At 65.0% G+C, this 230,686-nt stretch carries 191 protein-coding genes, 3 tRNA genes, 1 pseudogene, 1 riboswitch and 1 other annotated feature (1 of these 197 cut by a window edge); of the genes and pseudogenes, 101 read left to right on the forward strand and 94 right to left on the reverse strand.

What is annotated here, in order from left to right; genetic code table 11:
• Positions 1 to 1,026: 1,026 nt before the first annotated feature.
• On the reverse strand, positions 1,027 to 3,180 hold the full coding sequence (locus tag K7G81_RS00005) for a S9 family peptidase (RefSeq protein WP_223028710.1): 2,154 nt from the start codon (positions 3,178 to 3,180) through the stop codon (positions 1,027 to 1,029).
• Positions 3,177 to 4,364 (reverse strand): PepSY-associated TM helix domain-containing protein, encoded by a 1,188-nt coding sequence (locus K7G81_RS00010; protein ID WP_223028711.1) that lies wholly within the window; start codon positions 4,362 to 4,364, stop codon positions 3,177 to 3,179. Before K7G81_RS00010 ends, K7G81_RS00005 begins: the two co-directional genes overlap by 4 nt.
• 326 nt (positions 4,365 to 4,690) lie before the next feature.
• Between K7G81_RS00010 and K7G81_RS00015 the strand changes: the two genes are divergently transcribed.
• The gene (locus K7G81_RS00015; protein WP_223028712.1) at positions 4,691 to 6,880 is read left to right on the forward strand and encodes a TonB-dependent siderophore receptor; all 2,190 of its coding nucleotides are present in this window, start codon (positions 4,691 to 4,693) and stop codon (positions 6,878 to 6,880) included.
• A 6-nt stretch (positions 6,881 to 6,886) separates the two neighbouring features.
• Here K7G81_RS00015 and K7G81_RS00020 read toward each other — a convergent pair whose 3' ends face one another.
• Positions 6,887 to 7,486 carry an FMN-binding negative transcriptional regulator gene (locus K7G81_RS00020; RefSeq protein ID WP_223028713.1) on the reverse strand — a complete coding sequence of 200 codons (600 nt, stop codon included), beginning with the start codon at positions 7,484 to 7,486 and terminating at the stop codon, positions 6,887 to 6,889.
• Positions 7,486 to 8,436: an alpha/beta hydrolase fold domain-containing protein gene (locus K7G81_RS00025; RefSeq protein WP_223028714.1), complete on the reverse strand. Its 951-nt coding sequence runs from the start codon at positions 8,434 to 8,436 to the stop codon at positions 7,486 to 7,488. The genes K7G81_RS00020 and K7G81_RS00025 overlap by 1 nt, the downstream gene beginning before the upstream one ends.
• A 221-nt stretch (positions 8,437 to 8,657) precedes the next feature.
• Between K7G81_RS00025 and K7G81_RS00030 the strand changes: the two genes are divergently transcribed.
• Positions 8,658 to 9,440: an AraC family transcriptional regulator gene (locus K7G81_RS00030; protein ID WP_223028715.1), complete on the forward strand. Its 783-nt coding sequence runs from the start codon at positions 8,658 to 8,660 to the stop codon at positions 9,438 to 9,440.
• On the opposite strand, the gene K7G81_RS00035 is transcribed toward K7G81_RS00030, so the two are convergent.
• Positions 9,361 to 10,950: an amino acid permease gene (locus tag K7G81_RS00035; RefSeq protein ID WP_223028716.1), complete on the reverse strand. Its 1,590-nt coding sequence runs from the start codon at positions 10,948 to 10,950 to the stop codon at positions 9,361 to 9,363. The two genes, K7G81_RS00030 and K7G81_RS00035, sit on opposite strands and share 80 nt — an antisense overlap.
• A 393-nt stretch (positions 10,951 to 11,343) precedes the next feature.
• Here K7G81_RS00035 and K7G81_RS00040 point away from each other — a divergent pair, with 393 nt between their 5' ends.
• The 5 genes from K7G81_RS00040 (at position 11,344) to K7G81_RS00060 (ending at position 18,116) form a co-directional block, all read left to right on the forward strand.
• Positions 11,344 to 12,222 (forward strand): alpha/beta fold hydrolase, encoded by an 879-nt coding sequence (locus tag K7G81_RS00040; RefSeq protein WP_223028717.1) that lies wholly within the window; start codon positions 11,344 to 11,346, stop codon positions 12,220 to 12,222.
• A gap of 48 nt (positions 12,223 to 12,270) precedes the next feature.
• The gene (locus K7G81_RS00045) at positions 12,271 to 13,017 is read left to right on the forward strand and encodes an SDR family NAD(P)-dependent oxidoreductase (RefSeq protein WP_223028718.1); all 747 of its coding nucleotides are present in this window, start codon (positions 12,271 to 12,273) and stop codon (positions 13,015 to 13,017) included.
• Between the two features lie 665 nt (positions 13,018 to 13,682).
• A complete protein-coding gene (locus K7G81_RS00050; RefSeq protein WP_223028719.1) occupies positions 13,683 to 15,998 on the forward strand; it encodes a TonB-dependent receptor in 2,316 nt (771 codons plus the stop codon).
• 71 nt (positions 15,999 to 16,069) lie between these two features.
• On the forward strand, positions 16,070 to 16,807 hold the full coding sequence (locus K7G81_RS00055; protein WP_255586445.1) for a TetR/AcrR family transcriptional regulator: 738 nt from the start codon (positions 16,070 to 16,072) through the stop codon (positions 16,805 to 16,807).
• A gap of 1 nt (position 16,808) precedes the next feature.
• Entirely contained in the window at positions 16,809 to 18,116 is a 1,308-nt protein-coding gene (locus K7G81_RS00060) for a glycoside hydrolase family 1 protein (RefSeq protein ID WP_223028720.1), read from the forward strand.
• 12 nt (positions 18,117 to 18,128) lie between these two features.
• Here K7G81_RS00060 and K7G81_RS00065 read toward each other — a convergent pair whose 3' ends face one another.
• A complete protein-coding gene (locus K7G81_RS00065) occupies positions 18,129 to 19,418 on the reverse strand; it encodes a PA domain-containing protein (protein WP_223028721.1) in 1,290 nt (429 codons plus the stop codon).
• A 185-nt stretch (positions 19,419 to 19,603) separates the two neighbouring features.
• Here K7G81_RS00065 and K7G81_RS00070 point away from each other — a divergent pair, with 185 nt between their 5' ends.
• Positions 19,604 to 20,779 (forward strand): DUF3089 domain-containing protein, encoded by a 1,176-nt coding sequence (locus K7G81_RS00070; protein WP_255586446.1) that lies wholly within the window; start codon positions 19,604 to 19,606, stop codon positions 20,777 to 20,779.
• 25 nt (positions 20,780 to 20,804) lie between these two features.
• On the opposite strand, the gene K7G81_RS00075 is transcribed toward K7G81_RS00070, so the two are convergent.
• Both K7G81_RS00075 and K7G81_RS00080 read right to left on the reverse strand, forming a co-directional pair.
• Entirely contained in the window at positions 20,805 to 21,506 is a 702-nt protein-coding gene (locus K7G81_RS00075; RefSeq protein ID WP_369411995.1) for a TetR/AcrR family transcriptional regulator, read from the reverse strand.
• Between the two features lie 107 nt (positions 21,507 to 21,613).
• Positions 21,614 to 22,507: an SDR family NAD(P)-dependent oxidoreductase gene (locus tag K7G81_RS00080; RefSeq protein WP_223028722.1), complete on the reverse strand. Its 894-nt coding sequence runs from the start codon at positions 22,505 to 22,507 to the stop codon at positions 21,614 to 21,616.
• A 285-nt stretch (positions 22,508 to 22,792) separates the two neighbouring features.
• On the opposite strand from K7G81_RS00080, the gene K7G81_RS00085 reads away from it, so the two are divergent.
• Positions 22,793 to 24,124 carry a spinster family MFS transporter gene (locus K7G81_RS00085; RefSeq protein WP_223028723.1) on the forward strand — a complete coding sequence of 444 codons (1,332 nt, stop codon included), beginning with the start codon at positions 22,793 to 22,795 and terminating at the stop codon, positions 24,122 to 24,124.
• On the forward strand, positions 24,121 to 25,758 hold the full coding sequence (locus K7G81_RS00090) for a carboxylesterase/lipase family protein (RefSeq protein WP_223028724.1): 1,638 nt from the start codon (positions 24,121 to 24,123) through the stop codon (positions 25,756 to 25,758). The genes K7G81_RS00085 and K7G81_RS00090 overlap by 4 nt, the downstream gene beginning before the upstream one ends.
• 4 nt (positions 25,759 to 25,762) lie before the next feature.
• On the opposite strand, the gene K7G81_RS00095 is transcribed toward K7G81_RS00090, so the two are convergent.
• The 3 genes from K7G81_RS00095 to K7G81_RS00105 form a co-directional block, all read right to left on the reverse strand.
• Positions 25,763 to 26,440, reverse strand: a complete 678-nt coding sequence (locus tag K7G81_RS00095; RefSeq protein WP_223028725.1) for a TetR/AcrR family transcriptional regulator — start codon at positions 26,438 to 26,440, stop codon at positions 25,763 to 25,765.
• 56 nt (positions 26,441 to 26,496) lie between these two features.
• Complete coding sequence (locus tag K7G81_RS00100; RefSeq protein WP_223028726.1) at positions 26,497 to 28,092, reverse strand: AMP-binding protein; 1,596 nt, start codon at positions 28,090 to 28,092, stop codon at positions 26,497 to 26,499.
• 81 nt (positions 28,093 to 28,173) lie between these two features.
• On the reverse strand, positions 28,174 to 30,396 hold the full coding sequence (locus tag K7G81_RS00105) for a TonB-dependent receptor (RefSeq protein WP_223028727.1): 2,223 nt from the start codon (positions 30,394 to 30,396) through the stop codon (positions 28,174 to 28,176).
• A 101-nt stretch (positions 30,397 to 30,497) separates the two neighbouring features.
• Between K7G81_RS00105 and K7G81_RS17965 the strand changes: the two genes are divergently transcribed.
• On the forward strand, positions 30,498 to 30,860 hold the full coding sequence (locus K7G81_RS17965; protein WP_223029438.1) for an SDR family NAD(P)-dependent oxidoreductase: 363 nt from the start codon (positions 30,498 to 30,500) through the stop codon (positions 30,858 to 30,860).
• On the opposite strand, the gene K7G81_RS00115 is transcribed toward K7G81_RS17965, so the two are convergent.
• A complete protein-coding gene (locus K7G81_RS00115; RefSeq protein WP_223028728.1) occupies positions 30,834 to 31,055 on the reverse strand; it encodes a hypothetical protein in 222 nt (73 codons plus the stop codon). The genes K7G81_RS17965 and K7G81_RS00115 overlap by 27 nt on opposite strands.
• 620 nt (positions 31,056 to 31,675) lie before the next feature.
• Between K7G81_RS00115 and K7G81_RS00120 the strand changes: the two genes are divergently transcribed.
• From K7G81_RS00120 to K7G81_RS00130, 3 genes are all read left to right on the forward strand, one after another.
• A complete protein-coding gene (locus K7G81_RS00120; RefSeq protein ID WP_223028729.1) occupies positions 31,676 to 33,067 on the forward strand; it encodes an NAD-dependent succinate-semialdehyde dehydrogenase in 1,392 nt (463 codons plus the stop codon).
• A gap of 30 nt (positions 33,068 to 33,097) precedes the next feature.
• Positions 33,098 to 34,165 carry an alcohol dehydrogenase AdhP gene (gene adhP, locus K7G81_RS00125; RefSeq protein ID WP_223028730.1) on the forward strand — a complete coding sequence of 356 codons (1,068 nt, stop codon included), beginning with the start codon at positions 33,098 to 33,100 and terminating at the stop codon, positions 34,163 to 34,165.
• A 62-nt stretch (positions 34,166 to 34,227) separates the two neighbouring features.
• Positions 34,228 to 35,226, forward strand: a complete 999-nt coding sequence (locus tag K7G81_RS00130) for a zinc-dependent alcohol dehydrogenase family protein (RefSeq protein WP_255586447.1) — start codon at positions 34,228 to 34,230, stop codon at positions 35,224 to 35,226.
• 232 nt (positions 35,227 to 35,458) lie between these two features.
• On the opposite strand, the gene K7G81_RS00135 is transcribed toward K7G81_RS00130, so the two are convergent.
• The 3 genes from K7G81_RS00135 to K7G81_RS00145 form a co-directional block, all read right to left on the reverse strand.
• The gene (locus K7G81_RS00135; RefSeq protein WP_255586448.1) at positions 35,459 to 36,286 is read right to left on the reverse strand and encodes a sterol desaturase family protein; all 828 of its coding nucleotides are present in this window, start codon (positions 36,284 to 36,286) and stop codon (positions 35,459 to 35,461) included.
• On the reverse strand, positions 36,283 to 36,720 hold the full coding sequence (locus tag K7G81_RS00140) for an EF-hand domain-containing protein (protein ID WP_223028731.1): 438 nt from the start codon (positions 36,718 to 36,720) through the stop codon (positions 36,283 to 36,285). The genes K7G81_RS00135 and K7G81_RS00140 overlap by 4 nt, the downstream gene beginning before the upstream one ends.
• A gap of 78 nt (positions 36,721 to 36,798) precedes the next feature.
• Positions 36,799 to 37,284, reverse strand: coding sequence for a hypothetical protein (locus tag K7G81_RS00145; protein ID WP_223028732.1), 486 nt, complete (start codon positions 37,282 to 37,284; stop codon positions 36,799 to 36,801).
• 165 nt (positions 37,285 to 37,449) lie between these two features.
• Between K7G81_RS00145 and K7G81_RS00150 the strand changes: the two genes are divergently transcribed.
• The 5 genes from K7G81_RS00150 (at position 37,450) to K7G81_RS00170 (ending at position 47,517) form a co-directional block, all read left to right on the forward strand.
• Positions 37,450 to 38,166, forward strand: coding sequence for a response regulator (locus tag K7G81_RS00150; RefSeq protein ID WP_223028733.1), 717 nt, complete (start codon positions 37,450 to 37,452; stop codon positions 38,164 to 38,166).
• Positions 38,163 to 39,515: an ATP-binding protein gene (locus K7G81_RS00155; protein ID WP_223028734.1), complete on the forward strand. Its 1,353-nt coding sequence runs from the start codon at positions 38,163 to 38,165 to the stop codon at positions 39,513 to 39,515. The genes K7G81_RS00150 and K7G81_RS00155 overlap by 4 nt, the downstream gene beginning before the upstream one ends.
• A 466-nt stretch (positions 39,516 to 39,981) precedes the next feature.
• On the forward strand, positions 39,982 to 41,379 hold the full coding sequence (locus tag K7G81_RS00160) for a putative 2OG-Fe(II) oxygenase (RefSeq protein WP_223028735.1): 1,398 nt from the start codon (positions 39,982 to 39,984) through the stop codon (positions 41,377 to 41,379).
• A 102-nt stretch (positions 41,380 to 41,481) separates the two neighbouring features.
• Complete coding sequence (locus K7G81_RS00165) at positions 41,482 to 44,274, forward strand: M14 family metallopeptidase (protein WP_223028736.1); 2,793 nt, start codon at positions 41,482 to 41,484, stop codon at positions 44,272 to 44,274.
• A gap of 234 nt (positions 44,275 to 44,508) precedes the next feature.
• A complete protein-coding gene (locus K7G81_RS00170; RefSeq protein WP_223028737.1) occupies positions 44,509 to 47,517 on the forward strand; it encodes a TonB-dependent receptor domain-containing protein in 3,009 nt (1,002 codons plus the stop codon).
• A gap of 120 nt (positions 47,518 to 47,637) precedes the next feature.
• Here K7G81_RS00170 and K7G81_RS00175 read toward each other — a convergent pair whose 3' ends face one another.
• Positions 47,638 to 48,612, reverse strand: a complete 975-nt coding sequence (locus tag K7G81_RS00175; RefSeq protein ID WP_223028738.1) for a FecR family protein — start codon at positions 48,610 to 48,612, stop codon at positions 47,638 to 47,640.
• On the reverse strand, positions 48,609 to 49,130 hold the full coding sequence (locus tag K7G81_RS00180; protein ID WP_223028739.1) for an RNA polymerase sigma factor: 522 nt from the start codon (positions 49,128 to 49,130) through the stop codon (positions 48,609 to 48,611). The genes K7G81_RS00175 and K7G81_RS00180 overlap by 4 nt, the downstream gene beginning before the upstream one ends.
• 161 nt (positions 49,131 to 49,291) lie before the next feature.
• Between K7G81_RS00180 and K7G81_RS00185 the strand changes: the two genes are divergently transcribed.
• The gene (locus K7G81_RS00185; protein ID WP_223028740.1) at positions 49,292 to 51,892 is read left to right on the forward strand and encodes a TonB-dependent receptor; all 2,601 of its coding nucleotides are present in this window, start codon (positions 49,292 to 49,294) and stop codon (positions 51,890 to 51,892) included.
• A gap of 59 nt (positions 51,893 to 51,951) precedes the next feature.
• Here the strand turns inward: K7G81_RS00185 and K7G81_RS00190 are convergent, their stop codons facing one another.
• Positions 51,952 to 53,295 (reverse strand): amidohydrolase, encoded by a 1,344-nt coding sequence (locus K7G81_RS00190; RefSeq protein ID WP_223028741.1) that lies wholly within the window; start codon positions 53,293 to 53,295, stop codon positions 51,952 to 51,954.
• 293 nt (positions 53,296 to 53,588) lie between these two features.
• On the opposite strand from K7G81_RS00190, the gene K7G81_RS00195 reads away from it, so the two are divergent.
• Positions 53,589 to 56,354 carry a M14 family metallopeptidase gene (locus K7G81_RS00195; protein WP_255586449.1) on the forward strand — a complete coding sequence of 922 codons (2,766 nt, stop codon included), beginning with the start codon at positions 53,589 to 53,591 and terminating at the stop codon, positions 56,352 to 56,354.
• A 746-nt stretch (positions 56,355 to 57,100) separates the two neighbouring features.
• On the opposite strand, the gene K7G81_RS00200 is transcribed toward K7G81_RS00195, so the two are convergent.
• The 9 genes from K7G81_RS00200 to atpD are packed head-to-tail and all read right to left on the reverse strand — an operon-like array spanning position 57,101 to position 63,501.
• Entirely contained in the window at positions 57,101 to 57,970 is an 870-nt protein-coding gene (locus K7G81_RS00200) for a F0F1 ATP synthase subunit gamma (RefSeq protein WP_223028743.1), read from the reverse strand.
• The gene (locus K7G81_RS00205; RefSeq protein ID WP_223028744.1) at positions 57,967 to 59,481 is read right to left on the reverse strand and encodes a F0F1 ATP synthase subunit alpha; all 1,515 of its coding nucleotides are present in this window, start codon (positions 59,479 to 59,481) and stop codon (positions 57,967 to 57,969) included. Before K7G81_RS00205 ends, K7G81_RS00200 begins: the two co-directional genes overlap by 4 nt.
• A complete protein-coding gene (locus K7G81_RS00210) occupies positions 59,465 to 60,211 on the reverse strand; it encodes a F0F1 ATP synthase subunit B family protein (protein WP_223028745.1) in 747 nt (248 codons plus the stop codon). Before K7G81_RS00210 ends, K7G81_RS00205 begins: the two co-directional genes overlap by 17 nt.
• Position 60,212: 1 nt before the next feature.
• Positions 60,213 to 60,455, reverse strand: a complete 243-nt coding sequence (locus K7G81_RS00215) for a F0F1 ATP synthase subunit C (protein ID WP_223028746.1) — start codon at positions 60,453 to 60,455, stop codon at positions 60,213 to 60,215.
• Positions 60,452 to 61,144 (reverse strand): F0F1 ATP synthase subunit A, encoded by a 693-nt coding sequence (locus K7G81_RS00220; RefSeq protein ID WP_223028747.1) that lies wholly within the window; start codon positions 61,142 to 61,144, stop codon positions 60,452 to 60,454. The genes K7G81_RS00215 and K7G81_RS00220 overlap by 4 nt, the downstream gene beginning before the upstream one ends.
• On the reverse strand, positions 61,141 to 61,407 hold the full coding sequence (locus tag K7G81_RS00225) for an N-ATPase subunit AtpR (protein WP_223028748.1): 267 nt from the start codon (positions 61,405 to 61,407) through the stop codon (positions 61,141 to 61,143). Before K7G81_RS00225 ends, K7G81_RS00220 begins: the two co-directional genes overlap by 4 nt.
• Positions 61,404 to 61,685, reverse strand: a complete 282-nt coding sequence (locus K7G81_RS00230; protein ID WP_223028749.1) for an AtpZ/AtpI family protein — start codon at positions 61,683 to 61,685, stop codon at positions 61,404 to 61,406. The genes K7G81_RS00225 and K7G81_RS00230 overlap by 4 nt, the downstream gene beginning before the upstream one ends.
• The gene (locus K7G81_RS00235) at positions 61,682 to 62,092 is read right to left on the reverse strand and encodes a F0F1 ATP synthase subunit epsilon (protein WP_223028750.1); all 411 of its coding nucleotides are present in this window, start codon (positions 62,090 to 62,092) and stop codon (positions 61,682 to 61,684) included. Before K7G81_RS00235 ends, K7G81_RS00230 begins: the two co-directional genes overlap by 4 nt.
• The gene (gene atpD / locus K7G81_RS00240) at positions 62,089 to 63,501 is read right to left on the reverse strand and encodes a F0F1 ATP synthase subunit beta (RefSeq protein WP_223028751.1); all 1,413 of its coding nucleotides are present in this window, start codon (positions 63,499 to 63,501) and stop codon (positions 62,089 to 62,091) included. The genes K7G81_RS00235 and atpD overlap by 4 nt, the downstream gene beginning before the upstream one ends.
• Before the next feature lie 289 nt (positions 63,502 to 63,790).
• On the opposite strand from atpD, the gene K7G81_RS00245 reads away from it, so the two are divergent.
• The 8 genes from K7G81_RS00245 (at position 63,791) to K7G81_RS00280 (ending at position 71,990) form a co-directional block, all read left to right on the forward strand.
• Positions 63,791 to 64,477 carry an NAD(P)H-dependent oxidoreductase gene (locus K7G81_RS00245; RefSeq protein ID WP_223028752.1) on the forward strand — a complete coding sequence of 229 codons (687 nt, stop codon included), beginning with the start codon at positions 63,791 to 63,793 and terminating at the stop codon, positions 64,475 to 64,477.
• A gap of 14 nt (positions 64,478 to 64,491) precedes the next feature.
• The gene (locus K7G81_RS00250) at positions 64,492 to 65,496 is read left to right on the forward strand and encodes an HlyD family secretion protein (protein ID WP_223028753.1); all 1,005 of its coding nucleotides are present in this window, start codon (positions 64,492 to 64,494) and stop codon (positions 65,494 to 65,496) included.
• Position 65,497: 1 nt separating this feature from the next.
• Positions 65,498 to 67,222, forward strand: coding sequence for an ATP-binding cassette domain-containing protein (locus K7G81_RS00255; protein WP_223028754.1), 1,725 nt, complete (start codon positions 65,498 to 65,500; stop codon positions 67,220 to 67,222).
• Positions 67,219 to 68,349: an ABC transporter permease gene (locus tag K7G81_RS00260; RefSeq protein WP_223028755.1), complete on the forward strand. Its 1,131-nt coding sequence runs from the start codon at positions 67,219 to 67,221 to the stop codon at positions 68,347 to 68,349. The genes K7G81_RS00255 and K7G81_RS00260 overlap by 4 nt, the downstream gene beginning before the upstream one ends.
• Positions 68,346 to 69,452: an ABC transporter permease gene (locus tag K7G81_RS00265; RefSeq protein ID WP_223028756.1), complete on the forward strand. Its 1,107-nt coding sequence runs from the start codon at positions 68,346 to 68,348 to the stop codon at positions 69,450 to 69,452. The genes K7G81_RS00260 and K7G81_RS00265 overlap by 4 nt, the downstream gene beginning before the upstream one ends.
• A gap of 103 nt (positions 69,453 to 69,555) precedes the next feature.
• A complete protein-coding gene (locus K7G81_RS17940) occupies positions 69,556 to 70,362 on the forward strand; it encodes a universal stress protein (RefSeq protein ID WP_223028757.1) in 807 nt (268 codons plus the stop codon).
• A 14-nt stretch (positions 70,363 to 70,376) separates the two neighbouring features.
• Positions 70,377 to 71,696, forward strand: a complete 1,320-nt coding sequence (locus tag K7G81_RS00275) for a glycoside hydrolase family 130 protein (RefSeq protein ID WP_255586451.1) — start codon at positions 70,377 to 70,379, stop codon at positions 71,694 to 71,696.
• Between the two features lie 66 nt (positions 71,697 to 71,762).
• Positions 71,763 to 71,990: a hypothetical protein gene (locus K7G81_RS00280; protein ID WP_223028758.1), complete on the forward strand. Its 228-nt coding sequence runs from the start codon at positions 71,763 to 71,765 to the stop codon at positions 71,988 to 71,990.
• Between the two features lie 11 nt (positions 71,991 to 72,001).
• On the opposite strand, the gene fabI is transcribed toward K7G81_RS00280, so the two are convergent.
• The 4 genes from fabI to K7G81_RS00300 are packed head-to-tail and all read right to left on the reverse strand — an operon-like array spanning position 72,002 to position 77,211.
• On the reverse strand, positions 72,002 to 72,775 hold the full coding sequence (fabI, locus tag K7G81_RS00285) for an enoyl-ACP reductase FabI (protein WP_223028759.1): 774 nt from the start codon (positions 72,773 to 72,775) through the stop codon (positions 72,002 to 72,004).
• Positions 72,772 to 73,968 carry an acetate/propionate family kinase gene (locus K7G81_RS00290; RefSeq protein WP_223028760.1) on the reverse strand — a complete coding sequence of 399 codons (1,197 nt, stop codon included), beginning with the start codon at positions 73,966 to 73,968 and terminating at the stop codon, positions 72,772 to 72,774. Before K7G81_RS00290 ends, fabI begins: the two co-directional genes overlap by 4 nt.
• Positions 73,965 to 75,368, reverse strand: coding sequence for a bifunctional enoyl-CoA hydratase/phosphate acetyltransferase (locus K7G81_RS00295; protein WP_255586452.1), 1,404 nt, complete (start codon positions 75,366 to 75,368; stop codon positions 73,965 to 73,967). The genes K7G81_RS00290 and K7G81_RS00295 overlap by 4 nt, the downstream gene beginning before the upstream one ends.
• 1 nt (position 75,369) lies before the next feature.
• Positions 75,370 to 77,211, reverse strand: a complete 1,842-nt coding sequence (locus K7G81_RS00300; protein ID WP_223028762.1) for a PHA/PHB synthase family protein — start codon at positions 77,209 to 77,211, stop codon at positions 75,370 to 75,372.
• Positions 77,212 to 77,475: 264 nt separating this feature from the next.
• Here K7G81_RS00300 and K7G81_RS00305 point away from each other — a divergent pair, with 264 nt between their 5' ends.
• On the forward strand, positions 77,476 to 79,878 hold the full coding sequence (locus tag K7G81_RS00305; RefSeq protein WP_369411996.1) for a phosphoketolase family protein: 2,403 nt from the start codon (positions 77,476 to 77,478) through the stop codon (positions 79,876 to 79,878).
• A 97-nt stretch (positions 79,879 to 79,975) separates the two neighbouring features.
• Here K7G81_RS00305 and K7G81_RS00310 read toward each other — a convergent pair.
• Positions 79,976 to 81,249, reverse strand: a pseudogene (locus K7G81_RS00310) (IS3 family transposase).
• Positions 80,870 to 80,965: a sequence feature (AL1L pseudoknot), on the reverse strand. (Overlaps the previous pseudogene by 96 nt.)
• 605 nt (positions 81,250 to 81,854) lie before the next feature.
• On the opposite strand from K7G81_RS00310, the gene K7G81_RS00315 reads away from it, so the two are divergent.
• The 23 genes from K7G81_RS00315 to K7G81_RS00425 all read left to right on the forward strand — a co-directional run bounded on the left by K7G81_RS00315 (position 81,855) and on the right by K7G81_RS00425 (position 111,151).
• On the forward strand, positions 81,855 to 83,540 hold the full coding sequence (locus tag K7G81_RS00315; protein ID WP_223028763.1) for an SLC13 family permease: 1,686 nt from the start codon (positions 81,855 to 81,857) through the stop codon (positions 83,538 to 83,540).
• Positions 83,541 to 83,594: 54 nt separating this feature from the next.
• Complete coding sequence (locus K7G81_RS00320) at positions 83,595 to 84,047, forward strand: RrF2 family transcriptional regulator (RefSeq protein WP_223028764.1); 453 nt, start codon at positions 83,595 to 83,597, stop codon at positions 84,045 to 84,047.
• 71 nt (positions 84,048 to 84,118) lie between these two features.
• Positions 84,119 to 85,198 (forward strand): sulfate ABC transporter substrate-binding protein, encoded by a 1,080-nt coding sequence (locus K7G81_RS00325; protein WP_305038448.1) that lies wholly within the window; start codon positions 84,119 to 84,121, stop codon positions 85,196 to 85,198.
• Between the two features lie 5 nt (positions 85,199 to 85,203).
• Positions 85,204 to 86,085, forward strand: a complete 882-nt coding sequence (gene cysT, locus K7G81_RS00330; RefSeq protein WP_439649516.1) for a sulfate ABC transporter permease subunit CysT — start codon at positions 85,204 to 85,206, stop codon at positions 86,083 to 86,085.
• Positions 86,085 to 86,918 (forward strand): sulfate ABC transporter permease subunit CysW, encoded by an 834-nt coding sequence (cysW, locus tag K7G81_RS00335; RefSeq protein WP_223028766.1) that lies wholly within the window; start codon positions 86,085 to 86,087, stop codon positions 86,916 to 86,918. The genes cysT and cysW overlap by 1 nt, the downstream gene beginning before the upstream one ends.
• Positions 86,915 to 87,973, forward strand: coding sequence for a sulfate/molybdate ABC transporter ATP-binding protein (locus tag K7G81_RS00340; RefSeq protein WP_223028767.1), 1,059 nt, complete (start codon positions 86,915 to 86,917; stop codon positions 87,971 to 87,973). Before cysW ends, K7G81_RS00340 begins: the two co-directional genes overlap by 4 nt.
• On the forward strand, positions 87,970 to 88,146 hold the full coding sequence (locus tag K7G81_RS00345) for a YezD family protein (RefSeq protein WP_223028768.1): 177 nt from the start codon (positions 87,970 to 87,972) through the stop codon (positions 88,144 to 88,146). Before K7G81_RS00340 ends, K7G81_RS00345 begins: the two co-directional genes overlap by 4 nt.
• A gap of 62 nt (positions 88,147 to 88,208) precedes the next feature.
• The gene (locus K7G81_RS00350; protein ID WP_223028769.1) at positions 88,209 to 89,600 is read left to right on the forward strand and encodes an alginate export family protein; all 1,392 of its coding nucleotides are present in this window, start codon (positions 88,209 to 88,211) and stop codon (positions 89,598 to 89,600) included.
• Positions 89,600 to 90,040 (forward strand): hypothetical protein, encoded by a 441-nt coding sequence (locus tag K7G81_RS00355; protein WP_223028770.1) that lies wholly within the window; start codon positions 89,600 to 89,602, stop codon positions 90,038 to 90,040. Before K7G81_RS00350 ends, K7G81_RS00355 begins: the two co-directional genes overlap by 1 nt.
• 1,091 nt (positions 90,041 to 91,131) lie before the next feature.
• Positions 91,132 to 91,338, forward strand: a complete 207-nt coding sequence (locus K7G81_RS00360; protein WP_223029510.1) for a hypothetical protein — start codon at positions 91,132 to 91,134, stop codon at positions 91,336 to 91,338.
• Positions 91,339 to 91,437: 99 nt separating this feature from the next.
• Entirely contained in the window at positions 91,438 to 95,601 is a 4,164-nt protein-coding gene (locus K7G81_RS00365; RefSeq protein WP_223028771.1) for an RHS repeat-associated core domain-containing protein, read from the forward strand.
• Between the two features lie 2,091 nt (positions 95,602 to 97,692).
• Positions 97,693 to 98,274, forward strand: a complete 582-nt coding sequence (locus K7G81_RS00370; RefSeq protein WP_223028772.1) for a transposase — start codon at positions 97,693 to 97,695, stop codon at positions 98,272 to 98,274.
• 113 nt (positions 98,275 to 98,387) lie between these two features.
• A complete protein-coding gene (locus K7G81_RS00375) occupies positions 98,388 to 98,711 on the forward strand; it encodes a TrbC/VirB2 family protein (protein ID WP_369411997.1) in 324 nt (107 codons plus the stop codon).
• A gap of 3 nt (positions 98,712 to 98,714) precedes the next feature.
• Positions 98,715 to 98,999: a VirB3 family type IV secretion system protein gene (locus K7G81_RS00380; protein WP_223028773.1), complete on the forward strand. Its 285-nt coding sequence runs from the start codon at positions 98,715 to 98,717 to the stop codon at positions 98,997 to 98,999.
• Entirely contained in the window at positions 98,978 to 101,350 is a 2,373-nt protein-coding gene (locus tag K7G81_RS00385) for a VirB4 family type IV secretion/conjugal transfer ATPase (protein WP_223028774.1), read from the forward strand. Before K7G81_RS00380 ends, K7G81_RS00385 begins: the two co-directional genes overlap by 22 nt.
• Positions 101,347 to 102,555 (forward strand): TrbL/VirB6 family protein, encoded by a 1,209-nt coding sequence (locus K7G81_RS00390; protein WP_223028775.1) that lies wholly within the window; start codon positions 101,347 to 101,349, stop codon positions 102,553 to 102,555. Before K7G81_RS00385 ends, K7G81_RS00390 begins: the two co-directional genes overlap by 4 nt.
• Positions 102,552 to 103,286, forward strand: coding sequence for a VirB8 family type IV secretion system protein (locus tag K7G81_RS00395; RefSeq protein ID WP_223028776.1), 735 nt, complete (start codon positions 102,552 to 102,554; stop codon positions 103,284 to 103,286). The genes K7G81_RS00390 and K7G81_RS00395 overlap by 4 nt, the downstream gene beginning before the upstream one ends.
• Before the next feature lie 14 nt (positions 103,287 to 103,300).
• Positions 103,301 to 103,990, forward strand: coding sequence for a TrbG/VirB9 family P-type conjugative transfer protein (locus K7G81_RS00400; protein WP_223028777.1), 690 nt, complete (start codon positions 103,301 to 103,303; stop codon positions 103,988 to 103,990).
• Entirely contained in the window at positions 103,990 to 105,081 is a 1,092-nt protein-coding gene (locus K7G81_RS17680; RefSeq protein ID WP_255586453.1) for a TrbI/VirB10 family protein, read from the forward strand. Before K7G81_RS00400 ends, K7G81_RS17680 begins: the two co-directional genes overlap by 1 nt.
• A complete protein-coding gene (gene virB11 / locus K7G81_RS00410) occupies positions 105,078 to 106,067 on the forward strand; it encodes a P-type DNA transfer ATPase VirB11 (RefSeq protein WP_223028778.1) in 990 nt (329 codons plus the stop codon). The genes K7G81_RS17680 and virB11 overlap by 4 nt, the downstream gene beginning before the upstream one ends.
• Positions 106,064 to 106,429, forward strand: coding sequence for a TrbC/VirB2 family protein (locus K7G81_RS00415; RefSeq protein WP_223028779.1), 366 nt, complete (start codon positions 106,064 to 106,066; stop codon positions 106,427 to 106,429). The genes virB11 and K7G81_RS00415 overlap by 4 nt, the downstream gene beginning before the upstream one ends.
• Before the next feature lie 130 nt (positions 106,430 to 106,559).
• Positions 106,560 to 106,772: a hypothetical protein gene (locus tag K7G81_RS00420; protein WP_255586454.1), complete on the forward strand. Its 213-nt coding sequence runs from the start codon at positions 106,560 to 106,562 to the stop codon at positions 106,770 to 106,772.
• Positions 106,773 to 106,828: 56 nt separating this feature from the next.
• A complete protein-coding gene (locus K7G81_RS00425) occupies positions 106,829 to 111,151 on the forward strand; it encodes an RHS repeat domain-containing protein (RefSeq protein ID WP_223028780.1) in 4,323 nt (1,440 codons plus the stop codon).
• Positions 111,152 to 111,887: 736 nt separating this feature from the next.
• Here the strand turns inward: K7G81_RS00425 and K7G81_RS00430 are convergent.
• Positions 111,888 to 113,250, reverse strand: a protein-coding gene (locus K7G81_RS00430; protein WP_223028781.1) for an IS3 family transposase whose coding sequence is annotated in 2 segments (ribosomal slippage) — positions 111,888 to 112,901 and positions 112,903 to 113,250 — 1,362 coding nt in all. Because the reading frame shifts where the segments join, the coding sequence is not laid out codon by codon here.
• Positions 113,251 to 113,282: 32 nt separating this feature from the next.
• On the opposite strand from K7G81_RS00430, the gene K7G81_RS00435 reads away from it, so the two are divergent.
• Positions 113,283 to 114,341, forward strand: a complete 1,059-nt coding sequence (locus tag K7G81_RS00435; protein WP_223029447.1) for an IS110 family RNA-guided transposase — start codon at positions 113,283 to 113,285, stop codon at positions 114,339 to 114,341.
• Positions 114,342 to 114,838: 497 nt separating this feature from the next.
• Here K7G81_RS00435 and K7G81_RS00440 read toward each other — a convergent pair whose 3' ends face one another.
• Both K7G81_RS00440 and traA read right to left on the reverse strand, forming a co-directional pair.
• Positions 114,839 to 115,537 carry a DUF6118 family protein gene (locus K7G81_RS00440; RefSeq protein WP_223028782.1) on the reverse strand — a complete coding sequence of 233 codons (699 nt, stop codon included), beginning with the start codon at positions 115,535 to 115,537 and terminating at the stop codon, positions 114,839 to 114,841.
• 23 nt (positions 115,538 to 115,560) lie between these two features.
• Positions 115,561 to 118,605, reverse strand: a complete 3,045-nt coding sequence (gene traA / locus K7G81_RS00445) for a Ti-type conjugative transfer relaxase TraA (protein ID WP_223028783.1) — start codon at positions 118,603 to 118,605, stop codon at positions 115,561 to 115,563.
• Between the two features lie 160 nt (positions 118,606 to 118,765).
• Here traA and K7G81_RS00450 point away from each other — a divergent pair, with 160 nt between their 5' ends.
• The 4 genes from K7G81_RS00450 to K7G81_RS00465 all read left to right on the forward strand — a co-directional run bounded on the left by K7G81_RS00450 (position 118,766) and on the right by K7G81_RS00465 (position 120,435).
• On the forward strand, positions 118,766 to 119,104 hold the full coding sequence (locus K7G81_RS00450) for a conjugal transfer protein TraD (protein ID WP_439649517.1): 339 nt from the start codon (positions 118,766 to 118,768) through the stop codon (positions 119,102 to 119,104).
• A gap of 16 nt (positions 119,105 to 119,120) precedes the next feature.
• On the forward strand, positions 119,121 to 119,372 hold the full coding sequence (locus K7G81_RS00455; protein ID WP_223028784.1) for a conjugal transfer protein TraD: 252 nt from the start codon (positions 119,121 to 119,123) through the stop codon (positions 119,370 to 119,372).
• Positions 119,362 to 119,532 carry a hypothetical protein gene (locus K7G81_RS00460; RefSeq protein WP_223028785.1) on the forward strand — a complete coding sequence of 57 codons (171 nt, stop codon included), beginning with the start codon at positions 119,362 to 119,364 and terminating at the stop codon, positions 119,530 to 119,532. Before K7G81_RS00455 ends, K7G81_RS00460 begins: the two co-directional genes overlap by 11 nt.
• 399 nt (positions 119,533 to 119,931) lie before the next feature.
• Complete coding sequence (locus K7G81_RS00465; protein ID WP_255586455.1) at positions 119,932 to 120,435, forward strand: Ros/MucR family transcriptional regulator; 504 nt, start codon at positions 119,932 to 119,934, stop codon at positions 120,433 to 120,435.
• On the opposite strand, the gene K7G81_RS00470 is transcribed toward K7G81_RS00465, so the two are convergent.
• From K7G81_RS00470 to K7G81_RS00480, 3 genes are all read right to left on the reverse strand, one after another.
• On the reverse strand, positions 120,436 to 120,882 hold the full coding sequence (locus K7G81_RS00470) for a sigma factor-like helix-turn-helix DNA-binding protein (RefSeq protein WP_223028787.1): 447 nt from the start codon (positions 120,880 to 120,882) through the stop codon (positions 120,436 to 120,438).
• Positions 120,866 to 121,450, reverse strand: coding sequence for a hypothetical protein (locus tag K7G81_RS00475; protein WP_223028788.1), 585 nt, complete (start codon positions 121,448 to 121,450; stop codon positions 120,866 to 120,868). The genes K7G81_RS00470 and K7G81_RS00475 overlap by 17 nt, the downstream gene beginning before the upstream one ends.
• Positions 121,451 to 121,666: 216 nt before the next feature.
• Positions 121,667 to 122,587: a HEPN domain-containing protein gene (locus K7G81_RS00480; protein ID WP_223028789.1), complete on the reverse strand. Its 921-nt coding sequence runs from the start codon at positions 122,585 to 122,587 to the stop codon at positions 121,667 to 121,669.
• An 850-nt stretch (positions 122,588 to 123,437) separates the two neighbouring features.
• Here K7G81_RS00480 and K7G81_RS00485 point away from each other — a divergent pair.
• The 5 genes from K7G81_RS00485 to K7G81_RS00505 all read left to right on the forward strand — a co-directional run bounded on the left by K7G81_RS00485 (position 123,438) and on the right by K7G81_RS00505 (position 129,168).
• Positions 123,438 to 124,046: a hypothetical protein gene (locus tag K7G81_RS00485; RefSeq protein WP_223028790.1), complete on the forward strand. Its 609-nt coding sequence runs from the start codon at positions 123,438 to 123,440 to the stop codon at positions 124,044 to 124,046.
• 135 nt (positions 124,047 to 124,181) lie between these two features.
• The gene (locus K7G81_RS00490) at positions 124,182 to 124,802 is read left to right on the forward strand and encodes a hypothetical protein (protein ID WP_223028791.1); all 621 of its coding nucleotides are present in this window, start codon (positions 124,182 to 124,184) and stop codon (positions 124,800 to 124,802) included.
• A 195-nt stretch (positions 124,803 to 124,997) separates the two neighbouring features.
• Complete coding sequence (locus K7G81_RS00495; RefSeq protein ID WP_223028792.1) at positions 124,998 to 125,717, forward strand: fimbria/pilus periplasmic chaperone; 720 nt, start codon at positions 124,998 to 125,000, stop codon at positions 125,715 to 125,717.
• A gap of 2 nt (positions 125,718 to 125,719) precedes the next feature.
• Entirely contained in the window at positions 125,720 to 128,197 is a 2,478-nt protein-coding gene (locus K7G81_RS00500; RefSeq protein ID WP_223028793.1) for a fimbria/pilus outer membrane usher protein, read from the forward strand.
• On the forward strand, positions 128,194 to 129,168 hold the full coding sequence (locus K7G81_RS00505; protein WP_223028794.1) for a hypothetical protein: 975 nt from the start codon (positions 128,194 to 128,196) through the stop codon (positions 129,166 to 129,168). The genes K7G81_RS00500 and K7G81_RS00505 overlap by 4 nt, the downstream gene beginning before the upstream one ends.
• An 8-nt stretch (positions 129,169 to 129,176) precedes the next feature.
• On the opposite strand, the gene K7G81_RS00510 is transcribed toward K7G81_RS00505, so the two are convergent.
• Positions 129,177 to 129,602 carry a hypothetical protein gene (locus K7G81_RS00510; RefSeq protein ID WP_223028795.1) on the reverse strand — a complete coding sequence of 142 codons (426 nt, stop codon included), beginning with the start codon at positions 129,600 to 129,602 and terminating at the stop codon, positions 129,177 to 129,179.
• Between the two features lie 229 nt (positions 129,603 to 129,831).
• Between K7G81_RS00510 and K7G81_RS00515 the strand changes: the two genes are divergently transcribed.
• On the forward strand, positions 129,832 to 130,152 hold the full coding sequence (locus K7G81_RS00515; RefSeq protein WP_255586539.1) for a helix-turn-helix domain-containing protein: 321 nt from the start codon (positions 129,832 to 129,834) through the stop codon (positions 130,150 to 130,152).
• Positions 130,153 to 130,317: 165 nt separating this feature from the next.
• Here K7G81_RS00515 and K7G81_RS00520 read toward each other — a convergent pair whose 3' ends face one another.
• The 5 genes from K7G81_RS00520 to K7G81_RS00540 form a co-directional block, all read right to left on the reverse strand.
• Positions 130,318 to 132,447: an Atxe2 family lasso peptide isopeptidase gene (locus tag K7G81_RS00520; RefSeq protein ID WP_223028797.1), complete on the reverse strand. Its 2,130-nt coding sequence runs from the start codon at positions 132,445 to 132,447 to the stop codon at positions 130,318 to 130,320.
• Positions 132,448 to 132,459: 12 nt separating this feature from the next.
• Complete coding sequence (locus K7G81_RS00525) at positions 132,460 to 135,072, reverse strand: TonB-dependent receptor (RefSeq protein ID WP_223028798.1); 2,613 nt, start codon at positions 135,070 to 135,072, stop codon at positions 132,460 to 132,462.
• Between the two features lie 89 nt (positions 135,073 to 135,161).
• On the reverse strand, positions 135,162 to 136,100 hold the full coding sequence (locus tag K7G81_RS00530) for a FecR family protein (RefSeq protein ID WP_223028799.1): 939 nt from the start codon (positions 136,098 to 136,100) through the stop codon (positions 135,162 to 135,164).
• Entirely contained in the window at positions 136,097 to 136,708 is a 612-nt protein-coding gene (locus tag K7G81_RS00535) for an RNA polymerase sigma factor (RefSeq protein ID WP_223028800.1), read from the reverse strand. The genes K7G81_RS00530 and K7G81_RS00535 overlap by 4 nt, the downstream gene beginning before the upstream one ends.
• Before the next feature lie 663 nt (positions 136,709 to 137,371).
• The gene (locus tag K7G81_RS00540) at positions 137,372 to 138,280 is read right to left on the reverse strand and encodes a LysR substrate-binding domain-containing protein (protein WP_223028801.1); all 909 of its coding nucleotides are present in this window, start codon (positions 138,278 to 138,280) and stop codon (positions 137,372 to 137,374) included.
• Between the two features lie 88 nt (positions 138,281 to 138,368).
• Between K7G81_RS00540 and K7G81_RS00545 the strand changes: the two genes are divergently transcribed.
• Positions 138,369 to 139,403 (forward strand): aldo/keto reductase, encoded by a 1,035-nt coding sequence (locus K7G81_RS00545; RefSeq protein ID WP_223028802.1) that lies wholly within the window; start codon positions 138,369 to 138,371, stop codon positions 139,401 to 139,403.
• Positions 139,404 to 139,417: 14 nt separating this feature from the next.
• Positions 139,418 to 140,593 carry an MFS transporter gene (locus tag K7G81_RS00550; protein WP_223028803.1) on the forward strand — a complete coding sequence of 392 codons (1,176 nt, stop codon included), beginning with the start codon at positions 139,418 to 139,420 and terminating at the stop codon, positions 140,591 to 140,593.
• Positions 140,594 to 140,758: 165 nt separating this feature from the next.
• Here the strand turns inward: K7G81_RS00550 and K7G81_RS00555 are convergent, their stop codons facing one another.
• Both K7G81_RS00555 and K7G81_RS00560 read right to left on the reverse strand, forming a co-directional pair.
• Positions 140,759 to 141,091: a helix-turn-helix domain-containing protein gene (locus K7G81_RS00555; RefSeq protein WP_223028804.1), complete on the reverse strand. Its 333-nt coding sequence runs from the start codon at positions 141,089 to 141,091 to the stop codon at positions 140,759 to 140,761.
• Positions 141,069 to 141,458: a type II toxin-antitoxin system RelE/ParE family toxin gene (locus tag K7G81_RS00560; protein ID WP_369412025.1), complete on the reverse strand. Its 390-nt coding sequence runs from the start codon at positions 141,456 to 141,458 to the stop codon at positions 141,069 to 141,071. Before K7G81_RS00560 ends, K7G81_RS00555 begins: the two co-directional genes overlap by 23 nt.
• A 354-nt stretch (positions 141,459 to 141,812) precedes the next feature.
• Between K7G81_RS00560 and K7G81_RS00565 the strand changes: the two genes are divergently transcribed.
• Positions 141,813 to 142,016: a helix-turn-helix transcriptional regulator gene (locus tag K7G81_RS00565; protein WP_223028805.1), complete on the forward strand. Its 204-nt coding sequence runs from the start codon at positions 141,813 to 141,815 to the stop codon at positions 142,014 to 142,016.
• A gap of 12 nt (positions 142,017 to 142,028) precedes the next feature.
• Here K7G81_RS00565 and K7G81_RS00570 read toward each other — a convergent pair whose 3' ends face one another.
• From K7G81_RS00570 to K7G81_RS00585, 4 genes are all read right to left on the reverse strand, one after another.
• A complete protein-coding gene (locus K7G81_RS00570) occupies positions 142,029 to 143,261 on the reverse strand; it encodes a tyrosine-type recombinase/integrase (protein ID WP_223028806.1) in 1,233 nt (410 codons plus the stop codon).
• Positions 143,262 to 143,425: 164 nt separating this feature from the next.
• Positions 143,426 to 143,501 (reverse strand) — tRNA-Glu (locus K7G81_RS00575).
• 110 nt (positions 143,502 to 143,611) lie between these two features.
• The gene (locus K7G81_RS00580; protein WP_223028807.1) at positions 143,612 to 144,985 is read right to left on the reverse strand and encodes a class II 3-deoxy-7-phosphoheptulonate synthase; all 1,374 of its coding nucleotides are present in this window, start codon (positions 144,983 to 144,985) and stop codon (positions 143,612 to 143,614) included.
• A gap of 132 nt (positions 144,986 to 145,117) precedes the next feature.
• The gene (locus K7G81_RS00585) at positions 145,118 to 146,272 is read right to left on the reverse strand and encodes a GNAT family N-acetyltransferase (protein WP_223028808.1); all 1,155 of its coding nucleotides are present in this window, start codon (positions 146,270 to 146,272) and stop codon (positions 145,118 to 145,120) included.
• A 145-nt stretch (positions 146,273 to 146,417) separates the two neighbouring features.
• On the opposite strand from K7G81_RS00585, the gene K7G81_RS00590 reads away from it, so the two are divergent.
• Positions 146,418 to 147,515, forward strand: a complete 1,098-nt coding sequence (locus tag K7G81_RS00590) for a fatty acid desaturase family protein (RefSeq protein WP_223028809.1) — start codon at positions 146,418 to 146,420, stop codon at positions 147,513 to 147,515.
• 187 nt (positions 147,516 to 147,702) lie between these two features.
• On the opposite strand, the gene lptG is transcribed toward K7G81_RS00590, so the two are convergent.
• The 8 genes from lptG to obgE all read right to left on the reverse strand — a co-directional run bounded on the left by lptG (position 147,703) and on the right by obgE (position 156,755).
• On the reverse strand, positions 147,703 to 148,803 hold the full coding sequence (gene lptG, locus K7G81_RS00595) for an LPS export ABC transporter permease LptG (RefSeq protein ID WP_223028810.1): 1,101 nt from the start codon (positions 148,801 to 148,803) through the stop codon (positions 147,703 to 147,705).
• The gene (locus K7G81_RS00600) at positions 148,800 to 149,993 is read right to left on the reverse strand and encodes an LptF/LptG family permease (protein ID WP_223028811.1); all 1,194 of its coding nucleotides are present in this window, start codon (positions 149,991 to 149,993) and stop codon (positions 148,800 to 148,802) included. The genes lptG and K7G81_RS00600 overlap by 4 nt, the downstream gene beginning before the upstream one ends.
• 83 nt (positions 149,994 to 150,076) lie before the next feature.
• Positions 150,077 to 151,963, reverse strand: a complete 1,887-nt coding sequence (locus K7G81_RS00605; protein WP_255586457.1) for an ATP-binding protein — start codon at positions 151,961 to 151,963, stop codon at positions 150,077 to 150,079.
• 108 nt (positions 151,964 to 152,071) lie between these two features.
• Positions 152,072 to 153,334: a serine palmitoyltransferase gene (gene spt, locus K7G81_RS00610; protein WP_223028813.1), complete on the reverse strand. Its 1,263-nt coding sequence runs from the start codon at positions 153,332 to 153,334 to the stop codon at positions 152,072 to 152,074.
• Between the two features lie 4 nt (positions 153,335 to 153,338).
• Positions 153,339 to 153,581, reverse strand: coding sequence for an acyl carrier protein (locus K7G81_RS00615; protein ID WP_223028814.1), 243 nt, complete (start codon positions 153,579 to 153,581; stop codon positions 153,339 to 153,341).
• A gap of 67 nt (positions 153,582 to 153,648) precedes the next feature.
• Entirely contained in the window at positions 153,649 to 154,554 is a 906-nt protein-coding gene (locus K7G81_RS00620) for an NAD-dependent epimerase/dehydratase family protein (RefSeq protein ID WP_223028815.1), read from the reverse strand.
• Positions 154,551 to 155,681 carry a glutamate 5-kinase gene (proB, locus tag K7G81_RS00625; RefSeq protein ID WP_223028816.1) on the reverse strand — a complete coding sequence of 377 codons (1,131 nt, stop codon included), beginning with the start codon at positions 155,679 to 155,681 and terminating at the stop codon, positions 154,551 to 154,553. Before proB ends, K7G81_RS00620 begins: the two co-directional genes overlap by 4 nt.
• Positions 155,682 to 155,708: 27 nt before the next feature.
• Positions 155,709 to 156,755, reverse strand: coding sequence for a GTPase ObgE (gene obgE, locus K7G81_RS00630; protein ID WP_223028817.1), 1,047 nt, complete (start codon positions 156,753 to 156,755; stop codon positions 155,709 to 155,711).
• A 100-nt stretch (positions 156,756 to 156,855) separates the two neighbouring features.
• Positions 156,856 to 156,934, forward strand: a riboswitch (ZMP/ZTP riboswitch).
• On the opposite strand from obgE, the gene K7G81_RS00635 reads away from it, so the two are divergent.
• Positions 156,908 to 157,435 carry a protein tyrosine phosphatase family protein gene (locus K7G81_RS00635; protein ID WP_369411998.1) on the forward strand — a complete coding sequence of 176 codons (528 nt, stop codon included), beginning with the start codon at positions 156,908 to 156,910 and terminating at the stop codon, positions 157,433 to 157,435. It overlaps the preceding riboswitch by 27 nt.
• Before the next feature lie 604 nt (positions 157,436 to 158,039).
• Here K7G81_RS00635 and K7G81_RS00640 read toward each other — a convergent pair.
• The 4 genes from K7G81_RS00640 to rplU form a co-directional block, all read right to left on the reverse strand.
• A complete protein-coding gene (locus K7G81_RS00640; RefSeq protein ID WP_223028818.1) occupies positions 158,040 to 158,633 on the reverse strand; it encodes a TetR family transcriptional regulator in 594 nt (197 codons plus the stop codon).
• A gap of 92 nt (positions 158,634 to 158,725) precedes the next feature.
• Positions 158,726 to 159,283, reverse strand: coding sequence for a GNAT family N-acetyltransferase (locus K7G81_RS00645; protein ID WP_255586458.1), 558 nt, complete (start codon positions 159,281 to 159,283; stop codon positions 158,726 to 158,728).
• 176 nt (positions 159,284 to 159,459) lie between these two features.
• A complete protein-coding gene (gene rpmA, locus K7G81_RS00650; RefSeq protein WP_223028819.1) occupies positions 159,460 to 159,729 on the reverse strand; it encodes a 50S ribosomal protein L27 in 270 nt (89 codons plus the stop codon).
• Positions 159,730 to 159,746: 17 nt separating this feature from the next.
• On the reverse strand, positions 159,747 to 160,124 hold the full coding sequence (rplU, locus tag K7G81_RS00655) for a 50S ribosomal protein L21 (RefSeq protein WP_223028820.1): 378 nt from the start codon (positions 160,122 to 160,124) through the stop codon (positions 159,747 to 159,749).
• A 215-nt stretch (positions 160,125 to 160,339) separates the two neighbouring features.
• Between rplU and K7G81_RS00660 the strand changes: the two genes are divergently transcribed.
• The 4 genes from K7G81_RS00660 (at position 160,340) to K7G81_RS00675 (ending at position 163,850) form a co-directional block, all read left to right on the forward strand.
• Entirely contained in the window at positions 160,340 to 160,855 is a 516-nt protein-coding gene (locus K7G81_RS00660) for a nuclear transport factor 2 family protein (RefSeq protein WP_223028821.1), read from the forward strand.
• A 154-nt stretch (positions 160,856 to 161,009) separates the two neighbouring features.
• Positions 161,010 to 162,941 (forward strand): acetyl/propionyl/methylcrotonyl-CoA carboxylase subunit alpha, encoded by a 1,932-nt coding sequence (locus K7G81_RS00665; protein WP_223028822.1) that lies wholly within the window; start codon positions 161,010 to 161,012, stop codon positions 162,939 to 162,941.
• A gap of 145 nt (positions 162,942 to 163,086) precedes the next feature.
• Positions 163,087 to 163,539, forward strand: coding sequence for a MaoC family dehydratase (locus tag K7G81_RS00670; protein WP_223028823.1), 453 nt, complete (start codon positions 163,087 to 163,089; stop codon positions 163,537 to 163,539).
• Positions 163,536 to 163,850: a DUF1905 domain-containing protein gene (locus K7G81_RS00675; protein WP_223028824.1), complete on the forward strand. Its 315-nt coding sequence runs from the start codon at positions 163,536 to 163,538 to the stop codon at positions 163,848 to 163,850. The genes K7G81_RS00670 and K7G81_RS00675 overlap by 4 nt, the downstream gene beginning before the upstream one ends.
• Here K7G81_RS00675 and K7G81_RS00680 read toward each other — a convergent pair.
• The 9 genes from K7G81_RS00680 to K7G81_RS00720 all read right to left on the reverse strand — a co-directional run bounded on the left by K7G81_RS00680 (position 163,847) and on the right by K7G81_RS00720 (position 171,165).
• Positions 163,847 to 164,200: a HesB/IscA family protein gene (locus K7G81_RS00680; protein ID WP_223028825.1), complete on the reverse strand. Its 354-nt coding sequence runs from the start codon at positions 164,198 to 164,200 to the stop codon at positions 163,847 to 163,849. The genes K7G81_RS00675 and K7G81_RS00680 overlap by 4 nt on opposite strands.
• Positions 164,200 to 164,667 carry an SUF system Fe-S cluster assembly protein gene (locus K7G81_RS00685; RefSeq protein WP_223028826.1) on the reverse strand — a complete coding sequence of 156 codons (468 nt, stop codon included), beginning with the start codon at positions 164,665 to 164,667 and terminating at the stop codon, positions 164,200 to 164,202. Before K7G81_RS00685 ends, K7G81_RS00680 begins: the two co-directional genes overlap by 1 nt.
• Entirely contained in the window at positions 164,664 to 165,857 is a 1,194-nt protein-coding gene (locus K7G81_RS00690; protein WP_255586459.1) for a cysteine desulfurase, read from the reverse strand. The genes K7G81_RS00685 and K7G81_RS00690 overlap by 4 nt, the downstream gene beginning before the upstream one ends.
• Positions 165,858 to 166,000: 143 nt before the next feature.
• A complete protein-coding gene (locus K7G81_RS00695) occupies positions 166,001 to 167,080 on the reverse strand; it encodes a SufB/SufD family protein (protein ID WP_223028827.1) in 1,080 nt (359 codons plus the stop codon).
• A 202-nt stretch (positions 167,081 to 167,282) separates the two neighbouring features.
• Positions 167,283 to 168,026, reverse strand: coding sequence for a Fe-S cluster assembly ATPase SufC (gene sufC, locus K7G81_RS00700; protein ID WP_223028828.1), 744 nt, complete (start codon positions 168,024 to 168,026; stop codon positions 167,283 to 167,285).
• Positions 168,013 to 168,351 carry a hypothetical protein gene (locus K7G81_RS00705; RefSeq protein WP_223028829.1) on the reverse strand — a complete coding sequence of 113 codons (339 nt, stop codon included), beginning with the start codon at positions 168,349 to 168,351 and terminating at the stop codon, positions 168,013 to 168,015. Before K7G81_RS00705 ends, sufC begins: the two co-directional genes overlap by 14 nt.
• Complete coding sequence (gene sufB / locus K7G81_RS00710; protein ID WP_223028830.1) at positions 168,348 to 169,811, reverse strand: Fe-S cluster assembly protein SufB; 1,464 nt, start codon at positions 169,809 to 169,811, stop codon at positions 168,348 to 168,350. The genes K7G81_RS00705 and sufB overlap by 4 nt, the downstream gene beginning before the upstream one ends.
• On the reverse strand, positions 169,798 to 170,244 hold the full coding sequence (locus tag K7G81_RS00715) for an SUF system Fe-S cluster assembly regulator (RefSeq protein ID WP_223028831.1): 447 nt from the start codon (positions 170,242 to 170,244) through the stop codon (positions 169,798 to 169,800). Before K7G81_RS00715 ends, sufB begins: the two co-directional genes overlap by 14 nt.
• Positions 170,245 to 170,310: 66 nt before the next feature.
• Positions 170,311 to 171,165 carry a helix-turn-helix domain-containing protein gene (locus tag K7G81_RS00720; RefSeq protein ID WP_369411999.1) on the reverse strand — a complete coding sequence of 285 codons (855 nt, stop codon included), beginning with the start codon at positions 171,163 to 171,165 and terminating at the stop codon, positions 170,311 to 170,313.
• Positions 171,166 to 171,418: 253 nt separating this feature from the next.
• Here K7G81_RS00720 and K7G81_RS00725 point away from each other — a divergent pair, with 253 nt between their 5' ends.
• The 8 genes from K7G81_RS00725 to K7G81_RS00760 all read left to right on the forward strand — a co-directional run bounded on the left by K7G81_RS00725 (position 171,419) and on the right by K7G81_RS00760 (position 178,163).
• A complete protein-coding gene (locus K7G81_RS00725; RefSeq protein WP_223028833.1) occupies positions 171,419 to 172,453 on the forward strand; it encodes a quinone-dependent dihydroorotate dehydrogenase in 1,035 nt (344 codons plus the stop codon).
• Positions 172,454 to 172,537: 84 nt separating this feature from the next.
• Complete coding sequence (locus tag K7G81_RS00730; RefSeq protein WP_223028834.1) at positions 172,538 to 174,328, forward strand: AMP-dependent synthetase/ligase; 1,791 nt, start codon at positions 172,538 to 172,540, stop codon at positions 174,326 to 174,328.
• Positions 174,329 to 174,458: 130 nt separating this feature from the next.
• Complete coding sequence (locus K7G81_RS00735; protein ID WP_255586460.1) at positions 174,459 to 175,274, forward strand: aspartyl/asparaginyl beta-hydroxylase domain-containing protein; 816 nt, start codon at positions 174,459 to 174,461, stop codon at positions 175,272 to 175,274.
• A gap of 42 nt (positions 175,275 to 175,316) precedes the next feature.
• On the forward strand, positions 175,317 to 175,892 hold the full coding sequence (locus tag K7G81_RS00740; RefSeq protein WP_223028835.1) for a NifU family protein: 576 nt from the start codon (positions 175,317 to 175,319) through the stop codon (positions 175,890 to 175,892).
• Positions 175,893 to 175,924: 32 nt separating this feature from the next.
• On the forward strand, positions 175,925 to 176,524 hold the full coding sequence (locus K7G81_RS00745; protein WP_223028836.1) for a malonic semialdehyde reductase: 600 nt from the start codon (positions 175,925 to 175,927) through the stop codon (positions 176,522 to 176,524).
• 16 nt (positions 176,525 to 176,540) lie between these two features.
• Positions 176,541 to 177,170 carry a tRNA (adenosine(37)-N6)-threonylcarbamoyltransferase complex dimerization subunit type 1 TsaB gene (gene tsaB, locus K7G81_RS00750; RefSeq protein ID WP_369412000.1) on the forward strand — a complete coding sequence of 210 codons (630 nt, stop codon included), beginning with the start codon at positions 176,541 to 176,543 and terminating at the stop codon, positions 177,168 to 177,170.
• Positions 177,167 to 177,643: a ribosomal protein S18-alanine N-acetyltransferase gene (gene rimI / locus K7G81_RS00755; RefSeq protein WP_223028838.1), complete on the forward strand. Its 477-nt coding sequence runs from the start codon at positions 177,167 to 177,169 to the stop codon at positions 177,641 to 177,643. Before tsaB ends, rimI begins: the two co-directional genes overlap by 4 nt.
• A 106-nt stretch (positions 177,644 to 177,749) precedes the next feature.
• Entirely contained in the window at positions 177,750 to 178,163 is a 414-nt protein-coding gene (locus tag K7G81_RS00760; protein ID WP_223028839.1) for a Ros/MucR family transcriptional regulator, read from the forward strand.
• A gap of 153 nt (positions 178,164 to 178,316) precedes the next feature.
• Here K7G81_RS00760 and K7G81_RS00765 read toward each other — a convergent pair whose 3' ends face one another.
• The 3 genes from K7G81_RS00765 to rlmB all read right to left on the reverse strand — a co-directional run bounded on the left by K7G81_RS00765 (position 178,317) and on the right by rlmB (position 183,849).
• On the reverse strand, positions 178,317 to 179,642 hold the full coding sequence (locus K7G81_RS00765) for a sugar porter family MFS transporter (RefSeq protein WP_223028840.1): 1,326 nt from the start codon (positions 179,640 to 179,642) through the stop codon (positions 178,317 to 178,319).
• A 139-nt stretch (positions 179,643 to 179,781) separates the two neighbouring features.
• Entirely contained in the window at positions 179,782 to 182,835 is a 3,054-nt protein-coding gene (locus K7G81_RS00770) for a TonB-dependent receptor (RefSeq protein WP_223028841.1), read from the reverse strand.
• A 270-nt stretch (positions 182,836 to 183,105) separates the two neighbouring features.
• Positions 183,106 to 183,849 carry a 23S rRNA (guanosine(2251)-2'-O)-methyltransferase RlmB gene (gene rlmB / locus K7G81_RS00775; protein ID WP_223028842.1) on the reverse strand — a complete coding sequence of 248 codons (744 nt, stop codon included), beginning with the start codon at positions 183,847 to 183,849 and terminating at the stop codon, positions 183,106 to 183,108.
• Between the two features lie 198 nt (positions 183,850 to 184,047).
• Here rlmB and K7G81_RS00780 point away from each other — a divergent pair.
• A tRNA-Tyr gene (locus K7G81_RS00780) sits at positions 184,048 to 184,133 on the forward strand.
• Positions 184,134 to 184,153: 20 nt separating this feature from the next.
• On the opposite strand, the gene K7G81_RS00785 is transcribed toward K7G81_RS00780, so the two are convergent.
• On the reverse strand, positions 184,154 to 185,476 hold the full coding sequence (locus K7G81_RS00785; protein ID WP_223028843.1) for a L,D-transpeptidase scaffold domain-containing protein: 1,323 nt from the start codon (positions 185,474 to 185,476) through the stop codon (positions 184,154 to 184,156).
• Between the two features lie 17 nt (positions 185,477 to 185,493).
• Positions 185,494 to 185,748: a hypothetical protein gene (locus K7G81_RS00790; RefSeq protein ID WP_223028844.1), complete on the reverse strand. Its 255-nt coding sequence runs from the start codon at positions 185,746 to 185,748 to the stop codon at positions 185,494 to 185,496.
• Between the two features lie 183 nt (positions 185,749 to 185,931).
• Between K7G81_RS00790 and K7G81_RS00795 the strand changes: the two genes are divergently transcribed.
• Both K7G81_RS00795 and K7G81_RS00800 read left to right on the forward strand, forming a co-directional pair.
• Positions 185,932 to 187,773 (forward strand): cation:proton antiporter, encoded by a 1,842-nt coding sequence (locus tag K7G81_RS00795; protein ID WP_223028845.1) that lies wholly within the window; start codon positions 185,932 to 185,934, stop codon positions 187,771 to 187,773.
• Positions 187,774 to 187,786: 13 nt separating this feature from the next.
• Positions 187,787 to 188,461, forward strand: a complete 675-nt coding sequence (locus K7G81_RS00800) for an OmpA family protein (RefSeq protein ID WP_255586461.1) — start codon at positions 187,787 to 187,789, stop codon at positions 188,459 to 188,461.
• Here the strand turns inward: K7G81_RS00800 and K7G81_RS00805 are convergent.
• From K7G81_RS00805 to K7G81_RS00820, 4 genes are all read right to left on the reverse strand, one after another.
• A complete protein-coding gene (locus tag K7G81_RS00805) occupies positions 188,449 to 188,616 on the reverse strand; it encodes a hypothetical protein (protein ID WP_223028846.1) in 168 nt (55 codons plus the stop codon). The genes K7G81_RS00800 and K7G81_RS00805 overlap by 13 nt on opposite strands.
• Positions 188,617 to 188,715: 99 nt before the next feature.
• Positions 188,716 to 192,120 carry an error-prone DNA polymerase gene (locus tag K7G81_RS00810; protein ID WP_223028847.1) on the reverse strand — a complete coding sequence of 1,135 codons (3,405 nt, stop codon included), beginning with the start codon at positions 192,118 to 192,120 and terminating at the stop codon, positions 188,716 to 188,718.
• Entirely contained in the window at positions 192,117 to 193,616 is a 1,500-nt protein-coding gene (locus K7G81_RS00815) for a Y-family DNA polymerase (RefSeq protein WP_223029455.1), read from the reverse strand. The genes K7G81_RS00810 and K7G81_RS00815 overlap by 4 nt, the downstream gene beginning before the upstream one ends.
• Positions 193,546 to 194,319, reverse strand: a complete 774-nt coding sequence (locus K7G81_RS00820; RefSeq protein WP_223028848.1) for an ImuA family protein — start codon at positions 194,317 to 194,319, stop codon at positions 193,546 to 193,548. Before K7G81_RS00820 ends, K7G81_RS00815 begins: the two co-directional genes overlap by 71 nt.
• 172 nt (positions 194,320 to 194,491) lie before the next feature.
• On the opposite strand from K7G81_RS00820, the gene K7G81_RS00825 reads away from it, so the two are divergent.
• From K7G81_RS00825 to K7G81_RS00840, 4 genes are all read left to right on the forward strand, one after another.
• A complete protein-coding gene (locus K7G81_RS00825; RefSeq protein WP_223028849.1) occupies positions 194,492 to 195,982 on the forward strand; it encodes an OpgD/OpgG family glucan biosynthesis protein in 1,491 nt (496 codons plus the stop codon).
• Positions 195,983 to 195,990: 8 nt separating this feature from the next.
• Complete coding sequence (gene mdoH / locus K7G81_RS00830; protein ID WP_223028850.1) at positions 195,991 to 197,754, forward strand: glucans biosynthesis glucosyltransferase MdoH; 1,764 nt, start codon at positions 195,991 to 195,993, stop codon at positions 197,752 to 197,754.
• A 61-nt stretch (positions 197,755 to 197,815) separates the two neighbouring features.
• Entirely contained in the window at positions 197,816 to 198,349 is a 534-nt protein-coding gene (locus K7G81_RS00835) for a hypothetical protein (RefSeq protein WP_223028851.1), read from the forward strand.
• Positions 198,349 to 198,834 (forward strand): DUF421 domain-containing protein, encoded by a 486-nt coding sequence (locus tag K7G81_RS00840; RefSeq protein WP_223028852.1) that lies wholly within the window; start codon positions 198,349 to 198,351, stop codon positions 198,832 to 198,834. The genes K7G81_RS00835 and K7G81_RS00840 overlap by 1 nt, the downstream gene beginning before the upstream one ends.
• Before the next feature lie 68 nt (positions 198,835 to 198,902).
• On the opposite strand, the gene K7G81_RS00845 is transcribed toward K7G81_RS00840, so the two are convergent.
• Positions 198,903 to 199,166, reverse strand: a complete 264-nt coding sequence (locus tag K7G81_RS00845) for a hypothetical protein (RefSeq protein ID WP_223028853.1) — start codon at positions 199,164 to 199,166, stop codon at positions 198,903 to 198,905.
• A 244-nt stretch (positions 199,167 to 199,410) separates the two neighbouring features.
• On the opposite strand from K7G81_RS00845, the gene ettA reads away from it, so the two are divergent.
• Complete coding sequence (ettA, locus tag K7G81_RS00850) at positions 199,411 to 201,090, forward strand: energy-dependent translational throttle protein EttA (RefSeq protein ID WP_223028854.1); 1,680 nt, start codon at positions 199,411 to 199,413, stop codon at positions 201,088 to 201,090.
• Between the two features lie 42 nt (positions 201,091 to 201,132).
• Here ettA and K7G81_RS00855 read toward each other — a convergent pair whose 3' ends face one another.
• Complete coding sequence (locus K7G81_RS00855) at positions 201,133 to 202,794, reverse strand: M20/M25/M40 family metallo-hydrolase (RefSeq protein WP_223028855.1); 1,662 nt, start codon at positions 202,792 to 202,794, stop codon at positions 201,133 to 201,135.
• A 71-nt stretch (positions 202,795 to 202,865) separates the two neighbouring features.
• Entirely contained in the window at positions 202,866 to 204,917 is a 2,052-nt protein-coding gene (locus K7G81_RS00860; protein ID WP_223028856.1) for an NAD(+) synthase, read from the reverse strand.
• 89 nt (positions 204,918 to 205,006) lie between these two features.
• On the opposite strand from K7G81_RS00860, the gene K7G81_RS00865 reads away from it, so the two are divergent.
• Positions 205,007 to 205,363 carry a winged helix-turn-helix domain-containing protein gene (locus K7G81_RS00865; RefSeq protein WP_223029456.1) on the forward strand — a complete coding sequence of 119 codons (357 nt, stop codon included), beginning with the start codon at positions 205,007 to 205,009 and terminating at the stop codon, positions 205,361 to 205,363.
• 27 nt (positions 205,364 to 205,390) lie between these two features.
• Here K7G81_RS00865 and K7G81_RS00870 read toward each other — a convergent pair whose 3' ends face one another.
• The 5 genes from K7G81_RS00870 to K7G81_RS00890 form a co-directional block, all read right to left on the reverse strand.
• Entirely contained in the window at positions 205,391 to 206,158 is a 768-nt protein-coding gene (locus K7G81_RS00870) for an ABC transporter permease (protein ID WP_223028857.1), read from the reverse strand.
• Positions 206,155 to 207,093 carry an ABC transporter ATP-binding protein gene (locus K7G81_RS00875; RefSeq protein WP_223028858.1) on the reverse strand — a complete coding sequence of 313 codons (939 nt, stop codon included), beginning with the start codon at positions 207,091 to 207,093 and terminating at the stop codon, positions 206,155 to 206,157. Before K7G81_RS00875 ends, K7G81_RS00870 begins: the two co-directional genes overlap by 4 nt.
• Before the next feature lie 93 nt (positions 207,094 to 207,186).
• A complete protein-coding gene (locus K7G81_RS00880) occupies positions 207,187 to 207,936 on the reverse strand; it encodes a DsbA family protein (RefSeq protein ID WP_223028859.1) in 750 nt (249 codons plus the stop codon).
• Complete coding sequence (locus K7G81_RS00885; protein WP_223029457.1) at positions 207,933 to 209,249, reverse strand: M48 family metalloprotease; 1,317 nt, start codon at positions 209,247 to 209,249, stop codon at positions 207,933 to 207,935. Before K7G81_RS00885 ends, K7G81_RS00880 begins: the two co-directional genes overlap by 4 nt.
• Before the next feature lie 128 nt (positions 209,250 to 209,377).
• Positions 209,378 to 212,035: an Rne/Rng family ribonuclease gene (locus K7G81_RS00890; RefSeq protein ID WP_255586462.1), complete on the reverse strand. Its 2,658-nt coding sequence runs from the start codon at positions 212,033 to 212,035 to the stop codon at positions 209,378 to 209,380.
• Between the two features lie 447 nt (positions 212,036 to 212,482).
• Between K7G81_RS00890 and K7G81_RS00895 the strand changes: the two genes are divergently transcribed.
• From K7G81_RS00895 to K7G81_RS00910, 4 genes are all read left to right on the forward strand, one after another.
• Positions 212,483 to 213,730, forward strand: a complete 1,248-nt coding sequence (locus tag K7G81_RS00895) for an N-acetylmuramoyl-L-alanine amidase (protein ID WP_255586463.1) — start codon at positions 212,483 to 212,485, stop codon at positions 213,728 to 213,730.
• A 207-nt stretch (positions 213,731 to 213,937) separates the two neighbouring features.
• The gene (locus tag K7G81_RS00900; RefSeq protein ID WP_223028860.1) at positions 213,938 to 216,454 is read left to right on the forward strand and encodes a penicillin-binding protein 1A; all 2,517 of its coding nucleotides are present in this window, start codon (positions 213,938 to 213,940) and stop codon (positions 216,452 to 216,454) included.
• 51 nt (positions 216,455 to 216,505) lie between these two features.
• The gene (gene prfB / locus K7G81_RS00905; protein WP_223028861.1) at positions 216,506 to 217,633 is read left to right on the forward strand and encodes a peptide chain release factor 2; all 1,128 of its coding nucleotides are present in this window, start codon (positions 216,506 to 216,508) and stop codon (positions 217,631 to 217,633) included.
• Positions 217,633 to 218,367: a class I SAM-dependent methyltransferase gene (locus K7G81_RS00910; RefSeq protein WP_223028862.1), complete on the forward strand. Its 735-nt coding sequence runs from the start codon at positions 217,633 to 217,635 to the stop codon at positions 218,365 to 218,367. The genes prfB and K7G81_RS00910 overlap by 1 nt, the downstream gene beginning before the upstream one ends.
• Here the strand turns inward: K7G81_RS00910 and K7G81_RS00915 are convergent.
• Positions 218,362 to 218,766 (reverse strand): JAB domain-containing protein, encoded by a 405-nt coding sequence (locus K7G81_RS00915; RefSeq protein ID WP_223028863.1) that lies wholly within the window; start codon positions 218,764 to 218,766, stop codon positions 218,362 to 218,364. The two genes, K7G81_RS00910 and K7G81_RS00915, sit on opposite strands and share 6 nt — an antisense overlap.
• 109 nt (positions 218,767 to 218,875) lie before the next feature.
• Between K7G81_RS00915 and K7G81_RS00920 the strand changes: the two genes are divergently transcribed.
• Entirely contained in the window at positions 218,876 to 219,670 is a 795-nt protein-coding gene (locus tag K7G81_RS00920; protein WP_223028864.1) for a thymidylate synthase, read from the forward strand.
• A gap of 36 nt (positions 219,671 to 219,706) precedes the next feature.
• The gene (locus tag K7G81_RS00925) at positions 219,707 to 220,033 is read left to right on the forward strand and encodes a DUF190 domain-containing protein (RefSeq protein ID WP_223028865.1); all 327 of its coding nucleotides are present in this window, start codon (positions 219,707 to 219,709) and stop codon (positions 220,031 to 220,033) included.
• A 153-nt stretch (positions 220,034 to 220,186) separates the two neighbouring features.
• On the opposite strand, the gene K7G81_RS00930 is transcribed toward K7G81_RS00925, so the two are convergent.
• Entirely contained in the window at positions 220,187 to 221,128 is a 942-nt protein-coding gene (locus K7G81_RS00930; RefSeq protein WP_223028866.1) for a cation diffusion facilitator family transporter, read from the reverse strand.
• Between the two features lie 311 nt (positions 221,129 to 221,439).
• Between K7G81_RS00930 and hrpB the strand changes: the two genes are divergently transcribed.
• Together hrpB and K7G81_RS00940 are read left to right on the forward strand one after the other, a co-directional pair.
• Positions 221,440 to 223,896, forward strand: coding sequence for an ATP-dependent helicase HrpB (hrpB, locus tag K7G81_RS00935; protein WP_223028867.1), 2,457 nt, complete (start codon positions 221,440 to 221,442; stop codon positions 223,894 to 223,896).
• Positions 223,897 to 223,907: 11 nt separating this feature from the next.
• Positions 223,908 to 224,189 carry an ETC complex I subunit gene (locus tag K7G81_RS00940; RefSeq protein WP_223028868.1) on the forward strand — a complete coding sequence of 94 codons (282 nt, stop codon included), beginning with the start codon at positions 223,908 to 223,910 and terminating at the stop codon, positions 224,187 to 224,189.
• A 3-nt stretch (positions 224,190 to 224,192) separates the two neighbouring features.
• Here K7G81_RS00940 and dprA read toward each other — a convergent pair whose 3' ends face one another.
• The 4 genes from dprA to K7G81_RS00960 all read right to left on the reverse strand — a co-directional run bounded on the left by dprA (position 224,193) and on the right by K7G81_RS00960 (position 227,647).
• Positions 224,193 to 225,275 (reverse strand): DNA-processing protein DprA, encoded by a 1,083-nt coding sequence (dprA, locus tag K7G81_RS00945; protein ID WP_223028869.1) that lies wholly within the window; start codon positions 225,273 to 225,275, stop codon positions 224,193 to 224,195.
• Positions 225,268 to 225,876, reverse strand: coding sequence for a glycerol-3-phosphate 1-O-acyltransferase PlsY (plsY, locus tag K7G81_RS00950; RefSeq protein ID WP_223028870.1), 609 nt, complete (start codon positions 225,874 to 225,876; stop codon positions 225,268 to 225,270). The genes dprA and plsY overlap by 8 nt, the downstream gene beginning before the upstream one ends.
• An 83-nt stretch (positions 225,877 to 225,959) precedes the next feature.
• A complete protein-coding gene (locus tag K7G81_RS00955) occupies positions 225,960 to 226,622 on the reverse strand; it encodes an RlmE family RNA methyltransferase (RefSeq protein WP_223028871.1) in 663 nt (220 codons plus the stop codon).
• Positions 226,619 to 227,647 carry a Ppx/GppA phosphatase family protein gene (locus K7G81_RS00960; protein ID WP_223028872.1) on the reverse strand — a complete coding sequence of 343 codons (1,029 nt, stop codon included), beginning with the start codon at positions 227,645 to 227,647 and terminating at the stop codon, positions 226,619 to 226,621. Before K7G81_RS00960 ends, K7G81_RS00955 begins: the two co-directional genes overlap by 4 nt.
• A gap of 171 nt (positions 227,648 to 227,818) precedes the next feature.
• Here K7G81_RS00960 and K7G81_RS00965 point away from each other — a divergent pair.
• The 3 genes from K7G81_RS00965 to K7G81_RS00975 all read left to right on the forward strand — a co-directional run.
• Positions 227,819 to 227,892 (forward strand) — tRNA-Gln (locus tag K7G81_RS00965).
• Between the two features lie 74 nt (positions 227,893 to 227,966).
• Positions 227,967 to 230,156 (forward strand): excinuclease ABC subunit UvrB, encoded by a 2,190-nt coding sequence (uvrB, locus tag K7G81_RS00970; RefSeq protein ID WP_223028873.1) that lies wholly within the window; start codon positions 227,967 to 227,969, stop codon positions 230,154 to 230,156.
• A gap of 94 nt (positions 230,157 to 230,250) precedes the next feature.
• Positions 230,251 to 230,686 carry the 5' portion of a hypothetical protein gene (locus K7G81_RS00975; RefSeq protein ID WP_223028874.1) on the forward strand. It continues 110 nt past the right edge of the window, so the window shows 436 of its 546 coding nt (coding positions 1-436); the start codon lies at positions 230,251 to 230,253; its stop codon lies off the right edge, out of view.

Genomic DNA, 230,686 nt, shown 5'->3' on the forward strand with positions numbered 1-230,686 from the left:
AAAACGTTCTTGGCGATATCCAGACCGATTATGATAACCTGCGACACGGACGCCTCCCTCAGTGGTGTTTCAACACCTCCACTCTGGCACATCGATGCCGTCGGGGGGCGTCCACCCCATCAGCTTTAATGAAAGGCGGCGCTCACAATAATGTCTCGCCAATCGGTTGGCGCCAACTTCCGGGAAGATCGCCTCTCGTGACCCGCTGTCGCTGCTTTGTCTCCGGTCCATACAATACCGGGGACGTCCGCTATTGACACCTGCGTAGAAAAATCAGTGCGACCACAAACGGCCAGCCTTGCACATTAAGCGGCTCGATCCCGCGTAGTGTAGAAGGTCCTATCTTGCAGGTGGCCGTCGTTTGACGAGCAGACCACGAACGGCTAGAAAGTCCCAGTGCTGGTCAGTCGGAGTTCCGCGACAACCGCATCAACGAAGGGCGGGTTCAACCAGTAGCTGCGGTCGCCTTTGTCGGCGACTGCTGACCTCGGCGTTTTTGCGGCTTCGCTCATTCTAACGGCTATAATCGGACAGGCCGGAACCGGCCCAAGAGGCGCCATTATCCGCCGTATGAACGAAGGACTGGTTTTAGGTGGCAGCTCAAGAGCCGCGAACGGCAGCAAAGTTGGCGTCTAGGGACATTGAACCGTTGCCTGCCGGAAGAGGCGGCTCCCGACCAGAGTCGGTCGTTCAGATCAGCCAGCGCGACCGTCAGCTCCCGACAGAAGCGGCCAACGGGATGCCCTGAAGCGGACCGTCAGCAAAGCACGCCAAAATTCGGCCGTTGAGGGGCACTACCGCCAGTTCCGATAGTTGCCATCCGTTCATGTGACTGGCATCGTGTATTAAGGGCCAACCGGGGGACTTTGCGGCCGGTCGCGAACGGTTTTTCGAACGGCGGCTATCGCAACAACTAATGCGCGACCGTACTCCGGAAGCGAACTGTTAAACGGGCAAGCTGGCTGATCGCGGTGTGAAAGCCCTTAGGACGCTTGGCGGCTAGTTAATGCTCTCCGATGAAATATGTTAATTCTCTAAAGCTCGGCCGAGCGTCGCGATCGCGAAGGCATACATCCGAGCCCATTGCGCGATTTCGTCATAGCGCCCCGCAGCACCGAGGTGGCCGCCCGCCATTTCGGTGTGCAGCAGCATCGGCTGGCCGCTGGTCGACCGGGCACGGAGCTTGGCGATCCATTTCGCCGGTTCCCAGAACCCGACGCGATCGTCGCTGATCGCGGTGGTTGCTAGCGTCGGCGGGTAGGCTCGTGCGCCCACATTGTCGTAGGGCGAATAACTGGCGATGTAATCGTAGGCTGCCGGATCGTGGAGCGGATCGCCCCAGACCGGGCGGGTCAGCGGGACCAGCGGGTGGGTCGCGTCGCTCATCGTGTTGAGCATGTCGACGAACGGCGCCTGGCCGATCACCGCCCCCCACAGATCAGGCCGCATGTTCTCGGCAGCGCCGACCAAGAGCCCTCCAGCCGAGTAACCGTGAAGCGCGATGCGCTTGGGCGCGGTGTGGCGGCTGCGGATCAGTTCCTCGGCGCAGGCGATGAAATCGGTGAAGCTGGTCTTCTTCTCCAGCCGCCGCGCCTGTTCGAACCACGACCAGCCCTTTTCCGAGCCGCCGCGAACATGCGCGACCGCCCAGATCCAGCCGCGATCAACCAGCGATAGTCGCGGGATCGAGAAATCGGTGACAAAGCTGTAACCATAGGCGCCGTAGCCGGTCAGCATCAGCGGCGCAGTGCAGTCAAGCGGGGTGCGGCGGGCGTGGAAGACGGTAATCGGGACTTGAGCGCCGTCGGGCGCGGCCGCGTGCAGGCGTTTGACGACGTAAGCGGTGGGATCGAAGCTCGATGGAACGTCTTGTTCGGCGAGAATGCGGCGTGTGCCGGCGGCAAGGTCGCAGGCGAGCCATTGTTCGGGCGTGGCGGGCGATTGGTAAGTCAGGCGCAGCGTGTCGCCGGCATAATCGGAGGGCTGCACCTCGATCGCATAGGCGGCTTCGTCGAAGGTGACGGGTTCGTGCGGTACACCGTCTTCGCCGGCGGCCATCACATGGAGGTTGCCTTCGACGCGCTCGATCCATGTGAAGCGGCGCGCGAAGGGGTGCGTCTCGGTGATGAAGCGGCCGGGGCGGTGCGCGATCCACGGGCGCCAGTGCGCCGGCTGCGGCGCCGTGACGGGCGCGCGCATCAGCTTGAAGTCCTCGGCACCGTCGGCATTGGTGCGGATGACGAAATCGTCCTGCCAATGCTCGAGATCGTAGATCGTGCCGGCACGACGCGGGGCGACCAGCAGCGGCGCGACGGTCGGGCCGGTGCCGGCGATGAGCCGCACCTCGCTGGTCACGTCGTTCCAGCAGCGGATGAAAATGTAGCGGCGCGATGCGCTGAGCAGCACTTCCATCAGGAAGGCGGGATCCGTCTCTTCATAAACCAGGCTGTCCTGGCCGCCGCGCGCAGGGCGGCGATAGAGGCGCGCGGGACGGCTGTTGGCGTCGCGCCACACCCAGAACAGCCAGGCCGAGTCGGGCGAGAACACGAAATCGCCGAACGCGCTGGTTGGCGGATCGGGCATCAACGCGCCGCTGGCGATGTCCTTCACCTGGATCGTGAATTTCTCCGAGCCAGTGGCGTCCTCGGCCCAGGCGAACAGGCGCTGATCGGGGCTGTGCGCGGCGTTTTTGATCGCGAGATAGGGCTGACCCGCAGCGCGCGCCTCGGCATCGAGCAGCAACGTCTCCGCGCCGCCATCCCGCGGGCGGCGGAGATAGCGCGGATGCTGCGCGCCGGGGGCATAGCGGGTGAGGTAGGCCCAATCGCCGTCCTCCTCGGGGGGCGGCTCGGAACTGGGCGCGGTGCGCGCCTTCATCTCGGCGATCAGTTGCGCCTGAAGCGGCTCGGTCGGGGCGAGCACCGCGTCGCAATACTGATTCTCTTCGGCGAGATAGGCTCGGATCGATGGATCGAGGGTCGATGCGTCGCGCCACACCTCCTTCCAATTGGCTGGCTTGAGCCAGGCGTAATCGTCGACGCGGACGCGGCCGAGTTGCTCGATCCGCTCCGGATGGCGCGGCGTGATCGGTGGTTTGGGATGGTGCGCGAGCGCAAAGCCACGCGCCCCGCTCGCCAGCGCGCCGAGCGCGGTGCCGGCGAGAAACTGGCGGCGGTTCACGCCGTCGCCCGCGCAAGCGCCTTGGCGCGTTCGCTGGCGCGGCGCGACTGGCGCTTCTTCCACCAGGTATAGAGGCCGGTCACGCACATCTCCGCGGTCGACAGGCCGAGCAGGAAGATGATCGCGATGCCGAAAGGGCCGATCACCTCACCGCTGTGCAACGGATAGAGCGCGCGGCTGACCTTGCGACCGGCGCTGTCGCGATAGGGATCGTCGGCATAGACGAAGCGGCCGGTGGCGCCATCGACATAATAAGTGATCGGGCCAAGGTCGCGATAATGTTCGACCCCTGATGCGGTGAACATCACGCCGTAGAGGTTGCGATCGGGGAGATGGCTTTCCTTAGCCGGACGCCAGGCAAGTCCGGCGGCGCGCGCGTGCGTCGCCGCCTGATCGAGCGCGGCGGCGAAGCCGATCGGCGCGGCCTTGCTGGGAATTGCCGGAGCGTCGAACGGCGACGGCTTGGCCGGCGACACCGATTGCACGACCGGCGTGAACGCCTCGTCGAAGAAGTTCATGCACACCGAGGTGAAGGCGAGCACCATCGCGCCAATCAGCAGCCACAGGCCGCTGGCGCGGTGGAGATCGAGCATCAGTCGCCGCAGTCGCGCCGACAGGTCGATCTTCCACATCGGCTTCCAGCGCCGCCAGAACGGGCCGACGGGGGGCAGCGTGAGGTAGAAGCCGACGCCATTGCCGATCAGCCAGCCGAGCGCGGCGACGCCCATCAGCCAGCGCCCCCAGGTGCCGGCGAGCAGCGTGTAGTGAAACTGGAATACGCCCTCGACGAAGTGGCGGCGATCCCAGCCCGGCCCCGATTGGCGTGTGCCGACGACATGGCCGTCATGGGGATCGAGAAACGCCTGATCGTAGCCGAGCGGGTGCGCGGCGTCGCGCGGCGCCACGGCGATCTCGATCGTACCGCCGGCGGGAACGTTGAGCGGGAAGGACAGCGCGGCCAATTCGGGATGCGCGGCCTCGAGCCGTGTAACCGCTGCGACCGTGCCGATCGGCGCGCCGGCGCCGCTGCTCCTGAACAGATCGGGGTTGAGCGCCGCGTCGATCCTTTTGTCGAAGCACAGGAAGCAGCCGGTCACCGCGGCGATGAACAGGAAGACGAGCGTCGCCAGCCCGAGATAGCGGTGGACGCTCATCCAGAATTGGCGCGTTCGCGGTTTGCTCATTGCTTCTCCTTCGCGGCAACGACGGCGGAAGGCTAGACCGGCGTTCCGCGGTCCGTTCGCCGCGGCGGGCCGATCGCCGTCTCGAACGGGCCAGAAGCCGGCTCGACATGCGTCGCGATGACCGCGCAATGCCATTCTCGAATCATTTTTGTAAACGCTTCTTAATAGCGTTAAATCGCTTTCGTTATTGCGGCGCAACAACGGCCCGGGCGCGATGGAATGCGGCCCTATCCCGAAGAGGCGCCAATGCGATTCATTTAACATTCGATGCCGACGAATGCGCCTTTGTACGGCGGTTCGCGGATTGAAGCGAAGAGGGGGACCTTATGTCTTGTTTCCGTCGTGCCGCTCGCCCGTTGCTGTTCGCCGGCACCGCGCTCGCGATGCTGTCGCCGGCCTATGCCCAGGATAATAACGGCACCGATACCGTCGCCGCGACCGGTGTCCAGACGACGCGGACCGACAATGGCGACATCGTCGTCATCGCCCGCAATTACGTGCCGCAGGGCGCGCAGACCGCGACCAAGACCGACATCCCCTTGATCGAGACGCCGCAATCGATCTCGGTGGTGACGCGCGACCAGATCGACCTGCTCAACTTCACCGACACGCAGCAGGCGGTGCGCTACACCGCCAGCGTGTTCGGCGAGAGCTACGGCCCCGATCCGCGCTACGATTTCGTCACCGTGCGCGGGTTCACGCCGCGCCAATATATCGACGGGCTCGCGGTGCCTGCGACGACGACGATCGCCGCGACCGGCGTCGATCTCTACGCCTTCGAATCGCTCGATATCCTCAAAGGGCCTTCGTCGGCGCTTTACGGCCTCGCGCCGCCGGGAGGCATTCTCAACGAGACCAGCCGCCGCCCGTCGAGCGAGTTCGGCGGCGAGATCGAAGCCAAATATGGCAGCCACAATTTTGCCGAGGGGGCGATGACGCTGACCGGCCCGGCGACGCCCTGGCTCGACGTGCGCTTCACCGGCCTCTACCGCGACGCCGACGGCGAGGTCGATCACACGCATACCCAGCGTCTGCTCGCGTCGCCCTCTGCAACGCTGAAGCTCGGCGACAGCACCAAGCTGACCGGGCTGCTTTATTACCAGTATGACAAGGTCGAGGGCGGTGCGGGCGGCTTCCTGCCGATCTGGGGCACGCTGCTCGACAATCCCAATGGGCGGATCAGTCGCAAGACCAATCTCGACGATCCCAAGGATTTGTTCGAGCGTCACCAATATGGCGTGGGCTACGATCTCGAGCATCGCTTCTCGGATACGCTGACCTTTCATTCGAACACCAAATGGAGCGATTATCACGAGGCGACGCCGATCGGGCTCTACAGCGGCGGCGGCTTCGTCAACACCACCGATCCGACGCTGCCGAGTTACTATCGCGACCTGCAGCAGTATAATTTCAGCTACAAGGAAAGCGTCCGCAGCTTCGCCACCGACAACCGGCTGGACGCGACGATTGATGCCGGCGCAATTCGCAATAAGCTGCTGCTCGGCGTGGATTACCGCAACATCAAGAACGTCGCGGCGTACAATTTCGTGTTCGCCGGGGTGATCGACGCATTCGATCCTGTTTATGATCCGACCTACGAGAAGGACGTCGGCTATCCGTTTGCCTATAACAACCAGTCGGTGAAGCAGACCGGGGTTTACGGGCAGGATCAGATCAAGATCGGCCAGCTCTTCGTGATGCTCGGCGGCCGGTACGATTGGGTCGACGAGAATGCGCGCCTCTCCGGTATCAAGCAGAAACAGCACAAATTCACTTACCGGGTGGGCGCGAATTACGTCACCGCGTCGGGACTGGCGCCGTATATCAGCTATTCGACCTCGTTCGAGCCGGTGATCGGCACCGATTCGGTAACCAAGCAGCCGTTCAAACCGAGTTCGGTCCGGCAATGGGAGGGGGGCGTCAAATATGATGCGCGGGGCCTACCCAAGGACGTCAAGCTGTTCGCGACGCTCGCGGGGTTCGATATCAAGGAGAGCAATTTTGTCTCGCCGCAGATCGGCGTCACGCCGGTGTTCGTCACACAGGGCGGTGAGGTGGAGGTCTATGGCGCCGAGGCCGAGATCGTCGCGCGCATCCATGAACAACTGACGATCAACGCGTCGTACAGCTACAATCACAGCAAGGTGCTGTCGGCCCCCGGCGAACCCGCCGATGTCGGCTACCCGTTGCCGACGACGCCCAAGCACAAGGCATCGCTATTCGTCGACTATACGCTTCAAAGCGGCGCGCTGGCGGGGATCGGCGGCGGTGTGGGCGTGCGCTACACGAGCAAGAGCACCGGCGCGCTGCCGGGCGCGTTCGCGACGCCGGTGATTTACGCCGATGCCGCGACGCTGTTCGACGCGACGCTGCACTATGACGTGCCCGGCTGGCGCTTCGCGATCAACGGGTCGAACGTTGCCGACAAGCGTTACGTCGCCCGCTGTGCCAGCAATTACGGGTGCGTCTACGGCGCGGGACGACAGATCATCGGAACGATCACGAAGAAGTTCTAGAGCCGCCTAACGCTCGCGACGATCCATGCGCCGCATCCAGCCGGCGAGTGGATCGTCGCCGAGGTGGGCGAGGATCGTGTCGAACACGGTGTTGGTCTCGTCCTGGCCGAGCTTGAAGCGCGCGTCGATATGCGTGATCCGCGCGCGGAAGGCGACGATGTGGCGGATCAGCGCATCGTAGCGCGCGCCAAGTTGATCGGCGGTCCAGGGTTCGGGCCGATCACGCTCCATCGCCGCGATCAGCCGCGCGACGGCCTCGTCGTTGAGCGCGGTATCGAGCGCGATCTCGGCCTCGATCCGCGCGACGGCGTAGTTCCAGGTCGGCCCCCAATCGGCGCGGCCCGCCATGGCGGGCGAGATGTAGCGATGCGGCCCCTGGAACAGGAACAGCGCGTGCGGGTCGGCGCGGACTGCCTCGATTTGCGGGTTGGAGCGGCCGAAATGGCCGATCAGGCCGACCGGCGCGCCGTCGGCGTCGCGTTCGAGGAGGATGGGCAGCGGCGTCGCGCGGAAGCGCTCACCGCGCGTCACCACCCAAGCGAGCGGATGGCCGGCGATCAGCGCCGCGAGATCGTCGTTGGTCCAGTCGTCGAACGGTCCGCTCATCACTCGGAGGATGGCAGGTTCAGCGTCGTGCGCAACCAGGCCGCGGCCTCGGCCAGCGCGCGATCGGCGAGCGGGGCGATCCGCACCGCCTCGAGGAAGCTGTGCGTGGCGCCGCTATAGACCTGTGCCTCGACCGCGACGCCCGCGGCCTGCAGGCGTTCCGCCATCTCGCGATTCTCGTCGGCGAGGATGTCGCATTCGGCGATGCACAGGAAGGTCGGCGGCATGCCCGTCAGGTCGGCGAGCAGCGGGCGTGCGAGAGGATCTTGTTCGTCGGCCGGTGCGCGCAAGTAATTGTCCCAGAAATCGGCCATTTCGGGGACAGTGAGCATATAGGCGTCGCCGTCATAGCGATCGTGCGACGCGCGCGCGGTCATGTCGAACGCGCCGTAATTGACCAGCAGCGCGTCGCATACCGACGCGCCGCGGTCGCGCAGTGCGAGATTGGCGGCAAGCGCCAGGTTCGCGCCGGCGGAGTCGCCGCCGATCGCGAGTGTATTCGCGTCGAGGCCGAGCGAGGGCCCTTCGTCGCGTAGCCAATCGATCACGTCGACGATCTCGCCGATCGCGTGCGGGAAGCGTACCTCGGGCGACAGGCTGTAATCGATGCCGACCACCGCCATGCCGGTGCGCGCGGCATATTCGCGCATCAGGCGATCGTGCGTGTCGAGGCTGAACAGCATCCAGCCGCCGCCGTGGACGTAGATCAGGACGGGCAGCGCCGCCGCCGGCGTGGGTCGATAGATTCGTACGCGGACGCCACATGCGCCGACGCGGCGTTCCTCGATCCCCGCCATCCTGGGGCCGCCGACCACCCACGGCTCGCGGACGCGTTCGGCGATCGCGCGTCGGGCGGCGAGGTCGCCTGAGACACCGTGCGCAAAGCGTGCGCTGTCGGCCGCGGTTTCGCGCAGGAACGTGCGGATGTCGGGATCGACGTCGTCTGTCATCGTGGCCGCGGTCCTCACCTTTCAACGCGCAATCCGGCGCAATCCGCGCCCTATAGCGATCCGGGAATGGACAACCAGCGCCTGGCACGCCCGCGTCGCCGGGCCAGTTATCGTTGCCGGCGGGCAAACTGGCCTTGATGGGTGTGACAGTTCCTTGACAACAATTTGACTTGGCATAGCCTGCATCAGCGTATCGCCGCACTTTCATCGGACACGGGCCAATGAAGACTTTCGACGAAGCGACTTGTGACAGCCGCACGGTGGTCGGGCTGGAGGATGAATATGCCGCCGGGTTCGTCGATCCCGCGCACCGCCACCAGCACGCACAATTGCTCTACGCCTCATCGGGGGTGATGTCGGTGATCGTCGAGGCGGAGAGTTTCGTGATCCCGCCGCAGCGCGCCTTGTGGATCCCGGCGGGCGCCCTCCACGAAGTGTCGTGCCGCGGGCCGGTGTCGATCCGCACGCTCTATTTCGGCGATGCGCTCGGCAATCTCGGCGGCGACGTCTGCCGCGTGATCGAGATTTCGGATTTCCTCAAGGCGCTGATCCTCGAGGTCGTCCATTTCGGCAGCGACTATGACGAGGACGGCCGCGAGGGCCGCATCGTCCGCGTGCTGATCGACGAGGTCCGCGCCATGCCCGATGCACCGTACAGCGCGCGGATGCCGACCGATTATCGGCTGCTGCGCGTGTGCCGGCAAATCCTCGACGATCCGTCCGATCAGCGCGATCTCGATGAATATGCCGCAATCGCTGGCATGAGCCGCCGCACCTTCACGCGGCTGTTCCGCCAGGAAACTGGCATGGGGCTCGCGGTGTGGCGGCAGCAGGTGCGGCTGATGGAAGCGGTGTCGCTGCTGGCGATGGGCCAGCCCGTGACTACGGTGGCGTTCGACGTCGGCTATGAGAGCCCGAGCGCGTTCACGGCGATGTTTCATCGCTCGTTCGGGGCGCCGCCCAGTCAGTATCGCCCGCGCTCGCCCGAACCGCGGATGCACTGAGCGCCAGCCCAAGGCGCGAGCGGCGATAGCCGTAGCTCGCATAGAGCACCGCGCCGAACGCGATGTAGCAAACCAGGATGACCAGCGGGATTGGCTGGCCGGTCGCCGCCTTGTCGGCAATATCGATCAGCACCGGCGCGACGGTGAGCAGACAGAATACCAGCGCTAGCACTGGCACTGCGCCGAGCCACACCCGGCCGACCCTGACGCCGCCGAAGGGTACGCGGAATGGCCGCTCGAGCTCCGGGTGCGTCGAACGCAGCCAGATCACCGACAGCGCGACCATCGAGAACGCCAGGGCAGTGCCGAGGCTGACGAGATCGCCCAAAATGCTGATCGGCAACATCGCCGCCGCCAGCGCCGAGACTGCCGCGACGAACAACGTTCCCTTCCACGGCGTCTGAAAACGCGGATGCATCGCGGAGAAGAAGCGGGGCAGCAGCCCGTCGGTCGCCATCGCGAAGCAGATTCGCGACTGGCCGTAGGTGTTGACCAGCAGCACCGACGACAGCCCCGTCAGCGCGCCGACTTTGATCAGGATGCCCATCGCCGGCCATCTCACCGCATCGACGGCGATCGCGACTGGATCGGGCACGTTCAGCGCAGTGTAGGGGACGAGGCCCGTCATCACCCGCGCGACGAGGATGTAGAGAATCGTGCAGATCACCAGCGCCGAGAGGATGCCGATCGGCAGGTCGCGGCGCGGGTTGCGCGCCTCGAGCGCGGCGGTCGAGACGGTCTCGAAGCCGAGATAGGCGAAGAACAACACCGATGCGGCGCGGAAGATGCCGGGCACGCCGTAAGCGAAGCCGCCCTGATTAGTCGGGATGAACGGTTGCCAATTACTCGGATTGACATGCTGCCAGCCGATGATGACGAAGCCGATCAGCACCGCGAGCTTGATGAAAACGAGCACCGCGTTGACCGTCGCCGAATGCGTGATGCCGCGCACGAGCACGCCGGCGAACAGGAGCAATCCCGCCACGGCGATGAGATTGACCCCGCCGCCGACCGAAAAGGCGGTGCCGTGCGCGGTTACCGTCGTCTGCACGAACGGCGTGACGATGCCCGCCGGCAGCACGATCCGGAAATCGCCGAGCAGGCTGGTCAGGAACCCCGCGAACCCCGCCGCCAGGGCCGAGCCGGCGAGCCCGTATTCGAGCATCAGCAGCCACGCGAGCCCCCAAGCGAATACTTCGCCGAGCGCAGTATAGGCGTAGGTGTAGGACGACCCAGACACGGGCAGCGTCGAGGAAAGTTCGGCGTAGCACAAGGCGGTGAACCCACACGCGATCCCGGCGATGACGAACGATAGGATCACTGCCGGCCCGGCATAATTTGCCGCCGCGGTGCCGCTCATCACGTAGACGCCAGCGCCGACGATGCAGCCGATCCCGAGCATGGTGAGCTGCACTGGCCCGAGCGACCGCCGCAGCCCATGCTCAGCCTGGTCGCGCCGCACGTCGTCGAGCGATTTCCGCGCCATCAGGCGTGCACGCTGCGACCCCATGCCCACTCTCCTTAGCTACACGCCTCCATGTCTAGAGATTGCTCATAAGTTAGCATGCAGCGAAGGGGTCACAACTAGGCGCAGATGGGCCATTTCGGCGTCCGTCCAACGACCGCTTTTGTGGCGTGACCGGCCGTGCCTCCGGCGCCCCTGAATGTCGGCTTTCTTAATTTGCGCGATTGAAACCGGGCCGGCAGGAAGCGGCGGCTAAGCGAAACTTCGCGAACGGCGCCTTTGTCGGCGTCTTGCGCAGTTACTCTGGAGCTCAACTATGGTATCCTACGGCTTGCGCCGACGAGTCGCGTCTGATGAGCTCGGCCAGCACTAGCTGACAAAAAAAGAAACTGGCTTCGTACTGCTTGTGGTCCTTGGGTCTTAGCAAGGAGTTCCGCTATGCCGACCATCACCACCGAAGATGGCACTCAAATCTTTTACAAGGACTGGGGGCCTCGCGACGCGCAGGCTATCGTATTCCATCATGGATGGCCGCTCAGTTCAGATGACTGGGACAATCAGCTGCTATTCTTCCGCGATAAGGGGTACCGCGTGATCGCGCACGATCGCCGTGGTCATGGTCGTTCCAGTCAGACCGATGTCGGGAATGACATGAACACTTATGCGGCCGACGTCATCGCACTCGCCCGCGCCCTCGATCTCAGGAACGCCATCCACGTTGGCCACTCGACCGGCGGTGGCGAGGTCACCCGTTATGTTGCACGAACCGATCCCGGCCGCGTTTCGAAGGCAATACTCATCTCGGCGATCCCACCTGTTATGGTGAAGAGCGAGAAGAACCCCGACGGCACCCCGATCGACGTGTTCGACGGCTTCCGCGCCGCCCTGGCGGCCGACCGGTCGCAATTCTACCTCGACGTGGCGTCTGGTCCATTCTACAACTTCGACCGACCGGGCGTGAAGCCGATCGAAGCCTTGATCCGCAATTGGTGGCGACAGGGAATGATGGGCGGCGCCAACGCCGGCTATGACTGCATCAAGGTTTTTTCCGAGACTGATCTCACCGAGGACTTGAAGCAGATCGACGTGCCCGTGCTGCTCATTCATAGCGAAGACGATCAGGTGGTACCCTATGTCGCCAGCGCGCCGCTGGCCGTCAAGCTGCTCCGGAACGGCACCCTCAAGACATATCAGGGGCTGCCGCATGGCTGCATGACGACCCATCCGGATCTCATCAACGCCGACATTCTCGCCTTCATCCAGGGTAAACCCGTGACGTCGTCCCAGGCGGAAAGGTCCGAACCCGTCCTGACATGAGCGCGGCCGGGCGATTCCGCGCGGATTCCGCTCATTCATGAGGTCGGTATGTCGAGACTTACCGGAAAGATTGCAGTCATCACTGGCGCAAGCAGTGGGATCGGCCTGGCGGCAGCGAGGCGGTTTGTCGGCGAAGGCGCACACGTGTACATCACCGGACGCCGGGAAGGTGAGCTCGCTGAAGCGGCGCGAGAACTCGGATCCGACGTGACGGCGGTGCAGGGCGACATCGCGGTGTCCGAAGATCTCGATCGGCTGTTCGATGCCGTGCGGACGGGCCATGGTCGGCTCGACGTGCTGTTTGCGAACGCCGGACTAGGGCAGCCAGAACCGCTGGGGCAGATCACCGAGGACGCATTCGATCTGACCTTCGGCGTCAACGTCAGGGGTACTGTGTTCACGGTCCAGAAGTCGCTGCCGCTGATGGGGTCGGGAGGTTCCATTATCCTGACCGGATCAACTGTCGGGTCGATGGGAACACCTGCGCTCAGCGTTTACAGCGCTTCCAAGGCAGCGATCCGCAATCTTGCGCGAAGCTGGGCTCTTGACCTGAGGGGGACAGGCATCCGGGTGAATGTTCTGTCGCCCGGAGCGACGGATACCCCGGGCCTCCAGGGCGTCGCCGCGGCGAGCGGCGGCGACGCGGTATACCAAGCATTGATCGCGCAAACACCAGCCGGACGGATTGCAAGTGCCGATGACGTGGCTGCCGTCGCACTCTTTCTTGCCTCTGATGACAGTGTCGCCTTGACCGGCAGCGAAGTATTCGCCGACGGAGGTCTGGCGCAAGTCTGATAGCTGCTGAACTGCCGAGCCATCGCGGCTAGTTGACTATCGGGCCTGTTGCCGGCGCCGGCACGTGCCTGAATGTAGGGCGGCTTTCGGGGAACGCGTATGATCGCTCGAACGGCGGCAATGTTCGCGAAATTCGACGTCCCTGAGGGCATCGACTCATCGTTGGCGGGCGATGTTTTGGGTAGGCGTACGGGCAGTCTGGTAGCGAATTGACTGGTTAGCAGTGCGACCGCGCGCGCTCAGCCGATAATTTCGTTCAGCCGTAGCCAGATTTGCTGGTCAATCTCGGTCTGCTGCCGCGGCACCAGTCCCTATGACGTGTAATTGCGGCAGTTCTACATCCAAATAGTTTCGACCTGCGCCATGAGCGACTGATCGGTGACGGGCGATGCAAGCCGGAAATCTTTGATGCCGCTTCGGAGGGACAGCATGCCACGCTGTCCACACTCGGCGTCGCGGGGGCGCTTAGCTATCCTCGTCCGTCTACGGGCGACGGGACTGGAATCGCCACTGTTGACGCGGGCGATGCCGCAGGTCCCAGCGTCCGGACGCAAGAGTCAATATTGACTGATGAATAAGTCAATATTGACTCTTGCGTAATGCCGTGCACTCTTGCTGCGCTCGCCAAACGCACCAGCAAGGTGCGGCGGCGACGAGGAGGGGTGATGAAGCTTTCAGCTTGCATGTCGTCGGCGTTCGCTTTGGCAGCAATGGCATCGCCGGCGGTCGCTCAGACCAACGCAGCGACGGCCAACGCCGATGCGTCGAACAAGAGCCAGACGAATCGGAACGCCGACACGACCGGCAGTCCCAACGACATCATCGTTACGGCGACGTTGCAGAGCCAGCGGCTGCAGGACGTGCCGCTCAGCGTTACCGCCTTCTCCCAGGCCGAACTGACCCAGAAAGGGATCGTCGGCTATGAGGGGATCGCGCGCGAGACGCCCGGCGTCGTCCTCGATCACCGCAGCGATAACAACCTGAGCATTACTACCCGCGGCATTTCGACCAACGGTTACCAGGCGGGGCTGCAGAGCACGACCACCGTCTATCTCGACGATCTGCCGCTCACCACGATCGGCAATTCGGTGACGCTCGATCCCAATCTGTTCGATGTCGAGCGGGTCGAATTCCTGCGCGGTCCGCAGGGCACGTTGTTCGGTTCCGGCTCGCTGTCGGGCGCGCTGCGTATCCTGACGCACAGCCCGGATCTCAATGGCTTCGACGAATCGGCGCTCGCCGATATCGGCGTGACACCCGATGGCGGCGGCGTCCGACAGCGCTACGACGGCATGCTCAACGTCCCGATCGTCGAGCACTCGCTCGGCCTGCGGGTGGTCGGCTTCTACCGGCACGAGGATGGCTACATCGACAATGTCGGCCTGGGCATCAAGAATTCCAACACGCTGAAGGACTGGGGCGGCCGCGCCATCCTGCTGTGGAAGCCGACCGACCGGCTGAGCGTGCGGATGATGGCGATGTACGAGAACAACCATCCCGACGATGCGTCGCTGGTCACGCCGTCGCTGGGCAAGCGCAAGCGCTACACGACGATTCCCGATCTCTACACGTCGAAGACGCAGCTCTATAACGCGACGATCGATTACCAGTTCGATGGCGCACGCCTCACCAGCTCATCGAGCTACGGCTATCAGGACGGTCTGTTCGACGTCGATCTGAGTGGCACCTTCGCCACCGGCGTACCGATCCAGAACGCGATTCCCTTCTATCTGTTCGACCACGGCATCTGGAAGACGTTCGTCCAGGAAACGCGGCTGGTGTCCGACCCCGGCGGCAAGGTCGACTGGACCGTCGGCGGCTATTATCTGCACCGCAACGAATTTCTCGACGGTCGCGAGACATCGAACGCGGCGTTCCTCAATGCGCGCGGCATCACCGGGCTGCCCGCCGACGCGACCTTCTACAAATTCAGCAGCGATCTGCGCGAATACGAGCTCGCCGGCTTTGGCGAGCTGACCTATCACCTGACCGACAAGCTGTCGGCGACGGGCGGGCTGCGCTACGGCAAATATGGCGGCACGCTGGACACCTTCCCTGGCTATAACTCGCAATATTTCGTCTATGCGCTGTACGGGATTTCAGGGCCGCTGGCGCTGACGCCCAACCCTGCGACGACGACGCATTATCCATCCGCCAGCAAGCTCTCGTGGAAGGCGAGCCTGTCGTACAAGCCGACGCGCGACCTGATGACTTACATCACCGTGTCGACCGGCTACCGGACACCGGTATACAATTCGCGGGCGGGCAGTGTCAGTACCGTCGATCCGACCGACCTCGTCATCCCCGCCGGCGCGAGCTCGGACAATCTCACCAATTACGAAGTCGGCCTGAAGGGCAGCTTCCTCGACGGCAAGCTGACCGCGAACCTGGCGGCCTATTACATCGACTGGCGCAACATCCAGGTCCAGGCCAATCGCCAGTCGGACTCGGTCCAGTTCGCCACCAATATCGGCCGCGCGACCAGCAAGGGGCTGGAGGCGGAGATCACGCTGAAGCCTGCGCACGGGCTGGTGTTCGGCCTCAACGGGTCGCTCAACGACGCCAAGGTGGTCAGCCTGACGCCGGAGCAAGCGGCGATCTCCGGCGCGGTGGTCGGCGCGCGGCTGGCCTCGCCGCACCTGCAGGGATCCTTCTACGGCAGCTACAATTACGACCTGATGAGTGGCGCCAAGGGCTTCACCAGCTTCCAGGTCGAGCATGTCGGCGCGTTCCCCAACGGCTTCCCCAACACACCGGGCAAACCGACGGTGCCCAACCCCCTGATCGGTGATTCCGACACATATACGATGGTGAACCTGCAGACCGGCGTCAGGATCCAGCGGCTGAGCGTGACGTTCTACATGGAGAATGTCGGCAACACCTATGCGGTGACCTACATCCATCCCGAGGCTTTCACCTACAGCCGCTATGCGATCGTGCGGCCGCGGACCTTCGGCGTGCGGGTCGGCTTCAATCTGTGACTTTGGCCGAACGCCCGTTAACGGACGACGGCGGCGTTGACGCTTTCGGCCCCCGGCGGCACCCTGATACGATGAGCAAGCAAGATCAGCCCAAGGTCAAGGCGCCCCGCGCCCGAAATCACAAGGCGCGCGTCCGCGAAGCCTCGATCGAGCGCATCCTCGATGCCGCCGAACAATTGTTCGCTGAGTTCGGCTACCACGGCGTCACCCTGAAGGATGTCGCCAAGCGGGTCGGCGTCAGCTCGACGCTGCTCCATTATCACTTCAGCGGCAAGGAGAGAATCTTCGAGGCGGTCTGGGCGCGCAAGGCACCGTTGTCCTCGCGCAATCGCCTCGAGGCCATGCGGCGTTATGCCGAGCAGGCGGGCGATAACGTGACCGTCGAAGGCGCGCTGCATGCCTGGATCGATGCCGATCTCAACGCTCAGATCGAGGATCCCGACACATGGGCGTCGTTCGGCAAGATCGCCGCCCAGGCGAACAGCGCCGCCGGCTGGGGCGCCGAGAAGATGACCAATTACTTCAATCCCGTCGTGCTGGCGCTGATCGATCTGCTCAAGAAGGCGATGCCCGATTGCGACGAGGAGACTATCTTCTGGGGCTATCATTTCGTGTCGGGCGCGATGACCCATAATATGGCGCGCACCGGCCGCCTCGATGACCTGTCGCACGGCCTGTGCTCATCCGATGATTTCGTGTCGATCAAGCGGCACATGGCGACCTTCATGGCCGCCGGCATCAAGGCGATCTGCCAGAGTTCCGGTGTGGATTCGGCGGGCCAGCGCGACAACAATCCGGGAGCGATTTGAGATGAGCGCGACGCGACGCACCGTTCTCGCCGGGCTGGCCGCCGCGTCCGCGATCGGCGCCGCGCCGGCTCGGGCTGCCATACGCCGCCGCCCGATGCCCGAGGGATTCTTATGGGGCGCGGCGATCTCCGCACACCAGAGCGAGGGGAACAACGTCAATTCCGATAGCTGGCTGCTCGAGAACCTGCCCGAGACGGTCTATGCCGATCCATCGGGTGACGCGTGCGACAGCTATCATCGCTACCAGCAGGATTTCTCGATCGCCAAGTCGATCGGGCTGAACTGCTATCGCTTCGGCGTCGAATGGGCGCGGATCGAGCCCGAGCCGGGCCAGTTCTCGCAGGCCGAGCTTGACCATTATGCCCGGGTGCTCGCCTCGTGTCGCGCGCATGGGTTGTTGCCGATCCTCACCTACAGCCATTTCACCGTGCCGCGCTGGTTCGCAATGCGCGGCGGCTGGGAAGTGCCCGATAGCCCGGACCTGTTCGCCCGCTTCTGCGATCGGACGACGCGCGCGCTTGGCGACCAGATCGGCATGGCATCGCCGTTCAACGAGGCGAACATCCCGCTGCTGATCAAGGTGCTGCGGCCGATCATCACGGCCGAAGCCCGCGCCAAGCGCGACGTGATGATCGCCGCCGCCGCAAAGGCGACCGATTCGCCGAAATTCTCGTCGATCCTGTTCGCCGATCCGGACCGGATCGACGCCAATCTGCTGGAGGCGCACCGCCGGGCCTATCAGGCGATCAAGGCGGGGCCGGGCGACTTTCCCGTCGGCATCACGCTCAGCACGCAGGCGATCGAGGCGGTGGGCGACGACAGCGTCGCGCCCGAGATCGAACAGATGCTCTACGGCGGCTGGTGGGACGCGGTGAACGCCAGCGATTTCGTCGGCGTGCAGCCCTATTTCCGGCTACGCTACGATGCCAAGGGGCTGGTCGCCAATCCGCCGGGCACGCCGATGACCGCGGCCGGATACGAATATTATCCGCAAGCGCTGGGTGAGGTGATCCGTTTCGCGGCGCGCAAGACCGACAAGCCGATCTATGTCACCGAGAGCGGCATCGCGGCGGACGATGACACGCGGCGCATCGCCTGGCTGGATGCCTGTGTCGCCGAGGTCGAGCGTTGCCTCGACGAGGGTATCAAGGTGCACAGCTACATCTACTGGTCGCTGCTCGACAATTTCGAATGGACCAAGGGCTATCGCCAGCATTTCGGGCTGGTGTCGGTCGATCTCAAGACTTTTGCGCGCACGCCCAAGCCCAGTGCGCACCATTTTGCCCAGATGATCAAGGACCGTGCCTAGCTGGCGATCGGTTCAGTCCGCGGTCGCCTCGGTCAACAATTGGCGGAACGCCACGATGGTCGTGGCCACCGCTTCGGGCGGCACGCAGCGGGCATCGTCGTCGCTGACATGGTGGAAGCGGTGCACCCCGAAAATGCCGGCCACCGACCGATAGCCGGCGGCGAGGATCGGCGTCAGTTCGCCGGCCGACAGCACCTTGCTCGAATAGGGCGATTCAAGCCCCGCAAGACCGGCGAACAAGCGGCGCGCGGCGGGCAGCAGGGCGGGGCTCACTACCAGATATCGCTGGGAATCGGTGCCGCGTATCGGCTTGAGGCCGAACAGCCCCTCATGCCAGTCGCGCGCGGCGAGGTTGGCGCCGAGATGCAGCCAGAAGCGGGTCTCATCGGGCCGGGGTGCGATGGTCTGCAGCGACTGTTCGGCGCCGAGATTTTCATATTCGTGACCGCTGTTGCACAGGAAGGCGAGATTGTAGCCCGGCAGTGCGGCCGGCGCCCAGCGGGCAAGGTCCAGCCACGCCGCGATCCCGCCGCCGCGCTCTCCCGCGCAGCTGAACCAGCCCGACCGCGGGGTGGAGACGACCACCCACCGCTTGCTGCCGCGATCGAGCCGACCGATCAGGTTGAAGGCGGTGCGCTGGCCTTGCTCGCCCGACAGCCGGACGGTCGCCGGTCGGTGCTGCATCGCTGCGGCCAGGAACGGCGCTGCGTCGGCGGGCGCGATCACGCCGACGGGCCCCGGAAACATCGGTGCGCGGCCATCGGCGTTGAGCGCGATGACCTTGCCGGTCGGACCGTTGGTAATGACGACGGCCGCCTTTGCGCCAGCGGCGAAGGCGGCGTCGACCGGCACGCGCACCGGCTTCGCCAGCGCCGACGACCAGCGACCATAGGGCAGATCGACCAGCGCAATCGCTCCAGCCAGCGGTGCATCGGCCCGGCCACCGGCATCGACCCGCACCAACGGACCCGACACGCCGTCCTCGGTGGTCGGCACGACGATCGGTTGCGGCCACAGGGTAGCGCGTGCGTCGCCGGCTGTAATCTCACATTGCCCTGGATCGAAACAGGGCACCGACAGATCGTGCGTCTCGACGACAAAGCCGGTGCGGCCGATTTCGTCCGCCAGCCAATGCCCGCAGGCGGTGTCGCCGGCGCCGCCGGATTGCTTGCTGCCGAAGCCGATATACCGCGCGAGATCGTCTTCGACACTTGCGACCTCCTGTGCCTTGGCTGCTGCCGTCAGGCTTAGCGGCATTGCCGCCGCTCCGGCGAGGAAACTGCGCCGCGTCGGCCCTGCCATAGCCCTCTCATCTCCCTCCTCATCGGCGCCTCCCAGCGGGCGCATTTGAATATTGACTATCGTAGCAGCGAATATTGACGGCGCCACCTGCAACGTGACAGTCTCCCATCCCGGCTTCGTGGTCGAGTCCCGCTGGAAAAGCGGGCAGGCCCGCCGATGGCCAGTGCGCGAGAGAGGACTTGGGGATGATCACGAAATTGATGGTGTTGGCCGCGGGCGCATTCCTGTTTCATGTCTCGCCGGCGTCGGCGCAGTCGAGTGCGCCAGCGCAGATTGACTATGCCAAGCCATCATCCTGGGTGTGCCGGCCCGGACGGCCAAAAGATGCCTGCGGCCGATCGGATCAGGATGCCACGGTGATCGACGGCGACGGCTCGACGCATATCGAACGGTTTCACGCCGATCCGAACGCGCCGATCGACTGCTTCTATGTCTACCCAACCGTCTCGCTGGACCCCGGCGGCAATGCATCGGCCAAGATTGAGCCGCAGCAAGTCGCGGTGGTCGATCAGCAATTTGCGCGCTTCGCGTCGGTGTGTCGGCCCTATGCGCCGGTTTATCGACAACTCACGCTGACAGCGCTGCGGGCGCGCCTGAAAGGCCATCCGATCAATGCCGACCGGGCGCTCGCCTATAACGATGTGAAGGACGCATGGGATTATTACCTCGCGCACGACAATCATGGCCGTGGGGTCGTATTGATCGGACACTCGCAAGGGTCGCTGGTGCTCGCCGAACTGGTCAAGAAGGAGATCGACGGCAAACCGATCCAGCACCGAATCCTGTCGGTGATCCTCGCCGGCTACCGACTGGAGGTGCCGGTCGGCAAGGATGTCGGCGGGGATTTCAAATCGATCCCCTTATGTCGTTCGGCCAGCCAGATCGGCTGCACCATCACCTTCGCCTCGTTTCGCGCGGACAGCCCGCCGCCGCCCGACGAGCAGATCTTCGCGATCTCGTCCGGGCCGGGCCTGCAGGCCGCCTGCGTAAATCCGGCGGCACTGGCCGGTGGTTCGGGGCCGCTGCACGCCTATCTCGCCTCGGGCACGCAGCGGCAGGTCGCCGACGGCGTCCAGCCTGGCGCATGGACCGACCCGCCCACCAAGATCACCACGCCGTTCGTCGAGGTGCCGGGCCTGATCAGCGCCGAATGCCGCAGTGAGGACGGGCATGATTTCCTGGCCATCAGCCTGCACCCAACTCCCGGCGCGCGGACCAACACGATCGTCGGCGACGTCGTGGTCGACGGTCACATTCTGAAGGACTGGGGGCTGCACCTGATCGACATGAACCTGACGATGGGCAATTTGATCGATATCGTCAGGCGGGAAGGGGAGGCGTACCGCCAGCGGAGGCAATAATCCGTTCGCGCTTTCCTGGAGGTGCTTAGCCGGCGGCCGAGCGTTCCGCTTTCCGGTGGGCGACAAGCTCGTGGAAACCGGCTGCCATGAACAGCGCCATGCGCTCCTTGACCGCCGCGAAATCGCTCGACCGGCACAGGCCGTGGGACAGCTTGTCGATGCGGCCGGTCCGCGCGAGCGTCAGCATCAGCGCGCCGGTGACGAAATGATATCCCCAGAACACGTCTTCCTCGGGGCAGTCGGGCAAGGCCTTCTTGAGCAACTCGATCAACCGCAGCACGACCGGATCGAAATATTCGTCCATCAGGTCAGCGCCCCATTCGGGCGTGTTCGCCACCTGCGCACCCAGTGCGGCATAATTGCGCCAGCCTTCGCCGCCTTCGATGTAGAGGTCGAGATCGGTATCGAGGAAGGCGCGCAGCGCCCCCTCGACGGTCGGCTTGCCACCGCTTGCCGTATCGTAATCGTCGAGCGCCTTCATCCGCCGCTCGTTGGTCACCGACGCGCGGCGCGAGAACACCGCGTTGAACAGGTTCTCCTTGTCCTTGAAATAGTAATTGAGCAGCGTGTGGTGGACGCCGACGCGTTTGGCGACATCCTTCAGCGTGACGCCGTACAGGCCGTGCTTGGAGAACAGATATTCCGCCGCGTCGAGGATCTGCTCCATCGTCTCGGCGCGCTGCTCGGCCTTGGCGGAGCGCCGGCGCGGTTTCACGTCCTTGGCCACCAATTCCCTTTCGTCTCCGTCGCCTGCGCCGAGCATAGACGCTGCATCAAGCATCGCTCGGCCGTCGACGCAAGCCGCGCGACGGTCGAGCGATCCCTGTGCCACGGCTAGCCGGCGCGCGCCACCGCCGGTGCGGTGCTGCCCGCGCTGGCCAATTCGCGCTCGGCCTGGGTGAAACCATAGGTCGGCACGATCTCGCCGGTGCGGTCGCCGATCGCGTCCCAGTCGGCGATCACGCGCTCGGCGGCATCGTCGCCGGCGCCGATGAAGCAGCCGTCGGTGAGCGTCACGTTGGCGCGCGCGAAATGGCCCGCGCCGGCGCACAGGATCGCCCGGGTCGGTGCGTCCTCGCCGACCAGCGCCACAAGGCCGGGGCTGACCAGCATCGGGTCGAGCTGCTCGAGCCCGGCCTCGGACAGCACGCCTTCGGTCATCTGCGTCGCCGCGGTGGGGGCGAGCGCGTTGACGCGGATGTTGTATTTCTCGCCCTCGATCGCGAGCGTCTGCATCAAACCGATCAGCCCCATCTTGGCGGCGGCGTAATTGGCCTGGCCGAAATTGCCGTACAGGCCCGACGACGAGGTGGTCATGACGATGCGCCCGTAGCGCTGCTCGCGCATCGGCTCCCACACCGCCTTCGAGCAGATCGCCGCGCCGATCAGATGGACTTCGAGCACCAGCCGAAAATCGGCGAGCTCCATCTTGGCGAAGCTCTTGTCGCGCAGGATGCCGGCATTGTTGATCAGGATGTGCACGCCGCCCCATTCGCCGATCGCCCGGTCGACCATCGCCGCGACCGCAGTCTCGTCGGTCACCGATGCCGCCACCGCGATCGCGCTGCCGCCGGCTGCCGCGATCTCGTCGACGACGCGCTGCGCCGCATCGATATCGAGATCGTTGACGACGACGCGGGCGCCGTAGCGCGCCAGCGTCAGTGCATGGGCGCGGCCCAGGCCGCCGCCCGCCCCGGTGACGATTGCAACACGCGAACTCAGCATCATTGGTCGCTCTCCTTGATCGTTCAAAGCTGCGCCACGCCCTAACGCAACATAAGTTGGCTCACAAGCGAGTGAATGATGGAAATGAGAGTCCGCGGCAGCGGAGGGGTTTATTCACACGCGTGATAGTGAGCCTTGACACCGTCTATTCCCGCACGGCATGGTCACACCGCATAGAGCCGGCAAAACGATCGGTCAGCGGGAGAGGTGGATATGGCCGGTCAGGCTGCAGTACGGGTGGGCTCGGGCATGGCTCTGGAATCCAGCCAAGACGGCGCGCGCTGAGCGATGGCCGCGACCGACCCCGTGGCCGCAATCGGCGCCGTCGTTGCCGATCCATCACCCGCTGCCGCGAAGCCGACCGCCCGCTCGTGGGGCGTGCTGATCGTGTTGTGCGGCGTCTACGTGCTCAATTTCATCGACCGCTCGCTGCTCGGCACGCTGGCCAAGCCGATCCAGGACACGCTGCACATCACCGACGGCCAGTTGGGGCGGATCGGCGGGCTGTATTTCGCCTTGTTCTATTGCTTCATCGCCATCCCGATCGGCTGGTTCGCCGACCGGACGAGCCGGGTCAACGTGCTGTCGCTGGCCTGCGCGATCTGGAGCGCGGCGACATCGTTCTGCGGGCTGGCGACCAGCTACACGCAGCTCGTCGCGGCGCGGATGATGGTCGGGTTCGGCGAGGCGGGCGGGGTGCCGCCATCCTACGCGATCATCACCGACAGCTTCCCGCCGGGGCGGCGCGGCACGGCGCTGGGCATCTACAATCTCGGGCCGCCGATCGGCGTCGCGCTGGGTGTCGCGTTCGGCGCGTCGATCGCGGCGGCGTTCAACTGGCGCGACGCGTTCGTCGCGATCGGGGTGAGCGGCGTGGTGGTGGCGATCGGCATCAAGCTGTTCGTGCGCGAACCCAAGCAGGGCGGCCTCGACGCGCAGCCGGTGACGCCCGGCAAGGCGGGGTTCTGGGAAACCTGCACGATGTTCTTCACTCACCCCGCGCTGATGCTGGCCGCGCTGGGCAGCGGCGCGACGCAGTTCATCACCTATGGTGCGGGCAATTTCACCGCGTTGTTCCTGATGCGCGAAAAGGGCATGACGCTCGACCAGATCGCCATCTGGTACGCGCTGGTGGTGGCGATCGCGATGAGCGGCGGGATGGTCGTCTCGGGCTGGGTGGTCGACAAGTACGTTCACCGCACCAAGGCCGCTTATGCGATCGTGCCGGCAGCTTCGCTGGCGCTCGCCATTCCCTTCTATCTCGGTTTCGTGTGGAGCCCGTCCTGGCCGCTGGCGATCCTGCTGCTGGCGGGGCCGATGTTCCTCAATTACTTTTACCTGACCTCGTCGATCGCGCTGGTGCAGGAGGAGGTGCGGCCCGATCAGCGGGTGATGTCGGGGGCGCTGCTGCTGCTGGTGATGAACTTCATCGGCCTCGGCCTCGGCCCGACCTATGTCGGCGCGGCGAGCGACTATCTGCACGCGGCGCATCCGCATCACTCGCTGCAGATCGCGCTCTACACACTGACGCCCTTCTATCTGATCGCCATCGTGCTTTTCCTGTGGCTCGCGCGCTTACTGCGCCGTGAGGACCACGCCAACCGGGGGACCGCCGCATGATAAAGTTTCACCTGCTCGGCCTCGCCGCCGCCTGCTGCCTCGCCGTCGGGACCGCACAGGCCGCCACCGGGCCCGTGGTCGATGCGCCCGCGGGCAAGCTGCAGGGCAAGACCGATGGCGACCTCAACGTGTTCAAGGGCATTCCCTTCGCCAAGCCGCCGGTCGGCCCGCTGCGCTGGAAGCCGCCCGAGCCGCTGGCGCGCTGGGATGGGGTGAAGCAGGCGACGGCGTTCGGCCCGGCCTGTATTCAGCCCTCGCCGGCGGGCAAGAGCGTCTATTGGGACAATCCGCCGCCACAGAGCGAGGATTGCCTGACGCTCAACATCTGGGCGCCGGCGCACGCCAAGAACGCGCCGGTGTTCTTCTGGATCTATGGCGGCGCGCTGTGGAACGGCGCCAGCAGCGACCCGATGTACGATGGCGAGAAGCTTGCCGAGCGCGGGGTGATCGTGGTGTCGATCAACTATCGTCTGGGGGTGCTCGGTTGGCTGGCGACGCCGCAGCTGAGCGCCGAATCGCCCGACGGGATTTCCGGCAATTACGGGCTGCTCGACCAGATCCAGGCGCTCGAATGGGTGAAGCAGAATATCGGCGCGTTCGGCGGCGATGCCGGCAACGTCACCATCGCCGGTGAATCGGCAGGCGCGCTGAGCGTGATGTACCTGATGAGCTCGCCGATGACGCACGGGCTGTTCGCCAAGGCGATCAGCGAGAGCGGCTATATGGTCACCGTGCCCGACCTCAAAACACCGGCGCACGGCATGCCCTCGTCCGAGCGGATGGGGCAGGCGGTGATGGCCGCGGTGAAGGCGCCCGACATGGCGGCGATGCGGGCGATGGACCCGAAGACGCTGACTGCGGCCGCGGCCGCCGCGCATTATTTCCCGTTCGGCGCGGTCGATGGCGAGGTGCTGCCCGAGCAGCCGGTCACCGCGTTCGACAAGGGCGACCAGGCGCATGTGCCGGTGCTCGCCGGCTTCAATCAGGGCGAGATCCGCTCGCTGATGGTGCTGGCGCCGCCACCGCCCGCCAGCGCGGCGGATTACGAAAAGACGATTCGCGCCAAGTATGGCGATCTCGCCGATGAATTCCTCAAGCTCTATCCGGCGAGCGACATGAAGGAGAGCATCATCGAGACGACGCGGGATGCGCTCTACAGCTGGTCGGCGGAGCGGATGGTGCGCAAGCAGACCGCGCTCGGCATCCCGTCCTACCTGTACATGTGGGATCACGGTTATCCGGCGATGGACGATGCCGGGCTGCACGCCTTCCACGCCAGCGAGCTCCCCTTTGTGTTCGGCACCACCGGCGCGACGCCGCCCTTATGGCCGAAGATCCCGCCCTTCCCGAAGGAGCGGGCGCTTTCCAGCGCGATGATGGATTACTGGACCAGCTTCGCCCGCAGCGGTACGCCGACCGCGGAGAATGCGCCCGACTGGCCGGCCTTCGACGGTGACGGCGCCTACATGCACTTCACCGACGCGCCGCATCCGGCGACCGACCTGTTGCCGGGAATGTATACGCTCAACGAGGCGGTGATGTGCCGGCGGCTGGCGGCGGGCACGCAGCCGTGGAACTGGAATGTCGGTCTCGCCGCGCCGCCGCTGCCGGCCAAGACCGAGGGCTGCGACTGACGCGTCAGCCGGCATCCTCCTTCAGCGACAGGATGCCGGCGGCCATGAAGCGCGCCATGCGTTTCTTCACGGCGAGGAAGTCGTCCGAGTGGCAGACGCCGCCGGACAGGCGGTCGATGCGGCCGGTGCGCGCCAGCGTGTTCATCAGCGCGCCGGTGACGAAGTGATAGCCCCAGAAGATATCCTCCTCCTCGTAATCGGGCAACGCGCGCTTCAGGATGCTCACCAGCTTGAGCACCACCGGATCGAAATACTGGTCCATCAGCGCCGCGCCCTCCGGGGTGTTGCTGAGCCGCGCGCAGAAGGCGGCGTAGTTCATCCACGGCTCGCCGCCCTCGCGATACAGATCGAGGTCGGTATCGAGAAAGGCGTGCAGCGCGCCCTCGACGGTAGGGCGATCGCCGACCTCTTTCTCATAGGCGTCGAGCGCGGCCATGCGGCGGCCGCTGGTGCCGCCGGCCCGGCGTTCGAACACCGCCTCGAACAAGTCTCGCTTGTCCTTGAAATAATAATGCATCAGCGTGGTGTGGATGCCGACGCGCTGCGCGACGTCGCGCAATGTGACGCCATAGAAGCCGTTCTTCGAAAACAGATATTCGGCGGCGTCGAGAATCTGCTCCAGGCTCTCGGCGCGCTGCTCCGCCTTGCTGCGGCGGCGGCGTTTGGTCGGTGCTGTCGCCATCGCCTATCCCTGTTGATGGCGGGATCGGCCGTATCAAAACCGTGCAGGACGCGCGTTCAACGACCGACCCGCCGGCCGGTGATCTTTCCGTCCGCGTAATCGGCACGCAGCCGGTTCTTGTCAATCTTGCCCGACGCTGCCAGCGGCATCGCCGGTACCTCGACGACCTCGTCGGGCAGCCACCAGTCGGCGACGTGGCCGCGCAGCGCGTCGATCAGCTTGCCCGCCTCGACGCGCTCGCCGCGACACGGCTCGACCACCAGCACCGGGCGCTCGCCCCATTTGGGGTCGCTGCGGCCGATCACCGCGACCAGGTCGATCGTCGGATCGGCACCGACGATCGCCTCGATCTCGGCCGGATTGATCCACTCGCCACCGGACTTGATCAGATCCTTGGCGCGGCCGCAGATGGTGAGATTGCCGGCGGTATCGATCATCGCCAGGTCGCCGGTGTCGAAATAGCCCTCTTCGTCGAGCGCGTCCGCCTCGGCGCCGTAATAGCGATCGACCACGCTCGGCCCCTTGACGCGGAGATGTCCGAGCGTCCCGCGTTGCTCGGCCAGGGTGACGCCGTCGGCGTCGGTCAGCTTGAGGTCGAGGCCCATCGGCGGGCGGCCCGAGGCGCTAGTCGCTGCCGACGCGCCGGGTGGGGCGATGGTCCCGACCGGCGACAATTCGGTCATACCCCAGCTGGTCTGCACGCCGGCGCCGAGCCGCTTTTCGAGCCGCCGGATGAGCGCGTCCGGGCAGTTCGAGCCACCGATCAGTACCCGCTTCAGCGCCGGCAGGTCGCCACCGGCGGCGTCGAGATGGTCGACCACGCCGAGCCACACCGTCTGCACGCCGATCGCCAGGGTGACGCCTTCGTCGCGCATCAGCCGCGCCAGGCTCTCGCCATCGGTATGCCGCCCCGGCAGCACCAGTCGAGCGCCGACCGCGGGCGCCGCGAACGGCATGCCCCAGCCATTGGCATGGAACATCGGCACTGCGAGCAGCACGACGTCGTCTCCGGTCAGGCCGGTGGCGTCTGCCTGCAGCGCGCGCAGGGTGTGGAGATAGTTCGAGCGGTGGGTGTAGAGCACGCCCTTGGGCGCGCCGGTGGTGCCCGAGGTGTAGCACAGCCCGGCCGGTGCATTCTCATCGAAATCGCCCCAGGGAGCCGCAGCGCCATATTCCTCGAGCAACGCCTCGTACAGCCAGACCTTCGCGGTGGCGGCGATCGGCTCGGCGGGGTCGCCGTCCATCACCAGGATATGCTCGATCGTCGGGCAGAGCGGCGCCAGATCGGCCGCGATCGGCGCCAGATTCGCGGACACCGCCAGCACCCGGTTCTCCGCCTCGTTCACCATCGCCGCGAGATGGGCGACCGTCAGGCGCGGATTTAGCGTGTGGCAGACATAGCCCGCGCCCATCACCGCATAATACAGCTCTAGATGATGCACCGTGTTCCAGGCGAGCGTGCCGATCCGATCGCCCGGCGCCAGCCCCAACGATGCGAGCGCACCGGACATGAGATTGCTGCGCGCGCGCAACGCGGCATAGCTCCTGCGGCCGACGACGCGCCCGGCATCGCCTGCTATGATCTCGTGCGTGCCGTGCCATTTGGCGGCATGGTCGAGGAATTTGTCGACAGTCAGGCCGTAAGGTTGCATCGGTCTTTCGGGAACTGGAAGGGACAAAGCAAGGGCCGGCGATGGACGCGCGTGCCACGCGTCGGCGCCGGCCCCGGGGAATCAGAACACTTTGAGCAGCTTGATGCCGTACTGGCGCGGCGGCCCGGCGAAATAGAGTCCGCTGTTGAGCGCGCCGGCATAATGCTGGTTGGTCAGGTTGGTGGCATAGGCAGTGAGCGACAGGCCGCCATGCGCCCAGGCGAGTTGCGCGTTGAGCACATTGCGTTCGCCGAGCCGGTCGCCCAGCGCCGGATTCTCGAACAAGGTTGCCCATTGTGCGGCGACATGGCCGAAATTGACGCGCGGCGTGATCGTGTCCTTGTCGCCGAGCTTCAACTCGTATTGCGCGCCGATATTGAAGGTCATGTTAGGCGCGTAGGTCTGTTCTTGACCCTTCAGGCTGACGCAATGGGTGCTGGGCGGGCCGGTGGTCGGATCGCACGGCAGAACAGGATCGCTCGGCAAGCCGCTCGCTGGCGTTCGGGAATCAACCGCGTAGAACTGGCCCAACTCGCTGTGCAGGACGTTGATGCCGGCATTGATTGCGAAGCCGCCGAAATGAAGGTTGGCCTCTGCTTCGGCGCCGTAGATCCGGGTCGTATTGGGAACATTCAGTTCGAACCCGAAAGTGGGAATCGTCGGATAGCCCACGATGACCTGGAAGTCCTTATAGTCGTTGTAGAAGCCGTCGAATGACAGGTTGAGATGGCCGGATGCGAAATCGCCTTTCCAGCCCGCCTCGTAGGAGGTCACCCGCTCAGGCTTGAACGGCGCGGGATTGCCGAGGCCCACCGGCACGTTCAGCCCGCCGGGCCGGAAGCCCGTGGCGACGAATCCGTAGAGATATTGTGTCGCGCTGGCCTTCCAGCCGAGCGACACCTTGTAGGAGAAATTGTCCGACGTCACGCGCTGGTCGTCGCGGATGTAGGCGCCATATTGCATCACGTCGACATGGTTGGTCGACCGGCTGGCGGTGTAGCGGCCGCCCGCCTCGATCTTGAGCCGCGGCGTTATCTCGAAGCCGACCTGGCCGAACACCGCCAGCGAACGTTCGGGATTCCGCCCCTGCAGCGAATAGATATAGGCAGGGATGCCGGGCGCCGCCGCGCCGGCCAGATCGATGACGAACTGATAGGGCTTGCGGAACGTGTAGGTGTTCCACAGCCCGAACGCGCCGGCGAGCCAGGTGATGCGCTGGTCGTCTGGCGAGATCAGATTGAATTCCTGGCTGAACTGGAATTCGTGGACCTTGTCGAAAAAGGTTTCGATGCCGGTCGCGGTGCCATCGAGGTCCGCGGTGTAATTGGTGTCGCCGCTGGCGATGCCGCTGACCGAGCGGAACTTGATTCCGTTGGCGAAGGTGTAGTCCATCTTGAGTGACGAGCGGACCAGCTTGTCTCGCGCATCCTGTGGCGAGTTGGCTGTCAGGTGAAACAGATCCTTCTGGGTGTAGGGAGCGGCGGGATAGCCGCCGAGATCGAGATAGGCGGCGTCGGTCTTCCACAGCACCGAGAAATTGTCGCTTGGCTTCCACAGCAGGCTGAAACGACCCGCCATCTCGCCCAGATCGCCATTGTGGCCGCGATAGGGCGCCCCGCCCGGTCCGGTCATGTGGTAGAAACCGTCGCGTTTCTCGCTGTAGATCGCGACGCGCGCCGCCAACGTGTCACTGATCGGCAGGTTGGCCGCGCCCTGCAAGCCGACATCGCTGTAATTGCCGTACTGCCCCTGAATATAACCGTGGACGCCGCCGTCAATGATCGGATCGTTGGTGTTGACGAACACCGCGCCGCCTGTGGCGTTCTGGCCGACGATCGTGCCTTGTGGACCGCGCAGCACCTGGATGTTGGCGACGTCGTAATAGGGCTCCTCCTGGATATAGCCGGGGAAGGTCGGCACGCCGTCGCGATAGGTGATCACACCGGTCGTCGTCTGGGTGTTGTGCTCGGCTTTGCCGATGCCGCGGATATTGAAATCGTTGCCCTGGCCAAAATTGTTGACCACCACACTAGGCATTGCGAACTGCAGCGCGTCGACATTCACAACGCCCTTGTTCGCGAGATCGGCGCCGCTGAGCACCGACGCGGAGATCGGCGTGGTCGCCAAATTCTCAGTCCGGCGTTCGGCGGTCACGACGATGTCGGATGCCTGATTGATCGAGTCGTCTGACGTCGACGACGTTCGCGTGTCCGATGCCGATTGCGGCGAGGTCTGCGCGGCTGCCGTGCCGCACCACGTAAGCGCCAGGGCCGACACCGACAAACACCAAGCGATAGTTTTCATGATCCCCTCCCAAGGAACAGCATCTCAGCGATCTTTGGCGCTGACGATCACACGCTGGCGCAATTTTGCGGTCAATTCAACACTAATTATACAATGAGTGAATATATGGAACGGCAGCGGCGCTTGCCGGCCGTCGCGCAGAATCCCTGATCGAGGTCGCCCGCACGATCGAGCGCGATGGCCGAAAGGCTGTCGGGCTGCCCACCGACGTCGCGGACGAACAAACGGTCGATAAGCGGATCGCGAATTTACAAAGCGAACCCGGCCCGCGGGATGCTGCGTTCAACAACGCCGGCATCCTTGGCACCGCCAGCAGAACACGCAGATTGCCGCGGCGGATCGTGTCGCCCTCCACAACGTATGGAGCGGCGCACGAAAATGCCGCGGCATCGGCAAGCACGGCCATCATCGTTTGGCCGCGGCTGCGCAGACGGTCTTCACGACTGTCTTGGCATCGACTTTGACACGGAGAAGTCGAATACGCGGGCCGACATTGCGCCGGCCGGCCCGCCGCCCTGCAGGGCATAGATGAACCCATATTGTCCGGGATTGAACGGTTGCTGCGGTGTCACCTTGAACACCCCCGGACGGACCATCTCATAGTCAAAGGCGATCCGGTCCTTATCCATCACACCGGTTTTGGCGCCCCCGAGGTTCATGCTGCCGACGCGAGCTTCGCGCCGCCCCTTCTTCTCCAGGCGTGAGCCGACTCGCAGCCTCCACTGAAAACGAACGCGTGATTCATCGCTTCCTCGTTCTGCCCTGGGCGAGGTGAAGAGTGAAAGCCTGTCGCTCTTGACCCGAGCGACAGTACGCGATGTCCCGGAAGGACGGTCTTGCGTCGGCGGTTTCGCCAAGCAGTTGTTGCTGGGTCAGTACTATCCCGCATATCCGGCAAACCAGCCGATTTCCTAATCGCCAGGCACCAGCTTCGGACGCTTCGAAGCCAAAGCCCGGTGAAGAATCGATGACCGTCACCATGCGTCATGCCTCCAGCATAGTGCGTGCCCGGCTACGGCCTCGCCGTCGTCCGGGGGCAGCAGAAACCATACCAATTCGTCAGGCCGTTCCGGGCCGCCGACATCGACGTCAGGTTTGCGATTCACCGGCCGCCGGGCTGATGCCGGGCACAAGAACGTGCTGCTGGCCGAGGCGTGCGTGCCTTGCGTCGTCTGCGACATGGTCCAGGCGCTGAACGAAGTCGGCGGCTGATCCCCCTTTATCCGGCGAGCCCGCCATTCGACGACGGACGCGCCTTTCACCAAGAAAGGAACTTCCCATGACGTTCGCCACCACCAATCCTTATACCGGCGAAGTCCTCAAGACCTTCCCGACTGCGACCGACGAAGAGGTGATGGCGGCGATCGGCCGCGCCGACGCGGCGTTCCGGGGGTGGTGCGAAACCGATTTCGCGACGCGCGCCACGGTGATGCAGGCTGCCGCCGACATCCTGCGTCGCGACATCGACACCTATGCCCCGATCCTGACCCTCGAGATGGGCAAACTGCTGAGCGAGGCGAAAGCCGAGGTCGAGTTGTCGGCCGCCATCTTCGAATATTATGCCAAGAATGCTGAAATGTTGCTCCAGCCCGAGCCGCTACCAGTGTCCGACCCGGCCGAAGGCGAGGCGATGCTGGTCGCCGATCCGCTGGGCGTGCTGCTGTGCATCGAGCCGTGGAACTTCCCTTATTACCAGATCGCGCGGATCATCGCGCCGCAACTGTCGGCCGGCAATACGATGCTGCTCAAGCACGCCGCCAACGTGCCGCAGAGCGCGCTCGCCTTCGAAGCGCTGATGATCGAAGCCGGCCTGCCGGAGGGCGCCTTCATCAACCTGTTCGCCAGCCACGAGCAGGTGCCGCTGATCCTCAATGATCCGCGCGTCCATGGCGTGGCATTGACCGGCTCGGAAGCCGCGGGTTCCGAGGTGGCCGCAATTGCCGGCAAGGCGCTCAAGAAGTCGACGATGGAGCTCGGCGGTGCCGATGCCTTCGTCGTGTTGAAGGACGCAGATCTGGAAAAGACGGTGAAATGGGCGGTGTTCGGCCGCCACTGGAACGGCGGGCAGGTCTGCGTCTCGTCCAAGCGGATGATCGTCGCCGACGAAATCTACGACGATTTCCTGACACGCTACACCAAGGGCGTCGCCGAGCTCCGTATGGGCGACCCGATGGACCCGGAGACGACGCTGGCACCACTCTCTTCGCAAAAGGCCGCCGACGATCTCAAGGCGATGATCCGCAAGGCGGTCGATCACGGCGCCAAGGCGCAGGAAGTCGGCCCCGAGGCGCCCAATCAGGGCGCGTTCGTGCGGCCGACTATCCTGACCGAGGTCGAGGAGGACAATCCGGCGCGCTATTGGGAATTCTTCGGCCCCGTCTCGATGATCTTCCGTGCCAAGGACGAGGTCGACGCGATCCGCATCGCCAACGATTCGCCGTTCGGGCTCGGCGGATCGGTGTTCACCACGGACACCAGGCACGGCGCCGAGGTGGCGAAGCAGATCTCGACCGGCATGGTGTTCGTCAACCATCCGACGATGGTGAAGGCCGATCTGCCCTTCGGCGGCGTGCGGCGTTCGGGCTACGGGCGCGAGCTGCTCGGCCTCGGCATCAAGGAATTCGTCAATCACAAGCTGATCGACGTCGTCGATATCGACGCGCCGTTCTGAGAATTTTTCGGACAGCAAAGGAGTTCGATCATGCAGAAGACCATGAAGGCCGCGGTCGTCCGCGAATTCGGCCAGCCACTGGTGATGGAGGAAGTGGCGGTGCCCGAGGTCGGGCCGGGCCGGATCCTCGTCAAGATCGCCGCGACCGGGGTGTGCCACACCGATCTCCACGCCGCCGAGGGCGACTGGCCGGTCAAGCCCAAGCCGCCCTTCATCCCCGGCCATGAGGGCGTCGGCCATGTCGTCGCGGTGGGGCAGGGCGTCACCCATGTGAGGGAGGGCGACCGCGTTGGCGTGCCGTGGCTCTACACTGCCTGCGGGCACTGCGTGCATTGCCTGGGCGGCTGGGAGACGCTGTGCGAGGAGCAGCAGAACACCGGCTATTCGGTCAACGGCAGCTTCGCCGAATATGTGCTCGCCGATCCCAATTATGTCGGCCATCTGCCCGACAACGTCTCCTTCGTCGAGATCGCGCCGGTGCTGTGCGCGGGGGTGACGGTCTATAAGGGCCTCAAGACGACCGAGACCAAGCCTGGCGACTGGGTGGCGATCTCCGGTATCGGCGGGCTCGGCCATATGGCGGTGCAATATGCCAAGGCGATGGGGCTCAACGTCGTCGCGGTCGACATCGACGACGACAAGCTGGCGCTCGCAACTCGGCTCGGGGCGGAATTGACGGTCAATGCGCGCGACACCGATCCCGCCGCCTTCGTGAAAAAGGCGGTCGGTGGCGCGCAGGGCGTGCTCGTTACCGCCGTCTCGCCCAAGGCGTTCCAACAGGCGATCGGCATGGCCCGGCGCGGCGGCACCATCTCGCTCAACGGCCTGCCGCCGGGCGATTTCCCGCTGTCGATCTTCGACACCGTGCTGAACGGCACCACCGTGCGGGGCTCGATCGTCGGCACCCGGCTCGATCTGCAGGAAGCGCTCGATTTCGCCGCCGCCGGCAAGGTGCGCGCGACGGTAAGCACCGATGTGCTCGACAACATCAACCAGGTGTTCGACAAGATGCACAAAGGCGAGATCGAGGGACGGATCGTCCTCGATTTCGAAAAGACGCCGGCGATGGCGGAACAGGAGACGGCCATCGCCGCTTGACCGTGGCGGGCGGCGCGGCGGCGATCCGCCGCGCGCCGCCTTTTGTCCAGTCTGGAGGATTCATGACCGGGACCAGCATCGTCATGCAGCTTGATCGCGTCGGCGCGGCGCTGCGCCGGGTCGAGCGGCCGATGCCGCAGCCCGGCCCCGGCGAACTGCGCGTCCGCGTGCTCGCCTGCGGCGTGTGCCGTACCGACCTTCATGTGATCGACGGCGAGGTGCCGGCCAACCTGCCGATCGTGCCGGGCCATGAGATCGTCGGCCGCGTCGAGGCGCTGGGCGACAGCGTGGCGGGCGTGGCGATCGGCGACCGGGTCGGCATCCCCTGGCTCGGCGCGACCTGCGGCATCTGCCCTTATTGCCGATCTGGGCACGAGAATCTCTGCGATCACCCCGTCTTCACTGGCGCGACGCGCGATGGCGGCTATGCCACCCATGCCGTGGCCGATGCGCGCTTCTGCCTGCCGATCCCCGGCGGCTTCGGCGATGTCGAGGCGGCGCCGCTGCTCTGTGCCGGGCTGATCGGCTACCGCTCGCTGGTGATGGCCGGCGACGGCCAGCGGATCGGGCTCTATGGCTTCGGCGCCTCGGCGCACATCATCGCCCAGATCGCGCGCTGGCAGGGACGCGACCTATATGCCTTCACTCGACCCGGTGACGCGGCGGGGCAGGATTTCGCGCGTTCGCTCGGCTGCACCTGGGCCGGCGGATCGGATGAGCGGCCCCCGGTCGAGCTCGACGCGGCGATCATCTTCGCCGCGGTGGGTGCGCTGGTGCCGGCGGCCCTCAAGGCGGTTCATAAGGGTGGGCGCGTGGTCTGCGCGGGCATCCACATGAGCGACATTCCGTCCTTTCCCTATGACGACTTGTGGGGCGAACGCTCGCTGCTGTCTGTCGCCAATCTGACGCGCGCAGACGGCCATGAATTCCTGGCGATCGCCGATCAGGCGGGGATCAGGACCATCACCACTGCCTTCCCGCTCGATCAAGCGAACGAGGCCATCGCGAAACTCAGACGCGGCGAACTGGAAGGCGCGGCGGTCTTGGTGCCGCTGATGTGAGCGGCGTTCCGGCGCACTTCAGGGAAATCGCGATCGCGGTTTCCAAAATATTCGAGGTTCATAAGGATCTCGCCATGTGAGGGGAGCGTGACATGTCTTCCCATCACTCGGCGACAACCGCCAACAAAACGATCATCCAATGTAACTTGGTCAGGCATCAAAAGCGGACGATGGTTCATCGGGCGCTTCTTGTGCAAAAGGAGGCATCGGTAATTCAGCAACACTTTCATTTTCATCCGCCAAACGCGGAGGGCGGCAATATCAGCGCTTCGATTTTGCCGCGAAGGCCTTTGGCGTGCCGTACATCGCGAAGCAGCCCGCCCCACTCCCGCAACGCGATCCGCACCGGATTGGCGGTCGGCGCGCGGTGCGCGAGGCCGTAGCGCAGCGGCTCATCGGCGCGCTCGACTGCCAGCGTGCCGAACAGTCGGTCAAACACGATAAGGACGCCACCGTAATTGCGATCGAGATAGGGATCGTTCGAGGCGTGATGCAGCCGATGATGCGCCGGCGTATTCAGTACCCACTCCAACGGGCCGAGCCGGCCGACTGCTTCGGTGTGGAGGAAGAACTGATAGTGCAGGTCGAATGCGAGCAGCGCCGCCACCACCACCGGCGGGAAGCCGAGCAGGATGACCGGCAGGTAGAATGCCCAGCCCAGCGACAGGAAGTTGGTCCAGCCCAGCCGGAGCGAGGCAAGCAGAGTCATCTGCTCGGCGGAATGGTGAACCGAATGCGTCGCCCACATCAGCCGCACGCGGTGGCTGGCGCGGTGGAACCAGTAATAGGCGAACTCGACCAGCACGAAGCCGATCGCCCAGGTCCGCCAGTCGCGGACCGGCCAGTGAACGGGGGCGAGCGCGGCGGCGGCGGTGAACACGCCGCCCAGGATCGCGCCGTTGATCACCGCGGCGGGAATGTTGCCCGCGACCAGCCCAAGCGTGGTCAGCGCCGCTCGCCCGTCATAGCCGCGCCGGGCGTGCAATCGCCAGGCGCGTTCCGCCAGCACCATCACAGCCACGGTAACGAGCCAGGCGGGCGAACGCGACAGCTCCATCATCGCCGGATCTCCTTGAGCTGCTGCAGCCGGTCGCGGGCGGCCGCGAGCTCGTTGGCGTCGACAACGCCATCGTGATTGGTGTCGGCCCGATCGAATAGCGGCATCGGCGCCTGGCTGAGTTCGCCGCGCGTCACGCGGCCGTCATGGTTGGTGTCGGCTTCGGCGAGCATCTGGTCGAGCAGTTGCCCGGCCTGCGGGCGGAACTTGAGCAACCGGCCGAAATCGTCGCGGCTGATGGCGCCGTCATGGTTGCGGTCCATTCGGTCGAAACGGGCGACGCGCGCCGCGCGGAACTCGGCTCGCGATACCACGCCGTCATGATTGGTATCGGCGTCGTCGAACGCCGCCATCGGATCGCGCTGGCCGAACCGGGCCTGGGCGGCGCTGGCGGGAAGGAGCAGGGCACCGGCGATGGTGAGATACAGGGTTTTCATCGATCATCCTCGCTTTGTTTTTAGAGCGGCCGTGCCCCGGGAGGGGGGGGGAGCGTGAGGCGCGGCCGCGGGCACCGGTCAGTGGGTCCGCGACACGGTGCCGCTGACGGTGGTCGACGTGCCGTCGGGGCCGGTCAGCGTCGTCGAATAATCGGCGCTGCCATCGCCATTGGCGGTGGCGGTCGTCGAGCGGCCGAAGGTCGTGCCGTTGTTGGTGGTCGTCGTCTTGCCGCCACTGTAGCTGCCATTGCCCCAACTGGCGTTGCGATCGGTTGTGTAACCGCGGCCGTTATTCGCCTGGACGGTGTGCGTGCCGGAGGCGCTGCCGGGCGCGTAGCTGCGATTGCGCGAGCTGGTGTAGCCGTAGCTGCCGTTGGTCTGGACGCTGCGGTTGATGCTTGCAGAGCCCGGTTGACGGGCCACGAAGCGGGAACGGGTGACGCCGCCGCCATAGGCGCCCTGGACATGGCTGATATGGCCGTGGGCGCGGACCTGCGCCTCAGCCGGCATCGTCATGATCGTCATGCCGGCAACGGCGGCGGTGGCGAAAAGGGTCTTGTACATCGGGTCACTCCTCATGTGATTGACGGGACTATTGCCCCCGCACATGCCGGTATGATCGCCGACGGTAAGCGGCGTGCGTCGGCCCGGTGACGAAGTGTGACAAAGTGTAACGCGCGGCAGCTCGGGGCTTGCGCGCGACGGCGAAGCGGGCAGGAATGCCGTGCCATGGAAGGCAGCACGATCGCGGTCGTCGAGGACGATCATGAAATCCGGGGGATGGTGGTCGAGCTGCTGCACCGCGAAGGCTTCGACGCGCAGGCCTGCGAGACCGCCGCGGCATTCGACCAGCTCCACGCCCGCCAGCGGATCGACCTCGCGATCCTCGACGTCATGCTTCCTGGCGAGGACGGCCTGTCGCTGTGCCGCCGGCTGCACGCGCAGGGCGAGGTGCCGGTGCTGATGGTAACGGCCAAGGGCGACGACATCGACCGCATCGTCGGGCTGGAGATCGGTGCCGACGATTACCTGCCCAAACCGTTCAACCCGCGCGAGCTGGTCGCCCGCGTCCGCGCGATCCTGCGCCGGACGCGCGAACGCCAGCGGGTCGTCTCGGCACTGCCGACGGAGCGCTACCGGTTCGGCGGCTGGACGATCGACGCGGGTGCGCGCGCGGTGACCTGTCCCGCCGATCGACCGCTCGAGCTGACCGGCGGCGAGTTCGATCTGCTGTTGTGCTTCGTCACCCACCCGCAGCGCGTGCTCAACCGCGACCAGCTGCTCGACTGGACGCGTGGGCGCAGCGCAATGGCGTTCGATCGCGCGGTCGACGTCCAGCTCAGCCGACTGCGCCGCAAGCTCGCCGAACGCGACGGCGGCGACGCCTTGATCAAGACGATTCGCGGCGGCGGCTATCAATTCACCCTGGCGGTCGACCGGGCATGACGGTGGGCACCAATTTGTCGGTGCGGATCGTCGCGATCCTGCTGGCGGGATTCGTCGCTCTGCAATTGCTGATCGTCGCGGCGACGACGCTGCCATCGCGCGGCGACGAGCAACGGCCCTACAACCTGCCGCGGCCGCGCGAAGCGGCGGCGATGGTTGGGGCGATCGAGCAGGCGCCGGCGCAGTCGCGTGCGGCTTTGGTCAGCTCGTTCAACAACGGCCTGTATTCGGTGCAACTCGGCGGCGGCGTCGAGCCCTCGCTTCATCCCACCACCGACGATCTCGTCGCGCTGGCCCGATATTATGCAGCGGCTATGCCGGGCCATGCCGTGGCAGTGGACGCCAGGCGACCGCTGCTTGGCCGGCTGATCGGGTCGCGGCCGCGGCCGGCGCGGTTCTTCGCTCCGGTCTCCGTTTCGATCAGCCTCGACGGCGGCAGCGCGCTGGTGCTGACCAGTCAGCCTTCGCCGACCATCCGCCGCTATCTGCGCGATCGCTCGGCGCTGGGTGCGATCAGCGGCCTGCTGTTGCTTGCCATCCTGCTGCTCGCGGTGCGCCAGACGACGCGCCCGATCGTCCGCCTCGCAAAAGGCGTGCGTCGGTTCGGCGCGGATCTCGGCGCGCCCGATCTGCCGATGACGGGGCCGCGCGAAGTGCGCGAACTCGCCTACGCATTCAACGAGATGAAGGATCGCATTCGGCGGCTGGTCGCCGACCGCACACGGATGCTTGCCGCGATCGCGCACGACATGCGAACCTACCTCACTCGCCTGCGCCTGCGCGCCGATTATATCGAGGATCCGAGCCATCGCGAGCGCGCCGAGCGCGATCTCGACGAAATGTCGGCACTGCTCGACGACACATTGGCTTTGGCAGCGGAAGACAGCCCCGATCGCGCGAACAGGCCGGTTATCGATCTTGGCGAGACGGTTCGCGCGGCAATCGCCGCGCGCGAGACGCCCCCGGGCCGTCTCTCACTTACCACCTCACCCGGAACCATGGTTCGCGCGAGTCCCATCGCAATCCGTCGCATCGTCGACAATCTCGTCGACAACAGCCTGCGATATGCGACGGCGGTCACGATCGTGGTCACGACGTTCGGCGATGAAGTGCATTTGGTCGTTACCGACGACGGTCCAGGAGTCCCGTCGGACCTTGTCGATCGAATTGGCGAACCCTTTGTCAGGGCGGAACCTTCCCGCAACCGCGATCACGGCGGCGCCGGCCTCGGCCTGGCTATCGTAAAGTCTCTCGCGATTCGCGACGGTGCAAGAGCCAGCTTCGGGAACAGCGATGCCGGTGGCTTCAAGGTCAGTATCGTATATCTGGCGTCGAGTGCTGTTCCGTAGCCGTGGCAATTCAGTCGGGGGTACTCGCAACCGCCGCCGTATATGTTCATTTCGGGCTTCGCGTCAGCCTCGCCTTCCGACCGTAATCGCCGACATTACTGTCGTTCGAACAAGCTAAACGGCTCCCTGATAGCGGTCATCCGTTCACTTCACCGTCTGCGATCTCGCTTGACCGGGTCTGGGACGCTGCTGACTGTCGCCGCCGCCACCGGAACGTTTGGTTATGCCGAAACCGGCCATCCGTGTCGCCGCGCAAGGGGTGAGAAGGTCGCGGTGGATGTCGCAGCGGCCAAAGGGCCGATGATTTGGATCCAACGCCGGTTGCCAGCGAAGTTTGACAGGCTGGGTGCGACAATAAAGAATGCAGCGATGTTGAACGCCGCCGGCATGGAGATCGCCTTTCCACCGACTATTTTTTGATGAAGAGCGACGCAGAAACCCTCTGAGACTGGCCCCGCGAGCCGCAATGACCGATTCCTTCGCCAATGCCGCCCAGTTTATTCCGCAAGCCAGGAGCCTGAAGGCGGCCGGCCGGCTCGACGAGGCCATCGTGGTCTATGAACGGATCGTGCAGCTGCGGCCAGAGAGCCACATCGCCTGGCACAATTATGCGTCGTTGCTCGGTGACCTGTCGCGCTTCGCCGAAGGCGTGCAAGCCGCGGAACAGGCGATCGCCCGGGGGTCGCGCGCGCCCGAGACGTGGCTGGTCCTCGCCCGCGCCTTGCAAGGTTCCGAACGGTTCGATGAAGCCGACAAGGCGTTTGGCGAGGCGATCCGGTTACGCCCCGGCTATGCGACCGCGCACCATGATCTCGCACAGCTTCGCTGGATGCGCACTGCCGATCCCGCCGTTGCCCTCGACGCGATGGACACGGCGGACGATCCGTCGGGTGATCTCACGACGATCAAGGCGACGATCCTGCTCGCCGCCGACGACGCCGATGCCGCCGCGGCACTCCTTTCGGTGGCACTGACGCACGCTCCTGCCAATCCCGCGCTCCATCTGCGCGCGGCGCAAGTGGCCGCGCATCGCGGCGATGCCGCCGGTCAGCTCGATCATGCGACGCAGGCGCTTCGCCTCGCTCCAGGCGCGGCGCAGGCGGCCAAGGCGGTGGCTGAGGCGCTGCTCCATGCCGGGCGGCCGGCGGACGCAGAAGCGCTCGCCGAGCGACTGCGCGTGGCGGCACCGCAGGATCAAGGCGTGCTGGCGCTCCTCGCCACCGCCTGGAGGTTGCGCGGCGATCCGCGCTATCGAACGCTGTGCGAGGATCCTGCGCTCGTTTCGACGACGCGAATCGCGACGCCGGCGGGCTGGCGCGATCTTGACACATTCCTCGCCGATCTCGCGGCGGCGCTGCGCGAACGCCACCCCTGGCGCGCGCATCCGCTGGAAAATTCGGTGCGGCGCGGCAGCCAGACGCAGGAGGATCTGTCGCGCGCGCAATCACCGGTGATTCGCGCGCTGTTTACCGCGCTCGATGCCCCGATCCGCGCGCATATCGCGGCGCTGGGAGTGGGTCGCGATCCGCTGCGTGCGCGGATCGGGCACGACTATCGCATCGCTGGGGCCTGGTCGGTGAAGCTCGACCCCGGCGGCTTTCACACCGATCATGTCCACCCGCAGGGCTGGCTGTCCTCGGCCTTCTACGTATCGCTTCCCGACGCGGTCGCGCAGGAACCGGAAGGCTGGCTGGCGTTTGGCCGGCCCGGCATTCCCACCAGCCCGCCGCTCGCGCCGTTCCGCCATATCCAGCCGGTACCGGGGACGCTTGCATTGTTCCCCTCTTATCTCTGGCACGGAACCGAGCCGTTCTCCGCCGGCGCGCCCCGCTTGACGGTCGCCTTCGACATCCTTCCCGCATAAAAATCGCCTTTCTTCCTGCGCCGGGGTGAGGCGTCGGAGAAGCCGTGCGTCTTGGGGTCGAGAAGGCGTTCTGGCGACGCTCGGGGAAAATGGGGGTCTGCAATGAAAACACACCATTGGCTCATGGGCGCGGCTGTGCTGGCGCTGATCGGCTCGGCGCCGCTCGCCGCTAAGGATATTTCCCCCAAGGTGGGCAATATCACCTCGCCCAAGGAAGCCTTCGCGCAGGAGCCGGGCAGCGACTATTTCCTCGCCGATTACGAAGCCTATGCCGCCTATCTGAAGACGCTCGCCAGCCAATCCGATCGCATCAAGCTCGTCGACATCGGCAAATCGGCCCAAGGCCGCACGATGTGGGTGGCGATCGTCTCCTCGCCGGAGAATCTCGCCAAGCTCGATCACTACCGCGATATCGCGCAGAAACTGGCCAAGGCGGAAGGCGTCGACGAGCAACAGGCGCGCAGCCTGTCGCAGGAAGGCAAGGCCATCGTCTGGATCGACGCTGGCCTGCACGCCTCCGAAACCGTAACCACGCAAGATCAGATCCACGTCATCTACCGGATGCTCACCAAGAACGATCCGGAAACGATGCGCATTCTCAATGACGACATCATCCTGTTTGGCCAGGACAATCCCGACGGGTTGGACATGATCGCGCATTGGTACATGCGCAATCCCGATCCGAAGAAGCGCGAATTCGATACGCTGCCGATGCTATATCAGAAATATATCGGCCACGATAACAATCGCGATTTCTACATGTCGCAAATGCCCGAGACGACGAACCTCAATGCGATGTTCTTCCGCAAATGGTTCCCGCAGATCATCTACAATCATCATCAGACCGGGCCGGCGGGCATGGTGGTTTTCGTCCCGCCGTTCCGTGATCCGTTCAACTATAATTACGATCCCTTGATCATGACCGAGCTCAATGAGATCGGTGGTGCGATGCACAGCCGGCTGATCGGCCATGACATGCCGGGATCGGGGATGCGCGATGCAGCGCGCTATTCCACCTGGAACAACGGGATGGAGCGCTCCGTCTCCTATTTCCACAACTCGATCGGCATTCTGACCGAGATCATCGGCGGGCCTACGCCTACCAAAATCCCGCTGATCCTAGACAATCAGCTCAAGCGCGGCGACGAGCCAGACCCGATCGCGCCGCAGGAATGGCATCTTAGCGACACGCTGGAATATGAATATCAGCTCGATCGCGCGGTGATGGACTTCGCCGCGCGCAACCGCGAGCGATTGTTGTTCAATATCTGGAAGATGGGCAATGACGGTATCCAGCGGGGCAACCGCGACAGCTGGACGACGATGCCCGACGATATCGCCGCGGCCGAGGCGGCGGACAAGAAGAACCCGCTGCCGCAGGATGCCCAGCCGTTCTGGAACTCCGGCCACCGGGTCGATCCCAAGATTTACGACACCGTCCTGCACGCGCCCGAGCGGCGCGATCCGCGTGGCTATATCCTGTCGGTCGATCAGCGCGACCTGCCGACGACGATCGCTTTCCTGAACGCGCTCATCAAGAACGGCGTGGACGTGATGCAGGCGACCAAGGCCTTCACCGTGGACGGCAAGACGTATCCCGCCGGCTCCTTCGTGGTGAAGACGGGGCAGGCCTATCGCCCCCATGTGCTCGACATGTTCGAGCCGCAGAACCACCCGCGCAACCTCGAATATCCGGGCGGCCCGCCCAAACCGCCCTATGACATCACCGGCTATACACTGGCTTATCAGATGGGCGTCGGATTCGACCGGATTCTCGACGGATTCGATGGCCCGTTCCAGCCGGTATCCGGCCTGCTGACGGTGCCGGGCGGCGATGTCATCGGTTCGGGAAGCGCCGGCTGGCTGATCGGGCATGAGACCAACAACAGCTTCATCCTGACCAACCGGCTGCTCAAGGCGGGCGTGCCCGTCTCCTGGATCAAGACGCCGACGAGCGCCGACGGCCATGATTTCGGGCCCGGCGCGATCTGGGTACCCAACACCGCGGCGTCCCGCTCGATCGTCACGGCATCGGTCAAGGACCTGGGCATCGACGCCTATGCCGAAGCGCAGGCGCCCGGCGGCGACACGCTGCCGCTCAAGCCCGTCCGGATCGGCTTGGTCGATCATTACGGCGGAGTGATACCGGCGGGCTGGACCCGCTGGCTGCTCGAACAGTTCGAATTTCCCTATACGGTCGTCTATCCGCAGCAACTCGATGCGGGCAATCTGAAGAGCAAGTTCGATGTCTTGATCTTCCCGGACGGCACGGTGCCGGTTCCCAAGGACGGCCCCTTCCGCGGCGGCCGCTTCGGCAAGCAGCCGAACGCGCAGGATATTCCCGCCCAATACCGATCATGGCTCGGCGACGTCACCGCCGACAAGACGGTGCCGCAGATTGCCCGTTTCACCAAAGCTGGCGGCACGGTGATAACCGTCGGCAGCGCCGATGAACTGGCCATGATGCTTGGTGCGCCGATCACGCCGGCGCTCGCTACCCAGGGGCCGGACGGCAAGCTGCACGCCTTGCCGTCCAAGGACTTTTACATCCCCGGCTCGCTGCTCGAGGGTCAGGTCGATCCCACCCAGCCGCTCGCTTACGGCATGCCCAAGACGGTCGACCTGTTCTTCGACAGCAACCAGTCGTTCAACATCACCCCCGGCGCCAAGGCGGCGCGGGTTTCCTGGTACGACACCGCCACGCCATTGCGCAGCGGCTGGGCGCTCGGCCAGGAAAAGCTGAACGGCACCAGCGCCGTCGTCGACGTCGATATGGGCCAGGGCAAGCTGTTCGTGATGGGCCCCGCCGTCACCAAGCGCGCCGAACCCTACGCGACGTTCAAACTGCTGTTCAATGGCATCCTCTATGGCCCCGCCGTCTCGGCCAAACACTGAGAATAATAATTTCACTGATTTGAAATTACAGGAACCATAGAAACGATATTTATCGTAATTTTCGAGATTTATATCCATTTTCAATCAATAAAATTGGGCGATGAAGTGTGGCATTTAGTCAACACTTCATCGCTTTTTCTTTTTTTTGAAATAATGCTTGAGGCGATTACAGTCCGCCGCGTCTCCCTTGAACGAGCCATGTGAACAAACCGGCCTGCAATTGGGGGTATCATCATGACGACATATTCGCTCACGCGTTCCTTCCTCACCGGCACTTGCGCGACGATCGCCTTGTTGGCGGGCCATGCCCGGGCGCAGACCAGCATGCCGGCGGCAGAGAATCCGCCGCCCGAGGCGCAGGAGAGTGCTGCCCCGCAACCGGCGCAGGAAATCATCGTCACCGGCTCGCGCATCGCCCGGCGCGATTACGTTGCGGACAGCCCGATCATCTCGATCTCGCAGGACACCGTGCAGAACTCGGGCCGTCCGACGATCGAGGACGCACTCAACCAGATGCCGCAATTCAGTGGCGCCTTCGGGTCGGCCAACGGCGGCAGCACCAGCACCGGCCTCAACGGCGGCCAGGCCTATGCCAGCCTGCGCGGCCTCGGGCCGAAACGCACGCTGATCCTGCTCGACGGGCGCCGGCTCCAGCCGTCGAACCCCGATGGCTCGATCGATCTCAATATCATTCCGGAGGCGTTGATCGCCAATGTCGAGACGATTACCGGCGGCGCGTCGACCGCTTACGGCTCGGACGCGACGGCCGGCGTGGTCAACTTCAAGCTGCGCAACGATTTCCACGGCATCGAGATCAACGCCCAGACCGGGGTGAGCGATTATGGGGACGGCGACACCTACCGCATCACCACCACGCTGGGCGATTCCTTCGCGGATGAGCGCGGCCATGCGGTGCTTTCGTTCGATTACACCAAGCGCAACCGCGCGCTCCAGTCGCGCCGCGATTATTTCGTGTTCCGCAAGACCAAGCCCGGGCTCAGCACGATCCCGCAGGGGTCGACGGTATTCGGCGCCAATCGCCCCACCGTCGATGCGGTAAACAACGTCTTCGAGAACCAATATGGCGCCGCGCCATTCACCGGCGATGCGTCGGGCGCCTATATCGGACAGATCGGCTTCAATACCGATCAATCGCTTTTCAGCACGATCGGCGTTCCGATTGAAAACCTGCGCGATCCGGAAACCGATTCCGCCTATATCGTGAACAGCGGGACGAACAGCCAGCAGCTCAACTTCGGCTATAACGGCAGTTCGGTCCAATCCGACCTGAACCGCTACAACGTGTTCGGCAAGGTGGATTACAAGGTTACCGACGACATCAAGGCCTTCGCCCAGGTCACCTATACCAATTACGATTCGCTCGGCATCGCCAACCCGACGCTGGCGTCAAACGTCTATGGCCTGAGCGTTCCCGTCACCAACCCCTATATTTCGAGCGACTTCGCCTCGATTCTGGCCTCGCGACCCGATCCCGATGCCGATTTCACTTTCTACAAGGCGTTCAACATCCTCGGGCCGCGCTATCAGTCCTATCGCTACAATGTCTATCAATTGACGCTCGGCCTGTCGGGCACGTTCGGAATCAAGGATTGGTCCTGGGATGTCTATGGCAGCACCAGCAAGGCCAAGTTCGAGAACGAGCAACGCGGCGGCGCCAGCGCGTCGGCGCTCAGGAACCTGCTGTACAGTCCCACCGGCGGCACCGAATTGTGCGATGGCGGCTTCAATCCGTTCGGCAACGTCACGCCGTCCGAAGACTGTATCAACTACATCAGGCGTAGCACGCTCAACCGCAACGAGTTGAAGCAGCGCACCGTCGAAGCGAATATGCAGGGGGGCCTGTTCGAGCTTCCCGGCGGCCAGGTCCGGTTCGCGCTGGGCGCCGATTATCGCTATAATTTCTATAGCTTCAGGCCCGACGAACAATTGTCGCAACCGGACGGAACCAGCGATATCCTGGGGTACAGTGTGCTGCGTCCGGCAAACGGATCGGTCAGCACCAAGGAAATCTACGGCGAGTTGCTGGTCCCGGTTCTCAAGGACGTTCCCGGCATCGAAGAGCTCAATCTCGATCTCGGTTATCGCTATTCCGATTACAATTCGGTCGGCGGGGTGCACACCTACAAGGCCGATCTCGACTGGCAGATATTCCAGCCGCTGCGGCTGCGCGGTGGCTACAACCGCGCCATCCGCGCACCGAGCGTCGGCGAATTGTACGCCCCGGTCTCGACCGGCAGCGTCAGCATCGGCACGCCCTCCGCGACCAGCACCAACGGCGATCCGTGCGACGTTCGCACCTCGTTCCGCCAGGGTTCCGACGCGGCGCAGGTGCGCGCCTTGTGCCTGGCGCAAGGCGTACCGGCCGATATCATCGACAGCTATCAGCTCGGCACCGCGCAGGTGTTCGCCCTCACCGGCGGCAATCCCGATCTGAAGGAGGAAACCGCGGACACCTATTCGGTCGGCGGCGTGCTGCAATCGCCTTTCTCGGCGCCGGCATTCAGCAACATGTCACTGTCGATCGATTATTACATCATCAAGATCAAGGATGCGATCGGGCCATTGTCGATCGCCCAGGCCTTCCAGTTCTGCTTCAATTCGGGGGGCAATAACCCGAACTTCGATCCTTCCAATTATTATTGCTCGTTGATCACCCGCAACTCGGCAAGCGGCGTCCCGGTCAATCCGCTCCAGCCGCTGTTGAACCTCGGCCGGTTCGAGGTGAAGGGGATCGATTTCCAGTTCGACTGGAAGGTCCCGGTCGGCACCGGATCGATCGCTCTCAACGCGGCCGCCAGCTATCTGCAATCGTTCAAGATTCAGGCATTGCCCGGCGCGCCGACCTACGATTATGCGGGCAGCATCGGCGCCAGCGTCGAAAGCGCGAGCGGGATCGCCCACCCCCGGTGGAAATCGATCACCTCGCTGACCTATTCGAACGGACCGATCAGCCTCGGCCTGCGCTGGCGCTTTATCGACAGCATGATCAACGCGGCCCGCGTCGTCAGCCCGAGCAGCACCACGCGCGGCGTCAATTCCTACAACGTGTTCGATCTCAATGTGCGGGCGAACGTGACGGACGACGCCGAATTCCGCTTCGGGGTGACCAATCTGTTCAATCACCACCCACCCCAATATGGCGACACCGAAGGCACGTTCGACGCGGAGACATACGACGTGCTCGGTCGCTACTTCTTCGTGGGTTTGACGAAGCGGTTCTGACGCCGTTTCGCTTGCCGCTGCTCCTCTCCGCGATGGCCGAAAACATCCCGACGGCCATCGCGGATTTTCTGTGTCCCAGCTGCAAGCGGTTGGGAGAAGCCCTAACCTCGTCGGTTGGGTTCAATAGGGGGAGAGCACGATCTTTTGCGCGTCGTTCTGCGTCACGCGGGCCACGCGATACCCTTCCAGTGCATCGGCCAGCGCATCGGCGCCATCGGTCTGGAGCACGCCGCTGAACTTCGTGTCGCCCAATGCAGGGTCGGACAGCACGATGCGCCGACGCGAGTAACGGTTCATCTCTGCCACCACCTGCGCCAGCGGCATTTCGTCGAAGGTCAGCTCGCCATGCAGCCAGCTCGCATCGGCAGCGGCCTTGCCCGGCAAGACATGCACCCCCGTCGTGTCCATCACCAGCATGTTGCCGGCATGCAGCACGGTCGTCCGATGGTCGGCGGGCGTGGCGACCCTCACGGTCCCTTCCACCAACGCGACGGACAACCGCGCGGGCGCGGTTTCCACAGAAAAGGCCGTGCCCAGTGCGGTCACGCTGTTGTTCCCCGCCGAGACGATGAACGGATGCGCCGGGTCCTTCGCCACCTTGAAGAAGGCTCGCCCGTCGAGCAGCGCCACCCGGCGCGTATCGCCCGGCGGCGACACCCGCACCCGCGATCCCGCGTCGAGCGTCATGCGGGATCCGTCGGCAAGGGTCACCACCTGCGATTTGCTGAATGTGGTGGCGAACACCTGGTCCTGCGGGCGATCGTGTCGCCACGACGGAACCTCGATAACGGCGGCAACCCCCACCACCAGCGCGATCGATGCCGCAATCGCCATCGCACGCCCGCGCCGCCACCGGGTGGCGCCACCCGAAAGCCCTTCGGCAACCATCGCGCGCACCGCGGGATCGTCGCCCGTTCGATCGACCGCGCCAACCGTATCGAGAATCCGCTGCCAAGCGCGCCGATGCTCGGCCTGCGCCGCCAGCCAATGCTCGAATTCCTCCTGATCTGTCGGCGAGACCGCATCCGCGTTCAGCCGCGCATACCAGCGGGCCGCCTCGTCTTCGGCGTGCGCCGTCGCTGCCTCGCGCGTCATCCCGCGATACGGGTGGAAAGATGACGAATCGCCTTCATCATATGCTTTTCCACCGCGCTCACTGAAATGCCAAGCTGACGGGCGATGTCGGAATAACTCATTTCTTCAAACCGGTGCAGGACAAAGGTGTGACGGGTACGATCGGGCAGGTCATTGAGCGCGGCGATCACGATTGCAAGTTCTTCCTTCGCCTCAAGGACGCGCGCGGGCGATCTCTCCTCAACCGGATGATGGTATTCCTCCAGCGAATGATGCGACGATCGCTGGCGCACGACGTCGCGCCGCCCGCGATCGGCAAGTACGCTGTGCGCCACCTGGAACAGATAGCCTTCGACGTTTTCGATTGCGCCAGCGCTGCGCCGCGTCTGCATGCGCAGCGCGACTTCCTGAACGAGATCATCGACATCGTTGGGATGCGCGCGCTTGGACAGAAAGCCGCGGACCGCTTTCAGGTGACGATTGAACGCTTCCGCAGGGATCGCGCCGCTTGATGCATTCACGTTCGCTGAAATCAACATGCCGCCCCCGTTGATCAGTCTATCGCACCCTCTCCGCTCCGTTTTGAGTCGCAGCGAAACATGTTGTCACAAAGCCGTCAAGTATGGATACTCGTCACAGCAGGCGCCGACAGAGCCACCCAGGGAGAGGCCGGACGACTGTTCAGGGGATGGAACCCGTTTTGGCGACCACAGGGGCGATACTGACACGAGTGTCGGGGCGGTTGGCCTGCGCATCCCATGGCGCTCATCTAGCGACGGCGGCGATCGCGGGCCTGCTGCTGTTGGCGCCCGAGGCGCTACCGGCTGCCATGCTGGTGCCGCGATCCTATCCGATCAACATTCCGGCCGGGCCGCTCGCTGCCGCGCTGCGCGACTATGCCCGCAAGACGCATCGCCAGATCCTGTTCGAGCCGGCGCTGGTGCGCGGTCGCCGGGCGGCGGCGGTGCGCAACGTCGCCGATCCCGATGTTGCGCTGGACCTGCTTCTGAAGAACAGCGGCCTTCGCGCACGCCAACTCGGCACGGATATCGTGATTATCGAACCCGTGGCGCGGCAGCAAGCCACCGCCCCGGCTCCTTCGCACGCCGCACCGCTGCCGCCGCCCATCCCGCCGCCGCCGGAGGACATCATCGTCACCGCGCTCAAGCGCCAGACGATCCTCGCTGATACGCCGCTCAGCATGACCGTGCTCAGCGGCGATGACCTGTCGGGCGCACAGATCTTCGACGAGCGCAGCGCCGCGCACAAATTGCCCGGCCTGATCGTCACCGAGGGCTCCACGCTGGAACAGCGCCTGACGGTGCGCGGCGTATCGGGAAGCGGCGAGTCCACCGTCGGTGTCTATTATGGCGATACGCCGGTAAGCGGTCCGTCGGGCACCACCGCCAACCCTGCCGCGATCACCCCCGACATCGATCTGGTCGATATCGACCGCATCGAATTGCTGCGCGGGCCGCAGGGCACGCTTTATGGCGCCAGTTCGATGGGCGGCACGCTTCGGGTATTGTTCAACCAGCCCGATGCCAGCCGATGGTCTGCGCGGCTGACGGCCGGGATCGACACTGTCGACCATGGTGATACCGGCGCGCATGCCTCGGCGGTGCTCAATGCGCCACTGGTTCGCGGTCGTCTCGCCGCGCGCTTCGTGGTCAGCCGCCGCAAAAGCGGTGGCTATATCGATAATCCGCTGCTCGGCAGCGAAAATCGCGGCGGGGTATCGCGCAAGAGCTGGCGAGCGACGCTCGCCTGGACGCCGAATGCGGCGATTACCGTGAGCGGCACCGTGCTGCATCAGGATTCCCGATCGGATGATGCAACCTTCTGGCTCCCCGATGTCGGCCGATATCTCAACGATCAGCCGGTGCGCACGCCCAACAGCAGCGTTCTCAATCTCTACAGCGGCTCGACCCAATGGAATCTCGGCACCGTCACGCTGACCGCCAATGCTTCCCATTACGATTGGCATGTCGTCAAGGAGAGCGATTTTTCCGCCGTTCTGGCGCAACAGCGCACCAGCGAGACGAGTTGCGCCAATCATTTCGGCGTCCTCTCCGGCGCGACGTGCACGCCCGATCAGATGCGGCTCTTTTCCGATCTGATCGACGCGCGGTTGCCCGCCGTGCTCTATCAACCGATGCCCGTCGCCAGCACCAGCGGCGAGATACGGCTGGCATCCAACGGCGATGGCCCCATTCTGTGGACGCTGGGGGCCTTTGCCGAGCAACGGCGCGATTCGGTCGACAGTTATGTGCTGCGGGCTGATCCCGTGTCGGGGAACGTGCTGCGCCCCTTCGATATCACCGGGCTGCGCGGCATTGAGACCACGCTCGACCAGCAGGCGGTCTTCGCCGAGGTAACGGCGCGACTGACGCGGCGTCTCTCGGTGACCGGCGGCGGCCGCTATTTCCATTACAAGCGGGTCGGCGGCGGCTCGGTCACCATCGCCAACCCGATCACCGGCACCGGGGCTCTGGAAGATACCGACTATCGCCAATCGGAAAGCGGCCGGAACCTGAAATTTGGGCTCAGCTATCAGCTCTCGCGCAGCAATCTCATCTATGCGACCGCGGCCGAGGGCTTTCGCCCGGGCGGCCTGAACGTCACGCCGGGGCTCAGCGAGGCGCAGCAACGCTACGACGCCGATCATCTGTGGAGTTACGAGGTCGGCACCCGGCTCGCTCCCAAGGGTACCCCGTTGCAGCTCGAAGGCGCACTATATCATATCGACTGGTCGAACATGATCTATGCGGTGACGAGCCTCAACGGCGCATTCGGCTACAACACCAATGTCGGCAGCGTGAATATCGACGGCGCCGAGGCAAAGCTCCAGCTTTCGCTGTCTCCGCTCAGGATCAGCTCGTGGATCAGCTACGTCGATGCCCAGCTCGCCGAGGATCAGCGCAGCACCACCGCGGGCGGGCTCGGGCGAAAGGGCGATCGATTGCCCAACGTGCCGCGCGTCACCTATTCGTTTAGCGCCGATACCGACGCGAGGATCGGCAGGAACGCGATCGTCAACGTCGGCGCCGATCTGGTCGGTGCGACCGACAACGCCTCCAAATTCGATCCGGATATCCGCTTCTACGACGTGACGAAGGCGCACATGACGGTGAACCTGCACGCCACGCTTTCGGCGCACGATTGGCGCGTCACCTTCCATCTCGACAACGTCTTCGATGTCGTGGCGCCGCTCAACATTGTCTCGAGCACCTTCGGCGTGCACCGTCTCTACAGTAGCGCGCCGCGCACCACCGGCCTGGAAATCTCCCGCGCTTTTTAAAAACGCTCTCCAAGGCGGTGGCCGGGGACCGGCGCACCGCCCCGAAAACGGGCACGAGCTTATTTGCCGGCAACCTCCAGCACCGCCAGCGTCAGCACGCGGACGCCGGTGCGGATCGCCGGCTCCGGCACCGGCGCGAAATAGGGTGAGTGGTTTACCGGCAGCGGCTTGCCCTTCGCCTTGTAGTCGGCGATCATCTTGGGATCATAGCCGCCGATGCTGAAATAGACCGACTTCTTCAGGCCCGCCGCAACGAATTCCGAATAATCCTCGCTGGCGTTGCCGCCCGGCTTGTAAGCCGGCTCCAGCGTCACATTGTCGTCGCCCAACGCGGTTTTCATGACGCCGCTCATCGTGTCGGACAAGGCGATGTCGTTGATCACCGGCGACGCGCCGAACATGTGTTTTACCTCGGGTTCGGGCGCGCCCGCCATCATCGCGGCGGCCTTCGCCGTGGTCGCGACGCCGTCGTTGATCAGCTTGCGCACATCCGGTGAGAAAGAGCGCAGAGTAAGCTGCAGATCGGCGTGGTCGGGGATGATGTTCGCCACCGTGCCCGCATTGAACGAACCCACCGTGATGACGCCGAACTGCTTCGGATCCTTCTGCCGGCTGATCACGGTCTGCACATCGGTCACGAAATGCGCGGCTTCGGCGATCGGGTCGATGCTCTTGTCGGGCATCGATCCGTGCGCGCCGACACCGTGGAAGGTGATATAGATCGTGTCGGAGGCAGAGCTCATCACGCCTTCCTTGATGCCGACGGTGCCGATCGGCGCCGGCCCGACATGCGCAGCAAAACCGTAATCGGGCATCGGAAAGCGTTTGAACAGGCCATCGGCGAGCATCGCCTTGGCGCCGCTGATGATCTCCTCGGCAGGCTGACCGATTAACATCAACGTGCCGTGCCACTGGTCCTTCATCGCCAGCAAGGCCTCGGCAGCGCCCAGCCACCAGGCCATGTGCGAATCGTGTCCGCAGGCATGGTCGACATAGGTCAGCTTGCCGTCGACGGTCTGCTGTGCCGTGCTGGCGTAGGGCAGCCCCGTCTTCTCCTTCAACGGCAATGCGTCGAGCTCGGTGCGCACCAGCACGGTCGGCCCCTCGCCATTCTTGTAGATCGCGACGATGCCCGTCTTGCCGACATGCTCGGTCACCTGGAAACCGAGCTTGCGCATTTCGCCGGCCAGCAGTGCTGCAGTGCGGTTTTCCTGAAAGGCCAGTTCGGGATGCTGGTGGATGTCCTTGTAGACCTCGAACAGGTGCGGATAATCCTTGTCGAGCGACGCATCGATCCTCGCCTTCGCGGCGGCAACGTCCAGCGTCGGTGCCGGCACGGTCGTCTGGGCATGGGCTGGCAGGGCTGCCAGCGCGGCGGCGAAAAACGGAAGCGTGCGTTTCATTCATATCCTCGACAAATGTTGCGCCGAACGAGGCGAAGTCGAACGCCGGCTCCACCATGCGTGATCCCCGGCGACGATCAAGACGCGGTCGAGCATTTCCCCCTCAGCGCCGGATCGCATTTTCCGCTCGAGCCCGCGCCATCGCCCTGAAATTGCGGTCGTGAGATGAGGTAACGTCGCCCTTTTGCGTTTTGAAAAGGAGGTGATGGCGGACGTGAGAGCCGCTTGCCGTAAAACAGAGGGGTGATCGTCAGATGCGCTATACGTTGTTAGCTTCCGTCGCAGCCGCCGCCTTGGCCAGTCTTGCCACTCCCGCAGCGGCGCAGGCGCCGCATATCACCACGCCGGAGGAACAGCTGGGGCACCATATCGGCGAGGATTATTATCTCGCCAGCTATGCACAACTCGTCGATTACTGGAAGAAGCTCGCGGCCGAATCCGATCGCCTGAAAATGGTCGATATCGGCGCAACCGCCGAGGGCCGGCGGCAATATATGATGATCGCCTCTTCACCCGAGAACATGCGTCATCTCGACGAGTATCGCGATATCGCCCGTCGCCTGGCCCAGGCCAAGGGGCTGACCGACAACGAAGCGCAGGCGCTGGCGGAAAAGGGCAAGGCCGTCGTGTGGATCGACGGCGGCCTGCACGCCAACGAGGTGGTTCCCGCGCAAGCACTGATGCAGGCCGTCTACAAGGCGGCGGCGGACAACGATCCGGAATGGCTGCGCATCCTGAATGACGACATCATTCTGTTCGTGCAGGACAATCCCGATGGCCAGGATCTCAACGTCGATTGGTATATGCGCGTCGCCGATCCGAAGAAGCGCGAAGTCGGCATGCGCCCGGAAGGCTATTCGGCCAATTCGCAGACGCCGCGGCTGTGGCAGAAATACATAGGCCACGACAACAATCGCGATTTCTACATGGGCAACCAGCCGGAAACCACGAACATTCTCAATGTCGCTTTCCGCGAATGGTTTCCACAGATCATCTACAACCACCATCAGCCGGGGCCGACCGGCGCGGTGGTATTCATGCCGCCGTTCCGCGATCCATTTAATTACAATTATGATCCTCTGGTCATGACGGAAATGGCCGAGGTCGGCATGACCATGCACAGTCGGCTGGTCTCGGAACACAAGCCCGGCTCCACCATGCGCAGCGGGGCTACTTATTCGACCTGGTTCAACGGCAGTCTGCGGACGGTTTCCTATTTCCACAATTCGATCGGCCTGCTCACCGAAATCATCGGCAACCCGACGCCGATCGAGTTGCCGCTGAAGCCGGACAACCAGCTTCCCCACAACGATCTGCCCGATCCTGTCAAGCCGCAGACCTGGCACCTGAGCCAGTCGATCGCCTATTCACTGTCGATGGATCGCGCCGTGCTCGATTACGCCTCGCGCAACCGGCAGCGGTTGCTGTTCAACATCTATCGGATGGGCGCCGACGAGATCAAACAGGGCTCGGAGGATTCCTGGACGATCACGCCCAAGCGGATCACCGCGCTCGAGGATGCCGCAAAGGCCGAAGGTGGCTATCAGAAAGTCGGCGGCGCGTCCTGGTTCCGCAAGGGCGAGACGGTCGACCCCACGCTTTACGACAAGGTGCTGCACGATCCCGCGCACCGCGATCCGCGCGGCTATATCATTCCGGCAGACCAGCCCGACCTGCCGACCGCGGTGAAATTCCTCGACGCGCTGATCAAGAACGGGGTCGAGGTGGAACGTGCCGACAAGCCTTTCACCGTCGCCGGCAAGCAATATGGCGCGGGTTCCTTCGTGGTGATGGCCGATCAGGCTTACCGGCCGCACATCCTCGACATGTTCGAGCCGCAGAACCATCCCCAGGATTTTGCGTATCCAGGCGGCCCGCCAATCCCTCCCTACGATTCGACCGGCTACACCCTTGCCCTCCAGATGGGCGTGAAATTCGAACGCATCCTCGATGGATTCGATGGCCCCTTCACCCCCGTCGACGGGCTGATCGCACCACCCCCGGGCCAAATGACGGGTACCGGCGGCGCGGGATGGCTGCTCAGCCACGAAACCAACAACGCCTTCATCGTCACCAATCGGCTGATGAAGGCCGGCCTGCCCGTTTCCTGGCTAAAGACACCGATGACCGAAGACGGACGGCAATTCCAGGCCGGCGCGATCTGGGTGCCGGCATCCGCCAAGGCCAGGGCGATCATCACCGATGCCGTTCGGTCGCTGGGTGTCGACGCCCACGCCGTCGCCGCCAAACCCTCGGTCGGCACGATACCGCTCAAGCCCGTTCGAATCGGGCTGGTCGACGTCTATGGCGGCTCGATGCCCTCGGGCTGGACTCGCTGGTTGTTCGATCAGTTCGAATTTCCCTATAAACGGATCTATCCGCAGCGCCTCGACAAGGGGGATTTGAACAAGGATTTCGACGTCCTCGTCTTTCCGGGCAGCGTCTATCGCGAGAACAAGGCCGGGCCGTTCATCGTGCCCCAGCCCAAACCGGAAGACATTCCCGCCGAATATCGCTCGTGGCTCGGCAACGTCACCGTGCAAAAGACGCTCCCGCGCATCGAGCAGTTCATCAAGAGCGGCGGCTCGGTCATCACCGTAGGCGATTCGAACAAGCTCGCCCTCCAGATGGGCCTGCCGATCGCCGATGCGTTGACCGCGCCGGGGCCGGATGGAAAGCCTGCCCCTTTGCCGACCACCAAATTTTATATTCCGGGGTCACTATTGGCGGCAAGGACGGATTCGTCGGAACCGCTGGCCTATGGCATGCCCGATAGCGTCGACATGTTCTACGACAACAACCCGACGTTCAGGCTCGCCGGTGATGCAGCGAACATTAAACCCGTCTCCTGGTTCTCCGGCAAAGACGTGCTCCGTTCCGGCTGGGCCTGGGGTCAGGAGCATCTCGACGGCACCGACGCCGTGCTCGATATTTCGCTGGGGCAAGGCAAGCTGTTCATGATGGGCCCGGAAGTGAACCAGCGCGGCCAGAGCTGGGCCACGTTCAAGCTGCTATTCAACGGCTTGTATTATGGCCCGGCGGTAAGCGGGTCGCGATAGACGAACCAGGCACCGATCGCCGGAGAAAAATGGAACCTCGGGCGATCGCGTGATGCAAGCTTCCTTCACGGCCGCCAAAGAACCACGCTTGTCTGGATAGCTGCTGTCCGGCTCGCCGTATCGCCCGAGTGGATGCACCTCGGCGGGGGCGGCTACCGTCGCGACCACCTCCGGCTGCTCGCGCAACGGGGCGAGGTCCAGGACAAGGAGGTCCGCCTCATGGGGGCCAAGAGCAATCTGCTCCGAACCCTGGTCGCGATCTCAGCTCTGGCGTAAAATCGGATACCCCTAGGCGTGCCCAATTTTGTTCCGAAGTGGCCGGCCGAGAGAGATTTGAACTGCCATTCCATTTTGGGGGGGCGAGGACTGACCGTGTCCGCTCTCAGGATCAGTCCAGACTCGCATGAGTGGCCGAATAGGGGCGCGAAGCTGGATGCCGGTTTGCCGTCTGGTACGTCCGACATCTCGGTCGTTTTCTACGTAAATTGACGGCGCTTGACCGTCTTTGTCGTCGAGCATCTCCGGTCGAAGTTTCTTGAGACTTGCATCTCGCCCCTTCGGTGCGACCGCGCTCTATGCCACTGCGCGGCACCGAGCCGCTGAGGCGTCTCGGCCCTCTCGGGTTGCGATCGCTGATGCGAGGCGGGACATGCGGCCCGCATGATGTCGCCGGCGGCTAGCGCCGGCGGCGTATGCTTGCGGCGTCGATCTGGCGGTGTGGGCGTCACTCCCCTCTGGTCCCACCGCTAGCGCGTGCCAGCACGTCGCTGGGTCGATAGGCGGGCGCGCACGCCGGCGGTGAGTTCGACGACTTCCGCAGTGATGGTTTCCTGGCGAACCAGCCGTTCTTCGGCCCGCAGGGTAACGAGCCGGCCGTCGATGTTGGATTTCGCGGCGGCCATTGCCGCCATGCGGGCCTCGTTCTCCGCGGCGAACGCCTCGACCGCGGCTTCGCAGAGCTGCGCGAAGAGGTATTCCTCGACAAGCGCCTCGATCAATTGTCCGGGCGGGAGATTGGTCAGCGGCGATTGCGCCGACCCGGACGTGGCGATCAGGCTCGCGTCGAACGGCAGCAACGTCCGCCGGATGACGGTCGCCGCGCGGCCGGGCTGCCAGCGCGGGAAGATGAGCGCGACGACGCTGGCGCCGCTGCGGGCGAGATGCGCATAGAGTGCGTCGATGGTCGCCATCGCGGTCGCCGGAAGCGAGGCGGGGTGGCTGGGCAGCGCCGCGCTCCAGGCGGGCTGCATCCCTCTTTCCGCGAGCTTTGCCGTCGCGCGGCTGCCGATCAGGAACACGTCGCTCGTCGCGAACGCGCCTTCCGCTGCCGAAACGACCCTCTCCGTGAAGGCGCCTGCAAAGCCTTCCTCGGCGCCGAACACGATGATGACAGGGCGTTCATCGCGGTTCGTCGGGGCGGGCGGAGCGGCGCCGGCAGATCGCCGGGTATCGGCGATCGCCTGTGCGGCAGTCAGCGCATAGTCGCGGATCGCCGGGATCAGTGCCCGTGCATGCTGAGCCCGTGCGCCGGCCATGCCGCGCATTGCATTGACCACGGCGCCGAGTTGTTGCGCAGCGACGATGCGCTCGCGGACCTCGGCGAGGCGGTCGCTCATGCGGCCTGCGTCCGATGCTCGATCAGCGCTGCCACCGCCGCCTTCAAAGCCGCTCGGTCCGCCTCGGTGACCTCGCCGCTCGCGGCTATGCGCTGAACGACGGAGGCGGCATTCGCGTCGAGCCAGGCCGGCAGCGCCGCGCGGACGGCAGCAATCGCGTCGGCGTCGATAGCGTCGAACAGGCCTGCGCTCAGCGCGAGGGCGAGCGCGACTTGATCAACGACGCGCAACGGGCGGTATTGCGGCTGGATCAACAGCGCGCGCAGCCGCCGGCCGCGCTCGATGCGCGCTTTCACGCCGGGCTCGGGCTGCTCACCGAAGCGCGTGAATATCTCCAGCTCGAGGAATTGCGCATAATCGAGCCGCAGGGTGCCGGTCGTCTCGCGCAGCGCGGGCACCTGCGTCTTGCCGCCGACCCGGCTGACGCTGGTCCCGACATCGACCGCCGGTTTCTGCCCGTCGGCGAACAGCCTGGCGTCGAGCACGATCTGGCCGTCGGTGATCGAGATCAGGTTGGTCGGGATATAGGCGCTGACATTGCCGGCATCGGTTTCCGCCACCGGCAGCGCGGTGAGCGAGCCGCCGCCACGGGCGGGCGCCAGTCTGGCGGCACGCTCGAGCAGGCGCGAGTGGAGATAGAAGACGTCGCCTGGATAGGCCTCGCGCCCCGGCGACTGGCCGGTGAGCAGCGCGATCTCGCGATGCGTCGCGGCGTGCTTGGTCAGGTCGTCGAGAACCACGAGCGCGTGGCCGCCGGTGTCGCGAAAATATTCGGCGATGGTGACCGCCGCGAAGGGGGCGACCCATTGCAGGCCGGCGGGCGAGGCCGGGCTGGCGACGACGAAAATTGCCCGTTCCGGTGCGCCGTGGCGGCGGACCTGTTCGATCACCCGCGCGACGCTCGAGGTTTTCTGGCCGATCGCGACATAGACGCAGACGATGTCGCTGGTGCGTTGATTGATGATCGTGTCGATTGCCAGCGCGGTCTTGCCGGTAGCGCGATCGCCGAGAATCAGTTCGCGCTGACCGCGGCCCAATGCGAACATCGCATCGACGACCAGCAGGCCGGTCTGCACCGGCTGCGTGACGAGGTCGCGCTCGATGATCGCCGGCGCTGGCCGCTCGATCGGATCGAACCGCTCGGCGGTGATGGCGGGGCCGTCGTCGAGCGGCCGTCCGAGTGGATCGACCACCCGCCCGAGCAGTCCCGGCCCGACCGGCACACGGACGACTTCGCCGGTGCCGCTGACGCGATCGCCCGCCTCCACGCCCTCGGCATCGTCCAGCAGCACGCAGCCAATGCGATCGCGGTCGAGCGCATGGACGAAGCCAGATTGGCCGCGGGCGAACCGCAGCAATTCGCCGAGCCGCGCGCCGGCAAGCCCCGAGATCATCGCCACCCCGTCGCCGATCGTCTCGACCCGGCCGGTCTCGTGCAGCGCGGCGCCGATCGTGGCGTCGGCCACGTGGCGCTCGGCGCGGGCGAGCCAGGCGTCAGCGGCGCTCGGCATGATCGCCTTCCTTCAGGGCGGCGAGGAGCCGGTCGAGATCGGCGCGCCAGCTGTTGTGGACCAGCGCATGCGGGCCCCAGAGCTCGAAGCCGGCGATCAGCGCGGGATCAACGGCAAAGTGCGGTTTCGGCATCCCCGGCAGATTGGCCTCGAGTCCCTTCGTGTAGCGCGCGCGGGCCTGGGCATCGAGCACGGCGGGGGTGACGACGGTGAGCGGTTCGCGGGAGAGCGTCTTGCGCTCGTCTTCCGGCAGCGCGCGGATGAGGTCGATCAGCGCTGCGAACAACGCGTCGGTGGTCACCGCCGGCGGCAACCGCTCGAGCAGCTTGGCGGTCATGCGGCCGGCCAGATCGCCGGCTTTCGCCTGCAGGGTGGCTTCCAGCCGCGCCTGATCGGCTGCCGCGGTCTTGCGCGCGTCTGCGATCAGCGCGTCGCCATCGGCCTTGGCCTTGGCGAGCATGGTGGCGCGCTCGGCGTCTAGTTCGCTATGCAGCGCCGTGCGGCGCTTGTCGGCCTCCGCTGCGAAGGCGTGATCCTGCGCCTCGAGCTTCGCTTGCGTCTCGGTGGCGGCTTGCTTGGCCGCAGCGGCATCGGCGAGCAGCTTCGTCGCCGCGGCCTGGCGGTCGGCGATCGCGCGCATCACCGGGCGGTAAAGAAAGCGCGTCAGCAGCCAGATCAGGATCAGGACGTTGATCGCCTGCAGCGCCAGCGTCCACCAGTCGATACGCATGTCAGGAATAGGGGTTGGCGAACAGCAGCAGCAAGGCGACGACCAGGCAGTAGATCGCCATCGTCTCGATCATCGCCAGGCCGACGAACAGGGTCCGCGAGACGGTATTGGCGGCCTCCGGTTGGCGGGCGATCGCGTCCATTGCGGCGGAGACCGCGCGGCCTTCGCCCAGCGCGGGGCCGATCGATCCGATGGCGACGGCGGCGGCCGCGCCGATGATGCTGACGAGGTGGATCCAGTTCATGTCGATGCTTCCCTTGGTGACGAATTGGCTTCGCTGACGGCGCTGCCGATGAATACCATCGCTAGCGCGGCGAAGATGTAGGCCTGGACGGCGCCGGTCAGCATTTCGAGCGCCATCAGCGGGATCGGGACGAGCAGCCCGGCGAGGCTCAGCACCACGCCGATCATGAATGCCCCGCTCATTACGTTGCCGAACAGGCGGACCATCAGCGAGAAACTGCGCGTGAACAATTCCACGACGTTGATCGGCGCCATGAAGATCGTCGGCTGCGTGAAGCTCTTCAGATAGCCGCGCGCGCCGCGCGCTCTGATGCCGAACCAGATCATCGCGACGAACACGATCAGCGCCAGCGCGGCGTCGGTCTCGATCGTGGCGGTGGGCGGCTCGACGCCGGGGATCAGCGACGACCAGTTCGCCACCAGCAGGAAGAGAAACAAGGTGCCGATCAGCGGCAGATAACGATCGGGGTCGCCCCTCATTGTCTCGCGGACCTGTCCGGCGATGGTATCGACGACCAGTTCCATCAGCGCCTGCGGCTTGCCGGGTTCTCGCGTCAGCCGTCGCGTCACCGCCCAGCAGCCCAGCACCAGCGCGGCCATGATCGCCCAGGTCGTCACCACCGGCTGGGTGACCGGCACCGGGCCGAGGGTGAACAGTACATGCTGTTCGAGTGGCGACGCGATCTTCACCGCCCTTCCCCGGCGCGCCGCATCATCGCCTGGCGTGCGGCGAGAAATCCGGCGAAGGCGGCCAGCAGCGCCGGCCAGCCGTTGAGCGCCGCGAGCGCCAATACCCCGCCGGTCAACGTCACGCGCCCGAGCAACAGAGCGATCGACGCCAAGGGCGGTCCTCCGCGCACCAGCACATCGACGCTGCGCCCGAGCGCCGCGAAGTGGCCGGCGCCGGCACCGCCGCCCAGCAGCGCGAACAGCAGGAGCCGGACCAGCGTCATTGCCGCTTGATCCATGCCCAGCCCGACCAGCAGCCGAGTGCGACGCCGAGAATGAGCAACGGCGCGGTCCAGAAGATGACGGTGCCGAAACGGTGATCGAGCCAGCGGCCGATGGCGAGGCCGATCAGCGCGGGGATGACGATCTGCCAGCCGAGCACGCCGATCCGCCCCAGCCCCGACGCCAGCGAGGGAACGCCGTCCGCCTCGCGCTGTCGGCGCGCGCGCAGCCGCACCGCGTCGAGCAGGCGGTCGAGGGCGGGGCGGGAGGGTTTGGTCATGCGCCGACCTCCGGCAGCCGGCCGTCGAGCGCCGCGACCATGCGGCGGATCGCCTGCATGCGCAGCTTCGCCGCCGCCGCGCGCTCGCTGCGCTCGGTCTCGACATGGCGGCGGTAGCCGGCCAGCACGACGGCTTCGAGTTGGTCGAGATCGTCGCCGGCATGGGCCTCGCGCGTCGCGATCGCCACGCTGTCGCCGCCGCTCACGCGCAGGATGCCGTTGCGCACGGCGCAATAGCCCGGCGTTCCCACAGCATCGCGCCAGGACACCACTGAGATATCGAGCGCGGTCAGAAAATCGGCATGGCCGGGCAGGATGCCGAAACTGCCGCTCGCATCCTCGGCGCGCACCGACGCCACATCGCGATCGACGACGATCTGCAAGGGATCGGTGATGCGCAGCTTCATGGCTTTGCCGCTGCCCTGGCGCGCGCTTCGGCGATGTCGCCCACCATGTACAAGGCGCTTTCCGGCCAGTCGTCCGCCTCGCCGTCGAGGATCGCGCGGACGCCGGCCAGGGTGTCGGCCAGCGACACCGACCGGCCGGCCTGCCCGGTGAAGGCCTGAGTGACGACGAAGGGCTGGGTCAGGAAGCGCTGCAGCCGCCGCGCCCGCCCGACGATCAGCCGGTCCTGCTGCCCCAGTTCCTCGATGCCGAGCAGCGAGATGATGTCCTGCAGCTCGCGATAATGGGCAAGCGTCTCGCGCGCCTTCTGCGCCAGCGCATAATGGTCGTCGCCGACCACCAGCGGATCGAGCAGGATCGACGAGGAGCCGAGCGGATCGACCGCGGGATACATGCCCTCTGCGGCCATGCCGCGCGACAGCAGCACGATCGAATCGAGATGCGCCGAGATCGCGGTGACGGCGGGATCGGTGAAATCGTCGGCGGGCACATAGACCGCCTCGATCGCCGTCACCGATGCGCCATGCACCGAGGCGATCCGTTCCTGCAACGCGGCGACCTCGCTCGCCAATGTCGGCTGGTAGCCGACCCGCGACGGCAATCGCCCGAGCAGGCCCGACACCTCGCTCCCCGCCTGCACGAAGCGGAAAACGTTATCCATCAACAGCAGCACGTTCTTCTTCTGCTCGTCGCGGAAATGCTCGGCGACAGTGAGCGCGGTCAGCCCCACTCGCCAGCGTGCGCCGGGCGGCTCGTTCATCTGCCCGAACACCAGCACCGTCTTGTCGATCACGCCCGAGTGACGCATCTCTGTGAGCAGTTCATGCCCCTCGCGCGAGCGCTCACCGATCCCGGCGAACACCGACACGCCCTCGTAGCGCGCGGCCATCGCGTTGATCAGCTCCATCACCAGCACCGTCTTGCCGACGCCGGCGCCGCCGAACATCGCTGCCTTGCCGCCCTGCGCGAGCGGGGCAAGCAAATCGATCACCTTGATCCCGGTCTCGAAGATGTGCGTGGCGGCGCTCTGCTGGTCGAGCGGCGGCGGCGCGCGGTGGACCGGGCGCCGCGGCACATCTGCCGGCAGGGCGTCGCCGCCGTCGCCGATCGCCCCGGTCGGCGTCAGCAGCCGGCCGAGCACAGCATCGCCCACCGGCACCGCGATCGGCGCGCCGGTTGCCGTCACCGCGATCCCGCGCGCCAGCCCTTCGGTAGCCTGCAACGCGACGGCGCGGACGCTGCGCTCGTCAACATGGCTCTGCACCTCGGCGACCAGCGCGCCGTGCGGTGCGGCGATGAGAAGCGCGTCGTTGACCGGCGGCAGGACGCCGTCGGCAAAGTCGATATCGACAACCGGCCCGCGTATCGCGGCGACCCGGCCGGTCGGTAATTGTGCAGCCGTCGCGGTCATCTCGGCGCCGGCTCGATCGCGCCGCTATAGCGCGTCTGCTGCAATTCGTCGTCTCGTCTCATGGCGATCTCGGTGAACATTCGGTTCGTCTATGGCGGCGTCCCGGGTGGGACTCGATTAGGGGAATCCCTGAGGCGTGGGCGACGATCCCGCCGCCAGCGCTTGCACTTTTTCGGCAAACACGTGGCCGCGGCGCCGACTGGGAGATCGCGACTACGTAGCAATACTCATGTCGGTGACTGGCCGGACGGGCGATCAGGGGGCCATTCCAAATCGCTGGAGCAAGCCTGTGATCGAAGCACCATCCCGGCCGGCCGAGGCATCGGGCCAGACCACCCCGCCGCACCATCTGGTCGTTCTCGCCAATCCCGAGCCGGCAAGTTTCGATCACGGGCTCGCCGATGCCTATGCGACGACGGTCGAAACCTGCGGTCAACGCGCGACGCTCCGCGACCTCAATGCGATCGGGTTCGATCCGGTTCTAAAGGCCGGCGAACGCCCGGGCGATCGGGCCGTCGATATCGCAGCCGACGTCCGCGCGGAAATCGATCTGCTCGCCGTCAGCGCGATTCTGGTGCTGGTCTATCCGATCTGGTTCGGCGGGCCGCCGGCGATCCTCAAGGGCTATGTCGATCGCGTGCTGGGCGCCGATTACAGCTTCCGGCAGTTTCGCGAGGGCGCAGGCCAGGGCCATCTGCGCGGCAAGCGATTGCTGTCGATCACCACGTCGGGCACGTCGATCCCCTGGCTGCACGAGCGCGGCCAGATGCTGTCGCTGCGCGAAGGGTTCGACGTCTATCTCGAGCGGGGCTTCGGGATGCGCGACAGCCAGCATCTCTCCATCGACAATGTCGTCCCGCGTCTCAGCCCCCGCTACGCCGCCGAGCAGGTCGAGCGCGTGCACGAGGCCGCGCGCCAGGCGTGCGCGACGCTGCTCGACGAGAGCCGGGCCGGGCGCATGGCCGCCCGCGACTGACGGGGGCGGGGGGCGTGCGACGGCCGGCAATCATCGCGGTTATCGCTGTGGCGGCGATCGCGTTGGCGGGCGGCCTCACATTGCGCGGCGTGCTGGCCAGACGACCGGCCACGGCGCTGGTCGTTCACGGCAATGTCGATATTCGCGAGGTCGATCTCGGCTTCCGCGTCGGCGGGCGGATCGCCGATATGCCGGTTGACGAGGGCATGCGGATCGCGCCGGGCACGATGCTGGCGCGGCTCGATCCCGGCCCGCTGAACGATGCCGCCGCCGCCGCCCGCGCGCAAGAGGCAGCGGCAGCGGCCGCGCTCGACAAGCTGCGCAACGGCAATCGCCCGCAGGATATCGCCCAGGCCGAGGCGCGGCTGACGTCGGCGCAGGCCGCCGCCGTGCAGGCGACGGCCGAATATCACCGCCGCGCTGAACTGGTGCAATCCGGCGCGGTCAGTCAGGCCTTGTACGATACCGCCCAGGCGCAGGCGCGCAGCGCCGATGCCGAGGTCGCGGCGGCGCGCGCGGCGCTGTCGCTGATGCGCGTCGGCGCGCGGCGCGAGGACATCAGCGCGGCGGACGCGCAGTTTCGCCAGGCGACGGCGCTCAGCGACAAGGCGGCGACCGATCTTGCCGACGCCACGCTGCGCGCGCCCGTTGCCGGGGTGATTCTCACCCGCGCCAAGGAACCGGGCGCGATCGTCCAGCCCGGCGAGACGGTGCTGACCGAGACGATTGACCGCCCGATCCGCATCCGCGCCTATGTCGGCGAGCCCGATCTCGGCCGAATCGCGCCGGGCACGAAGGTGACGGTGACGGCCGACGGCATCGCCAGAACCTATCACGGCACGATCGGCTTCATCGCCTCGACCGCCGAATTCACGCCCAAGACGGTCGAGACCGACACGCTGCGCACCGACCTCGTCTATCGGTTCCGCGTCATCATCACCGATCCCGACGACGCGCTGCGCCAGGGCGCCCCCGTCACCGTGACCGTCGCCGACGCTCGGCCGGCGGCGACGCGCTGACATGGCCGCCCCCGTTGCCAGCTCCGAGGGGGTCGTCAAGCGGTTCGGCCGCGATGCGCCACCGGCGCTGGACGGCGCATCGATCGCCATCGAACCGGGCAGGATGACCGGGCTGATCGGCCCCGACGGCGCCGGCAAGACGACGCTGATCCGCATCCTTGCCGGCCTGGTCGATGCCGATGCCGGCGAGGTTCGCGTGTTCGGCCAGCCGGCGGGCGCGGTCGATCGGGCGATGATCGGCTACATGCCGCAACGCTTCGGCCTCTATGAGGACCTGACGGTGATCGAGAACCTGCGGCTGTTCGCCGAGCTGCGCGGGCTGCCCGAGGCGGAATGGCCGGCGAGTTCGGCCAGATTGCTCGATTTCACCGATCTCGGCGGCTTCACCGATCGGCTCGCCGGGCGATTGTCGGGCGGGATGAAGCAGAAGCTGGGGCTAGCCTGCGCGATGGTCCGGGCGCCGAGGCTGTTGCTGCTCGACGAGCCGGGTGTCGGCGTCGACCCCGTCTCGCGGCGCGAATTGTGGGCGATGGTGAAGGCGCTCGCGGGGGAGGGGATCGGCGTGCTGTGGTCGACTGCCTATCTCGACGAGGCCGAGAAGTGCGACACCGTGACGCTGATCAACCACGGCAAATGCCTCTATGCCGGGCCGCCCGGCGATCTGACCGGCCGCGCCGCCGGACGCGTGTTCCGCGCCGCCGTGCCCGAAGCCGGGCGCCGCGCCGCGCTGCACCGCGCGCTCGATTCGGCGATGGTCGAGGACGGGACGATCCAGGGCGACGCCGTCCGCCTGATGCTGAAGCCCGATGCCGGCCAGCCCGACCCGGCGGCGATCGGCCTGCCCGATACCGCGACGCTGCAATCGGTGCGGCCGCGGTTCGAGGATGGCTTCATTGACCTGCTCGGCGGCGGGCCGGCGGGGACGTCGCCATTGGCGGAAGGCTATGCCGCGGTCCCCGGTGGCGACGCACCGGCGATCGAGGCGCGCGCGCTCACCAGGCGCTTCGGTGATTTTACCGCCGCCGCCGCGATCACCTTCACCGTGCGGCGCGGCGAGATTTTCGGGCTGCTCGGCCCCAATGGCGCCGGCAAGTCGACCACCTTCAAGATGCTCTGCGGCTTGCTGACGCCCAGCGAAGGCTCGGGCGCGGTCGCCGGTCACGATCTGCGGCGCGCGCGCGCCGATGCGCGACAGTCGCTCGGCTATATGGCGCAGAAGTTCGCGCTCTACGGCGATCTGTCGGTGCGGCAGAACCTCGCCTTCTTCGCTGGCGCCTATGGCCTTGCCGGCGCGGCGGCGCGCGACGCGATCGACCGGGCTATCGAAGTGCTCGGGTTGCAGCGTTATCTCGGCATCGACGCCGGCACCGTTCCGCTCGGCTACAAGCGGCGGCTCGCGCTGGCCTGCGCGGTCCTCCACCAGCCGCCGGTGCTGTTCCTCGACGAGCCGACCTCGGGCGTCGACCCGATCGTCCGTCGCGAATTCTGGACGCATATCAACGGCCTGGTCGAGAAGGGCGTGACCGTCCTCGTCACCACGCATTTCATGGACGAGGCGGAATATTGCGATCGGGTGACGCTGATCGACCGCGCGCGCCAGATCGCCACCGGCACGCCCGACGAGCTCAAGGCGCACTCGGGCCGCGCCGACGCGACGATGGAGGATGCCTTCGTTGCGCTGATCGAGGCGCGCGAGCACGCCCGGCATGAGACGCTGGCGGCATGAGCCGCGCGCTCGATCGCCGTCGGCTCGTCGCGATGCTGGTCAAGGAGACGCGGCAGATCGTGCGCGATCCGTCGACCTTCCTGATCGCCTTCGTCATGCCGCTACTGCTGCTGTTCCTGCTCGGCTATGCGGTCAATCTCGATACGCCGCGCACGCGCATCGGCATTTCGCCGCAGGACGACAGCGCCGCCGCGCAATCGCTCGCCAGCGCCTATCGCGCCTCGCGCTGGTTCTCCGTCGCCGAGGTCGGCGACGTCGCGACGCTGGGCAACGACATGGCCCGGCAGCGCATCCGCGGCATCGTCGTCATTCCGGTCGATTTCGGCCGCAACGCGGCGCGCGGCGGCGGCACGATCCAGGTCATCACCGACGGATCGAGCCCCAATATGGCGGCGTTCGTCGCCGCTTATGCACGGGGCGTCTATGCGATCTGGGCGGGGCAGCGCGCTGCCGACCGCGACCCTGGCGGCCGCGCGGTGCCCGCGATCGCCACAGTCGACCGTTTCTGGTTCAACCCCGCGCTCACCAGCCGCTATTTCCTGGTGCCCGGATCGATCGCGGTGGTGATGACGATCATCGGCACGTTGCTCACGGCGCTGGTGGTCGCGCGCGAATGGGAACGCGGCACGCTGGAGGCGATCATGGCGACGCCGCTCGGCATGGGCGAGTTCATCGCCACCAAGGTGATTCCCTATTTCCTGCTCGGCCTCGGCTCGATGGCGCTGTGCACGCTGCTGGCGGTGACGGTGTTCCAGGTGCCGCTGCGCGGGTCGCCGCTGGCGCTGCTGGCGATTGCCGCGAGCTTCCTGTTCCCGGCGCTGGGCCAGGGGCTGCTGATCTCGGCGGCGACCAGGAACCAGTTCGTGGCGAGCCAGGTGGCGCTGCTTTCCGCCTTCCTGCCGACGATGCTGCTGTCGGGCTTTCTGTTCGAGATCGCGTCGATGCCCGCCTGGGTGCGGCCGGTCACGTATCTGGTGCCCGCGCGCTACCTGATCCCGCAGCTCCAGACGGTGTTCGTCGCCGGCGACGACTGGAGCCTGTTCCTGCCGGACATGGCGGTGCTGATCGGCTTCGGACTGCTGTTCTTCGCGCTCGCGCTGCGCGCGACGCGGCGGCGGATCGCATGATCGGGCCTCGCCTCCGCGCGATCATCGTCAAGGAGATGTGGGCCGTGCTGCGCGATCCGCGCAGCCGGATCATCCTGTTCGTCCCGCCCTTGCTCCAGTTCCTGTTGTTCGGCATGGCGACGACGCTGGAGGTGAAGCATTTCACCATCGGCGTGCTCGATCTCGACAGCGGCTTCTACAGCCACGAGATGATCGAACGGGTCGCCGCCAGTCCCGACGTGCGGGCGGTGATGCGCCTCGGGTCGGATGCGGCGTTGCGGCGCGCGATCGACCATCAGCGGATCATCGGCGCGCTGCGCTTTCCGTCGAGCTTCTCCGCGGATATCGCGCGGGGCGGTACCGGCGCGATCGGCGCCGTCTATGACGGGCGGCGCTCGAACGCGGCGCAGATCGTCGCCAGCTATGTCGGCACGATCGCCGCCGGCGTCGCGGCCGACATCCGCCCGGCGAACGGCGCGCCATCGGGCGGCGTGATCGTTGCCAACCGGTTTAATCCGAACCTCGATTATCGCTGGTTCACCATGCCTGGCCTGATCGCCATCATCGGCGCGATATCGGCGATGTCGGTGGTCGCGCAATCGGTCGCGCGGGAGCGGGAGCTGGGCACGTTCGACCAGCTCATGGTCTCGCCGCTGCGCGTCCACGAGATCCTGATCGGCAAGATGGTGCCGCCGATCGTCGTCGGCACGATCATCGCGACGATCTACGTGATCCTGATCCCCAACGTGTTCGGGGTGCCGCTGACCGGCTCGCTGATCGGCTTCTATCTCGCGCTAATGCTGTATCTGCTGGCGCTGACCGGGCTGGGGATGCTGGTCTCGGCGCTGTCGGCGACGCAGCAGCAGGCGTTTCTCGGCATGTTTCTGGTCACGGTGCCGATGATCATCCTGTCGGGCTATGCAACGCCGGTCGACAACATGCCGGTCTGGCTGCGCGCGGTCGCGCTCGTCAATCCGGCCACCCACTTCCTGGTCGTCGCGGAAGGGGTGTTCCTGAAGGGGATGCCGCTATCGGTCGTCCTGCTCGACGCGGTGCCGCTGGCGGCGATCGCCGCCGTCACCCTGGCCGCGGCGGCGCTGCTGTTCCGATCGCGAATGGAATAGCCGATGCGTCCTTCGGCGCGACCTCGGTAGATTTGCGGATGTCGCCGCCGATCGGCCGCGCGCCATATGGTGCCGCCGGCACGGCAACGCCGCGGAGGATGAGATGATCGCAGACATTTTCGCCATTCTCGATCTGGGGTCGACCGACGCGACGTTCGTGTCGCAGGCCAAGCGATTTGCCGATGCGCGGGAGGCGCGGTTGCGGATCGGGGTCGCGGCGCCGGTCCATGCGCTGGAAACGTCGCTGGCGCTGGCGGGGGGCTATGCGCTGCCGACCGACCTGGAACGCTGTGCCGGGGAAAAGGAGGCGGAGATCGTCGCCGGCCTTACCGGGGAGGGCATTCCGGTCTCGGTCGGCACGTTCGAAGGCGAACCGGCCGTGCTCGACAGGGCGCTGGTCGCGCAGGCCCGGGTCGCCGACCTGACGCTGGTGGGGCCGCCGGCAGCCTATGCCGATCGGGCCTTCCGGCGCCGCCTGCTCGAAAATCTCGCGCTCCATTCGGGCCGGCCGGTGTTGGCGCTGCCCGAATCGGGCATTCCCGATCATCCGGCGACCGTCGTGCTCGCCTGGAACGGCTCGCGCGAGGCCGCCCGTGCGCTTAACGACGTGCTGGCGCTGGTCGACCGGCGGACCTATTTCGACGTCGTTGAGGTGTGCGACGATGCCGACCGGCACGATCTCGACGCGGTGTGCGCGCACCTGCAAGCGCGCGGCCATGGCGCGGCCGGCCATCATCTGGCCGGCAAGGGCGAGCCGACCGACCACCTGCTGGCATTCGCGCATCGGCAGCGCGCCGACCTTCTCGCCGTCGGCGCTTATGGCCGCACCCGCCTGAGCGAAATGCTGCTCGGCGGCGTGACGCGCGACCTGATCGCGGGTGCGACGATGCCGGTCCTCTTCTCACATTGACGCGACGTGCCGCGATGGCGTCCGGGGGCGACGATCCGGCACCTGCCGAAATGGTCAGGCATCTGCCGCTCACGGTGCCGCCCGATCCGTCGCGCGTGGTGCTGCGGCCGTTCACGCCGGCGGACAATCCGTTCGCCGATACGCCCGCGCATCGGTCGCGCGTGGCGGAGGTCGTCGATCGCGTGCTTGCGCTGCCCGAGCCGGCGCTCGAGGCGCGCCTCGAACGTGTCGTCGCGTCGCTCGCGGACCGGCATGACGATGTCGCGCTGGTGCTCGATCGCCGCTGCCACGACGTGATCGCCCCCAATGGCGGCCCGCCTTTGTCGGCGGCGCAGGCGCGGCTGGTCGGCGCCTATTTCACCGAGGAATATTCGCTCGAGGCGGCCGCCCTGTTCAATCCCAGCATCGTGCCGCATCCCGATCAGTCGGCCGTCCCCGCCGGCGCGACGCGGATCGTGCTGTCGCAGCGCGGCGTCGGCGAGGGGCACGTTTCCTCGATCACCTTCCGCACCGGACTCGTGGCGCCCGATGGAAACGTCACGCTCGATCCCGTCAGCCCGCGGACCATCTCGCCGCGGATCGAAGCGCTGCCCGGCGCCGCGCCCGACGATCCCGGCACGCGACTATTCTATGGCGACGCGGCGGACCTGTCGGCGGTGGTCATCTTCCCGGTCACGCTGCGGCAGCGCCACGGCGTCGAGGATCTCCGCCTCACCCTGTTCACCGAGGATGACGGCACGCAGAGCTATATCGGCACCTACACCGCGTTCAGCGGCGAGGCGATCCGCCAGGAGCTGCTGCGCACCCGCCACTTCGCGTCGATCGAGCTTTCGGTGCTGCAAGGACCGCTCGCCGCGACCAAGGGGATGGCGTTGTTCCCGCGCCGGATCGGCGGCTATTACGCGATGCTTGGCCGGCAGGACCATGAGAATATCTGGCTGCTGCGATCGAACGATCTCTATCGCTGGGATCATGGCGCCGTGATCGTGAGGCCGCGATGGCCGTGGGAATTCGTCCAGATCGGCAATTGCGGCGCACCGATCGAGCTTGACGAGGGATGGCTGGCGGTCACGCACGGCGTCGGACCGGTGCGCAATTATTGCCTCGGCGCCTGCCTGCTCGACAAGCGCGATCCATCCCGGCTGCTCGCGCGCACCAGCGAGCCGCTGATCGCGCCGGAAACGAGCTCGCGCGGCGGCTATGTCCCCAACGTCGTCTATAGCTGCGGCGCGCTCGCGGCCGGGCGCCGACTGGTGCTGCCCTACGGCGTCGCCGACAGCTTCACCGCGTTCGCCGTGATCGATATCGATCGGCTGCTCGCCGCGATGGATTAGGGATATTACGACTGGGATCGCGGTCGCCCGCTGGTCATTCCCGCGATCAGGACCGGAGGAAACGCCATGGCCGATCATCGTCAAGCCCCGTCGCTCGACCGCGAGTGGGAGCGCCTTGCCGCGAAGGCGGAGGAAGCGTGGCTGCTGCCGCTGACGGCGGGCACCGCCTGGTGGAACGCCGGCATCGACCTGTGGTTCGGCGGCCTCGCTTATCGCCCGGAACACGGCGATCATGACCAGCTCGCCGTGCCCGAGCTGCTCGAAACCGACGGCGAGTACGCGCTGTTCGCCTGACTCCCTCGCGCTCAGCCGACGATATGCTGGCCGCCGTCGACCGGGATGATGGTGCCGGTAATCCGTCGCGCCGCGTCGCTGACGAGAAACGCCGCGAGGGCGCCGACATCGACGATATCGACCAGCTGATGCTCGGGCACCTCTTTCGCCGCCTGTTCGAGCATTTCGTCGAACCGGTCGAGCCCGCTCGCCGCGCGGGTGCGGATCGGGCCGGGCGAGACGGCGTGGACGCGGATCCGCTTCGGCCCCAGCTCGGCGGCCATGTAGCGCGTCGTGCTCTCCAGCGCGGCCTTGACCGGCCCCATCAGATTGTAATGTTCGACCACCCGCTCCGAGCCGTAGAAGGTGACGGTGAGCAGGCAGCCGCCATCGGCCATCAGCGGCTCGGCCAGCTTCGCCATGCGGATGAACGAATGGCACGACACGTCCATCGCCAGCGCGAAGCCTTCCGCCGAGCAATCGACCACCCGGCCATGGAGATCGTCCTTCGGCGCATAGGCGATCGAATGGAGCAGGAAATCGAGCGTGCCCCAGCGGGTGCGCACCTCCTCGAACACCGCTTCCAGCGAGCCGGGCGTGCGCACGTCGCACGGCGCCATCCAGTCGGCATGAATGCGATCGGCGACCGGCTGGACGAACGGCCTGGCCTTGTCGTTGAGATAGGTGACGGCCAGCGTCGCGCCGGCACCGGCGAAGGCCTCGGCACAGCCGGCGGCGATGCTCTGGTCGTTGGCGATGCCGATGATGAGGCCGCGTTTGCCGGCAAGATCGATGATTGCGGTCATGAAGCTTCCTTCGCTGTCGCCGCGAGCAGGTCACGGACATGGATGGCGATCATCCGCTCCTCGTTGGTCGGCACCACGCGGACGCGCACGCGGCTGTCGGCGGTACTGATGACGGCGGCGCCCACGTCGTTGGCGGCGTCGTCCAGCGCGACGCCTAGCCAGGCGAGACGCCGGCAGATCGCGGCGCGCACCGGCGCGGCGTTCTCGCCGATGCCGGCGGTGAAGACGATCCCGTCGAGCCCGCCGAGCGAACTCGCCAGCGCGCCCGCCTCGCGCGCGACGCGATAGACGAACAGCTCGACCGCCGCTTTGGCCAGCGGCGCGTCGCTGTCGAGCAGGTTGCGCATGTCGCTCGACGCGCCCGACACGCCGAGCAGGCCGGAGCGATTGTAGAGCAGGTCGGTCAGCGCGTCGGCGTCCATCCCCTTGCTCTGCTGCAAATAGAGCAGCACGCCGGGATCGATCGCGCCGCAGCGCGTGCCCATCACCAGCCCGTCGAGCGCGGTGAAGCCCATCGTCGTGTCGAGGCTGCGGCCGTCCGCCATCGCGCACAGGCTGGCGCCGTTGCCGAGATGCGCGGCAATCACCCGGCCGCGCGCCATCGTCGGGTCGATCTCGGCGAGGCGGCGCGCGATATAGGCATAGGAAATGCCGTGGAAGCCGTAGCGGCGCACCCCCTCTTCCTCCAGCGCATGGGGGATGCCGAAGCGGGTGGCGACCGCCGGCTGGGTGCGGTGGAAGCCGGTGTCGAAGCACAGGATCTGCGGGAGATGCTTGCGCACCCCGGCCGCCGCGCGCACGGCGGCGAGGTTGTGCGGCTGGTGCAGCGGCGCGAGCGGGCACAGCGCTTCGAGCTCGGCGATCACCGCCCGCGTGGCGATCACCGGATCGGCGAAGCTGGCGCCGCCATGGACGATGCGGTGGCCGACGCCGATCAGCCGGTTGGGCGCGAGATGGCCCTCGATCCAGCCGAAGATCGCATCGAAAAAGGCCTCGTGCGCCATGTCGGCGCCGTCTTCCCAGCGGCGTTCGGTGAGCACTTGGCCGTCCGCATCGTGGACGATCAGATGCGGCGCGGTGCCGATCCCCTCCAGCTTGCCGCGTGCGAGCGGGATGATGTCGGCACCGGCTGTGAACAGGCCGAACTTGATGCTCGACGATCCGGCATTGATGGCGAGTAGCGCGTCGCTCATGCCGCCGCCTGCGATGCCGCCACGCCGGGGCCGCGCGCCAGCAGCACGGCGAGTGCGCACGAGGCGATGCGCGTGCGCTCGCTGTCGGCGCGGCTGGTGAGGATGATCGGCACCCGCGCGCCCAGCACGATCCCCGCCGCATCGGCGCCGGCGAGGAAGGTGAGCTGCTTGGTCAGCATGTTGCCCGCCTCCAGATCGGGCACCACCAGGATGTCGGCCTGGCCGGCGACCGGCGAATCGATGCCTTTCTCGCGCGCCGCTTCGGGACTGACCGCATTGTCGAAGGCGAGCGGGCCGTCGATCACCCCGCCGCTGATCTGGCCGCGGTCGTTCATCTTGCACAGCGCCGCCGCCTCCAGCGTCGAGCGGATCGCCGGGTTGACCGTCTCGACCGCCGACAGGATCGCCACCTTGGGATTGGCCGTGCCCAGCGCATGGGCGAGATCGATCGCGTTGCGCACGATGTCGGCCTTGTCGTCCAGCGTCGGGGCGATGTTGATCGCCGCGTCGGTGATGATCAGCGGACGGGCATAGCCCGGCACGTCCATCACATAGGCATGGCTGACCCGGCGTTCGGTGCGCAGCCCGGCCTCGGCGGCGAGCACGGCGTGCATCAGTTCGTCGGTGTGCAGCGCGCCCTTCATCAGCGTCGCGGCGGTGCCGTCATGCACCAGCGCGACAGCACGCGCAACGGCGGCACGCCTGTGCGGCGTGTCCTCCAGCGGGAAGGCGGCAATGTCGATGCCGGCGGTCCTGGCGGCCGCCGCGATCTTCGCGCGCGGCCCGACCAGGATCGGCGCGATCAGCCCGGCATCGACCGCCTCGGCGACCGCGGCGATCACCGCCGGGTCGCAGGGGTGGACCACCGCCGTGGCGATCGGGGCGCCGCCGGCGGCCCGCGTGACGAGATGGCGATAGCGCAGGTGCTCGGCGATCCGCACGTCGGGCAGCGCGGCGCGCGGGCGGCGGACCTTCTCGGTCGGCGCCTTGACGGTGGCGACGCCGGTGATGACCGTTTCGCCCTTCTGGTTCGTGCAGGCGCAATCTAGAAGGACGATTTGGTGTTCTGTCCGCTTCTCGCTCACCGTCACCGTGGCGGTGATCGTGTCGCCCGGCGAGACCGGCCGGGTGAAGCGCAGGCTCTGGTCGAGATAGATGGTGCCGGGGCCGGGCAGCTTCGTCCCCAACGCCGCCGAGATCAGGCCGCTGCCCAACATGCCGTGGGCGATGACATGGTGGAACATGTCGGTCGCGGCATAGGCCGGGTCCATGTGCGCGGGGTTCACGTCGCCAGAGATATAGGCGTAGAGATGGATGTCCTCCTCGGTCATCGTCCGGCTGACGCTGGCCTCGTCGCCGACCGCCAGCTCGTCGAACGTGCGGTTCTCGATCATCTCCATGTCAGCGCTCCAGCACATAGGTGCCCGGCGCGTCGGCGAGCGGGCGCAGGCCGCGCGCGCCCATCGCCGGCGGCGCCTGGTCCTGCGCGCCCGATCGCGCCGCCAGCCAGTCGGTCCAGGCCGGCCACCACGATCCGTCGCTTATCGGAGTCTGCTGCACCCAGGAATCGGGATCGACATAGGGCGCGCCGGCGGCGCGCGTGCCGATGTGGAAATGGCGATGGGGATGGCCGGGTTCGCTGACGATGCCGGCATTGTGCCCGCCCGAGGTCAGCACGAAAGTGATCTCGCCGGGGTTGAGCAGGTGCAGCTTGTAGACCGAATGCCACGGCGCGACATGGTCGGTCTCGGTCCCGACCATGAAGATCGGCACATGGATGTCCGACAGCGCGACCGGCCGGCCCCCGACCAGATAGCGGCCCTCGGCAAGGTCGTCGTTGAGGAACAGGCGGCGGAGATATTCCGAATGCATCCGCGCCGGCATCCGCGTCACGTCCTCGTTCCACACCATCAGGTCGTTGGGCTGGTCTTCCTCGCCCAGCCAGTAGCTGCGGATCAGCCGCGACCAGATCAGGTCGCGCGAGCGCAGCAGCTGGAAGGCGCCGCCCATCTGCCGCCCGTCGAGATAGCCCTGGCGCGCCATCATGTCCTCCAGGAAGGCGAGCTGCGCTTCGGACATGAACAATTGCAGCTCGCCGGCTTCGGTGAAGTCGGTCTGCGCCGCGAACAGCGTCATGCTGGCGAGGCGGTCGTCGCCGTCGCGCGCCATCGCCGCCGCGGTGATCGACAGCAATGTGCCGCCCAGGCAATAGCCGACCGCATGGACCCTGGCCGGGCCGCAGATGCGGTTCACCGCATCGAGTGCGGCGAGGCACCCCTGGGTGCGATAGGCGTCGAACGGCAGGTCGCGCATTTCCTTGCCGGGATTGCGCCACGAGATGCTGAAGACGGTGTAGCCCTGTTCGGTGAGATAGCGGATCAGCGAGTTGTGCGGCGACAGGTCGAGGATGTAATATTTCATGATCCACGCCGGCGTGATCAGCACCGGTTCGGGCCGCACCTTGCCGGTCGCGGGCGTGTACTGGATCAGCTCGATCAGGTCGTTGCGGAACACCACCTCGCCCGGCGTCGCGGCGAGGTCGCGGCCAAGCACCATCGGCCTGGCGCTGGGGTGCGGTGCGCCGGTTTCGGCAAAGGCGGTGATGTCGGCGAGATAATTGGCGAAACCCTCGATCAGGCTGCGGCCGCGCGTCTGTACCGCCATGTCGATGATCTCGGGGTTGAGCCATGGCACGTTGGACGGCGAGAAAGCGTCGAGCATCTGCCGGGCGGCGAAGCGGACGATGCGTTCGTTGGGCGCGCTGACCCCGCGCACGCCGGCGATCATGCGGTCGGTCCAGTCCTCCGCGAGCAGGAAGCTCTGCGCCATGGCGTGGTACGGGAAGCGGCTCCACGCCTCGGCGGTGAAGCGATGGTCGTGCGGCCCCGGCGCGATCTCGGTGGCGCCGCACCAGGCCGAGCCGGCGGCGCTGGCCGTCGCCAGCCCGTCGATCGCCGCCGCCGCCCGCCGGAACGGCGCATTGGCGAGGTGCACGCCCCATTCCAGCGAGGCGATGCCGAGCGCGAGCGGGGAGAGGCCGCCGGTCAGTCGGCCCTCGGCGCCGTGCAGCCACTGGTCGAGCCGGGTGAACAGCGCGCCGTCGGCTTCGTCCTCGACCGGCGGCGTGAAGGCCGGGGGCAGGGGATGGGGCGTCGCCGGAGCCTCGGCGGTCGGGGCGGGGACGATGCCGGCCGGGGCCGGCTTCGTGCTGGTTGCGGCGGGTTCGGTCAGAGTAGCGGTCATGTCTTCCTCGCGACGCTCATGCCGGCAGGCCGCACCGGCTGTGCCGGGCCTTAGGCGCCGTTGCTGCGGCGCAGCATCCGTAATATCCCTCAGCGTCGGCCGATGCCGGGCGCCACAGGCGGGGAACAACGGGCGCCCGGACCTGTTCCGCGATCAGGTGGTTAAGGACTATCCCGGATGGGACCGTCGCCGCTCGAACGGTAGCCGGGAAAGCGCCGGCGGCGCGGTCGCCGGCATTTCCCAAGGCCAGTAGGAGTCGGCCCCGTGCAAGACCTCGCGCACCCCGTCATCGCCAGCGATACGTCCACCGAGGCGGAAATCGCCCTGATCGACCGCTATTGGCGCGCCGCCAATTATCTGTCGGTCGGGCAGATCTACCTGATGGACAATCCGTTGCTGAAGCGGCCGCTCGCGCCGGCGGACGTCAAGCCGCGGCTGCTAGGCCATTGGGGGACGACGCCGGGGCTCAACTTCATCTACGCGCATCTCAATCGCATCATTCGCAAGCGCGACGCCGACCTGCTCTATATCTGCGGCCCCGGCCATGGCGGGCCCGGCATGGTGGCGAACACCTGGCTGGAGGGCACCTATTCGGAAATCTATCCCGAGGTCGGCGAGGACGAGGCCGGCATGGCGCGGCTGTTCCGGCAATTCTCCTTTCCCGGCGGCGTGCCCAGCCATGCCGCGCCGGAAACGCCGGGATCGATCCATGAGGGCGGCGAGCTCGGCTATGCGATGGTCCATGCGGTGGGCGCGGTGCTCGACAATCCGAACCTGGTCGCCGCCTGCGTGATCGGCGACGGCGAGGCGGAGACCGGGCCGCTCGCCGCGTCATGGCACGGCAACAAGTTCGTCAACCCGGTGCATGACGGCGCGGTGCTGCCGATCCTGCATTTGAACGGCTACAAGATCGCCAACCCGACCATCCTCGGCCGCATGTCGGACGAGGACCTGCGGCATCTGTTCCAGGGCCTCGGCTATCGGCCGATCTTCGTCGAAGGGCACGAGCCCGTGCCGATGCACGAGGCGATGATCGCCGCGCTGGACGAGGCGTTCGACGCGATCGCCACGATCCAGCGCGACGCACGCGAGTCGGGGGGCTGCCCCGCCATGCCGCGCTGGCCGATGATCGTGCTGAGGAGCCCCAAGGGCTGGACCGGGCCGAAGGAAGTCGACGGGCTGAAGGTCGAGGGTTTCTGGCGCGCGCATCAGGTGCCGATCCCCAACGCCCGCACCGACGAGGCGCACCGCCAGCAGCTCGAAGGCTGGATGCGCGGCTATGACCCCGCCGACCTGTTCGACGAGAAAGGCGCGCTGAAGCCCGAGCTGCGGGCGATGGCGCCGGCGGGCGACAAGCGCATGGGAGCGACGCCTTTTGCCAATGGCGGTCGCTTGCGAAAGCCGCTGCGCCGGCCCGACTGGCGCGACCATGCGCTGGCGGTGCCCGAGCCGGGCGGCGTGCGCGGCGAGGCGACCCGCACCTTCGGCCGCTATCTCGCCGATGTGCTGCGCCTCAACGCCGAGGCGCGCAACTTCCGCATCATGGGGCCGGATGAGACCAATTCGAACCGCCTCAACGCCGTGTTCGACGTCACCGACCGCGCGTGGATGGAGCGCACATTGCCCTATGACGACCATCTCGCGCAGGACGGGCGGGTGATGGAGGTGCTGTCGGAGCATCTCTGCCAGGGCTGGCTGGAGGGCTATCTGCTGACCGGCCGCCACGGGCTGTTCAACTGCTACGAGGCGTTCACCCACATCGTCGATTCGATGGTCAACCAGCATGCCAAATGGCTGAAGGTGACGCGCCAGCTCGGCTGGCGGCGACCGATCTCGTCGTTCAACTATCTGCTCAGCAGCCATGTCTGGCGGCAGGACCATAATGGCTTCAGCCATCAGGACCCCGGCTTCATCGACCATGTCGCCAACAAGAAGGCCGATGTCGTGCGCATCTATCTGCCGCCCGACGCCAATTGCCTGTTGCGCGTGATGGACCATTGCCTGGAGACCTATGACCGCATCAACGTGGTCGTCGCCGGCAAGCAGCTGAGCCCGCAATGGCTCGATGCCGACGCGGCCGAGGCGCATTGCGCGGCCGGCATCGGCATCTGGGAATGGGCCGGCAGCGACGAGGACGGCACGCCGCCCGATTTGGTGATGGCCTGTGCCGGCGACGTGCCGACGATGGAGACGCTCGCGGCGGTCGACCTGCTGCGCCAGCATTGCCCGGACCTGCGCATCCGGGTGGTCAACGTGGTCGACCTGATGACGCTGCAGCCGGAGAGCGATCATCCACACGGCCTCAGCGACGCCGCGTTCGATGCGTTGTTCACCACCGACCGGCCGGTGGTGTTCGCCTTCCACGGCTATCCGCACATGATCCACCGGCTGACCTATGCGCGTGCCAATCACGCCAACATGCACGTGCGCGGCTATACCGAGGAAGGGACGACGACGACGCCGTTCGACATGGTGGTGCGCAACCAGCTCGACCGCTTCCACCTCGCGATCGAGGCGATCGACCGCGTGCCGAACCTCGGCGAGCGCGCCGGCCATGCGCGGCAGCATTTCTGCGACGCGCTCGCCCGGCACCACAGCTATATCGTCGAGCATGGCGAGGACATGCCCGAGGTCGAGGAATGGCACTGGCAGGGCGTTACTGGGTGACCATTGGAACCAGACGTTGGATATCATGGCTATGGTCGAAGGCTCATGCCCCTATAGCTGAACCGCGCCGGGTTTGCCGGAGGCCGTTGGATGTGAGTCACGCTGCCATATCGACGTTGTCCGCGGCAGCATAATATTGTTCTTCGGCTTCGGCGGGCGGGATGTTGCCGATGGGCTTGAGCAAGCGGCGATGGTTGAACCAATCGACCCACTCGAGCGTCGCGTATTCGACGGCTTCGAAGCTGCGCCACGGGCCACGCCGGTGGATCACCTCAGCCTTGTAGAGTCCGTTGATCGTCTCGGCCAAAGCATTGTCATAGCTGTCGCCGACACTGCCGACCGACGGCTCGATCCCGGCTTCGGCAAGCCGCTCACTGTATTTGATCGAGACGTATTGGCTGCCGCAATCGGAGTGATGGATGAGACCGCCGCTGCGCGTCGGTCGGCGATCGTGAAGGGCCTGCTCGAGGGCGTCGAGAACGAAGCCAGCATGGGCGGTTCGGCTCGCTCGCCACCCGACGATCCGCCTGGCGAACGTATCGATGACGAAGGCGACGTAGACGAACCCGGCCCAGGTCGCGACATAGGTGAAGTCCGAGACCCAGAGCATGTTCGGCGCCGGCGCGCGGAACTGCCGGTTGACGCGGTCGAGCGGACAAGGTGCTGATCGATCGCCGATCGTGGTACGCATCGGCTTGCCGCGGATCACGCCCGCCAGTCCCATCGTACGCATCAGCCGCGCGACCGTGCAGCGGGCGACATCGAACCCCTCCCGCTGCAACTGCCGCCAGACCTTGCGGACACCATAGACCCGGAAGTTGGCCTCGAACACGCGCCGCACCTCGATCCTGAGCGCAGCATCGCGACGCGCCCGCGCCGACAGGCGCAGTGGATCCCGTCGCTGCGCGACATGGGCGTGGTAGGTTGATGGGGCGATCGGCAGCACCTTGCAGATCGGCTCGACCCCATGAACAGCACGCTGCCTCAGGAAAACGGTTCCCTAAACCGTTTTCTGTTCCTCGTCAGCGTCGATGAACGCGATCATCGCTTGAACGGGCGGTCGAGCTCCGCCCGAGCAAAATATGCCGACGCCTTGCGCAGAATCTCGTTCGCCTGGCGCAACTCGCGGTTCTCGCGTTCCAGGGCCTTCAACTGCGCCGCGACATCGCTCGGCACGCCGGCGCGGGCGCCACTATCGATCTCCGCCTTCTTCACCCACTCGTGCAGCGTCTGCGCTGCACAGCCGATCTTCGCTGCGATCGACACTACCGCCGCCCAGCGCGACGGGTGGTCCTTCTCGTGTTCCAGCACCATCCGCACCGCCCGGGCGCGGACCTCAGGTGAAAACTTGTTCGTCGTCTTGCTTGTCATAGCCCCTTACTCTCAGGAGTTGGGGCCTCCGACAAACCCGGCGCGGTTCACCCGACTTTCGGACACGCCGATTAATGTCGAGTTTGTGACGTGGCTGGAGGCGCGGAAGATTATCTCTTCATGGAGCAGAGTATCGGGCTTCTTCGAGAATGGCCTACGCATCAACAACTTCAGGAAGTAAGGCTGGACCGGACACAATACCTGTGACCCGCTCGAATTTTACCGGACTCGTCAGCTGGTTCGTTGCGGTGGAAGCCGGCCAGCGGGCATGGCATGCCTGGTGAGAAATTTACGGAAGTTTTTGGGATTGTGATGAAGGAAGGTGAATGGCGGCAATTACGCGAAGCCGCCGTTCTGCTACGCGCCCCATTCTCGGCCGTTCGCTTGCAGACGTCTGTCCGCCAAAAGCTGACGCGCTCTAGATACCAAATGAAGTCCAGCTGGCTGCGTTGTGCACAATGCGCTGATAGGCAGGGTTTCCCGGCGCGCATTGCGAGCGCGATTGGCCAGGGCATCGCGAGTTCGTATGCTCATCCAATGGCAGAGCAAGCGGCTTCCCGTCGGTGACACTCGATCAGGTCGCGATCCTGGCGCTGCTGGCGTGCATGTTCGCGGCCTATGCCGTCGAGCGCTTTCGCATTGAGCTGGTTGCTCTCAGTGGGCTTGCGATCGCTTATCTCGCCGGCCTGGTTCCGCTGACCGGCGTTTTCGCCGGTTTTTCGAATCCGGCGGTGATCACCGTCGTCGAGATCCTTCTCGTGGTGTCGGTGCTGGCGCGGACTCGTGCTGTGGAAAGTTTCGCCGTGCTCATCGTGGGCCTCGCCGGCGGTGAGCGCGCGGTGCTGGCAGTGCTGTGCCTGGTCGGGGCGGCCGTATCGGTGTTTATGAACAACATTGGCGCGCTGGCGCTGATGTTTCCGGTAACGCTGTCGGTCTGCAATCGATTGAGAACACCTTCGGCGCGGATGCTGATGCCGCTGTCCTTCGCGACGCTGCTCGGTGGCATGTGCTCGCTGACGGGAACGCCCGCCAACCTTGTTGTCAACGAATGGCGGATCGCGCAGACGGGTGGCGGTTTCGGCTATTTCGACCTTGGCTCGGTTGGCGGCCCGGTGGCCGTCGCGGGCATCGCCTGGCTGGTCCTGGTGGCCCCCCGGATGTTGCGCCGCCACGGGATGGAGACGGCGTCGCCGGAAAGCGCACCGGGTCACATGCTCGTCGAACTGCATGTGGCACCGAAATCGCCGCTGATTGGCCTCTCGCTGGCGGGGGCGACCGAGCGTTACGCGGTCGAGGTGCACCGCGTGATGCGTGATGGCGTACATGTGTTTGCGCGGCGCGACGATATCAAGATCTCGGGCGGCGACATCCTGCTTGCTGAGGCAGATCTTGAGAATTTGGAAGCTTTGCAAGCCTCAGGTGCAGCAACTTTCGGCGGGCGTGCGGCGGAGCGGATCGAAGCCGTCGTCACGCCGGAAAGCTACCTGATCGGTTCTCGCATCGAGGATGCCAGTGCGCTCGAGGAGTATCGCGTAACGGTGATCGGTCTGGCCAGCCGGCGACGGCGGATCGAAGGCATGTTCGGTGACTTGCAGATCGGCCTGGGTGACGTGCTGCTGCTCGCCGGCGATCGGCAGGCGATGCGTGACGCCGCGAGCGACGCGGGGTTGCTGGCGCTGTTGCCGCGCAAGACGCTCGGCGCGCGTCCCGATGCATTCCGTAGCGCAGCAATATTCGCGATCGGCGTGATCCTGACCGCAATTGGTCTCGCGCCGCCGGAAATCGCCTTCGGCGGCGTCGTTCTCGCGATGGCGTTGACGGGATCGCTGCGGCTCCGCGAGGCGTTGCAGGACGTCAATTGGACGATCGTCATCCTGCTCGGCTGCATGATTCCGCTCGGCGCGGCCGTGCAGGACACCGGCGCCGCGCGGGTCATCGCCAATGCGATCGTCGGTCACCTCGATACGACGCAGCCGTGGGTCGTCACGGCGACGATCCTCGTGCTGGCGACAGTGATCACGCCGTTCGTGGACAATGTATCGGTCGCGGCCGTGCTCAGTCCCGTCGCCGCAGGCGTGGCGAGCCGTGCCGGGATGCCGGTCGAACCGCTGCTCGTCGCCGTCGCGATCGGCGCGTCGCTCGATTTCCTGACGCCGTTTGGCCACCACAACAACACGGTGGTGATGGGCGCGGCAGGCTATCGCTTTACTGACTTTCCCCGGATGGGTCTCCCGCTCGTCGGATTGTCGCTGGTCGTGGCGATGATAGCCCTATGGCTGTTCTGGATCTAGCAATTTGCCCTCGACGCGCCGAAGGAGTAACCTAGCGCCCAGCTAGGAAATCAGATGATCTCAAACAAAGCGAAATATGCCTTCCGCGCGCTGCTTGCGATTGCGGCTTCATCGGACCGCCAGGCGATGGCGAGCGCCGACATTGCCCAGCGCTACGCGATCCCCCACAAGTTCCTCGAACAGATCCTCGTCGACCTGAAGAAGGCGGGCATCCTCGATAGCCGGCGTGGCAAGAACGGTGGCTATGTCATGTTGCGCCCCGCCGACACGATCAGCTTCGGTGAGGTATTGCGCCTGTTCGAGGGACCGCTGGCGCCGCTCCCGTGCCTGTCGAGGCAATCCTATCGGCGCTGCGAGGACTGTATCGACGAGTCGCGCTGCGACATCCGCCGCGAGTTCGGCCGCGCCTACGATGCCTATCGCCGTGTGCTTGATTCGCGCACGCTGGCCGACGCGCTCGACAGCGGCCACGGTCAAAATGACGATTTTCTGCGGCGGAGCGCCTGAAACAAACGTCTCTTGCAATTCCCTATTCACTAGATAGGGTATACAGGCTTTTAAACAGGCCGGAGATGATCATGGCACGGATAATCAATAAGGCTGCGGGGACAGAGGTTCCCCGACGCCGCGTGGTGGCGGGGCTGCTGGCGACGGCGGCCGGCGTGGCGATGCTGGCGGGCTGCACGTCGAAGTCGGATGCAGGCAATCAGGCAGGCGCCGCCACCATCCAATTGCTCAACGTGTCCTATGATCCGACGCGCGAACTCTATAAGGATATCAACACCGCCTTCGCGAAGCAGTGGCAGGCCCAGCACGGGCAGAGTGTCACCATCGACATGAGCCATGGCGGCTCGGGCAAGCAGTCGCGAGCGGTGATTGACGGACTGGGCGCCGATGTCGTCACCCTGGCGCTGGCCTATGACATCGACGCGATCGCGCAGAAGACCAAGCTGCTCGATCCCAACTGGCAATCGCGCCTGCCGGACAACAGTGCGCCTTACACCTCGACGATCGTGTTCCTGGTCCGCAAGGGCAACCCCAAGGGCATTCACGACTGGGGCGATCTGGTGAAGCCGGGGGTGCAGGTGATCACGCCCAACCCCAAAACCTCGGGCGGGGCGCGGTGGAATTTCCTCGCCGCCTGGGCTTATGGCAAGAAGGTTGGTGGCTCCGACGCAGCGGCGCAGAAATACGTCTCGCGGCTGTTCGCGCAGGTGCCGGTGCTCGATTCCGGTGCGCGTGGCGCGACAACCACATTTACCGAACGCGGCATCGGCGACGTGCTGCTCGCCTGGGAGAACGAGGCGTTCCTGGCGCAGAACGAGCTCGGCAAGGGCAAGTTCGACATCGTCGTGCCGTCGATCTCGATCCTCGCCGAGCCGCCCGTCGCCGTGATCGATGGGAACGCGGCCAAGCACGGCACGAACGCCGTAGCGACCGCCTACCTCAAGTTCCTTTACACGCCGCAAGCGCAAGAGCTGATTGCCAGGCATTATTACCGGCCGCGCGATCCGCAGGTTGCGGCGAAATACGGCAATCTGTTTCCCCGGCTCGATCTCGTCACGATCAAGGATTTCGGCGGATGGCAGGCAGCGCAGGCCAGGTATTTCGCCGACGGTGGCGTGTTCGACCAGATCGAAGCCGGCATCCATCACTAGCTCCCGTGGACCTGCCGGACATCTCGGTCGATACGGGTGGCGGGCGGCGACCGCGCCGCTCGTCATTCGTGCAGCCCAGCGTCATCCCCGGGTTCGGGCTGACGTTCGGGTTCACGCTGGCGTGGCTGTGCCTGATCGTGTTGCTGCCGCTGTCGGCGCTGTTCCTGCGCGCGACGGGCATGAGTTGGCACGATTTCCTTGAAGTCGGGTTCTCGACGCGGGCGCTGCGCGCCTATCAATTGAGCTTCGGCGCGTCGCTCGCCGCCGGCGCGGTCAACACCGTGTCTGGGCTGATCATCGCCTGGGTCTTGGTGCGCTACAGCTTCCCAGGCAAGCGGCTGATCGGCGCGTTGGTCGATCTGCCCTTCGCGCTGCCGACTGCGGTTGCCGGCATCGCGCTGACCGCGCTTTACGCGCAGAACGGCTGGATCGGCGGGCTGATCGCGCCGCTTGGGGTGAAGATCGCCTTTACCCGGGCGGGCGTGGTCATCGCGCTGATCTTCATTGGCCTGCCGTTCGTCGTGCGTTCGGTCGAACCGGTGCTGGCGGACGTCGGCGCCGACGTCGAGGAAGCCGCCGCGACGCTCGGCGCGACGCCATTGCAAACGTTCCGCCGGGTGATTCTGCCTGCGATCGGCCCGGCTCTGCTGACCGGCTTCGCGCTCGCCTTCGCGCGCGGCGTGGGGGAATATGGCTCGGTGATCTTCATCGCCGGCAATATGCCGTACCGATCGGAGATCGCGCCGCTCCTGATCGTTACCCAACTGGAACAATTCGATTATGCCGGCGCCACCGCGATCGCCTCGGTGATGCTGGTCGCCGCGTTCGTCGTGCTGCTGTTCGTCAACCTGCTGCAGCGCTGGACGCGCAAGCGGGGTGTGGCGTGATGGCTGGCACTCTCGCCCCCTCGCGCACCGGTCGCGTCGTGCTGATGGTGCTGGCTTTCGCCTTCCTCGCGCTGTTCATCGTCGCGCCGCTGGTCGCGGTGTTCGTCGAGGCGCTGTCGAAAGGAATCGCCACCTATGGCGCCGCGCTGGTCGAGCCTGACGCGCTGTCGGCGATCAAGCTGACGCTGCTTGTCGCCGCAATCAGCGTGCCTCTCAACGTCCTGTTCGGCCTGGCTGCCAGCTGGGCGATCACCAAGTTCGACTTCCCGGCCAAGAACCTGCTGATCACGCTGATCGACTTGCCGTTCTCGGTCTCACCGGTGGTCGCGGGCCTGATCTACGTGCTGCTGTTCGGCGCCCAGGGCTGGCTCGGGCCATGGCTGGAAGCCCATAACGTCCAGATCATCTTCGCCGTGCCTGGTATCGTGCTGGCGACGACCTTCATCACCTTCCCGTTCGTCGCGCGCGAGCTGATCCCGCTGATGGAGGAACAGGGCCGCGACGACGAGGAAGCGGCGATCTCGCTTGGTGCGAGCGGTTGGCAGGCGTTCCGCAAGGTGACGCTGCCCAACGTGCGCTGGGCACTGCTCTACGGCGTCTTGCTGTGCAACGCCCGCGCGATGGGCGAGTTTGGTGCGGTGTCGGTGGTCTCTGGGCATATCCGCGGCAAGACCAACACGATGCCGCTCCACGTCGAGATTCTCTACAACGAGTACAATTTCGCCGCTGCCTTCGCGGTCGCCTCGCTGCTGGCGCTGCTCGCGCTGGCGACGCTCGCCCTCAAGTCGATCCTCGAATGGCGCTACGGCGTCCACGGAAAGGGCCATCCATGAGTCTGAAACTTGCCAATATCGCCAAGCGTTTCGGTGCTTTCACCGCGCTCCACGATATCAACCTGCGCGCCCGCCCGGGCGAGTTTCTCGCGCTGCTCGGTCCCTCGGGGTCGGGCAAGACGACGTTGCTGCGGATCATCGCGGGGCTGGAATTTCCGGAGCGCGGCACCGTCTATTACGAAGGCGAGGACATCACGCAGCTGAGCGTCGCCGAGCGCCGCATTGGATTCGTGTTCCAGCAATATGCGCTGTTCAAGCACATGACCGTCGCCGAGAATGTCGGCTTCGGGCTGTCGGTGCGGCCGCGTCGCGAGCGGCCGCCTCGGCGCGAGATCAAAGCTCGCGCGCAGGAGTTGCTCGACCTCGTCCAGCTCGGCGACCTCGGCAGGCGTTTGCCAGCGCAGCTTTCCGGCGGTCAACGCCAGCGCGTCGCGCTCGCCCGCGCGCTGGCGGTCGATCCCAAGCTGCTGCTGCTCGACGAGCCGTTCGGCGCGCTTGATGCGAAGGTGCGCAAGGAATTGCGCCACTGGCTGCGCGAGTTCCACGATCGCGTCGGCCTGACCTCGATTTTCGTGACGCACGATCAGGAGGAAGCGCTCGAAGTCGCCGACCGCGTGGTGGTGATGAGCAACGGCGCAATCGAACAGATCGGCACCCCGGCCGAAGTCTACGACAACCCGGTCAACGCTTTCGTGTTCGATTTCGTCGGCGAATCGAACTGCGTGCCGGTTGTTGCCGCCGACGGTCGCGCCACGTTTCGCGGCACCCCGGTGGCAGTGGACACCGCAGGCCTGCGCGGCGCCGGCGACCTATATTTCCGGCCGCACGCGGCGCGGATCGGGAGTGAGGGGGAAGCGGGCCTGCCCGCCACCGTCGCATTGGTGCGCCCGCGGGAAGGCCGTGCCCGGGTTGAAGCGGAGATTGCCGGCCTTGCCGACGTGATCGAACTCGACGTTGCGCCGGACACCGCTCCTGCGGTCGGCGCAACCGTTACGATCGTGCCGACGCGCGCGCGGCTGTTTCCCGCCCGCGAACCAGATGAAGCCGCGGCATGAGCGTTGCCCCGACGCGCATCGACCCCGCACGCGCCGAGCCGGATCACGAGCCGGCGATCGTCGCGCTGCGTGAGGCGCTGAACGGCCTGCGCTTCGGCACCATCGCGCTGACCGTCCACGACGGACGGATCGTGCAACTTGAGATTACCGAGAAGCGCCGCTTCGGCGCCTGACGACAACATGAAGCTGACCGGACCACCGGAAGCATCGCCATCCTTTCTTTGGGACAATGACGATGATTACACGCTTCCTGACCGCCGCTACCCTCGCCGCCGTGCCGATCGCGGCGCACGCCCAGGACGCCAGGCCGGCCAAATCGGCCGCACCGTGGACGCTACAACAGGCGATCGGCGATCCCGACGATTTCACGCTCTCGGGCAGCATTCGCGCGCGCTACGAGACGCTCGACAACGAATTCCGTCCCGGCGGCGGCAAGACCGACGACCTGCTGTCGTTCCGCACGACGCTGTTCGCCGAATATCATCCCGGCATTTTCCGCATCGGCGGCGAGCTGATGGACTCGCGCGCCTATCTCGATGACGCGAAGAGCGCCGTCAGCAACAACGACGTCAACGCGTTCGAGCTGATCCAGGGCTATATAGGTGCCAATCTCGGCGATGCGCTGGGGAAGGGATCGAAGACGGTCCTGACCCTCGGCCGCCAGACCATCGACCTCGGCTCGCGCCGCCTGGTCGGCCGCAACAACTTCCGCAACGCGACCAACGCGTTCGACGGCTTCCGCGCCGAGTTCACCGGCGCCGACAAGACCTATCTCACCGTGTTCTACACGCTGCCGCTCAATCGCCTGCCCAGCGACAAGCAGGGCGTGCTCGATAACAAGGTGCAATGGGACCGCGAGAGCTTCGACGTCGCCTTCTGGGGCGGGTTCCTTACCAAGCCGGCGCTGGTCGGCCGCGCCAATCTCGATCTCTATTTCTTCGGCCTGAACGAGCGCGACGCGCCGGGATACCCGACCAAGAATCGTGAGATCTACACGCCGGGCCTGCGGCTCTATTCGGACCCAAAGCCGGGCAAGACCGATTTCGAATTCGAGGGCGCCTATCAACTCGGCAGCACACGCACCAGCACCGCGCCGACCGCGCCTGACAAGCAGGTCTCGGCCTATTTCATCCATGCCGAGGTCGGCCATCAATTCGCCGGCGCCTGGGTGCCGCGGGTCTCTCTCGAATTTGATCGCGCCAGTGGCGATCACGGCGGCAAGGACTATACGAGGTTCGACAGCCTCTACGGCCCGCGCCGCCCCGATTACGGCCCGACCGGCATCTACGGCCCGCTCGGCCGAAACAACATTTCGTCGCCTGGCATCCGCCTCGAAGTGACGCCGAACAAGCGCTGGGATGGCTCGATCATGTACCGCGCCGCTTGGCTCGAAAGTGCGACCGACAGCTTCGCCAACACTGGCGTTAAGGACGCGACCGGCGGATCGGGCACATTCGCCGGCCAGCAGATCGAAGGCCGTGTGCGCTACTGGATCGTGCCCAAGCTGCTGCGCCTCGACACCGGCGCAGCGCTTCTGATCAACGGCCGCTTCCTCAAGGACGCGCCCAACGCCAACGGCTACGGCAACCCGATCTACGGTTATGCCGACATCACGGCGACGTTCTGATGCCAGGCTCTCTCGATCCAGTGCCGCTGTTGGAACGCGAGCGGCCTTCGCGGCTCATTCGCCTCATGCTGGCACTGTCGACGATGCCGCTCCCCGCCGATCCGACAGAGAGCCCGCCGCTAAATGCATTCATTACTCGGCTGACAGTGGCGGGCTGGACTATTCGGCAGGCTTATTATCGCAATTGGACCATCTGGCGGAATACCAGCGGGCATGCACGCGGCTTGATCGTTCTGCCGATGGAGCGGCCGAAATCGAATGCGCTCCATGCGATCTTCATCGCGGTCGAACTGCTCAGGGGAGTCACCGGAAAATGGCCCATCGACATGACGCTTGTGGACCAGTTGGTGCCTAATCGCCTCGCTGCGCCGCCCGGCAAATCATGCGAGGAATACCGCGCCGCCGAGCTCGAACTCATCGGCTGGAAGCTATGGCGCTAATCGTCCAGCGGCGGTTCCCGTTGTCATCCTTCCTATGGCAGCTATCCTCTATCTCACGCTGAAAGCAGCCGGCCGGCAACCGGCCCAGCTTCAGTCGTAACGCGGAAGCTGCGCGGCTACGCGCTCAACGTCGGCTTTTGGCAATAGCTGGCGTTCGATCTGCGGGGGGAATGAAGGGCTCGTACCGCGTCCGGTCGTCCTACTTCGCCAAATGATTCACGCGAATCATAGAGCCTTTTGAGAGGAGTGCGCCGAGCACCCTTCATTGATGGCGTCCGCCATAGTCCGCCAAAAGATATTTGACGGATATTTGACCGTTTTCGCCAATAGACCTCTAAGTCATTGAATTATGGCGCACCCGACAGGATTCGAACCTGTGGCCTCTGCCTTCGGAGTTCCTGATCAGCCCGCTGAATGAGCGACTATCAAATCAGAGACGATCCACGGCAAATATCGCGAACAGTACAGGAACATCCGTCAAAATCCGGTGACGGTTTTGCAGTGAATTTGCAGTGAGCGCTCGAGCCGGCTTGAAGAACGTACCGTAAGCCGCTGAGAAATATGGTGACCCCTACGGGAATTCAAAAAATCAACCAATTTATTGATATTGCTATATTATACTAAAACACGAACTCGTTGATACCATCGATGATGCCAACGAGGCGATGAGATAATCTGAACTTCGTTGGAACTCGCTCCTGATCGTGGCAAGGGTGAGCCGGCCGCTTAAGATTGGATGGGATTTACGTCTCCGCCAGAGGGAACTTGGCGCCCTGTAAACAGATCGCCCGTGTCAGCCGCGGCCATTCTCCGTGGCGCACAAGAAATAGCTGAGCTTGAGTGTGCGGATCTGACGCTCGAACCTCTTATCGCCCATATCGGGTGCACTGCCCGCGGGGCCCCTCGCTGGCCATCCAACGCGGGGGCATATGATTTTGTAGCGATGCTTCAGTTATCAGGTGACGGCAATCCAGCCGGATTGATCCGGTCCGGATATTACTTTCCTTTTAATCTTGTGCTGTTGGAAATCGTGTGATCGTATCGGGTTACGACGATCGAGTCGGGGCACGATAGGAACAGGGGTCGATGCCATGATGAAGGTTCGTATGTTGCTGGGGCTTGCCCTGGCGGCGATGCCGGTTGCTGCGCAGGCGACCGAGACGGTGACCTACACCTATGACGCCAAGGGGCGGCTGATGAAGGTGGTGCATACCGGCACCGCCAACAACAATCTCACGACGACTTATTCTCACGACAAGGCCGATAATCGGACCAATGTCACGACAACTGGCGCGTAGGGCTGATCGGGCAGGGGCTTGCGAGCCCCAACTAAAATAACGGGGGACGCAATGACGAACCGATCGAACGCGCGCGGCTGCGCCGCGCGGCGCTTGCGCGTGCTGTTGACCACGACGGCCTTGGGCGGAGCAATCGTTTCCGCACCCGCATTCGGGCAGGCGGTGCTCCACCGCAATCTGGACGCAAACGGAGTCGATCTTACCCGCGACGACTACGTGATGAATTTCAAGGAAGGATCGATTGGTTCGGGTGACGCCGAGTTGTCGCTGATCCGTCAGGACGCGAGCTCGAAGTTTTCGCAATGGGACAATTACTCGTTCAATCTCAGCCCCAACGGCAGCGCCACGACTGTCACGGTAGGCCAGAGAGGCCGCTTCGTGGACGTGTTCACGTCTTCGGGTTCGGGCTTCGTTTCGAGCAAGAATGACGGCGCCACGCTCACGGGCGGCGGCAGTTCCTATGTCTATACGGCTTCAGACGGCACAAAGATCGCCTACACGGCCCCTGCCTATTCAGGCTACAACAGTTTCTGCGGCCACACCGCGCCCAACCAATTCAGCTGCGAACTCGTGGCCACATCGATTACGGAGCCGAATGGGGCGACGACGACGCTCTCCTACGCGTACTACGGCTATCCCGGCCCGCCCTACGGGTCGCAGTCGACGACGACCTATTCGTGGCGGCTGTCAAACGTGGCCAACAGCTTCGGATACAAAATCTCGTTCGGCTATCCGTTCATTGGCGGTGGGCCGGGTGGAGGCGGAAACCAGACGCCCCCGCCAGATGAATGGTTTCAGCGGGTGCGTGCCTCATTCTATAACACCAACGTCAGCACCACGCCGCAGGCAACGGTGAATTACAGCTATCCGTCGACCGGAACGGTCGACGTAACCGATACCGACGACAATGTCTGGGAGATCACGTCGACCAGCATCAAGGCGCCGGGCGAGTCGAGCCCGGGCGTCGTGATCGGCGGATCGGCGAGCTACGTGACGTCGGTGACGAGCGGTGGGGTCACGACCCACTATGCTTACTCGACAAGCGGCTCGACTGCGACGATGGTGGTAACCGATCCGGCCGGGAACCATACGACGATCGTATCGGATCTGACCATCAGCCGACCGACCAAGGTGACTGACGCCGCTTCGCACAGCACCATATATGGCTATGACAGCTACGGCCGCTTGACCTCAATCACCTACCCTGAGGGCAACGTCAAGAAGTTCACTTATGGCGAGCGCGGCAACATCACCGAAACCCGTGAGATATCGAAGACCCCGGGCACGCCGGCCGATATCGTGACCACGGCCGGTTTCCCGACAAGCTGCACGAACGTCGCGTGCAACGAGCCGACCTGGACCAAGGACGCCAACCTAAACCAGACCGACTATACTTATGACACGACGACGGGTCAGCTATTGACCGTGACGCTGCCGGCAGCGGCGACGGGCGTCCCGCGCAGGAAGACGTCCTACAGCTATACCAGCGTTGGCGGCGTCAGCCTGCTGAGTGGCATGACGACATGCGCGACGGCGACCACTTGCGCCGGCACGGCGAACGAGGTGAAGACCTCGATCGGCTATGACGCCAGCGGTAACGCGACGAGCCAGACAGTCGCGGCCGGCGATGGCTCCGTATCGGCGACCACTACCGCAACTTATACCCCGATGGGTGACGTCGCGACCGTCGATGGGCCGCTGTCGGGAACGGCGGATACGACCTATTATCGCTATGATGCGGCGCGCCGCGCGGTCGGCGTAATTTCGGCAGACCCGGATGGATCGGGCAGCCTCAAGCAGCGAGCGCAGAAGCTGACCTACAATGGCCTGGGCCAGGTGACCAAGGCGGAGGTCGGGACGGTCACGGGAACCGACGACACGGCGTGGAATGCGTTCGTGTCGAAGCAGCAGCTGACGACCAGCTATGACAGCCATCATCGCAAGATCCGTGATGCGGTGACGGCGGGCGGCACGACCTACGGTGTCACCGACTACAGCTATGACAGTTACGGGCGACCCGATTGCACGGCGGTCAGGATGAACCCGTCGGCGTGGGGGACGGTGACCGCGGCGTGCACGGCGCAGACGGCGGGAAGCGCCGGCCCCGACCGGATCACCCGCAACACGGTCTATGACGCCTTGAACCGGGTGACTTCGGTGACGAGCGCTTATGGCGTTTCGGGCACAGCCTCGACCGAGAGCACGACCTATTCCATAAACGGCAAGGTCGCGTCCGTGACTGACGGCGAGGGCAACAAGACGACGTACATCTACGACGGGTTCGACCGGCTGTCGAAGACCGAATATCCCAGCCCGACGAGCGCGGGAACGAGTTCGACCACGGATTATGAGCAGCTCGGCTATGACGCCAACGGCAACGTCACCGAGCGTGATCTCCGGGGCTATGCCTCGGACAGCACGCAAAAGATCATATACGGCTACGATCACCTGAACCGCTTGGTATCGAAGAACCTGCCGGGCAGCGAGCCGGACGTAACCTACGCCTACGATCTGCTCGACCGGCCAAAATCGGCCACACAATCGGGGAACGCCTTGTCGTTCACCTATGACGCGCTCTCGCGGCTGCGGACTGAGACGGGGCCGCAAGGCACGCTGACCTCGACCTGGGATGCGGGCGGGCGTAGAACCGAACTGCAATGGCCGGACGGGTTCTACGTGATCTACGATTACGACGTGCTGGGTGAGATGACCAAGGTGCGCGAGAATGGCGCGACCTCGGGCGCGGGCGTGCTGGCGACCTACACCTATGACGATCTCGGCAACCGGACGTACGTGACCAACGGCAACGGCACGGCGAGCGCGTGGACGCCGGATGCGATGTCGCGGCTGGCGACGCTGGTCCACAACCTCGGCGGCTCGGCCGACGACCTGACGAAGACGTTCACCTACAATCCGGCGAGCCAGATCGCGAGCGCGGCGAGCTCGAACGACGCTTATGCCTGGAACGGTGCGGTCAACGTCAACCGCAACTACACGACCAACGGGCTCAACCAGTACACGGCCGCAGGCAGCACGAGCCTCGGCTATGACGCGCGCGGCAATCTCACCACCAGCGGCTCGGACAGCTACACCTACAGTTCCGAGAATCTGATGAAGACAGGCCCGGGCAGTACCAGCCTGACCTACGATCCGCTGCTGCGGCTTTATCAAGTGACCAAGGGCTCGACGACGACGCGGTTCGCCTATGACGGGCTCGAGATGGTCGGCGAATACAATGCGTCCAACGCGCTTCAGAAACGCTACGTCTACGGCCCCGGGACCGACGATCCGATCGTGCAATATACCGGCACCGGCACGACCAGCCGGACCTGGCTGCACGCCGACGAGCGCGGCAGCGTGATCGCGCTGACCGACAGTTCGGGCAACACGACAGCGATCAACAGCTATGACGAATATGGCATCCCCGGATCGGGCAACAGCGGGCGGTTCCAATATACCGGTCAGGCATGGCTGCCCGAGGTTGGGCTCTATTATTACAAGGCCCGGATGTATTCCCCCAGCCTCGGCCGGTTCATGCAGACCGATCCCATCGGATATGCTGATGGACTGAATTGGTATAATTATGTTGGTGGTGATCCGGTCAACTTCGTTGATCCGACGGGAATGCTTACTTGTGGGTATTCTGCCGGTGGAACCGTCTACGATAGCTCCGGCAAGGTAGCTGGCTCCGGGCGCGTTATTCAGTGTCATCTCGACCCGTGGGACAACATCTCGAATTCTCCCGAAGGAGGCAATTCCTCGCCAGGTGGAGGTGCTGGCGGACCAAATGAAGTCCTCGTGAAAGCGACGAGGCTGCCGCAGAATGCGAACATTACTCCGTGCGAGTCCGCTTGGCTAGCCAACAAGTTTCGAAACGCGGGCGCTACCGACACAAGCTTCCTCTCCAAAATTACATTTCACAATGGCACTCCGGCTCTCGGCACAGGAAACCTATTTACCGACTTAGCATACGGGGAGGATACTACGGGAGCAGTCACCAACTTAGACGATGTTTATGTCAAGCCCGATCAATTTTCTCATTATACTTCAGCTGGTAATAGAGATCACTATGAAGAGATATTCCATAGTTTTCAGTTTAATTCTCTAGGTAAACTGGGATTTTATTCGATATATGGTGCGAGCTCGATCGGCCAAGTGCTGTCAGGCGGCGATGACTATTACGGCAACTCCCTTGAAGCCCAAGCTAAATCAGTAGCCAGAAGCTTGGAAGCACAATACAATAAGGAGAGGCCTTGTGGCTAATCCGCGCGGCTGACACGATCATAGTTAACACAATAAAGAGTGGGTGTCTTATGAATCGCTCTAGAATAATTATTCTATTCTCCTGCATATATGCCATTCTTGGTTTCATTGTGTTTGTCGGGTCAGTGATGGGCGACTGCCCTAGTACGACTCCTGCTGAAAAGTGCGTTGCCGGTAAGCGCCACTATGTCAGGCGAAATTTAGCAATTTGGGCGGTCGGTTATCCCGCCATCTTGTTGATATTGGTGTATGGGAATCGTCGGAACGAATAGGTGATAATAGCCGCAAAAGGATCTGACCTGCAAAGGCACCGCAACCTTCTCTGCTGTTGGGCCCTTGCCCCAAGCTCCCGGTGACTCAGCCTTCGCTCCCGGAACTAAGCCTGCAAACGGGACAGTTGCTATCGCAGGAGCAAGTACGTTTGGGTTCGGGCGAAGAGCGTTGCGGGAAGGTGCTGCAGGGGCAATCAAGATATATCCACAGGGCCTCGACAGTCTTCTAAAAGAGACTGGTGGACCATCACCACCCTTTACCGTCGGCGACTACGGCGACGTGAACATTAGGAACGCGCCGGGCTCGAGGTTCGATATCTATCGATTCTCAACTCTCAAAGGTGCGTTGACGTTCGGCAAGCGCACGGTTCCCGTGATCATCACAGTGCCTGCGGGCGGACACTGTCCTCCCGGCACTACGGCTCAATAGGATCGGCAGATGTCCCTAATCGATTCCCCACCGGCACAAGTCGAAGTTGTGGCTCGCCTTTCAGCTACGACGTCACGTTGTGAAATCCGTAAATACGCGAGCGACGACGAGGCCGGCGAGCTGCTCGAAGCTAAATGTGGTGCTATGGCGAAGCCGCTTGGCAGGGCAGTCAAGGGCGTGTCAGTGGACCGGATTAATACCTGTCGGGTGCTGCTGACCGTGAACGCCGTTCATTCTCCGCGCCTTTTAAGCCTAAGCAATTGTCATGGGCGCTTGGTGGAGTCAGATGTTGGTAGCGCTTGGGTCAAGCAACTCCAGAGGCGAGCGGGCATCCAGTCACGGAGCATCGAATTTATCTCATATGCTAAGGTCGAGAAGCGGGTCGGCTGTTATAACGTGACCGTCACGTACGATGCTAAATCCGGTGCACAGAACACACCTTACAAGGAAACTTCAGGGCAATTCTGTATCCGAAGGCAGTAGGATCGCCGCAAAAGGAGCAGAATCAATGCTCGGCTTATGGCTCATGGGCATCTTGGGCGAATTATGCTGACGGTGTCGCAGCTAGGGCGGATAAGGTCGCCGCAGTTGCCGGTGTCGCGGCTCTAGCGACTTCTGAAACTGGTGTTGGCGGCGTTGTTCTGGGAGGCGTGGCACTTTTCGCTAAAGGCGCAGGTCTGATTGCGACAGGTGTTTCGGCGTATTCGAAGTGGCAGGGTGGCGATCGAGGGGCTGCGCTACGCACTGTAGGTGTTGCGGGGGCTTCTCTCGCTATCGGAAGACTTTTACCTGCCGCTGCCTCAGCTCAAGCCAAGGTTGGTGGCAGCGATGTAAGTCGTGTCGCTGATGCTGCGGGCGAAGCACAAGGCTATGCCGCCGGAAAATTTGCTGAAGCGCAACTCTGAAAATAAAGGGCGACATGATTGCTTCATTATCTATGTTTACATTATTATGCATCATTATAGATCTATCGATGGATCGATTTTATATGATGTTTATTAACATTAGCCTGCACCATGTAAATAGAAATGCTCGATTTATACCTCTATACGGATATCGAGGTATGTTCTTCTTATTGTTTATATCGTCACCTATCTGGGGTAAGGGCTTATCAGATAAGATTGTCACCGCAACTAATATAGTAATATTTATTGTGTTCGGAATTATTAGCTGTTTTGAGACAATAAAGAGGCGGAGGCCTCTTCCCAATAAATAGGTCGCTTATTTTATCTCGAAATCAGATCTCGGCTGTGATTACGGTGACAGTTTACTAAATACACCAAATTCGCTATCTCTGGCCGCCTGGCCCGTCTGCTCGCCTCGTCCTGCCCGGCTATCCCTATCACGTGACGCAGCGGGGCAACCGCAGGCAGCGGACCTTTTTCGAGGATGGCGATTACGCTCTACCTTGACCTGATTGCGGAGGCGGCCGGCAAGGCGGGTGCGGAGATCTGGTGTTATTGCCTGATGCCCAATCCCGTTCACCTGATCGTCGTGCCATCGGATGAGGACGGGTTGCGGCGAACCTTTGCCGATGCGCATCGCCGCTATACCGGCTTCATCAACGCACGCCACCGCTGGACCGGGCATCTCTGGCAAGGGCGCTACGGGGCGGTGGTGATGGATGAGCGCCATCTCGCGCATGCGATCCGCTATGTGTCGCGCAACCCGGTTCGCGTGCGATTGACCTCACGCGCGGAGGAATGGCGCTGGTCGAGCGTGCGGGCGCATCCGGCGGGGGAGGACGATGGTCTGGTCCGCGTCGCGCCGGCGCTCGAACGCGATGGCGACTTTGCCCGCTTTCTCGGCTCGCCTGAAGACGGCGCCGATGCCTGGCAGGCGCTGTGGCGATCGGAAGCCACCGGTCGTCCGCTCGGAAGCGCCGAATGGATCGCTGCGCTGGAAGCGCGAACGGGCCGGGTGCTCGCGCCGCAGAAGCGTGGCCCCAAGCCGCGCTTGCCTGGCGCCTAGCAAGAATAAGACGCGCATTTTCCACCAATCAGGAGCCAACGTGCTTGGCATGGGCGGGTCGCAAGGCGTAGCAAGGTGAGGCGAATCGGGGAAAAATCGCGAAAGGGGCGCAAGTGATATCGCAGAGAGGAACGCGGCATTGTCATGCCGCTGCGGTGGTGCTGCTCTGGTCAACCGCCGCAAGGGCGCAGGACGAGCTGGCTGACCCGGCCGGGTCCGGCCCGCTGATCGCGGCGGTGCATTGGCTGCAGGGAACGCTGCTCGGCACGATCGCCACCGTCGTCGCGGTGATCGCGGTTGCCGCGGTAGGGTTCATGATGCTGACCGGCCGGATCAATTGGCGCTATGGCGCGACCGTCATTCTCGGCTGCTTCATCCTGTTCGGCGCGGCGAGCATCGTCGCCGGTATCCAGTCGACCGCCCAGCTCGGCGGCTGAGCGATGGCCGGCGTGGACCGCGATCCGCTGTTCGTTGCCCTGACGCGCCCGCAGATGTTCGCGGGCGTCACCTACAGCTATTTCGTCGCGAACGCGGTGATCGCGACCGAATTGTTCCTGATCTTCCGCACGGTCTGGGTGCTGCTGGCGGCGGTCGTCGTCCACCTTGCCGGCATGGTGCTCTGTTTGCGCGAGCCGCGCTTCTTCGACCTGTGGCTGACGCGGGTCGGACGATGCCCGCGCGTCAAGAACTATTCGATCTGGCGATGCAACTCCTACCGGCCCTGAGCAACGATCGGAAGACGGTCGCGCGGGAACAATCGGCGGGCCGCCATCTACCCTATGCCCGGCATGTCGACGCGCATACGATCGAGACGCGCGACGGGCTGCTCATGCAGATTGTGCATCTGCGCGGCCTGTTGTTCGAAACGGCGGATACCGAGGAGATCAACTATCGCAAGCAGCTTCGCGACGCGATGCTGCAAGCGATCGGTACGTCGCGCTTCGCGATCTGCCATCACGTCGTCCGGCGCCGGATCGACGCCGGCCTGGCGGGCGACTTTCCCGATGCCTTTTCGGCACGGCTCGACGCGGCGTGGCAAGCCCGGCTGGCGAGCCGCAAGCTCTACGTCAACGATCTCTACCTGACCCTGGTGCGGCGGCCGTTGCAGGGGCGGATCGGCGCGATCGACCGCTTGCAGGCACTGCTCGGACGGGGCGGGGAGGATCGCGCCGCGAGCGTCGCCCACGAGCTGCGCCAGCTCGACGCCGCTCGTGATGCGCTGATCGCGGCGCTGGGGAGCTACGGGCCGCGCTTGCTGACGGTCTATGACAGCCCGCAGGGTCCATGCTCGGAGCCACTCGAGTTCCTGTCGCATCTGCTCAACGGCGAAATGCGCCCGGTACTGCTGCCGATGCAGGATCTCGGTGCCTATCTGCCGTATCGGCGGATCAGCTTCGGCCAGCAGACCGTCGAGCTGGCGCCGGCCGGCAATACGCCGCGCGCCTTCTTCGGGCTTGTGTCGATCAAGGATTATCCCGGACAGACCAGCCCCGGTATGTTCGACGAGCTGCTGCGGCTGCCGTTCGAGCTGGTGATGTCGCAGTCGTTCGGGTTCGTCGATCGCCAGGCGGCACTCGGCCGCATGAACCTGGCGCTCAGGCGGATGCGCTCGGCCGAGGACGAGGCGCTCAGCCTGCGCGCCGATCTCGCTCAGGCGAAAGACGATGTCGCCGCGGGGCGTGCCGCTTATGGCGAACATCACATGACGATCGGCGTTCGCGGAACGACGCCGGAAGAGGTCGATGCCGGCATTGCCGAAGTGCAGGCGACGCTCGCCGATCTCGGGATCATCGCGGTGCGCGAGGAAATCGCGCTCGAGCCGACATTCTGGGCACAGTTCCCCGGCAACTTCAAATATGTCGCGCGGCGCGGGCTGGTCTCGTCGGGCAATTTCGCAGGCCTCGCCAGCGGGCACAATTTCCCGATCGGGAATGCGCAAGGCAACCATTGGGGCGATGCGATCACCCTGCTCGAGACGACTGCTGCGGGACCATATTTCTTCAACTTTCACCAGGGCGATCTTGGTAATTTCACGGTGATCGGCCCGTCGGGCTCGGGCAAGACGGTGGTGCTCAACTTCCTGCTGGCGCAGGCGCGCAAGCTCGATCCCCGCATTGTGTTCTTCGACAAGGATCGTGGGGCTGAACTGTTCCTGCGCGCGATCGGCGGCCGCTACGATGTGCTGCGGCCCGGCGAGCCCTCCGGGCTCAATCCGCTGCAATTGCCCGACACGCCAGCCAATCGTCAGTTCCTGATCGACTGGGTCGCCCAGCTCGGTGGCGCCGGCGAGGTCGAGGAGATCGCGGCGATCAAGGATGCGATCGACGCCAATTTCCAGCAGCCGGTCGGGCACCGGCGCCTGAGGCATCTGGTCGAGCTGTTCCGCGGCGGTCGGCGGCCGCGCGCGGACGACCTGTGGTCGCGGCTCAAGCCGTGGTGGGGGGAAGGGGAGCGTGCCTGGCTGTTCGACAATGCCAGTGATCGCACCGACCTCGCTGCCCGCGCGGTCGGGTTCGACATGACGCAGATCCTCGATGATCCGGCGGTGCGCACGCCGGCGATGATGTATCTGTTCCACCGCGTCGAGGAGCGGCTCGATGGCTCACCCGCGATCATCATCGTCGATGAAGGCTGGAAAGCACTCGACGACGAGGTGTTCGTGCGCCGGATCAAGGATTGGGAAAAGACCATCCGCAAGAGGAACGGCATCGTCGGGTTCGCGACGCAAAGCGCGCAGGATGCGCTCGAAAGCCGCATCGCCAGCGCGATCATCGAGCAGGCGGCGACCCAGATCTTCATGGTCAATCCCAAGGCGCGCGAAGCCGATTATATCGACGGCTTCGGCCTCACTGCCCATGAGTTCGATCTCGTTCGCACTTTGCCCGACAGCGCGCATTGCTTCCTCGTCAAACATGGTGCGGAAAGCGTGGTCGCGCGGCTCAACCTCGCCGGTGAGCGCGATCTCCTGACCATCCTGTCGGGGCGCGAACGCACGGTACGCCTGCTCGATGCGCTGCGCGCCGAGCGGGGCGACGATCCCGAGCATTGGCTCGAACCATTGCTGGAGCAGGCATGATCGCGCCGTGTTCGAGCGTCCCGGGCGCGGTGTCGTTCGCACCCGGCGTGATCGGGTTCCTCGATTGCCAGGCGCAGATGCTCGGTGCGCAAGGCTATCAGGCGCTCGCCGCGCCGGGATCGACGGTGTCGGCGCTGCTCACGATCCTGCTGACGCTGTTCGTGGCGTTCATCGGCTATCGCATGTTGTTCGGCCAGGTGCCGACGATCCGCGAGGGCGTGCTCGCCTGCGTCAAGATCGGCATCGTGCTGGTCCTTGCGACCAGCTGGCCGGCCTATCAGCGCGTGATCTATGACGTGGTGCTGCACGAGCCGGCCGAACTGGCGGCGGAGGTGGGCGGTGCTGCGGGACTGCCCGGTAGTGCTGGCGGGCTCGTTGCCCGGCTCGATAATGCCGATCGGTCGTTCGAGGCGCTGGCGGTCTACGGGGTCGGCCAGCCGCCGGCGGCAGCGGGGCAGGCGGGTTACCCGCCGGTCGTGCCGCCGTTGTTCATCGGGTTCGACACGTTCGCGCTCGGAGCGGCGCGCGTCGCATTTCTGGCGGGCGCGATCGGCGCCTTTGCCGTGCTGCGGATCGCGGGCGGATACCTGCTTGCCGTGGGGCCGCTGTTCATTGCCTTCCTGTTGTTCGACGGCACGCGGGGATTGTTCGAGGGGTGGTTGCGCGCAGTGATCGGGGTTGCGTTGGGTGCACTGGCGACATCGATCGTGCTCGGCATCGAGCTGGCGCTGTTCGAGCCTTGGCTGGCCGATCTGCTGGCGCGGCGGTCGGCTGATCTCGCGATCACCGGCGCGCCCGCGCAATTGCTGGCGATCGCGGTGATCTTTGCGGCCGTGCTCGGCATCATGCTGGCCTTGATGGCGCGGATCGCGTTCAGTTGGAAACTGCCCGTCGCCTGGCCCGCCTCTGCTGTATGGTCATCGGGTTCTTCGCTGGCCGGGACAACGGTCGCGGCCTCGCCGGTTCGCTCGCCGATCACCGATCGCTCGCGCGCACTGATCGTCGCCGACGCGGTGTCGGCGATCCAGCGTCGTGAGACACAGGGCGCGACTGCGGCGCCGGCCGCGCCCGGCCGCATTACCGCGCAGGCAAGCCGCGACCGCGACGCGACCGCGCCTTCTCTCGTACCGCTCGGCCGCAGCTTTCCGAACCGGACGGCCCGGCGCGTCTCCGCGAGCGCCGGCAGGCGGGATCAGCTATCATGAGCAAGAAACCGAATGAAGCACTCGACGCTTATTATGCCGAGGCCGGCAGCTGGGCGGAGGACCGCCGGGACGAGCTGAGGTCGTCGCGCCGGATCGCGTGGATCGTCGCCGCGGTCGCTGCCGGTATCGCGCTGTTCGAAGCGATCGCCCTGCTGTTGCTCGTGCCGCTCAAGACGGTTGTGCCTTATACGCTGCTGGTCGATCGCCAGACCGGGTATGTGCAGGCGCTGAAACCCGTCGATGCGCAGCTGGTATCGAGCACGAAGGCGCTCACCCAGTCATTCCTGGTCCAATATGTCATCGCCCGCGAGGGCTATGATTACGATTCATTGCAGGCGGATTATCGCAAGGTCGGCTTGTGGTCGGCCGGCGACGCGCGGCGGGCTTATGTCGCGCATATGCAGGCGTCGAACCCCGATAGCCCGCTGAGGCGCTATCCCCGCGCGACGATCGTCGATGTCTCGGTCAAGAGCGTCACGCCGCTCGGCAAGAATGTCGCGATGGTGCGGTTCTCGACCCAGCGACACGACCAGGGCGCGCGCGAGTATCCGGCTGAAAACTGGGTGTCGGTGATCCGTTACACCTGGTCGGGCGCGCCGATGTCGGTGGCTGACCGCTACGTCAATCCCCTTGGGTTCCAGGTCGTGCGCTACAACCGCAGCGCTGAAACCCTGGCGCCCGCGCCGCAGGCGAGCCCGACGTCATCGGCCACACCCGAGCCGTCGCAATGAAGCCGGCGCTTGTCATGACGGCTATCGCCGCATTGGTTGCAGCACCGCCGCTTGCCGCCCAGGTGCGCCCGCAGCCCGGCCCGGGCGACCCGCATATCCAGTCGGTCGATTATGACCCCAATCAGGTCGTCGAGCTCGAAACCGCGCCGGGCTATCAGCTCACCGTCGGGCTCGCCGCCGACGAGCAGATCGAGAGCGTCGCGGTCGGGGATAGCGCGGCCTGGCAGGTCAGTGCCAGCCACAGCGGCGACCACCTGTTCGTCAAGGCATTGCAGGGCAACACCGCCACCAACATGACGGTGGTGACGACGACCCGGCTCTATGCGTTCGACCTGGTCGCCTTGTCCTCGCCGTCGCCCGCCATGGCCTATAGCGTGCAGTTCCATTATCCGTCGCCGGCAACGGCGTCGCCGGACAAAACGGCGGCCGAAAAGCCGAAGGAGGAAGGGCGCTATGTCCTCCACGGCGATCACGCCTTGCGGCCGATCGCGATGATCGACGATGGCGTCCATACCTATATTCAATGGCCGGTCGATGCGCCGCTGCCGGCGACTTACTTCCGCGACGACCGTGGCGCCGAAACGCTCGCCAATGGCGAGATGCGCGATGGCTTCTACGTCATCGACAGCGTGCATCAGGAACTGATCTTCCGCATCGACAAGCATGATGCGCGCGCCGAGCGCGTCCCGTCGGAGGGTGACTGATGGCCAGCGGCTTGCCCGAAGCCGATCCGCGGCGGGAACCCGAAGCGATCGCCGAACGCGACGTGCGGCCCATGGTCGAGCGCCCGCGCGCCGGTCTTTCCGGGCTGGCGATCGGGGCGATCGCGATCGTCGCGGCGATCATCCTGTTCGTGATGCTCGACGCACGGCGACGTGCGTTGATGGCGCCGGCAACGGTGGCACGATCGGGCGCGGTGGCAGAACCCGCGCCGCCGCCGCTCTACATCCCGCCGGCGCCGCCTCCACCGCCGGCAGCGACCCCCACGCCCGAACCGGCCGTGGCGCCCCCGCCGCCCCCGCCCGAGCCGCAACCGTCGCCGCAGGTCGTCTATCTGCCGCCGCCCGTATCGCAGCCGCAGCCGGCGCCGCCACGCAATACCGGCGGTCAGGCGCTGGTGGTCGACAATGGCCGCGCTTCGGCGCCACCGCCGGCCAGCGGGGGTAGCAATAGCGGAGCGACGAGCGCCGATGCTGTTCCCGGTGCTGCTTCGACCGAGCGCGTTCATGCAGCGATGCTCGCCAACCGCACGACGACGGTGCCGCAAGGTACGCTGATCCCTGCCGTCCTCGAAACCGGGCTCAACTCCGATCATCCCGGATTTGCTCGTGCGCTGGTCCAGCGCGACGTGCGCGGGTTCGACGGCAAGCAGGTGTTGATCCCGCGCGGCAGCCGCCTGATCGGGCAATATGCCGGGGCGGTTGCCCAGGGCCAGAAGCGCGCGTTCATCCTGTGGTCGCGGTTGATCCGCCCCGATGGCGTGACCATCGCGATCGGTTCGCCCGCGGCCGATCCGGTGGGGACGGGCGGGGTGAAGGCGGACGTCAACAGCCACTTCTTCGCGCGCTTCTCGGGCGCCATCCTGCAGTCGGTGCTCGACGTCGGCGTCAATCTCGCCTCGCGGTCGAGCCATTCGCCGGTGGTGGTGGCGTTGCCCGGCTCCTTGCAGGGCACCACCGGCACGCTGGTCCAGCCGACCCAGATCGCGCCGACGCTCAAGGTCAAGCCTGGCGCCAGTATCAGCATCTTCGTTGCACGCGATCTCGATTTTAGCGGCGCGGATGCGAACCAATGAGCGTGGCGGCACTCGGCGACTGGGTTTATCTGCGCAGCTATCTGGCGCCGTTCGAGCAATGGCTTGCCCGCGACGACGTAACCGACATCTACGTCAACCGCCCCGGCGAATTGTGGATCGAGACGATCGGCGGCACGATCGAACGCCAGGAGGTGCCGTCCCTCGATACGGCGACCTTGATGCGGCTTGCGCGGCAGATTGCGGCGCTGTCGCATCAGGCCATCAATCGCGAGCATCCGCTGCTCTCAGCCACGCTTCCCGACGGCGCGCGGGTGCAGGTGATCGCGCCGCCGGCAACACGAGGGCAGCTGGCGCTGGCAATCCGCAAGCATGTCGCGGCCGACCTGTCGCTCGAGGACTATGTGGCAAACGATGCTTTCGCGGGCACGCAGACAGGCGATGCCGTGCATCGCTCCGAAATCGACACCGAGCTTTCCGAGCGGCTGGCGGCGGGCGACATCGCCGGCGTGCTGGGTGCCGCGGTGCGGGCGCGGCGCAACATCCTGGTGTCGGGGGGCACGTCGACGGGCAAGACGACGTTCCTCAACGCGTTGATCCGTGAGATTCCCAGGGGCGAACGTCTGATTATGATCGAGGACACGCCCGAACTCGTCATCCGCCATGACAATGCGGTGGGCCTGCTTGCGGCGCGGAGCGCCTTGGGCGAGGCCGAGGTGACCGCTGACGATCTCGTCTCGGCGTCGCTCCGGATGCGGCCCGACCGGATCATCCTCGGCGAATTGCGCGGATCGGAGGCCTACGCGTTCCTGCGCGCGGTCAACACGGGCCATCCCGGATCGATGACGACGATCCATGCCGACAGCACCCAGGGCGCGGTCGAGCAGCTCGTATTGCTGGCGTTGCAGGGCGGCACGCGGCTCAGCCGAGACGACGTCGCGCATTATGTCCGCTCGACGATTGCGGTGTTTGTCCAGCTTGGTCGGGTGGGGGGACGGCGCAAGGTGGTCGAGGTCACGGTGCGATGATCTCTTCCTATCCGTCTTCCGCATTCCTTGCCGATCCGACCGGCGCATCGCCGCTGATCGCGGCGGCCAACTGGGTGCAGGGGGCGTTGCTTGGCACCATCGCAACCGTCATCGCGATTCTGTGCGTTGCCGCGGTTGGATTATTGATGCTGAGCGGCCGTATCGACCTGCGGCGTGGCGTGACGGTCGTGCTCGGGTGCTTTCTGCTGTTTGGCGCGGCGGGTGTCGTCCAGGACATGCATAGAGATGTGACGCTTGCGCCGGCGCCTTATGCCAACGTGCCTCCTCCGCCGCCAGCGCCGCCGTTGCCGGCCAACGCGGCGTCATATGATCCTTATGCCGGTGCTTCGGTCATCAGGTGAGGGGGCGTTGACGGCGGATTGATCCAGTTCGGACGTTACTTTCCTTTTAATCTTGTGATGTTGGAAATCGTGTGATCGTATCGGGTTACGACGATCGAGTCGGGGCACGATAGAAACAGGGGTCGATGCCATGATGAAGGTTCGTATGTTGCTGGGGCTTGCCCTGGCGGCGTTGCCGGTTGCTGCGCAGGCGACCGAGACGGTGACCTACACCTATGACGCCAAGGGGCGGCTGGTGAAGGTGGTGCATACCGGCACCGCCAACAACAATCTCACGACGACCTATTCTCACGACAAGGCCGATAATCGGACCAACGTCAAGACGACCGGCGCTTCGTCTTAGCTGATCTCTTCTGCGTTTAGCGGGATTTTGGTTTGGCCGGGATCAGGGGGAAGAGAATGATCTATCGTAATACTGGCCGTCTTGTGAATTGCGGCCGATTTTGGTTCCGCTTCGTTCGTTTCGGCTTGGTGTTCAGCGCATTGGCTTTCGCTTGTGAGCCCGCATTTGCGCAAATCGGCGGAAATGACATGCCTACGCAGTACATCGCCAGAGACGGTCGCGGGGTCAACCTTGCTACTGGAAGCATCAGTACGCCCAACCTGACCTTGTCGATAGGTACGCAATCCAGCGGCATGGGATATGATGGAAGCGCTTCCAACATCGCCCGAAGCTATCAGTATGCAATAGACCAGATCGATACATCGCATCTGGTTGTGGTGCTTGGCAGTAGCAGTATAAAATTTACGAAATCTGGTAGCGCTTGGACCAATGATGGGCAAACGGGAGAGACTCTCGTTTCGAGCGGCGATATCTGGAATGGCGGAACTTATACTTTCACGGCCCGTGATGGTACGGTCATATTATTTGACCAATCTCCCGTAAGCTCTTCTCAAGTTGCGTTCATAAAATATTTCGAAGCGTCAACGATTGCATTAGCAAATTATCTTATTCGCCCCGATGGGGAGAAAATAACATTCTATTATAAGGAATTGATAACTCAAACCCTCAGCGGAGACAGAAGCAATATACGATTGCAATCAGCGGTATCGTCGAATGGATTTATGGCTAAATTCGAATATCTTGGGAATGCATGGGCGACAGAATATCTTTGGTTGGCGAAAGTATCTATTATAAATCTATCCGTGGATTATTGCAATCCAAGTGCAGATTTATGTAGTTCTCTTACAAAAAATTGGCCATATATATCTTATAACGTTCCTTCTGGATCAGGCGATATGATTCAAACGGACGGTTTGGGGCATTCGACTACATATACTTACGCATTTACGCCGAATTTTTTTGGAAATGCGCCGTTGGAAGGGATTCGCCGCGCGGGATCATCTTCTGATGACGAGACCGTTAGCTATGGAACTGACGGAAGGGTGTCTGATCTTACCATTGATGGAGTGACGTGGCATTATTCCTGGGCGCTCGCTTATACGAGCACGACCTCGATAATGACTGTTACCGTGACAAATCCGGATAATACACATCGGGTTTATACGGTAGATGCCAATCAAAATGAAATTCTTACGGTCACTGATGAGAAAAACGAAAAAACTACATACCTATACGATACAGCGGGTCGCTTGATTTATGTCGTTCCTCCCGAAGGGGTAATCGCCGGCGGCGTTCCAACGTCGGGCTATACTAAATATACTTACGATTCGCGCGGCAACGTTACCGAAGTACGAAAGGTATCGAAAACGCCAGGAACGCCTGCGGATATCGTTGCCACGGCCAGCTATCCGACGGTCTGCACGTCTCCGAAGACGTGCAACAAGCCGATTTGGACGAAGGATCCGAAAGGCAATGAAACCGACTATACGTACGATGGTTCCCATGGTGGCGTGCTGACGGTAACAGGTCCGGCTGATAATTCTGGGGTGCGTCCACAAACGCGGTATACTTATGGTTCCTTTCAGGCGCATTACAAGAACAGTTCGGGTTCAGTCGTTGCTTCCGGTGTCACCGAGTATGAATTAACGGGCACTTCCACGTGTTTGTCAGCGAGTAGCGCCAATCCGGCGAGTTGCGTCGGTTCCGCAAGCGAGAGCAAAAGCTCAATCTCCTACGGTTCACAACTGTTCCCGATCGGCATGACTGTCGCCTCCGGAAATGGATCGACAGCGGCAACGGTCTCATCGGCCTACGATGATGTCGGCAATCTTATATCCGTCGACGGTCCTTTGAGCGGCACCAGTGATACAACGACATATCGCTACGATGCCGACCGCCAGGTTGTCGGCGTGATTTCGGCGGACCCGGACGGGTCGGGTAGCCTCAAGCGGCGTGCGCAGAAGATGACCTACGATGGCCTGGGCCAGGTGACCAAGGCCGAGGTGGGGACGGTCACGGGGACCGACGACACGGCGTGGAATGCGTTCGTGTCGAAGCAGCAACTGACGACGAGCTATGACAGCCATCATCGCAAGATCCGTGATGTGGTGACGGCGGGCGGCACGACCTATGGCGTGACCGATTACAGCTATGATAGCGCCGGACGGCCCGATTGCACGGCGGTCCGGATGAACCCGTCGGCGTGGGGGACGGTGACCGCGGCGTGCACGGCGCAGACGGCGGGAAGTGCTGGCCCCGACCGGATCACGCGCAACACGGTCTATGACGCCTTGAACCGGGTGACTTCGGTGACGAGCGCTTATGGCGTTTCGGGCACGGCGTCGACCGAGAGCACGACCTACAACGCGAATGGCACCACGCAGTCGGTGACCGACGGCGAGGGCAACAAGACGACGTACATCTATGACGGGTTCGATCGGCTGTCGAAGACCGAATATCCCAGCCCGACGAGCGCGGGAACGAGTTCGACCACGGATTATGAGCAGCTCGGCTATGACGCCAACGGCAACGTCACCGAGCGTGATCTCCGGGGCTATGCCTCGGACAGCACGCAGAAGATCATTTATGGTTATGATCACCTGAACCGGCTGGTATCGAAGAACCTGCCGGGCAGCGAGCCGGACGTGACCTATGGTTACGATCTGCTGGGGCAGCTGACGTCGGCGAGCCAGCCGGGCTATTCGGAGACGTTCACCTATGATGCGCTGGGCCGCCGTTTGACCGACGGGCAAGGCTTCGGCACGCTGACCTCGTCTTATGACGCGGCGGGGCGTAGAACGAAGCTGCAATGGTCAGATGGGTTCTACGTGATCTACGATTACGACGTGCTGGGTGAGATGACCAAGGTGCGCGAGAATGGCGCGACCTCGGGCGCAGGCGTGCTGGCGACCTACACCTATGACGATCTCGGCAACCGGACGCACGTGACCAACGGCAACGGCACGGCGAGCGCGTGGACGCCGGATGCGGTGTCGCGACTGGCGACGCTGGTCCACAATCTCGGCGGCTCGGCCGACGACCTGACGAAGACGTTCACCTACAATCCGGCGAGCCAGATCGCGAGTGCGGCGAGCTCGAACGATGTCTATGCTTGGAACGGCGCGGTCAACGTCAACCGCAACTACACGACCAACGGGCTCAACCAGTACACGGTCTCAGGCAGCACGAGCCTCGGCTATGACGCGCGCGGCAACCTCACCACCAGCGGCTCGAGCACTTACAGCTACTCATCCGAGAACAGGATGATGGCGGCCAGCGGCGGGGTCACGATGCATTATGGTCCGCTCGGGCGATTGATCGAATATGACACCACGGTGTCGACCCGCTTCCTGTACGACGGCGACGAGATGGTTGCCGAACTCGACAACCCGGCGAATGCTGTCCAGAAGCGCTATGTCTACGGCCCCGGGACCGACGAGCCGATCGTGCAATATACAGGTTCAGGGACATCGAGCCGGACCTGGCTGCACGCCGACGAGCGCGGCAGCGTGATCGCGCTGACCGACAGCTCGGGTAACACGACCGCGATCAACAGCTATGACGAATATGGCATCCCGGGCTCGGGCAACAGCGGCCGGTTCCAATACACCGGCCAGGTATGGTTGCCCGAGGTCGGGCTCTATTATTACAAGGCCCGGATGTACTCACCCTCGCTCGGCCGGTTCATGCAGACCGATCCCATCGGATATGGCGACGGGCTCAACTGGTACAATTATGTCGGCGGGGATCCAATTAATGGATTGGATCCGAGCGGTACGACAGACGATAACAAGTCTTATACCTGTACCGGAACGCTTATCTGCAATGGGGACGGCAACAATGGCATAGGTGGATGGGTCAACGGTGGGTTCGATGCCACTCCCGGCGGAGACAAAAGAGGTGTGTATTGCACGGGGGATTGCAGCGATCCCGATCATCCTACCGATCTTGGGTACTGGCATAGGGGGCCCGATACCAGCGGTGAATGGGTCAAGGTTGGTGACTGGGGCCCCGGTTTTGAGGGCTTGGGTAACGTAGGTGGATTACCGCAGAATGGGGATGGCGAGGATATCATTGTAACCGGGCAAAGGCCCAAGCCGATCTTCATCGGTTCGCAACGCGGCTCTAATAACCAGAAATCGACTGAATTCGAAAACTTAAACAACGAACAACTCTTGGAAGAGTACAAAAAGGCCACGGGAAAGCAGAGAATGAAACTACAGCGCGAACTGAAAGGGCGTGGATTGAGAAATATCAACAAGCTCAGAGGCGCTGGTGATCTCTTCGATGATCCTTTCATAATTATTCCGGCATTGCCGCAACAGCTTTACATTTTGCAGTGCGAGACAAATCCGGACGCGAGTTGCTCCGTAATATGAATACAAATATCACATCCAAAAATAGATTAATTCTTCTGAAGTCTAGAGAATTCTATGACTGGGATGTGGATACTTTGATTGAATGGTCTCAAGATAAAAGTTCAGAGGTTCGGGATTGGGCTACCACAGCGTTATCATCGATAAACTTGAATTCCGAGAAAGTTAGGGCGGCGCTAGTCGCGCGTTTGAAAGATGCTGATTTTGACACAAGGGGCGAAGCAATGGTTGGCTTGGCTCGCCGGCAAGATCGGCGCGTATTACCATATATAAAGAGGGCCTTAGAAGAAGATCGTGTGGGAACGCTGTTCGTCGAAGCTGCCGGGTATTTAGCCGATGCGAGCCTAGTGGCACCACTTGAAGCCCTGCGAACTTGGTGGGACGTCGACCAGCCTTTGTTGGATGAGGCTCTGCAGCGTTGCAAAGGATTAACAACCAAGCCCTGCCGAGTTTGGGAATATGTCGGCCCTGAGGATAAGGCTCTCGAAATCGGGCGGGCAGCTCCCAGACGCGACGGGGAGGATGAGAGCCGGTAGGTTCATCGCGGGCGGGGCTCGCGAGGGATCAGGAGACCGAGCCATGGAATTGCATGTAGGACTGGACGTATCGCTGGAGTCGACGAGCATGTGCATCGTCGACGCGACCGGCAAAAAGGTACTCGAAACTGTCCGTCGTCAGGACATTTGGCGCAGATCGGGGCGTAGATTAGCGGAGAGCGGGCCTCGTCAGGGGGCTGATGTTAGGCGGCGAGCTTGCGGTGCTGCAAGCGCCGATGTTCGATGGTCTGTCGCTTGATCCTTTCGCGCTGTTTGATGATGGCCGGCGCCCTGCCGAAGTAGGCGTCCGCGGGCGTCACGTTGGCCAGGCTCTCGTGGTAGCGCTGGTGATTGTAGTGCTCGACGAAGGCTTCGATCTGGGCCTCGAGGTCGCCGGGCAGGAAGTAGTTTTCCAGCAGGATGCGGTTCTTCAGGGTCTGGTGCCAGCGCTCGATCTTGCCCTGGGTCTGGGGATGACACGGGGCACCGCGCACATGGCTCATCTTCCGGGCCTCGATGTATTCGGCCAGTTCACCGGCGATGTAGCTGGGGCCGTTGTCGCTGAGCAGCCTGGGCTTGTGCAGCACCGTGGCGCTGTCGCAGCCCGAGGCCTTGAGGGCCAGGTCCAGCGTGTCAGTCACGTCCTCGGCCCGCATGTTGGTGCACAGCTTCCAGGCGATGATGTAGCGCGAGAAGTCGTCGAGCACGGTCGACAGGTACATCCAACCCCACCCGATGATCTTGAAGTAGGTGAAGTCGGTCTGCCACATCTCGTTGGGCCGCGTGGTCTTGGTGTGGAACGCATCGGCCGCCTTGATCACAACGTAAGCCGGGCTGGTGATCAGGTCGTGGGCCTTGAGCAGCCGGTAAACCGTCGCTTCCGACACGAAGTAGCGCTGCTCGTCGGTGAACCGCACGGCCAGCTCCCGGGGGCTCAGCTCGGACTGGTCCAGCGCCAGTTCGATGATCTGGTCGTGGATCTCGGCCGGGATGCGGTTCCACACCCGGCTCGGCGCCGAAGGCCGGTCTTCCAGCGCTTCCAGCCCACCCTCGAGGTAGCGATCATACCAGCGGTAGAACGTTCGGCGGGGGATGCCGAGCTGGTCCAGCGTGCGCTTGGCCGGCAGGTGTGACTGCTCAACGATCCTGATGATCTCGAGCTTCTCGGATGCAGGATACCTCATTCGTCGCCTTCCCCATCCGCGGTCATGCTTTTTTGAGCAACCGGTTTTCCAGCGTCAGATCGGCCACGCATTCCTTCAGGGCGCGGGCTTCGCGGCGCAGGTCCTGGACCTCACCGGTAGTCGCGGCGCGGGCAGTATCGCCCGCCAGGCGGCGTTTGCCGGCTTCCATGAACTCCTTCGACCAGGTGTAGTACAGGCTCTGGGCGATGCCCTCCTTGCGACACAGCTCGGCAATGCTGTCGTCACCGCGCAGGCCTTCGAGCACGATGCGGATCTTGTCCTCGGCCGAGAAATGCCGCCGGGTCTGCCGCCGAATATCCTTCACAACCCGCTCAGCAGGGGCCTTCGCCGGCGATTTTGCATTGGAGGATCTGAGCTTCATCTTCGTTCCTTCGTCACTACGACGAAGCCCAGATCCTCCTTAAATCACAACCTCAAATCTGTGCCATCGGCGCTGACGGCGGACACTCGAAACGTCGGTTGCGTCGGATCCGGAAGCGGTCTGCATCGCACCGCCCGCACGTAGCTACGATCGCGCGGATCGGCATCGAAGCCTGCTCGACCGGCATCTGGTTGGCGCGTGAGTTGCGCAACGAAGGCTTGCCGGTGACGGTCGTCGAGGCACGGCACATGCGCTCGGCGCTGAGTGCAATGCGCAACAAGACCGACCGCAACGACGCGCACGGCATTGCGCAGATGATGCGCATGGGCTGGTTCCGCGCGGTGCATGTGAAGACCCTTGAGACCCAGCGCCTCAAGACGTTCCTGGTCAACCGACGCCTGCTCAAACGCAAGCTCGTCGATCTGCAAAACCACCTGCGCGGTGCCTTGCGCACCTATGGCCTGAAGGTCGGCCAAGTCGGTGCCGGCCGGTTTGACGGCCGCGTCCGCGAGCTGCTCGAGGGCAATGGCGACTACATGTTTACCACCATGATCGAGAGCATGCTGGAGGTGCGCGCGGTGCTGTTCGAAAGCTTCCGCAAGCTGCACCGCATCCTGCTGCTGATCGTCAAGCACGACCCCATCTGCCGCCGCTTCATGACCGTTCCCGGCGTCGGCCCGGTGTCCGCGCTCTCCTACAAGGTCACGATCGACGATCCGACCAGGTTCACCAGATTGCGAACCGTCGGCGCCCACCTGGGCCTGACGCCGCGAAAATATCAGTCGGGAACCAGCGTCGACTGGGGCGGACGTATCTCGAAAATGGGTGACGTCGACACCCGCGGCGCGTTGTGCGAAGCGGCCGCGTCGATGCTGCTCAGGGTGCAGAGCTACTCGGCGCTGAAGGCCTGGGGCATGCGCATCGCGAAGCGCTCCAGCATGATGTGCGCCATCGTCGCGGTCGTCCGGAAGATGGCGATGATCCTTCATCGCATGTGGATCGACGGCACCGACTTCGAGGCAAAGTCCGGCGCGAAGATCACCGAAAAACGCAAGCGCGATCCGCAAACGGGTCGCCTGTTGCCCAGCTGATCGCCAACGAAATGGAGCTTTTGGTTTAACGGAATCCCCGCGCGGGGAAGCGTCCTGACAGGGCGTAGAACAGGGTGAGCCCCCCATCTTGCCTGCTCCTCCCGCAAGGGATGAGAGCGCTGTGAATGCTTGGGACGCCCCGTTCGTCACGACTGAGAGAGTGCGCCGATTGCTGTCGAACGCGTAGTAACGCATGTCCCTGTCAAGAGTGCTCGATCGCACGTGTGGGTACGCAGGCGGACCGTGGTGGACAGTCCGCGAGGAGATGGAGTATGTAGACAGATGAAAGTGGCGATCAGGGCCATTTTTACTGCTCAATTAATAAGGCAAGATTAAAGGACTGTCCCCTGATGGTTGATATGTTGTCTTAACATCGTTTTTTTAGCGAGGTTGGCGGCACTGGTCGCGAGACACCGGTGCCGGTTCTCATATCGACTCTTTGAACTTGTGCAGTGAACGACGATGCCATGAATCTCGCGGGATCCCTGGGCCGCGGGTCAGCGACGTTGTGGATCAGGTGCAACATTAATGACGCAGCGCGCCGGCTTTCCCGTCTTCGACGCCGACACTGTGCATTTATCGATCGCTCGCCTGTTGTCGGCCAACAGTTCGGCAGCGTGTGTGAGCGCGTCCCATGCGTTTGGGCTGTCGGCCCGCATCAGCCGCGTTCCCGCTTCCCATAAGGTCGGTTCGCCGATGACATGCGCGGCCATCGCCTCGGGCATGTGCCAGCCCTGCGGTAAGGCGCGCAGGATCACACCGGGCATGATCGACCATATGAGCATTCCGCCAAGCGCGCCGCCACTCGCCACCCACAGCAGGCGGCGCCGCTGATCGCGGACGGTGGCGACCGTGCCCACGAGCCGCTCCATGTGGCTTGCCACCTTGTCGATCCGGTCCCGCGCCTGGTTGATGGTGGCGCGGTCCGCGGCACGCGCCGTCTCGCCGGCGGCTGCGATCTGCCGGGCCATGTTATCGGGCGTGAGCGTCATCGCCGGACGGACTGCAAGCGTCTTGATCGCCTCGCGCATTTTGCCGAGCAAGACTGCGATTTCGCCCAACGTCTCGCTATAGTTGGGTACAGCCTCCCGCTTTGCGGCAAGCCCGGCGATGGCCGCTTCCAGCAAATCCACCTTCTCGGCAAGCCGTGTGAAGGCTCGCGCGGCCGGATCGGCTTCAGGCGCAGGCGTCGGCAAACTGGTTTCCATGATCGTTTCTCCTATCTGCTGAGGCCGCGGCTACGACCTATTTCGATGCCGACGCTGCCGGCGAGGTCGTGGGCGAGCTTGCGGCCGGTGTCGAAGTCGATGCCGAGCTGCTGCTTGCGGTTGCGCAGGATCGATTCCACCTGGGCGTCGCGCTCCAGGCTCTTGGCCATGCCCGCCATCTGTTCGGACACTTCGCCCGCCCCCCGGAAATCCCCGTCACGCTGCAATTCCTGACGGCGTTGATGAAGCTTTCGCCAGCTCTCCACGAACCGGTCGGCGCGCTTGTCGGGATCAGCGCGGATTTCCGCTTCAAGCTGCATGGCACGCATGGCTTGCCGGACGCGGCCGGCGGACGCTTCCGCGACCAGGCTGGGGTTGCGGTGATATGCCTGCTCCATGTCCTTCGCGGCGTGCCTGGCCGTTGCGTTCATCGTCTCACGGGCCTTGTCGAGTTCGGCACGCTGATGAGGCAGGACGGGCAGGCCCTTGTCCTCCATCTTCCATATGTCAGCGACGGCGCGGGCGTGGCGCTCGACCGCGAGGCGGCGGACCTGCTCGCGCCCGGCCTGCGCCGTTCTGGCGGGATCGGCTACAGGCGCGGGCGGACGGAAGTCTGCGAACGCTCCCCTGAGCGACGTCGAAGGGATGCCGCGTTCGGCCTTCGGAACAGCGCCAAGCTCGAGACTATCGAACATGCCGCGCCGGTATGGGGGCGTGGCGGACGGCTCGCGTTCCTGCCCGCTGATCGAAAGGCGCAGCCCGTCGAACATGCCGCGTGCCTTCTCCGGCACGGCCTTGACGATTTCGGCGACACGCTCGCGGAACGTGATGCCCCGACGCTCGGCATAGTCGCGGGTCGGGTCGCGGCGTTCATAGTCGCTCGCCATGTCCTTCGCCCGCTCGCGCGACAGGGTGCGGACGAGCCGGGCCTCATCCCTGAAATCGTCGCGACCAAAGTGGAACTGCACGCCATCGCGATGTCGCGACATGCCGACATAGGCGCCATGGCTGTCCATGCCGGGCGTCGCCAGCACATGCGTCCGGTCCACGGTCATGCCCTGCGCCTTGTGGATCGTGGCGGCATAGCCGTGATCGACGTGGGCATAATTCTTGGTGTCGAACGCGACGCTGCGTCCATCGTCGGTCCTGACCGCGATGTGCGTCGGGCTGGCCACCTCAATCGTGCCCAGCGTGCCGTTCTTGACCTCAAGCCCGCGCTCGTTGCGCAGGAATATGATACGATCGCCGCTGGCGAAGGCGCGGTCGCCACGTTCGGTCTTTACTCGCACGTTATCGCGAAGCTCGCCGGCGTTGCGCATCCGCTCGCGCGCGGCCTCGTTGAGATTGCGCACCTCGGCATTGGTGTGAGTGAGAATGATCCGAGAGGCATGGGGATCGGCCTTACGTTCGCGATCCCACCGCTCGATCAGCTCTTTCCGCGCTTGCTCGCGCGTCTCGGCGGCATGGACCATGTCGTGATCGGCATAAGCCCGGATCGCCTCGCCGGTGCGCCCATTGGCAAGCTCGCGGGTGGCATCCTGCTGCCAGCCTTCGCGCTGGCGGCGCACCTCGGTGATCTCGACGCTGCCGTGGTGCTCGGCGATGGCCCGAAACGCCGCGCCCGCCTCGATCGCCTGCAACTGTTGGGGATCGCCGACCATCACCACCTTGGCGCCGGCGTCGGCGGCATGGGACAGCACACGCTCCATCTGGCGCGTACCGACCATGCCGGCTTCATCGATCACCAGCACATCGTGGGCGGTGAGCAGATCGCGGCCCTGCGCCCAGCCATGTTCCATGCTGGCGATGGTGCGCGACGCGATGCCGGAGCCGTTCTCCAGCCCCTCGGCAGCGATGCCAGACAAGGCTGCGCCGCGTACGGTCAGCCCCGCGCTTTCCCACGCCTCGCGGGCGACGCCGAGCATGGCGCTCTTGCCGGTCCCGGCATAGCCGACCACCACGCCGAGATCGCGGCTATCGGTGATATGATCGAACGCTGCGCGCTGCTCGCCAGATAGCACCAGCCCGTTCGCTTCCGCTTCGGCAATCGCGGCGGCGCGGTCCCGCTCATCCACGCGATGCCGCTCGCGCTCGGCCATCAGTTCCGAGGCGCGCTGCAACCGCTGCTCGGTCTCGATCATGTCGCGCGATGTGAAGCGATCTTCGCTGCGCCCGTCCTTGCCAAGCTCGACCAGATCGGGCGAGGCGCGCACCGCGTTCATCGCCCGGTCGAATTGCTCCTTGCCGTCGGTGTGGCGATGCACGAACATCGCCAGGTCGCGCTTGGTGAACGTCGCTTGGCTGTGGGTGATCGCGTCGAGTGCGACGCGCGGCTCGGCGATGATACGTTCGCCGTTGCGCTGGGCGATGGCGCGATGATCTTCGATCCGCTCGGATTCCAGCCCGCGCTCGCCCATGCGCTGCGCGGCCGGACCAATCTTGTCCTGTGGCTCGAGGTCGATGCCCTGCGCTTCCAGTGATCGGTGATCTATGCGAGCATCTATGTCGAGCTTGGCTAGCCGCGTGTTGACGTGATCCGCCCAACGCTCGCGCCATTGCTCGACCTGACTTGTCGCGTTCCAGTCGCGGACCTTGGCACCAAAACCATTTTCGCCAACCTCGCGCATGGTCAGCATGACATGGGCGTGGGGCTTGGGCTGGCCGTCTGCGCCGATATCCCAATGGACATTGAGATCGGCGATCATGCCCCGATCGACGAACTCGCGGCTCACGAAGTCACGTGCCAGCTCGATGCCGTCGGCTTTGGCTATCTCGCGCGGGATGGCAAATTCCACTTCGCGGGCAAGCTGCGCGTCCTTGCGTACCTCGAACGCCTCGACATCGTTCCACAGGCGTTCGCGGTCGCGCCATTCTTCGGGCGCGCCGTCGGGCAGCATCACCTCGCTATGCTCGACACCGGCTTTGGCGCGGAAATCATGGTTGCGATCGAGCCGTTCGTCGTGCAGCCGCTCGCCTGCACGATAGGCAGCCGCGGAGACGGCGCTGCGGCCCGATGCGCGGCTGATGACCTTCACGCTGAAATGGTAGATCGCCATGGCGACCGACCATCTACTATCTAAAGCCGCACGTCGGAACGACGTATAAGCGCGCCCTTCTACGAAAAATTCTCCGAAGGGACCGAGCCGTGCCAGATTGTCCCGGCGACTCTACTGCATTGCAGGCACAGGTCTTTTATCATGCGGGCATCATCATTCAATGGAGACTGTGATGCGTAAGCCGCGTGACTTCGATGCCGAGCTCAAAGCCCTCGACGAGCGGGCGCGTAATCTCAAACAACGCAAGGTCCAGCAGCTCGGCGATCTGGTCATCGCCACCGGCGCCGATGCGCTCGACATCGAGGTTCTCGCCGGTGCGCTGCTCGATGCAGCGAACCGCAACGACCTCACCATCCGCGAGGAGTGGCGTCGTGCCGGAGATGCGTTCTTTCGTGATGCACCGCGGGGCGCTGCGCGCGGCCCTCATAGCCGTGCGCGCAGCGGCCCGCCGCGCGACGGTGGCGCGCAATCGTCTGCAGGTGACGCGCGCCCGTCATGACTTGCGGGGATGGCAAATGACGCGGCGCGAGCGGACGCGCCGGCTGATCGAGCTCGGTGGCCTGGTGGTCAAGGCCGAACTGGTCGATCTCACCGACGATGATCGCGCGGTGCTCTACGGCGCATTTCTGGCGGTCGCCGCCATGTTGCGCGGCGAACGACGCGAGGAGATACTGGTGCGCTGGCGGCGCCGCGGCAAGCGCGCGTTCGCCGATCATCCATTGCCTGACGCGGATGCATCGGGGCATAGCCGGCGTGATGGAACGTGATGCGTATCCGGCGGTACAGGCCGCTTTTGCCAGGATGCCGGAATGGATCCGCACCGAATTGGCATCGAAGGAGCCGGCGGCCCGTCAGCGCGCCGAGGAAGCGCTGGCGGCGATCGTCGTCAATGCGCTGGGCCATGATGCGAGCGAACGGCCGGCATAGTTGCCTTCAGAATATCAGCCGGATCGGGCGGCCGTCCTGCCAATCCGGACCAACGCGCGCACGGCGAGCGCGGAATAGCGCCGGCTGAGCTCGTCATGCGCCGATCGCGCCGCGGCATGGCCTGCCGCGATCGCAAAAAAATGGCTTCCTGCTCGGCACGCTTCAGCCAATAGGCCAGGTCCGATCTTCTGATGCTCGCGTCACTCATGAGGCGGCGATAGCAGCACAACATGTCCGGCGCATGACCGGCGTCTGCCGCCGCGACGAGACGGCGCTTTCGCGCGACCGCCAAACGATGTTAGGGAGTCTCGAATTGTCGCGAAGATTAGCTGCCGATCTTTCATTGCGTTCGACAGCAGTTCGCGCCGGTTCAGCGACGATACCCATATGGAGGATCATTTGACCGAAGAAGCCACCGGGAATGATTCCCAACGCGTCGAGCTTGCCACCGAACTGACGATTGCCTGGCTCGGCAATCCCAATAATCGCGCGCTGGCTGACGATGCGGTCGAATTTCTCCGCAAGATGCACGCGACCGTCGCCGAACTGTCCGGCGCAACGGTGACCGAGGCAACGCCCGAAGTGGCGAACGACCACATCCCGGCGGTATCGGTTCGCAAATCGCTCGCGTCGAAGGATCACATCATCTCGATGATCGACGGCAAGCCGTACCGGACGCTCCGCCGTCATCTTGCGACCCACGGCTTGACGCCTGAAGACTATCGCCAGCGCTATAATCTCAAGCCCGATTATCCGATGGTCTCCGAGAGTTATTCGCAGCAGCGTCGCGAGATGGCCAAGAAGATCGGGCTCGGCCAGAAGGGGCGCGCGGCGCGTACCGAGGCGTCGGACACCACGTCCGCGCCGAAGCGTTCGCGACGCAAGGCCGCGCCGACGACCTGATCATTCGGTCGGCGCGCGCGGTCGCTTGCGATACAGCCATCGATCGTAATCGCCGGGCTGGACGGCAAGTCGGTCGATGATCGCGAAGATCGACCCCGGGCAGAGCCAGCGGAGGTTGCGCAATTGTCGCCGCCGCTGCCTGGTCCATCGCCGGCACAGCCGGCGGTGACGATCGCGCAAGCGCGCATCGGCGATACCGATCACGCGCGACGGCCTCGGTTCGACGGGATCGCCATCGACATGAGCGCAGATCAGCAGCATCGCTTCGCACATGCAGGCTTCGACCGTCGCCACATCGATCGTCAATCGGTTGGCGATTTCCGCATAGCCGAGATCATCGACCCGATGCATGAGGAATATTGTGCGCGATAGCGGCGGCACAATGTCCAGCGCGGCTTCGTAGAGCGCGAGTAAACGCGCCTCGGCCACGTCAACCATGACGCTCATTCCGCCAGCCCCTTGGCCGCGGATGGCCGGTGACGGTTCGGACATGATCGAGCAGCGAGCGGGTGAGGGCGACGACATCCTCTTCTGAAAACGGGAATGATGGTGGCGGCGCCTCGCAATGGCGCCACTTGCTGTACGGAGTCAGCAGCGTCGCGAGCAGTGTCTCGTCGGGCGACCGGAAATCGAGTCCGGTGGCGTTTGCGAGCTCGAGCGAGCGGGCTACCCTGAGGCCGATGTGGTGCGCGCACCAGCGATCGTCGAACCCGACGTCGAGCAGATGCGCGCTCAGCGCCAATTGCTGGACGATGCCGATCTGATAAAGCCGTCGGTGCGTCCGCCTTGCGCCGCCATGCTCAAGACCGGCAAAGAAGCCTTCCGCATTATGGTAGCGGAAGCGGCTCAGCGCCCGGCCGTCGCGACTGCGCTGAAGCGGCGGCAATCGCACGGTGCTCTGTGAGGGTGCATCGGAGGACAGCGCGAGCGGCGTCACAGCGACGGGCGCAACGGCAAGCCCGGCGAGCATCGTGCGGCGCGATGGCGTCGATACAAGGTCGGTAAATTTGGTCATGATTGGCCTGCATGCCGACAGTACCGCCCGACTGCTCGGGCAGCGATGCAAGCTGTGTCCACTGCGCGCCGCGAAGCGGCTTGTCAGCGACCGCCCGACCGTCAGGGCCGCGCGTACGTCATGCCTGGCTGGTTCATCCTGCAGGGCGGCTGCCGGCTGTTCCGTCCTGCGTTGGCGATTGTGCGCTGGTTGGGCGCGATTGGCAAGCGAGCGGCGTCAGCCGTTCGCGGTTTTGGCAAGCTCGGCAATGCGGTCGGTGCAGACCTCGTGCACGACCCGCCCGAGTTCCTCGACCCGGGTGCCGAGCCAGGCGAGTTCCTCTTCGCTGATCCGGTAATGTTTCGAGTAGCGCGCCTTCACATAGGCGTCCTTCAGCTTCTGGAACATCGCGCGCTCCTTGCGCGTGTCCTCGGGCCAGATGCCGTATAGGCGCCGGTCGAGCCCCTCGGCCAATGAGCGCAGGAACGCGATATTGTGGTTGTAAGGCACGTAGAAGGTGAGCGTCAGAAGCAGGCCGGCGTAGAAGCGCTCGGTCGCTTGGTGCATTAGGAACGCCGATTCCTTCGGACGATTCTGCTTCATCAAATTCCGAGCGGTCGTGAGCCAAACCACGGCGCTCGGATAATACTCATTGAAATAGTCGCGCGCGGCTTCCAGCGCTTGCTCGGGGGTCTTGGGCGTCGGCGTGCGCAGCTCGCGACCGTCGGCCGCGTAGAGCGCGATGCCGTCTTTCGCGACCTCGATGAAGAACACCCGGCCATGCGCCAGACCGTCGTTCACCTCGTGCAGCGAGTGGACGATGAAATTGACCGGGGTCTTTAGCGTCTTCTCGATCGTATAGCCGCGGACCAGGCGCTCCTCGGCCTTTGCCCAATACACCGCGCGGTCGGTCAGCTCCTTCTGGCTGACGATCACCAATATGTCGAAATCGGACTTGTACTGGTTGGCCGATGCCGGTGCATCGACCCAGTCGCCGCGCGCATACGAACCGAACAGGATGATCTTGAGGATGCGAGCACCCTTGCGCCGCCCGGTGGCGTTCTCGGTCGCGGCACGAAACTCCTCGAATATGATCTCGACGATCCTGTCGAGTTCGCGCTGCTTGGCGAGCGGAAGATGGTCGAGATCGGTTCGCATCGTTCGCAAATTGTCCGTCAGCCATCCTCCGATGGCAAGACCCTCTGCGACATTTCCCCGAAATGACGCGTCGTTACGCCGGGATAGCGGGGCTGCTAATAATCCACGCCGAGGATTAAGCGGGCCGTCTGATGTAGCCATCCGGCGTTCCTGCAATGGCGGCAGGTCCGCTCTGTTGGACGATCGGGAAAGGCTCCTTCAGGAGCATAGATTGGGAAAGCAGACGCGCCCGGGGGGGGGGGGCGAACCGGCGCATCAGTCTCGCACGCTAAAATCGATCATTGATTGCCCCAGCCGTCAGCCCTGGAAGCGGTCCTTCGAAACGCCGTTGCTGTTGGTAGCGGGCTGCGCCCGACATGCACGCTTGCGACAAGGTTTGGCTGTGACAGGGCCTCACTTCAAATGACTTGAAATCCGCTCTTCTGAAAACCGCGACCGTGCCAGCTCTTGTCAGAAAAAATCGATAGCACAATAAACTAAAAATTATACTATATTTATCTTTAAATCAATTCATCAAATTTGATCGAAATATTCGCAATCTATTTAATATAGGTCAATTTTTATTGCCAATGATCAAATTATTTTCGTCATTATACTGCATATATATTATTTTTTATGCGCATTTTATAAGTGTTCGCGCCATTTGTCGTTAACGTCCACAAATGAGACAGCATAGATGCAAGCATCTATTTTGCTTGAATCATTTTGGGACGTCGCATAGATGATCGTTCGACCGAAAGGTCTAATACGAAGGTGAGAGTCGGACGACGGCTTCGAGCCTCCGGGGGTCGCGAAAGAACGTAGTTTTTCAGGGGCCGGCGGTGGTGCCGGTAGCGACGGGGGCGTGTGCGTGAAACAGAACGGGGGGATCAAGCGCGGTCGCGCGCTGGCCGCAATCGCGTGCACCGTAATCCTGGCCTCCGCCGTTGCGGCGACGGATGCCGATGCTGCCCCATCCGCAGATAACCGCGTCATTGCGATCGACCTTCGTGCCAGGGTCGCGCCGCGGTGCGGTGTAAAGGATGGCAGCCGCGGCTCGATCGACGCCAATCAAGATCTTGAGGATGCCGCGCGGCTGACGCTACGGATCGGGCTGGACTGCAACACGCCTTATGCCTTCGGGGTCACCGCCTCGCACGGTGCGCTGGTCAATCTTGATGTCGCCGACGACCATTCCGGTTATGCTTTCCGCAAGGTCTACGGTCTTGCCGTCACCCTGAACACGGATGCGGGCGCGGTTCACAGCACCCGGTGCCGCTCGACAGATCTCGTGCAGGGGGGGCGTTGTGCATTCGCCGGAAACGCCGTTGGCGAAGGCTTAAAATCGGGCCGCGGCATCTCCATCGACCGCGATGCCGTGCTGACGATCGATTGGCCGAGCCAATCGACTCTGCCGCGCCGCCTCGCGCCCGGACATTATCGCGACACGCTGACCATCACCGTCGGAGCCAACGCATGACCGATTATCGGCCACGCGCGGTGATCGGCGCAACCGCATTCGGGACGCCACCGGTCTCCCGATACTCGAAGGGGAAGCCCTTCGCCAATGAACCGGTCGACAGCCGGCATTCGCCTGCACAAGAGGAGAAATGAAGTGAAGCGCATTGTTTTTGCGGCGGCTACCGCTGCCATGATTGCCGGCTATGCCGGCGCCGCCTCGGCGGCCGACGTCAGCAAGCAGATCGACATCAACGCGTCGGTCGGCAGCAAGTGCGGCATCTCGGCTCAGCAGTCGGTCGTCACGCTCGGCGACATCACCGATGCCAACGCCAAGGTCCGTTCGGCCGTGACTCAGGAAATCGCCACCGGCCTGAATAACGACAACATCGTCGCGTTCTGCAACGCCCCGAACAGCACGGTCACCGTGACCCGCGCGGTGCTGGCGCGCGACGGCTCGTCGGGCAATGGCCTGGTCGATGGCGGGTTCGCGCAGTTCGTCCGCTACAATCTCGACAGCTCGATCGGCGGCGTTGCGCTCGATTCGACCTCGACCGATGGCGGCTCGCAGGTCGCGGCTCGTTTTGGCGGCCACGACAGCCTGAGCGAAGCCAGCACCCACGTCTTCTTCACGCCGGCTGCCGCGAACGGCGCGCCGGTCGCGTCGTCGAACGGCTCGACGCCGACCTCGACGAACTGGACGTCGCTGACCGACCGCAGGCTGGCTGCCGGCACCTATACGGGTTACGTGAACATCACGCTGACCCCGGGCGCCTGATCTCCGTGGAACGAGGAGGGAGCCGGCTGGCGCCGGCTCCCTTTATCTATTTGGTCATCGCTTGGACGATACCGGTTGGTGACCATATCCCAAACGTAGAGGCGTCGCCTGACGATGTTTCATGATGTTGTACGCCGCCTGTCCGGCGCGCGCGTTAGATTTGGTCGGCGCAGCCTTGCTGCAACGGCGGTTGCTTTGGCCTTTCTGGTCGCTGCACCATTATCCGCGCTCGATGTTCAGCCGATCATTATCGATCTGCTATCGGCGGGGCGCCGCGCCGCATCGATCGTCACGCTGCGCAATACCTATTCGGATTCCGTTCCTGTCGAGGTGACGGTTCACCCGATCAAGGTGGTGGACGGACAGTTACAGGAAATGGAAAACGAGCCGGCCGACAACCTGCTTGTATTTCCGGCTCAGGCGATCGTTCCCGGCGGCCAGACGCAAGCGTTTCGCGTGCAATGGGTTGGCGATCCCGAGCCGGCCAAGAGCGAACATTATTACGTTACCGTCGCGCAATTGCCGGTGGAACTGACTGGCGATCAGAACGCGATCCAGGTGCTCCACCGCTTTCGCGTGCTCGTCAATGTCGGTGCCGAGGACGGCAAGGCCGACCTCAAGGTTGTTGCCACGAAGATCGCGACATCTGCCGACGGCAAGCCACAACCGATCGTCAGCATCACCAATCAGGGCAACACATACGGCTATGTCGGACACGACAAGATGACGATCACCCAGACCGGACGCGACGGCAAGCAGGTGTTTCGCCAGACCTATCAGCCCGAACAGATCCAGCAATATATGGGCCTGGGCCTCGTCCCGTCCGGCGAAACGCGTATCCTGCCGATCGGCATCGATCTGCCACAAGCCGACGGCACGATCAGCATCGACATCAGCTCGGCAGACACCAACTAACGATGCGCCGCTGGGGGGTGGCACTGGCTGGCGTAAGCACCCTGGCCCTGGCGGGCCGGGCCGACGCCTTCGTCTCGAATGCGGCCGCGCCGCCGCCGATGACAATGCCCAGTGGATTGTCGACGCAGCAGGGGCGCCTCAATACAACCGGTCGCGACATCCCGCTCGGCGGACCGCTCAACGACAACGGCTTCATTCTCGGCGACATTTCTTACACGCTGAAAGCCGACGACACGATCGTCATAGACGCGCAGGCGTTGGTAACGCTGCTCAAGCAGGCGCTGGCGCCGGCCACCTGGCAACAAATTGCTACCACGATCGGCAACCGTCAGACGATTACCGCTCAGGAATTGGGCGCGCTCGGGGTGCCGGTGACGTACGATCCGGCAACTTTCGGGTTGAAGCTGACGATCCGTGCCGCGGATCGCCCGACCAAAACGATCAGCCTGACCGGCGGCTACGAACCGGTGACCGGAAAGCTCGAGACGCCCGCCGGCTTTTCGGCCTATCTGACCGCTTTTGCCAACGAAGATTATGTTCACCGGGGGGCCGATACCGGATTTCAGAATCCGAACATCTTGCTCGACGGCGCGGCACGCATGGATGGAGTGGTGCTCGAAAGCGAGGCCACGGTGCAGGATCGCTTCGCCAGGCAATCGACGCGACTGGTCTATGACGATATCGCGCATACCGAGCGGTTTTCGCTCGGCGATCTCGAGCCAATATCACGCGGATTTTCGGGTGCCAGCCCGGTTGCCGGCGTTTCGGTTTCGCGCGTCTATTCGGATCTCAAGCCTCAGTTGAACATTCAGCCGCGAGGTCAGCAATCTTTCACCTTGATCCGTTCCTCGACGGTCGAGACGATCGTCAACGGTCAGGTTGTCCAGCAGACGCGGCTTGGCCCTGGCACATACAGCCTGCGTGATTTCCCATTTGCGCAGGGGAGCAACAACGTAAATCTCGTAATTCGCGACGATTCGGGCAGAGTCGACACGATCAACTTCTCGATCGATTTCGATCGTAACCTGCTCGCCAAGGGTCTGACCGAATTCGGGCTCTACGCTGGTGTCCGCGCTCCGTATACGCTTGGCGGGCGGAAATATACCGGCACGCCAATGGCCGAAGGCTTCTATCGCCACGGCTTTACCGACCAGTTCACCGCCGGTGGCAATTTCCAGGCAAACAGTCACGGCGTCGTCGCCGGCGGTGAGGTTGTCATGGCGACATCGATCGGGACGATCTCCACCAATCTCGCCGCGTCGGACATCCGTCACCTCGGCACCGGATTTGCGCTGAACGTCGGCTATGAATTGACGTTCGGCACCGAGTCCAATCACGTCCGTTCGCTTACCGCGTCGGTGCAGACGATGAGCCGGCAGTTCGGAACGCCCGATATCCCTTATGCCGACAATCCCTACAAATTGCAGGTCGGCGCCACTTACTCGCAGAACATCGGTCGGGACCAATACGTCAGCCTCGACAGCTATTACGCGTTCGCTCGCGGCAGTGTTCACGACCAGGCGTCGTTCCGACTGACATATGGCTGGCGCGCAACGACGCGCACCTTGATCACCGCCGAGGCGATCTATGATAATCGCGGCATCGGCAGCGATTACGGGTTTCGCCTATCGATCATGCGCCGGTTCGGCCGCGAGTCGACCGCCGAGGCTGAGGTCGATACTCGCGATGGTCGCGCGCGCCTGTCATACGAGGCGTCGCATGGCACCGGCGTCGGATCCTATGATGCGTCGGCGTCGATCGATCGCACCGATCAGGCGGTGGCGGTCAATGCCAATCTCACCTCGATCCAGAACCGGGCCGAGCTCAGCGTTGCGCATACCACGTCGTTCTCGAGCGATGGCGGCGCGATCACCGATCAGCGCACGTCGGCCCGGATCGCTACATCGATCGCCTTCGCCGACGGCCACCTCGCGCTGGCACGGCCGATCTACGACAGCTTCGCCATGGTTGTCCCGCATCGGACGCTGGACGGTGCGCCGGTTTATATCGATCCCAATGACAAACATTATCTCGCACGATCCGGCGCCTACGGCCCCGCCGTCGCGCCGGAACTGAGCGCCTATTCGCCGCGTGTGCTCACCTATGACGTGCCGAAGGCGCCGATCGGTTATGATATCGGTTCGGGCGCAGCCCAGTTCATGCCACCCTATCGCGCAGGCTATGTACTCGAAGTCGGCTCGGATTATTCAGTAACCTATACCGGACAACTGCTGCAGCCTGATGGCACACCGCTATCGTTGAAGGCCGGCGAAGTGACCGAAGTTAGCCGCCCTGGCCGCGCAGCGATCGAGATGTTCACCAATCGCGACGGCCGTTTTGCGGCCCAGGGCTTGCGTCCGGGGGCCTGGCACGTCGAAATCGTTAAGGGTGATCGCAAGCTGGTATACACAATTACGGTCCCGACCGATGCCAAGGGGCTGGTGCGCGGCGGCACGCTCAAGCCAGAGGTCAAGCCATGAACAAGTGGATGCATATTATCACCTTGCTGCTGTGCGCAGTCGGCTTCAGTTCGACAGCTCACGCCCGATGTGCCGAGTTCGACACGTCTTCCGGCGAAACGTCGCTGCGCTACAATCCGTTCGATCCCGGCGGCGTGTTCCGCATCTTTACGCTGCGCATCAAGCGTCTCGACCCACAGGCCACTTCGGTCAGGATCTTATTTGCTGATCCGGATACCACAACCGGCGTGGCTGGGATCGGCCCGCAGGATGTCGGCCGCTTCGATCTGCGCTGGACCCAGGATGCCGGACGCGAGGTGCTCGCTACAGGCGCGGAGCAACCCAATCCCACCAACGGCGTCCTGATCGGTTTCGGTCCAGGCCGGAGCGGCGATCTCGTCACCACCACCTTCCGGCTGTATGTGCAATCGGGGCAGAGCATCCCGGCAGGCGACTATGTCCAGCCGCTCGACGTCCGGTTCGTCTGCTATGCTGGCGGACAGACGGTGCTCGACGGTCCCGATGTCCAGCCTGGAGGCCGGGTTGCGCTGTATCTGACGGTGCCGCAGGAAATCCTGACTTATATCGGTTCGCCTGGCCTGCATCACGGTGATATCGATTTCGGAACGCTGCAATCGAACCAGCCGATTGCGCCTCGCAGTCTGATTGTAACCGCCCAGACGACCGTGCCCTACGATATCGACGTCGACGAGGATAACCACGGCCTCAAAAAGAGAGGGGATTCGGGCGGTGAAGATTTTGTTCTTCCCTACCGTCTGTCACTGTCTGGATTGCCGGTTGGCGACCGGCAGCGCGTATCGTGTCCGCGCACGCCGGTACCGACTGGCCGCCATCACCGCCTTGATGTTTCTATCGAGCAAAGCGAGGTCGCGAAGGCCCCGGCTGGCGATTATCATGACGTAGTGACGCTGACCTTCTCGCCTCGTCTAGGGCTCGCTGGCGGCACCAATTGCGCTGTTTCGATGCGTTGAGCGCTACCTCAGAATCGGATGCCCTTGGGCTCGGCATAAATCGTCAGGCGGGTCAGATCGGGCACCGAGTCGCCCAGAACGAGTTGCAGATGGCGCTGACGGTCAGCCGGCACATTGCTATCGACCAAAACGGTCTCGACGGCGTCAGGCTCGATCGCGATTTGTTGGCCATCGATCAGCAGGCTGGCGTCTTCGACTCCGGCCGGGTGGCTCAAGACGAGCCGATAGCCATCGACATCGTTGCATAACTCGGTGATCCGCCCGAGATCGTTTAGACCCGCGTGTAAAGGGGAAAAATCGCCGTCGATGCTCGCGCGGCACACCGTCGGAACGACACCCGTGACGGTGAAGCTACTCGCGGCTGCGGCATAGGCGGGCGTGGCGCACAGAGTCGCCGCAGCAACCAATATGTATTTGGCGGTCTGAGTGCTCATCTGCACCTACTCCTTCAGGTGCGGTGATAGCCAACGACAATGAAACTACATGAAATTAAATAGGTTAAAATATTGTAAACCTTCTCCAACTGGAGCAGCAGCTCGGTTGGCTCATAATTTGCCGCGTGGTGAAGGAATCTAGCTGTAAACACATCAGCCGGTCGATGTTGCTGCGACTTTCTTCGGCGAGAGGTCGCGGGAGCTCGGATAACTCGTCGCTCTGCCCGACCTGAAAGTCGCCGACGTCGCACGCCAGCTTGGGGAGCCTGAATACAAGATGTCCCGATGTATCACGGGCGCGCTCGGTTTTCGGAACTTCAACCAGATGACCAATGTCTACCGCTTGGAAGAAGCGAAGCGGAAGCTCGCCGACCCGGCTTTGGACCATTTGCCGATCCTGACAATCGCGCTTGACTGCGGCTTTGGTTCGATCGGTCCGTTCAACCGCTTTTTCAAGGCGGAAACCGGCATCACCCCCCAAACATTTCCGACGATCAATTCGATTAGGTGCGCCCCTTCCGGTCGTTGCGGACCTCGTTCGGTCCGATGAACCGATGGCGGGTTTCGAAGAGGCGATTTGGAGCGTTGAACGTCAGCAATGTTGGCGGTTGCGGACGCGGCGACGACGGCTTCGGGAGCCGGCGGCATTCGACTAAATTGCCTTGTTCGCCGGTTGGGCTTTGACCGCCGGCTAACGCCAGAACCAGGCATTCGCTCAGCGCGGAACGGTACGGCAGCAATAGCGAACCGTCCGCATTCTCTCCCAGATTTTGTATTGTCCGGCTTTTTCAGGGCTGGAATCCTCATATCCCTGCAGCCAGAAGCGAAACCAATCTAGGTTGCGCTCGTAAGCAGCAAGTTTATGCCGCGGCTGAAACTTTTGATGAGGCTCATTTGGAAAGACGTACAGATCCGCCTTATGCGCTCGGATCAGAGGAATCGCATAGTTCAACGCCATTATGTATTCCTGCTCAGGCATCTGCATCAGGATTGGCGCCTGCATGCTGGCGAGATTGTTTTCTTCGGCCAGCGCCTTCCATCGCTTTGAGGTGCTGCGAGGCGCGCCAAGCTGCCAATCTTTTTTCAAGCCATCAAAGAATACCTTCCCTTTGAGGCTGCCGAACAGGTAATAATTCGATGTAATCCCTGGCGACGTGACCGACGCCGCCGCCAGCAGGTCTGATTTCATTTCGGTCCAGAGCGTAACTTCGCTGCCGAAGCTCAATCCCCCCATGCCGACTCTGGTACGATCGATCCTTCCTTCCGATGCCAAAAGATCGATTGCGCTTTCTACGCCGGAGAGGGCTTGGTTGTAGCGGGCAACGCCATCAAGAATGTAGCCGGGTGGATTGTTGATACAGAGGGCGGAAATGCCGCTTTCGGCCAACGACGCCAGCGGCCATTCGTCACCAACGCCACCCCGAAGGAAACCGGGACAGTTGTAGTAGGTGATAAACAACGGCGGGGGCGATGCCAAAGCGCCACGCGCCGGTATGAATTGACCAGTAAATATCTGTCCCTTTGCATCCGACCAACGCAGCAATTCCGCCGAGACGCTTCCCTTGATCTCCTGTGCCAAAGCGGCGTTCGGATCAAACAGGACCTGTCGCTCACCGGTGGTGAGATCAACTCTTTCGAGGCGTGGCGGTTGTTCCGCAGCCGACGTCACGCAAATCAATACGTCAGATGACGAGCCGCAATGACTGGCCCGATCGCGGCCACCATTGATCAAACCACGCGACCGGACAACCGGCTCCACGTTTCCCGATCGGACGTTCCAGCGATATATGGACTGCGCCAGTCCCTCATTTGGATCGGTGACGGTGAATAACACTTCATCGCTACCCGGCCGCCACTGGATCCCGCTGATGTTCTGACCCGTGCATAATATAGCCTGACACCTGATCAGCCTGGACGCGGCTTTCTCCGGTAGCATTACCAGCTCGATCCCAGGCTTTTGCAGCATCCCTGCGGCTTGGCCTACACGCCTCAGGAGGGCGATACGTCCTTTGTCGTCGATCGCCAGCGCGGATGCGTCCGGTAGTATCTCATCAGCCGTCGGCGTCCTCGGCGGTGCGTAGGAAGTTGCTAGATCGTGAGCTTGCCCGGTGTTTAATTCGATTGCTTCCCAGCGGCTGGGAACGCTCGCAAGCAGGGGGACGCGATCGAACCAGATCGGTCCGTAACGTTGTGTCTCGGGTTTTCCGCCAATGTATCCCGACCGAAAGAGCGACTGACCGATCGGGATTCTCGCATCAATTCGGATACCGCGGTCATATTCCGCTTTCTCGGCTCGTCGCACCTCTTCCCGTGTAGCGCCGAAGCTCACTCGCAACATTTCTCCATCCGCACTCACCGACATGTCGCGCACATCAGCCGCATTCTGCGTTACCGGTTCCGCTCTCGATCCGTCAGCCGCCGCCCGCCAGACTGCAACTCTGCCAGCCATCAGGGCGCGGAAGTAGATCCACTTGCTGTCTGGCGACCAGAAGGCCGCGGCGGGCAAGGAAATCCCTGCCGAATCTCGCAAGGGTATGCCGCCATCCGCAATCCGGCGTGGCGGGAAGCGTCCGCCTGTATCCTGGACATACCAGAGCGAGTCATAAGTGTTGCGCTCAATGGAAGCCTGCTCCACCCGAAAGGCAACCAATTTACCGTCGGGCGACACAACAGGATTCCCGATGTCGGCGACCTCGACGAGCGCCCGTGGTGAGACGGAATTGGCATGAGCGGCAATGGTCAGGGCAAGGAAACCTGCGATCGCGAAGGCGATCACCCGCAAGGCGCGCAGCCTTCCAATAGCCGAAATCAATGCGTTGACACGAACTAGCGGCTTGGGAGTCATCTTTGCCGCTCCTCAGAAATGCTTGGAGATTGAAAAACTCACGAACCGACCAATCGCCGAATAATTAGTCGAATCGTATGGCACGGCGTAGGCCGCGTTGGTGGTCGGCGAGTATAAAGGTGGTGATTGATCGAACAGGTTGTTGACCGATAGCGAGAAGATAATTCCGGAAAGAGCGCTTTCATTCTCTTTCGTCTTATACCGAACTGTGGCATCAACCGTCGTGAATGAATCCGTTTCTTCTTGCCGAACCGTATCTCTTACGCCAGCTTTGTAGTTGACGAACGCCGCAGTGGAGAGATCACCCGCGTCCCAGACTACGCCGCCGCGCCCCGTGAACCGTGCCGGATTGAACAAGGTACCGGCGAGGTCGTAGGGAGCTTGGGCAGAACTGACCTGCTGCCTGCTGTTCAGCCAGCTCAATGATCCCCGCAGTGTGATTCTGCTGGTCTTTAGGTCGATCCGATACGACCCCGTGACATCGAGACCTCGGATGCGCTGCCGCGCGGCATTCAGATATTGGAGGTTGATAATGCCCACGACATTGGCGGGATCGTAAGGCGCACCCGCGAAATTGAAAAAGCCGGCGGCAGAACTGATCACTGCCGCCTGCTCGGCGGGCTTCGGCGAGTTATCAATGAATTGGGCGTAAATGGGATTGCTCAGAGCCTGGGACGAATTGGTGATCGGCTGAACCGCGCGATCGGTGTAATCGATGTGAAATCCCGTCAGTTCGACGTCGAGGCCCGGCACGTGCGCAGGGTGAAATTGGATCGACGCGCTCAATGTCGTGGCCTTTTCCGGCTTCAGATTCGGATTTCCGCCATAATTCACGAGCACCGTGGCGTTGGCGGGATATCCGCTTCCGCCGAACGGGACCGGGGAATAGAGATAAGCGTATTTCGTCTGGAATTGCTGGAGAAGAGTGGGCGCCTTGAAAGATTTGCCCCAAGACGTCTTCAAGGTGAAGTCCGCGGTGGGTTCATAGATTAGCCCGGCTTCTGGCGTCGCAATCCCACCGAAGCTGTTATAATCTTCGCCGCGAACAGCGGCGGTAAGAACGAGACGCCTGATCCCAGCCAGGTTTGTCTTGGGGCCAATCAATGGCAGGTTGAGCTCCGCGTAGGCAAATTTCGCGCTCTCGCGCCCGTTCACCTCGACTGTTCCAGTAGCGCGCTGAAATTGCTCGAATGTGTTTCTGCGATAGCCACCACCAATTGCCAGTCGCGCGTCGCCACCGGGCAGCACGAATAGCGGCCCCTGAGCGCTTGCATCATAAGCGAGACTTTCGTTGCAGAAGCAATCATTGGATATGACGGTAATCTGGCCCGACGTGAGGTTCGTCGATGTTTGGTGCTGGATCTGATCATTCTTGGCCCAGGCACCACCAAGGGTAATCGTCCAATCCCCGGGCAAGGAAAAATCGATGCCGGGTGCGACGAAGGTGGCCGTATCCTTCGAACGAATACGGTTCATCCCGCCGATGTAGTAATTATAGTGCTGATCGCGTTGCGACCTCATCGCGTCCATGTGGATTGTGATCGTCTTCGACACACGCTGATGGGCGCTGATCAGGCCGCTTTGTAGGGTACTGCCAGGATAAACGGTCGTTGGGTCGATCAGAAAATCTGCATAGCCGCGCTGACGGGCGTAGATCGGATCGATCGACGTATGTTCGTAGGCCGCGATGAACCCGCCAGTGGACCATCTGGTCCCGGCCGTGCCGGAAAATTCATAGGTGGCAAGACCTCCGTCCGTTGCCCCACCGATGCGTCCGCCGATTGTGAGCCCCTCAAAATCGCGTTTCAGGATTACGTTGCCGACGCCGCCAACGGCATCGGACCCATAGATCGCCGACGCCCCATCCGGAACGATCTCGATACGGTCCACGGCCTCCAGAGGGATGGCACTGATGTCAACCGACTGGGCTATGCCGCCATAGGCGAGGCGCCGCCCGTTCAGGAGCGTCAAGGTGGCGTCGGGCCCAAGGCCCCTCAGATTCAACCCCGAGCCACCGGTGACATTCTGGTTTGCGAGGCCGGCACCAGAGACATTCCCGCTGCTCACACCAGGATTTTGTCCGCCCGAGAAATTTTCGGGTATATTGCGGATCAGCTCGCCCAAATCGGTGAAGCCTTCCTCACGTATCTGCTTCTCGCCGATGACGATGACCGGCGAAGGCGTGAGAGCACCGCGAATTCGCGATCCCGTGACCAGGATCTCCCCGCCTTCGTCCGCACCCGCTGCCTCAGCGGTCGACGGGCCCTTCCCTGTCGAACCGACGGCGTCGTAAGCGGAACGGGTTAGTTCGGCAGAAGCGCTAGTCGCCACAACGGTATAAGTCTGTGCGCCGGTCTTCTGCGCGGTTAGCCCAGTACCGGCGAACAAGCGGGCCAGCGCTTCGTCCACTGTCATGTCGCCATGCACCGCATTGGTGCGCTTACCCTGCGTCACGTTGCGGGCGGCGATGATCTGGATATCGGCCTGATGCCCAAGCGTGCGGACCGCATCCTGAGCTGTCATTGCGGGAATATCGAACGACTTGGTCTGCGCTTCTGCCGGTGCAGCTGAAGCCACGCAAACGATCGCGCTCGACGCCATCAGAATATCGCGCGTCATCCCCATGCTGGTTCCCCCCATTCTCGGCCGCATCTTGCACCCGGTTCGACAGGAAGAGACCCGAGCGGCGAGTTTCCTTCGGCTCGGTGCATCGGTCAGCGTCTAGCGCTGCCAATTCGGATCGTGTCTCGGCCCGAGAAATCGACCGGAACGCCAAGGCTTCGCTTGACAGCAAGGGCGAAGCCTTCCGGATCGTCGGTGCGGAAAACGCCGTCGAACTGCAGGCCAGACAGCGCGGGATCGGCAAGAGTGATTTGTCGTGTATTGTATCGATTGAACTCCGCTACCGCATTCGCAAGCGGCTCACCGACGAGATCGATCTTGCCGCTGCGCCAAGCAAGCGCGCGATCGACAGATGATGGCGGCGTCGGTTCGCGTATGATCGCGGCATCGTCGGCAATAAAAGCACGCTCGCCGGCGAGCAATCGTACGCGGTGGCCATCAGCGCCACTGGCCCATGCTTCTACCACCCCTTCGGTGACGAGCACCTCGGCACCGTCGTGCTTCAGTCGCACCGAAAACGCGGTACCCACCGCTTCGGCGCGCACGCGACCCGCTTCAACAACAAAGGGACGCTTGGGGTTCTTGGCAACCTGGAACCAGGCTTCGCCGCGGTCCAGTCGGACGTCCCGGCGCATTGGCGAATAGTCGATCTCGACCGCGCTTTGCGTATTGATGGCGGCAATGGAGCCGTCATCTAGCGGCACGCGACGGGTTTCGCCGACCTTGGTGGTATAGCGCGTCCCATTTCCCAGCCAGAGAATTCCACCGGCAATCGAAGCGGCGATAGCCGTTCCGCCGCCTGCGAGAACCGCTCGCCGGGCGAAGCGCGGCACCGCGGCCTCGGGGCCAATCCGGGGCTCGTCGAGCGTCATCCAGGCCGCTTGGGCGCGGAGCAGCGCACCATGGTGACGCGGATCGGCATCAAGCCAGAATTGCAATTCAGCTTCGTGATCGTCGTCCCACTGGTCGCGGTCCATGCGCGCGACCCAGAGCGCTGCTTCGCTGTGCATATCGCTTGCGGATTCAGTCATCGGGCGTCGCCCTCTTCCGCTTCGAGCGCAGCCAGCCTTGCGCCGGTGGCAAGATCGGCTTCGGCCCACGCGCGCTGGATCGCCTTGACGCCGAGCCAGACCTGCTTTTCCACGACTTTCTCGGTGACACCCAGCTGCGCTGCGATCTCCTTTTGCGACCAGCCTTCAAGCTTGCGCATTTCGACGATCCGACGACATCGCTCGGGCAGCTCGGCGAGGAATTCGAGCATGCGTCGATAGTCGAGGCGTCCGCCCGCCTCCTGTTCCGGCGACGGCTGGCGATCGTCCATGAATAGGTCCATCTCCGCATGGGCATCAATTGCCACGACGCGCGCGCGCTGCATCCGGCGGCCGGCGAAATTGCGGGCAGCGGAAATGAAGTACGCGCGCGGGCGCTCGATGTGACTGACACTCTCAAGCGTTGAAAAGCGGCAATAACAATCCTGGATCACCTCATCGATGTCGGGTGGCGAGAGGCGCCAGCGCGTGAGCAGCGCACGCACCGCCGGTTCATGGGGAATAACCGCCTCGGCTACCCATGCTGCGCGTTCACGACGCCGCTCGAATGATGCTTGCTTGGTCGTCGCCCTGCGGCCTTTCAGTGTCATGCCGAACGCCCCCGTAGTGACGCTCACGCGGTCTTAGAGACTTGGCGCATGAAATTCCTTCTGATCGGAACTCGGTTATGGACGTCTGCTGGACTGCATCCAGTCGTTCTGCCTAGGCGAGGTAATCTATCCACCATTGCATCATTGGCCAGCAATGCACCAGTTGGCAGGCGGAGCGGCGGTGCCGACCCCTGCCCCGTGGGTGAGCGAGCTGGTGATGGCTTGCTGCCGGTTGGGTAGAGCTTAAAGTCGGCGTCTGACAGGAAATGTCGTTGGACCTATTGCTCTGGATCGGGAGGATTGTCCCAGTGCCGGTCGGTCGTTGTAGCGCGACAGCGATGAACTAAGAGCGCGTTTCAACGAGCAGCTTCGACCCTTGAAGGACCGCAGTGTTGGCGGAGGCGGCGGCCAAATGCGCGATCCGCGAGAGCAGAGCGGCCTGGAATACCGAGCCCCGGAGCCCTAGAGTTGGTTTGAACGGACATTCTCGCTGGCAACTAGTAGCGAACAACCTCCGCAATTCTGCGCCGACGGTCCGTTCAGCCTTCGGAAGGACCATCGACTGCCCGATCTCGAAGGCAATCTTCGGCAGATGAATGAACGGCCGCTTTCAAGCGTCGCCAGATGCTGCGCGAACGTCCAAAATGTTCGCGTCTGCAGCAATCATGATCGCAGGTTCTCGACGAGGAAATCCACGAACACACGAACGCGCGCAGGCACGTTGCCGCCGCCGACAAAGAGCGCATGGATCAGTTCGACGTCACCTGGATTGAACTCTTCGAGCAGCGGGACGAGCGCTCCGCTCGCCAGTTCCGTCGCGACGCTGAACGCGCCGACGCGCGTGATGCCCACGCCGCCCGCTGCCAGTTGCCCCAGTGTCTCACCGTTGTTGGCCTCGATATTGCCCTCCACGGACAGCGCAAAGTCGTGACCATCGCGGCGGAACGGCCAGGTCGGTTCGGCGCGGCGGAAGTTGAAGTTCAGGCAATTGTGTCCGTGCAGATCCTCGGGCGTGCGGGGGGTGCCGTGGCGGGCGAGATAATCGGGCGAGGCGACGATCACGCGGCCGGTCTCGCCGATCTTGCGTGCGGTCAACATGCTGTCGGCTAGCGGACCGAAGCGAATGGCGACATCGGCCTGGCCTCCCGCCACATCGACCAGCGCATCGGTCAGCGCGATGTCCACGAGGATGTGTGGATACTGTCGAGTGAATTCGCCAAGCAGCGGGACGACGCACAGCCGGCCATGCGACAGTGCGGCGCTGACGCGTAATCGCCCGCGCGGCGCGCCCTGATCGGCGATTTCCTGCTCGGCGTCGTCGAGATCCGCGATGATGCGCCGCGCCACCTGAAGATAGGCCTGCCCTTCTGCCGTGAGTGTCAGCGTGCGGGTGGAGCGCAGCAGCAGCCGGACGCCAAGCCGCGCCTCGATGCGATCGATTGTGCGGCTGACCGCTGACGGCGTCAGGTCGAGCAGACGTCCAGCGGCGGAAAAGCTGCCGGTGTCGATCACCGCCGCGAACGTCTCGAGCGCGCGGGCACGATCGGCGCCGCTCGCGATCTTTGCGTTCAAATCAAAAATCCTTCGCGTGCTTGGCTGCTACCGCAGCGGTCATCCTTCTCCCATTTGTGCGCTTCCGTATCAATCGAAAGGGACAGTCATGGAATACAGGCAACTCGGCTCGTCCGGCCTGCGCATCCCCGCACTGAGCTTCGGCACCGGCACGTTCGGCGGCCGGGGCCCGCTGTTCAGCGCGTGGGGGCAAAGCGACGCGCGCGACGCGCGGCGGCTGATCGATATCTGCCTCGAGGCTGGCGTGACGTTGTTCGACACCGCCGACGTCTATTCGAACGGCGCTTCCGAAGAGATACTGGGCGATGCGATCAAGGGCCGGCGCGACAAGGTGCTGATCTCGACCAAGACCGGACTGCCGATGGGCGACGGCCCATCTGACTGGGGGGTGTCGCGCGCGCGCCTGATCCGTGCGGTCGAAGACGCGCTGCGCCGCCTCGCGACCGATCATATCGATCTGCTGCAACTCCACGCCTTCGACACCTCGACGCCGGTCGACGAACTGATGGAGACGCTTGGCCAGCTGATCGCGGCAGGCAAGCTGCGTTATGCCGGGGTGTCCAATTATCCCGGCTGGCAACTGATGAAGGCGCAGGCGTTCGCCAGCCAGCACGGGCTGCCGCGCTTCGTGGCGCATCAGGTCTATTATTCGCTGATCGGCCGCGCCTATGAGGCCGACCTCATGCCGCTCGCCGCGGATCAGGGCATTGGCGCTCTGGTGTGGAGCCCGCTCGGCTGGGGCCGGCTGACCGGAAAGATCGGCCGTGACCGTCCGGTGCCCGAGGGCAGCCGGTTGCACGACACCGAGCAGTTCGCGCCGCCGGTCGAGCAGGAGCATCTCTATCGCGTGATCGACGCATTGGAGTCGATCGCCGCCGAGACGGGCAAGACCGTGCCGCAGATCGCGATCAACTGGCTGTTGCAGCGCCCGACCGTCTCCTCGGTCATCATCGGCGCGCGCAACGAGGAACAACTTCGCCAGAATCTCGGCGCGCTGGGCTGGTCTCTGACGCCCGGGCAGATCGCCGCGCTAGATGCCGCAAGCGACATGCTGCCGCCCTATCCGCACACCCCCTATCGCCAGCAGGAGGGTTTTGCCCGCCTCAGTCCCGCGCTGGTCTGAACGGAATCCATGCAATGCAACTCAATCCCGGTTTGCTCGCGCTCGCCGTCGGCGCATTCGGCATCGGCGTCACCGAGTTCGCGCCGATGGGCCTGCTGCCCGTCATCGCCAGCGGCCTCCATGTCTCGATCCCCGTCGCGGGGCTGCTGATCAGCGGCTATGCGCTGGGCGTGATGATCGGCGCGCCGCTGATGACGCTGACCACCGGGCGCGTGCCACGCCGCACGCTGCTGATCGGGCTGGCGGGCATCTTCACGCTCGGCAATTTGCTGGCGGCGGTGTCGACCAGCTACTGGATGTTGCTGATCGCGCGGATCATCACCTCATTCAATCACGGCGCCTTCTTCGGCGTCGGCTCGATCGTCGCCGCGGGGTTGGTGCCGCCGCAGAAACGCGCGGGCGCGGTCGCGGCGATGTTCATGGGGTTGACGATCGCCAATGTCGTCGGCGTGCCGCTCGCCACTTGGGCCGGCGAACATCTCGGCTGGCGTGCCGCTTTCTGGGGCATCGCCGCGCTGGGGGTCGCGACCATCGCCGCGCTGCGGCTGACGCTGCCGGCGCTGCCCGTCGAAGACGGCGGGAATGCCATGGCCGAGTTGCGCGTCCTGACGCGGGGCCGTGTGCTCGGCGCGCTGGCGCTGACCGTGGTCGGATCGAGCGCGATGTTCACCGTCTTCACTTATATCGCGCCGATCCTTAGGGAAGCCACGCACGCCTCGCTCGGCTTCGTCACCGCGATGCTGGTGACCTATGGTGTCGGCCTGACCGTCGGAAACTGGCTGGGCGGGCGGTTTGCCGACCGGTCGGTCGACCGCACGCTGATCGTCACGCTCGCGGCGCTGGCGGCGATCCTGATCGCCTTCGCACTGCTGATGCCGTTCGGTGCGCCGACCGCCATTCTGGTATTCCTCTGGGGTGTCGCGAGCTTCGCGCTGGTCCCGCCGCTTCAGGTTCGGGTGATGACCGCCGCGGCGGACGCGCCCAATCTCGCCTCAGCCGTGAATATTGGTGCATTCAATCTCGGCAATGCCCTCGGCGCGGCCCTGGGCGGCGGGGTGATCGCCGCCGGGCTAGGCTATCCGGCTGTAGCCCTGGCCGGTGCGGCGACATCTGCCGTTGGACTCGCGGCCGTCGTCTTCACTGTTCGCGAGAAAGCTAGCCGCCACGACAGTTCCCTCTGCGGTGCATAACACCAACCGCCGAACAACCGATTTGCCGTCGAACTGAGATCTGAACCTTGACCGGCCTGAGTATTGTTTCAGGTCGGCATATTCGATGTGAACGAACGGCAGGTACCAATGGTCGCGCTTCGACCAGTCGAACGGCTGCTATGTTGGCGGTCCCTGCCGCGACAGTCACGCGACGGCCTGCAACCCCTTGCGCTGGATGATCGATAGCAACCGCAGGGCAGGGCCGCCCGGGCGCTTCACGCCGCGCTCCCAATCCGACACCAGATTGCGCGAGACGTTGAGATAGGCGGCGAACACCGGCTGTGAGACATGCTCGCGTTCGCGGATCGCGCGGATTTCGTCGCCCGCGAGTATCGGGGCTGGGGCAAGACATGTCTCGTCAAAATTGCGCAGCGTCGCGCGTGACACGACACCGGCGTCGTGCGCATCGTTCATCATCTCATGGATCGCACCAGCGATCTCGCTGCGATAGCCCTTATCCTTCGTCGTCGTTGCCATCTTCGATCTCCACAAGCGTTCCTGACGCCACCAGCCGGTCCAGTTCCTCGTCGCTCCATTCCAGTGCTTCGGCCGCCGCTTCGCGCAACAACGCCAAGTCCGCCTTCGATATGTTCGCCTGCCTGGCCTTGGTGAAACCGAAAGCGAATATGGCCCGATCGTCCCGGCGAAACAGGATCAGCGTGCGATAGCCGCCCGACTTTCCTTTGCCCGGCCGCGCGACCCGCTGCTTGATGACGCCGCCGCCAAGGTCAGCGTCGATCAGGCCGCTTTGCGCCCGCACGATTGCCTCTCTCAGCGCCGTATCGCTCAGTTTCTCCTTGCGCGCGAAGCGCTCAAACCAGCCATTCTTGAATATGCGTATGATGGCGGCTCTCCAGCTACGTTACCGATATATAACACATAGCGTTATAGTTCAACGCCACGCGAATCAGCATGGAGCGGATCGGTAACATCGATTCCCAGGTGCGGGATCATCTCGGCGTCTCCTGTGGGACGTGACGGGATAAAAAGTGCGGGCAGCCCGAGGCTTTTCACCGCAAGCCATCGCGGTTCTCGGGAGGTCGCCACGGTTCGCCCGAGTTTGCCACAGCTTGCCGTGATAGGCCTGGAGGGTACGTAAGTGTATCTAGAGGCATCATAAAGGTAGTTGCGCGCCGGATGCAGGTCGGGGATTCTGTCTCGGGGAGTGTCGTTCAACCCAGAAGATGGAACCTTGCTCGTGACCAACCCGGAAAGGATCATTCGCTTGCGGACAGTGCTCGATCGCACCGGCCTGTCCCGCACCACTCTCTATCGCAAGATCGGCGAAGGCACGTTCCCGCGTCAGGTGCCGATCAGCATCCACGGTGCCGGCTGGTATGAATCCGCCATCAACCGCTGGATCGCCAACCCGGCCGGCTATTCCGAGGATCGCGCCGATTGAGGCAGGGCCGGGCTATTGCCCGGCCTTCACCTTGCGGAACTTGCCCTTGATGACCTTCGCGCCGCCGCGAAGGAAATCGAGATGATCGGACCAATGCTGCATCATACGGACGCGCTCGTCCCAATATTCGCCGCGCGTATAGGCACGACGCACGGCGTTGTTGTCCTGATGGGCAAGCTGGCGTTCGATCGCATCGGGATGCCACAGACCCATCTCGTTCAAGAGTGTCGCTGCCATCGCCCGGAAGCCGTGGCCGGTCATCTCGTCCTGCGCATAGCCCATGCGGCGTAGCGCCGCGTTGATGGTGTTCTCCGACATCGGCCGATCGACCGAACGCAGCGACGGGAACAGGAAGCGGCTATAGTCGGCGTCATGCTCGATGGTTTCGAGGATGGCGAGCGCCTGGCGGGAGAGGGGGATGATGTGCGGTCGGCGCATCTTGGTCTTGTGCGGCGGGATCGTCCACAGCGCCTTATCGAAATTGAAGTCGGCCCATTCCGCATGGCGCAGCTCGCCCGGCCGCACGAATACATGCGGCAACAGGCGAAGCGCCGCCTTGGTGTTGGTATGTCCCTCGAATGCTTCGATCGCGCGAAGTAGCCCGCCCGCCTCATTGGCGCTGGTGATCGCCGCGCGATGGACGGGCTGGGGAGCGATCAGCGCCCCGCGCAGATCGGCAGCAACGTCCCGCTCGGCGCGGGCGGTGGCGATCGCGTAGCGGAGTACCTGGCTACATGTGCTGCGCAGCCGCTTCGCCGTCTCATACTTGCCCTTGCCCTCCATCTTGCGGAGCATCACCAATAACTCCTGCGCGGAGATGGCTGCGATCGGGCGCTTGCCGATCGAGGCATTGATGAAGTCGAGAAGCCAGTGCAGCTTTTTCATGGTGGCGGCGGAGCGGCCCTCGCGCTCGACCTTCAGCAGCCATTCGTCGGCGACCGCCTTGAAGCTGTTGGACGCGGCGATCGTCGCGGCGATGCGCTCAAGCTTGATCTGCTCGCCGGGATCGTCGCCGCGCGCCAAAACCTTGCGGGCCGCGTCGCGCTGCTCGCGGGCTTCGGCAAGGCCGGTATCGGGATAGACGCCGAACGCCAGCGTCTTCTGCTTGCCGAGATAGCGGTAGTTCATCCGCCAATAGCGTGCGCCTTTGGGCGTCACGAGCAGGAATAACCCGTCGCTGTCGGTGAGCTTATAGGGCTTGGCGCGGCCTTTGGCGTTCCTGATAGCAACAGCGGTCAAGGCCATGATGGTATCTCCCGTCAGGGGAGGGCTGCGCTACCATCAGATATACCATCAAACTGCTGGTATGTGGTGGTATCCAGCCGCTCCGAATGAGACGGTTATACCACATAAAAACCGCAGAAAACAGCCATTTATGGCATCTTCTGGCACCCGCTGGGAGTGCTTGTTGGTGACCCCTACGGGACTCGAACCCGTGTTTTCGCCGTGAGAGGGCGACGTCCTAGACCGCTAGACGAAGGGGCCAATTTTTGGAAGGCCGCGCCTTAGAACGGCGGCAGCAGTGCGTCAAGCGCCGTCGCATCCGTTGTCCGTCGCGGGGGCCCGAGGCACCGATTCGTGCCTCTTTTTTTCTCTCAGGCAGCCGCCTTCTTGCGTTCCGCCATCTCGCGATTGAGCATTTCGGCCAGCAGGAAAGCCAGCTCCAGGCTCTGGCTCGCGTTCAGGCGCGGGTCGCAATGCGTGTGATAACGATCGGCCAGGCTCTGCTCGGTGACGGCGACCGCGCCACCGGTACATTCGGTGACGTTCTGGCCGGTCATCTCGGCATGGATGCCGCCGGCGATGCTGCCCTCGGCGCGATGCACGGCGAAGAAGCCGCGCACCTCGGCGAGGATGCGCTCGAACGGCCGCGTCTTGTAGCCATTGGCCGCCTTGATGACGTTGCCGTGCATCGGATCGCAGCTCCACACTACCGGATGGCCCTCGCGCAGCACCGCGCGGACCAGCTTGGGCAGGCCCGCCTCGATCTTCTCATGACCATAGCGCGTGATCAGCGTCATGCGGCCGGGCACGCGCGCCGGATTGAGCGTATCCAGCATCCTGAGCAGCTCGTCGGGCTCGAGGCTCGGCCCGCATTTGACGCCGATCGGGTTGCCGATGCCGCGCAGGAACTCGACATGCGCCGAGCCAGTGAAGCGCGTGCGGTCGCCGATCCACAGGAAATGCGCCGAGGTGTCGTACCAGTCGCCGGTCAGGCTGTCCTGCCGGGTCAGTGCCTGCTCGTAAGGCAGCAGCAGCGCCTCGTGGCTGGTATAGAATTGGGTCGCCGAAAGCTGCGGCACGCTATCGGCGTTGATGCCGCACGCGTGCATGAACTCCAGCGCGTCGCCGATCCGGTCGGCGGTCTCGGCATATTTCTTCGCCCATGGGCTGCGGCCCATGAAATCGTGCGTCCAGCGATGCACCTGATGGAGGTTGGCATATCCCCCTTGCGCGAACGCGCGCAGCAGGTTCAGCGTCGCCGCGCTTTGCGAATAGGCGCGCAACATCCGCTGCGGGTCGGGTGTCCGTGCCTCGGGCGTAAAGGCGATGTCGTTGACGTTGTCGCCGCGATAGCTCGGCAGCTCGACGCCGTCGATCGTCTCGGTCGGCGCCGAGCGCGGCTTGGCGAACTGGCCCGCCATGCGGCCGAGCTTCACCACCGGCAGCTTCGAGGCATAGGTGAGCACCACCGCCATTTGCAGGATCACCCGGAAGGTGTCGCGGATGTTGTTGGGGTGGAATTCGGCGAAAGACTCGGCGCAATCGCCGCCCTGCAGCAGGAACGCCTTGCCGGCGGCGACATCGGCCAGCGCCTCTGTCAGGTTGCGCGCTTCGCCGGCAAAGACCAGCGGCGGGAAGCTGCCGAGCTGGGTCGTCGCCGCGTCGAGCGCGGCGGCGTCGGGATAGTCGGGCAGCTGGCGGGCTTCGGCCTTCGTCCAGCTTTCGGGGGCCCATTTCGCGGCCATGGTTCCTTGCCTTGTCGTCAAAAAGAGCAATTTCCATGCGTCAGGCGGCGCCCGAACGCAATCAAGGAAAATTGTCGAGCGTGATCGATCCGGTTGCGCGTCGGGCGGGGCACGGCGCCGCCCGCGGCCCGATCACAGCGCCTTTTGATAGATTTGATAGACCTTGTTGATCCGGCTCTCGATCGCATCGGCAATCGCGTTCATTCCCTGATTGTCGTCGAGGATCCAGCCGATCTCGCCGCGGCTGGCGCCATAGCGGGAAACGGACGCGCGGCGGATATATTCGATCATCATGAAGGCCAGCTGGCTCGCCATGCGCGAAGCCTGCAATTCCTTGACGACGCCCATCAGCGGCACCCGCATCGTCCGCACCTTGGGGCGGCGCAGCCACAGCAGCAGCTTGGCCCAGCCGAACGGCAGCAGGTTGCCGTTGAGCGGCCTGATCGCCTCATTGAGGTCGGGCAGCGTGATCATGAACGCCACCGGCTTGCCGTCGAGTTCGGCGATGCGGATCAGGTCGTTAAACACGATCGGCTTCAGCTTCACGCCGACGTCGTCGATTTCGGGCTGGGTCAGCGGTACGAAGCCCCAATTGTCCGACCATGCGTCGTTCAGGATCGCGAGGATGATCGCCGCTTCCTCGTCGAATTTCGACTTGTCGACCTCGCGGATGTTGATGCGCGGATTCTTTTCGCCCGATTTGATGATCCGGTTGATCAGCGGCGGAAATTCCTGGCTGATGTCGAGATCGTAGGTGACCAGCTGCTTGACCGGTGCGTAGCCCGCGCCTTCGATCCAGCCGCGATATTCGGGCTTGGCGTGGCCCATCATCACCGTCGGCGGATGGTCATAGCCTTGGATCAAAAGCCCGGGTTCTTCCCAGATCGACATGCTGATCGGGCCGATCACGCGGGTCATCCCCTGGTCGCGCAGCCATTGTTCGGCGGTTGCGATCAGCGCCTGGCCGATGCCTTCATTCTCCGCGTCGAACAGGCCGAACTGGCCGCAGCCGGAGCCGAATCCCTTATCGACCGGCATGGTCAGCGCCAGCGTGTCGATATGCGCCGAGATGCGCCCGACGACGCGGCCATCCTGCTCGGCGAGGAACAATTGCGCCTTGGCATGGCTGAACCAGCCGTTCTTTTCCGGCGTGATGAGGCCCAGGGCTTCGCCCTTGAGCGGCGGCACCCAATTGGGGTCATCCTTGTAAAGCCGGAACGGCAGATCGACGAATTTCTTGCGATCGGCCTTGCTGTCGATCGGGCGGATGGTGAGCGTGCTGGTCACGGGCGTAGGCTCCTGAAGCGTGCCGCGTGCCTTCCCCGCGCGCGCCGCCGCTGTCAAGGCGATCGGGAAACTGCGTATCTGTGATCGAGGATACGGCCTGTAAATGCCACCAATTAGCCACTATCTGCAGGCAATGGACCGCGCCATGGATAAAGCCCTTCGTCTCGATCGTGCTTCGGCAGCGCCCGGTGTGGATGCGCCTGCGCGTCCCGATCGGATGCTCGACGACAAGGCGATGCTGCGTACCGCGGCAGAGCTGACGCGCGAGCTCAACACGCCGAGCCCGACGATCTATTGGGCCGATCTGCTTGCCTCGTGCGTGGTCGGTTACGGCGCGCTGGCCGCGGCGTTCCTGGCGCCGACGCTGGGCTGGACGATCGTCGCCGGCGTCGTCGCCGTGCTCGGCCTCTATCGCGCGATGAGCTTCATTCATGAGCTGACGCATGTGAAGCACGCTGCGCTGCCCGGCTTCCGGCTCGGCTGGAATGTGCTGGTCGGCGTGCCGCTGTTGATTCCGTCCTTCATGTATGAAGGGGTCCACAACCTTCATCACGCCCGCACGCGCTACGGCACCGCGGAGGATCCCGAATATCTGCCGCTCGCGCTGATGAAGCCGTGGAGCCTGCCGCTGTTCATCCTCGTCTCGGCGCTGGCGCCGGTGGCGCTATTGTTCCGCTATGCCGTCCTGTCGCCGCTGTCGGCGCTGATCCCGGCGCTGCGGCGCGTGGTGGTCGAGCGTTATTCGGCGCTGTCGATCAATCCCGCGTTCCGCCGCCGCCCGCCCGAAGGGGCGTTCAAGGCGCAATGGCGCCGGATCGAGATCGCTGCCAGCCTGTGGGGCATCGCGCTGATCGCGCTGGTCGCGACCGGCATCGTGCCGCTCCGGTGGTTCGTGATCTTCCTCGTGGTCGCCTCGGGCGTTGCCGTCATCAACCAGTTGCGCACGCTGGTCGCGCACCTTTGGGAGAATGAGGGCGAGCCGATGAGCGTCACCGCGCAATATCTCGATACCGTCAATGTCCCGCCGCCAGCGACGCTGCCGGCGTTATGGGCGCCGGTCGGCTTGCGCTATCACGCGCTGCATCATTTGCTGCCCGGTGTGCCGTATCATGCGCTCGGCGAGGCGCACCGCCGCATCACCGCCGCGCTCGAGCCGGGATCGCCCTATCACAAGGCGAGCTATGCCGGGATGTTCGGGCTGGTCGTGAAGATCGGCCGATCGACGATGATCGCGCGTCGGTAAGGCGTCGTCGGCGGCTCGTTCTGTCCTCATTTTATCAGAGGGCGACGGGCGGCGGCCTTCCGCGCCCTTATCCCATCTTCCTCGCACTGAATTTGGTTCAGTCCATGGTGCGTCGCTGGCATGGGACGCTCGGATTGCGTTGCTTTTTGAACGCTGAACCTCGGTCAGCATAGGGGAGGGGGATGCCCTATTCCTCGGTGCGGATCAGCACCGCTTCACCGATCAGGAAGAACAGCAGGAACGGCGCCCAGGCAGCGAGGAACGGCGGATAGGCGCCGAGATTGCCCATCGCCAGCGCAAAATTATCGGCGACGAAATAGGCGAAGCCCAGCGCCATGCCGATCACCGCGCGGACGAACAGCTTGCCCGATCGCGCGATGCCGAACGCCGCCACCGCCCCCAACAGCGGCATCAGCACCGCCGAGAGCGGGCTCGACAATTTGTGCCACAGCGATCCCTCGAGATCGGTGGTCGGCCGCCCCGCCGCGCTGAGGTCGCTGATCGCGGACTTGAGCGCCCCGAACGACAGCCCGTCGGCATCGACGCTCGCCAGCGTGAACTGGTCGGGGCGCACGCCGCGGCCGATCACCGTCGGCCCTTCGATCAGTTGCTTGCCCGAGGCGACGTCGAACAGCGTTACTTTCGGGCCGATCAGCCAGCCGTCGCCGTCGCGCTGCCCGCGCGGTGCGGAAACGATACTGATCAGCCGGCCGCCGTCGCGCTGAAACACGCTGATACCGCCGAGTTTCGCCGCATTGCCCTTGCCGCTGATCTGGGTGACCTGGATCAGGTCGTCGCCGTCGCGCACCCAGACGTTCGACCGGTCACCGCGATCGACCGGCAGCGGCCCGTAATCGACTGACTGCCATTGATCGAGCGTCGCGGTCGCGCGTGAGACCACGCGGTCATTGAACACGAAGGAGAAGGCCGCCACCACCAGCGCCGAGACGATCAGCGGCGCGAGCACCTGATGCGCGGACAGGCCCGATGCCTTGAGCGCGATGATCTCGCTGTTCTGGTTCATCGTCGCCAGCGTGATGATCGTGCCGAGCAGCACCGAGAAGGGCAGCACGAAGGCGATGATCTGCGGCGCGCGCAGGCCGACATAATGCCACACCTGCTCCTGCCCGTTGCCATGATAGGCGAGGATGTCGCCCGAGGTGCTGAGCAGGTCGAGCGTTTGCAGGATCAGCACCAGCCCGGCGACGATCACGAACGTGCGCACCAGGAACATCCGCGCCATGTAGATCGATACCGTGCGCGACGGAAAGAAACTGGCGAGCGTCATGCCGCCTTCCTCCGCCGGAACGGCATGATCCTGCCAATCGCCTTACCCAGCTTGGCGAACCAGCGCTCAAGCGCGCCGATCGGCTGCCCGCCGGGCACATAAGCGATCGTGTAATACATCCACAGGATTAGCCCCGCGAACGCAGCGAACGGCCCCCACAGCCCGATGATCGGATTGATCTTGCCGAGCGCGGCGACATCGGCGGCATATTGATTGACCTTGTGATAGGCGACGATCATCACGATCCCCAGGAACACGCCGAGCGCCGAGGTCGATCGCTTGGGCGGCACGCCGAGCGCGAGCCCCATCATCGGCAACAGGAACATGATGGCCACCTCGACGACGCGGAAATGGAATTCGGCGCGGCTCGATGCGCGCACGTCGGGCGTCACTTTCTGGTCGTGGCCGTAGAAAGCGAGCTCGGGCAGTGTCAGCTCCAGATTGCGGCCGCCGCGCTGGCGGAAATTCTCGTATTTGGGCAGCGGGATCGGCAAATCATGGACACTGAACGTCAGCACGCGCGGCACCTTGAAATTGGGCTCGCTGTCGATCAGCGTCCCGTTGGTCAGCCGGAAGATGATCGTGTCCGGATCGTCGGTGGCGAGGAACTGCCCGGTTTCGGCCGTCACCGCCAGCCAGCCGCCGTCATCGCTCTTGCGGTGCAGGAAGATGCCGGTCAGCCGGCGCCCCTTGTCCTCGCTCTTCTCGATGCGCAGCGTCATCTTGCTGCCGAAATTGGTGAATTCGCCGATCTTGATCGAGGCGCCCAGCGCGCCGGTCCTCAGCTCGAAGCGCAGCCCCTCGTAATTGTAGCGCGCCTTGGGCTGGATGAAGCCGACCACGCCGAGGTTCACGATCGCCAGCACGATCGCATAGAAGAACGGCACCCTGAGCAGCCGGCCGTAGCTCATGCCCACGCCGCGCATCACGTCGAGTTCGGAGGTGGTCGCCAGCTTGCGGAAGGTGAGCAGCACCCCGAGCAGCAAGCCAATCGGCACGCCGAGCCCGAGATATTCGGGCAGCAGGTTGGCGAGCATCCGCCAGATCACGCTGATCGGGCCGCCTTCGTCGGCGACGAACGCGAACAGCTTCTGGATGCGATCGAGCACCAGCAGCATCGCGGCGATCGTCAGCGTCGAGAGCAGCGGCACCGCGATCAGCCGGGCCATGTAGCGATCGATCGATTTCATGGGCGCTGGCGGAAACCTTCGGCTGGCGGCGCGGATGCCGGACTCGCCCGGCTATATCGGCGCATTGCCGCGCCGTCAGCCCCTCATTCGGCGGCGATGCGGTGTGGTGGCGACGGGCGTTCGCTCGCCATCGCCTCGGCGATCGCGCGTTCCAGCGCGGCGATGGTGAACGGCTTGCGCAGCACGAGGTGATCGACCAGCGCGTCGCCTGCCGCCTCGCCGGCATAGCCGGTGACGAACAGGATCGCGAGATGCGGATAGACCGGGGTCAGCGCGGCGACCATCTCCGGGCCGGTCAGGCCGGGCATCAACACGTCGGAAATGACGAGATCGATCGTCTCATGCGCGCGGAGCAGGTCGTCGGCCAGCAGCGGATCGCCGCAGCCGATCGGATGGTGGCCGAGTTCCTCGAGCGCGCCGATCGTCGCGGCGAGCACGCGCGGATCGTCCTCGACGACCAGGATATCGAGCCCGGAAGGCGCCGCCGCCTTGTCGGCCGCTGTTTCCACCGCCGCGTGCCGCGCATCGGCATCGGAGAGTCGTCGCGGCAGGTACAATGTCACCGTGGTACCCAGTCCTGGCGTCGAGTCGATCGTGATCTCGCCTTCGCTCTGGCGGACGAAAGCGAAGATCTGGCTGAGGCCCAGCCCGGTGCCCTTGCCGACCGGCTTGGTGGTGAAGAACGGCTCGAACACCCGCTCGCGAACCTCGGGCGCCATGCCGCAGCCGGTGTCGGTGACGGCGATCGTCACGTAATCGCCGGCCGGGCAGCGCCCGACTGCGCCTTCCTCCAGCGCGGTGCCGCCGGTCGCGATCGTCAGACGGCCGCGGCCGTCCATCGCATCGCGCGCGTTGACGGCGAGGTTGAGCAGCGCGTTCTCGAGCTGGTGGCGATCGGCCCAGATCGACCAGCCGCAACCGTCGTCGCTGGTCGCGACGGTGATCGCATCGCCCAGCGTGCGATCGAGCAGGTTGGACATGCCCGCGATCAGCGTGCGCGCCTCGATCGCCTCGGGCAGCAACGGCTCCGCGCGCGAAAAAGCGAGCAGCCGCTTGGTCAGCGCCGCGGCGCGATCGGCCCCTTCGGCGGCGTTGTCGAGATGCCGACGGACCTGTGCCGGGTCGCCATCCAGATTGCGCTTCGCAAGTTCAAGCCCGCCCAGCACAACCGCCAGCATATTGTTGAAGTCATGCGCGATGCCACCGGTAAGCTGGCCCACGGCTTCCATCTTCTGCACTTGCCGCAGCCGGGCTTCCTTCTCCTGCAGTTCGGCCGTTGCGGCGTCGACGGCCGCCTGCAGCCCCCCGACGCGGGCGCGTTCGACATCGGCCTCGGCGCGCGCCGAGGCGCGTTCGGCAAGCGCCTGCACCGCCATCCAGCCGAGCACCATCGCGCCCATCACCAGCACGATGCCGAAGCCGATCAGGATGCCGACCACGCGATTGGCATGGGCAATGGTATGCGAGACGGTGGCGTTGCGGCTGGCCAGCAGCGCGCGCTCGTCGGCGGTGATCTGCTTGAGCAGCCGGTTGATATCGTCGAGCGACTGGGCCTTGCGCGCCTGGTAATAGCGCGACAGCGCCTGGTCGTTCTTGTGATAGAGCGTGCTCAGCGCGGTCAGCGACAATTCCTTGCCGCGCTTCTGATAGGCGGCGCGCAGCGCGTCGATCCGGCGTTGCTGGCTCGGCCGGTCCGAGGTCGCGCGGTCGAGCTGGTCGAGCAGCCCGCCGGCGCGTGACCATTGATCCGAATATTGCTGGCCAAGCTGCTTGTCGCCGCTGATGACGAAGCGGCCGAGCGATGCCTCGGCATCGGCGATCATGCCGGAAAGATTGCTGGCGAGGATCATCACCTCGTAGCTCTTCGATTGCAGGTCGAGCGCACGATCGCGCTGCCGATCGGCGGATTTGAGCGTCAGCACCAGCGCCACGAGCACGGCGATGCCGAGCACCGCCGTAACCACCAGCATGATGGTTCGCCAGTGCGCGATCGGGCTTCGGCCCGCCTCGTGATCGCCCGCATTCATGCCGTGCGACTCTACCCCAGGCTCGGCAATCCGAAAAGCCGAACCTTCTATTTAGCCCAATACGCCCACGGCTTGGCCCGCGGCGCGGAACATCCCCAGCACCGTCTCGATCTGCGCGGCGCTGTGCTCGGCGCACAGCGAGCAGCGCAGCAGGTAGGTGCCGGCCGGCGTCGCGGGCGGGCGCGCCATGTTGACGTACAGCCCGCCGTCGAGCAGCGCCTGCCACATCGCCACCGCCTGTTCCTGGTCGTCGAGGATCACCGCGACGATCGCGCTGTCGGGCGTCTCGGTGCCGAGCCTGAAGCCCATGTCCTTCAGGCCGCCGTGCAAAGTGCGGGCATTTTCCCATAGATGCGCGCGCTTGTTATGGGCATGCATCAGCTTGCGGATCGAGGTTTCGGCGGTGGCCACGACGCTCGGCGGCAGGCTGGCGGTAAAGATATAGGGGCGGCAGGCGAGGCGGATTGCCTCGAACTTGGGGTGGTTCGACACGCAGAAGCCGCCGACCGTCCCGACCGACTTGGAAAAGGTGCCGACCACGAAATCGACCTCGCCCTCAAGCCCCTGTTCTTCGTAGACGCCGCGGCCATTGGGGCCGAAAAAGCCCATCGAATGCGCCTCGTCGACCAGCACCATCGCGTTGTGCTTCTTCGCAACGGCGACCATTTCCTTCAACGGTGCGATATCGCCCAGCATCGAATAGACGCCTTCGAGCACGACCAGCTTGCCCGCCTCGGCGGGTAGCCGCCCGAGCCGCTTGTCGAGATCGGTCACGTCGTTATGGCGGAAGCGGACGATCTCGGCATAGCCTTGCTTGCAGCCATCGTAGATCGAAGCATGGCTGTCGGCGTCGAGGATGACATAATCGCCCTTGCCGGCGAGTGTCGAGATCATGCCGAGATTGGCCATGTATCCGGTCGAGAACACGATCGCGCCGGACATGCCGTAAAAGTCACGCAGCGCCTGTTCGCAGCCCATATGGTCGCGGAAGGTGCCGTTGAGCATCCGGCTGCCGTTGGTGCCCGATCCGAACTGGTCGAGCGCGTCCTTGCCGGCCTGGATCACGTCGGGATCGAACGTCATGCCCATGTAATTGTAGGTGCCGAGCAGGATCGTGTCCTTGCCCTTGATCACCGCCTCGGTGGGCGATTTCACCTGCTCCATGACGATCGCGAACGGATCGGTAACACCTGAATCGAGCAGCGCCTGCCGTTCGGCGATCAAGCCGTCGAACTTGCTCATCAGGTCGCGCTCGGGCGCGAGCGGCGCGGCGTCGGCTGGGAGCGACTGGGCGGCTTGCACGGCTTCAGTCATAGTGTCAGGCCTTCAGCTTCTCTACGGCGTCGACCAGCTGGCCGACGGTCTCGATCTCGGCCTGCATGTTCATCGTGATGAGGATATCGAACTCGTCCTCGATCGCGGCGACGAAATCCATCACCGTCAGGCTGTCCCACTCGAGGTCGCCCTGGAAGGTGGTCGACTCGCTCAGCGACACGCCCTTCTTGTTGAAGGGCTCGATCAGCTCGGCAACTTTGTCGAAGGTTTGCTGGCGGTCGCTCATCTCACTGCTTTCGTCATTGGTTCGGCTGCCGCCTCTGCCGGGCAAATGCGGCGGCATTTCGTCCGGCCTATAGCAAGGAATGGGCGCGATACCACGCCGCCGTCGCGGCGAGGCCTTCGGCCGTCGGTACTTGCGGCTGCCACAAAGCCGCGTCGGGTCGTTTGTCGGCATCGACCACCCAGTCGGGATGACAGAAATAGGCGACCCGGTCCGCCGTCAGCTTGGCCCGCTTGCCGCGCACCAGCCGGTCGCCGCGCGCCGCCAGCGACAGCAGCGGGCGGGGGAGGGCGATCGGCCGCACCGATTTGCCGAGCGCACCGCCCACCGCGCGCGCGAATTCGGCATGGCTCCATCCGTTGACCCGCCCGTCATCGGCCTCGATCAATCGCTGGTTGGTTTCGGCCTGTGTCAGCGCAAGCAACAGCCGGCCGAGATCGCTTACCTCGATCACCGACAGCCGCCCGGCGGGCGGGGTGAAGGCCAGCCCCAGCCTGGCGAGCCGAAACAGCTCGCGCATTTCCATGTCGCCCGGCCCGTAGATCGCCGGCGGGCGCACCATCGCCCAGTCGAGGCTCGATTCGGTAACGATACGTTCGGCTTCGGCCTTGGACCAGCCATAGACCGAAAGCTGCGGCTCGCGCGCCGCCAGCGACGAGACATGCACGAACCGGCGCACGCCGGCCGCTTCGGCGGCGTCGACGATCGCGTCGGTGCCGTTGATATTGCCTGCGACGAAGCCCGCGCGATCGGGCGCATTGACCACGCCGGCGACATGGATCACCGCGTCCGCCCCGGTGACGAGCTCGGCAAGCGCCGCCTGGTCGTCGAGCGCGCCCGCCACCCAGGTTACGCCGGCATGGTCGGGCTGCGGCCGCCGCGTCAGCGCCCGCACCTGATGCCCCGCCGCCCGCGCGAGGTTGATCAGCGTGCCGCCGACGAACCCGGTGCCGCCGGTGACGGCGAGTATGCTCACACCCGCGCCATGTGGTTGCGATGCACCAGCGCCGATCGCGGGGCGTGGCCGAGAATCGAGGCGAGCTCCTCGCTGCGCCGGCCGATGATCAGCCGCGCCGCCGACGAATCATATTCGCACAATCCGCGCGCGATGCGGCGCCCGTCGGGGCCGACGATATCGACGATGTCGCCGCGGTGGAAATTGCCCTCGACGCTGGTCACGCCCGCCGCCAGCAGGCTGTTGCCGGATTTGAGCGCCTTCGCCGCGCCTTCGTCGACCCGGATCGTGCCGCCCGAGGTGAGCCCGCCCGCGATCCACGCCTCGCGCGCGCTCGGGCTGCCCTCGCCCAGGAACACGGTGCCGTGCCCGGTATGGGTGAAGCGCGCCAGCGCGTGCGGCCCGTGGCCGGAGATGATCGCCAGGTCCATCCCCGCCATCGTCGCGATCTTGGCCGCCTCGATCTTGGACACCATCCCGCCCGAGCCCATGCCCGACGACGATTTGGTGTCGGCCATCGATTCGATCTCCCAGGTAATGTTGGGCACCACCGGGATCAGCGTCGCATCCGGGTTCGACTGCGGGTTCGAATCGTACAAGCCATCGATGTCCGACAGCAGGATCACGCCGTCGGCATCCGCCGCCTGGCCGACGCGCGCGGCCAGCCGGTCGTTGTCGCCGAAGCGAATGCGTTCGGTGGCAACCGTGTCGTTCTCGTTGATGATCGGGATCACGCCCAGGCCGAGCAGCCGGCTCAGCGTCGCCGAGGCGTTGAGATAGCGCCGCCGATCCTCGAGATCGTCGAGCGTCACCAGCACCTGCGCCGCCGTCATCCCGCGCTGCGAGAGCAGATCGGCCCACATATGCGCCAGCGCGATCTGCCCGGTCGCTGCGGATGCCTGCGCATCCTCCAGGCTGTTGCGCCCGCCGCCGGGCAGGCCCAGCCGCCGCGCGCCGAGCGCGATCGCGCCGGAGGACACGATCGCTACCTGTTGCCCGGCCTGCGCGCGCCCGGCGATATCGGCGACCAGCGTCTCGACCCATTCGGAATGGACCTCGCCGTCGGGGCTGACGAGCAGCGCCGAGCCGACCTTGACGATCAGCCGGCGGCAGGCGGGTGGGGAGAAGCGGTTTGCTTCATCGGTCAAGGAAATCTCCTGTCCGTTGCGTCGCCGTCAGACCGGCGACCATTCAATTTCGTCTTCGCCTTCGTCGTCGGCGGGGACGGTGGCGTGATCGGGGCCGATCGCGGTGATCAGCCGGTCGAGCACCGCCTCGATGCCCGCGCCGGACGCCGCCGACAGCGGCATCACCTCGGCGCCGGAGACCTTGCCGATCTCGGTGGACATCAGCTCGATCAGCTCGTCGTCGAGCAGATCGGTCTTGCTCAGCGCGACGACTTGCGGCTTGTCGTCGAGGCCGGCGCCATATTGTGCCAGTTCGTCGCGGACGATGCGATAGGCCTCGACCGGATCATCGCCATCGGCGGCGACGAGGTGGAGCAGCACGCGGCAGCGCTCGATATGGCCGAGGAAACGATCGCCGATCCCGGCGCCCTCCGCCGCGCCCTCGATCAGCCCGGGAATGTCGGCGAGCACGAACTCCGTGCCCTTGTGGCTGACGACGCCGAGCTGCGGCCGCACCGTGGTGAACGGATAATCGCCGACCTTCGCCTTGGCGTTGGTGACGGCGTTGATGAAGGTCGATTTGCCGGCATTGGGCAGCCCGACCAGCCCGGCATCGGCGAGCAGCTTCAAGCGCAGCCACACCCATGCCTCCTCGGCGGGCCAGCCGGTGCCGTGCTGGCGCGGGGCGCGGTTGGTCGAGCTCTTGTAGCTCAAATTGCCACGCCCGCCGTCACCGCCCTTCAGGAACACCTCGCGCTGGCCCTCGCGGGTGAAGTCTAGCAGCACATGCTCCTTGTCCTCGCTGAGCACCTGGGTGCCGACCGGCACCTTGATGACCAGATCCTCGCCGCCCGCGCCGGTGCGGTTGCTGCCGGCACCGCCCTTGCCGCGGGGCGCCCGGAAATGCTGGGTGTAGCGAAAGTCGATCAGCGTGTTGAGGCCGTGGACCGCCTCGAACACGATGTCGCCGCCCTTGCCGCCATTGCCGCCATCGGGTCCGCCATATTCGATGAACTTCTCATGCCGGAAGCTCACCGCACCGGGGCCGCCCGCGCCGGAGCGCACGAAGATCTTGGCCTGATCGAGGAAATGCATGGGGCGCTAGATAGCGAACCTGCGGCGAATGGCTACCCTTGGCAGCGCAGGTGACGGTGGAGTCCCGGTTGCGAATGCGTGCGCCCGCAATTAAGATAGGCTTTGTCCGCGTAACTGGCGACTTGGGTGGAGCACCACCGGGGAGCGCGGATGTGCCGCCGCTCGCCTGGGCATCCCTCAAGGATGATCCCATGTCTGATCCAATCGATATTCCGAACTGGCTTCGTATCGACGACCGGCTCACCACTTCCGGCCAGCCAAGCGAAGAACAACTTGCCGCGCTTCGATCGCTCGGAGTCACGCACGTCATCAATCTTGCCTTGCACACGCATGAGCGAGCCTTGGAGGACGAGGCGGCCAGCCTGACGGCCCTGGGCATTTCCTATGTCCATATTCCCGTCGAGTTCGATGCGCCGAACGAGGCCGATTTCGAGAAATTCTGCGACGCCATGGAAGCCGTCGGCGGGGCGACGGTGCACGTCCATTGCATCGTCAACGCCCGTGTTTCCGCGTTCGTCTATCGCTACCGGCGCGATGTGCTCGGCGTGGACGAAGGGCAGGCGCGGGCTGCGATGGAGTTGATCTGGCGGCCGGGCGGCGTCTGGGCGGCATTCATCGGCGATGGTGCCTCGGTTCATCTGCAACATCGGCCGGGGCGACCGGGGCGAGTTGCCCCATAACGGCATCCGCGATGGCCGGGGACGGGCGCTATCTGGCGCAACATTTTCGTCCAACTGCCGGCGTGAAGTGGAGAAAGTGGAGAGCCTGGCGGGGTTTTTGCGGCAGTTGCACCGGGAACGCGCCGGCGAAGCGACGTGTTCGCTGCACCCACGCGACGGTAGTGCGACACCCTAGCGCCGGCTGCGGCCCAAGGCGCGACGGCGACGCGACAGGGTTGCGATCGAGGTTATACATCTATCAAAGAGCGGACGCCCAAGCGGGCGCAACAATGTCTCTGAAATTTTCCAACATTGGAAGCCTTGGCAGGTTTCGCCCAATGGCAGACATTTCTCTCCCCTTGCGGGAGAGAATAGAGGCGCTTGGCGGCTCTGCCGCCTAGCAGAGCTTAGTGAGGGGGATGCGAGGCTTCGCCTCGCGCGCGGCATAGCCGCGCATCCCCCTCACCAACTGCGCCTAGGCAGCAAGCTGCCAAGGCTCCGTATCAGTTCGAGGTAAACAATGCCCCGCATTGTTTAGGCCATGCCGGGGGCATGGCCGACCTCGAACTCCCGCAAGGGGAGAGGATATCGGCGGCAACTAACCACCCATTACCGACATCAGCGGTCAGTCCTTGCTGCGCCCCGCCAGCAGCATCTCCTTGGCCAATTCCCGCGCCTTCTCGCGGGGCAGGCCGAGCGCGCGAGCCATCGGGGCGCCGAGCAGCGCGTCGCCCAGCGCCATCAGCACCAGTTGCAGCGTTTCCTCGTGGATCGGGCGTTCGTTGCCGGGATGACCCTCGGCCAGCTCGTCGACCAGATCGTGAATCGCGGTCAGGATCGGATCGAGCGCGTTTTCGTTGCCGGACAGGATCATCCAGCTCGCCAGCGCGCCGGCGCCGCCGGTGTCGAACGCATCGAAGGTCAAATTGACCACCTCGTCGGGGCCGTCGTCGCCGGCGCGCGCGCGCAGCACCGCCTCGCGGATCGTGCCGGTGATGTGCCCGGCCATCCGCCCGATCAACGCCTTCTGCAATCCTTCGGCCGAGCCGAAATGGTGGAGCAGATTGGCATGCGTCCGCCCGATCCGCGACGCGACCGCCTTCAGCGTCACCGCCTGCGGCCCCGCCTCGATCAGCAGCGCGCGCGCCGCCTCCAAAGCCGCGTCGCGCGATTCTTCCGGGCTCATCCGACGGCGGGAGGCGAGGACAGCAGTGACCATCCCCCGTCTCTCGGCGGATTTGTCGCCGAGATCAAGGCGCTCGCCCGGTTCACCTTTCGACAGGCTCGGGGCGAGTGGATGCTACGCTCGCCTCACGCCGCCATGCGCACCGGATCGTCGGTCGATTGCTCGCCGTCGAAATCGAGCGCGTAGGCGATGCCGGGCGCGGTGCCGCCGCGCGCCAGCGAGCGCCGCGGCTCGACCCGCCCCGTGCGCCGGAAGCCGAGCTTGGTCAGCACGCGCCCCGAGGCCGGGTTGTCGGCGAAATGCCAGGCGTGCAGTTGCTTGTAGCCGAGCGCGTGGCGCGCCATCTCGATCACCGCGCGTCCCGCCTCGGTGGCATAGCCGCGGCCCCAGGCGTCGGGCGTCAGCCAATAGCCGAGCTGCCGCGTGCCGTCGGCCTCGTCATGGATGCCGATGCCGCCGATCAGCCGGGTCTCGGCGCCATCGTGCAGCAGGATCATGAACCGCGGGTCGGCGCTGCCGCGCTGGCTTGCCAGGAACGCCTCGGCGTCGCCCAGCGCATAGGGCCAGGGCACGCGGGCCAGCTTGGTGGCGACCGCCTCGTGGCCGATCGCTTCGGATAGAGCCCGCGCATCCTCGGGCCAGCCGGGCCGCAGCGTCAGTCTCTTGGTACGGGCGAACATCATACACTCTCCTCTCGCCGTCGAGCGCGCCCATGACGCATCACCGTGACGCGCGTGAGACAACTCGGTGGAGGGAGCATGAAAAAAGGGAGCCCGGGCGGCCCGGTCTCCCTTTTTGGCTGGTTCCTGCATCGGAACCCCGGATCGCCCTGGTGGGCAATCCGGATGATTGCCCGATGTTATTCGGCTGCGGCCATAATTTGCTCTACCGAGCAGAATTTGCGGCCGAGCTTGCCCTCGTGGAATCGCACGCGGCCCTCGACGAGCGCGAAGAGGGTGTGATCCTTGCCGATGCCGACGTTGGTGCCGGGATAGAATTTGGTGCCGCGCTGACGCACGAGGATGTTGCCCGGAATGGCGACTTCGCCACCGAACTTCTTCACGCCAAGACGACGACCGGCCGAATCACGACCGTTGCGCGACGAACCGCCTGCCTTCTTATGTGCCATTGTCTAAACTCCTTAGCTCAGGCTTCGGCGGCCGCAGGGGCGCCGTCAGCGTCGTTGGTCTTGGCGGCGGCCTTTTTCGGCGCTGCCTTCTTCTTCTCTTCGCCGACGCTCAGGATCTTCAGGATCGTGTGCTGCTGGCGATGGCCGTTGCGACGGCGATAATTGTGGCGGCGGCGCTTCTTGAAGACGATGACCTTTTCGCCCTTCGCCTGCGCGACGATCTCGGCGCCGACGGTGAGGCCCTTGACCGCCTTCAGCTCCGAGCCCTCGCCGGCGAGCAGAACGTCGTCGAGCGTGACCTGGTCACCGGCTTCGCCGCCGATCTTCTCGACGACGATCTTGTCTCCTGCGGCAACGCGATACTGCTTGCCGCCCGTGCGCACGACTGCGAACATGGCCCTCATCACTTTCCAAATGCATGTGCCCGCGCGAAGCTCGCTTCGCCGGGAAAGACGGTCCGCCTAAGCGAGCGGTGCGATTCTGTCAACATCCGTTGGGCATTGGCGGCCAACTCGATAAACGCGCCGGGGTAACGAAAGCGACAAACCCGTTGCCGCTCCCCGCGCCCCTGATATGGTCTCCCACGAAACGATTTCAGGAGAGAGCCACGATGATCAAGGCAATTCTTGCCGGCGCGATGCTGCTCGGCGCGCCCGCGCTGGCGCAGGACGGCCCGCCGCCCAAGATCTCGGACAAGCTGCCGCCAGCCAACCCGATTCCCTATGCGCCCGCCGATGTCGATGCCGTGATGGCGCCGGTCAACGCCGCGCTCGCCGGCATCGCCGCGCACGATGCGAGCGCGATTCAGGCGCAGCTTGCCGCCGATGGCGGCGCGACCGTCGTGATAGAGAATGCCGACGGCACCACGAAAACCGAGCATCTCGCCTGGCCGCAATTTCTTGCCGGCATCAAGCCCGGCGACGACAGCTATCAGGAGCGCCTCAGCGATCCCGCGATCGAAAGCGACGGCCATGTCGCGCTCGTCTGGAGCCCTTACGTCTTTTATCTGAACGGCAAGCCGCACCATTGCGGCACCGACCATTTCGATCTGGTCAAGCAAGCGGACGGCTGGAAGATCGTCAACATCACCTGGTCGCAGCGGACGACGGGGTGTGCGGCGGAATGAATTTTCCTACACGACACCGATTTGCTAGCCCGATGCCCATGCCCGTCTTGCCAGCCAACCGCCTGATTTCGCGCTCATCGACATTGTCAGTCCGCGCCGCTCGGCGAAATGCCGCGGATCGAGACAATTTGGTCAACTTCGCGCGGTTGTCGGCATGTTGAAATCGCTCCTCATCGCGAATCGCGGGGAGATCGCCTGCCGGGTGATTCGCACCGCGCGCCGGATGGGAATCCGCACGGTGGCGGTCTATTCGGACGCGGACGCGAAGGCGCTGCACGTCCGCCAGGCCGACGAGGCGGTGCATATCGGTCCGTCGCCGGCGCGCGAAAGCTATCTCGTCGGTGAGAAGATCATTGCCGCTGCCAAGCAGACCGGCGCGGAGGCGATCCATCCGGGCTATGGCTTCCTGTCCGAGAACGCCGATTTCGCCCAAGCCGTGATCGACGCCGGGCTGATCTGGGTCGGCCCCAAGCCCGCCAGCATCCGCGCGATGGGGCTGAAGGACGCTGCGAAGAAACTGATGCAGGACGCCGGCGTGCCGACCACGCCCGGCTATCTCGGCGAGAACCAGGACCCCGATCATCTGAAGGCGGAGGCCGACGCGATCGGCTATCCGGTGCTCATCAAGGCGGTCGCCGGCGGCGGCGGCAAGGGGATGCGGCGCGTCGAGGCGTCGGACGATTTCCTCGACGCGCTCGCCTCGTGCCAGCGCGAGGCGGCAAGCGCGTTCGGCGACGACCGCGTCCTGATCGAGAAATACATCCTCTCGCCGCGCCATATCGAGGTGCAGGTGTTCGGCGATGCCCATGGCAACGTCGTCCACTTGTTCGAACGCGACTGCTCGCTCCAGCGCCGCCACCAGAAGGTGATCGAGGAAGCCCCCGCGCCCGGCATGGACGCGGCCACGCGCGAAGCGGTGTGCGCCGCTGCCGTCCGCGCCGCGAAGGCGGTCGACTACGAAGGCGCCGGCACGATCGAATTCATCGCCGACGCCAGCGAAGGGCTGCGGGCGGACCGCATCTGGTTCATGGAAATGAACACGCGGCTGCAGGTCGAGCATCCGGTGACCGAGGAGATCACCGGGCAGGATCTGGTCGAGTGGCAGCTGCGCGTGGCTAGCGGCGAACCGCTGCCGAAGCGGCAGGATGAACTGTCGATCAACGGCTGGGCGATGGAAGCGCGGCTCTATGCCGAGGATCCGGTAAAGGGATTTTTGCCGAGCGTCGGCCGGCTCGAAATCTTTCGCGAGCATCGCGACGTGCGGCTGGAAACAGGCGTTTACGAGGGCGCGGAAATCACGGGTTTCTATGACCCCATGATCGCAAAGATCGTCGTTCACGCCGATGATCGCGAAGCAGCTTGCGAAGCTTTGGCAGGCGCTTGCTGCTCGACTGACATTTTCCCCGTCAAGACCAATGCTCCGTTCCTTTGGCGTGCGCTCGATGATGAGGATTTTCGCGCAGGTCGGATCGACACGGGATTTATCGCCGCCAAGGGTGATGCGCTCCTACCACCGAGCGAGCCGAGCGAAGATATGGTTAAGCAAGCGGCCGCGGCCGTGCTCGTACAGGAATATTACGGCGCGCCGACTACGTTGTCGTTCTGGGACGACGATCTTCTCTCGCAACCTCAGCCCAATCCGTGGCGAGGGGCATTGGGCTTCAGATTGAATCGTGAACCCAATCGTAAAGTGTCCGTCGCTGTCGAGGGACAGGTCTATGAAACCGAATTGCCTGACGATTGGGCGAGCAAGCCGATCGTTGGCGAGCCAGTCGCCAGTGGCGTTGCCGTCAACGACGACGGCCTATCCTTCTTGGCCGCTCTGCCCCGATTTTCTGGCGCGACCGTCGGCGCTGCCGCCGATGGCGCGATCCTGTCGCCGATGCCGGGGCGGGTGATCGCGGTGGCGGTGGGCGCGGGGGAGAGCGTCGCCAAGGGGCAGAAGCTCCTCACCATCGAGGCGATGAAGATGGAGCATACGCTGACCGCGCCCTTCGACGGGGTGGTGTCGGAACTCGACGCGAGCGAAGGCGCGCAGGTCAGCGAAGGCGCGCTGCTGGCGCGGATCGAGAAGGACAGCGAATGACAGAGCGCCGATCAATCCTCCCCGGGACGGGGAGGTGGCGCGCCGAAGGCGCGACGGAGGGGGCGGGCCTCCAGCGCTCGGCCCGACGGGACGCCCCCTCCACCATGCTCCGCATGGTCCCCCTCCCCGTGCCGGGGAGGATTGAATGACCGGCAAATTCTACGACGAATGGCAGATCGGTGAGGTGATCGAGCATCCGCTGCGGCGGACCGTCACCGAGACCGACAATCTGCTGTTCACGACGATGACGCACAATCCGCAGCCGCTCCACCTCGACGTTGAGGCGGCGAAGGCCAGCGAGTTTGGGCAGATCCTCGTGAACGGCACCTTCACCTTCAGTCTGATGGTTGGCCTGACGGTTGGCGAGACGACGATGGGCACGCTGGTCGCCAATCTCGGCTACGACAAATTGGTGATGCCCAAGCCGGTGTTCATCGGCGATACCCTGCGCGCCACCAGCGAAGTGACCGAGATGCGCGAGAGCAAGTCGCGGCCCAATGCCGGGCTGGTGACGTGGCGGCACCGCATGCTCAACCAGCGCGACGAGGTGGTGTGCGAATGCCTGCGGACGGCGCTGTTGCGACGAACGAATGGATGAGCGGGCGCGAACCGCTCCTCGATATCGCGTTCGCGGCGGAGGTGATCCACTGGCGCGGGCCGGCGCCTTTTTATTTCGTGGCGATACCGGCGGATCGGATCGGCGAGGTCCGCTGGGCGGCGCGGATCGCGAGTTACGGCTGGGGGTGCGTGCCCGTTGAAGCCTCGGTGGCCGATGTCGCCTTTACCACGGCGCTGTTCCCGAAGGACGGCGGCTATTTGCTGCCGCTCAAGGCCGCGGTGCGCAAGCAGGCCGGCGCCGATCTCGGCGACACCGTCGCCATGACGATGCGGATCACCGCGCCGGGCTAGACGGTGAAGCTCTCGCCGCAGCCGCAGGAGCCGGTGGCGTTGGGATTGTTGAACACGAAGCCCGTGGTGAAATCGTCCTCCACCCAGTCCATCGTCGAGCCGATCAGGTAGAGCACCGAGGCGCCATCCACGAAAAAGGTGCCGCCGGGGGTCTCGATGCGCTCGTCCATCGGGTTCGCCTCGGTGACGTAATCGACCGAATAGGCGAGGCCGGAGCAACCGCGGCGCGGGGTCGAGAGCTTGACACCGATCGCGTCGGCCGGGGCCTTCGCCATCAACTCGGCGATGCGGGCTTCGGCCTTGTCGGTCAGGATGACCGCGGCGGGGCGTTGGCGGGTGGTGGTCGCCATCACAGCATTCCCAGTTCGAGTTTGGCGTCATCCGACATCTTCTGCGGGTCCCAGGGCGGGTCCCAGACGAGGTTGACGTCGGCGGTGGCGATGCCGGGGACGGCGCTGACACGGAGTTCGACTTCGCCGGGCATCGATTCCGCCACCGGGCAATGCGGCGTGGTGAGAGTCATCGTCACCGCGGCATGGCCGTCGTCAGTGACGTCGACGCCGTAGATCAGACCGAGATCGTAGATGTTGACCGGGATTTCGGGGTCGTAGATTTCCTTCAGCGCCTCGACCACCGCCTCGTAGAGCGCGCCGCCCGGCTCGCCGGCGGGCTCGGCGGCGGGTTTTTGCGACAGGAAACCGTCGAGATAGTCGCGCTTGCGCTCGAAGGTTTGGCGCGCGCTTTCTTCGACGCGCGCCTTGGGCGGCGCCACGACCGACTCGACTTCTTCCACCGTGATCTTGCGCTCTTCGTTCATCCGAAGATCCTCGTTACTCGTTCGATACCCTTGACCAGTGCGGCGACGTCCTGCGGGCCGTTATAGACGCCGAAGCTGGCGCGCGCGGTGGCCTCGACCCCCAGCGCCTCCATCAGCGGCTGCGCGCAGTGATGGCCGGCGCGGATCGCGACCTGGCCTTCGTCCAATATGGTGGCGACATCGTGCGGATGAACCCCCTCGACGGCGAAACTGACGATGCCGGCGGAGTCCTCGGGGCCGAACACGGTGACGCTGTTCAGGCCAGCCAGCGCCTCGCGGGTTTCGCGGACGAGCGCGGTTTCGTGGGCGTGGATTCGGTCGAGGCCGATCGATTCGACGTAATCGATCGCGGCGTGCAGGCCGACGACGCCGACGATGTGCGGCGTGCCTGCTTCGAAGCGGCCGGGGGGCGGGGCGTAGGTGGTGCGTTCGAAGGTGACGCGGTCGATCATCGAGCCGCCGCCCTGATAGGGGGGCATTGATTCCAGCAGCTCGGCCCGCGCCCAGAGCGCGCCGATGCCGGTCGGGCCGTAGAGCTTGTGGCCGGAGAAAACGTAGAAATCGCAGTCGAGCGCCTGCACGTCGACCGCGAGGCGCGGCACCGCCTGGCAGCCGTCGAGCAGCAGCTTGGCGCCGACTGCATGCGCGAGGTCGGCGGCGTGGCGCGCGTCGAGGATCGAACCGAGCACGTTGGAGACATGCCCCAGCGCGACCAGCTTGTGTTGGGGCGTCAGCATGTCGGCCATCGCGTCGAGATCGATACGGCCGTCCATCGTCAGCGGAATCACGTCGATCTCGGCGCCGGTGCGCTCGGCGACGAGCTGCCAGGGGACGATGTTCGAATGGTGCTCGAGCGTCGAGAGGAGGATGCGGTCGCCGGCCTTGAGGTGGGTGCCGGCCCAGCTATGCGCGACGAGATTGATGCCTTCGGTCGCGCCGCGGACGAACACCACTTCGTCGGGCGAGCGCGCGTTGAGAAAGGTGGCGACGCGCTTGCGGGCAGCCTCATAGGCGAGCGTCATGTCGGCGGAGCGCTGATAGACGCCGCGATGGACGGTGGCGTAGGTCTCGCCATAGGCGCGGGTGATCGCGTCGATGACGGGGCGCGGTTTCTGCGCGGTGGCGGCGGTGTCGAGATAGGCCCAGCCTTCGGGAATCGCCGGGAAATCGGCGAGCACGTCGAGAGCCAAATCCTCCCCGTTTACGGGGAGGGGGACCGCGCCGGAGGCGTGGTGGAGGGGGCTATCCGCAAGCGATGCGCTATGTGGCGCACCCCCTCCACCAGCTTCGCTGGTCCCCCTCCCCGTGCCGGGGAGGATTTTGGTTGCTTCGCTCACAACGCGCGCTCCAGCCAGCGGTCGGCGTCGGCGGTGAAGGCGTCGCGCACGGCTTCTGTGCCGATGCGCGAGAGGGCGTCGGCGACGAAGGCGCGGGTGAGCAGCGCCTTGGCGCGGGCAGGAGCGATGCCGCGGCTAGTCAAGTAGAACAGCGCCGTCCGGTCGAGCTCGCCGACGGTGGCGCCGTGGGCGCACTTCACATCGTCGGCGAAGATTTCGAGCTCGGGCTTGAGGTTGATCGTGGACGTGCGATCGAGCAGCAGGCCGCGCAAGCTCTGCTCGCCGTCGGTCTTCTGCGCACCGCGGGCGACCTCGACGCGGGCGGCGAGGCTGGCGGTCGAGCGGTCCTTGGCGACGGCGCGCCACGTCTGGTGGCTCTGGCCGTCGAGCGCATCGTGGCGCAGCGACACCGCGGCTTCCTGATTCTGCTCGCCTTGGGTGAGGAGCGCACCACCCATTTCGGCATAGGCGGCAGCGCCGGTGCAGTGAAGCGCGCCGTCGACGCGGCAGTCCATGCCGCCGGCGCCGAGGAAGATCGACACGAGGCTGGCGCCTTCGCCGACCTGCGCCTCGTCGCGGTGGGAGATGAAGCCTGAGCTTTGCAGCATGCGAACCGAGCGCATCAGGCGGGCGGAACGGGCGAGGGTGATTTGCGTCAGCCGATTGGACCAGCCGGCGCCGACATAGGTTTCGACGATCGTGGCGGCGGCATCCTCGCCGAGCGTGATGCGCGCGGGGAGGTGGTTGGCGCCGCCGGTGGCGATGTGGACGATCTCGATCGGGTCGGTCGCCTGGTCGGTGTCGAGGGTGAGGCGCCAGCCGGGGCCGGTGGCCTGCTTACCCAGCGGGTGATCGGTGGCGAGGTCGAGCGGCTCGACGCGGACGCGGCCGGGGGTGCTGCGATCGGCGTCGAGGACGCCATCGACGAACACGAGGCGCGGGCCGCCGAGGCCGATGAAATGGTCGTCGGCAATGAGGGCGGTGCCGTGCGGTTGGTCCGCCAGCGCGCGAAGCGCGTCGAGCTTCGACCAGCGCCAGGCTTCCTCACGCCTGGAGGGGAGAGTGAGGGTGGTCATCGCGCCGTCCTCTCTGGGTCTCCGCGTCTCTGCGCGAACAATGAATTTGATTCGCGCAGAGACGCGGAGGCGCAGAGGAAAGGAGTTGCGCCTTCGGCGCTTTCCCGTGCTTCCGCGGCGGCGGGAGCCCAGGGTTTCGAGCGGAGCGCCTGGGGCTCTGGGTTCCCGCCCGCGCGGGAACACAGGGGAATTGTTGAAACGATCACGCCGCCACCTCGGCATAGCCTTCGGCTTCGAGCTGCTTGGCGAGCTCGGGGCCGCCGGAGCGGACGATGCGGCCGTCGACCAGCACGTGGACATGGTCGGGCTCGACATATTCGAGCAGGCGTTCGTAGTGGGTGATCAGCAGCACCGCCTTGTCGGGGGCGCGCATGATGCGGTTGATGCCTTCGCCGACCGCCTTCAGCGCGTCGATGTCGAGGCCAGAATCGGTCTCGTCGAGGATCGCGAACTTGGGGGCGATGATGCCCATCTGGACCATCTCGTTGCGCTTCTTCTCGCCGCCCGAGAAGCCGACATTGACCGGGCGCTTGAGCATCTCCTGGTTCATGCCGAGCAGGTCGGCCTGCGCGCGGGCGAGTTTGAGGAACTCGGCGCCGGACAGCGGGGCTTCGCCGCGGCTCTTGCGCTGCGCATTGAGCGCTTCGCGGAGGAACTGGACGTTGGAGACGCCGGGGATTTCGACCGGATATTGGAAGCCGAGGAACAGGCCGGCGGCGGCACGATCGTGGGTGTCCATATCGAGCAGGTCGTGGCCGTCGAACGTCACCGAGCCGGCGGTCACCTCATAGCCCGGCCGCCCGCCGAGGACATAGCCGAGCGTCGACTTGCCCGCGCCGTTCGGCCCCATGATTGCGTGCACCTCGCCCGCGTTAACGGTGAGCGAGAGGCCCTTGAGGATCGGCTTGCCGTCGATCTCGGCGTGGAGGTTTTCAATCTTGAGCATTTTGGGCTTTCGTGCGTCGATCCACGAGCGCGCTAAGCGCATCGGCGGTCATTTCGTTTTCCATCAGTTTCATGCGAGTGTCGGCGTCGGCTCTCAGCTTCTTGCCGCCTGCCTGCTTTTCCGCATCGTCCGCGGCCAACTCCATGCCAGCAGCAAGCAGGTCATCGTCGCAGCTTTTCCGTGCCGCCTCGATGATCTGGTTGTTCTCCTTAGCTAAATCAGCGGACGCGACTTGTTTCATCACGCAATCGCGATAATCTTTGAAGGAAGCCTCATCAGCTTTCGACAAGGTGACGGCCAACTGCAGTGCCAGCAAACTAATCACCCGACGCTCCCCTCAAGGCTGATCCCCAGCAGCTTCTGCGCCTCGACCGCGAACTCCATCGGCAGTTGCTGGAGCACCTCCTTGGCGAAGCCGTTGACGATCAGCGCCACCGCCGCCTCGCTGTCGAGCCCGCGGCTCATTGCGTAGAACAGTTGGTCGTCGCTGATCTTCGAGGTGGTCGCTTCGTGCTCGATCTGCGCGCTCGGGTTGCGGACCTCGATATAGGGCACGGTGTGCGCGCCGCACTGGTCGCCGAGCAGCAGGCTGTCGCACTGGGTGAAGTTGCGGACGTTTTCAGCAGTCGGCCCGACGCGGACGAGGCCGCGATAGGTGTTGTCGCTGGCTCCTGCGCTGATCCCCTTCGAGACGATCGTCGAGCGGCTGTTCTTGCCGAGGTGGATCATCTTGGTGCCGGTATCGGCCTGCTGGCGGTTGTTGGTCACCGCGACCGAATAGAATTCGCCGACGCTGTTCTCGCCCGACAGCACGCAGCTCGGATATTTCCAGGTGATCGCGCTGCCAGTTTCGACCTGGGTCCAGCTCACCTTGCTGTTCTTGCCCTGGCACAGCGCGCGCTTGGTGACGAAATTGTAGATGCCGCCCTTGCCGTTCTCGTCGCCGGGATACCAGTTCTGGACGGTCGAATATTTGATCTCGGCATCGTCCAATGCGACCAGCTCGACCACCGCGGCGTGGAGCTGGTTCTCGTCGCGCATCGGGGCGGTGCAGCCTTCGAGATAGCTGACATAGGCGCCCTTGTCGGCGACGATCAGCGTGCGCTCGAACTGGCCGGTATTCTCGGCGTTGATGCGGAAATAGGTGGAAAGCTCCATCGGGCAGCGCACGCCCTCCGGCACGTAGACGAAGGTGCCGTCGGAGAAGACCGCGCTGTTGAGCGTGGCGAAGTAGTTGTCGCGCTGGGGGACGACCTTGCCGAGCCACTTCCTGACCAGCGCGGGGTGCTGCTTGATCGCCTCGGAGATCGACAGGAAGATGACGCCGGCTTCCTCCAGCTCCTTGCGGAAGGTGGTGGCGACCGAAACCGAGTCGAACACCGCGTCGACCGCGACCTTGCGCGCGCCCTCGACACCGGCGAGCACCTTCTGCTCCTCGATCGGGATGCCGAGCTTTTCGTAGGTGCGCTTGATCTCGGGATCGAGTTCGTCGAGCGACTTGAGCGTCGGCTTCTTCTTGGGCTCGGCGTAGTAATAAGCGTCCTGATAGTCGATCGGGGGCACGTTGAGCTTCGCCCAGTCGGGGGCGGTCATGCCTTCCCACATCCGATAGGCCTTGAGCCGCCAGTCGAGCATCCACTCGGGCTCGCCCTTCTTGGCGGAGATGAAGCGGACAGTGTCCTCGCTCAGCCCCTTGGGCGCGAACTCCTGTTCGAGCTCGGTCGAGAAGCCCCATTCGTACTTCTTGTTGGCGGCGGCGAGCGCCTCGGCGTTACGCGTGGCCATGAGCCATTCCTACTTCATGTGTTTGGGGCGGGGTGCAAAGCGACGCCAGCGACACGCCGGCAAGCGCGCCTTTGACGGCCTGGTTGACGATCGTCCAGTGCGGTTTGACGCAGCAGACATGCTCGATGCTGCAATCGTGCGCGCCGTGATCGACGCATGCGGTCATCGCGATCGGGCCCTCGACCGCCTCGACAATGTCGGCGAGGCTGATCGTCGCCGGCGGACGCGAGAGGCGTAAGCCCCCGCCGGTGCCACGCACCGTCTCGATCAAGCCGGCGGCCGACAAGCGGCTGACGAGCTTCTGGACGGTAGGGAGGGGAAGGCCGGTCTGCTCGGCCAGCAGGGTCGCGTTCAAGCGGCCGCGCGCGCCGCAATGGCGCGCGGTGGCGGTCAACATCACGACCGCGTAATCGGCAAGGCTCGAAAGACGCATGGCTCCTAATCGGATCGAATCTGTCTGATTGGCAGATGGGCGCGCGCGCCGCGCGCGTCAACCCCGTCAGGTGTCGCTGATCAGCGGATCGACCTGCCCGCCAAGCGCGTGGCGCTGGGCGATGGTGAGACGCGACAGGAGCGGGGGATCGGCCTTGATCTGGCGCGGCGTAAGCCCGGTGAACTGCTTGATCTCGCGGATCAAATGCGACTGATCGTAGAAGCCGCGATCGATCACCTCGTCGAGCGATTGTTCGCCGGAAGCGAGTGCGACCGCCGCGCGCAAGGCGCGATATTTGCGCGCGAGCAGCTTGGGCGGGGCACCGTACAGCGCGTTGCACTTGCGCTCGACCTGACGGCGCGACAGCCCGGTCTTGGCGACGAGATCACTCAGATCGGGCGAATCGCACGAGGTGAGCCACGCATCCACGGCGCGAACGAAGGACAGCGCGCCGTAATCGTCGCGATCGAGCAAGCTGGCGAACAATGCGCTGGCGATCGCCGACATCGCCGCGACGTTGTTTTCGGCGGCGAGCCGGGCGACGGCGCCGTCGAAGGCCGGGCCGAGCAACTCGTTGGCCGCAACCACGCGATTGACCATCGTCGAGGCGTCGGCACCGATCAGCGCCGACCAACCGCACGGCGTGATCCCGGCGCCGAATACCCGAACCGGGCCCGGCGTCCGCACCGTCACCGCGCCGGTGGTCGGCCCGATGACATGCGCGCCGCGTGCCGGCTGCACCGATCCGTCGGGAAAGCGATATTCGGCGTCGATCGGATTGAGGCGGAAACGGATCTGGGCGCGATCGGCGCGCTCGGTATCCTCGAACATGGGAACGTCGGCCTCGAACAAATAAAAGAGGCTCACGTATTCGGCCAGGTCTGCACCCGGCACCGCATAGTCGAGCCTGATGTCCGGCACGATTTCGCCCCCGTTACAATCGGACCTGTTCTTTCTACAGGAGCAAAGGGGCGAAGAAAAGCGGCCTGGCCGCATAAACAGCCAGGCCGTAAGTGTAGGAACCCTCGAACGAATCGAGGAGTCCTCGGGTCGCAGGTATCGAAATAGCACGAATCGAGCCGCAGTATTGGATGGATTCGACGGGGCGGTGCGGCGCGCGCCTGTTTCGGCGGGCGCTTTGACGGCCGTTGCCCGGAATGCCAAGGGCAAGGTGATGACCGACGCTTTTTTTCATCGCACGCTGTCCCGGATCGAGGCGGAACGCGCGCATCGCCTGACGATCGACATGCTCGCCGCGTGGGGTCGGGTGGGCGCGCCGCTCCACGCGGGCCGCGATGACGCCATATTGGCGAGCGAGGTTGCCGGGCTGCGCTTCGCCAATCCGGTCGGGCTCGCCGCCGGGCTCGACAAGGATGCGCGCGCGATCACCGGGCTGTTCGCGCTGGGCTTCGGTGCGGTCGAGGTCGGTACGCTGACGCCCAAGCCGCAGCCCGGCAATCCGCGGCCGCGGCTGTTCCGGCTGGTCGAGGATCGCGCGGTGATCAACCGCATGGGGTTCAACAATGGCGGGCTGGAGGCGGCGCTGCCGCGAATCGCGCGGGCGCGGCGACGCGGCGTGTTGGGCGTCAATGTCGGCGCCAACAAGGACAGTGCCGACCGGATCGCCGATTATCGTAGCGGGGTGGCCCGCGCGTCGGCGGTCGCGGACTATGTGACGATCAACATCAGCTCGCCCAACACGCCGGGACTGCGCGACCTGCAGCATGGCGACGCGCTCGCCGAGCTGCTGGCGGCGTGCGATCAGGCGCGCGGGCGCACGCCGCTGTTCCTCAAGGTCGCGCCCGACCTCGATTCGCCGGCGATCGATGCGATTGTCCGGGCGGCGATCGACAACCGCATCGATGCGCTGATCGTCGCCAACACGACGATCTCGCGGCCCGACCTGCGCTCGGCCAATGCCGGCGAGGCGGGCGGCCTCTCCGGCGCGCCGCTGGCGGCCCTGTCGCGGCAGCGGCTCGCCGACTTCCGCACGGCGAGCGGGGCGCGGATTCCCTTGGTCTCGGTCGGCGGCATCGACAGCGCCGAGGAGGCCTATGCGCGCATCCGCGCCGGCGCCAGCCTGGTTCAGCTCTATACCGCGCTGGTCTATGAAGGGCCGGGGCTGGCGTCGCGCATCGCGAAGGGACTCGCCGAGCGGCTGCGGCGTGACGGATTCGCCCGCCTTGGAGACGCCATAGGCGCTGGGTGACGTAGCGTCTTGCCACTATGGCAATCGCCGCTAGGCTCGCCCGCGAGACCGGATGATCCGGCCCGCATTCCAGGAGAGCCTTTCTTGCGCAGCCTCGAGCATTTTCCCAATCTCGTGACGATGTTCTTCGCCCGCGCGCGCGAAGGCGGCGACAAGCCGTTCCTGTGGCACAAGGAGGGTGATCGCTGGGTCTCGACGAGCTGGGCCAAGGCAGCGCGCGACGTGGCGGCGCTGGCCACCGCGCTCCGCCATATCGGGCTGAAGCGTGGCGATCGCGTGATGCTGGTCGCCGAGAATCGCCCCGAATGGTGCATCAGCGATCTCGCGATCATGGCCGCCGGCTGCGTGACGGTGCCGACCTACACCACCAATACCGAGCGCGACCACACGCACATCATCGAGAATTCGGGCGCGCGCGCGGTGATCGTCTCGACCGCGAAGCTGGCCAAGACGCTGATGCCGGCGGTGATGCGCGCCTCGCAGGCGCAGATCGTGATCGGCATCGAGGAGATGCGGTTCGCGCAATCGGGCGACGTTGCCTTTCACGACTGGCAGACGCTGATCAATCGCCACCCCTCCGAGCCCGATGCGGTCGCGCTCGAAGCCGATTTCGGGCGCGAGGATCTGGCCTGCATCATCTACACCAGCGGCACCGGCGGCGCCCCGCGCGGCGTGATGCAACACCATGGCGCGATCCTGCACAATGTCGCCGGCTGCACTGCGGTCATCGCCGAGGATTTCGGCTGGGAGGACGAGGTGTTCCTCTCGTTCCTGCCGCTCAGCCACGCCTATGAGCATACCGGCGGGCAGCATTTCCCGATCGGGCTCGGCGCGCAGATTTATTATGCCGAAGGGCTGGAGAAGCTCGCCTCGAATATCGAGGAGACGAAGCCGACGATCATGGTGGTGGTGCCGCGGCTGTTCGAGGTGCTGCGCACGCGCATTTCCAAGGCGGTGGAGAAACAGGGCGGGATGGCAGCCTGGCTGCTCGACAAGGCGCAGGAGGTCGGCGCGCGCGATTACGAGGGGCGTTCGAAGCTGACCGACCTCCCGCTCAAACTGCTGCTTGATCGCACCTTGAAGCCCAAGATCGCCAAAAGGTTCGGCGGGCGGATGAAGGCGATGGTATCGGGCGGCGCGCCGCTCAATCCCGAGATCGGCATCTTCTTCCAGTCGCTCGGCCTCACCTTCCTGCAGGGCTATGGCCAGACCGAGGCGGCGCCGGTGATTTCGTGCAACCGGCCGTCGGCGGGCTTGCGGATGGATACGGTCGGCCCGCCGCTGCCCGATACCGAGGTGCGGATCGCCGAGGACGGCGAGATCCTGGTGCGCGGTGAGCTCGTGATGCACGGATATTGGCGCAACGAGGCCGAGACCGAGCGCGTCTTGAAGGATGGCTGGCTGCACACCGGCGACATCGGGCTGATCGACGAGCGCGGCCGGATCAAGATCACCGACCGCAAGAAGGACATCATCGTAAACGACAAGGGCGACAATGTCGCGCCGCAGAAGATCGAGGGGATGCTGACGCTGCAGCCGGAGATCATGCAGGCGATGATCTGGGGCGATCGCAAGCCCTATATGGTCGCTGCCCTGGTGCCCGATCCCGAATGGACCGCCGAGTGGTGCGCGAAGAACGGCGATGCCTGCAATTTCGCCGCGCTGGCGCAGAACCACGATTATCGCGCCGCGCTGGGCAAGGCGGTCGAGCGCGTCAATGCCGATATATCGCAGATCGAGCGTGTCCGCCGCTTCATCATCGCCGACGAACCCTTTTCTATCGAGAACCAGCAGCTCACGCCGTCGCTCAAGATCAGACGGCATGTGCTGAAGGACGCTTATGGCGAGCGGCTCGACGCATTGTATCGAGGCTGATTGCCCGGCCGGCCCAGTATCGCCGTGTTTTGCCATGATTTCGACGTAGAGCGGGCTTAGGCGCCGCCTCCGTGACCGGCTCCGGTGCGGCGCGGCATGCCCGCGAGTCGGCATGCAAGGCGTAGCGGGCATGAGCGACACGGCAGCAATCGAGAAGGCGATATCGGCAGCACGGTTTCATGACATGGCCGCGGCTTCCGGTGCGTCGCTGGCTGCCGAGCCGGGGCGGCCGTTGATCGTGCGGGTGGGCAAGCATTTGCGCGGGCTGTTCGACCGGCTGATCGCCTCATCCTCGCAAGTCGCCAACGATGCCGTGCTCGATGTGCGCGATTTCCCCTGGACGGCGCTGCTGCGCGACGATTGGCAGGCGATCCGCGACGAGGCGATCGCGGTCGCGCTGCGCGAGGGCGCGGCGCCGTCGCTGGCGACGATCTCGCCGGATCATCGCGCCATTGCCGAAATCGGTATGTGGCGATCGTTCTTCCTGTGGGGATACGGCTTTCCGATCGAGGAGAATCTGGCGCGCTGCCCGAAAACCGCGCGGCTGGTCGCCGAGGTGCCGGGCCTCGTCAGCGCGTTCTTTTCGATCCTCGCGCCGGGGACGCACATTCCCGATCACCGCGGCGTTTCCAAGGGGCTGATCACCTGCCACCTGGGGCTGATCGTGCCGCGCGACGGCGACGTCAGGATGCGTGTCGGCGATCGCGTCGTGCGCTGGGCGGAGGGCGAGACGCTGGTGTTCGACGATACCTATCGTCATGAAGTGTGGAACGAGACTGGCGGAAACCGCGTCGTTCTGCTGATCCAGTTCGAGCGGCCGCTCAGGCGGCCGGGCAAGTGGTTTGCGGATCTTTTCCTCGGCATCGCCCGCCGTTCGGCCTTCGTCCGGGAAGCGCGCGACAACGTGCTGGCCTGGAATGCCGCGATGAAGCAACTCGATATATGAGCGGCTCTTGATCGCAGCGCCCGGCCCCGCCACATGGAGGCCATGCTGATCGAGACCGAACCGACGCCCAATCCGGCGACGCTCAAATTCCTGCCCGGCCGCACCGTGATGGAGGCCGGCACGCGCGATTTCGCCAGCCCGGAGGAGGCCGAGGCATCGCCGCTGGCGACCGCGATGTTCGCGCTGGGCGACGTGACCGGCGTGTTCTTCGGGCGCGACTTCATCTCGGTGACGGCGGCGCCGGGCGTCGACTGGACGGTGCTCAAGCCCGACGTGCTGACGCTGCTGCTCGACCATTTCTCGGCCAATATGCCGCTGTTCATGCCCGGCTCGGCCGCGGGCATTGCGGTGCCGGCCGAGGAGGAAGCCTTTGCCGACGATCCTGCCGACGAGGACATCATCGTCCAGATCAAGGACCTGATCGAGACGCGCGTGCGCCCCGCTGTCGCCAATGACGGTGGCGATATCGTCTATCGCGGCTTCGACAAGGGCAAGGTCTATCTCAAGATGCAGGGTGCCTGCGCCGGCTGCCCGTCGTCGATCGCGACGCTCAAGAACGGCATCGAGCAATTGCTCAAATATTACGTGCCCGAAGTCACCGAGGTTCGCGCGGTCTGACTCGCGTTTATCGTCACAACAAGGGGAATATCATGGGCGAGAAGCTCTCGGACGCCGCGCTCGACACAATCTTCCGCACCGCGCGCACCTATAATGGCTATACCGACGCGCCGGTGACCGAGGCGGAAATCCGCGCGATCTACGAGTTGCTCAAGATGGGGCCGACTTCGGCCAACCAGCAACCGGCGCGGTTCGTCTGGTGCCTGAGCCAACAGGCGAAGGACACGCTGGCCGATTGCGCGACGGGCAACAATCCCGACAAGATCCGCAAGGCGCCGGCCGCGGTGGTGATCGGCATGGACGAGAATTTCCACGAGGAACTGCCCTGGCTGTTTCCGCATGTCGACGCCAAGAGCTGGTTCGACGGCGACGACAAGCAGCCGGTGCGGCACGATCATGCGTTCCGCAACTCGTCGTTGCAGGGCGCCTATTTCATCATCGCCGCGCGGGCGATCGGGCTCGATACCGGCCCGATGTCGGGGTTCGATCCGGACAAGGTAAACGCGGCCTTCTTCGCCGATCGGCCCAGCGTGAAGGCCAATTTCATCTCGACGCTCGGCCATGGCGATCCCGCGACGATCTTCGGCCGGTTGCCGCGCCCGGATTTCGAGACGTTCAACCGGATCGATTGAGACGGCCCGTTTCGCAGTGCGCACGCTCGTCATCGATACCGCGACGGCGGCCTGCTCGGCTGCGCTGATCGAGGATAGCGCGGTGCTTGCCGCGGCGCATGACACGGTGGGGCGCGGCCACGCCGAGCGGCTGCTGCCGATGGTCGCCCAGCTTCCCGACGGCGGGCGCGCCGATCGCATCCTGGTCGATTGCGGGCCGGGCAGCTTCACCGGCGTGCGCGTCGGGCTGGCGGCGGCGCTGGGCCTCGGGCTCGCCTGGGGCGTGCCGGTGACCGGTTACAGCTCGACCGCGCTGATCGCGGCGGCGGGATTTGCCGCGCATCCGGGGCACCGCGATCTTGCCGTCGTGATGGAGGGCGGGCATGGAGAACTCTTCATGCAGCCGTACGCCGCTTCCCCCTTCGCCCCGCTCGCGCCGCTGGCCTCGTTGCCGCCGGCGGCGGTGCTCGCCGCAATCGGCGGCCGGCCGGTGATCGGCAGCGGGGTGCGCTGGCTCGACGATATCGACGAAAGCCGCACGCTGGGGCCGGCATTGCCCAATGCGGCGGACGCATTGCTGCTTCCCGCGCAATATGCCGGCCTGCCGCCGCGGCCGATCTATGGCCGCGCGCCCGATGCCAAGCCGATGGCGCAGCCGCCGGCATGAGCGCGTCGGTGGCGATGATTACGCTGCGGCCCGGCGCGATGACCGATCTCGGCGCGGTCGACCGGGTGATGCGCGACGCGTTCGACGCGCGGTTCGGCGAGGCATGGACGGCGAGCCAGGTCGCGGGCGTGCTGGCGATGCCCGGCGTGTGGCTGACGATCGCCGAGGCCGACCGTACGGTCGCCGGGTTCGCGATGACCCGCGCGGTGCTCGACGAGGCTGAGCTGCTGTTGCTCGCCGTGCGACCGGCGATGCGGCGGCGCGGCGTGGGGCGGCAATTGTTGCGATCGGCAATGGTAGAGGCCGGGCACCGCGGGGTCGGCAAGATGCACCTCGAGGTACGCGCGGGCAATGAAGCCATTGCGCTTTATCGTCTTGCGGGATTTGAAAAAATCGGCGAGCGGCGCAATTATTATCGCGGATCGAACGGAAAGTCTTTCGACGCGCAGACATTCCAGACAATTTTGCGTTGATCTTTATTGCGCGATTCATCGATTATCCCTTGATTTCGTAATGGTGTGATCCGATAGAAGCCGCACACGGGGGATAAGCCGTTATTCTCGGATCGAAAGGAATGTCATGGATAATGCCGCCGACATGCAGGAAACGCTTGTCACGCTAACCGCGGATATTGTTGCAGCGCACGTCAGCAACAACAGCGTTGCGGTCTCTGATCTTCCCTTGTTGATCCAGAATGTCCACGGCGCGCTGGCAGGACTGGGCACGCCGGCCGAAGAACCCGAGGTGCCGCAGGAGCCGGCGGTTTCGATCCGGTCGTCGATCAAGCCCGATTACATCGTCTGCCTCGAAGACGGCAAGAAGCTGAAGATGCTCAAGCGGCACCTGATGACGCATTATCAGATGACGCCGGAAGAATATCGCGCGAAGTGGAAGCTGCCCGCCGATTATCCGATGGTCGCGCCGAATTATGCCGAGCAGCGGCGCACGCTCGCCAAGAAGATCGGGCTCGGCACCAAGCGCGGCAAGCGCTGAGACATCGCCGATGATCTTGCGGCCGGTGGCGGAGCGATCCGCCGCCGGCCTTTTTGCGTTGGGTGAGCCGCTCGAAGGTATGCGGCGGCTCAGTCCAGGGTGAGACGAACAGCCGCGCTTTGCAGCCCGCCATGCGCTGAATCCCCGCACACCCTACGCCATGCTGTGCTCGATCTCCTCGAGCGTGACGCCCTTGGTTTCGGGGAAGAAACGGGCGACGACGATCACTTGCAACAGCATCATCGCGGCGAAGAAGCCGAATGGCATCGCCGGCGACAGCCTGGCGACAGCGATCGGGAAGGCCAGCGCGATCACCGCGTTGAGCAGCCAGTGCGTGCCGGCGCCAAGTGCCGCCCCGCGCGCGCGGACCGCCGAGGGAAACACCTCGCTGATATAGACCCAGATCACCGCGCCCTGGCTCGGCGCGAAGAAGGCGATGAAGCCGATCAGCGCCGGCAGCAGCACAACGCGCGGGATCGCGCCGCCCAGCGCCAGCGCGGCGAGTGCGAGGCAGATCGCGGTGCCGGTGCCGCCGATCAACAGCAGCGTCTTGCGCCCGATGCGATCGATCAGCGCCATGCCGATCAGCGTGAAGATCAGATTGGCGAGGCCGATCATGATCGCCTGCAGATCGGCTGAAGCGAAGCCCGCGTCGGCGAAGATCTGGTTGAGATAATAAAGGATCGCGTTGATGCCCGAGAGCTGGTTGAACGCGGCGACCAGCATCGCGAGCAGCATCGGCCGCTTGTGCGCCGCCCAGCGCAGCCGCTGGCCATCGCGCGCGGCTTCCTCTTCGGCGGCGGCGTGGAAGCTGCCGAGTGCGGCGCGCGGATCGGGGTCGCCGATCGATGCCAGCACCCGCAGCGCCTCGGGATCGCGGCCCTTGCCGGCCAGCCAGCGCGGGCTGTGCGGAATGCCGAACAGGAGGATGAAGAAGATCAGCGCCGGGACAGCGGCAACGCCCAGCTTCCAGCGCCAGATCATATCGCCCGCCGCCAGCGCGCCGACCGCGGCATTGCTGACATAAGCGGCCAGGATGCCGACGACGATCGCCAGCTGGAACAGTCCGACCAGCAAGCCGCGCCGCGCGGCCGGTGAAATCTCGGCGATATAGACCGGCGCCAGCACCGACGATCCGCCGATCGCCAGCCCGCCGATGAAGCGGAACGCGAGCAGCGATCCCCAATCCCAGGCGAGTGCCGAGCCGAGACCGGAGACGACGTAGAAAGCGGCGAGCACGCGCAGGACGGCGCGCGCCCCGAAGCGGTCGCCCGGCACGCCGGCGGTCATCGCGCCGATCAGCGTGCCCCATAACGCCGCCGAGACAGTGGTGCCGAGCTGCACCTGATCGAGCGCGAAACGATCGGCGACCGCCTGCGTCACGCCGGAGATGACAGCGGTATCGAAGCCGAACAGCAACCCGGCCAGCGCCGCGGTGCCGGCGGCTGCGGCGAATACCGTTCGCGTCGATCGAGCCATGTCCATCCTCTTCTTGTCGTTGGCCGCGCCACGCAAGCACGCGACGGTGAATTATGCAATTCGGTTTATATATTGCTCGGGCCAAGAAAAAGGGCGACCGATCGCTCGGCCGCCCAAAAGAAGGCGATAGAGGCGCGTCCTAGAAGCTGACGCCCACTGTGAACTTGAAAGTGCGTGGCGGATAGCCGCCGATATCGTAATTGTTGGGGTCGCGCTGGCCGAAATCGGGCGAGCCAGGATTGCTGATGTAACCGACATAATTGTGCGTATTGAACACATTGAACACGTCAGCGCGCAGTCTGATCTGACTGCCTTCATGCAGGAAGCCGAGACCGACATATTTTGTTAGCGCGAGGTCGAGTTGCTTGACCCACGGCCCCTTGCCCTGCGTCGTCATCGGCACTGAGGGATAGTTCTGCGGATCGGGCACGTCGGCCAGCGTGGTGCCATAGACGTATGTGGGCGATTGCAGCAGGAATTTGCCCGACAGCATGAAGCCGAGCGGCAGATCGGTGCTGCCGGTGGCGACGAGACGATGCTTCGGCGTCCCAAGCGCGCGAAGGAGCGGGTAAGCGTAGATGCTCGGATAATCGAGGGCATATTGATTGCCCGACTGGCGGTTCTCCTCGGCCAGCGACATCGTGTAGGTGACGGCCAGGCTCCAGGGAGACGCCTTGGTATAGTCCTTGTCGAGCTTGATATACGGCTGATCGAGCTTCGTGGTCATGCCGTTGGTGCCGAGCAGCAGGTTGTTGTTGAAGCCCGGCGGCTGATATTGCCACGGCTGGCTGGCGCTCGACTTATTATCACTGCCGGGGATGAAGAAAGTGCCGTCCGGGCGGCGGTTGCCGAGCAGCCAGACGAAGCCGTCCTGGCTGACGACGTGCGTATAGCCGACTTCCGCATGGAATCTGCCGAAGCGGCCGCGCACGCCGATGCTGAACTGGTCGGAAAAAGGCACCTTGAGATTGTTGTTGAGCAGATCGATCTCGCGGTTGCCACCGGACGTGCTGGTGGCCAGCATGTCGCGGCCTTCCTGCGTCAAATAGGCTGGATCCCATGCGATGCAGCTGCCACCCGCCTCGCACGGATGCTGCGGATCGCCGGTATCGAACTGGTACTGAACCGACTTGTAGCTGCCCTGGAGATTTTCGAGCGAGATGAAGTCAAACTGGTTGCGGTTATAGGAGCGGCCATAGCCGCCGAACAGCTGGAAGCGGCCATTCGGCGTGATATCCCAGGTGAAGCCGATGCGCGGTTGGAATTCTCCGGTGCGCGCATGGCGGTTGTGGCCGGTCGAGATATAGTCGTCGAGGTTGTAATTGGCGTTGTCGAGGTTCGACCAGTTGCGCAACGTGGAGACGACGTCGTCCGGCGTAACATAGTTCAGATAATCGGGGTCGCGTTCGTAATCCCAGCGGATGCCGATATTGGCGGTGAAGCGGTCGGTAAGATCCCAATCGTCCTGGATATATAGGCCGAGCTGGAAATCGTTGCTCTTGACGTAACCGCCGCTGCCGCCCTCGGCGGGCACGCCGAACGAAAGCTGGTAGGGCAGGGTATCGTTGAAACCGCTGCTGCCGTAATCGGCATCGAAATAATAGATCGGGTTATAGGGTGTTTGCGCGATCGTGCGCAGTTGCAGCCATTGCGCCTTCACGCCAAGCTTGATGGTGCTGCCCTGAAGCCCGGTATAGGTGAAGTCGTCCTGCGCTGTCCAGCCGCGCTGGCCCTTGTTCTGATAATTGGTGCCGCCGCCATAGCTGAGAATCCGCGTCTTCAACGGCCGATCGCCCACCGCGGCGCCGGTGAAAAATTGATATTGGGTAGCGTTGACGTTGGGCGACGGCTTGTCCGAACTCTTCTGCCATTCGACCTTGAGGTCATTCACCCAGGCGTTTGCGGTATGCTGGTAATGGAACAGGATGCGCGTTTCGTTGTTGCGCAGTGCCGTTGCGGTCGACACGGCTTCCTGGCCGTTGTTAGCGGCGAGGCCGGTTTCGCGGCGGACCTTGCCGGAAACTTCGAACAGGTCGGCATCGGTCGGCTCGAAATCGAGCTTGCCGAAATAGAGATCCTCATTGAAGGTCTTGTTGAACTCGCCGAACGCGTTGCGATACGGATCGGGGATCGTATCGAGTGAAACGCCGGAGGGCGGCGTGATCGTCACCGGTGACTGAATGCGCTTCCCTTCATAGGTCACGAAGAAATGCAGCATGTCCTTGATGATCGGGCCGCCGAGCGCCGCGCCGAACTGCTCGTCACGCGTCTTCACCTTGGGCACGCCGTCATGCTTTTCCTGCGGCGTCTTGGCGCGTAGCGATTGGTTAGAGAAATCGAAGAACGCTTCGCCGTGGAAGGTATTCGTGCCGGACTTCGTGACGGCGGTGATCGCTGCGGACGAAACCTGATCGAACTCGGCCTTGTAGTTCTGTGAAATCACCTTGTATTCGGCGATGCCGAGCTGCGGGAAGGGGTTGCCCTGCGTCGAATCCTGCCCGGTGATGCCGCCTTTCAGGATGTCGTCCTTCTGGCTGACGCCGTCGATGAAAACATTGACGGCATTGGCTTGCTGGGCGCCGCCGCGCAGGGAGGTGTTGCCGGCCGCATCCGAGATGAACTGCACCCCCGGCGCAAGGTCCGCAAACGCCAGGAAGTTGCGGTTGTTCTGGGGCAGCGCCTCGATCTGGTGCTGGCTGATCGTGACGCCGACCGAGCCGGCATCGAGCGACTTGATGCGATTGCCGGTGACGATGATGTCGCCGCCCGGCGGCGCATTCTCGGCCGTCTCGGCGGGGGCGTTTGGATTGGGCTCGGCAGTGCCCGCGGCCGCCGGCGCACCTTGCGACAGATCGAAACTCAGCTGCGCGTTCTGGCCGACCGTCAGCGTGAAGACGTCGGTCTGGCGCTGGCCGGTCGCCGTCGTGACGTCGAGCCGGTAGCGGCCGGGCAGCAGCGCGGCGAAATTATACGCGCCGTTGTTGATCGGCGAGACGCTGCGATAGCCGGTGTCGACATTGACCGCGGTCACCTGCGTGCCGGCGGGCTGACCATTGTCGGTAATCACCCCGCGCAGCGCCGCGGTGGATTGCTGCGCCTGCAGCGGCGTCGTAACCAGCGCGCACGCCGCGCTGCCGACCATCAGCGCGGCGGCGAACCGCAGGTGTCGCGTTGCGAATTTTCGTGCCGTCATCATCATCCTCCCAACGCCCCGTTGCGGGCCGTTACTCTGGCTGCTGGGCCGCCGCGCAGGTGAGAGATGTGCCGCCGCATGGGCGTCCTTCATCATCTTACCGGCAGGGTGCCTCAGCTCGCCCTCCTGTTCCGGCCTCTCGGGAAACCGGTTCCATAAAGCGTGTAACCGGTTTCACGATCCCTCCACAAGCGGGGGTGCGTTCATTTTACGGCGGGGTGCGTCATTTTGGCATCAGGGCCGAAACGGCCATGCCGCGCGGCCGCGGGATCAGCCCTGCGTGGCGGCGTAGAGGGCGATCGCGGCGGCGTTGGAGACGTTGAGGCTTTCGATCCGCGGCGAAATCGGCAGCCGCGCGAGCACGTCGCAATGCGCCTCTGTATTGGGCCGCATACCTTCGCCTTCGGCGCCGAGCACCAGCGCGACCTGCGGGCTGCCGAGCGCCTCGGCCAGCGTCGTCTGCGTGTTGCCGGTGAGGCCGACGCGCCAGAAATCGGCCTCGGCAATCTCGTCGAGCGCCCGCGCGAGATTCACCACGCGCACCCAAGGCACCAGCTCGAGCGCGCCCGATGCGGCGCGCGCCACGACGCCCGATTCGGGCGGGGCATGCCGGTCCTGCGTGACGATGCCGAGCGCGTCGAATGCAGCCGCCGAGCGCAGCATGGCGCCGACATTGTGCGGGTCCGTCACCTGATCGAGCACCAGCAGCGGCCGCTTCGCCTCGGTCTTGCGGTCGAGCAGGTCACCCAGCCAGATCTCGTCCAGCGGCTCGACCTCGGCGACGAGGCCCTGGTGCGGCGCGTCGGCGGGAACCAGTCGGCCGAGATCGGCGACATCGGCATAAGTGATCGGCAGCACCGGCGGCAGGTCGAGCGCCGACAGGGCTTCGCGCGTGCCCCACAGCTTGCGCACCACGCGATCGGGATTGGCGAGCGCGGCAAGCACCGCATGACGGCCCCAGAAGCGCGGGCGGTTCGCCGGCGCCTGGTTCGGGCGATGGCCGCGGCGCGCCATCACTTGTCCTCGCGCGAAGCGAAGGGCGCGGGGGCGGCCGCGATGGCGAAGGGGTGACGCATGATGAATTTCCTGGGCGATCTTTTTCGGGTTGCGCGCACGGTTATGCGGCGCGGTTGATATGTGCAAGCGCCTGCCCGGTTGACAGGCGGGCTGCACCTCGGCATTGGCACGCCCTCGCTTCGGCGGGCCTGTTACGGACAGGTGGCCGAGTGGTTAAAGGCAGCAGACTGTAAATCTGCCCGCGTGAGCGTACGCTGGTTCGAATCCAGCCCTGTCCACCACCTTGCCCGCCGAAGCGACGTCACCCCGCCTTGGTGTCGCGGCCGTAGACATCGGATCGGAACGCGATTCCGCTCCTGGTCGGTTCGGCGGTGATATAGGTCAGATAGACGGGCACCGGCACGGGTAGCGGCTCCGCCGTTTCCGGCTTGCCGCCAGCATTGCCGACCGGCCGCGCGAGCAGCCATTTGCCGAGCACCTGCGCCTTGTCGAGCCGCACGCAGCCGTTGCTGAAATGGCGATCGGCCTTGGCCAGCAGATCGCGCTCGGGCGTGTCGTGCAGATAGATGCCGTCGTCATTGGGGAACAGGAACTTGACCTGCCCCATCGAATTGTATGGTCCCGGAAGCTGGCGGATGCGGGGATTCTCGCGGCCCGCGGCCACCGCGTGCCAATCGATCGCCGAGGACGGGATCGGGTGCGCGCTCGCGCTCCAGTCCGACAGTGCCTGCATGTGCATCGTCTTGAGCGAGCGGCCGCCGAGCACCTTTTTCGCGATGCTGTCGCGGGTGAGGTAATCGGGCACGTTCCAATAGGGATTGACGATCGCCCACTGGATCGATCCGACCAGCATCGGCGTCTGCGTCTTGGCGGCGCCGACCACGACGCGCATTTCGCCGACCTGCTTGCCTGCCTCGTACCACCACAGGCGGCCCGACGAGGCATCGACCTCGATATGGCGCACCCAGGGGCTCGGCAGAATCCGCGCGCGATCGAGGTTGAGCGCGAGGCGCGCGCGCTCGTCTGTGGTCATATCGTGGGCCATCAGCTTGCGCAGCGCGACATAATGGTCGCTCATCCAGCCCATGTCGGCGACGTAATCGGCGAAGGATTTGGGGAAGGAGGCCGCGCGCAGCACCTCTTCCGCCTTCAGCTTCTTCGGCTTGAGCGCCTTGTCGGCATAAGTGACGTGGACGCGCTTGGCCGGCTTGCGCTGATCGCGGACATAATCGGCGAACGCCCTGGACAAGGCGAGCTCGGCGCGGGCGACCGCCCTGGGATCGCCGTCACGTGCCTTTTCCACGTCCTCCTGAAGCTCATCGGGATCGTAGGACGAGGGGTTGAGGCCATCGTATCGCGCGGTCGTCAGATAGCCGATCAGCGTCGCCGCCTGCGGCCCGATCGTGCCGTGCGAAACCCACAAGGGCTGGAAATGACGCGTGCGATAGAAGCGCTTCAACGCGCCGCCCGCTTCGTCCGCGATCGCCTGCGCGATCGGGGCGTTGGCGGCGGCCTCGGCAGCCGTCATGCGCGACGGCGCCGCGGGCGCCGCTGCCGCAAGAGGCACGGCGGCGAGCGCTGCGGCCAGGGCGATCAGCCCATGGGGAATGCGCGCACCCCGCATTCCCCCGACGTAAAACCTCAGCCCTTCTCTCCCAGGCCGGTCGGCGCGGGCGGCGGCGGTGGCGGCTGCATCGGCATCGCGTTGGCGTGATAGACGCCGTCCGCGGTGTAATAGCCGTCGACGATCCCATCGCCGTCGCGATCGGCGGCGACGCTGCCGGCGACCGCGCCCGGCGGGGGCGGCGGCATCGCGGCGACTTGTTCTTCCTTATGGGCACAAGCGGCGAGGCCGATTGCCGCGACGCCGACCAGAACGATTGTCTTGACGCGCATGATTGTCACTCCTCCATGCGAGCTGAACTCGCAAACGCGCCCCCGGCACCACGAGTGGAGCTGAAACGGCGTGCCGGTCCATCCGGCAAGCGGTGGAAAGTGCGGTGCGCGCGGCAGAAGGCCGTTTCACGATCGTCGCGAAGCTCTTGCGTGAAGGTGGCCGATGCCCTCACATGGGCAGTGATGAGCAACCTCGCCCTCGTCGTCGCACTGGTCGGCATCGTCGGGATCGGCGCGCAATGGGTGGCGTGGCGCACCGGCTGGCCGGCGATCGCGCTGATGCTGGTCGCCGGGATCATCGTCGGCCCGGTGCTCGGCGCGGTCCAGCCCGAGGCCGATTTCGGCGCGCTGCTGGAGCCGATGATCTCGATCGCGGTCGCGCTGATTCTGTTCGACGGCGGCCTCAACCTCAATTTCCGCGAATTGCGCCGCACCGAAGGCGCGCTCGCGCGTCTCGTCGGGCTCGGCGTGCCGATCGCCTGGGCGCTGACCGCGCTTGCCTGTTATTATATCGCCGGGCTGGTGTGGCCGGTGGCGATCCTGTTCGGTGGCATCCTGGTCGTCACTGGCCCCACCGTGGTGCTGCCGCTGCTGCGCCAGATCGCGCTCGCGCCGCGGCCGCGCGCGATCCTCAAATGGGAAGGGATCGTCAACGATCCGATTGGCGTGCTGTGCGCGGTCGTCACTTACGAATATCTCCGCCATGCCGAACAGGGCGCGCCGGTGGTCGCGGCGATGCTGGCGGTGGCGGGCGCGGCGCTGGTCGCGGCGCTGGTCGGCTTCGCGATCGCCTTCGCGCTCGGCTGGTTGCTGCCGCGCGGGCTGATCCCCGAATATCTCAAGGCGCCGGTGCTGCTTGTCACGGTGATCGGCACGTTCGAGCTTTCCAACCTGATCGAGCGCGAGACCGGGCTGCTGGCGGTGACGGTGATGGGCATCGCGCTCGCCAACATGCGGCTGGCGAGTTTCCGCGACGTGCAGCCGTTCAAGGAGAACATCTCGGTCCTGCTCGTCTCCGGCGTGTTCGTGCTGCTGTCGGCCTCGCTCAATCTCGAGGTGCTGCGGCAGTTCGAATGGCGCTTCCTCGGCCTGATCGCGGCGCTGATCTTCGTCGTGCGACCAGCGGCGGTGCTCGCCAGCCTTGCGTTCTCGCCGATACCGTGGCGCGAGCGGCTGTTCGTCGCGTGGATCGCGCCGCGCGGCATCGTCGCGGTGGCGATCTCGGGCGTGTTCGCGCTGCGGCTCGGCGGGCTCGGCTATTCGGACGGCGGCACGCTGGTCGCGATCAGCTTCGCGATCGCGGCGGGGACGATCCTGGTCCACGGGTTCACCGCGCGCGCGCTGGCGCGGCGGCTGGGGCTGGCGGGCAAGAAGCGCGACGTGCTGATTGTCGGCGCGACGCGCTGGAGCCTGTCGCTCGCCGATCAGCTGCGCCAGCTCGACGTACCGGTGACGCTGGTCGATACGAGCTGGCATCGGCTATCGCCCGCGCGGCAATCCGGGCTGCCGATCTTTCATGGCGAGATCCTTGCCGAGACGACCGAGGATCATATCGATTTCGCGCGCGTCCAGGCGCTCGTCGCGACGTCGGACAACGAGGCGTATAACACGTTGGTCTGCAACGAGTTCGGCCCCGAGCTGGGGCGCGACGCCGTCTATCAACTGGGCGGCGCCGAGCACGACGATCCGCACGCCTTGCCGAGCACGCTGCGCGGCAATTCGCTGTTCGATTCGGAGCTTGAGCTCGACGAACTGTCGGCGCGCGAAGCGGCCGGCTGGGCGTTCCGCCGCACCAAGATCAGCGAGAAATTCGATTTCGATGCGCTGAAATCGCTGCTGCCGGCGGGGGCGGACCTACTGCTGCTCGTCCAGCCCGGCGGGGTGGTGAAATTCTTCACCCACGCCTCGCGACCGGTGCCCGATGCCGGCGACACCGTCTTGTCCTATGCGCCGCCCGATATCGCGAAGGCAGCGGCGCGGCGCGAGCGCAAGACCACGAAAAAGACCGCGGCGGCGGCCGAATGAGAAGGGGAGAGAGATGATCGACCGGCGGATCACCGCATTCGTGCTGGCGGGCAGTGCCGCGCTGGCCACGGCGGGATGCCAACAGCACGGTGCGGCGACCGGCAACCAGGCGGCGCCTGGCAACGCCGTGGCGGGCAAGACGGTGTTCGGCGCGCCGACCCCGACGCCAGCCCCGACGCCGACCGCGAAACCCGGCGCGACGCCGACGCCGCGCTCGATCATGCAGCCGAATGTGATCGACAAGCCGATTCTGCCGCCGCCGCCGATGCCGATCAGCGAGACGGTGGGCTTTCCCGATGGTGGCGCCAAGCTGGACGATGCCGCAAAGCAGCAGCTCGACCAACTGGCGAGCGATCCGGTGACGGCGTCGGGCGGGCCGGTCGTGCTGCGTGGCAACTCCGATTCGCGCGGCAGCGATGCCGACAACAAGGCGGTTTCGAAGCGGCGCGCGGAAGCGGTTGCCGCCTATCTCGAAAGCAAGGGCATCGCCAAGGAGCGCATGTCGATCATCGCGCTGGGCGAGGATCGGCCAGTCGCCCCCAATGCGAAGCTCGACGGCAGCGACAATCCCGAAGGCCGCGCCAGGAACCGCCGCGTCGACGTGACCGTCACGCCGGGATCGCAGGACGACCCGGCGCCCAGCGCGTCATCGGACGCGCCCGGCAACGCGCAGAATCAACGCGAGTAACCGTCGCGATCGTGGTCATGGTCATGATCGTGACCATGATGATGGTGGTGATGGTGGCCGCCCCAATGGCCGGGCCGATCATTATAGCAACCGCCCAGCGACAGGCCCACGGCAAGCAGCCCGGCGGCGACGACCATTTTCGTAATGCGCATCATCGATCTCCTCTCAGATGTTCGCATTGAACAGCAGTGGCCGTTTACTGTTCCTGTATGGCGAGGTCAGCGTAGCGACAGATGGCCGTTCCGGTGCGGCGCTCAATGAAAATCGCGCGACTTCGGGATCACGCGGACCGCGCGGGGATGGCCGGAGCGGTGATCGGGGGCGGCGCGCGATTGCCGGATCGCGGGGGCGCCGCGATCGGTGAGCTGATCGAGCAGGTCGGTGCGATCGATGATCCGCGTCGCCATCAGGTGGACGACGCCTTCGCGGCTTTTCTGCACGCGCCCTTCGGCGAGCATCAGCCGCGACGCCATCACCGGCCGGCGATACCGTTCGAACTGGCGCGCCCACAACAGCAGGTTGGTGATTCCGGTTTCGTCCTCCAGCGTGATGAAGATCGCGTTGCCCTTGCCTGGCCGCTGCCGGACGAGCACCAGCCCGGCGGTGCGGACGAAGGCATCATTGGCCTCGGCGCTCGTTTCGGCGCAGCTCGAAATGCCTTCGGCGCGCAGCGTCTCGCGCAGGAAAGCCATCGGGTGATCCTTCAGCGACAGCCGGGTCGTCTGGTAATCGGCGACGACATGCTCGGCCGGCGACATGGCGGGCAAGGCCGAATCGGGCTCGTCGCCCAGTTCGCGCGCGCGCGCGGCGGCGAACAGCGGCAGCTCGGCCGAGGGCGTGCGGCGCACTTCCCACAAGGCGCCACGGCGATCGAGTGCCAGCGAGCGGAACGCATCGGCATCCGCGAGCAACCGCAAGGCGCGCGAGGGCAGGGCGGCGCGGCGCGCAAGCTGTTCGATCGTCTTGAAGGGCTCGTCCGCGCGCGCCGCGACAATGGCATTCCCCCAGTCTTCGCGGAAGCCGTCGATCTGGCGGAAGCCGAGGCGCAAGGCGGGGGCGTGATGTCCGGCATCACCGGCGGTTTCGATGGCATTGTCCCAATCGCTCGCATTCACGTCGATTCCGCGCACCTCGACGGCATGCTCGCGGGCGTCGCGAACGATCTGCGCCGGCGCATAGAAGCCCATCGGCTGCGAATTGAGCAGCGCGGCCGCGAACACCGCCGGCTGGTGGCATTTGAGCCATGCCGAGACATAGACCAGCCGGGCGAACGACAGCGCGTGGCTTTCGGGAAAGCCGTAGCTGCCGAACCCCTCGATCTGCTTGAAGCAGCGTTCGGCGAAATCGCGTTCGTAGCCGCGCCGGATCATGCCGCCGACCATCTTCTCGCGCAGCTTATGGATGGTGCCGAGATTGCGAAACGTCGCCATCGCGCGGCGCAGCTGATTGGCCTCCGCCGGGGTGAAGCCGGCGGCGACGATCGCCAGCTTCATCGCCTGCTCCTGGAACAAGGGCACACCGCAGGTATCCTTGAGCAAGGTACGCAGTTCGTCGGGATCATGCGGCGGCGCCGGCGAGGGAAAATCCACCTTTTCGACCCCGTTCCGCCGGCGCAGATAGGGATGTACCATATCGCCCTCGATCGGCCCGGGCCGCACGATCGCGACCTGAATGGTGAGATCGTAGAGCGTCCGGGGCCTGAGCCGCGGCAGCATGTTGATCTGCGCCCGGCTTTCGACCTGAAACACGCCGATGCTGTCGCCCTGGCACAGCATATCGTAAACCGCCTCGTCATCGGCCGCGATGTCGACTTCGAGCGTGTGGTCGCCGAGCCCGTGCCGGCGCAGCAGATCGAAGCTCTTGCGGATGCAGGTCAGCATGCCGAGCGCGAGCACATCGACCTTCATCAGCCCCAGAGTATCGATATCGTCCTTGTCCCATTCGATGAAGCTGCGGTCTTCCATCGCGGCGTGATGGATCGGCACCGTCTCGTCGAGCCGGTCCTGGGTCAACACGAAGCCGCCGACATGCTGTGACAGGTGTCGGGGGAATTGCAGCAGCTCGCCGACCAGCCATTTGAGCCGCCGGATCGCGGGATCGGCGAGATCGAGGCCGCTCTCGGCGAAGCGCCGTTCCTCCACGGCATGTTCATGGCTTCCCCAGGCAGTGTTCGCCAGCCGGGCCGTGATGTCTTCCGAAAAGCCGAGCACCTTGCCCACTTCGCGCACCGCGCTCTTGGGCCGGTAATGGATGACGGTGGCGGTGATGCCGGCGCGATGGCGACCATAGCGTTCATAGACATATTGCATCACCTCCTCGCGGCGCTCGTGCTCGAAATCGACATCGATATCGGGCGGCTCGTTGCGGTCGCTCGAAATGAAGCGCGAGAAGAGCAGGTCGTGATGCAGCGGATCGATCGAGGTGACGCCGAGCAGGAAGCAAACGATCGAATTCGCCGCCGAACCTCGCCCCTGACACAGGATCGGCGGATCCTGCGAACGCGCGAATTTCACGAGATCGTGAACCGTGAGGAAATAATAGGCATAATTGCGTTCCCGGATCAGGCTGAATTCCTCATCGAGGGATTTGCGGACCTTTTCAGGCAGATCGTCGCCATAGCGTGCATGCGCGGCTGCGATGACGATGTGTTCGAGCCAGTCCTGCGGGCCCCATCCCTCCGGCACCGGTTCGTGGGGATATTCGTAGCCGAGCTGGTCGAGCGTGAAGCCGATGCGGGAAGCAAAGCGAACCGTTTCGGCGATCGCATCGGGGAAGTGGCGGAACAGTCGGGCCATCTCGGCCGGATGCTTCAAATGCCGTTCGGCATTGGCTTCGAGGCGGCGGCCGATCTCGGCGATCGTCACGCCCTCGCGAATGCAGGTCAGCACGTCGTGCAGGGGGCGCTGTTCGGCCGTCGCATAGAGCGCGTCGCCCACCGCGAGCAGCGGCACGCGCGCCGCCCTAGCAATGCCCGCCAACTTCGCCAGCCGGCGTTCGTCATCTCCTTGCCGGTGCATCGCCGCGCCAAGCCACACGCGCTCCGGTGCTTTGGCCGAAAGCCGCGACAGCAGTTCGGTCAGATCGCGGGGCGGCGATTCGACGAGGCGGAAACGCGCAGCCGCCGGCGTCGAATCGCCGGTATCATACCGCACCGGGCTGTTGTGCGGCGTTTGATCGGTCGCCGTGGAGTGCGGCAGCACGATCAGCAGCAGATCGTCGAGATGCGCGACAAGATCATCCAGTTCGAGGATGCAATCCCCCTTCACAGCGCGCAGATTGCCGCGCGTGAGCAGCCGGGTGAGCCGGCCCCAGCCGTGGCGGGTCGCCGGATAAGCGACGATGTCCGGCGTGCCGTCGACGAACACCAGACGCGCTCCAACCAGCAAGCGAAGATCGGTATGGCAGCCGGCCTCTTCCTCGTCCGTCAGTGCGAGAGCTTCTCCTCTGGCACGCTTTTCCTCGATCAGCTTGATGCGGGCCTTTTCCGGCGCATCGCGCAACGCCTTGTAGGCGCGCACCACGCCGGCGACGCTGTTGCGGTCGGCGATGCCGATCGCGGCATAATCGAGGGCCATCGCTTCGCCGATCATGTCGGAAGGATGCGAGGCGCCGCGCAGGAACGAGAAGTTGGTCGCGGCGACGAGTTCGGCATAGCTCATGCGAACAGCCCGTGGACATACCAGCGCGGATCGCCGCTCTCGCGGTAGAGGCCGTGGCGAAACACCCAGAAGCGGCGGCCGCGCGTATCCTCGATCCGGTAATAATCGCGCGTCAGCCCGGCATTGTCGTCGCGCTTCCACCATTCGGCGGCGATCCGCTCGGGGCCTTCGTAGCGGATGACGTTGTGGCTCGATCGCCGCCAGCGGAATTGCCGCGGCGGACCATCGGGCACTTCGGCCGTCACCTCGATCGCCTGCGGCGGATCGAACAGATGGAGCGGGCGTAGTGGCGGTTCGCCGGGCGGCGGCGCGGGCCAGGCTTCGGGCACGGGTGCCTCGATGGCCGGGAGCGCCAGCGCCGCTTGTTCGGGGATGTGCGTGTCACGCGGGACGAGCCGCTGCACACGGCCGCGCCCGAGCCGGATCGACAAGCGATCGATCAGCGCGAGCAACTCGCCGTCGCTCACTTCGCCGCCCTCGAGATGGAGCTGGGTCGGCGCGAGCGGCTCGAGCACCGGCACCGCGAGCCGGACGAGATCGAAGCCGAAGCCGGGATCGATCGGATCGGCGAGTGCATCGATCCGCTCGGCGAACAGGCGCTGGACGAGGCCGGCGTCCCGCGCCGGCTGCCCGGTTTCGATCGCGAGATCGCGGATGTCGCCGTCGCTGCGGAACAGGCGTATCGCGAAGCGCCGGCCCCCCTTGCCGCGACGCTCCATCGTCGCGACCGCTTCGCGCGCGAGGTCGGCGATGACGGTGAGCACATCGGCGGTGCGCGCGATCGGCTCGGCGAAGCGGCGCTCGCAGCGCAAGGCGGGCAGTGTGCGGCGCGGTGTGATCCTGCTGTCGGCGCGGCCCAGCAACCGGGCAAGGCGGCTGGTCGTCTCCTCGCCGAACCGGGCGGTGAGCGGCGCGGTGGGACGCTGGGCGAGATCGCCGATCGTCCGCAGCCCGGCGCGGGTCAGGGCGGTCACAATTTCCTCGTCGCAGCGCAGCGCCGCGACGGGCAGCGCCTGCAGATCGTCCTCGCCGGTGCCGTAGCGGGCCAACGCCTGCGCTGCCTCCGGCGTATCGGCAAAGGCGTGGCGGACGGTGACGCGCCAGTGCGTGGCGAGACGCGCGAGATCGCCGGCCATGCCCGCCTCGCCACCGAACACATGGGCACAGCCGGTGACGTCGAGCGTCAGCCCGTCGAATAGGTCGGTGGCGACCATCGGCGTATAGCGGTCGCAGCCGTCGGCGAGGCGCGCGAGCAGCCGGGCATCGGCATGGGGATCGTGATCGGCAACGGCGAAATCGGGCACCCGCGCCCGGGCATCGGCGAGCGACAAGCCGGGCGCGAGCCCCAGCGCCGCCGCCGCCGCATCGACCGCGACCAGCCGCATCGCGCCGCGCTGTTTCTCGATCAGGGCGAGGGGGGCGCCCTCATCCCCACGCCGCAACCGGTCGGTGCTCAGCCAGGGGAACCACAGCGCCCAATAACGGCGCGGCGGCATCGGCGAGGATACGCGTTTCACGGTTCCACTCCACTTGCCAGCGCAGCCCCTCCGGGCCGCCGCGCTGGCGCATCAATTCGAGATCGAAGGCCGGATGGCCCGGGGCATTGGCGGCGAGCGGCAGCGACGGGGCGGCGGCAACGCGCCATCGCGTCTGTGCCGCGCTGGGGGCGGGCGCCGCGGCGATGCGCAGCAACAGCGTGGTCACGCCCGAGCTTTCCGCTGCCATCGCCAGCCGGCGGCTCGCGGTGAGATCGAGCGGGCGAGGCTCGCCCCACAATTCGATCACCGCCGCCGCAATCGCGTCGCAGCGCACCACGTCGGCGGCCGCGCGCAGCAGATCGAGCGGCGCGGCCGGGACCGCCAGCACGAGCCGCCCCGGATCGAGCCCGAGTTCGGCGAGGCCCGGCCCGTGCAGCCGCGCGCGCGCCTGCGCCCGGCCTTCGCGTAGCCATATCACCGGCCCGTCGCGCGCGGTGAAGGCCGCCAATATCGCGGCAAAGCCGGTCGCCGCACCGGCATCGTCCGCCGTCACGGCAAAGACTTCATGCAGACGACCGAGCGCCAGCCCGCCGCCCAGCGCCGCGTCGATCCCGGCATGGCCGGTCGCGACGCGCGCCACGCCGGTGGCGGGGCGCAGCCGCTCGAGGCGTGCGATGCGGCGTCTCAGCGACGCCAGCGTAGAGGCGGGGGCATGAGTCATTGTTCCTGATTTGTTCTAAATGACGCATGGTGACGAGTCGAGTCAAGCCGGGTCGGGGAAACGGTTTCAGGTTCGCATGGGCGCACCATCGGCACCATTTGCCGCCTTTGGCGTTTTCCGCAGTGCAGCAGCGTACCATCGGCTATACGCGTATCGACATGGGGAAATTTTGATGATCGACACCGACCGGCGCGAGCTCATCGCGCTGATCGCCGCCCTGGGGCTGGCACCGGCGCGCGCCGCCGCGGCCGGCCTTGCCGATCTCGGCAAGCCCCAGCCGTTTTCATGGGACTGGCTCCAGCAGCGTGCCGCGGCGCTCGCGCGCCAGCCCTATCAGGCGCCGGCCAAGATCGCGGCGGCGGCCAATCTCGATTACGACGCGGTCGGCGGCATCGCCTATCGCGCGGACCGGACGCTGGCCGGCGGCATCCGCCTGTTCCCGGTCGGCAAATATGCGCAGACGCCGATCGATCTCGCGATCGTCGAGAACGGGCAGGCGCGCACGGTCAATTTCTCGCCCGACATGTTCACCTCGAAGGGCAGCGCCAAGGCGCTCGGCATTTCGGGCATCCAGGTGATGTCGCCCGACGGCAAGAGCAACTGGCTGGCTTTTCAGGGCGCGTCCTATTTCCGCAGCGCCGGCGCGCAGGATCAATATGGCCTCTCCGCGCGCGGCCTCGCGATCGACACCGGCATCGACGGCAAGGAGGAATTTCCCACCTTCACACATTTCTGGATCGAGCGGAACGGCCCCTGGGCCTATACGATCTACGCCTTGCTCGACGGCGAGAGCGTGACCGGCGCCTATCGCTTCGTCTCGCGCTTCGATCATGGCGCGATTCAGGACGTCTCGGCCGTGATCCACCTGCGCCGCGATGTCGAGCGGCTCGGCATCGCGCCGGCGACCAGCATGTTCTGGTATGGCGAGGGCAATCGCGCCGCCGCCACCGACTGGCGCCCCGAAATCCATGATTCGGACGGGCTGGAAATGATGACCGGCGCCGGCGAGCAGATCTGGCGCCCGCTCGAAAACCCGCCGCACGCGACGCTCGACAGCTTTCAGGATGACAATCCCAGGGGCTTCGGCCTGATACAGCGCGATCGCGATTTCGATCATTATCAGGACGACGGCGCTTTCTACGATCGCCGCCCCAATCTGTGGATCGAGCCCAAAGGCGACTGGGGGAAGGGGGCGGTGACGCTGTTCGCTTTCCCCACCACGACCGAGACGGTGGACAATGTCGTCGCTTTCTGGGTGCCCGCGGCGCCCGCGAAACAGGGCCAGCGGCTCGCTTTCGATTACCGGCTGACGTGGAATTCGGCCGATCCGCTCGCCGGCCGCACCGCGCGCGCGGTCGCCTGCTGGACCGGCACCGCCGGGCGCCCCGGCCAGGAGCCGACCAAGGGCGCGCGCAAGCTGGTGATCGATTTTGTCGGCGAGACACTCGCCGGGCTGGACATCAACAGCGGGGTCACCGCGCAGATCGACGTCGGCGGCGGCAGGTTGCTCACCAATCATGCCTATCCGGTGATCGGCCAGGCCAATCGCTGGCGCGTGATGGCGGACATCGCGACGGCGCCGCCGGGGCCCGCCGACATCCGCCTGTTCCTCAAACGCGGCGCCGCGCCCTTGAGCGAAACCGTTCTGACGCAGTTGTTTTGACGATGAACATGCCCCCGCCGCGCCTCCCCGACGAGGCCCCTCTGGACATGCCGATCCAGCGGTTCCGCGGTCCGCTCAGCTATGACGACATGGTCGCGCGGCTGCGGCCGCGGCGCTCGCCGCCGGATATCCTCAGCCGGCGGGTGCTGCTGATGGTGCTTACCGCGCTGCTTTCCGTCGCCGCGCTCAGCGTCATCAAGGAAACGCTGTCATTCGACGGGCTCAGCGCGTGGGACGTGCTGGTGATGGCGCAATTCTTCCTGCTGTTCGGCTGGGTCGCTTTCGGCTTTCTCAACGCGATGGTCGGTTTCCTGCTGCTGATGTTCGGGCACCATCCCGGCTATATTCCGGCGCCGCTCAAGACCACGCCGTTCACCAGCCGCACCGCGCTGCTGGTGCCGATCCACAATGAAGACGTCGATGCGGTGTTCGGCCGCGTCGATCGCATGGCGCGCTCGCTCGCCGCGTTCGGCGCGGCCGAGCATTTCGATTTCTTCATCCTCAGCGATTCGGGCGCGGACGCGGAGCCAGCCGAGGAGGCCGCCTGGATCAGGCTGGCACGCGGCGCGCCTGTCCCGATCTATTACCGGCGACGTGAAAAGAACGTCGGCCGCAAGCCGGGCAACGTCGCGGACTGGGTGCGCCGCTTCGGCGCGGCATACGATCACATGCTGGTGGTCGATGCCGACAGCCTGATGAGCGGGCAGGCGATGGCGGGCATGGTGCACGTGATGGAGCAGCACCCGTCGCTGGCCCTGTTGCAGACGGTGCCGACGGTAATCGGCGCCGAGACGCTGTTCCAGCGCTGGATGCAGTTCAACAATCGGCTGTACGGGCCGGTCGCGTCCGCCGGGCTGGTCTGGTGGTCGGGGGCGGAATCGACCTTCTGGGGGCACAATGCGCTGATCCGCACCCGCGCCTTCGCCGAATCCTGTGGGCTGCCCGATCTGTCCGGCCCGCCGCCGTTCGGCGGTCCGATCATGAGCCACGACATGGTCGAGGCGGCGCTGCTGCGGCGGCGGGGCTGGTCGGCGCATATGGTGATGATCGACGAGAGTTATGAGGAATTTCCGCCGACGCTGATCGATCTGGCGGTGCGCGACCGGCGCTGGGCGCAGGGCAATATCCAGCATCTCGCCCTGCTCGGCTCGACCGGGTTCCACTGGATCAACCGGCTGCAATTGCTGATCGGCGCTACCGCGTTCTTCACCTCGCCGCTGTGGCTGGTGCTGATCCTGACGACGATCGCCCAGGCGCTGGTCGGCGCGGATTCGGCGATCGTCCACGGCACGTCGGTCGATATCCTGATCATGACGCTGGTGATGCTGTTCTCGCCCAAGATCATGAGCGGTATCTGGGCCTGCGCGCGACGATCGCGCCGCGAGGAATTCGGTGGCGCGGCGGCGATCTGGCGATCGATCGCGATCGAGATTCCGCTGTCGGCGATGATGGCCCCGGCGACGATGCTCACGCAGACGCTCGACGTGATCAACATCTTCCGCGGCAAGCGCGCCGCCTGGAACCCGCAGAGCCGCCAGAGCGAAGGCCTGGCAATGGCGGACGTGCTGCCGCGCTATCGGTGGCACCTCGTGCTCGGCCTGGTGATGCTTGGGCTGATCCCGTTGATCCCCGCAACCGGATTGCTGCTGCTGCCGATCACCGCGGGATTGCTGGCGGCGCCATGGCTCGCGCAATGGACCGCCAGCCCGCGGCGCGGCAGCGCCTTCGCCGCGCGCGGCTTCTTCGCCGTGCCGCCCGAACGCATCCCCTGACGCCGCAACCTTGCCGCGCCTCGCTCGTTTCTGGGGCTCGACGACGGGAGAGGCGCGCCAGATGGCGAAAACGGGCTTCGCGACGCTGCCGGAAGGGATTGCGCCCGAACAGGCGCGCTTGCCCGCACAGCGGCGGCGCCCGCGGCTGCTGTCGCTGATCGTCCTCGCCGCGCTGATGATCGCCGCGCTTGCCGGGCTGTTCGGGGGCGGCAAGGCACCGACGCTGATCGCCCGGGCACCACAGGCGACGCTTGCTGTGCATACCAACCGCGTATTGCGCAACGGCGTGTTTTTCGAAACACGGATCGGCATCACCGCCAAGGCCGACCTCGCCGATGCGACGCTGCTGTTGCCGCCCGGCCTGTGGCGCGACATGACGATCAACTCGACCGAGCCGCAGGCAGCGAGCGAGGATTTCAAGGATGGCGCGTTCCGTTTCCACTATGGCAAACTTGCCGCTGGCGACGCGCTCGAGATCAAGATCGACGGGCAGATCAATCCGCCGCTGTTCCGCGGGACCAGGGGCTATGTCGCACTCGCCGACGGTGATCGCCGGCTGGTCTCGATTCCGCTCTCGATCACGGTGCTGCCCTGATGGATATCGTGCTGCGCGCCACCGCGATGTTCGCGATCGTGTTCGTCCTGCTGCGGCTGCTCGGCAAGCGCGAACTGGGGCAGATGACGCCGTTCGAGGTGGTCAGCCTGGTGGTGATGGGCGATCTGATCCAACAGGGCATCACCCATAATGATTTCAGCATCACCGGCGCGACGCTGGCGATCAGCACCTTTGCTTTCTGGAGCATCGTGCTTGGCTGGCTGAGCTATTATTTCCCGCGCTTGAAGGGCGCGCTGGAGGGGCATCCGCGCGTCATCATCTGCCAGGGCGAATTGATCGAGGAAAACCTGCGCCGTGATCGCATGACGCGTTCCGAGGTCGAATCGGAGATGCGGCTGGCCGGGATCGGCGCGGTGAACGACGTCGCCTGGGCGATTCTCGAACCATCGGGAAAGATCAGCTTCATTAAGCGCGGCGGCCAGGAACCAACGCCGCAGCGCGCTGACGATACCGCCAACGCCTGAAACGAAAGAGGGCGCCCCCGCAGGGACGCCCTCTCTAAACCATCGGAAACCGGAGCTTCCGAAACGGCTTACATGTTGTCGGCAACCGCGTCGGCGTTGTCGCGGACGTTGTCGGCGGCAGCGCTCATGTTGTCGGCAGCGTTCTCGAGCTGGTCGGAAGCCATGGCGTTCGAGGTGTTGTCGGCCATCGCGTCGAGGTTGTCGGCGGTGGCGTCCATGTTGTCGGCGACCATGTCGGCGTTGTTCTCAACCGCAGCCGCTTCGGGCGACTTGTTGCACGCGGCCAGGGTCATCAGGCCGGCGGCAGCGACGACAAAGGCAATCTTCTTCATCAATTTGCTCCCAAGCAATAACGTTCGCGGCCGACCCGATCGCCGTCGCGAGGGACTCGCCAATAAAGGTTGCTGCACATGCGTCAACCGCCAAATTCATCTGGCAGACAGGTTATGCGACGGATTCCCGCGGATCGTTGCGCGATGGGACAGTGTCGGTTTGCCTTCGTGCGCGCGGGCTCTTATGTGGCGCGCGACAGCGGAATCATCGTCAATCCAGCCTTTTTTGGGAGCAGTCCCGGCCATGGCCGTCCAATATACTTACGTGATGAAGGGTCTGACCAAGACCTTCCCGGGGGCGAACAAGCCCGTCCTCAACAACATCCACCTGCAATTCCTGCCATCGGCGAAGATCGCGATCATCGGCCCCAACGGCGCCGGCAAGTCGACGTTGATGAAGATCATGGCCGGAATCGACACGGAGTTCACCGGCGAGGCCTGGCCCGCCGAGGGCATCCGCGTCGGCTATCTGCCGCAGGAGCCGCAGCTCGATCCCTCGAAGGACGTCAAGGGCAACGTGATGGACGGCGTTCGCCCCGTCGCCGATCTCGTCGATCGCTTCAACGAGATTTCGGGGCTGATGGCCGATCCGCCCGCCGATGCCGATTTCGATGCGCTGATGACCGAGATGGGCGAGTTGCAGGAGAAGATCGACGCGGTCGACGGCTGGACGCTCGACAACCAGCTGGAGATCGCGATGGAAGCGCTGCGTTGCCCGCCGGGCGATGCCGACGTCTCCAACCTGTCGGGCGGCGAGAAGCGCCGCGTGGCGCTGTGTCGCCTGCTGCTCGAAAAGCCCGACATCCTGCTGCTCGACGAGCCGACCAACCATCTCGACGCCGAGAGCGTGCAGTGGCTGGAGAATTTCCTGCGCGAATATACCGGGAACGTCATTCTCGTCACCCACGATCGTTACTTCCTCGATAACGTCGTGAACTGGGTGCTCGAGCTCGATCGCGGCCGTTACTACACCTATGAGTCGAACTATTCGGGCTATCTGGAAAAGAAGGCCAAACGGCTCGAGCAGGAAGAGCGCGAGGAAGCCGGTCGTCAGAAGGCGATCAAGGACGAGCTCGAGTGGATGCGCCAGACGCCCAAGGCGCGCCAGACCAAGTCCAAGGCGCGTATCCGCGCATTCGACGAACTGGTCGAGCGCCAGGAAAATCGCGCGGTCGGCAAGGCGCAGATTCTGATCCAGATCCCCGAACGCCTCGGCGGCAAGGTGATCGAGGCCAAGGGCGTGTCCAAAGCCTATGGCGACAAGCTGTTGTTCGAGAATCTCGACTTCAACCTGCCGCCGGGCGGCATCGTCGGCGTGATCGGCCCCAACGGCGCCGGCAAGTCGACCTTGTTCAAGCTCATCACCGGCCAGGAACAGCCCGATTCGGGCTCGATCGAGATCGGCCAGACGGTCAAGCTCAGCTACGTCGATCAGTCGCGCGACGACCTCAATCCGAAGAACAACGTCTGGCAGGAAATCTCCGACGGCCTCGACATCTTCCGCTTCGGCAAGCAGGAGCTCGGCACGCGCGCTTATGTCGGCGCGTTCAACTTCAAGGGGCAGGACCAGCAGAAGAACGTCGGCCAGCTCTCGGGCGGTGAGCGCAACCGCGTGCACATCGCCAAGATGCTGAAAGAGGGCGGCAACGTCCTGCTGCTCGACGAGCCGACCAACGACCTCGACGTCGAGACGCTGCGCGCGCTCGAGGAGGCGCTGGAGGATTTCGCCGGTTGCGCCGTGGTGATCAGCCACGATCGCTTCTTCCTCGATCGCCTGTGCACGCACATCCTGGCGTTCGAAGGCGACAGCCATGTCGAATGGTTCGAAGGCAATTTCGAATCGTACGAGGAGGACAAGCGCCGCCGCATGGGCGACGCGGCCGACCGCCCGACCCGACTTGCCTACAAGAAGCTGACGCGCTGATCCGCCGGCGGGGCCGGGGGCATCATGCCCCCGGCCTCGTCGTCACTTGCGCTGGTCGGCGCTGGCGGCGCGGATGCGCTTGAATTCTGACCTGGCGTTCCAGGTCGGCCAGGCGCGCGAATTGGCGAGCTTGAGCCCGATGTCGTAGAACAGATCGACGTCTTGCGCGGCGCCGCGCAAATCCCAATCGGGATCGAGCGTGTCGCAGGTCTGATGGTAGCATTTCATATAGCCGTCGAGCCACGTCTGCCCGGCCTTGAGCCCGCCCTGTTTCAGGTCCGGCGCGCCGCCCAAGGCCATCAGCAGCAGCGACGGCACGCCCTTGCGCACCACCGAAAAATGGTCGGCGCGATAGAATAGCCCTTTTTCGGTGAAGGTCTCGGGCACCACCACGCGGCCCTGCGTCTTCGCCGCCGCCTCGAGATATTGATCGAGCGAGGAATTGCCTTTGCCGACCTCGACCACGTTGCGCGCCGGGCCGGCGGTTTGCAGGATGTCCATCGTCAGGTCCGCCGCGGTCTTGGCGAGCGGCCAGACCGGGTGCTCGGCATAATATTCGGAACCGAGCAGCCCGCGCTCCTCGCCGGTCCATAACGCGAAGACCAGGCTGCGGTCGGTGCGCGGCGTCGCCTTGAACATCCGCGCCAGCTCCAGCACGCCGGCGACCCCCAGGCCGTCGTCGTTCGCGCCGGGGCGCATGGTGCGTCCCTGCGCATCGGGCGTGCCCAGCCCATAGGCGTCCCAATGCGCGCCGAACATGACGGTTTCGGCGGCGTGCGTCTTGCCCGGCAGGCGTGCCAGCACGTTGCGGCTCTGGATGTGCTTCACCGTCACCGGCAGCGTCGCTTCGAAGCTCGGGCCTTTCAGCGTCACCGGGCGGAACGAAGCCGATCGTGCCTGCTTGCGCAAATCATCGAGATTCAGCCCGGCCGCGGTGAACAGGTGATCGGCGACATCGTGCCGGATCCATCCCTGCAGCGGCACCGGCGGGGTGCCGGCCTCGCTGGCCAATGCGTAATTCTCGCCTTCCGAGGCCGATACCGTTTGCCAGCCATAGCCGGCCGCATCGGTATCGTGGATCACCAGCGCGGCGATCGCGCCCTGTCGCGCCGCCTCTTCGAACTTGTAGGTCCAGCGGCCGTAATAGGTCATCCGCTTGCCGCCGAAGCGACCGAACGCATCCTCGCCCTTGATCGCCGCGAAATCGGGATCGTTGACCAGGAACACCACCACCTTGCCATGAAGGTCGGCGCCCTTGAAATCGTCCCAATGCGCTTCGGGCGCGTCGACGCCATAGCCGACGAACACGATCGGCGCGTCGGGGATCGCGACGCGGGGATCGGCGCGCACCGTGGTCAGATTGATGTCGGTGCCCTGGACGAGAGGCATCGCCTTGCCGTCGGCTTGCTTGATCGCGATCGTGCCGTCGCCGATCTGGGTGCGGATCATCGGCACTTGCTGCGTCCAGCTGCCGTCCGGTCCGCCGGGTTGCAGGCCCATGGTCTTCAACCGCTGGACCAGATAATCCACCGTCCGCTCCTCGCCGGGCGTGCCGGGCGATCGTCCCTCGAACGGCGTCGACGACAGCATCTTCACCGTCGCGCGCATCTGATCCGGGCTGGCGAGCGGGTGCGACGCCGGGGCTGCGGCGCCGGCCTGTCCGGCAGCAAGGGCAAGAACGACGGCGGCGGCGATATGTCGCATGGATGACTCCCTGTCTTGGCTGTTGCCGCGCACCGTAACCGCTCGATCCGGCTATGCCTACCGCGCCTCGCCTAGGGTAGGTTGGCGGCGAGTTCGTCGAGCCACGGCCGGGCGGTGCCGTCCGAGGGCGCGCGCCAGTCGCCGCGCGGGCTCAGCGCGCCGGCAGTCGAGACCTTCGGCCCATTGGGGATCGCCGATCGCTTGAATTGGCTGAACGCGAAGAAGCGGCGCAGGAAGACCTCCAGCCAGCGCGCGATCGTCGCCAGATCATATTGGTTGCGCTTGTCGGGCGGGAAGCCGATCGGCCAGCGCCCGGCGGCGGCATCGTGCCACGCGTGCCAGGCGAGGAAGGCGACCTTCGACGGCGGCAGCCCGAACCGCGCGATATGGTGCAGGAAGAAATCGTGCAGCTCATAAGGGCCGATCTTCGCCTCGGTGCTCTGGACCGCGCCGTCGGCACCGGCGGGGACCAGCTCGGGCGTGATCTCGGCGGCGAGGATCGCGTCGAGCACCGTGTCGGTCGCGGCATCGAACTGGCCGGTCTTGATCGCCCAGCGGATCAGGAACTGGATCAGCGTCTTGGGCACGCCGGCGTTGACCGCATAATGGCTCATCTGATCGCCGACGCCATAAGTGCACCAGCCGAGCGCCAGTTCGGAAAGATCGCCGGTGCCGACGACGAGGCCGTCGTGATGATTGGCGAGGCGGAACAGATAATCGGTGCGCAGGCCCGCCTGGACGTTCTCGAACGTCACGTCATAGGCGGCGCGGCCGTCCGAATAGGGATGATCGAGATCGTCGAGCATCTGCTCGGCAGCGGGGCGGATGTCGATCTCGTCGCCCGAGACGCCCAGCGCGCGCATCAGCGCCCAGGCGTTGGCCTTGCTGGCCTCCCCAGTGGCGAAGCCGGGCATGGTATAGGCCAGGATGTCGGTGCGCGGCCGCTTCAGCAGATCCATCGCCTTCGCCGCGACGATCAGCGCGTGGCATGAATCGAGCCCGCCCGAAACGCCGATCACCAGCCGCTTGACGCCCGAGGCGGTGACGCGGCGGGCGAGGCCCTGCACCTGGATGTTGAACGCTTCGTAGCAATCCTGATCGAGCTTTTCGGGCGTGTTGGGCACGAACGGGAAGCGCCGCACCGGGCGCTTCAGCCCGATATCGGCGAAATCCGGCTTGTGCTCGAACGTCACGCGGCGGAAACGCTGTTCGGGGTGATTGGCGAAAGCGGCGGCGTCGTTGAACGTGCCGAAGCGCATCCGCTCCTGCCGGATGCGGCCGATATCGAGATCGGCGATAAGGATATCGGCCGCATCGCCGAAGCGGTGCGATTGCGCCAGGCAATCGCCGAGCTCGTGGATCAGCCCCTGGCCGTCCCAGGCGAGATCGGTGGTGCTCTCGCCCGCGCCGGCGGCGGAAAAGACGTAGCCGCAGGCCGCGCGCGCCGAATGCGCCGCCGCCAGCATTTCGCGCTCGCGCGCCTTGCCGATCACGATGTTCGAGGCGGAGAGATTGCAGCACACCAGCGCCCCGGCCAGCGCGGCCTCGGTCGAGGGCGGGGTGGGGGCCCAGTAATCCTCGCAGATTTCGGCAGCGAAGATGAAATGCGGCAGATCGGCAGCGGCAAAGATCAAGTCGCTGCCGAACGGCACGGCTTCGCCGGCAAGGTCGATCGTCAGCCCGGCGAGGCCATGGCCCGAGGCATACCAGCGCTTCTCGTAATATTCGCGATAATTGGGCAGATAGGTCTTGGGCACGACCCCGAGCACGCGGCCGCGCGCGATCACCACCGCGCAATTGTACAGCCGGCCGGCACGCGGCAGCGCGGCGCCGACGACGAGGACGGGGCGCAGCTTGCCGGTCGCCTTGACGACCGCGGCCAGCGCGGCCTCGGTCGCTTGCTGCTGCGCTGCCTGCAGATGGAGGTCGTCGATCGCGTAGGACGAGACGTTGAGCTCGGGAAAGACGAGCAGGTCGACGCCTTCGCCATCAGCACGCCTGGCGAGCTCGATCGTCGCCTCGGCATTGGCCGCGGGATCGCCGACCGTCGCCAGCGGAGTTGCCGCGCCGACGCGCAGCATCTCGTGCGCGTGGATCGAATGGAAGCGGTGCGTCTTCGCCATGAGCCGCGATGTAGCGATCTTTCCCCGCCCGCGCCACGACTTGCATCCGCGTGCCGGAAACGGCTTGATGGCAAGGAGGAGAAATCATGATGCAGGTCGGCGCGATCAAGCTCAAGGCGCAATTGCTGTGCGACGGGGAGATCGCGCTGGGCCCAGGCAAGGCCGATCTGCTCGAGGCGATCGAGCGCACCGGCTCGATTTCCGCCGGCGCGCGGGCGATGGGCATGAGCTATCGCCGCGGCTGGCTGCTGGTCGATGCGATGAACCGCTGCTTCGCGGCCCCGCTGGTCGAGGCGCATCGCGGCGGCGGCAAGACCGGCGGCGCGGCGCTGACCGCGGCAGGGCACCGCGTGCTGGCGACCTATCGCGCGCTGGAGGCGGCGCTGGCCGGCGCCGCCGCGCCGTTGGCGGGCGAACTGGCCGGGGAGCTTGCCGGAAAGGGGTGACGGTCCGGCTTTGCCATTGCGACGGACTTAACTCTTCAGGCGCCAGCCGGTCTTGAAGATCCAGGTGATGATGCCGAGGCAGATGACGAGGAACGCGCCGATCGCCGCGAGGCTGATGCCCACCGAGACGTCGCCCTTGTCGAAGAAGCTCCAGCGGAAGCCGCTGATCAGATAGACCACCGGATTGAACAGGCTCACCGTCCGCCACGGCTGCGGCAGCATGTCGATCGAATAGAAGGCGCCGCCGAGGAAGGTCAGCGGCGTCACCAGCAGCGCCGGCACGATCGTCAGCTGCTCGAACCCCTTGGCCCAGATACCGAGGATGAAGCCGAACATCGAAAACGAGATCGCGGTGAGCAGCAGGAAGGCGATCATCGCCAGCGGATGCGCGATCTCCAGCGGCACGAACAGCGTCGCGGTGCCGAGGATGATGAGGCCGAGCACGACCGACTTGGTCGCCGCCGCACCGACATAGCCGATCACCATCTCGAGCGAGGAGACGGGCGCCGAAAGCAATTCGTAGATCGTGCCGATGAACTTGGGGAAATAGATGCCGATCGACGCGTTCGAGATGCTCTGCGTGAGCAGCGAGAGCATGATCAGCCCGGGCACGATGAAGCTGCCGTAATGCACCCCGCCGACCTGCTGCATGCGGCTGCCGATCGCGCCGCCGAACACGACGAAATAGAGGCTGGTGGTAATCACCGGCGTTGCCACCGATTGCCACAGGGTGCGCAGCGCGCGCGCCATTTCGAAGCGATAGATCGCCCAGATGCCGTTCCAGTTGGCGCTCATGCCGCTTGCTCCTTCGGCGTGTGGACAAGGTCGACGAAGATGTCCTCGAGCGAGGATTTCGAGGTCTCGAGATCCTTGAAGCCGATGCCCAGCTCGGCGAGCTTGCGCAGCAGCGAGGGGATGCCGGTATGTTCGGCCTGGGCGTCGAACACGTAGCGCAGCTTGGTGCCGTCATCGGCAAGCTCGAGCTGCCAGTCGTCGAGGCCGGGCGGCACCGCGTCGGCCGGGTCCTGCAGCGTGATGAGCATCTGCCGCTTGCCGAGTTTCTTCATCAGCGCGGTCTTTTCCTCGACGATGAGGAGTTGCCCCTTGTTGATGACGCCGACGCGATCGGCCATCTCCTCGGCTTCCTCGATATAATGCGTGGTGAGGATGATCGTCGTGCCCTTGTCGCGCAGCTTGTGGACCAGCTTCCACATGTCGCGGCGCAGCTCGACGTCGACGCCCGCGGTCGGCTCGTCGAGGAACAGGATGTCGGGTTCGTGCGCCAGCGCCTTGGCGATCAGCACGCGGCGCTTCATGCCGCCGGAAAGCTCGCGGATCTGGCTCTTGCGCTTGTCCCACAAGGAGAGATCCTTGAGCACTTCCTCGATATGCGCCTCGTTCGGGCCCTTGCCGAACAGCCGGCGGCTGAAGCGCACCGCGGCCTGGACGGTGACGAACATGTCCGCCGCCATTTCCTGCGGCACCAGCCCGATCATCGATCGTGCCGCCCGATAATCGCGGATCGCGTCATGCCCGGCGACGGTGACGGTGCCGGCGGTGGGTGTAACGATGCCGCAGATGATCGAGATCAACGTCGTCTTGCCTGCGCCATTGGGGCCAAGCAGCGCGAAGATCTCGCCCTTGTTGATGTCCAGATCGACATGGTCGAGCGCCGTGAGGCCGGAATCGTAGGTCTTGCCGAGACCGGCGACGGAGAGGATCGCGTTCATGGAAAGCCCCCTTGGTTGCGCCCGGAGGTAGGGTGCCGCCCCGTTTGCCGCAAGAGTCGTCACCCCGGAACAAGTCCGGCATGACGGCAGGCCTCAACCCTGCGGGTCGGCCGTGCGCGCGTCGGCGATCAACTGCTTCATGCGATCGATCGGCAGTGCGCCGGAAATCACCCTGTTGCCGATCACCCAGGAAGGCGTGCCGGTCATGCCGAGCTGGCGGCCGACGGCGAGGTTTTGCTGGATATCGTCCTCGATCGCGGGATCGGCGGCGGCAGTGCGAAGCTTGGCGGGATCGATGCCGGCGGCCTTGGCGGCGGCGATCATCGAGGCGTCGCTGACCGGGCCGCCGGCGAACAACGCGTCGTGGAAGGCGGCGAACTTGCCCATCTTCGCCGCGGCGAGGCTCCAGCGCGCGGCGGTTTCGCTCTCGGGCGTGAGGACGGGATAGTCGCGATAGACGATGCGCAGTTTGGGGTCGTCCTTCAGCAGCTCGGCGAGCATCGGCATGCTGGCGCGGCAATAGCCGCAATCATAATCGAAATATTCCACCAGCGTGACGTCTGCCTTGGGATTGCCGGCCCAGGCGCTGCCGACCGGCGTGGTGATCGCGTCGCGATTGGCGGCGACCATCGATCCGACCTGCTGGTCCTGCAGCTTCTGGATCGCTTCGGGGACGATCTCGGGATGGGCGAGGACGTAATCGTGGACCACCGATTCGATCTGCGCGCGGTCGGCGGCAGGCGAGAGGCGGTCGATGCCCCACATCGCGGCGGCGCCAATCAACAGCGCAAGGAGAAACAGGCCGGCCAGTGCGAGCCGGCTGCCGGCGATACGATCGATCATCTGTCGTGCTTCTCGTCGTCGAGGGCGTTTTGCGAGGTCAGAGCGATGTCCTGCGCGCGGATCCAGTCGGGGCTGTTGGCGGGAATGCCGGCCATCGCGCGCCTGGCGCTCAGCACCGCGAGCTGGTCGTCGCCCTGCATCGCCGCGCTTTCGGCCGTGGCGAGCGAGGCGCGCGCCTCGTCGCCGCTCGCGGCATAAGCGGTGCCGAGCTGATACCAGGCGAAGGGATTGTCGTCGTCCCGCGCCACCGCCTGTTTCAGCACCTTCACCGCCTCGGGCAAATTGGCCTTGTCGTCGGTGGCGACCAGCGCATGGCCGAAAGTGGTCGAAATCAGCGGCTGGTAATTGGTCAGCTCGGTCGCCTCGCGCAGTGGCGGGATCGCCGCTTTGGGGTCGCCGCCCTCAAGCAGGATCTGGCCTTCGAGCTCGAGGAAATAGGGGTCGTGCGGATCGGCCTTGACCAGCGCGGCCGCCTCGGCGCGCGCCTGATCGGGATAGCCGCCCTTGTGATAGGCGTAGGCCCGCGCATAATGCGCATAGATGCTCTGGTCGGACGGCGGATAGGCCTGCAGCGTCTCCTTCGGATCGTCGACATAGCCCTTGAGCTTGGCCTTGACGCGCAGGAACGCTTCCTCGAGCTTCGGGTCGGTCGGCTTGTTCCAGGCCGGCGCGGTCATCAGCGTCTGGCGCAGGTTGCTGATGCGATCGCCGCTCAGCGGGTGGCTTTGCAGGAACGGGTCGACGTCGGTGTAGCCGTAGCGATATTGCTCGTTGTAGAGCTTCTTGAAGAATTCCAGCATGCCCTTGCCGCTGATCCCGGCCTCATTCAGGAACTTGGCGCCGGTGGCGTCGGCGGTGGCTTCCTGGGTGCGCGAGAAGGCGAGATAGCTGCCCAGTGCGGCGCGCTGCCCGGCGGCGGCGATGCCCATGCCGCCCTCCGCCGATCCCGCCGCGGCCGCTGCGGCACCGAGCACCAGCGACAGGATCTGGATGCCCAGCGCCGGCTTGGTGCCGCGATCGGCCAGGATGACGTGACCGTCGGCGACGTGGCCGAGCTCGTGCGCGAACACGCCCTGCACCTGGTTGATGTTGTCGGCCGCCTCGATCAGCCCGGAATTGATGTAGACCGTCTGCCCGCCGGCGGTGAAGGCGTTGATCTCGTCGTCCTGCAACAGCACGACCTTGACGTTGTTCGGCGACAGGCCGGATGCCTCGATGATCGGCTTCGACATCTTGGCGAACAGCGCCTCGGTCTCGGCATCGCGCAGGATTTCCTGCGCCGCGGCAGGGCGCGCGACGACGAGCAGCGTCATCGCCAGAGCGGCGAACAGGCGCTTTCCGGGCCGATTAGCAGGCACGGATGCCTCGATAGCGTTGAACGAATGAACCGGGCATGACTTGGCCGGCCGCGGCGGAATAGCGCGCGGCCGGCCGTATCACGTCACGCTCCGAAGGTGCGCTGCCACCAGCCGCCGCGACGCGGGCGGTCTTCTTCGGCGGCTTCGGTGTCATTGCCGGCGGCGGCGTCGGCCGGGGCCGCGCCGTCGCCCGGCGGCGAGGCTTCGGGGGCAGCGGGCGCGGGCTCGGGCGCTTCCGTTGCAGCGGCGGGCGACGCGGCCTTGCGGCGGGTGCGCTTGGGCTTGGCCGGTGCGTCCTCGGCCGGCGCCGGTTCGGCGGCGGTTTCGGTGGCAGGCGCGGCTTTCCTGCGCGTCCGCTTGGGCTTGGCCGGGGCTTCTTCGGCCGGCGCGTCAGTCGCTTCGGCCGGTGCCTCGGCAGCCGCGGCCTTCTTGCGCGTGCGCTTGGGCTTGGCCGGTGCCGGTGCCTCGGCGGCCGGCGCGGCGTCGGCCGGTGCCTCGGCGATTTCTGCCTCGGCGCGGGCACGGGGGCGGCGACGCGTCCGCTTCGGGGCTTCCTCGGTCGGGGCTTCGGGCTCGGCGGCGACGGCGGGCTCTTCCTCAGCCGGTGCCTCGGTCGAGGTCTCCGCTTCGCCGGCGGCGTCGCCATTGCCGCGCCGTCCGCCGCGGCGGCCGCGACGGCTGCGGCGGCGCTTGCGCTCACCCTCGGGCTGCTCGGCGGCGCCATCACCATCGGCAGCCGTTTCTTCCTCGCTTTCGCCGTCACCCTCGCTTTCGGACGGCTCGCCGCCCTCGGCTTCGGCCCGGTCGTCGCGACCACGGCCGCGACGGCCGCGACGGCGGCGGCGGCGCTTGCGCGATCCGCCTTCGCCCTCGGCATCGTCACGGCGCTGCTCGGCCGCTTCGGTTTCTTCCTCTTCCTCGTCGATCTCCTCGACCAGATCGAGGTCATCCTCTTCCTCGATCTGCGCCGGCTCGAAGCGCGGGGCATGCGCCGGCGGCGGCCCGGAGGCCTCGACCGACATGCGCGCGCCTTCCTGCTCGCCGTCCGACATGATCTCGACCGAGACGCCGTAGCGATCCTCGATCTCGGCAATGTCGGCGCGCTTCTTGTTGAGCACGTAGAACGCCGCTTCCTGGCTCGCGCGCAGCGTCAGGATCGAGCCGCGCCCGCGCGCGGCCTCGTCCTCGATCAGTCGCAGCGCGGAAAGCCCGGCCGACGACGCGGTGCGGACCAGCCCGGTGCCCTCGCAATGCGGGCACTGGCGAGTGGACGCTTCCAGCACGCCGGTGCGCAGCCGCTGGCGGCTCATTTCCATCAGACCGAACGACGAGATGCGGCCGACCTGGATGCGCGCGCGATCGTTCTTCAGCGCCTCCTTCATCGCCTTCTCGACCTTCCGGACGTTCGACGAATGATCCATGTCGATGAAGTCGATGACGACCAGGCCCGCCATGTCGCGCAGGCGCAGCTGGCGGGCGATTTCGTGCGCGGCTTCCAGATTGGTCGCCGTCGCGGTCTGCTCGATATTATGCTCGCGCGTCGACCGGCCCGAGTTGATGTCGATCGACACCAACGCCTCGGTCGGGTTGATGACCAGATAGCCGCCCGATTTGAGCTGGACGACCGGGTGGTACATCGCGCCCAACTGGTCCTCGACGCCGTGGCGCTGGAACAGCGGCACCGCGTCCGAATAATGCTTCACCCGCCGCGCATGGCTGGGCATCAGCAGCTTCATGAAGTCCTTAGCATGGCGATAGCCATGCTCGCCCTCGACGATCACCTCGTCGATATCGCGATTGTAGATGTCGCGGATCGCGCGCTTGATGAGGTCGCTGTCGCCATAGATCAGCGCCGGCGCCGAGGATTTGAGCGTGTCCTCGCGGATGCCATCCCACAGGCGGGCAAGATAATCGAAGTCGCGCTTGATCTCGGTCTTGGTGCGCTGCAGCCCGGCGGTGCGGACGATGCACCCCATCGTCTGCGGCAGCTTCAGGTCGGCCATGATCGACTTCAGCCGCTTGCGATCGCCCGCGTTGGAAATCTTGCGGCTGATCCCGCCGCCGTGCGACGTGTTGGGCATCAGCACGCAATAACGGCCGGCGAGGCTGAGATAGGTGGTCAGCGCCGCGCCCTTGTTGCCGCGCTCCTCCTTGACGACCTGCACCAGCAGCACCTGCCGCCGGCGGATCACGTCCTGGATCTTGTAGCGCTTGCGCAGGTTCATGCGGCGTTCGCGCAGTTCCTCCACCGCTTCGTCGGTCTTGTTGCGCCTGGAGCGGCGGCGGCCGCGCGGGGCCTCGTCCTCGGCGTCGTCCGAACTCTCGTCGTCGGCATGGTCGACGCTCTCGACGCCGGCTTCCTCGTCGTCGAGCCGGTCGAGCAATTCGTCATCGGCGTCGAGCGCATCGGCCTCGGCATCGGATTGCGCGCGCAGTGCCGCTTCCTCGGCCGCATGCTCGGCCTCTTCGCGCAGCAGCGCGTCGCGATCCTCCTTGGGGATCTGATAATAATCGGGGTGGATTTCGCTGAACGCGAGGAAGCCGTGGCGATTGCCGCCATAATCGACGAACGCCGCCTGCAGCGACGGTTCGACGCGAGTCACCTTGGCGAGATAGATATTGCCCTTGAGCTGCTTGCGCTCGGCACTTTCGAAATCAAACTCCTCGATTCGGTTCCCTTTGACGACGGCCACGCGGGTTTCCTCCCGGTGGCGTGCGTCGATCAGCATACGCATGGTCATTGATTGTTCTCCGGGCGCGCGGCGGCGAGGCGGAGCCTTCCGGCCGCGCGCGATGTGCGAACGCGCGCCCTGTGGTGGACGCGCGGGTTACGATGAATGCCTCTGCTCGCGCCGCACGCCCGGGCCGGTGGCCCGGGGCGCCGTCCACGCCGCCGCCGGCTTGGGCCGGGCGGATCGAACGGGGCGGGAAATGCAGCATGCGAGTTTCAACCTGATGGGCCGGGCGAGCCGAGTGCTCGCGGCCATTTGGGCCGGACACGGACGGATTCCGCCGCCATGGCCGGTGGATGACGTGCCTAGCACCGGCGATCCGATCGGGCAACCGCCACCTCGTTTCGCAATCGTACCAAATCCTTAAAGGATGGTTAACCCTCTCGGTTCACCATGGCTTGACCGGCGATGCTTAACGCGTCGGTGAGTATATAGGTAATTGACGAGGCTCCCCCCATGCCTTTTCACTGGACCGGCAAGCCTGCGACGCGGCATTACGCCCGCGTGTCGCTATTGCTCGCCCTTCTGGTCTGCTGGTTTACCGGCACCCCCGGCTGGGCATCGACGATCGACAAGGTCGCGGTGCATCGCGACCGTATCGTACTGACCTTCGACACCAGCGTCGCCAGCGCGGCGAGCTTCATGCTCAACGGGCCGCAGCGGATCGCGGTCGATATCGATGGCGTTGCGCCGGGCGGCCGCGTGGATGCCGGCGGCCCGGTCGCGCAGGTGCGGCAGGGCTGGCACGACGGCGGCGCGCGCGTGGTGTTCGATCTCGATCGGCCGGCGATCGTTACAGCGGGCCGGTTCGGCCGCGACGGGCGGCAATTGACGCTCGAGCTGGCGAGTGCCGGCAGCAGCGATTTCGCGCGCGTCGCGAACGGTCGGCTGACGCGCTATCGGTCGGGTGTGGCGCCGGCGCGTGATGCCGTGACGATGACGATCCCCGCCGCCGCCAAGGGGCCGCCGCTGCCGCGTGTCTATGGCGATGACACGCGGCCGCTGGTGGTGATCGATCCCGGCCATGGCGGGCACGATCCCGGCGCGATCTCGCCCGACACCGGGCTGGAGGAGAAGGATATCACGCTCAAGATCGCCAAGGCGATCCGTGACGATCTGGTCAAGTCGGGCCGCGTACGCGTCGCGCTGACGCGCAGCGACGATCGCTATCTGCAATTGCGCGAACGCTATCAGATCGCGCGGCGGCTGCACGCCGATCTGTTCATTTCGATCCATTGCGACAGCGTCGGCTCGGCCGATGCCAGCGGGGCGACCGCCTATACGCTGTCCGAAGTCGCCTCCGACAAGGAAGCGGCATTGCTCGCCGCGCGCGAGAACAAGGCGGACATCATCTCGGGCGTCGATCTCGATGATACGTCGAGCGATGTCTCGTCGCTGCTGATCGATCTCGCCCAGCGCGAGACGATGAACGCCTCCGCCTCGTTCGCGCAATTGCTCGGCCGCGAGGCGAAGCCGCTGATTCCGACCAAGGATCAGTTCCACCGCATGGCCTCCCTGATGGTGCTGAAGGCCGCCGACATGCCGTCGATCCTGTTCGAGACCGGCTATATCTCGAACCCCGATCAGGCCCATTTCCTCAATTCCGCCGACGGCGAGGAGAAGATCGCGAAGAGCGTGCGCAAGGCAGTGGAAATCCATTTCGCCCGGCAACTGACGCGCGGCCAGCAACTGGCAGCGAATTAGGCACGTCACGACGTCGCTCGCGCCGTTACCGGCGACCTTGTTTCAGGGGCCATGGGCCGACGCTACCGTCGAGCGGGTTGGCGCTCGCGGCACCATGGGTGCTGAAACGTCAGCATGACGTGCTGGCATGACCGTTATGCAACGCCTCGTCGCTAGAGCTGCTCTAGTGGCTGGCAACCGCGCGCGAAGCTGCTACAGCATCGCGCGATGGCGGGAAGTGAACCGAGTAAGATCAAGCTGAGGGTGCGGCACGAAGCGCGGGGCCTGGGCGTCGGCTTCCGGCGGCTGTGGCAGCGCTGGTGGGGCAAGGCGCTGGTCGTGCTCGCCGGGCTGTTCGTCGTCGGCGTTTTCCTGATCTGGTTGCTGTTCGCGCGCGGCCTGCCGTCGGTCGACAAGCTGCGCGCCTATGAGCCGCCGTTGCCAACTTATGTCCGCGACATTTCCGGCCAGCCGATCGATTCCTATGCGCGCGAGCGGCGCGTCGAGCTCAGCTATGACGAATATCCGCCGATGCTGGTCCATGCCTTCCTCGCCGCCGAGGACAAGACCTTCTTCGAGCATCATGGCGTCGATATCGGCGGCACGCTGGGCGCGGTGGTCGATTACATATCGAAAATGGGCTCGGGCGAGCGCGCCAAGGGCGGTTCGACGATCACCCAGCAGGTCGCCAAGAACCTGCTGATCGGCGACGCCTATTCGCCGACGCGCAAGATCAAGGAAGCGATCCTCGCCTGGCGGATCGAAGATGCGCTGACCAAGCAGCAGATCCTCGAACTCTATCTCAACCAGATCTTCCTCGGCCGCAACGCTTATGGCGTCGAGGCGGCGGCGCGGGCCTATTACGGCAAGGATCTGAAGGATCTCGATCTCGCGCAATTCGCCTATCTGGCGATCCTGCCCAAGGGGCCGGCGAATTACGATCCCGATCGCGATACCGATGCCGCGCTCGCCCGCCGCCATTACGTGCTGGGCGAGATGCGCGCGAACGGGTGGATCAACCGCGCGCAATATGAAGAGGCCGATGCCGAGCCGCTCGGCACGATCAAATATCGCCTGCCGACCTGGCCGGATGTCGGCGGCTATTTCGTCGAGGCGGTGCGGCGCCAGCTGCTCGCCAGGTTCGGCGAGAACAATGACGACGGCAACCATCCCTACAGCGTCTATGCCGGTGGCCTGTGGGTGCGCACCTCGCTCGATCCGCAGGTGCAGGCCTATGCGTCGCAGGCGCTGCGCGACGGGCTGGTGCGCTACGATCGCGGGCGCGGCTGGAGCGGGCCGATCAAGCATGTCGAGATTTCCGGCGACGATTGGCGCCGCGCGCTGCTCTACAGTGGCGCCGCGCTCAATTACGAGGATTGGCAAGCAGCGATCGTCCGCGGCGTCGACGGCGGCGAGGCCCAGCTCGGCTTCTCCGGCGGTGAGACGGGCACGCTGCCACAGGGCAATGCGCAGATGCCGATCCGCGGCAAGGGCGGCAATGCTTTCTCGGCGCTCAAGACGGGAGATATCATCGCGGTCGCGCCGGCCGGCGGCGGGGTCTATTCGCTGCGCTCGATCCCCAAAATCTCCGGCGGCATGGTGGTCGAGCAGCCCGGCACCGGGCGCGTGATGGCGATGCAGGGCGGGTTCGATTCGCGGATCGACGCGTTCAACCGCGCGATCCAGGCCGAGCGGCAGACCGGCTCGACGATCAAGCCGATCGTCTATTCGGCCGCGCTGATGCACGGCATGACCCCGGCGACACTGATCGAGGACGCGCCCTATTGCGTTTATCAGGGCGCCTCGCTGGGCCAGAAATGCTTCAAGAATTTCGGCCATGAAGGCGGCGCCGGCTTCCACACGATGCGCTGGGGCATCGAGCAATCGCGCAACCTGATGACGGTGCGCGCGGCGGCGCAGGTCGGCATGAAGCCGGTCGTCGCGCTGATCAAGGCCATGGGGATCGGCGATTTCCCGCCCTATCTATCGATGTCGCTGGGCGCCGGCGACACCACGGTCGAGCGGATGGTCAATGCCTTCGCGGTGATCGCCAACCAGGGTCGTTGGCACGCGCCGACGTTGATCGATTATGTGCAGGATCGCCACGGCAAGGTGATCTGGCCGGAAAACTGGCGCCCGTGCGAGGGCTGCAACATGGCAGACTGGAACGGCAAGCCGATGCCGCGCCCGGCGATCAAGGGGCGGCAGGTGATCGATCCGATCTCCGCGTTCCAGATGGTCAACATCACCGAGGGCGTGGTCAAGCGCGGCACTGCGGTGCGGCTGCGCGACATGGATCGCCCGATGATGGGCAAGACCGGCACCAACAACGGGCCGACCGACGTGTGGTTCATCGGCGGCGTGCCGCAGATGATGGCCGGCCTTTATGTCGGCTATGATTCGCCGCGCGGGCTGGGCGGCTATGCCCAGGGCGCGACGATCGCGGTGCCGATCTTCAAGCAGTTCGCGTTGAAGGCGTTCGCCGATCTGCCCAAGCAGCAGTTCCGCGCGCCCGCCGGGGTGCGCTGGAAACGGATCGATCGCCGGTCGGGCAAGCCCGTCTACGGCGCGTGGCCGAGCGACGATCCGCTGGCGCCGGTGATCTGGGAGGCGTTCAAGCCTGAAACCGAATCGGTCCACCGCATCGTCCACAATAACGAACCGGCGCCGACGCCGACCGCCACCGCCACGCAGCACGTGCCCAGCGACAGCGACTTCTTGCAAAAGCAGGGCGGGATTTACTAGGCGCGCGGGCGCACTACATTCGGTGCCCAGCCCAAATTGGAGTTTTACGTAATGCGCGCCGAAGCGCAGGCTCATGTCGATACCATCAACGAGGCGGTCGCGCTTCTCCGGCGCTCGCTCGACTGGGATCGCGCGCTGCGTCGCCTCGACGAGCTCAACGCGCGCGTCGAGGATCAGTCGCTGTGGGATGATCCGAAGCTCGCCCAGTCGGTGATGCGCGAGCGTCAGCGGCTCGACGAGGCGATCACCGCGACCAAGTCGATCGAGCGCGACCGCGACGAAACCGCCGAGCTGATCGAGCTCGCCGATGCCGAGGGCGACGAGGAAATGGCGAGCGAAGGCGTCGCCAATCTCGCCGCGCTCGCCGAACGCGCCCAGACCGACAAGGTCAAGGCGCTGCTGTCGGGTGAGGCCGATGGCAACGACACCTATCTCGAGATCAACGCCGGCGCGGGCGGCACCGAAAGCCAGGACTGGGCGGAGATGCTGCTGCGCATGTACACGCGCTGGGCGGAGCGGCACGGCTACAAGGTCGAGGTGGTCGATTACCATGCCGGCGAGCAGGCCGGGATCAAGTCGGCGACGTTGCTCATCAAGGGCGAGAATGCCTATGGCTGGGCCAAGACCGAAAGCGGCGTGCACCGCCTGGTCCGGATTTCGCCCTACGACAGCTCGGCGCGGCGCCACACCAGCTTTTCCAGCGTCTGGGTCTATCCGGTGATCGACGATTCGATCGATATCGAGATCAACGACAGCGAACTGCGCATCGACACCTATCGCGCGAGCGGCGCCGGCGGTCAGCACATCAACACCACCGATTCGGCGGTGCGCATCACCCATTTGCCGACCGGCATCGTCGTCGCCTGCCAGAACCAGCGCAGCCAGCACAAGAACCGCGCCGAGGCCTATAACCAGCTCCGCGCCCGCCTTTACGAGCACGAGCTGCGCAAGCGCGAGGAAGCCGCCGACGCGGTCAACGCCACCAAGACCGATATCGGCTGGGGCCACCAGATCCGCTCTTATGTGCTCCAGCCGTATCAGCAGGTGAAGGATCTGCGCACCGGCGTCGTCTCGCCGACGCCGTCCGACGTGCTCGATGGCGATCTCGATCCGTTCATGGCGGCGGCACTCGCGCAGCGCGTGACCGGCGAGACGGTCGAGGTGGAGGACGTCGACTGATGCGCGCGCGGGGGGCGCTGGCCTTGGCGCTGCTGCTCGCCGCCTGCGACGGCTCCAAGCCGCTGTTCAAGCATCACGAGCAGGAGCCCGGCCCGTTCCCCGCGCCCGATCGGCCGGTGGCCAAGATCGTCTCGCCGCGCTGGTCGACCGAGGAGGCGCGCGATCGCCTCAACGAGGCCGGTGAGGTGATGAACAAGGCCGGGATCAAACCCGGCATGACCGTCGCCGATATCGGCGCGGGCGAGGGTTATTACACCGTTCGCCTGTCCGCGCGCGTCGGGCCGAAGGGCCGCGTGCTGGGCGAGGATATCGTGCCCGAGGTGCGCGATGCGCTGGCCGATCGCGTCGCGCGCGAGCGGCTCGACAATGTCAGCGTGCGCCTCGGCGAGCCGGCCAATCCGAAGCTGCCCGACAACAGCTTCGATCGCATCCTGATGGTCCATATGTACCATGAGATCGCACAGCCGTACGAATTCCTCTGGAACATCCGCCCGTCGCTCCGCGCGGATGGTGAGGTGATCGTGGTCGATGCCGATCGCCCGACGCAATATCACGGCACCCCGCCGGCGCTGCTCAAATGCGAGTTCGCCGCGGTCGGCTACAAACTTGTCCAGATGACCGACATGCCATCGGCGGGCGGCTATCTGGCGGCGTTCAAGGCGGTCGGCCCGCGGCCCGATCCCGGCGCGATCAAGCCGTGCCGCCTCGCGCACGAGCTGCCCGCGCCGTCATAATAGCCCCAGCGCGCGGAAGCTGGTGACACACTCGCCGGCAAACACCAGATGGTCGAACAGCTCGACGCCGAGCATATCGAGCGCGCGTGCGAGCCGTTTGGTCAGCGCGCGGTCGAGGTCGCTCGGCCGGGCGTCGCCACTCGGATGGTTGTGCGCCATCACCACGCGGGCGCAGTCGAACGCCAGCACATCGGTCGCCACCGCGCGCATCGGCACATCGAGCACCGCCACCGACAGCGAGCGCGCGTGGCGCATGCCCAACAACCTCCATTGTGGATCAAGATAAGCGAATGCCGCCACTTCGACCGGCTCGGCAGCGAGCGGTGCGAACAGGCGCCGCGCCGCACCGGGACCGGCAAGGTGCGGCGTGGCGTCCGGTGCGGGGAGACGCGGCGTCATGAGCCGATCGTGCCACCCGCGCGGCGCCCCGCGCGGCACAACCTGCGCCATAACGGAAGCAACCATGCGCCGCTTGGCGGAAGCCGCGCGAGACGCTAGGCCAGCATCCATGCGGCAATATCTCGATCTGATGCAGCGAATCCTCGATACCGGCGCACGTCAGGACGATCGTACCGGGGTCGGCACCTTGTCGGCGTTCGGCGCGCAGATGCGGTTCGATCTCGGCCAGGGGTTTCCGGTGCTGACGACCAAGAAGCTGCATCTGCGCTCGATCATCGTCGAGCTTTTGTGGTTCCTCAACGGTGACACCAACGTCCGCTGGCTGCAGGATCGCAAGGTCAGCATCTGGGACGAATGGGCCGACGAGGCGGGCGATCTCGGCCCGGTCTACGGCAAGCAATGGCGCGACTGGGAAAGTGCCGACGGTCGCCATATCGATCAGATTGCCGAGCTGATCGCGCAGATCCGCGACAATCCCGCCTCGCGCCGCCAGATCGTCACTGCCTGGAACCCCGGCGAGCTGCACGCCATGGCGCTGGCGCCATGCCATTGCCTGTTCCAGACGCATGTCGCCAACGGCCGGCTATCGCTCCAGCTCTATCAGCGATCGGCCGACATCTTCCTCGGCGTGCCGTTCAACATCGCCAGCTATGCCTTGCTCACCCACATGCTCGCCCAGCAATGCGATCTCGAGCCCGGCGAGTTCATCTGGACCGGCGGTGACTGCCATCTCTATCTCAATCACGTCGATCAGGCGCGCGAGCAATTGTCGCGCACGCCGGGGCCATTGCCGCGGCTGGAGGTCGCGCGGCGGCCGCCATCGATCGATCGCTATGAGCTGGAGGATTTCACGCTGGTCGATTACGTCGCGCAGCCGCACATCAAGGCGCCGGTCGCGGTTTGACGGCACGGCGCGCCGCATCGCGCCAGGGAGGTTGATATGGAACTGCCCCGCAATTGCTGCATGATGCGCATCTTCACGCAGGAGCGGGCGCGCGGCGATCACCGCGCCTTGTTCGAGGAGATCGTCCGCCGCGCGCGCGACGAAGGTCTTGCCGGGGCGACGGTGCTGCGCGGGGTGATGGGCTTCGGCAAGTCCTCGACGATCCACAATGCCAACATCCTCGATCTCTCGTCGAACCTGCCCTTGGTGATCGAGCTGGTCGATACCGAGGAAAAGCTGCGCGCCTTCCTCGCCTCGACCGAAGACCTCGAGGATATCGGCCTGGTGACGATGGAAAAGGTGGACGTGCTCCACTACGGCTGAACGACCAGTCGCCCGAAGCCGACTGTCAGCCGATAATCGGCGTCATGCTGAACTTGCTTCAGCATCCATGGAGCAACATCGGCCGGAGCCCGTGACGGCGATGGAGCGCCAGGAGCCCCAACAAGGACTCGGCTGACCGAATCCGGCACCTTCCTAAACCGTCGTCTTGTCCTGCAGCGTACAATCGCAAGCGGGATCGACCTCGATCTGCAAGGTCGCATGGCCGATCGAAAAGCGTTCGTGCAGCATTGCTTGCGCGTCGCTGAGGAAGATGTCGCCGGGATGGCCGGCGGGCATCACCAGATGCGCGGTCAGCACGGTTTCGGTGGTGCTCATCGGCCAGATATGCAGGTCATGCGTTTCGGCGACGCCCGGCAAATCGCCGAGCGCGGTGCCGACCGCGTCGTAATCGATCCCGCGCGGCACCGCCGATAGCGACATCTCGACCGATTCGCTGAGCAGGCCCCAGGTCTGCCAGAAGATGATCACCGCGATCACCAGGCTGACGGCGGGATCGATCCAGGTGAGCCCGGTGCGCCAGATGATCAGCCCGGCGACGACCACGCCCGCCGAAACCGCGGCGTCGGCGGCCATATGCAGGAAGGCGCCCCGGATGTTGATGTCGCCCTTGCGCCCGCGGGCGAACAGCAGCGCAGTGGCGAGGTTCACCACGATGCCGACCGCCGCGACCGCGGAGACGGTTGGCCCGGCGATCGCGGCGGGCGCGCCGAAGCGCTGCACCGCCTCGAGCACGATCGCGCCGAGCGCGACGAGCAGCAGCAGCGCGTTGACCAGCGCGGCGAGGATCGAGGAGCCGCGCAGGCCATAAGTGAAGCGCTTCGAGGGCGCGCTGCGCGCCAGCGTCGCGCCGCCCCAGGCGACGGCGAGGCCCAGCACGTCCGACAGGTTGTGCCCGGCATCGGCCAGCAGCGCGACCGAATTGGCGACAAACCCGAAGCCCGCCTCGATCACCACGAAGGCAATGTTGAGCGCGATGCCGATCGCGAAGGCGCGGCCGAAATCGGCCGGGGCATGAGCGTGTGCATGGCCGTGCCCGTGCGAATGACCATGATGGTGGTGATCGTGATCGGCCAAGCGACTGCTCCGAAAGACTCGGGCAACCGCCTATCATTTCGGTGCCGTGTGATACTAGGACACCGGCATCGACCCTCGCCGCACAAGCGCCGTTCATGCTGAATGTGTTTCAGTATCCATGGAGAACGGCCTTCGCCGCCACGGCCCCGCGCGATTTTTCGCTGTCCTACAGGCCCGGTTTCGTGCCAAGGGCATTGCCCGATGAGCCGGCTATCGATCCGTCGCGTCACTCCCGATTCCGCCATGCGCCGCCGCGATCCGGGCCGGACCGCGCGGGCGAGTCAATTTGGTCAACTTCGCTGGCGCCAGCGATGAGCGATCTGCCGATTCTCGCTGTCTTGCCGGGCCTGATCGATGCGCTGCGGCGCCGGCCGAATGCGGTGCTGGTCGCGCCGCCGGGCGCGGGCAAGACTACTGCCGTAGCCCCCGCGCTGCTGGCCGAGCCATGGTGCACGGGCGAGGTCATCCTGCTCAGCCCGCGCCGGCTCGCCGCGCGCGCAGCCGCCGAGCGCATGGCCGCCCTTGCCGGCGAACGCGTCGGCGAGACGTTCGGTTATGCCACGCGGATGGATACCAGGCGGTCGGCACGCACCCGCGTCACCGTCGTCACCGAGGGCATTTTCGTCAATCGCATCCAGGCCGATCCCGAGCTTGCCGGGGTTTCCGCGGTGCTGTTCGACGAGGTGCATGAGCGCAGCCTCGACAGCGATTTTGGGCTCGCGCTGGCGCTCGATGCGCAGGCCGGGTTGCGGCCCGATCTGCGGCTAGTGGCGATGTCGGCGACGCTCGATGGCGCGCGCTTCGCCGCGCTGATGAGCGATGCTGCGGTGATCGAGAGCGAGGGCCGCAGTCACCCGCTCGATCTGCGCTATCTCGGCCGCGCCGCCGAAACGCGGATCGAGGACGCGATGGCCGCGGCGATCCGTCTGGCGCTGGCCGAGGCCGAGGGCGGGGTGCTCGCGTTCCTGCCGGGCGTCGCCGAGATCGAGCGCACCGCCGAACGGCTCGCCGTGCCGGGCGCGGGCATCGTGCTTCACCGCCTCCACGGCAGCCTCGATCCAGCCGCGCAGCGCGCCGCGATCCAGCCCGACGCGGAAGGGCGCCGCAAGGTCGTGCTGGCGACCTCGATCGCCGAGACCAGCCTGACGCTCGACGGCATCCGCATCGTCGTCGATTCCGGCCTCGCCCGGCGCCCGCGCTACGATCGCGCCGCGGGGATGACGCGGCTCGTCACCGAACGCGCCAGCCAGGCCGCCGTCACCCAGCGCGCGGGCCGTGCCGCGCGCCAGGCGCCCGGTGTCGCCTATCGCTTGTGGGAGGAGGCAGCGACCGCCGGGCTGCCGCCATATGACCCGCCCGAGATTCTCGAGGCCGATCTGTCGGCGCTGACGCTCGATTGTGCGATCTGGGGCGTCGCCGATCCACGCGATCTCGCCTGGCTCGATCCGCCGCCCGACGCCGCGATCGTCGAGGCCCGGACGCGGCTCGCCACGCTCGACGCGCTCGATGCAGACGGCCGTCCCACGCCGCATGGCCGCGCCGTCGCCGGCCTGCCGCTGCCGCCGCGTCTCGCGCACATGCTGATCGCGGCGAAGCGTCTCGGCATTGCCCCCGTCGCGGCGGCAGTCGCGGTGCTGCTTGGCGAGCGTGGGCTCGGCGGCGCCGACGCCGATCTCGAGACGCGCTACCGCCGTTGGCAATCCGAACGCGGCAAGCGTGCCGAGGCGGCGCGGGGGCTCGCCCGGCGCTATCTCTCGCTGGTCCAGGCATCGTCCGGGGGACGGGGAGGCGAGGACGAGATCGGCGTGGCGATCGCCCTGGGCTTTCCCGATCGCGTCGCGCGCCGCCGCGATTCGTCCGGCGAGGCCTGGGCGTCGGTCGGCGGCCGCGGTTTCCGCCTCGATCCCGCCTCCTCGCTGGCGCGTCACGAATGGCTCGCGGTCGCCGAGACGCAGGGCATGGCGGCCGGCGCGCGCATCCTCGCCGCCGCGCCGATCGACCCTGCTACCGTCGAGGCGCTGCTGGGCGATCGGATCGAGACCCGGCGCACCGCCGCGTTCGATCCCGCGAGCGGCGGCGTCCGCGCGCTGCGTGAGCGACGCCTCGGCGCGATTCGCTTGTCGAGCGGGCCCGATCCCGAGGCCGACCCCGACGCGATCGCCGCCGCGCTGCTCGATGGCGTCCGCCGTCACGGGATCGATCTGCTGCCGTGGAGCGCCGCGACGCTGGCGCTGCGCCGCCGCGCGCGCTTCGCCGGCCACGGCACCGGGCTCGACGACGCGGCGCTGCTCGATCGACTCGACGAGTGGCTCGCGCCGCTGCTGGCCGGCCGGCGGCGGCTCGGCGATGTCGATCCCTCGGCGCTCGACGGCGCGGTGCGCGGGCTGATCGGCTGGGAGGGGACTCAGGCGATCGATCGCCTCGCGCCCGCGCGCTTCACCGCGCCGACCGGCCACACCCATGCAATCGATTATGCCGCGGAAGGCGGGCCGACGGTGACGCTGCGCCCGCAAGAACTGTTCGGCCTTGCCGAGCATCCTGTGGTGGGGGAAGGCCGCGTGCCGCTGGTGCTCAGCCTCACGTCGCCGGCCGGTCGGCCGATCCAGACGACGCGGGATCTGCCCGGTTTCTGGGCGGGAAGCTGGGCGGCAGTGGCCAAGGAGATGCGCGGCCGCTATCCCCGCCATCCCTGGCCCGACGATCCCGCCGCGGCGTCGGCGACGACACGCACGAAAAAGGCTGATGCGCGCCGCGTGCAAAATGGATAAGGGGACACATCATGAAGCAGGTTCGTATCTTTCAGCGCCCGAAGAACGCGATGCAGTCGGGCAAGTATCGCACCGATCGCTGGGTCGTCGAGTTCGAGCCGGGTGAGGCCAAGCGCCCCGATCCGTTGACCGGCTGGGCAGGCTCGGGCGATACCGACGATCAGGTCCGCCTCACCTTCCCGACGCTGGAAGCCGCGCAAGCCTATGCCGAGCGCGAAGGCTATGCCTACACCGTCGTCCCGGCCCCGGTCCGCAAGCTCAAGATCCAGGCCTACGCGGACAATTTCCGCTGAGCGTCAGCCCAGGCTGACGCGGCCGCCGGCATGGCGATCGAGCCGGCCGGCGAGTTCGAGCTCCAGCAGCACGGTCTGCACCACCGCCGGCGCCAGCGCCGATTGCCGCACGATCTCGTCGACCGGCACCGGCACCGGGCCGAGCAGGCCGGCGATCAGCGCCCGGTCCGCCTCGGCCGCATCCCGTGGCGGCGACGCTCCGAACCGTGTCGCCGGTGATCGCACCATCCGCGCATCGATCGGGCGCACCGTCTCCAGGATGTCGGCGGCCGATTGCACCAGCGTCGCGCCGTCGCGGATCAGCTGGTTGCAGCCCTGCGCGCGCGGATCGAGCGGCGAGCCCGGCACCGCCATCACCTCGCGCCCGGCCTCCCCGGCCAGCCGCGCGGTAATCAGCGAGCCCGATCGTGGCGCCGCTTCGACGACGACGGTGCCGCCCGCCAGCCCGGCGATAATTCGGTTGCGATGCGGGAAATGGCGCGCCCGCGGTTCGACGCCGGGCGGCATCTCGGCGATCAGCAGCCCGGTTTGCGCGATCCGTTCCTGCAGCTCTGCATTTTCCGGCGGATAGGCGATATCGATCCCCCCGGCGATCACCGCGATCGTGCCGCCGTCGAGCGAGCCGGCGTGCGCGGCGGTATCGATCCCGCGCGCCAGCCCGGAGACAATGGCGACACCGTCGCTGGCGAGATCGTGCGCCAGTTGCCGGGCGAAGCGGCAGGCCGCGGCCGAGGCGTTGCGTGCACCCACCATCGCGATCGTCTGCCGCGCAGCCAGCGACAGGTCGCCGCGCACCGTCAGCACCGCCGGCGCGTCGTCGAGCTCGGCGAGCAACGGCGGATAATCCGGGTCGCCGAAAAACAGGTAGCGCGCGCCGAGCTGGGACACGCGGCGCATTTCGCGCTCGATCGCCCTCGGCTCGGGAACCGCCGGCGCCGCGCCGCCGCCGCGCTGCGCGAGCTGCGGCAATGCCTCGATCGCCGCCAGCGCGCTGCCGAAGCGCGCGATCAACTGAGCATAAGTAACCGGCCCGATCCGGGGCGTGCGAATCAGCCGGAGCCGGGCGAGCCGCTCGTCTTCAGCCACGCGCCTCGCCGCCGACACGGGGCTCGGTGCCGGCGAGCAGGCGTTCGATATTGCCGCGGTGCTTCCAGATCACCAGCAGCGCCAGCGCAAGCAGCACCGGCACCGCGTCCATCTTGCCAAACAGGGCGGCGCTGACCGGAGCGACCACGGCCGCCGCCATGCCCGCCACTGACGAGATGCGCAGGGTGGCCAGCAGCCCCAGCCAGACGACGGCAAAGACGAGTCCACACGGCCAGTGAATTGCGAGGCAGATGCCCATCAGCGTCGCGACGCCCTTGCCGCCGCGAAACCCGAGCCAGACCGGATAGCAATGGCCGAGAAACACCGTGGCCGCGGCGAGCAATTCGTTGCCGGGAAAAAAGTGCCGCGCCAGCGCGACCGCGGCGAACCCCTTGCCGAGATCGAGCAGCAGCGTCGCTGCGGCCAATCCCTTGCGCCCGGTGCGCAGCACATTGGTCGCGCCGATATTGCCCGAACCGACCTGGCGCAGGTCGCCGGCGCCGAACGCGCGGGTGAGCAACAGGCCGAACGGGATCGAACCCAGCAAATAGCCGAGCAGCAGTGCGCCCGCGGGTGCGATCCAGAGAATCTCTGTCGTCAAGCTCGATTGCCCCTGATTCAGCCGGGATCATAACCGATGGTTGAGCTCGCGCAACAATCTAGGTCAATAATGGTGCCGCTTCCTCAGCGCCCCTTGAATCCTTGTGCAATGACGTACCATTCGGACGAATCCTTGCGGCTCGCCGGCGGCTTGGCATGCTTGACGGTGGCGAAGTTGCGCTTCAGCTCGGCGACGAGGTGGTGATCGGCGCCGCCCGCCAGCACCTTGGCGACGAACGCGCCGCCGGGCCGCAGCACGTCGCACGCGAACGCGGCACCCGCCTCTACCAATGCCATGGTGCGCAGGTGATCGGTCTGCTGGTGGCCGACGGTGTTGGCCGCCATGTCGGACAGCACCAGATCGGCCTCGCCGCCCAGGGCGTCGGTCAGCAATTGGGGCGCCTGATCGTCCATGAAATCCATCTGCAGGATGGTGACGCCCTCGATCGGGTCGACCGGCAGCAGGTCGATGCCGACGACGACGCTGTCGGGCCGTTTCTTGCGCGCGACCTGGCTCCAGCCGCCCGGCGCGATGCCCAGGTCGATGATTCGCTTCGCCCCACGCAGCAGCGTGAATTTCTCGTCGAGCTCGATCAGCTTGTAGGCAGCGCGGCTGCGATAGCCCTCCGCCTTCGCGCGGCGGACATAGGGGTCGTTCAACTGGCGCTCGAGCCAGCGCGTTGATTGCGCCGAGCGCCCGCGTGCGGTGCGGACGCGCTGCCGCCCTCCCGATCCGCCGCGGCTCATGGGCGAGGGGTTCCCATCAGGCGGCGCAGGATGCCCTCGCGGATGCCGCGATCGGCGACGCCCAGCCGCTCGGCCGGCCACAGGTCGAGGATCGTCTCGAGGATCGCGCACCCGGCAACGACGAGGTCCGCTCGCTCGCTGCCGATACAGGGGATTTCGGCGCGCTGCTCGATCGAGCGATTGGCGAGATCGCTGCTGATCGCGCGCATCGCGCTGGCCGGCACGATCAGCCCGTCGACCGCCGAGCGATCGTAATGATCGAGCGCGAGATAGACGCTGGCGAGCGTCGTCACCGTGCCGCTGGTGCCCAGCAGCCGCGGGCATGCGATCGATTTGGGCAGCCGCGCGGCGATCGGCGCCATCGCCTCGCGCGCGCGATCGCGCATCCAGCCATAGGCTTCGGCCAGCGACCCCGCGCCGTGGCTCGCCACCGCCTCGGTCAGCGAGACGACGCCCCACGGCGCGCTGTGCCAATCGAGCACGGTCGGCACCGGCGTCGCGGTGTCGATCAGCACCAGTTCGGTCGATCCGCCGCCGATGTCGAACACCAGCGCCGGGTCTTCGCCCGGCTCGATCAGCGCGTGGCAGCCGAGCACGGCGAGCCGCGCCTCTTCCTCGGCGGTGATGATGTCGAGCAGGATGCCGGTCTCCGCTTGCGCACGGGCGATAAATTCGGCGCCGTTGGCGGCGCGGCGGCACGCCTCGGTGGCGACCGCGCGCGACAGCGTGACGTTGCGCCGCCGCAGCTTCGACGAGCATACCGCGAGCGCGGCCAGCGTCCGCTCGATCGCCGCGTCGGAAATCCGCCCGGTCGTCGCAAGCCCCTCGCCGAGCCGGACGATGCGCGAAAAGGCGTCGATCACGGTGAAGCCGTTGGCGCTGGGCCGCGCGATCAGCAGGCGGCAATTGTTGGTGCCGAGATCGAGCGCGGCATAATGCTGCGCCTGCGAGAAGCGCGATCGCGCGGCGGCGCCATATTGGCGGTGGCCTTGCCGGTGCGGCAAGTTGGCGGGAGCGTCCCCCATGGCCGTCACTCTCAAATCAAAAGGTTCTTATGTTCTTCCGTCGCGCCGCCCCGCGAAGGGCGCCGTTCGGTGCTTGGCGTGGAAACTAGCGCATCCCGCGGGACGCGGCAAGCGAGCGCCCGGCAACGCCGTTGACATGCCTGCGCCCGCCGCTTAGAGCCCGCCCCTCGTTGCCCCGTCGTCTAACGGCAAGACTACGGACTCTGACTCCGTCAATCGTGGTTCGAATCCACGCGGGGCATCCAGCTTCCCCCTGCGACATATACAGCGCGTTCCGGCGGCACTGGAACAAAACGGCATCGCCGCCCATATTGCCGCCATGCCGATCCAGATTCGCACCAGCCTCGCCGAACCCGAGACCGGGGAGGCGTTCGTCCCCCATCGTCCGAATCGGCCGGAGAAAACCGAAGGCGGCAAGGCCTTCAGGATCGTCAGCGATTACGAGCCCTCGGGCGACCAGCCCACCGCGATCCGCGAGCTGGTCGAAACCGCGCTAGCCGGCGAGCGCGATCAGGTGCTGCTCGGCGTCACCGGATCGGGCAAGACCTTCACCATGGCCAAGGTGATCGAGGCGTTGCAGCGCCCGGCGCTGATCCTCGCGCCCAACAAGATCCTCGCCGCGCAGCTCTATGGCGAGTTCAAGAGCTTCTTCCCCGACAACGCGGTCGAATATTTCGTCAGTTACTACGATTATTACCAGCCCGAGGCCTATGTGCCGCGCTCCGACACGTATATCGAGAAGGAAAGCTCGGTGAACGAGGCGATCGACCGGATGCGGCATTCGGCGACGCGCGCGCTGCTCGAACGCGACGACGTCATCATCGTCGCCTCGGTGAGCTGCCTCTACGGCATCGGCTCGGTCGAAACCTATTCGGCGATGATCTTCGACCTCAAGAAGGGCCAGACCGTCGATCAGCGGGAGATCGTCAGGAAGCTGGTCGCGCTGCAATACAAGCGCAACGACGCCGCCTTCGCGCGCGGCAATTTCCGGGTGAAGGGCGACAATCTGGAGATTTTTCCCTCGCATTATGAGGATACCGCGTGGCGCGTGTCCTTCTTCGGCGACGATGTCGAGGAGATCGTCGAATTCGACCCCTTGACCGGCAAGAAGGTCGCCAGCCTCGATCATGTCCGCGTGTTCGCCAATTCGCACTATGTGACGCCGGGGCCGACGCTCAAGCAGGCGATGGAGGCGATCCGACACGAGCTTGCCGAGCGGCTCAAGGAATTGCAGGCGGAAGGCAAGTTGCTCGAGGCGCAGCGGCTCGAACAGCGCACCAATTTCGACCTCGAGATGATCGCCGCCACCGGCTCCTGTGCGGGCATCGAGAATTACAGCCGCTTCCTCACCGGCCGCCTGCCCGGCGAGCCGCCGCCGACGCTATTCGAATATCTCCCCGAGAACGCGCTGCTGTTCGTCGACGAGAGCCACCAGACGGTGCCGCAGGTCGGCGGCATGGCGCGCGGCGATCACCGGCGCAAGATCACGCTCGCCGAATACGGCTTCCGGCTGCCGAGCTGCATCGACAACCGTCCGTTGCGCTTCAACGAATGGGACGCGATGCGGCCGCAGACCGTCTGCGTCTCCGCCACGCCGGGCGGCTGGGAGATGGAGCAGACCGGCGGCGTATTCTCCGAGCAAGTGATCCGCCCGACCGGGCTGATCGACCCGCCGGTGGAGATCAAGCCGGTCGAGGAGCAGGTGCAGGATCTGATCCAGGAATGCCGCAAGACCACCGAGGCGGGCTATCGCACGCTTGTCACCACGCTGACCAAGCGGATGGCCGAAGACCTCACCGAATATATGCACGAGGCGGGGATCAAGGTCCGCTACATGCATTCCGACGTCGAGACGCTCGAACGCATCGAGCTGATCCGCGACCTACGGTTGGGCGTGTATGACGTGCTGATCGGCATCAACCTGCTGCGCGAGGGGCTCGACATTCCCGAATGCGGGCTGGTGGCGATCCTCGACGCCGACAAGGAGGGTTTCCTGCGCTCCGAAACCTCGCTGATCCAGACGATCGGCCGCGCCGCGCGCAACGTCGATGGCCGCGTGATCCTCTACGCCGATCGCATGACCGGCAGCATGGAGCGCGCGCTCAACGAAACCGAGCGGCGGCGCGAGAAGCAGCTCGCATACAACACCGAGCACGGCATCACCCCGGAAACGGTGCGCAAGCAGATCGGCGACATCATCGCGCACGTCGCGTCGAAGGATCAGGTCACCGTCGATACCGGCCGCGAGGATGCGCCGCACATGGTCGGCCACAACCTGCGCGCCTATATCGAGGAGCTCGAAAAGAAGATGCGCGCCGCCGCCGCCGACCTCGAATTCGAGGAAGCCGGCCGCCTGCGCGACGAAATCCGCAGCCTGGAAGCCGAAGAACTCGGCCTGCCCGAGGATCAGCGCAAGGCGCCAATGATGGGGCGGAGCAACGAGGGCAAGCCGGGCACGCGCAAGACGCGCTACGGGAAAGTGCAGCGGAAATTTGGTCGCCGTCGATGATAAAATCAACGCATAGGTGAAATATCTCGTTATTGATTTTTCATTTTGATTATCTCCTTCCATCTGTTATGGAGTGCAAAAGGAGATTACATCTATGTCAGTTGGACGCTCGCGAGCCGATCTGCTCAAGTTCTTGGATTGGATGGCGGAGAAGGGGCTTCTTCCTGCAAACACGGCGCAATCGCGCAAAGCATCGTCCAACAAGATTCTGGCTTTGTTGTCAGAAGAGGAGGCTATGGACGTCACGCAGGTGGATGTCGATGATCTTGCTCTACGGTTTGGCACCAAATTCGGCCAACAATATGATCCAAAAAGTGTTCTGACCTACAAAAGCAGACTCAGATCTGCGCTGGAAGACTTTCGAGCGTATTGCGATAATCCCGTTGGATTTCGCCCAACGGGCAGGGTTCAGCAACGACCAAAATTGACAAAGGAATCGGTCGCTTCGAAAACTTCTGTCACAGATGGAGCGGAACAACGATCGGCGCCAACGGTCGTCCAATCACCCGTGAGCGTAGTCCCGGTTGCCA

It is taken from the genome of Hephaestia mangrovi, from assembly GCF_019880555.1.
Classification (GTDB): Bacteria; Pseudomonadota; Alphaproteobacteria; order Sphingomonadales; family Sphingomonadaceae; genus Sphingomonas; species Sphingomonas mangrovi.

Coding starts and splice junctions, on each gene's coding strand:
- K7G81_RS00190 (WP_223028741.1), bottom strand. CDS start 53,295: ATGAAACGCACGCTTCCGTTTTTCGCCGCCGCGCTGGCAGCCCTGCCA.
- fabI (WP_223028759.1), bottom strand. CDS start 72,775: ATGACCGCAATCATCGATCTTGCCGGCAAACGCGGCCTCATCATCGGC.
- obgE (WP_223028817.1), bottom strand. CDS start 156,755: ATGCATTTCCTCGATCAGGCCAAGATCTTCGTGCGCTCCGGCGCGGGC.
- K7G81_RS00360 (WP_223029510.1), top strand. CDS start 91,132: ATGATGAAGGTTCGTATGTTGCTGGGGCTTGCCCTGGCGGCGATGCCG.
- K7G81_RS00050 (WP_223028719.1), top strand. CDS start 13,683: ATGAAGCTTTCAGCTTGCATGTCGTCGGCGTTCGCTTTGGCAGCAATG.
- K7G81_RS00555 (WP_223028804.1), bottom strand. CDS start 141,091: ATGGCAACGACGACGAAGGATAAGGGCTATCGCAGCGAGATCGCTGGT.
- prfB (WP_223028861.1), top strand. CDS start 216,506: ATGCGCGCCGAAGCGCAGGCTCATGTCGATACCATCAACGAGGCGGTC.
- K7G81_RS00550 (WP_223028803.1), top strand. CDS start 139,418: ATGCAACTCAATCCCGGTTTGCTCGCGCTCGCCGTCGGCGCATTCGGC.
- lptG (WP_223028810.1), bottom strand. CDS start 148,803: ATGACGCTCGCCAGTTTCTTTCCGTCGCGCACGGTATCGATCTACATG.
- K7G81_RS00015 (WP_223028712.1), top strand. CDS start 4,691: ATGTCTTGTTTCCGTCGTGCCGCTCGCCCGTTGCTGTTCGCCGGCACC.
- K7G81_RS00855 (WP_223028855.1), bottom strand. CDS start 202,794: ATGCGACATATCGCCGCCGCCGTCGTTCTTGCCCTTGCTGCCGGACAG.
- K7G81_RS00215 (WP_223028746.1), bottom strand. CDS start 60,455: ATGAACTGGATCCACCTCGTCAGCATCATCGGCGCGGCCGCCGCCGTC.
- K7G81_RS00280 (WP_223028758.1), top strand. CDS start 71,763: ATGGCCGATCATCGTCAAGCCCCGTCGCTCGACCGCGAGTGGGAGCGC.
- K7G81_RS00840 (WP_223028852.1), top strand. CDS start 198,349: ATGGATATCGTGCTGCGCGCCACCGCGATGTTCGCGATCGTGTTCGTC.
- K7G81_RS00275 (WP_255586451.1), top strand. CDS start 70,377: ATGGCGTCCGGGGGCGACGATCCGGCACCTGCCGAAATGGTCAGGCAT.
- K7G81_RS00470 (WP_223028787.1), bottom strand. CDS start 120,882: ATGAGCGTCATGGTTGACGTGGCCGAGGCGCGTTTACTCGCGCTCTAC.
- K7G81_RS00510 (WP_223028795.1), bottom strand. CDS start 129,602: ATGAGCACTCAGACCGCCAAATACATATTGGTTGCTGCGGCGACTCTG.
- cysW (WP_223028766.1), top strand. CDS start 86,085: ATGGCTGGCACTCTCGCCCCCTCGCGCACCGGTCGCGTCGTGCTGATG.
- rimI (WP_223028838.1), top strand. CDS start 177,167: ATGAGCGCGTCGGTGGCGATGATTACGCTGCGGCCCGGCGCGATGACC.
- K7G81_RS00815 (WP_223029455.1), bottom strand. CDS start 193,616: ATGCCGCCGCGCCGTTATTGGGCGCTGTGGTTCCCCTGGCTGAGCACC.
- K7G81_RS00900 (WP_223028860.1), top strand. CDS start 213,938: ATGGCGGGAAGTGAACCGAGTAAGATCAAGCTGAGGGTGCGGCACGAA.
- K7G81_RS00475 (WP_223028788.1), bottom strand. CDS start 121,450: ATGACCAAATTTACCGACCTTGTATCGACGCCATCGCGCCGCACGATG.
- K7G81_RS00645 (WP_255586458.1), bottom strand. CDS start 159,283: ATGATGTTCGCCCGTACCAAGAGACTGACGCTGCGGCCCGGCTGGCCC.
- K7G81_RS00415 (WP_223028779.1), top strand. CDS start 106,064: ATGATCTCTTCCTATCCGTCTTCCGCATTCCTTGCCGATCCGACCGGC.
- K7G81_RS00085 (WP_223028723.1), top strand. CDS start 22,793: ATGGCCGCGACCGACCCCGTGGCCGCAATCGGCGCCGTCGTTGCCGAT.
- K7G81_RS00960 (WP_223028872.1), bottom strand. CDS start 227,647: ATGGGGGACGCTCCCGCCAACTTGCCGCACCGGCAAGGCCACCGCCAA.
- K7G81_RS00500 (WP_223028793.1), top strand. CDS start 125,720: ATGCGCCGCTGGGGGGTGGCACTGGCTGGCGTAAGCACCCTGGCCCTG.
- K7G81_RS00235 (WP_223028750.1), bottom strand. CDS start 62,092: ATGAAGCTGCGCATCACCGATCCCTTGCAGATCGTCGTCGATCGCGAT.
- K7G81_RS00895 (WP_255586463.1), top strand. CDS start 212,483: ATGCCTTTTCACTGGACCGGCAAGCCTGCGACGCGGCATTACGCCCGC.
- K7G81_RS00680 (WP_223028825.1), bottom strand. CDS start 164,200: ATGGCGACCACCACCCGCCAACGCCCCGCCGCGGTCATCCTGACCGAC.
- K7G81_RS00150 (WP_223028733.1), top strand. CDS start 37,450: ATGGAAGGCAGCACGATCGCGGTCGTCGAGGACGATCATGAAATCCGG.
- K7G81_RS00260 (WP_223028755.1), top strand. CDS start 67,219: ATGAGCCGCGCGCTCGATCGCCGTCGGCTCGTCGCGATGCTGGTCAAG.
- K7G81_RS00205 (WP_223028744.1), bottom strand. CDS start 59,481: ATGCCGAGCGCCGCTGACGCCTGGCTCGCCCGCGCCGAGCGCCACGTG.
- K7G81_RS00675 (WP_223028824.1), top strand. CDS start 163,536: ATGAGCGGGCGCGAACCGCTCCTCGATATCGCGTTCGCGGCGGAGGTG.
- K7G81_RS00685 (WP_223028826.1), bottom strand. CDS start 164,667: ATGAACGAAGAGCGCAAGATCACGGTGGAAGAAGTCGAGTCGGTCGTG.
- K7G81_RS00910 (WP_223028862.1), top strand. CDS start 217,633: ATGCGCGCGCGGGGGGCGCTGGCCTTGGCGCTGCTGCTCGCCGCCTGC.
- traA (WP_223028783.1), bottom strand. CDS start 118,605: ATGGCGATCTACCATTTCAGCGTGAAGGTCATCAGCCGCGCATCGGGC.
- K7G81_RS00875 (WP_223028858.1), bottom strand. CDS start 207,093: ATGAACGCGATCCTCTCCGTCGCCGGTCTCGGCAAGACCTACGATTCC.
- K7G81_RS00320 (WP_223028764.1), top strand. CDS start 83,595: ATGATCTCAAACAAAGCGAAATATGCCTTCCGCGCGCTGCTTGCGATT.
- K7G81_RS00115 (WP_223028728.1), bottom strand. CDS start 31,055: ATGAACCTCGGGGGCGCCAAAACCGGTGTGATGGATAAGGACCGGATC.
- K7G81_RS00030 (WP_223028715.1), top strand. CDS start 8,658: ATGAAGACTTTCGACGAAGCGACTTGTGACAGCCGCACGGTGGTCGGG.
- K7G81_RS00300 (WP_223028762.1), bottom strand. CDS start 77,211: ATGACCGCTACTCTGACCGAACCCGCCGCAACCAGCACGAAGCCGGCC.
- K7G81_RS00155 (WP_223028734.1), top strand. CDS start 38,163: ATGACGGTGGGCACCAATTTGTCGGTGCGGATCGTCGCGATCCTGCTG.
- rplU (WP_223028820.1), bottom strand. CDS start 160,124: ATGTTCGCAGTCGTGCGCACGGGCGGCAAGCAGTATCGCGTTGCCGCA.
- K7G81_RS00290 (WP_223028760.1), bottom strand. CDS start 73,968: ATGAGCGACGCGCTACTCGCCATCAATGCCGGATCGTCGAGCATCAAG.
- K7G81_RS00570 (WP_223028806.1), bottom strand. CDS start 143,261: ATGGCCTTGACCGCTGTTGCTATCAGGAACGCCAAAGGCCGCGCCAAG.
- K7G81_RS00255 (WP_223028754.1), top strand. CDS start 65,498: ATGGCCGCCCCCGTTGCCAGCTCCGAGGGGGTCGTCAAGCGGTTCGGC.
- K7G81_RS00450 (WP_439649517.1), top strand. CDS start 118,766: ATGGAGACTGTGATGCGTAAGCCGCGTGACTTCGATGCCGAGCTCAAA.
- K7G81_RS00670 (WP_223028823.1), top strand. CDS start 163,087: ATGACCGGCAAATTCTACGACGAATGGCAGATCGGTGAGGTGATCGAG.
- K7G81_RS00025 (WP_223028714.1), bottom strand. CDS start 8,436: ATGACAGACGACGTCGATCCCGACATCCGCACGTTCCTGCGCGAAACC.
- K7G81_RS00795 (WP_223028845.1), top strand. CDS start 185,932: ATGAGCAACCTCGCCCTCGTCGTCGCACTGGTCGGCATCGTCGGGATC.
- K7G81_RS00605 (WP_255586457.1), bottom strand. CDS start 151,963: ATGCTGGTGGTTACGGCGGTGCTCGGCATCGCCGTGCTCGTGGCGCTG.
- K7G81_RS00390 (WP_223028775.1), top strand. CDS start 101,347: ATGATCGCGCCGTGTTCGAGCGTCCCGGGCGCGGTGTCGTTCGCACCC.
- K7G81_RS00120 (WP_223028729.1), top strand. CDS start 31,676: ATGACGTTCGCCACCACCAATCCTTATACCGGCGAAGTCCTCAAGACC.
- K7G81_RS00400 (WP_223028777.1), top strand. CDS start 103,301: ATGACGGCTATCGCCGCATTGGTTGCAGCACCGCCGCTTGCCGCCCAG.
- K7G81_RS00425 (WP_223028780.1), top strand. CDS start 106,829: ATGATCTATCGTAATACTGGCCGTCTTGTGAATTGCGGCCGATTTTGG.
- K7G81_RS00100 (WP_223028726.1), bottom strand. CDS start 28,092: ATGCAACCTTACGGCCTGACTGTCGACAAATTCCTCGACCATGCCGCC.
- K7G81_RS00715 (WP_223028831.1), bottom strand. CDS start 170,244: ATGCGTCTTTCGAGCCTTGCCGATTACGCGGTCGTGATGTTGACCGCC.
- K7G81_RS00340 (WP_223028767.1), top strand. CDS start 86,915: ATGAGTCTGAAACTTGCCAATATCGCCAAGCGTTTCGGTGCTTTCACC.
- K7G81_RS00870 (WP_223028857.1), bottom strand. CDS start 206,158: ATGAGCGCCAACTGGAACGGCATCTGGGCGATCTATCGCTTCGAAATG.
- K7G81_RS00060 (WP_223028720.1), top strand. CDS start 16,809: ATGAGCGCGACGCGACGCACCGTTCTCGCCGGGCTGGCCGCCGCGTCC.
- K7G81_RS00230 (WP_223028749.1), bottom strand. CDS start 61,685: ATGACCAAACCCTCCCGCCCCGCCCTCGACCGCCTGCTCGACGCGGTG.
- rpmA (WP_223028819.1), bottom strand. CDS start 159,729: ATGGCACATAAGAAGGCAGGCGGTTCGTCGCGCAACGGTCGTGATTCG.
- K7G81_RS00505 (WP_223028794.1), top strand. CDS start 128,194: ATGAACAAGTGGATGCATATTATCACCTTGCTGCTGTGCGCAGTCGGC.
- sufB (WP_223028830.1), bottom strand. CDS start 169,811: ATGGCCACGCGTAACGCCGAGGCGCTCGCCGCCGCCAACAAGAAGTAC.
- K7G81_RS00600 (WP_223028811.1), bottom strand. CDS start 149,993: ATGAAATCGATCGATCGCTACATGGCCCGGCTGATCGCGGTGCCGCTG.
- K7G81_RS00825 (WP_223028849.1), top strand. CDS start 194,492: ATGATCGACACCGACCGGCGCGAGCTCATCGCGCTGATCGCCGCCCTG.
- adhP (WP_223028730.1), top strand. CDS start 33,098: ATGCAGAAGACCATGAAGGCCGCGGTCGTCCGCGAATTCGGCCAGCCA.
- uvrB (WP_223028873.1), top strand. CDS start 227,967: ATGCCGATCCAGATTCGCACCAGCCTCGCCGAACCCGAGACCGGGGAG.
- K7G81_RS00455 (WP_223028784.1), top strand. CDS start 119,121: ATGACGCGGCGCGAGCGGACGCGCCGGCTGATCGAGCTCGGTGGCCTG.
- K7G81_RS00880 (WP_223028859.1), bottom strand. CDS start 207,936: ATGATCGATCGTATCGCCGGCAGCCGGCTCGCACTGGCCGGCCTGTTT.
- K7G81_RS00055 (WP_255586445.1), top strand. CDS start 16,070: ATGAGCAAGCAAGATCAGCCCAAGGTCAAGGCGCCCCGCGCCCGAAAT.
- K7G81_RS00295 (WP_255586452.1), bottom strand. CDS start 75,368: ATGGAGATGATCGAGAACCGCACGTTCGACGAGCTGGCGGTCGGCGAC.
- K7G81_RS00820 (WP_223028848.1), bottom strand. CDS start 194,319: ATGACTCATGCCCCCGCCTCTACGCTGGCGTCGCTGAGACGCCGCATC.
- K7G81_RS00385 (WP_223028774.1), top strand. CDS start 98,978: ATGCAACTCCTACCGGCCCTGAGCAACGATCGGAAGACGGTCGCGCGG.
- K7G81_RS00225 (WP_223028748.1), bottom strand. CDS start 61,407: ATGACGCTGGTCCGGCTCCTGCTGTTCGCGCTGCTGGGCGGCGGTGCC.
- hrpB (WP_223028867.1), top strand. CDS start 221,440: ATGAGCGATCTGCCGATTCTCGCTGTCTTGCCGGGCCTGATCGATGCG.
- K7G81_RS00800 (WP_255586461.1), top strand. CDS start 187,787: ATGATCGACCGGCGGATCACCGCATTCGTGCTGGCGGGCAGTGCCGCG.
- K7G81_RS00095 (WP_223028725.1), bottom strand. CDS start 26,440: ATGGCGACAGCACCGACCAAACGCCGCCGCCGCAGCAAGGCGGAGCAG.
- K7G81_RS00180 (WP_223028739.1), bottom strand. CDS start 49,130: ATGTTGATTTCAGCGAACGTGAATGCATCAAGCGGCGCGATCCCTGCG.
- K7G81_RS00420 (WP_255586454.1), top strand. CDS start 106,560: ATGATGAAGGTTCGTATGTTGCTGGGGCTTGCCCTGGCGGCGTTGCCG.
- K7G81_RS00920 (WP_223028864.1), top strand. CDS start 218,876: ATGCGGCAATATCTCGATCTGATGCAGCGAATCCTCGATACCGGCGCA.
- rlmB (WP_223028842.1), bottom strand. CDS start 183,849: ATGGCGCGCCGCGGCCATCGCCCGAACCAGGCGCCGGCGAACCGCCCG.
- K7G81_RS00380 (WP_223028773.1), top strand. CDS start 98,715: ATGGCCGGCGTGGACCGCGATCCGCTGTTCGTTGCCCTGACGCGCCCG.
- K7G81_RS00790 (WP_223028844.1), bottom strand. CDS start 185,748: ATGCGCGTCAAGACAATCGTTCTGGTCGGCGTCGCGGCAATCGGCCTC.
- K7G81_RS00615 (WP_223028814.1), bottom strand. CDS start 153,581: ATGAGCGACCGCCAGCAAACCTTCGACAAAGTTGCCGAGCTGATCGAG.
- K7G81_RS00480 (WP_223028789.1), bottom strand. CDS start 122,587: ATGCGAACCGATCTCGACCATCTTCCGCTCGCCAAGCAGCGCGAACTC.
- K7G81_RS00860 (WP_223028856.1), bottom strand. CDS start 204,917: ATGGCGAAGACGCACCGCTTCCATTCGATCCACGCGCACGAGATGCTG.
- atpD (WP_223028751.1), bottom strand. CDS start 63,501: ATGACCGCGACGGCTGCACAATTACCGACCGGCCGGGTCGCCGCGATA.
- K7G81_RS00045 (WP_223028718.1), top strand. CDS start 12,271: ATGTCGAGACTTACCGGAAAGATTGCAGTCATCACTGGCGCAAGCAGT.
- K7G81_RS00925 (WP_223028865.1), top strand. CDS start 219,707: ATGGAACTGCCCCGCAATTGCTGCATGATGCGCATCTTCACGCAGGAG.
- K7G81_RS00040 (WP_223028717.1), top strand. CDS start 11,344: ATGCCGACCATCACCACCGAAGATGGCACTCAAATCTTTTACAAGGAC.
- K7G81_RS00885 (WP_223029457.1), bottom strand. CDS start 209,249: ATGACGCTGCTCGTCGTCGCGCGCCCTGCCGCGGCGCAGGAAATCCTG.
- K7G81_RS00745 (WP_223028836.1), top strand. CDS start 175,925: ATGGGCGAGAAGCTCTCGGACGCCGCGCTCGACACAATCTTCCGCACC.
- K7G81_RS00090 (WP_223028724.1), top strand. CDS start 24,121: ATGATAAAGTTTCACCTGCTCGGCCTCGCCGCCGCCTGCTGCCTCGCC.
- K7G81_RS00805 (WP_223028846.1), bottom strand. CDS start 188,616: ATGATGCGCATTACGAAAATGGTCGTCGCCGCCGGGCTGCTTGCCGTG.
- K7G81_RS00315 (WP_223028763.1), top strand. CDS start 81,855: ATGTTCGCGGCCTATGCCGTCGAGCGCTTTCGCATTGAGCTGGTTGCT.
- K7G81_RS00065 (WP_223028721.1), bottom strand. CDS start 19,418: ATGGCAGGGCCGACGCGGCGCAGTTTCCTCGCCGGAGCGGCGGCAATG.
- K7G81_RS00395 (WP_223028776.1), top strand. CDS start 102,552: ATGAGCAAGAAACCGAATGAAGCACTCGACGCTTATTATGCCGAGGCC.
- K7G81_RS00070 (WP_255586446.1), top strand. CDS start 19,604: ATGATCACGAAATTGATGGTGTTGGCCGCGGGCGCATTCCTGTTTCAT.
- K7G81_RS00695 (WP_223028827.1), bottom strand. CDS start 167,080: ATGACCACCCTCACTCTCCCCTCCAGGCGTGAGGAAGCCTGGCGCTGG.
- ettA (WP_223028854.1), top strand. CDS start 199,411: ATGGCCGTCCAATATACTTACGTGATGAAGGGTCTGACCAAGACCTTC.
- K7G81_RS00725 (WP_223028833.1), top strand. CDS start 171,419: ATGACCGACGCTTTTTTTCATCGCACGCTGTCCCGGATCGAGGCGGAA.
- K7G81_RS00640 (WP_223028818.1), bottom strand. CDS start 158,633: ATGGTCACTGCTGTCCTCGCCTCCCGCCGTCGGATGAGCCCGGAAGAA.
- K7G81_RS00785 (WP_223028843.1), bottom strand. CDS start 185,476: ATGCGGGGTGCGCGCATTCCCCATGGGCTGATCGCCCTGGCCGCAGCG.
- K7G81_RS00210 (WP_223028745.1), bottom strand. CDS start 60,211: ATGCGTATCGACTGGTGGACGCTGGCGCTGCAGGCGATCAACGTCCTG.
- K7G81_RS00770 (WP_223028841.1), bottom strand. CDS start 182,835: ATGACGGCACGAAAATTCGCAACGCGACACCTGCGGTTCGCCGCCGCG.
- K7G81_RS00355 (WP_223028770.1), top strand. CDS start 89,600: ATGCCAGGCTCTCTCGATCCAGTGCCGCTGTTGGAACGCGAGCGGCCT.
- virB11 (WP_223028778.1), top strand. CDS start 105,078: ATGAGCGTGGCGGCACTCGGCGACTGGGTTTATCTGCGCAGCTATCTG.
- K7G81_RS00345 (WP_223028768.1), top strand. CDS start 87,970: ATGAGCGTTGCCCCGACGCGCATCGACCCCGCACGCGCCGAGCCGGAT.
- K7G81_RS00200 (WP_223028743.1), bottom strand. CDS start 57,970: ATGAGCGACCGCCTCGCCGAGGTCCGCGAGCGCATCGTCGCTGCGCAA.
- K7G81_RS00530 (WP_223028799.1), bottom strand. CDS start 136,100: ATGACTGAATCCGCAAGCGATATGCACAGCGAAGCAGCGCTCTGGGTC.
- sufC (WP_223028828.1), bottom strand. CDS start 168,026: ATGCTCAAGATTGAAAACCTCCACGCCGAGATCGACGGCAAGCCGATC.
- K7G81_RS00865 (WP_223029456.1), top strand. CDS start 205,007: ATGCAGGTCGGCGCGATCAAGCTCAAGGCGCAATTGCTGTGCGACGGG.
- K7G81_RS00460 (WP_223028785.1), top strand. CDS start 119,362: ATGGAACGTGATGCGTATCCGGCGGTACAGGCCGCTTTTGCCAGGATG.
- K7G81_RS00810 (WP_223028847.1), bottom strand. CDS start 192,120: ATGAGCTATGCCGAACTCGTCGCCGCGACCAACTTCTCGTTCCTGCGC.
- K7G81_RS00940 (WP_223028868.1), top strand. CDS start 223,908: ATGAAGCAGGTTCGTATCTTTCAGCGCCCGAAGAACGCGATGCAGTCG.
- K7G81_RS00580 (WP_223028807.1), bottom strand. CDS start 144,985: ATGGCCGCGAAATGGGCCCCCGAAAGCTGGACGAAGGCCGAAGCCCGC.
- K7G81_RS00105 (WP_223028727.1), bottom strand. CDS start 30,396: ATGAAAACTATCGCTTGGTGTTTGTCGGTGTCGGCCCTGGCGCTTACG.
- K7G81_RS00265 (WP_223028756.1), top strand. CDS start 68,346: ATGATCGGGCCTCGCCTCCGCGCGATCATCGTCAAGGAGATGTGGGCC.
- K7G81_RS17680 (WP_255586453.1), top strand. CDS start 103,990: ATGGCCAGCGGCTTGCCCGAAGCCGATCCGCGGCGGGAACCCGAAGCG.
- K7G81_RS00740 (WP_223028835.1), top strand. CDS start 175,317: ATGCTGATCGAGACCGAACCGACGCCCAATCCGGCGACGCTCAAATTC.
- K7G81_RS00080 (WP_223028722.1), bottom strand. CDS start 22,507: ATGATGCTGAGTTCGCGTGTTGCAATCGTCACCGGGGCGGGCGGCGGC.
- K7G81_RS00140 (WP_223028731.1), bottom strand. CDS start 36,720: ATGAAAACCCTGTATCTCACCATCGCCGGTGCCCTGCTCCTTCCCGCC.
- K7G81_RS00170 (WP_223028737.1), top strand. CDS start 44,509: ATGACGACATATTCGCTCACGCGTTCCTTCCTCACCGGCACTTGCGCG.
- K7G81_RS00165 (WP_223028736.1), top strand. CDS start 41,482: ATGAAAACACACCATTGGCTCATGGGCGCGGCTGTGCTGGCGCTGATC.
- K7G81_RS00130 (WP_255586447.1), top strand. CDS start 34,228: ATGACCGGGACCAGCATCGTCATGCAGCTTGATCGCGTCGGCGCGGCG.
- K7G81_RS00370 (WP_223028772.1), top strand. CDS start 97,693: ATGGCGATTACGCTCTACCTTGACCTGATTGCGGAGGCGGCCGGCAAG.
- K7G81_RS00545 (WP_223028802.1), top strand. CDS start 138,369: ATGGAATACAGGCAACTCGGCTCGTCCGGCCTGCGCATCCCCGCACTG.
- K7G81_RS00955 (WP_223028871.1), bottom strand. CDS start 226,622: ATGAGCCGCGGCGGATCGGGAGGGCGGCAGCGCGTCCGCACCGCACGC.
- K7G81_RS00145 (WP_223028732.1), bottom strand. CDS start 37,284: ATGTACAAGACCCTTTTCGCCACCGCCGCCGTTGCCGGCATGACGATC.
- K7G81_RS17940 (WP_223028757.1), top strand. CDS start 69,556: ATGATCGCAGACATTTTCGCCATTCTCGATCTGGGGTCGACCGACGCG.
- K7G81_RS00760 (WP_223028839.1), top strand. CDS start 177,750: ATGGATAATGCCGCCGACATGCAGGAAACGCTTGTCACGCTAACCGCG.
- K7G81_RS00915 (WP_223028863.1), bottom strand. CDS start 218,766: ATGACGCCGCGTCTCCCCGCACCGGACGCCACGCCGCACCTTGCCGGT.
- K7G81_RS00160 (WP_223028735.1), top strand. CDS start 39,982: ATGACCGATTCCTTCGCCAATGCCGCCCAGTTTATTCCGCAAGCCAGG.
- K7G81_RS00835 (WP_223028851.1), top strand. CDS start 197,816: ATGGCGAAAACGGGCTTCGCGACGCTGCCGGAAGGGATTGCGCCCGAA.
- K7G81_RS00845 (WP_223028853.1), bottom strand. CDS start 199,166: ATGAAGAAGATTGCCTTTGTCGTCGCTGCCGCCGGCCTGATGACCCTG.
- K7G81_RS00325 (WP_305038448.1), top strand. CDS start 84,119: ATGGCACGGATAATCAATAAGGCTGCGGGGACAGAGGTTCCCCGACGC.
- K7G81_RS00010 (WP_223028711.1), bottom strand. CDS start 4,364: ATGAGCAAACCGCGAACGCGCCAATTCTGGATGAGCGTCCACCGCTAT.
- K7G81_RS00535 (WP_223028800.1), bottom strand. CDS start 136,708: ATGACACTGAAAGGCCGCAGGGCGACGACCAAGCAAGCATCATTCGAG.
- K7G81_RS00735 (WP_255586460.1), top strand. CDS start 174,459: ATGAGCGACACGGCAGCAATCGAGAAGGCGATATCGGCAGCACGGTTT.
- K7G81_RS00660 (WP_223028821.1), top strand. CDS start 160,340: ATGATCAAGGCAATTCTTGCCGGCGCGATGCTGCTCGGCGCGCCCGCG.
- K7G81_RS00035 (WP_223028716.1), bottom strand. CDS start 10,950: ATGGGGTCGCAGCGTGCACGCCTGATGGCGCGGAAATCGCTCGACGAC.
- K7G81_RS00590 (WP_223028809.1), top strand. CDS start 146,418: ATGGATAAAGCCCTTCGTCTCGATCGTGCTTCGGCAGCGCCCGGTGTG.
- K7G81_RS00525 (WP_223028798.1), bottom strand. CDS start 135,072: ATGGGGATGACGCGCGATATTCTGATGGCGTCGAGCGCGATCGTTTGC.
- K7G81_RS00135 (WP_255586448.1), bottom strand. CDS start 36,286: ATGATGGAGCTGTCGCGTTCGCCCGCCTGGCTCGTTACCGTGGCTGTG.
- K7G81_RS00520 (WP_223028797.1), bottom strand. CDS start 132,447: ATGACTCCCAAGCCGCTAGTTCGTGTCAACGCATTGATTTCGGCTATT.
- K7G81_RS00175 (WP_223028738.1), bottom strand. CDS start 48,612: ATGACGCGCGAGGCAGCGACGGCGCACGCCGAAGACGAGGCGGCCCGC.
- K7G81_RS00020 (WP_223028713.1), bottom strand. CDS start 7,486: ATGAGCGGACCGTTCGACGACTGGACCAACGACGATCTCGCGGCGCTG.
- mdoH (WP_223028850.1), top strand. CDS start 195,991: ATGCCCCCGCCGCGCCTCCCCGACGAGGCCCCTCTGGACATGCCGATC.
- K7G81_RS00350 (WP_223028769.1), top strand. CDS start 88,209: ATGATTACACGCTTCCTGACCGCCGCTACCCTCGCCGCCGTGCCGATC.
- K7G81_RS00765 (WP_223028840.1), bottom strand. CDS start 179,642: ATGGCTCGATCGACGCGAACGGTATTCGCCGCAGCCGCCGGCACCGCG.
- spt (WP_223028813.1), bottom strand. CDS start 153,334: ATGACTGAAGCCGTGCAAGCCGCCCAGTCGCTCCCAGCCGACGCCGCG.
- K7G81_RS00890 (WP_255586462.1), bottom strand. CDS start 212,035: ATGACCATGCGTATGCTGATCGACGCACGCCACCGGGAGGAAACCCGC.
- K7G81_RS00665 (WP_223028822.1), top strand. CDS start 161,010: ATGTTGAAATCGCTCCTCATCGCGAATCGCGGGGAGATCGCCTGCCGG.